General features: G+C 60.7%; 204 protein-coding genes, 6 tRNA genes and 9 pseudogenes (1 of these 219 only partly in view). 108 read left to right on the top strand and 111 right to left on the bottom strand.

All coding sequences use genetic code 11. The features are described 5' to 3' along the window. Positions 1-1,210 carry the 3' portion of a tripartite tricarboxylate transporter permease gene (locus tag PYH37_RS08445; RefSeq protein ID WP_280732447.1) on the top strand. It extends 296 nt beyond the left edge of the window, so 1,210 of the gene's 1,506 nt are visible here — the last part of the coding sequence; its start codon lies beyond the left edge, outside the window; its stop codon occupies positions 1,208-1,210. A gap of 185 nt (positions 1,211-1,395) precedes the next feature. Here the strand turns inward: PYH37_RS08445 and PYH37_RS08440 are convergent, their stop codons facing one another. Next, entirely contained in the window at positions 1,396-2,061 is a 666-nt protein-coding gene (locus PYH37_RS08440) for a TetR/AcrR family transcriptional regulator (RefSeq protein ID WP_280732446.1), read from the bottom strand. Between the two features lie 411 nt (positions 2,062-2,472). Between PYH37_RS08440 and PYH37_RS08435 the strand changes: the two genes are divergently transcribed. The 6 genes from PYH37_RS08435 to PYH37_RS08410 all read left to right on the top strand — a co-directional run bounded on the left by PYH37_RS08435 (position 2,473) and on the right by PYH37_RS08410 (position 9,819). Beyond that, entirely contained in the window at positions 2,473-3,036 is a 564-nt protein-coding gene (locus PYH37_RS08435; RefSeq protein WP_280730975.1) for a TRAP transporter small permease, read from the top strand. Between the two features lie 10 nt (positions 3,037-3,046). Beyond that, entirely contained in the window at positions 3,047-4,327 is a 1,281-nt protein-coding gene (locus PYH37_RS08430) for a TRAP transporter large permease subunit (RefSeq protein WP_280730974.1), read from the top strand. Positions 4,328-4,404: 77 nt separating this feature from the next. Continuing rightward, on the top strand, positions 4,405-5,415 hold the full coding sequence (locus PYH37_RS08425) for a TRAP transporter substrate-binding protein (RefSeq protein WP_280732445.1): 1,011 nt from the start codon (positions 4,405-4,407) through the stop codon (positions 5,413-5,415). A gap of 70 nt (positions 5,416-5,485) precedes the next feature. Beyond that, the gene (locus tag PYH37_RS08420) at positions 5,486-6,346 is read left to right on the top strand and encodes a shikimate dehydrogenase (RefSeq protein WP_280730973.1); all 861 of its coding nucleotides are present in this window, start codon (positions 5,486-5,488) and stop codon (positions 6,344-6,346) included. Between the two features lie 48 nt (positions 6,347-6,394). Further along, on the top strand, positions 6,395-8,284 hold the full coding sequence (locus PYH37_RS08415) for a bifunctional sugar phosphate isomerase/epimerase/4-hydroxyphenylpyruvate dioxygenase family protein (RefSeq protein WP_280730972.1): 1,890 nt from the start codon (positions 6,395-6,397) through the stop codon (positions 8,282-8,284). 200 nt (positions 8,285-8,484) lie between these two features. After that, positions 8,485-9,819 (top strand): mechanosensitive ion channel family protein, encoded by a 1,335-nt coding sequence (locus PYH37_RS08410; protein WP_280730971.1) that lies wholly within the window; start codon positions 8,485-8,487, stop codon positions 9,817-9,819. On the opposite strand, the pseudogene PYH37_RS08405 reads toward PYH37_RS08410, so the two are convergent. Continuing rightward, positions 9,768-11,185: pseudogene (locus PYH37_RS08405) on the bottom strand (aminotransferase-like domain-containing protein). The gene PYH37_RS08410 and the pseudogene PYH37_RS08405 overlap by 52 nt on opposite strands. 79 nt (positions 11,186-11,264) lie before the next feature. Here PYH37_RS08405 and PYH37_RS08400 point away from each other — a divergent pair. After that, positions 11,265-12,128 carry a DMT family transporter gene (locus PYH37_RS08400; protein WP_280730970.1) on the top strand — a complete coding sequence of 288 codons (864 nt, stop codon included), beginning with the start codon at positions 11,265-11,267 and terminating at the stop codon, positions 12,126-12,128. A 21-nt stretch (positions 12,129-12,149) separates the two neighbouring features. Here the strand turns inward: PYH37_RS08400 and PYH37_RS08395 are convergent, their stop codons facing one another. After that, positions 12,150-13,304, bottom strand: coding sequence for an RHE_PE00001 family protein (locus tag PYH37_RS08395; RefSeq protein WP_280730969.1), 1,155 nt, complete (start codon positions 13,302-13,304; stop codon positions 12,150-12,152). 616 nt (positions 13,305-13,920) lie between these two features. Here PYH37_RS08395 and PYH37_RS08390 point away from each other — a divergent pair. Then, entirely contained in the window at positions 13,921-14,157 is a 237-nt protein-coding gene (locus tag PYH37_RS08390) for a hypothetical protein (RefSeq protein ID WP_280730968.1), read from the top strand. 1,211 nt (positions 14,158-15,368) lie between these two features. Here PYH37_RS08390 and repC read toward each other — a convergent pair. From repC to PYH37_RS08370, 4 genes are all read right to left on the bottom strand, one after another. Then, the gene (gene repC / locus PYH37_RS08385; RefSeq protein WP_280730967.1) at positions 15,369-16,679 is read right to left on the bottom strand and encodes a plasmid replication protein RepC; all 1,311 of its coding nucleotides are present in this window, start codon (positions 16,677-16,679) and stop codon (positions 15,369-15,371) included. Positions 16,680-16,835: 156 nt separating this feature from the next. Next, positions 16,836-17,840 carry a plasmid partitioning protein RepB gene (gene repB, locus PYH37_RS08380; protein WP_280730966.1) on the bottom strand — a complete coding sequence of 335 codons (1,005 nt, stop codon included), beginning with the start codon at positions 17,838-17,840 and terminating at the stop codon, positions 16,836-16,838. A 3-nt stretch (positions 17,841-17,843) separates the two neighbouring features. Next, positions 17,844-19,037: a plasmid partitioning protein RepA gene (repA, locus tag PYH37_RS08375; RefSeq protein ID WP_425336081.1), complete on the bottom strand. Its 1,194-nt coding sequence runs from the start codon at positions 19,035-19,037 to the stop codon at positions 17,844-17,846. 600 nt (positions 19,038-19,637) lie between these two features. Beyond that, positions 19,638-19,886, bottom strand: coding sequence for a hypothetical protein (locus PYH37_RS08370; RefSeq protein ID WP_280730964.1), 249 nt, complete (start codon positions 19,884-19,886; stop codon positions 19,638-19,640). Here PYH37_RS08370 and hutC point away from each other — a divergent pair. Both hutC and PYH37_RS08360 read left to right on the top strand, forming a co-directional pair. Next, positions 19,845-20,552 carry a histidine utilization transcriptional repressor HutC gene (gene hutC, locus PYH37_RS08365; protein WP_280732444.1) on the top strand — a complete coding sequence of 236 codons (708 nt, stop codon included), beginning with the start codon at positions 19,845-19,847 and terminating at the stop codon, positions 20,550-20,552. The two genes, PYH37_RS08370 and hutC, sit on opposite strands and share 42 nt — an antisense overlap. 226 nt (positions 20,553-20,778) lie before the next feature. After that, on the top strand, positions 20,779-22,737 hold the full coding sequence (locus PYH37_RS08360; RefSeq protein WP_280730963.1) for an elongation factor G: 1,959 nt from the start codon (positions 20,779-20,781) through the stop codon (positions 22,735-22,737). A 186-nt stretch (positions 22,738-22,923) separates the two neighbouring features. On the opposite strand, the gene PYH37_RS08355 is transcribed toward PYH37_RS08360, so the two are convergent. Continuing rightward, positions 22,924-23,187: a hypothetical protein gene (locus PYH37_RS08355; RefSeq protein ID WP_280730962.1), complete on the bottom strand. Its 264-nt coding sequence runs from the start codon at positions 23,185-23,187 to the stop codon at positions 22,924-22,926. 95 nt (positions 23,188-23,282) lie between these two features. Next, positions 23,283-24,515: a peptidase T gene (pepT, locus tag PYH37_RS08350; RefSeq protein ID WP_280730961.1), complete on the bottom strand. Its 1,233-nt coding sequence runs from the start codon at positions 24,513-24,515 to the stop codon at positions 23,283-23,285. A 263-nt stretch (positions 24,516-24,778) separates the two neighbouring features. Here pepT and PYH37_RS08345 point away from each other — a divergent pair, with 263 nt between their 5' ends. Next, positions 24,779-24,988 (top strand): dodecin, encoded by a 210-nt coding sequence (locus tag PYH37_RS08345; protein ID WP_280730960.1) that lies wholly within the window; start codon positions 24,779-24,781, stop codon positions 24,986-24,988. A 237-nt stretch (positions 24,989-25,225) separates the two neighbouring features. Here the strand turns inward: PYH37_RS08345 and PYH37_RS08340 are convergent, their stop codons facing one another. From PYH37_RS08340 to PYH37_RS08330, 3 genes are all read right to left on the bottom strand, one after another. Beyond that, a complete protein-coding gene (locus PYH37_RS08340; RefSeq protein ID WP_280730959.1) occupies positions 25,226-26,407 on the bottom strand; it encodes an MFS transporter in 1,182 nt (393 codons plus the stop codon). Positions 26,408-27,089: 682 nt separating this feature from the next. Then, positions 27,090-27,242 (bottom strand): hypothetical protein, encoded by a 153-nt coding sequence (locus PYH37_RS08335; RefSeq protein ID WP_280730958.1) that lies wholly within the window; start codon positions 27,240-27,242, stop codon positions 27,090-27,092. 217 nt (positions 27,243-27,459) lie between these two features. Then, entirely contained in the window at positions 27,460-27,966 is a 507-nt protein-coding gene (locus tag PYH37_RS08330; RefSeq protein ID WP_280730957.1) for a ferritin-like domain-containing protein, read from the bottom strand. A gap of 140 nt (positions 27,967-28,106) precedes the next feature. On the opposite strand from PYH37_RS08330, the gene PYH37_RS08325 reads away from it, so the two are divergent. Both PYH37_RS08325 and PYH37_RS08320 read left to right on the top strand, forming a co-directional pair. After that, positions 28,107-29,306, top strand: coding sequence for an IS256 family transposase (locus tag PYH37_RS08325; RefSeq protein WP_280730956.1), 1,200 nt, complete (start codon positions 28,107-28,109; stop codon positions 29,304-29,306). A 483-nt stretch (positions 29,307-29,789) separates the two neighbouring features. Further along, a complete protein-coding gene (locus PYH37_RS08320; RefSeq protein ID WP_280730955.1) occupies positions 29,790-30,065 on the top strand; it encodes a hypothetical protein in 276 nt (91 codons plus the stop codon). Here PYH37_RS08320 and PYH37_RS08315 read toward each other — a convergent pair. From PYH37_RS08315 to PYH37_RS08270, 10 genes and pseudogenes are all read right to left on the bottom strand, one after another. Next, a pseudogene (locus tag PYH37_RS08315) lies at positions 30,039-30,387 on the bottom strand (LLM class flavin-dependent oxidoreductase); the annotation flags it as partial. The gene PYH37_RS08320 and the pseudogene PYH37_RS08315 overlap by 27 nt on opposite strands. Further along, positions 30,384-32,018 (bottom strand): alpha-amylase family protein, encoded by a 1,635-nt coding sequence (locus PYH37_RS08310; RefSeq protein WP_280730954.1) that lies wholly within the window; start codon positions 32,016-32,018, stop codon positions 30,384-30,386. The pseudogene PYH37_RS08315 and the gene PYH37_RS08310, both read right to left, overlap by 4 nt. A gap of 164 nt (positions 32,019-32,182) precedes the next feature. Next, entirely contained in the window at positions 32,183-32,593 is a 411-nt protein-coding gene (locus PYH37_RS08305; RefSeq protein WP_280730953.1) for a DUF1236 domain-containing protein, read from the bottom strand. A 256-nt stretch (positions 32,594-32,849) separates the two neighbouring features. Further along, positions 32,850-33,098, bottom strand: a complete 249-nt coding sequence (locus PYH37_RS08300; protein ID WP_425336050.1) for a DUF982 domain-containing protein — start codon at positions 33,096-33,098, stop codon at positions 32,850-32,852. Positions 33,099-33,219: 121 nt separating this feature from the next. Next, on the bottom strand, positions 33,220-34,848 hold the full coding sequence (groL, locus tag PYH37_RS08295; protein WP_280730952.1) for a chaperonin GroEL: 1,629 nt from the start codon (positions 34,846-34,848) through the stop codon (positions 33,220-33,222). 53 nt (positions 34,849-34,901) lie between these two features. Then, positions 34,902-35,216 (bottom strand): co-chaperone GroES, encoded by a 315-nt coding sequence (groES, locus tag PYH37_RS08290; RefSeq protein ID WP_280730951.1) that lies wholly within the window; start codon positions 35,214-35,216, stop codon positions 34,902-34,904. 174 nt (positions 35,217-35,390) lie between these two features. Beyond that, positions 35,391-36,344 carry an IS481 family transposase gene (locus PYH37_RS08285; protein WP_280730950.1) on the bottom strand — a complete coding sequence of 318 codons (954 nt, stop codon included), beginning with the start codon at positions 36,342-36,344 and terminating at the stop codon, positions 35,391-35,393. 222 nt (positions 36,345-36,566) lie between these two features. Beyond that, positions 36,567-36,767, bottom strand: a complete 201-nt coding sequence (locus PYH37_RS08280) for a hypothetical protein (RefSeq protein WP_280730949.1) — start codon at positions 36,765-36,767, stop codon at positions 36,567-36,569. Next, the gene (locus PYH37_RS08275; protein WP_280730948.1) at positions 36,749-36,982 is read right to left on the bottom strand and encodes a hypothetical protein; all 234 of its coding nucleotides are present in this window, start codon (positions 36,980-36,982) and stop codon (positions 36,749-36,751) included. Before PYH37_RS08275 ends, PYH37_RS08280 begins: the two co-directional genes overlap by 19 nt. A gap of 204 nt (positions 36,983-37,186) precedes the next feature. Beyond that, positions 37,187-38,383 carry a multidrug effflux MFS transporter gene (locus tag PYH37_RS08270; RefSeq protein ID WP_280730947.1) on the bottom strand — a complete coding sequence of 399 codons (1,197 nt, stop codon included), beginning with the start codon at positions 38,381-38,383 and terminating at the stop codon, positions 37,187-37,189. Between the two features lie 213 nt (positions 38,384-38,596). Here PYH37_RS08270 and PYH37_RS08265 point away from each other — a divergent pair, with 213 nt between their 5' ends. Beyond that, positions 38,597-39,304 carry a TetR/AcrR family transcriptional regulator gene (locus tag PYH37_RS08265; protein WP_280730946.1) on the top strand — a complete coding sequence of 236 codons (708 nt, stop codon included), beginning with the start codon at positions 38,597-38,599 and terminating at the stop codon, positions 39,302-39,304. A 1-nt stretch (position 39,305) separates the two neighbouring features. Here PYH37_RS08265 and PYH37_RS08260 read toward each other — a convergent pair whose 3' ends face one another. Both PYH37_RS08260 and PYH37_RS08255 read right to left on the bottom strand, forming a co-directional pair. Continuing rightward, the gene (locus tag PYH37_RS08260) at positions 39,306-40,520 is read right to left on the bottom strand and encodes a TIGR03862 family flavoprotein (protein ID WP_280730945.1); all 1,215 of its coding nucleotides are present in this window, start codon (positions 40,518-40,520) and stop codon (positions 39,306-39,308) included. Between the two features lie 38 nt (positions 40,521-40,558). Further along, entirely contained in the window at positions 40,559-41,587 is a 1,029-nt protein-coding gene (locus PYH37_RS08255) for a substrate-binding domain-containing protein (protein WP_280730944.1), read from the bottom strand. A gap of 371 nt (positions 41,588-41,958) precedes the next feature. Here PYH37_RS08255 and PYH37_RS08250 point away from each other — a divergent pair, with 371 nt between their 5' ends. The 6 genes from PYH37_RS08250 (at position 41,959) to PYH37_RS08225 (ending at position 48,316) form a co-directional block, all read left to right on the top strand. Continuing rightward, positions 41,959-43,221 carry an ABC transporter substrate-binding protein gene (locus PYH37_RS08250; RefSeq protein WP_280730943.1) on the top strand — a complete coding sequence of 421 codons (1,263 nt, stop codon included), beginning with the start codon at positions 41,959-41,961 and terminating at the stop codon, positions 43,219-43,221. 147 nt (positions 43,222-43,368) lie between these two features. Further along, positions 43,369-44,355 (top strand): carbohydrate ABC transporter permease, encoded by a 987-nt coding sequence (locus PYH37_RS08245; RefSeq protein ID WP_280730942.1) that lies wholly within the window; start codon positions 43,369-43,371, stop codon positions 44,353-44,355. Next, entirely contained in the window at positions 44,355-45,185 is an 831-nt protein-coding gene (locus PYH37_RS08240) for a carbohydrate ABC transporter permease (protein WP_280730941.1), read from the top strand. The genes PYH37_RS08245 and PYH37_RS08240 overlap by 1 nt, the downstream gene beginning before the upstream one ends. A gap of 71 nt (positions 45,186-45,256) precedes the next feature. Further along, positions 45,257-46,285, top strand: coding sequence for an ABC transporter ATP-binding protein (locus PYH37_RS08235; RefSeq protein ID WP_280730940.1), 1,029 nt, complete (start codon positions 45,257-45,259; stop codon positions 46,283-46,285). Between the two features lie 145 nt (positions 46,286-46,430). Then, the gene (locus PYH37_RS08230; RefSeq protein WP_280730939.1) at positions 46,431-47,216 is read left to right on the top strand and encodes a ThuA domain-containing protein; all 786 of its coding nucleotides are present in this window, start codon (positions 46,431-46,433) and stop codon (positions 47,214-47,216) included. An 11-nt stretch (positions 47,217-47,227) separates the two neighbouring features. Beyond that, positions 47,228-48,316, top strand: a complete 1,089-nt coding sequence (locus PYH37_RS08225; protein WP_280730938.1) for a Gfo/Idh/MocA family protein — start codon at positions 47,228-47,230, stop codon at positions 48,314-48,316. 243 nt (positions 48,317-48,559) lie between these two features. Here the strand turns inward: PYH37_RS08225 and PYH37_RS08220 are convergent, their stop codons facing one another. From PYH37_RS08220 to PYH37_RS08200, 5 genes are all read right to left on the bottom strand, one after another. After that, positions 48,560-48,916, bottom strand: a complete 357-nt coding sequence (locus PYH37_RS08220) for an SPW repeat protein (protein ID WP_280730937.1) — start codon at positions 48,914-48,916, stop codon at positions 48,560-48,562. Between the two features lie 549 nt (positions 48,917-49,465). Continuing rightward, positions 49,466-52,618, bottom strand: coding sequence for an efflux RND transporter permease subunit (locus PYH37_RS08215; protein WP_280730936.1), 3,153 nt, complete (start codon positions 52,616-52,618; stop codon positions 49,466-49,468). A 30-nt stretch (positions 52,619-52,648) separates the two neighbouring features. Continuing rightward, a complete protein-coding gene (locus PYH37_RS08210; RefSeq protein ID WP_280730935.1) occupies positions 52,649-53,785 on the bottom strand; it encodes an efflux RND transporter periplasmic adaptor subunit in 1,137 nt (378 codons plus the stop codon). A 35-nt stretch (positions 53,786-53,820) separates the two neighbouring features. After that, positions 53,821-54,426, bottom strand: coding sequence for a TetR/AcrR family transcriptional regulator (locus tag PYH37_RS08205; RefSeq protein ID WP_280730934.1), 606 nt, complete (start codon positions 54,424-54,426; stop codon positions 53,821-53,823). 490 nt (positions 54,427-54,916) lie between these two features. After that, the gene (locus tag PYH37_RS08200) at positions 54,917-56,434 is read right to left on the bottom strand and encodes a M10 family metallopeptidase (protein ID WP_280730933.1); all 1,518 of its coding nucleotides are present in this window, start codon (positions 56,432-56,434) and stop codon (positions 54,917-54,919) included. A gap of 439 nt (positions 56,435-56,873) precedes the next feature. Here PYH37_RS08200 and PYH37_RS08195 point away from each other — a divergent pair, with 439 nt between their 5' ends. After that, on the top strand, positions 56,874-57,479 hold the full coding sequence (locus PYH37_RS08195) for a DUF922 domain-containing Zn-dependent protease (RefSeq protein ID WP_425336080.1): 606 nt from the start codon (positions 56,874-56,876) through the stop codon (positions 57,477-57,479). Positions 57,480-57,726: 247 nt separating this feature from the next. Next, on the top strand, positions 57,727-58,257 hold the full coding sequence (locus PYH37_RS08190) for a DUF992 domain-containing protein (protein WP_280730931.1): 531 nt from the start codon (positions 57,727-57,729) through the stop codon (positions 58,255-58,257). Between the two features lie 60 nt (positions 58,258-58,317). On the opposite strand, the gene PYH37_RS08185 is transcribed toward PYH37_RS08190, so the two are convergent. Genes PYH37_RS08185 through cyoA form a run of 5 tightly spaced genes read right to left on the bottom strand, consistent with a single transcriptional unit; the run spans position 58,318 to position 63,395 of the window. Then, complete coding sequence (locus PYH37_RS08185; RefSeq protein WP_280730930.1) at positions 58,318-59,100, bottom strand: SURF1 family protein; 783 nt, start codon at positions 59,098-59,100, stop codon at positions 58,318-58,320. A 54-nt stretch (positions 59,101-59,154) separates the two neighbouring features. Then, entirely contained in the window at positions 59,155-59,556 is a 402-nt protein-coding gene (gene cyoD / locus PYH37_RS08180; protein WP_280730929.1) for a cytochrome o ubiquinol oxidase subunit IV, read from the bottom strand. Then, positions 59,553-60,179: a cytochrome o ubiquinol oxidase subunit III gene (gene cyoC, locus PYH37_RS08175; RefSeq protein ID WP_280730928.1), complete on the bottom strand. Its 627-nt coding sequence runs from the start codon at positions 60,177-60,179 to the stop codon at positions 59,553-59,555. The genes cyoD and cyoC overlap by 4 nt, the downstream gene beginning before the upstream one ends. A gap of 4 nt (positions 60,180-60,183) precedes the next feature. Continuing rightward, a complete protein-coding gene (cyoB, locus tag PYH37_RS08170; protein ID WP_280732443.1) occupies positions 60,184-62,187 on the bottom strand; it encodes a cytochrome o ubiquinol oxidase subunit I in 2,004 nt (667 codons plus the stop codon). Positions 62,188-62,231: 44 nt separating this feature from the next. After that, positions 62,232-63,395, bottom strand: coding sequence for a ubiquinol oxidase subunit II (gene cyoA / locus PYH37_RS08165; protein WP_280730927.1), 1,164 nt, complete (start codon positions 63,393-63,395; stop codon positions 62,232-62,234). 280 nt (positions 63,396-63,675) lie between these two features. Between cyoA and PYH37_RS08160 the strand changes: the two genes are divergently transcribed. Continuing rightward, a complete protein-coding gene (locus PYH37_RS08160) occupies positions 63,676-65,016 on the top strand; it encodes an MFS transporter (RefSeq protein WP_280730926.1) in 1,341 nt (446 codons plus the stop codon). 66 nt (positions 65,017-65,082) lie between these two features. Here PYH37_RS08160 and PYH37_RS08155 read toward each other — a convergent pair whose 3' ends face one another. Next, on the bottom strand, positions 65,083-67,059 hold the full coding sequence (locus PYH37_RS08155) for a protein-L-isoaspartate(D-aspartate) O-methyltransferase (protein WP_280730925.1): 1,977 nt from the start codon (positions 67,057-67,059) through the stop codon (positions 65,083-65,085). A 314-nt stretch (positions 67,060-67,373) separates the two neighbouring features. Between PYH37_RS08155 and PYH37_RS08150 the strand changes: the two genes are divergently transcribed. The 3 genes from PYH37_RS08150 to PYH37_RS08140 all read left to right on the top strand — a co-directional run bounded on the left by PYH37_RS08150 (position 67,374) and on the right by PYH37_RS08140 (position 69,845). Continuing rightward, entirely contained in the window at positions 67,374-68,702 is a 1,329-nt protein-coding gene (locus PYH37_RS08150; protein WP_280730924.1) for a hemolysin family protein, read from the top strand. Between the two features lie 415 nt (positions 68,703-69,117). Further along, on the top strand, positions 69,118-69,306 hold the full coding sequence (locus tag PYH37_RS08145) for a DUF3008 family protein (protein ID WP_280730923.1): 189 nt from the start codon (positions 69,118-69,120) through the stop codon (positions 69,304-69,306). Between the two features lie 380 nt (positions 69,307-69,686). Further along, the gene (locus PYH37_RS08140) at positions 69,687-69,845 is read left to right on the top strand and encodes a hypothetical protein (protein ID WP_280730922.1); all 159 of its coding nucleotides are present in this window, start codon (positions 69,687-69,689) and stop codon (positions 69,843-69,845) included. A 24-nt stretch (positions 69,846-69,869) separates the two neighbouring features. On the opposite strand, the gene PYH37_RS08135 is transcribed toward PYH37_RS08140, so the two are convergent. Then, positions 69,870-70,391, bottom strand: coding sequence for a sigma-70 family RNA polymerase sigma factor (locus tag PYH37_RS08135; protein ID WP_280730921.1), 522 nt, complete (start codon positions 70,389-70,391; stop codon positions 69,870-69,872). Positions 70,392-70,699: 308 nt separating this feature from the next. Here PYH37_RS08135 and PYH37_RS08130 point away from each other — a divergent pair, with 308 nt between their 5' ends. The 7 genes from PYH37_RS08130 (at position 70,700) to PYH37_RS08100 (ending at position 76,066) form a co-directional block, all read left to right on the top strand. Beyond that, complete coding sequence (locus PYH37_RS08130) at positions 70,700-70,984, top strand: DUF1236 domain-containing protein (RefSeq protein WP_280730920.1); 285 nt, start codon at positions 70,700-70,702, stop codon at positions 70,982-70,984. A gap of 127 nt (positions 70,985-71,111) precedes the next feature. Continuing rightward, entirely contained in the window at positions 71,112-71,378 is a 267-nt protein-coding gene (locus tag PYH37_RS08125) for a hypothetical protein (protein WP_280730919.1), read from the top strand. A gap of 317 nt (positions 71,379-71,695) precedes the next feature. Beyond that, positions 71,696-72,178, top strand: a complete 483-nt coding sequence (locus PYH37_RS08120; protein WP_280730918.1) for a CBS domain-containing protein — start codon at positions 71,696-71,698, stop codon at positions 72,176-72,178. Next, positions 72,166-72,435 (top strand): DUF982 domain-containing protein, encoded by a 270-nt coding sequence (locus tag PYH37_RS08115; protein WP_280730917.1) that lies wholly within the window; start codon positions 72,166-72,168, stop codon positions 72,433-72,435. Before PYH37_RS08120 ends, PYH37_RS08115 begins: the two co-directional genes overlap by 13 nt. A 368-nt stretch (positions 72,436-72,803) precedes the next feature. Next, entirely contained in the window at positions 72,804-73,631 is an 828-nt protein-coding gene (locus PYH37_RS08110) for a transporter substrate-binding domain-containing protein (RefSeq protein WP_280730916.1), read from the top strand. A gap of 160 nt (positions 73,632-73,791) precedes the next feature. After that, on the top strand, positions 73,792-75,072 hold the full coding sequence (locus PYH37_RS08105; RefSeq protein ID WP_280730915.1) for an NAD(P)/FAD-dependent oxidoreductase: 1,281 nt from the start codon (positions 73,792-73,794) through the stop codon (positions 75,070-75,072). Positions 75,073-75,094: 22 nt separating this feature from the next. Beyond that, entirely contained in the window at positions 75,095-76,066 is a 972-nt protein-coding gene (locus tag PYH37_RS08100; RefSeq protein ID WP_280730914.1) for an amino acid ABC transporter permease, read from the top strand. A gap of 87 nt (positions 76,067-76,153) precedes the next feature. Here the strand turns inward: PYH37_RS08100 and PYH37_RS08095 are convergent, their stop codons facing one another. The 3 genes from PYH37_RS08095 to PYH37_RS08085 all read right to left on the bottom strand — a co-directional run bounded on the left by PYH37_RS08095 (position 76,154) and on the right by PYH37_RS08085 (position 78,525). Continuing rightward, positions 76,154-76,462 (bottom strand): DUF6074 family protein, encoded by a 309-nt coding sequence (locus PYH37_RS08095; RefSeq protein WP_280730913.1) that lies wholly within the window; start codon positions 76,460-76,462, stop codon positions 76,154-76,156. 152 nt (positions 76,463-76,614) lie between these two features. Beyond that, the gene (locus tag PYH37_RS08090) at positions 76,615-77,427 is read right to left on the bottom strand and encodes a PfkB family carbohydrate kinase (RefSeq protein WP_280730912.1); all 813 of its coding nucleotides are present in this window, start codon (positions 77,425-77,427) and stop codon (positions 76,615-76,617) included. Positions 77,428-77,511: 84 nt separating this feature from the next. Next, a complete protein-coding gene (locus tag PYH37_RS08085; RefSeq protein WP_280730911.1) occupies positions 77,512-78,525 on the bottom strand; it encodes an SIS domain-containing protein in 1,014 nt (337 codons plus the stop codon). Positions 78,526-78,764: 239 nt separating this feature from the next. On the opposite strand from PYH37_RS08085, the gene PYH37_RS08080 reads away from it, so the two are divergent. Next, positions 78,765-79,496, top strand: a complete 732-nt coding sequence (locus PYH37_RS08080; protein ID WP_280730910.1) for a GntR family transcriptional regulator — start codon at positions 78,765-78,767, stop codon at positions 79,494-79,496. 35 nt (positions 79,497-79,531) lie between these two features. On the opposite strand, the gene PYH37_RS08075 is transcribed toward PYH37_RS08080, so the two are convergent. Beyond that, entirely contained in the window at positions 79,532-80,389 is an 858-nt protein-coding gene (locus tag PYH37_RS08075; protein ID WP_280730909.1) for an SDR family oxidoreductase, read from the bottom strand. A gap of 171 nt (positions 80,390-80,560) precedes the next feature. Here PYH37_RS08075 and PYH37_RS08070 point away from each other — a divergent pair, with 171 nt between their 5' ends. The 4 genes from PYH37_RS08070 (at position 80,561) to PYH37_RS08055 (ending at position 81,902) form a co-directional block, all read left to right on the top strand. Continuing rightward, the gene (locus PYH37_RS08070; protein ID WP_280730908.1) at positions 80,561-80,692 is read left to right on the top strand and encodes a hypothetical protein; all 132 of its coding nucleotides are present in this window, start codon (positions 80,561-80,563) and stop codon (positions 80,690-80,692) included. A 108-nt stretch (positions 80,693-80,800) separates the two neighbouring features. After that, the gene (locus tag PYH37_RS08065; protein ID WP_280730907.1) at positions 80,801-81,046 is read left to right on the top strand and encodes a hypothetical protein; all 246 of its coding nucleotides are present in this window, start codon (positions 80,801-80,803) and stop codon (positions 81,044-81,046) included. Positions 81,047-81,057: 11 nt separating this feature from the next. Then, positions 81,058-81,306: a hypothetical protein gene (locus tag PYH37_RS08060; RefSeq protein WP_280730906.1), complete on the top strand. Its 249-nt coding sequence runs from the start codon at positions 81,058-81,060 to the stop codon at positions 81,304-81,306. 401 nt (positions 81,307-81,707) lie between these two features. Then, a complete protein-coding gene (locus PYH37_RS08055) occupies positions 81,708-81,902 on the top strand; it encodes a hypothetical protein (RefSeq protein WP_280730905.1) in 195 nt (64 codons plus the stop codon). Positions 81,903-81,939: 37 nt separating this feature from the next. Here the strand turns inward: PYH37_RS08055 and PYH37_RS08050 are convergent, their stop codons facing one another. The 6 genes from PYH37_RS08050 to PYH37_RS08025 all read right to left on the bottom strand — a co-directional run bounded on the left by PYH37_RS08050 (position 81,940) and on the right by PYH37_RS08025 (position 84,975). Continuing rightward, positions 81,940-82,722: an SDR family oxidoreductase gene (locus PYH37_RS08050; RefSeq protein ID WP_280730904.1), complete on the bottom strand. Its 783-nt coding sequence runs from the start codon at positions 82,720-82,722 to the stop codon at positions 81,940-81,942. 2 nt (positions 82,723-82,724) lie between these two features. Next, positions 82,725-83,093, bottom strand: a complete 369-nt coding sequence (locus PYH37_RS08045) for a hypothetical protein (RefSeq protein WP_280730903.1) — start codon at positions 83,091-83,093, stop codon at positions 82,725-82,727. 203 nt (positions 83,094-83,296) lie between these two features. Continuing rightward, on the bottom strand, positions 83,297-83,728 hold the full coding sequence (locus PYH37_RS08040; RefSeq protein WP_280730902.1) for a low affinity iron permease family protein: 432 nt from the start codon (positions 83,726-83,728) through the stop codon (positions 83,297-83,299). Between the two features lie 253 nt (positions 83,729-83,981). Continuing rightward, a complete protein-coding gene (locus PYH37_RS08035; RefSeq protein ID WP_280730901.1) occupies positions 83,982-84,230 on the bottom strand; it encodes a DUF982 domain-containing protein in 249 nt (82 codons plus the stop codon). Then, on the bottom strand, positions 84,208-84,498 hold the full coding sequence (locus PYH37_RS08030) for a DUF982 domain-containing protein (protein ID WP_280730900.1): 291 nt from the start codon (positions 84,496-84,498) through the stop codon (positions 84,208-84,210). The genes PYH37_RS08035 and PYH37_RS08030 overlap by 23 nt, the downstream gene beginning before the upstream one ends. A 225-nt stretch (positions 84,499-84,723) precedes the next feature. Beyond that, positions 84,724-84,975, bottom strand: a complete 252-nt coding sequence (locus PYH37_RS08025) for a DUF982 domain-containing protein (RefSeq protein ID WP_280730899.1) — start codon at positions 84,973-84,975, stop codon at positions 84,724-84,726. A 426-nt stretch (positions 84,976-85,401) separates the two neighbouring features. Between PYH37_RS08025 and PYH37_RS08020 the strand changes: the two genes are divergently transcribed. The 5 genes from PYH37_RS08020 to PYH37_RS08000 all read left to right on the top strand — a co-directional run bounded on the left by PYH37_RS08020 (position 85,402) and on the right by PYH37_RS08000 (position 91,465). Further along, complete coding sequence (locus tag PYH37_RS08020) at positions 85,402-86,502, top strand: DUF475 domain-containing protein (RefSeq protein ID WP_280730898.1); 1,101 nt, start codon at positions 85,402-85,404, stop codon at positions 86,500-86,502. Between the two features lie 159 nt (positions 86,503-86,661). Beyond that, on the top strand, positions 86,662-87,105 hold the full coding sequence (locus PYH37_RS08015; protein WP_280730897.1) for a universal stress protein: 444 nt from the start codon (positions 86,662-86,664) through the stop codon (positions 87,103-87,105). Between the two features lie 201 nt (positions 87,106-87,306). Next, positions 87,307-87,633: a hypothetical protein gene (locus tag PYH37_RS08010; RefSeq protein ID WP_280730896.1), complete on the top strand. Its 327-nt coding sequence runs from the start codon at positions 87,307-87,309 to the stop codon at positions 87,631-87,633. A 758-nt stretch (positions 87,634-88,391) separates the two neighbouring features. Beyond that, on the top strand, positions 88,392-90,152 hold the full coding sequence (locus PYH37_RS08005; protein ID WP_280730895.1) for a type I secretion system permease/ATPase: 1,761 nt from the start codon (positions 88,392-88,394) through the stop codon (positions 90,150-90,152). Further along, a complete protein-coding gene (locus PYH37_RS08000) occupies positions 90,149-91,465 on the top strand; it encodes an HlyD family type I secretion periplasmic adaptor subunit (protein WP_280730894.1) in 1,317 nt (438 codons plus the stop codon). Before PYH37_RS08005 ends, PYH37_RS08000 begins: the two co-directional genes overlap by 4 nt. Positions 91,466-92,101: 636 nt before the next feature. Here PYH37_RS08000 and PYH37_RS07995 read toward each other — a convergent pair. After that, the gene (locus PYH37_RS07995; RefSeq protein WP_280730893.1) at positions 92,102-95,125 is read right to left on the bottom strand and encodes a calcium-binding protein; all 3,024 of its coding nucleotides are present in this window, start codon (positions 95,123-95,125) and stop codon (positions 92,102-92,104) included. 701 nt (positions 95,126-95,826) lie between these two features. Here PYH37_RS07995 and PYH37_RS07985 point away from each other — a divergent pair. After that, a complete protein-coding gene (locus tag PYH37_RS07985) occupies positions 95,827-96,264 on the top strand; it encodes a hypothetical protein (RefSeq protein ID WP_280730892.1) in 438 nt (145 codons plus the stop codon). A 238-nt stretch (positions 96,265-96,502) separates the two neighbouring features. On the opposite strand, the pseudogene PYH37_RS07980 reads toward PYH37_RS07985, so the two are convergent. Continuing rightward, positions 96,503-96,657, bottom strand: a pseudogene (locus PYH37_RS07980) (glucose/galactose MFS transporter); the annotation flags it as partial. A gap of 31 nt (positions 96,658-96,688) precedes the next feature. Between PYH37_RS07980 and PYH37_RS07975 the strand changes: the two are divergent. The 6 genes from PYH37_RS07975 to PYH37_RS07950 all read left to right on the top strand — a co-directional run bounded on the left by PYH37_RS07975 (position 96,689) and on the right by PYH37_RS07950 (position 100,900). Next, the gene (locus PYH37_RS07975; RefSeq protein WP_280730891.1) at positions 96,689-96,946 is read left to right on the top strand and encodes a hypothetical protein; all 258 of its coding nucleotides are present in this window, start codon (positions 96,689-96,691) and stop codon (positions 96,944-96,946) included. A 121-nt stretch (positions 96,947-97,067) separates the two neighbouring features. Continuing rightward, the gene (locus PYH37_RS07970) at positions 97,068-97,619 is read left to right on the top strand and encodes a methylated-DNA--[protein]-cysteine S-methyltransferase (RefSeq protein WP_280730890.1); all 552 of its coding nucleotides are present in this window, start codon (positions 97,068-97,070) and stop codon (positions 97,617-97,619) included. Positions 97,620-97,734: 115 nt separating this feature from the next. Further along, a complete protein-coding gene (locus PYH37_RS07965) occupies positions 97,735-98,988 on the top strand; it encodes an adenylate/guanylate cyclase domain-containing protein (RefSeq protein ID WP_280730889.1) in 1,254 nt (417 codons plus the stop codon). 172 nt (positions 98,989-99,160) lie between these two features. Beyond that, positions 99,161-99,757, top strand: coding sequence for a hypothetical protein (locus tag PYH37_RS07960; protein ID WP_280730888.1), 597 nt, complete (start codon positions 99,161-99,163; stop codon positions 99,755-99,757). Beyond that, positions 99,757-100,350: a hypothetical protein gene (locus tag PYH37_RS07955; protein ID WP_280730887.1), complete on the top strand. Its 594-nt coding sequence runs from the start codon at positions 99,757-99,759 to the stop codon at positions 100,348-100,350. Before PYH37_RS07960 ends, PYH37_RS07955 begins: the two co-directional genes overlap by 1 nt. 10 nt (positions 100,351-100,360) lie before the next feature. Then, positions 100,361-100,900 (top strand): hypothetical protein, encoded by a 540-nt coding sequence (locus tag PYH37_RS07950; protein WP_280730886.1) that lies wholly within the window; start codon positions 100,361-100,363, stop codon positions 100,898-100,900. Between the two features lie 101 nt (positions 100,901-101,001). Here PYH37_RS07950 and PYH37_RS07945 read toward each other — a convergent pair whose 3' ends face one another. Continuing rightward, complete coding sequence (locus tag PYH37_RS07945) at positions 101,002-102,150, bottom strand: hypothetical protein (protein WP_280730885.1); 1,149 nt, start codon at positions 102,148-102,150, stop codon at positions 101,002-101,004. 429 nt (positions 102,151-102,579) lie between these two features. Here PYH37_RS07945 and PYH37_RS07940 point away from each other — a divergent pair, with 429 nt between their 5' ends. The 4 genes from PYH37_RS07940 (at position 102,580) to PYH37_RS07925 (ending at position 108,229) form a co-directional block, all read left to right on the top strand. Continuing rightward, entirely contained in the window at positions 102,580-103,662 is a 1,083-nt protein-coding gene (locus PYH37_RS07940; protein ID WP_280730884.1) for a substrate-binding domain-containing protein, read from the top strand. Positions 103,663-103,923: 261 nt separating this feature from the next. Then, positions 103,924-106,227 carry an ABC transporter permease gene (locus PYH37_RS07935; RefSeq protein ID WP_425336079.1) on the top strand — a complete coding sequence of 768 codons (2,304 nt, stop codon included), beginning with the start codon at positions 103,924-103,926 and terminating at the stop codon, positions 106,225-106,227. Then, positions 106,220-107,017 carry an ATP-binding cassette domain-containing protein gene (locus PYH37_RS07930; protein ID WP_280730883.1) on the top strand — a complete coding sequence of 266 codons (798 nt, stop codon included), beginning with the start codon at positions 106,220-106,222 and terminating at the stop codon, positions 107,015-107,017. The genes PYH37_RS07935 and PYH37_RS07930 overlap by 8 nt, the downstream gene beginning before the upstream one ends. A gap of 255 nt (positions 107,018-107,272) precedes the next feature. Then, positions 107,273-108,229 (top strand): S1C family serine protease, encoded by a 957-nt coding sequence (locus tag PYH37_RS07925; protein WP_280730882.1) that lies wholly within the window; start codon positions 107,273-107,275, stop codon positions 108,227-108,229. A 27-nt stretch (positions 108,230-108,256) separates the two neighbouring features. Here PYH37_RS07925 and PYH37_RS07920 read toward each other — a convergent pair whose 3' ends face one another. From PYH37_RS07920 to uxaC, 6 genes are all read right to left on the bottom strand, one after another. Next, a complete protein-coding gene (locus PYH37_RS07920) occupies positions 108,257-109,720 on the bottom strand; it encodes a mannitol dehydrogenase family protein (protein WP_280730881.1) in 1,464 nt (487 codons plus the stop codon). A 118-nt stretch (positions 109,721-109,838) separates the two neighbouring features. Beyond that, positions 109,839-110,672: an ABC transporter permease gene (locus PYH37_RS07915; RefSeq protein WP_280730880.1), complete on the bottom strand. Its 834-nt coding sequence runs from the start codon at positions 110,670-110,672 to the stop codon at positions 109,839-109,841. Positions 110,673-110,723: 51 nt separating this feature from the next. Continuing rightward, positions 110,724-111,602, bottom strand: coding sequence for an ABC transporter permease (locus tag PYH37_RS07910; RefSeq protein ID WP_280730879.1), 879 nt, complete (start codon positions 111,600-111,602; stop codon positions 110,724-110,726). Beyond that, a complete protein-coding gene (locus tag PYH37_RS07905; protein ID WP_280730878.1) occupies positions 111,599-112,705 on the bottom strand; it encodes an ABC transporter ATP-binding protein in 1,107 nt (368 codons plus the stop codon). Before PYH37_RS07905 ends, PYH37_RS07910 begins: the two co-directional genes overlap by 4 nt. An 87-nt stretch (positions 112,706-112,792) precedes the next feature. Beyond that, positions 112,793-113,968 carry an ABC transporter substrate-binding protein gene (locus tag PYH37_RS07900; RefSeq protein ID WP_280730877.1) on the bottom strand — a complete coding sequence of 392 codons (1,176 nt, stop codon included), beginning with the start codon at positions 113,966-113,968 and terminating at the stop codon, positions 112,793-112,795. A 159-nt stretch (positions 113,969-114,127) separates the two neighbouring features. Next, positions 114,128-115,528, bottom strand: coding sequence for a glucuronate isomerase (gene uxaC / locus PYH37_RS07895; protein WP_280730876.1), 1,401 nt, complete (start codon positions 115,526-115,528; stop codon positions 114,128-114,130). A gap of 87 nt (positions 115,529-115,615) precedes the next feature. Between uxaC and PYH37_RS07890 the strand changes: the two genes are divergently transcribed. The 10 genes from PYH37_RS07890 to PYH37_RS07845 all read left to right on the top strand — a co-directional run bounded on the left by PYH37_RS07890 (position 115,616) and on the right by PYH37_RS07845 (position 125,945). Then, the gene (locus PYH37_RS07890; RefSeq protein WP_280730875.1) at positions 115,616-116,338 is read left to right on the top strand and encodes a GntR family transcriptional regulator; all 723 of its coding nucleotides are present in this window, start codon (positions 115,616-115,618) and stop codon (positions 116,336-116,338) included. Between the two features lie 72 nt (positions 116,339-116,410). Beyond that, positions 116,411-117,598, top strand: coding sequence for a mannonate dehydratase (uxuA, locus tag PYH37_RS07885; protein WP_280730874.1), 1,188 nt, complete (start codon positions 116,411-116,413; stop codon positions 117,596-117,598). 273 nt (positions 117,599-117,871) lie between these two features. Then, a complete protein-coding gene (locus tag PYH37_RS07880) occupies positions 117,872-118,936 on the top strand; it encodes a glycosyltransferase family 2 protein (protein WP_280730873.1) in 1,065 nt (354 codons plus the stop codon). Between the two features lie 301 nt (positions 118,937-119,237). After that, positions 119,238-120,497 (top strand): ABC transporter substrate-binding protein, encoded by a 1,260-nt coding sequence (locus tag PYH37_RS07875; RefSeq protein ID WP_280730872.1) that lies wholly within the window; start codon positions 119,238-119,240, stop codon positions 120,495-120,497. Positions 120,498-120,587: 90 nt separating this feature from the next. Then, complete coding sequence (locus PYH37_RS07870) at positions 120,588-121,511, top strand: carbohydrate ABC transporter permease (RefSeq protein WP_280730871.1); 924 nt, start codon at positions 120,588-120,590, stop codon at positions 121,509-121,511. Position 121,512: 1 nt separating this feature from the next. Next, the gene (locus tag PYH37_RS07865) at positions 121,513-122,382 is read left to right on the top strand and encodes a carbohydrate ABC transporter permease (protein ID WP_425336049.1); all 870 of its coding nucleotides are present in this window, start codon (positions 121,513-121,515) and stop codon (positions 122,380-122,382) included. Positions 122,383-122,386: 4 nt separating this feature from the next. Further along, complete coding sequence (locus PYH37_RS07860) at positions 122,387-123,448, top strand: ABC transporter ATP-binding protein (RefSeq protein ID WP_280730869.1); 1,062 nt, start codon at positions 122,387-122,389, stop codon at positions 123,446-123,448. Next, entirely contained in the window at positions 123,435-124,202 is a 768-nt protein-coding gene (locus PYH37_RS07855) for a formylglycine-generating enzyme family protein (RefSeq protein WP_280730868.1), read from the top strand. Before PYH37_RS07860 ends, PYH37_RS07855 begins: the two co-directional genes overlap by 14 nt. Beyond that, entirely contained in the window at positions 124,181-125,173 is a 993-nt protein-coding gene (locus tag PYH37_RS07850; protein ID WP_280730867.1) for a ScyD/ScyE family protein, read from the top strand. The genes PYH37_RS07855 and PYH37_RS07850 overlap by 22 nt, the downstream gene beginning before the upstream one ends. A gap of 97 nt (positions 125,174-125,270) precedes the next feature. Further along, a complete protein-coding gene (locus tag PYH37_RS07845; protein WP_280730866.1) occupies positions 125,271-125,945 on the top strand; it encodes an HAD family hydrolase in 675 nt (224 codons plus the stop codon). A 66-nt stretch (positions 125,946-126,011) separates the two neighbouring features. Here PYH37_RS07845 and PYH37_RS07840 read toward each other — a convergent pair whose 3' ends face one another. Continuing rightward, a complete protein-coding gene (locus PYH37_RS07840; RefSeq protein ID WP_280730865.1) occupies positions 126,012-126,203 on the bottom strand; it encodes a DUF2735 domain-containing protein in 192 nt (63 codons plus the stop codon). Between the two features lie 493 nt (positions 126,204-126,696). On the opposite strand from PYH37_RS07840, the gene PYH37_RS07835 reads away from it, so the two are divergent. Beyond that, on the top strand, positions 126,697-127,731 hold the full coding sequence (locus PYH37_RS07835; RefSeq protein WP_280730864.1) for a glutamine synthetase beta-grasp domain-containing protein: 1,035 nt from the start codon (positions 126,697-126,699) through the stop codon (positions 127,729-127,731). Between the two features lie 66 nt (positions 127,732-127,797). On the opposite strand, the gene PYH37_RS07830 is transcribed toward PYH37_RS07835, so the two are convergent. Beyond that, complete coding sequence (locus PYH37_RS07830) at positions 127,798-128,577, bottom strand: TIGR01458 family HAD-type hydrolase (RefSeq protein ID WP_280730863.1); 780 nt, start codon at positions 128,575-128,577, stop codon at positions 127,798-127,800. Positions 128,578-128,794: 217 nt separating this feature from the next. Here PYH37_RS07830 and PYH37_RS32400 point away from each other — a divergent pair. The 3 genes and pseudogenes from PYH37_RS32400 to PYH37_RS07820 all read left to right on the top strand — a co-directional run. Next, a pseudogene (locus PYH37_RS32400) lies at positions 128,795-128,917 on the top strand (PRC-barrel domain-containing protein); the annotation flags it as partial. A gap of 90 nt (positions 128,918-129,007) precedes the next feature. Further along, positions 129,008-129,640 carry a DUF4334 domain-containing protein gene (locus tag PYH37_RS07825; protein WP_280736676.1) on the top strand — a complete coding sequence of 211 codons (633 nt, stop codon included), beginning with the start codon at positions 129,008-129,010 and terminating at the stop codon, positions 129,638-129,640. A gap of 230 nt (positions 129,641-129,870) precedes the next feature. Continuing rightward, the gene (locus PYH37_RS07820; RefSeq protein ID WP_280730861.1) at positions 129,871-130,854 is read left to right on the top strand and encodes a L,D-transpeptidase family protein; all 984 of its coding nucleotides are present in this window, start codon (positions 129,871-129,873) and stop codon (positions 130,852-130,854) included. Between the two features lie 355 nt (positions 130,855-131,209). Here the strand turns inward: PYH37_RS07820 and PYH37_RS07815 are convergent, their stop codons facing one another. The 3 genes and pseudogenes from PYH37_RS07815 to PYH37_RS07805 all read right to left on the bottom strand — a co-directional run bounded on the left by PYH37_RS07815 (position 131,210) and on the right by PYH37_RS07805 (position 134,555). Continuing rightward, positions 131,210-132,394, bottom strand: coding sequence for a thiolase family protein (locus tag PYH37_RS07815; RefSeq protein ID WP_280730860.1), 1,185 nt, complete (start codon positions 132,392-132,394; stop codon positions 131,210-131,212). Between the two features lie 162 nt (positions 132,395-132,556). Next, positions 132,557-133,632 (bottom strand): annotated as a pseudogene (locus tag PYH37_RS07810) (alkene reductase). A gap of 134 nt (positions 133,633-133,766) precedes the next feature. Then, on the bottom strand, positions 133,767-134,555 hold the full coding sequence (locus PYH37_RS07805; RefSeq protein WP_280730859.1) for an SDR family NAD(P)-dependent oxidoreductase: 789 nt from the start codon (positions 134,553-134,555) through the stop codon (positions 133,767-133,769). Positions 134,556-134,667: 112 nt separating this feature from the next. Between PYH37_RS07805 and PYH37_RS07800 the strand changes: the two genes are divergently transcribed. Continuing rightward, a complete protein-coding gene (locus PYH37_RS07800; RefSeq protein WP_280730858.1) occupies positions 134,668-135,246 on the top strand; it encodes a TetR/AcrR family transcriptional regulator in 579 nt (192 codons plus the stop codon). A 110-nt stretch (positions 135,247-135,356) separates the two neighbouring features. On the opposite strand, the gene PYH37_RS07795 is transcribed toward PYH37_RS07800, so the two are convergent. From PYH37_RS07795 to PYH37_RS07765, 7 genes and pseudogenes are all read right to left on the bottom strand, one after another. Next, on the bottom strand, positions 135,357-136,361 hold the full coding sequence (locus PYH37_RS07795; RefSeq protein WP_280730857.1) for an NADP-dependent oxidoreductase: 1,005 nt from the start codon (positions 136,359-136,361) through the stop codon (positions 135,357-135,359). 33 nt (positions 136,362-136,394) lie between these two features. After that, on the bottom strand, positions 136,395-137,258 hold the full coding sequence (locus tag PYH37_RS07790; protein WP_280736675.1) for an alpha/beta fold hydrolase: 864 nt from the start codon (positions 137,256-137,258) through the stop codon (positions 136,395-136,397). Between the two features lie 459 nt (positions 137,259-137,717). Beyond that, positions 137,718-139,280 carry an adenylate/guanylate cyclase domain-containing protein gene (locus PYH37_RS07785; protein ID WP_280730855.1) on the bottom strand — a complete coding sequence of 521 codons (1,563 nt, stop codon included), beginning with the start codon at positions 139,278-139,280 and terminating at the stop codon, positions 137,718-137,720. Positions 139,281-139,294: 14 nt separating this feature from the next. Continuing rightward, on the bottom strand, positions 139,295-139,666 hold the full coding sequence (locus PYH37_RS07780) for a response regulator (RefSeq protein WP_280730854.1): 372 nt from the start codon (positions 139,664-139,666) through the stop codon (positions 139,295-139,297). Between the two features lie 26 nt (positions 139,667-139,692). Further along, on the bottom strand, positions 139,693-142,449 hold the full coding sequence (locus PYH37_RS07775) for an ATP-binding response regulator (protein ID WP_280730853.1): 2,757 nt from the start codon (positions 142,447-142,449) through the stop codon (positions 139,693-139,695). Then, positions 142,446-143,204 (bottom strand): Tll0287-like domain-containing protein, encoded by a 759-nt coding sequence (locus PYH37_RS07770; RefSeq protein WP_280730852.1) that lies wholly within the window; start codon positions 143,202-143,204, stop codon positions 142,446-142,448. The genes PYH37_RS07775 and PYH37_RS07770 overlap by 4 nt, the downstream gene beginning before the upstream one ends. 540 nt (positions 143,205-143,744) lie before the next feature. Continuing rightward, a pseudogene (locus PYH37_RS07765) lies at positions 143,745-144,100 on the bottom strand (MFS transporter); the annotation flags it as partial. A gap of 234 nt (positions 144,101-144,334) precedes the next feature. On the opposite strand from PYH37_RS07765, the gene PYH37_RS07760 reads away from it, so the two are divergent. The 3 genes from PYH37_RS07760 (at position 144,335) to PYH37_RS07750 (ending at position 148,739) form a co-directional block, all read left to right on the top strand. After that, positions 144,335-145,027 (top strand): adenylate/guanylate cyclase domain-containing protein, encoded by a 693-nt coding sequence (locus PYH37_RS07760; protein WP_425336048.1) that lies wholly within the window; start codon positions 144,335-144,337, stop codon positions 145,025-145,027. A 123-nt stretch (positions 145,028-145,150) separates the two neighbouring features. After that, positions 145,151-145,549, top strand: a complete 399-nt coding sequence (locus tag PYH37_RS07755; RefSeq protein ID WP_280730850.1) for a DUF427 domain-containing protein — start codon at positions 145,151-145,153, stop codon at positions 145,547-145,549. A gap of 244 nt (positions 145,550-145,793) precedes the next feature. Continuing rightward, complete coding sequence (locus PYH37_RS07750; protein ID WP_280730849.1) at positions 145,794-148,739, top strand: transketolase; 2,946 nt, start codon at positions 145,794-145,796, stop codon at positions 148,737-148,739. A 139-nt stretch (positions 148,740-148,878) separates the two neighbouring features. Here the strand turns inward: PYH37_RS07750 and PYH37_RS07745 are convergent, their stop codons facing one another. Then, positions 148,879-149,802, bottom strand: a complete 924-nt coding sequence (locus PYH37_RS07745; RefSeq protein WP_280730848.1) for a hydrogen peroxide-inducible genes activator — start codon at positions 149,800-149,802, stop codon at positions 148,879-148,881. Between the two features lie 210 nt (positions 149,803-150,012). Between PYH37_RS07745 and katG the strand changes: the two genes are divergently transcribed. After that, positions 150,013-152,196 (top strand): catalase/peroxidase HPI, encoded by a 2,184-nt coding sequence (katG, locus tag PYH37_RS07740; protein WP_280730847.1) that lies wholly within the window; start codon positions 150,013-150,015, stop codon positions 152,194-152,196. A 59-nt stretch (positions 152,197-152,255) separates the two neighbouring features. On the opposite strand, the gene PYH37_RS07735 is transcribed toward katG, so the two are convergent. Further along, positions 152,256-152,924 (bottom strand): DUF1326 domain-containing protein, encoded by a 669-nt coding sequence (locus PYH37_RS07735; RefSeq protein WP_280730846.1) that lies wholly within the window; start codon positions 152,922-152,924, stop codon positions 152,256-152,258. 172 nt (positions 152,925-153,096) lie between these two features. Between PYH37_RS07735 and PYH37_RS07730 the strand changes: the two genes are divergently transcribed. Further along, positions 153,097-153,798 (top strand): winged helix-turn-helix transcriptional regulator, encoded by a 702-nt coding sequence (locus PYH37_RS07730; protein ID WP_280730845.1) that lies wholly within the window; start codon positions 153,097-153,099, stop codon positions 153,796-153,798. 374 nt (positions 153,799-154,172) lie between these two features. Here the strand turns inward: PYH37_RS07730 and PYH37_RS07725 are convergent, their stop codons facing one another. The 3 genes and pseudogenes from PYH37_RS07725 to PYH37_RS32200 form a co-directional block, all read right to left on the bottom strand. Continuing rightward, positions 154,173-155,090, bottom strand: a complete 918-nt coding sequence (locus PYH37_RS07725; protein ID WP_280730844.1) for a TrbL/VirB6 family protein — start codon at positions 155,088-155,090, stop codon at positions 154,173-154,175. A gap of 58 nt (positions 155,091-155,148) precedes the next feature. Further along, on the bottom strand, positions 155,149-156,480 hold the full coding sequence (locus PYH37_RS07720) for a coiled-coil domain-containing protein (RefSeq protein ID WP_280730843.1): 1,332 nt from the start codon (positions 156,478-156,480) through the stop codon (positions 155,149-155,151). Positions 156,481-156,570: 90 nt separating this feature from the next. Beyond that, positions 156,571-156,843, bottom strand: a pseudogene (locus tag PYH37_RS32200) (polysaccharide biosynthesis/export family protein); the annotation flags it as partial. A gap of 677 nt (positions 156,844-157,520) precedes the next feature. Here PYH37_RS32200 and PYH37_RS07715 point away from each other — a divergent pair. Genes PYH37_RS07715 through PYH37_RS07705 form a run of 3 tightly spaced genes read left to right on the top strand, consistent with a single transcriptional unit; the run spans position 157,521 to position 161,651 of the window. Beyond that, the gene (locus tag PYH37_RS07715; protein ID WP_280730842.1) at positions 157,521-158,180 is read left to right on the top strand and encodes an ABC transporter ATP-binding protein; all 660 of its coding nucleotides are present in this window, start codon (positions 157,521-157,523) and stop codon (positions 158,178-158,180) included. After that, positions 158,177-160,585: an ABC transporter permease gene (locus PYH37_RS07710; RefSeq protein ID WP_280730841.1), complete on the top strand. Its 2,409-nt coding sequence runs from the start codon at positions 158,177-158,179 to the stop codon at positions 160,583-160,585. Before PYH37_RS07715 ends, PYH37_RS07710 begins: the two co-directional genes overlap by 4 nt. Continuing rightward, positions 160,575-161,651, top strand: coding sequence for a lipocalin-like domain-containing protein (locus PYH37_RS07705; RefSeq protein WP_280730840.1), 1,077 nt, complete (start codon positions 160,575-160,577; stop codon positions 161,649-161,651). The genes PYH37_RS07710 and PYH37_RS07705 overlap by 11 nt, the downstream gene beginning before the upstream one ends. Positions 161,652-161,943: 292 nt before the next feature. Here the strand turns inward: PYH37_RS07705 and PYH37_RS07700 are convergent, their stop codons facing one another. The 6 genes from PYH37_RS07700 to PYH37_RS07675 form a co-directional block, all read right to left on the bottom strand. Continuing rightward, entirely contained in the window at positions 161,944-163,200 is a 1,257-nt protein-coding gene (locus PYH37_RS07700; RefSeq protein ID WP_280730839.1) for an MGH1-like glycoside hydrolase domain-containing protein, read from the bottom strand. Further along, positions 163,197-164,279, bottom strand: a complete 1,083-nt coding sequence (locus PYH37_RS07695; RefSeq protein ID WP_280730838.1) for an ABC transporter ATP-binding protein — start codon at positions 164,277-164,279, stop codon at positions 163,197-163,199. The genes PYH37_RS07700 and PYH37_RS07695 overlap by 4 nt, the downstream gene beginning before the upstream one ends. Positions 164,280-164,292: 13 nt before the next feature. Continuing rightward, entirely contained in the window at positions 164,293-165,135 is an 843-nt protein-coding gene (locus PYH37_RS07690; protein WP_425336078.1) for a carbohydrate ABC transporter permease, read from the bottom strand. Between the two features lie 41 nt (positions 165,136-165,176). After that, positions 165,177-166,028 (bottom strand): carbohydrate ABC transporter permease, encoded by an 852-nt coding sequence (locus tag PYH37_RS07685; RefSeq protein WP_280730837.1) that lies wholly within the window; start codon positions 166,026-166,028, stop codon positions 165,177-165,179. Positions 166,029-166,106: 78 nt separating this feature from the next. After that, positions 166,107-167,381, bottom strand: coding sequence for an ABC transporter substrate-binding protein (locus PYH37_RS07680; RefSeq protein WP_280730836.1), 1,275 nt, complete (start codon positions 167,379-167,381; stop codon positions 166,107-166,109). 41 nt (positions 167,382-167,422) lie between these two features. Further along, a complete protein-coding gene (locus tag PYH37_RS07675) occupies positions 167,423-168,433 on the bottom strand; it encodes a LacI family DNA-binding transcriptional regulator (protein ID WP_280730835.1) in 1,011 nt (336 codons plus the stop codon). A 229-nt stretch (positions 168,434-168,662) separates the two neighbouring features. On the opposite strand from PYH37_RS07675, the gene PYH37_RS07670 reads away from it, so the two are divergent. Further along, entirely contained in the window at positions 168,663-169,691 is a 1,029-nt protein-coding gene (locus tag PYH37_RS07670; RefSeq protein WP_280730834.1) for an SDR family oxidoreductase, read from the top strand. A 174-nt stretch (positions 169,692-169,865) separates the two neighbouring features. Here the strand turns inward: PYH37_RS07670 and PYH37_RS07665 are convergent, their stop codons facing one another. Next, positions 169,866-170,015, bottom strand: a complete 150-nt coding sequence (locus PYH37_RS07665; RefSeq protein ID WP_280730833.1) for a hypothetical protein — start codon at positions 170,013-170,015, stop codon at positions 169,866-169,868. 60 nt (positions 170,016-170,075) lie between these two features. On the opposite strand from PYH37_RS07665, the gene PYH37_RS07660 reads away from it, so the two are divergent. The 5 genes from PYH37_RS07660 to PYH37_RS07640 all read left to right on the top strand — a co-directional run bounded on the left by PYH37_RS07660 (position 170,076) and on the right by PYH37_RS07640 (position 175,822). Continuing rightward, positions 170,076-171,071, top strand: a complete 996-nt coding sequence (locus PYH37_RS07660; protein ID WP_280730832.1) for a DUF3179 domain-containing protein — start codon at positions 170,076-170,078, stop codon at positions 171,069-171,071. A gap of 171 nt (positions 171,072-171,242) precedes the next feature. Next, positions 171,243-172,697, top strand: coding sequence for a hypothetical protein (locus tag PYH37_RS07655; RefSeq protein WP_280730831.1), 1,455 nt, complete (start codon positions 171,243-171,245; stop codon positions 172,695-172,697). Then, positions 172,675-173,493, top strand: coding sequence for a hypothetical protein (locus PYH37_RS07650; RefSeq protein ID WP_280730830.1), 819 nt, complete (start codon positions 172,675-172,677; stop codon positions 173,491-173,493). The genes PYH37_RS07655 and PYH37_RS07650 overlap by 23 nt, the downstream gene beginning before the upstream one ends. Continuing rightward, positions 173,493-174,818, top strand: coding sequence for a hypothetical protein (locus PYH37_RS07645; RefSeq protein ID WP_280730829.1), 1,326 nt, complete (start codon positions 173,493-173,495; stop codon positions 174,816-174,818). Before PYH37_RS07650 ends, PYH37_RS07645 begins: the two co-directional genes overlap by 1 nt. After that, complete coding sequence (locus tag PYH37_RS07640; RefSeq protein ID WP_280730828.1) at positions 174,812-175,822, top strand: OmpA family protein; 1,011 nt, start codon at positions 174,812-174,814, stop codon at positions 175,820-175,822. The genes PYH37_RS07645 and PYH37_RS07640 overlap by 7 nt, the downstream gene beginning before the upstream one ends. Positions 175,823-176,566: 744 nt before the next feature. Here the strand turns inward: PYH37_RS07640 and PYH37_RS07635 are convergent. The 5 genes from PYH37_RS07635 to PYH37_RS07615 are packed head-to-tail and all read right to left on the bottom strand — an operon-like array spanning position 176,567 to position 182,781. Continuing rightward, a complete protein-coding gene (locus PYH37_RS07635) occupies positions 176,567-178,297 on the bottom strand; it encodes an acetyl/propionyl/methylcrotonyl-CoA carboxylase subunit alpha (RefSeq protein WP_280730827.1) in 1,731 nt (576 codons plus the stop codon). A gap of 10 nt (positions 178,298-178,307) precedes the next feature. Continuing rightward, on the bottom strand, positions 178,308-179,930 hold the full coding sequence (locus PYH37_RS07630) for a 5-oxoprolinase subunit B/C family protein (RefSeq protein ID WP_280730826.1): 1,623 nt from the start codon (positions 179,928-179,930) through the stop codon (positions 178,308-178,310). Between the two features lie 7 nt (positions 179,931-179,937). Beyond that, on the bottom strand, positions 179,938-180,738 hold the full coding sequence (locus tag PYH37_RS07625; protein WP_280730825.1) for a putative hydro-lyase: 801 nt from the start codon (positions 180,736-180,738) through the stop codon (positions 179,938-179,940). Continuing rightward, entirely contained in the window at positions 180,735-181,523 is a 789-nt protein-coding gene (locus PYH37_RS07620) for a LamB/YcsF family protein (protein ID WP_280730824.1), read from the bottom strand. The genes PYH37_RS07625 and PYH37_RS07620 overlap by 4 nt, the downstream gene beginning before the upstream one ends. Before the next feature lie 13 nt (positions 181,524-181,536). Further along, positions 181,537-182,781: an NRAMP family divalent metal transporter gene (locus tag PYH37_RS07615; protein WP_280732440.1), complete on the bottom strand. Its 1,245-nt coding sequence runs from the start codon at positions 182,779-182,781 to the stop codon at positions 181,537-181,539. Between the two features lie 443 nt (positions 182,782-183,224). Here PYH37_RS07615 and PYH37_RS07610 point away from each other — a divergent pair, with 443 nt between their 5' ends. Continuing rightward, complete coding sequence (locus tag PYH37_RS07610) at positions 183,225-183,890, top strand: GntR family transcriptional regulator (protein WP_280730823.1); 666 nt, start codon at positions 183,225-183,227, stop codon at positions 183,888-183,890. 133 nt (positions 183,891-184,023) lie between these two features. Here the strand turns inward: PYH37_RS07610 and PYH37_RS07605 are convergent, their stop codons facing one another. The 5 genes from PYH37_RS07605 to PYH37_RS07585 all read right to left on the bottom strand — a co-directional run bounded on the left by PYH37_RS07605 (position 184,024) and on the right by PYH37_RS07585 (position 189,249). Next, positions 184,024-184,458 (bottom strand): OsmC family protein, encoded by a 435-nt coding sequence (locus PYH37_RS07605; protein WP_280730822.1) that lies wholly within the window; start codon positions 184,456-184,458, stop codon positions 184,024-184,026. Positions 184,459-184,530: 72 nt separating this feature from the next. Beyond that, entirely contained in the window at positions 184,531-185,988 is a 1,458-nt protein-coding gene (locus PYH37_RS07600; RefSeq protein WP_280730821.1) for an ABC transporter ATP-binding protein, read from the bottom strand. Continuing rightward, complete coding sequence (locus PYH37_RS07595) at positions 185,985-186,803, bottom strand: ABC transporter permease (RefSeq protein ID WP_280730820.1); 819 nt, start codon at positions 186,801-186,803, stop codon at positions 185,985-185,987. The genes PYH37_RS07600 and PYH37_RS07595 overlap by 4 nt, the downstream gene beginning before the upstream one ends. After that, positions 186,800-187,732 (bottom strand): ABC transporter permease, encoded by a 933-nt coding sequence (locus PYH37_RS07590; protein WP_280730819.1) that lies wholly within the window; start codon positions 187,730-187,732, stop codon positions 186,800-186,802. The genes PYH37_RS07595 and PYH37_RS07590 overlap by 4 nt, the downstream gene beginning before the upstream one ends. Then, positions 187,729-189,249 (bottom strand): ABC transporter substrate-binding protein, encoded by a 1,521-nt coding sequence (locus PYH37_RS07585; RefSeq protein ID WP_280730818.1) that lies wholly within the window; start codon positions 189,247-189,249, stop codon positions 187,729-187,731. The genes PYH37_RS07590 and PYH37_RS07585 overlap by 4 nt, the downstream gene beginning before the upstream one ends. An 884-nt stretch (positions 189,250-190,133) precedes the next feature. Between PYH37_RS07585 and PYH37_RS07580 the strand changes: the two genes are divergently transcribed. After that, a complete protein-coding gene (locus PYH37_RS07580; protein ID WP_280730817.1) occupies positions 190,134-191,471 on the top strand; it encodes an O-antigen ligase family protein in 1,338 nt (445 codons plus the stop codon). On the opposite strand, the gene PYH37_RS07575 is transcribed toward PYH37_RS07580, so the two are convergent. Both PYH37_RS07575 and PYH37_RS07570 read right to left on the bottom strand, forming a co-directional pair. Next, entirely contained in the window at positions 191,455-192,483 is a 1,029-nt protein-coding gene (locus PYH37_RS07575) for a pyridoxamine 5'-phosphate oxidase family protein (RefSeq protein WP_280730816.1), read from the bottom strand. The genes PYH37_RS07580 and PYH37_RS07575 overlap by 17 nt on opposite strands. Before the next feature lie 12 nt (positions 192,484-192,495). Further along, positions 192,496-193,107 carry a glutathione S-transferase family protein gene (locus PYH37_RS07570; protein ID WP_280730815.1) on the bottom strand — a complete coding sequence of 204 codons (612 nt, stop codon included), beginning with the start codon at positions 193,105-193,107 and terminating at the stop codon, positions 192,496-192,498. Positions 193,108-193,230: 123 nt separating this feature from the next. On the opposite strand from PYH37_RS07570, the gene PYH37_RS07565 reads away from it, so the two are divergent. Beyond that, positions 193,231-194,148 (top strand): LysR family transcriptional regulator, encoded by a 918-nt coding sequence (locus PYH37_RS07565; RefSeq protein WP_280730814.1) that lies wholly within the window; start codon positions 193,231-193,233, stop codon positions 194,146-194,148. 368 nt (positions 194,149-194,516) lie between these two features. Here the strand turns inward: PYH37_RS07565 and PYH37_RS07560 are convergent, their stop codons facing one another. Together PYH37_RS07560 and PYH37_RS07555 are read right to left on the bottom strand one after the other, a co-directional pair. Further along, entirely contained in the window at positions 194,517-195,014 is a 498-nt protein-coding gene (locus tag PYH37_RS07560) for a P-loop nucleotide/nucleoside kinase family protein (protein ID WP_280730813.1), read from the bottom strand. A gap of 129 nt (positions 195,015-195,143) precedes the next feature. Then, entirely contained in the window at positions 195,144-195,872 is a 729-nt protein-coding gene (locus PYH37_RS07555) for an NIPSNAP family protein (RefSeq protein ID WP_280730812.1), read from the bottom strand. Between the two features lie 96 nt (positions 195,873-195,968). Between PYH37_RS07555 and PYH37_RS07550 the strand changes: the two genes are divergently transcribed. Beyond that, positions 195,969-196,595 (top strand): TetR/AcrR family transcriptional regulator, encoded by a 627-nt coding sequence (locus PYH37_RS07550; protein ID WP_280730811.1) that lies wholly within the window; start codon positions 195,969-195,971, stop codon positions 196,593-196,595. Between the two features lie 181 nt (positions 196,596-196,776). On the opposite strand, the gene PYH37_RS07545 is transcribed toward PYH37_RS07550, so the two are convergent. From PYH37_RS07545 to PYH37_RS07500, 10 genes are all read right to left on the bottom strand, one after another. Next, a complete protein-coding gene (locus tag PYH37_RS07545) occupies positions 196,777-197,688 on the bottom strand; it encodes an ABC transporter permease (RefSeq protein ID WP_280730810.1) in 912 nt (303 codons plus the stop codon). Next, positions 197,685-198,785 carry an ABC transporter permease gene (locus PYH37_RS07540; RefSeq protein WP_280730809.1) on the bottom strand — a complete coding sequence of 367 codons (1,101 nt, stop codon included), beginning with the start codon at positions 198,783-198,785 and terminating at the stop codon, positions 197,685-197,687. The genes PYH37_RS07545 and PYH37_RS07540 overlap by 4 nt, the downstream gene beginning before the upstream one ends. After that, a complete protein-coding gene (locus PYH37_RS07535; RefSeq protein WP_280730808.1) occupies positions 198,782-200,305 on the bottom strand; it encodes an ABC transporter ATP-binding protein in 1,524 nt (507 codons plus the stop codon). The genes PYH37_RS07540 and PYH37_RS07535 overlap by 4 nt, the downstream gene beginning before the upstream one ends. Positions 200,306-200,308: 3 nt before the next feature. Next, positions 200,309-201,406, bottom strand: a complete 1,098-nt coding sequence (locus tag PYH37_RS07530) for a BMP family ABC transporter substrate-binding protein (RefSeq protein ID WP_280732439.1) — start codon at positions 201,404-201,406, stop codon at positions 200,309-200,311. 25 nt (positions 201,407-201,431) lie between these two features. Beyond that, positions 201,432-202,811: an amidohydrolase gene (locus tag PYH37_RS07525; protein ID WP_280730807.1), complete on the bottom strand. Its 1,380-nt coding sequence runs from the start codon at positions 202,809-202,811 to the stop codon at positions 201,432-201,434. Position 202,812: 1 nt separating this feature from the next. After that, positions 202,813-203,472, bottom strand: a complete 660-nt coding sequence (locus PYH37_RS07520) for a glutathione S-transferase family protein (protein WP_280730806.1) — start codon at positions 203,470-203,472, stop codon at positions 202,813-202,815. Continuing rightward, positions 203,469-204,317 carry an aromatic ring-hydroxylating oxygenase subunit alpha gene (locus PYH37_RS07515; RefSeq protein WP_280730805.1) on the bottom strand — a complete coding sequence of 283 codons (849 nt, stop codon included), beginning with the start codon at positions 204,315-204,317 and terminating at the stop codon, positions 203,469-203,471. The genes PYH37_RS07520 and PYH37_RS07515 overlap by 4 nt, the downstream gene beginning before the upstream one ends. Beyond that, entirely contained in the window at positions 204,314-204,967 is a 654-nt protein-coding gene (locus PYH37_RS07510) for a Rieske 2Fe-2S domain-containing protein (RefSeq protein ID WP_280730804.1), read from the bottom strand. The genes PYH37_RS07515 and PYH37_RS07510 overlap by 4 nt, the downstream gene beginning before the upstream one ends. 259 nt (positions 204,968-205,226) lie before the next feature. After that, the gene (locus PYH37_RS07505) at positions 205,227-205,496 is read right to left on the bottom strand and encodes an acylphosphatase (protein WP_280730803.1); all 270 of its coding nucleotides are present in this window, start codon (positions 205,494-205,496) and stop codon (positions 205,227-205,229) included. Positions 205,497-205,648: 152 nt separating this feature from the next. Further along, positions 205,649-206,539: a helix-turn-helix domain-containing protein gene (locus PYH37_RS07500; RefSeq protein WP_280730802.1), complete on the bottom strand. Its 891-nt coding sequence runs from the start codon at positions 206,537-206,539 to the stop codon at positions 205,649-205,651. Between the two features lie 99 nt (positions 206,540-206,638). Here PYH37_RS07500 and PYH37_RS07495 point away from each other — a divergent pair. Together PYH37_RS07495 and PYH37_RS07490 are read left to right on the top strand one after the other, a co-directional pair. Then, positions 206,639-206,916: pseudogene (locus PYH37_RS07495) on the top strand (sugar ABC transporter ATP-binding protein); the annotation flags it as partial. Between the two features lie 43 nt (positions 206,917-206,959). Continuing rightward, on the top strand, positions 206,960-208,960 hold the full coding sequence (locus PYH37_RS07490; RefSeq protein ID WP_280730801.1) for an aldo/keto reductase: 2,001 nt from the start codon (positions 206,960-206,962) through the stop codon (positions 208,958-208,960). Between the two features lie 617 nt (positions 208,961-209,577). On the opposite strand, the gene PYH37_RS07485 is transcribed toward PYH37_RS07490, so the two are convergent. Beyond that, on the bottom strand, positions 209,578-210,006 hold the full coding sequence (locus PYH37_RS07485) for an FKBP-type peptidyl-prolyl cis-trans isomerase (protein WP_280730800.1): 429 nt from the start codon (positions 210,004-210,006) through the stop codon (positions 209,578-209,580). 875 nt (positions 210,007-210,881) lie between these two features. Here PYH37_RS07485 and PYH37_RS07480 point away from each other — a divergent pair. From PYH37_RS07480 to PYH37_RS07430, 11 genes are all read left to right on the top strand, one after another. After that, positions 210,882-211,649: a PRC-barrel domain containing protein gene (locus PYH37_RS07480; protein WP_280730799.1), complete on the top strand. Its 768-nt coding sequence runs from the start codon at positions 210,882-210,884 to the stop codon at positions 211,647-211,649. A 481-nt stretch (positions 211,650-212,130) separates the two neighbouring features. Beyond that, positions 212,131-212,577, top strand: coding sequence for a DUF2214 family protein (locus tag PYH37_RS07475; protein WP_280730798.1), 447 nt, complete (start codon positions 212,131-212,133; stop codon positions 212,575-212,577). 484 nt (positions 212,578-213,061) lie between these two features. Next, a complete protein-coding gene (locus tag PYH37_RS07470; protein WP_280730797.1) occupies positions 213,062-213,529 on the top strand; it encodes a DUF1264 domain-containing protein in 468 nt (155 codons plus the stop codon). A gap of 610 nt (positions 213,530-214,139) precedes the next feature. Next, a complete protein-coding gene (locus PYH37_RS07465; RefSeq protein ID WP_425336077.1) occupies positions 214,140-214,928 on the top strand; it encodes a TIGR02587 family membrane protein in 789 nt (262 codons plus the stop codon). Beyond that, complete coding sequence (locus PYH37_RS07460; RefSeq protein ID WP_280730795.1) at positions 214,925-215,365, top strand: TIGR02588 family protein; 441 nt, start codon at positions 214,925-214,927, stop codon at positions 215,363-215,365. Before PYH37_RS07465 ends, PYH37_RS07460 begins: the two co-directional genes overlap by 4 nt. A gap of 553 nt (positions 215,366-215,918) precedes the next feature. Continuing rightward, positions 215,919-216,010, top strand: a tRNA-Ser gene (locus PYH37_RS07455). 2 nt (positions 216,011-216,012) lie between these two features. Beyond that, positions 216,013-216,104: transfer RNA gene (locus PYH37_RS07450), tRNA-Ser, on the top strand. 2 nt (positions 216,105-216,106) lie between these two features. Then, positions 216,107-216,179, top strand: a tRNA-Gln gene (locus tag PYH37_RS07445). Positions 216,180-216,204: 25 nt separating this feature from the next. Beyond that, a tRNA-Tyr gene (locus PYH37_RS07440) sits at positions 216,205-216,289 on the top strand. Positions 216,290-216,355: 66 nt separating this feature from the next. Then, positions 216,356-216,430: transfer RNA gene (locus PYH37_RS07435), tRNA-Cys, on the top strand. A gap of 480 nt (positions 216,431-216,910) precedes the next feature. Then, positions 216,911-216,987, top strand: a tRNA-Met gene (locus PYH37_RS07430). A 108-nt stretch (positions 216,988-217,095) separates the two neighbouring features. On the opposite strand, the gene PYH37_RS07425 is transcribed toward PYH37_RS07430, so the two are convergent. Beyond that, the gene (locus tag PYH37_RS07425; protein ID WP_280730794.1) at positions 217,096-217,740 is read right to left on the bottom strand and encodes a hypothetical protein; all 645 of its coding nucleotides are present in this window, start codon (positions 217,738-217,740) and stop codon (positions 217,096-217,098) included. Positions 217,741-218,240: 500 nt separating this feature from the next. Here PYH37_RS07425 and PYH37_RS07420 point away from each other — a divergent pair, with 500 nt between their 5' ends. Then, entirely contained in the window at positions 218,241-218,855 is a 615-nt protein-coding gene (locus tag PYH37_RS07420) for a hypothetical protein (protein WP_280730793.1), read from the top strand. A gap of 189 nt (positions 218,856-219,044) precedes the next feature. Here PYH37_RS07420 and PYH37_RS07415 read toward each other — a convergent pair whose 3' ends face one another. The 4 genes from PYH37_RS07415 to PYH37_RS07400 all read right to left on the bottom strand — a co-directional run bounded on the left by PYH37_RS07415 (position 219,045) and on the right by PYH37_RS07400 (position 221,467). Next, positions 219,045-219,473: a CBS domain-containing protein gene (locus tag PYH37_RS07415; protein WP_280730792.1), complete on the bottom strand. Its 429-nt coding sequence runs from the start codon at positions 219,471-219,473 to the stop codon at positions 219,045-219,047. Between the two features lie 138 nt (positions 219,474-219,611). Continuing rightward, complete coding sequence (locus PYH37_RS07410) at positions 219,612-220,274, bottom strand: phosphoribosyltransferase (protein ID WP_280730791.1); 663 nt, start codon at positions 220,272-220,274, stop codon at positions 219,612-219,614. Between the two features lie 5 nt (positions 220,275-220,279). Continuing rightward, the gene (locus tag PYH37_RS07405) at positions 220,280-220,939 is read right to left on the bottom strand and encodes a dienelactone hydrolase family protein (RefSeq protein WP_280730790.1); all 660 of its coding nucleotides are present in this window, start codon (positions 220,937-220,939) and stop codon (positions 220,280-220,282) included. A 48-nt stretch (positions 220,940-220,987) separates the two neighbouring features. Beyond that, positions 220,988-221,467 (bottom strand): DUF2267 domain-containing protein, encoded by a 480-nt coding sequence (locus tag PYH37_RS07400; RefSeq protein WP_280730789.1) that lies wholly within the window; start codon positions 221,465-221,467, stop codon positions 220,988-220,990. A 644-nt stretch (positions 221,468-222,111) separates the two neighbouring features. On the opposite strand from PYH37_RS07400, the gene abc-f reads away from it, so the two are divergent. The 6 genes and pseudogenes from abc-f to PYH37_RS07375 all read left to right on the top strand — a co-directional run bounded on the left by abc-f (position 222,112) and on the right by PYH37_RS07375 (position 226,305). After that, positions 222,112-223,734 (top strand): ribosomal protection-like ABC-F family protein, encoded by a 1,623-nt coding sequence (gene abc-f, locus PYH37_RS07395; RefSeq protein ID WP_280732438.1) that lies wholly within the window; start codon positions 222,112-222,114, stop codon positions 223,732-223,734. A 487-nt stretch (positions 223,735-224,221) separates the two neighbouring features. Then, positions 224,222-224,296, top strand: a pseudogene (locus tag PYH37_RS32395) (DUF427 domain-containing protein); the annotation flags it as partial. Positions 224,297-224,473: 177 nt separating this feature from the next. Further along, positions 224,474-224,812: an ArsR/SmtB family transcription factor gene (locus tag PYH37_RS07390; protein WP_280730788.1), complete on the top strand. Its 339-nt coding sequence runs from the start codon at positions 224,474-224,476 to the stop codon at positions 224,810-224,812. Positions 224,813-224,848: 36 nt separating this feature from the next. Continuing rightward, the gene (locus PYH37_RS07385; protein WP_280730787.1) at positions 224,849-225,313 is read left to right on the top strand and encodes an SRPBCC domain-containing protein; all 465 of its coding nucleotides are present in this window, start codon (positions 224,849-224,851) and stop codon (positions 225,311-225,313) included. Next, the gene (locus PYH37_RS07380) at positions 225,310-225,759 is read left to right on the top strand and encodes a GFA family protein (protein ID WP_280730786.1); all 450 of its coding nucleotides are present in this window, start codon (positions 225,310-225,312) and stop codon (positions 225,757-225,759) included. Before PYH37_RS07385 ends, PYH37_RS07380 begins: the two co-directional genes overlap by 4 nt. Before the next feature lie 114 nt (positions 225,760-225,873). Continuing rightward, the gene (locus PYH37_RS07375; protein WP_280730785.1) at positions 225,874-226,305 is read left to right on the top strand and encodes an SAM-dependent methyltransferase; all 432 of its coding nucleotides are present in this window, start codon (positions 225,874-225,876) and stop codon (positions 226,303-226,305) included. A 306-nt stretch (positions 226,306-226,611) separates the two neighbouring features. Here the strand turns inward: PYH37_RS07375 and PYH37_RS07370 are convergent, their stop codons facing one another. Next, on the bottom strand, positions 226,612-227,244 hold the full coding sequence (locus PYH37_RS07370) for a GNAT family N-acetyltransferase (RefSeq protein WP_280730784.1): 633 nt from the start codon (positions 227,242-227,244) through the stop codon (positions 226,612-226,614). 242 nt (positions 227,245-227,486) lie between these two features. Next, entirely contained in the window at positions 227,487-227,828 is a 342-nt protein-coding gene (locus PYH37_RS07365) for a cupin domain-containing protein (protein ID WP_280730783.1), read from the bottom strand. Between the last annotated feature and the right edge of the window lie 12 nt (positions 227,829-227,840).

The raw sequence follows: 227,840 nt of genomic DNA, 5'->3' as shown, positions 1-227,840 counted from the left end.
GATGGCCCGCAAGGGACGCGCCGGCGCCGCGCTCGCTATTGCGGCGCTCGGCTCGTTTTTCGCTGGGACCGTTGCGACCTTTCTCGTCGCCATCTTCGCACCTCCGCTTACCGCGATCGCACTGGAATTCGGCGCAGCGGAATATTTCTCGCTGATGATCGTCGGGCTCGTCTCCTCCGTCGCGCTCGCTCACGGCTCGATCGTCAAGGCGCTCGCCATGGTGGCGCTCGGCCTGTTGCTCGGGCTCGTCGGCACCGATATCTACACCGGCACGCCTCGCTTCACACTCGGCATCCGCGAATATGCCGATGGCTTGAATTTCGTAGCGCTCGCCGTCGGCGTCTTCGGTATCGCCGAAATCCTGCGCAACCTCGAAAGCGAAAAGACCCGCGAAGTGCTGATGGCGAGGGTCACCGACCTGATGCCGACACGGGAGGATTTCAAGCGGATGTTCGCGCCTGTCCTGCGCGGCACGGCGATCGGCTCCGCGCTCGGCATTCTCCCCGGCGGTGGTGCTATCCTCGCAGCCTTTGCGTCTTATACGGTGGAAAAGCGCCTCTCCGATCGTCCGGAGGAATTCGGTCGCGGTGCCATTGCCGGCGTCGCAGGTCCGGAAAGCGCTAACAATGCGGGGGCGCAAACCTCGTTCATCCCGCTTCTCACGCTTGGCATCCCGGCAAACCCGGTGATGGCGCTGATGATCGGCGCGATGATCATCCAGGGCATTGTCCCCGGTCCGAACGTGGCGGTGGAACAGCCGGCGCTCTTCTGGGGCATTATCGCCTCCATGTGGATCGGCAACCTGATGCTGGTGGTGCTGAACCTGCCCCTGATCGGGCTTTGGGTGAAGCTTCTGAAGATCCCCTATTTCGTGCTGTTCCCGATCATCATGGCTTTCTGCTCCATCGGGGTCTACAGCGTCAATTCCAATGTCTATGACCTTTACGCCGTCGCATTCTTCGGTCTCGTCGGCTACCTCCTTCTGAAGCTGCGCTGCGAGCCGGCACCGCTGCTTCTCGGCTTCGTGCTCGGACCGCTGCTCGAGGAAAACCTGCGCCGCGCCATGATCCTGTCGCGCGGCGATCCGACGACCTTCTTCACAAGACCGATTAGTGCCGTCCTGCTGCTGATCGCCGCCGCCGTGCTTGTCATCGTCTTCCTGCCCGCCGTCAAGGCCAAGCGCGAGGAGGTCTTCGTCGAGGAGGATTGAGGTGGACCGCTCTCTTTGCAGCCCCGCCCCTCCACCGGTGCGGGGCTGCTGCTATTTTGAAGCGTACATTGCATGTTTCCTCAAATCGGAGCCGATTTTGAGGATCAAAACATGCAGCAACTTAAAGTGCTAATAGCGAGCTTTGTGCGTCTGAAAGGACGCCGGCGCTGTAGTTCTTCGCGCAATCAGGCTGGGACGGCACCGCCTGTGTCCACGCATTTCAGATAGCTGATCACCGCGTCGGCGATCATCGTGCGGTGGCGTTCCATGGTCGCCGGTTCCGAGAGGTCGCGGCGAAAGATCGTGCCAAATGTGTAGCGGTTGGAAACGCGGAAGAAGCAGAAGGCGCTGATCAGCATGTGCACGTCGATCGGATCGGCCTTGCGGCGGAAGGTACCGTCGGCGATCCCACGCTCGATGATGGCCTCGATCATCTGGATCACCGAGACATTGAGGTCGCGGATTGCTTCCGAGCGCAGCATATGCGCCGCGTGGTGGATGTTTTCGATGCTGACCAGCCGAACAAAGTCGGGGTTGGCTTCATCATGGTCGAAGGTGGTTGCGATCAGCGTGCGAAGCGCCTTCTCCGGCGGCAAGTTGGCGAGTTCCAGATCGGCCTCCAGCGTCCGGATCTTGCGATAGGAACGCTCAAGGACCGCGAGGTACAGGGCTTCCTTGCTGCCGAAGTAATAGTAGATCATCCGCTTCGACGTGCGGGTGCGTTCGGCGATGGCATCGACCCTTGCGCCCGCCAGCCCGTGCGTGGAAAATTCCTCGGTGGCGACCGCCAGAATGTCTTCCTGGGTCCTTTGCGGGTCGTTCTTCCTGCCGTTTCCCTGCCGTTCCGCCATTTCCCGCGTGTTGCCCCGCTCTTCCACAAGCCCTTGTTCCGCCGAACGACTGCATGATTTTGTCCCTTAAATCGGAACAGATTTACGAGACAAAATCACGCAGCAATTTCAAAGTGCTACAACGCCGCGCGTCTGATGAGACGCGCGGCGCTGTAATTTCCGGAAGAGACGGCGTCGAGTCGATCATCTTTCCCAGGTGATGCATCAAGACATATTCGCCTTGCCTATTCCTTTCAATAGAAACGGGAGTTGACTTTCGAACTAGTTAGTACATTTTAATAGACACAATAGCCGGACGTGCGGAGGAGCGCGAGGCCGGCTAACGGGCGACCGCCCGGCACACGGAGGAGAGAGCTTGCGGCGAGCGTGCCTCAACGGCGCTTGCGCTTGCCTGTCGCTTGGGAGGAGCGAATGACCCGCGCCATCGAATTCTGTTTCATCGCACTGAAAGCGGCCATCGCCCTGCTGCTCGCCGGAATGGTCGTGCTCGTTTTCGGCAATGTCGTCCTGCGCTATGCCTTCAACCAGGGCATCACCTATTCGGAAGAACTGTCCCGCATCTTCTTTGTCTGGCTCACCTTTCTCGGCGCCGTCGTGGCGCTGCGCGAGCACGGGCATCTTGGCCTTGACTCGGTATTGAAGCGGCTGCCGGCAACCAGCGCCAAGACCGCCGCGCTCGCCGGTCATATTCTCATGTTGTTGGCGACGTGGCTGATGATCAGTGGCAGCTGGTCTCAGACGCTCATCAACCTTCACGTCGCAGCGCCTGCGACCGGTATTTCCATGGCCTTCTTCTACGGCGCAGGCCTCGCCTTCGGCATCCCCGCCTTCATCATCATCCTTTGGGATGCGATCGGCATTCTTACCGGACGGATCGATATCTCCACCGCCGATCTCGTAGCCGAGACCGAGGAAATGGCGGCAGGCATCGATCACGCCGAACCCGCCCTCGGCCATTCGATCGCGAAGCAGTGAGGGCTGGACAATGACCGTTTCGATCTTTCTCGGTGCGCTTCTTGGGCCGATGGCGCTTGGCGTACCCATTGCCTTTGCCCTCATCATCAGCGGCGTCGCACTAATGCTCTATCTCGGCATATACGATGCGCAGATCGTGGCGCAGAACGTGCTCAACGGAGCAGACAGCTTCCCGCTAATGGCCGTTCCCTTCTTCATGCTCGCAGGCGAGGTGATGAACGCCGGCGGCCTTTCACGGCGCATTGTCAATCTCGCGATGGTCATGGTCGGCCATATTCGAGGAGGGCTCGGCTTCGTCGCGATCTTCGCCGCTTGCGTTATGGCAAGCCTCTCGGGCTCGGCAGTCGCGGATGCGGCAGCACTCGGCGCCCTGCTTCTGCCGATGATGCTGAAATCGGGCCATGATCCGGCCCGCGCCGGCGGTCTGCTCGCCTCCGCTTCGATCATCGGGCCGATCATCCCACCGTCGATCGGCTTTATCCTCTTCGGCGTCGTCGGCGGTGTGTCGATCACCAAGCTGTTTCTCGCCGGCATCTTCCCCGGCCTGATGATCGGGCTGGCGCTCTGCATCACCTGGCTCATGCTCGTGCGCAAGGATAACGTTTCACTGCCGCCGCGGCAGAGCGGTGCGGTCCGGCTCAAGGCTTTCGGCGAAAGCATCTGGGCGCTCCTCTTGCCGGTGATCATTATCGTCGGCCTCAAGTTCGGCGTGTTCACGCCGACCGAGGCAGGCGTCGTCGCCGCCGTTTATTCGCTCTTCGTCGCCATGGTCATCTATCGCGAACTGCCGCCGGCGAAGCTTTTCCACGTGTTCGTCGCCGCCGCGAAGATCACCGCAGTTGTGATGTTCCTGGTCGCAGCCGCCGCAGTCTCCGCCTGGCTGATCACTGTTGCGGATGTTCCCGGCGAGCTCGCCCGCGTGCTCGAGCCGCTGATGGGCAACCCGACGCTGCTGATGTTCGCGATCATGGTGCTCGTCGTCGTTATCGGCACGGCGATGGACATGACACCGACGATCCTGGTCATGACGCCGGTGCTGATGCCGATCGTCAAGCAAGCAGGCATCGACCCGGTCTATTTCGGCGTGTTGTTCATCATCAACAATTCGATCGGTTTGATCACGCCGCCGGTGGGTACGGTACTGAACGTCATTTGCGGTGTTTCGAAATTGTCGATGGAAGACCTGATGAAGGGCGTCATGCCCTTCCTGATCGCCGAACTCGTCGTCCTCATTCTGCTCGTCCTGTTTCCTTCGCTGGTCATGGTGCCGGCGGGATGGTTCGGGCGATGAAGCAAATACTGCCCGCGCGGGGAGTGCGGGAGATCAACCGGCCGGAGGAGAAGACCGGCCAAACACGGGAGGAAATGATGTTGAACAAATTCAGCAAACTGGCGCTCGGCTTCGCGCTGGCGCTCGCCATCGCGGGACCGGCCGCCGCCGAAATTCGCGAGCAGACGATCAAGTTCGCCGCAGCCAACAACAAGGGTCACCCGCAAGTGACCGGCATGGAAAAATTCGCCGAGCTCGTCGATCAAAAAAGTGGTGGCAAGATCGAGGTAAAGCTCTTCCCGGGCGGAACGCTCGGCGGCGATGTCCAGACTGTTTCGGCGCTCCAGGGCGGCGTGATCGAGATGACCGTGCTGAACGCCGGCATTCTCGCCGGCAACGTCAAACAGTTCGGCGCCGTCGACCTTCCTTTTCTTTTCAACAGCGGTGAAGAGGCCGACAAGGTCATGGATGGCCCCTTCGGCACCAGTCTGATGGAGCTTCTGCCCGACACCGGGCTGGTCGGGCTCGCCTATTGGGAACTCGGCTTCCGTAATCTCACAAACAATCGCCATCCGGTGACCAAACTCGAAGACATCAAGGGGCTGAAGATCCGTACGATCCAGTCTCCGATCCCGATCGAACTCTTCAACGCTCTTGGAGCTAATGCCGTGCCGCTGCCCTACACCGAGCTCTATACCGCGCTCGAAACGGGAACCGTCGATGGGCAGGAAAACCCGGCCGCCAACATTGTCAATGCCAAGTTCTACGAAGTGCAGAAATACATGACCGTCACCCGTCACCAGTACAACCCGCAGATCGTGCTGATCAGCAAGAAATTCTGGGACGGCCTTAGCGACGAGGAAAAAGCGGTCCTGCAGTCGGCGGCAGCCGAAGCCCGTGATTTCCAGCGAAAGGTCTCGCGCGAAAAGGACACGGCGGCGCTTGAGGAAATCCGCCAGACAGGCATGGAGGTCACTGAGCTCAGCCCGGAAGAAACGCAGAGGCTGCGCGATGCCGTCAAGCCGATGATCGAGAAGTTCAGCGCCGAGATCGGCACGGAAACGGTGACCGCACTGTTCAAGGAAATCGGCGCCGTGCGCGGCCAGTAAAAATCAGCGCAAGTCCGGTCCGCCTCCCGAGGTGGCGGATCGGCCTTCCGAACTAGGTGGGCCAGAAATCATGACCGAAACACTTGTGAGACCTTTGAAGGCCGGCCTGATCGGCGCGGGCATTCAGTCGTCGCTCACACCGGCGATGCATATGACCGAAGGTGCGGCGCAGGGTCTCCGCTACGAATATGAACTGATCGATCTCAACGCCCTGGCAGCGACAGAAAGAGACTTGGGACATCTGCTGGCCGAGGCGGAACGGCGCGGTTTTGCTGGTCTCAATATAACTCATCCCTGCAAGCAGGCGGTAATCCCTCACCTCGATGAACTCGCCCCCGAAGCGCGGCAACTCGGCGCCGTCAACACAGTGGTGTTTAAGGGCGGGCGGCGTTACGGCCATAATACGGACTGGTGGGGTTTTGCCGAGGGTTTCCGCCGCGGGCTGCCGGATGCCGACCTCTCTTCGGCAGTGCAGCTGGGCGCCGGCGGAGCGGGCGCCGCGACGGCTTTTGCCGCGCTTTCGCTCGGTCTGCGGCACCTTGCCGTATTCGACCGCGAACATGAACGGGCGTTATCTCTGGCCCGAATGCTCGCCGGCCAATTCCCCGATGCGCACGTTGCAGCCGGGGCGGATCTGGCCGAGGCTATGCGAGGATCGGCCGGGCTCATCCACGCGACGCCGACCGGCATGGCAAAATATCCGGGACTGCCGCTCGAAGCCGAGTTCCTGGAGCCGCGCCACTGGGTCGCCGAGATCGTCTATTTCCCGCTCGAAACGGCACTGCTCAAAGAAGCGCGAAGACGCCGCTGCCGCACGCTCGACGGCGGCGGCATGGCCGTGTTCCAGGCCGTTGGCGCTTTTCGTCTATTTACCGGGCTCGAGCCCGACGCAACCCGGATGCTCAGCCATTTTAAGGCGATGACCGGCTGACGATCCGACTCGTTCTGCGAACTTGCACAGCCCAACGAGGGTAAGACCATGAAAACCTCGATAGCGACAGTTTCCTTGAGCGGTGATCTTAGAGACAAGCTGCGTGCGATCGCCAAGGCCGGCTTCGACGGTGTCGAAATCTTCGAGAATGACTTCCTCGCCTTCGACGAAAGTCCGCGCGAGGTCGGAAAGATGGTGCGTGACTTCGGCCTCGACATCAGCCTCTTCCAGCCGTTTCGGGATTTCGAGGGCATGCCGGAACCGCTGCGGGCGCGGACGTTCGACAGGGCCGAACGAAAGTTCGACCTCATGCAGGAGCTCGGCACCGACCTCGTCCTCGTTTGTTCCAATGTCTCGCCGGCAGCGCTCGGCGGCATCGACCGGGCGGCAGCGGATTTCCGAGAGCTCGGCGAACGCGCGGCAAAAAGAGGATTGCGGGTGGGTTATGAGGCGCTCGCCTGGGGCCGTCACATCAACGATCATCGCGACGCCTGGGAGATCGTCCGGCGCGCCGATCATCCGAATATCGGCCTGATCCTCGACAGCTTCCACACGCTTGCGCGCAAGATCGACGTCAATTCGATCCGCTCGATCCCCAAGGAGAAGATCTTCATCGTCCAGCTCGCCGACGCTCCGCTGATCGATATGGACCTACTCTATTGGAGCCGGCACTTCCGCAACATGCCGGGCGAAGGCGATCTTCCGCTCAAGGACTTCATGCGAGCGGTGGCGGCCACCGGCTATGACGACTATTTGTCGCTCGAAATCTTCAACGACCAGTTTCGCGGCGGCAACGCCAACGCCATTGCAGTCGATGGATACCGCTCTCTGATCTACCTTGGAGATCAGGTTAGACGTGCCGAACCGGATATCCGCCTTTCGGTACCGGAGATGCCGGCGCGGATCGAGGTCAGCGGCGTGGCCTTCGTCGAGTTTACCGCCTCCGAGGAGGAAGCGAGCGACCTCGAAACGCTGATACGCACGATCGGCTTCCGCAAAACGGCACGGCACAGGACCAAGCGCGTCGCGCTTTATCGGCAGGGCGACATCAACCTAGTCATCAACACCGAGCACGAAGGTTTCGCCAGCGCCTCCTATCTGGTGCATGGCACCTCGGCCTACGCCTTCGGCCTATGGGTCGAAGACGCGGCGGCGACCGCAGAAAGGGCGCGGGTCCTCGGCGCCGAGCCCTTCGGCCAGGCGGTGGGACCGGGAGAACTCCTGGTCCCGGCGATCCACGGCGTCGGGGGAGGCATCATCTATTTCCTCGATAAGAAGTCCGAGCTGGCGCGCATTTGGGAGATCGAGTTCGAACCGGCAGCGGACGACGGGCCATCGATGCCGGCCGGGCTCACCGCCATCGATCACATCGCCCAGACCGTCAGATACGAGGAAATGCTGACCTGGCTGCTCTTCTACACGTCCTTGCTGGAGACGCATAAGACACCGATGGTCGACATTATCGATCCTGCCGGCGTCGTCCGAAGCCAGGTCGTGGAGAACGAGCAGGGAACCTTGCGCTTCACGCTGAATGGTGCCGAGAACCGCAACACGCTCGCCGGCCATTTCATTGCGGAAACCTTCGGCTCCGGCGTGCAGCACCTCGCCTTCGCCACGGACGATATCTTCGCGACCGCGGAAGCTTTGCGCTCGAACGGGTTCCGAGCGCTATCGATCTCGCCGAACTATTACGACGATGTCGAGGCCCGCTTCGGGCTGGACGCTCAGCTGGTCGAGCGATTGAAAAGCGAGAACATCCTCTACGACCGCGACGAGAGCGGCGAATATTTCCAGCTTTATAGCCCCACCTATGGCGAAGGTTTCTTCTTCGAAATCACTGAGCGCCGCGGTTATCGCGGCTATGGTGCCGCCAACGCCATCTTCCGCATCGCGGCGCTGAGGAAGCAGTTAAGGCCCGAGGGCCTGCCGAAGGTATAGCTCCGTTTCCGGGTTCGGTGGCTATCCGAGCGACTTGCCCTTGACGTGCGGCATTTGAACAAAACCGCTGCCCTACTGGTTAGAGTGTCGTGCGTCGCTGTCGGACGTACAAAGCGCTGTAGCTGCATGTTTTCTTAGGTCGACTCCGTCGACTCCGATTTCGGGAAATATGCAGCGGAGAATTCGCGAAGAGAAAGACGATGGATTTCGTCGATGCCCTCAACGCTGCCGGATCTTGGCTGCAGACTTTCCTTCTCAACGAGTGGACGCTCTATCAGTCTGCCCTGATCGTCATCGGTTATCTTATATCCGGTCTTCTGGCAAAGCGGATAGAGCCGGCATTGGAGTCTCGCGCGCGCACCATCAAGGGAAATCCGGATCTTCTACGCGTCATCATCGCTTTCATGCGGCGACTGCGCTGGCTCTTCCTGATTGTGTGGCTATGGATAGCGGATGTGGTCCTGCTGCGATTTGGATGGCCTTCCTACCGATGGTTGGTCGCTACAGCCCTCACTCTCGTTGCCGCCTGGTTCGTTATCGCGGTACTCACACGCATTATTAGAAACCAGATGCTGGCGCGTGTCGTTGCCGTCGCTGGCTGGCTCTACTTTGCACTTTACGCGCTCGGGTTGGATCGCCCGGTTCTGACGACGCTCGATAGTATTGCCGTCAATCTCGGTGCTGTCCGCCTTTCTCTGTTGCTTGCCCTGAAGGCCGTCATCCTTGCCGCCGCGCTGATCTGGCTCGCCGTTCTGATCGGCAACATGTCGTCCAATTGGATACAGAAGTCCGCCGATCTCACGCCGTCCTTGAAGGTCCTCATCAGCAAACTGATCAAGATTGCGCTCATCGTAATTGCGGGCACAATTGCCCTCTCTGCCACAGGCATCGACCTGACAGCACTTACGGTCTTTTCGGGCGCAGTTGGTGTCGGCATCGGTTTTGGCCTGCAAAAGGTCGTCTCCAACTTCATATCCGGGATAATTATCCTTCTCGATAAATCCATTAAACCCGGCGATACGATTACGCTTGGTGAGACCTTTGGCTCGATCCGCGACCTGCGCTCCCGCTTCGTCTCGGTCATCACCAGAGACGGCAAGGAGTACCTCATTCCGAACGAAGACTTTATTTCTCAGCAGGTCGTGAACTGGTCGTTTTCAAGCGACTATGTCCGCATCGAGGTCAGTTTCGGAACCTCCTATGACAGCGATCCGCACGAGGTTGCCCGCATCGCGATCGCAGCCGCCAAATCCATCCCGCGGGTCGCCAGCGCCTACGCTCCACCGGTTTGCTGGATGACGCGCTTCGGCGAATCATCGCTCGATTTCAAATTGCGGTTCTGGATCTCCGATCCGAGCAACGGACTTACGAACATTCGCGGAGAAGTGCTGATGGCTCTCTGGGACGCGTTCAAGGCAGCCGGTATCTCGATCCCCTACCCGCATCGCGAGATCATCATGAAGACGCCGGTCGAGGTACCGGCTCAGGACGAGCCTATGAGTGACGCGAGTTCTCTGAACAGGCGTTCGTCCTGACACTGCGCCACATTGAACCGCAGGAAGCCGCTTGCGGTTTGCGCGTGGCTGAATGCGTTGCCGGGGGCAAGCACGATATTTCTATCGAGAGCCTTTCTCGCGAGATCCGCCGCATCGATGCCGTCTGGCAGCCGGCACCACAGGAACATGCCGGCCTGATCCAAGGCGTAATCCCGATCTTCTTGAGCCGTGCGGTCGTGTCCTCCATCGCCCGCGCCAGGCGCTGGCGAAGTACCTCTATATGCTTGCGATAGCTGCCGTCTTTGAGCAACGTCAGCACAAGCTCGGCGGCAAATCCGGGCCCGCCGAAGCTGGTGGCGATCTTGAGGTCCGTCAGCGGTTCGGTCCAGTCGCGCGGCGCCGTGATGAAGCCGCAGCGCACCGCCGCCGAAAGGGACTTCGAGAAGCTGCCGATATGCACGACGCGCTCGAGCCCGTCGAAGGCAGCGAGCCGCGGCGCCGGTGTATGCTCGAAATCGGCGAAGATGTCGTCCTCGATGATTGTCAGGCCAGACTGGTCCGCAAGCTTGAGCAGTCGATGCGCGATGAGCGGCGACAGCGTCGCTCCGGTCGGATTGTGGAGAGCGGAATTGGTAATGTAGAGACGCGGCCGATGCTCGTTGAGCGCCTGGGCGAATAGGTCGATGTCCGGTCCCGACGGCGTGTAGGGTATCCCGACGATTCTTGCCTGATGCGCCCTGAGAAGCGCATGAAAATTGAAATAGCAAGGATCGTCGACGAGCACAGTATCGCCCGGCTCCAGGAGAAAGCGGCAAAGAAGGTCGATTGCCTGTGTGCCCGACTCCGTCAGCATGACCTGGTCCGGTGAAGCCTCGATTCCGTGCTGTGTCATGCGGCGTGCCAGTAGCTGCCGCAGCGGCAGCAGTCCGAGCGGCGAGCCATAGTCGACCAGGCTGGCCTGATCGCCGCGCGCAACCGTCCGCAAGGCACGCCGCAATGCTTCTTGCGGCATCCATGACGGCGGGAGCCAGCCGCAACCAGGCTTCAGGACGTCGCTCCCCGCCTCGAGCGCCTGACGGGAGACCCACAGCGGATCGATCTCCCGGTCCACCCTCGAACCGATCTCGGCAAGCGACAATGGCGCAAGCGGAGCGGCAACGAAGAAGCCGGAGCCAAGCCTCGAGCGGATCAAGCCTTCGGCGGCAAGCCTCTCATAGGCCTCGACCACGGTTGACTTGGATACCTGCATGGCGGCGGCAAAGGATCGGATCGACGGCAACCTCGCGCCAGGTGTCAGGATCCGTCCGGAGATCCGGTTTCTAACCATCGCCATCACCCTGGCGATCAGCGTCTCCCCCGTGGCGTCTATCGTCTGCGGCCTCATCCGTACTGGCTTTCTGTGCATGCAGTTCTTCGAAGCTGTACCTCAGTGTATCTGGAAGAACCATCCGCTTCGTCCGATACGGATAAAAAAGGAGCATCGGATGGACAAGACGGCGAGCGGTTGGATAAACGGATTGTTGGGCGTGATGATTTTCAGCGGATCGCTGCCTGCAACGCGGATCGCGGTGATGGATTTCGATCCGGTCTTCCTGACCGTCGCCCGTGCGGCGATCGCCGGCACGCTGGCGCTGTGCCTGCTGCTCGCTTTCCGCGAGCGCCGGCCCCATCGCGACGACCTCTTTTCGCTGAGCCTGGTGTCGCTCGGAGTCGTCCTCGGCTTTCCCCTGTTGACGGCGCTGGCGCTCCAGCATGTGACGTCCGCCCACTCGATCGTCTTCGTCGGGCTCCTCCCATTGGCGACCGCAATCTTCGGCGTGCTTAGGGGCGGCGAACGGCCGCGCCCGGTATTCTGGCTGTTCTCCGGGATCGGCAGCGCCATCGTCGCCGGCTTCGCGCTGACGCAGGGCTTTTCGGCGTCGCTGAAAGGCGATCTTCTGATGCTCGCCGCCATCATCGTCTGCGGCCTTGGCTATGCCGAGGGCGCCACCCTGTCGCGCAAGCTCGGCGGCTGGCAGGTAATCTCCTGGGCACTCGTCCTGTCACTTCCGATCATGATGGGTCTGACGCTCTTTACCATGCCGGGAAATTTCGAACGTTTGAGTGCCGTTTCCTGGCTCGGCCTCGGCTACGTATCCGTCTTCAGCATGCTGATCGGCTTCATCTTCTGGTACCGCGGTCTTGCGCAAGGCGGCATTCTCGCGGTCGGTCAACTGCAATTGCTGCAGCCCTTTTTCGGTCTCGCGCTAGCAGCGACATTGTTGGGCGAAACGGTTAGCTGGACCATGTTGACGGCGACCCTTGCGATCGTCGCCTGCGTTGCCGGCGCGAAGAAGTTCGCCGGATAAGCAGCGCTCTCATCGTCTTGGCTAAAGTACGCCCCAACCGCGATAGCGTCCCCTGCCCGTCATTTCGCGTACGCCGAGCTCCCGCACCAGATTGAGTGCGCCGCGCGGCGTGACACCGACGTGCCGAGCGATGAGCGCGGTCGACACAATCGGCCGCGAGAGGACCAGGTCGATCAAACCGGGCAAGTTGCTGTTCGAGCGACGATCCCTGATCCGCATCTCCATCTGCGTTTTCGCAAGCGACAGCCGGTCGAGTTCTTTCATGCCAAGCTCGGCCGTCGCCGACATCGCCTCGAGAAAGGCATTGAGCCGTGTCAGCCGGTCCTTCGATCTCCGGCGCTCGTGCCGGATCGTCTTAAGCCCCGTGTTGAATGCCAGGATATGAGAGGCGACTTTGCCGCGCGAGCGCAGGTAGGTCCCGACAAGAAGGGAACCGAGCCAGTGCTGACGACGCAGCGGCTCTATTCCCTCCCAAGCTTCGAACAAGATCGCAGCACCGAGACAGGCCGGTAACTGATCGGCCCCTGTCAGTACAGCGCGCCAGGCATCGAGCCTCGCGCCCTCATCCCATTCCTCATCAAAGAGCAGGCCGAGCTGCCCCGTGGCTTCCGGTCTCACCTTCTGCGCCAGCGAGGATGCCGGTTCCGTTTCGGCAATGCTGCCGGCATGAATATCCAGCAATCTCTGAGACCGCGCCATTGCCGCATCGAGTTCGGCAAACTCGCCGGCGAGCGGATTCTCATCAGCGCCTTCCGTCGTCTCCGGCGGCTGCAAGTCATCAGGACCAGGGGTTGACAGTTCCAGATCCTCGTTCTTCACGGCAGCGGTACCGTGCTCGCCGCGCAACACGTTCAACCCGGCAGCCGACAGGGCCCAACCTGGCTCCGCCAGCTCCAGCCGCCTGCGGACGCGCAAGACCGCGTGTGCGATGGTCAACTCATGCGAAGGAGCGCGCGCATCCATGTGCGAATCATGTAGGACGAGGTCCTCGACATGGACCAGCTCGCCCGCAACCCACAGGGCTGCAGCCGCATCGAAGAACTGTCCGCGCTCGCGAAAGCCCTCGGCGACGGCGTGCCGTGCGGCTCGTTCATCGAGACGGGCGAGGCTGTCTTCCGCCGCGATCAAGGCCGGCAACAGCGTCGGGTGAAGCGGATCTGGAATTTCGTATCTCACTTTAAAGATGAAGCATTCGTGGCGAAACGGAAGGTAACACGCAATTTCGTTCCGTCACAGGTCCGGCGAGCTTTTCCACCATAATGCAGGGAGCTGTGCTGAATTTCAGCACGGCCCAAACTGTTGACAGCTGTCAACAGTGGCAGCGACTTCAAAATGCAGCGCGCTTTTAACTCGAGGGTGCCGCGAGGACGCGCTGCCGGGTGGCCCACGCGGATCGCCTGCCGCGTTGACAGCCGTCAACTTGCATCGCGCGCCGGTCTGTTAAGCCGATTACGAAGGCTATGACAGGTTGAGACTTTGCCGGCGAAATGAAGTCATAGTGAGCGCCGTGCAACGCCGCAGGACTTCCTGTTTGAAGACGGCTGGAACTATCAGAAATCGAAGCGTCTGCGAACCTTCCTCGCTTAATCGAATTCAGAGCCGCGGCGGCCGATGCCGCAGCGAAGCTGAACCTCGCGTCGTTGTGCATGGTGATAGACGAGAAAAGGCAGCGACGATGGCACGCTTTCTGGCGCCGCTCGACATCATAAAGATTCTGGTAAGCACCATAGGCATCTGGTCCGAGGCACGGTTCTGGGGGGCTCAGCTCTGGGGGCTCAGCTCGGGAAATTGAGTGGACCCGGTGCTGTTTCTTGATCTGGACTTGCTGATCATGGGATCGCCCGATGACTTTTTCGAAATAGGCGGCCTGAACGACCTGATTATGGCCCGCAACCTGGCCACGCCGCTGGAGCGGCTCGGCGGAACCTTGCTGTTCCGCTTTCCGGTCGGCACTGGTTTCTTGCAGGCGAAGTTCCGCGCCGATCCGCACTGCATTTCCGGCAGCATTGCCGCTGGCTTTTTGCGGTGAACTATTTCTTGGCCCTGCGTCTGCCCGCGGACGACCGGCTCGTTCTTTCCCCACGCGGTCTGCTGCCGCAACTCGCAACCGACCGGTAGTTTCGCTTCAAGGCGTGGTCCGCGACACCGCTCGGCCATATCCGGGGGGCCTATTCTCATCTGACCGGAGGGAGAAAGAGCCGTTACGCTACTTGCCGCATTACATCCGCCCGAGCCTATGGGTGGCCGAACGTTGGCGGGAGTAATTTGTTTCCTGAACGAGGCCGTGTTGACAGCTGTCAACGGATGGCGGCGCTCCCTATGTCTTCCCGTTTGAGCATCGAACCTGGCGCCGCCAAAACATCTCCGTTCAGTGCGGCCACTGGAAATCATGACCGGCCAAGCCGGTCTCCGCACAGCCTCAGCTACAGCGGCAGTTTTCAGACACACAAAGGTCCGTGCCGATACGAAAACGAGTCATCTCTTCGACTTTCTTGATGCACCTATCCTTGCGGTCGCCGCAGGCGTGTTGGGTTTAGACGGAGGCAACGCGCCGTTTCCCTGCCATGCGCATGAGCAATACTCCGCAATCTCGAAGAGAATCGCCGAAGGCGGACGTGGCGCTCGAAGTCCCGGAAGCGGCTCGCGTGGCGGTGACGCTGAACGCGCTTGCGCCCGCTTCTGGATCATCTTTCGTCCAGTAGCGCCGGCCCGTTGATCCGAGCCGCCGCCTCGTTCACAAGCCTGAGCTTTCAAGCATGGTTTTGCCACGCGTTGACAGCTGTCAACAAGGATGGAGGGAGAGGCACTTCAAAGTGCGAGAGCCGTTTTTACGCGTCAGGATACACTCTCAAGCGCTGCCGCGTGCCGTACCATGGTAATGCGTTGCACGGCCTTTGGCTGCTAGCCATTTTGTTCAGAATTTGTCGGGTCCGAGTGGCGGAAACTATCCGCCAGATAACTTCCGCATCGCGGTTGAAACGGCTTATTCGCCAATGACTTACGATAGCGCGGAATTGTTAAGGAAACGACACGAAGTCAGGCGCTCTGGCGAATCCGCAGAGCCCAAGTTTGCGATATTTGCGGCTCCAAAGCAATAGCTGGGCTCTCGTCACCCCACGCCTTCCCTGGTCGATATCGGATGATCACGCTCGGTATTCAAAGCAGTAATCGCCTCAGCAGCTCTCTTGTGCCAAGCTTTGGCAGAGCCGCCTTCCCTCGTCGGTCGGCACGGCTTTCCATCTAGCCTGTGAAAGCAATGCCTTCCGCCCTCGCCCGACTTAGCGCGCCTAGCATTGCCGCAATCGAAAACTCCTGTCGCTTTGCCCGTCGCGTGAGATCGCGAAGATAGCCGCCTGGGGAGTTTATTTGATCGGCCCTTTCAAGAATGCAGGCGATAACGGCCGCGGCACTCTCATACCCCAGAACGGAGCAGGCTTCCTCATAGGCGTCCGAACTGACATCGAGCATCGAGCGAACGACGATTGCTGCGGTTAGCAAGTCTTTCCAGCTCGAAATGCGACCGGCCGGGGCATAATCCGCAATTTGCGGGCAAGCTTTGAGAACCATAGGCAACGGGATCTGGCGGCCGAGCCGTGCGGCGGTCAGCGGCGGCGGGAGGCGGCCAGCGAGAGATTGCGGTTGTTCGCTGCTCGAGCTTTCTCTTCGATCCGGTGACGTCGCAGCGGAATTTGGATCTTGCGTGATACGGTTTTTCGAAACGGTCTCCTCGCCTATTCCTAAGCACCGTTCAGATTCAGAAAGAGAGTCTGGTTGTGTATTCTGTATGTGGCATCCATTCCGGCGGTCATTGGTGGCCATTTTTTTGGAATTCAATAAGTTTTCCAACTGATTGGCGAGATCTTCACGGATAAGCGCGAGCTTTTCGAAGACCGCCTCGTTTTCGGCTAGCGACGTCTTGCGCGGCAAGAGTGCAGCATGCTCCTGATAATGCTGTTGCTGTGCTTGCCAATCGCGCTCCGGGGCGGCTTCCCGGAAGAGCTCGAGAAGCTTGGCGATGTCCCTCCGGCAGAGGCTCAATCTTTCACGCACGAGCCGTAGATGTTGCCGTTCGGCCGCAAGTTCTGCGGCGGCGGCCTTGAACTCTTGGGCTCGTGCGATGAGCGGGGAGAGGTCGAAGCCGAAAGCTTCGCCAACCGCGCCGTTGCGGCCCCGACGGGCATAACGCTTGCCGTTCGGACTGTCGCGTCGCAGGATCAGGCCCGTTTCGACGAGGCAGGCGAGATGCCGGCGCAATGTCGTGCCGGCCATGCCATGTGCGCGAAGCGAGAGCTGAGCATTGGACGGGAAAACGACAAGGCCGTTCTCTTTAGAAAGGTCCGCACCCGGATAAAAACTCAACAATGCGTTCAGCACCGCGAGCGATCGATCGGAGACGCCGACGACCGTCTTTGCTTCGCACAGCAAGCGGAACAGTTTCCACTTGTCGATCGACTGCTCCGGCTGGATATTGCCGGCGATGACTTGGCTTGCGAGCATGCCAAACGTCATCGCCCGCCGCCCAAAGGGCGTCGCCACACTTCCACGTTCCATTCTTCTTCACCTTATTCAAGGCAAAAGAAAACCGTTCGCCGAAACGACGTCAAAAACTCTTGACACTGATTCGCGGAAATGGGATTCTCTAGTTGCTACACGAGAGAAGGGTTTCCGCAGCGCTAGTCGTTCGGAAGCCTTTTTCTTTTGCTCTGTTTAATCTCCTGTTTCCTGCTGATATTCGAAGTACAGAGATTCCAGTCTCTGCCTCACGAAATCTCCAAAACCCGGTGCAACCTTCTTGTTGAAGGCGAGGGTCGTCTCCGATTCGGTCTCGCGGATGCGCACGGTGCGTGTCGTACCAGGTGCAGACCAGGCCTCAACCTTTGCGCGCTCCTTGGAGACGCTTAGGAAATCGAATAGTTTCTCAAAGCGTTGATCGCTGTCCATCGCTGAAAACTCGGCCTGTTGCGCATAGCCGAGCGCCTTTGGCCGATTGCCATCACGCTCGAGAAGATCGGCCATTTCCATCCAGCGTCTTCGGCCGAAGGAGGGCGCCGCGCCGACGGCTTCGATCACCGCCACCGGCAATCGGCGCACGATCGTGATCATTTTCGAAAGTGCCGCCTTGTCGACCCCGAGCGAGGACATGATGATTTCACGCGAGAAGCCGCGATCCTCCAGCCGTGTGGCGAACAGCGAGCGCTCGATGAAGGAAAGATCCGTGCGGGTATTGTTTTCCTGCCCCTGCGAGATGACGAGTTGTTCGTCGCTGAGGTTGCGGATGACGGCCTTGACCTTGCCGCCGATCTCGCGGAGCGCCGCAAGTCGTCGATGGCCATAGGCAACCTGATAGCGCTCCTTGGCCGTCGGGTGCGGCCTGACGAGGATCGGCACCTGTTGTCCGTGGTCCCGGATCTGCTGAACCAGGGCCGCTTGCGCTTCGACGGTGACGCCAAGCCGGTCGACCACGAAGGACGCGTCGATCAGCGACGGTTCTAATTCGACGATTGCATGACCTTCGGCAAGTTGGCGCTCGAGCTCCTGTGCGCGCTCCACCTTCTGAGTAATGTTCGACAGGGATTTCGTGATCCCGCCAACTGCACCGCCGGGTCGCTGGCTCGGCGCGAACCCGGCGATCGGGCGACCAACGACCGGGCGCTCCGCATCGATCGGGAGGGCAGGGTTGTCGGAAATGCCGATCAGGTTCTTGCGCGCCATCTACTACTTCCTTCCCCAGACCTTGCGGATCATGTCTTCAATCTCCGCATTGACGAGCGAGAGCGAATCCATTGCTCGGTCGTAGGTTCCGCGTATGAATTGGGAGCGCTCAACCTCGTAGAGCGTCTGCTTGGTGACGCCGGCATCGGAAATTGCGGTCGACTTCACCATAGCGTTCTGAAGCATGCGGTTGCCGAAGATCGCCCGCATGAAACCTGTCATTTGGCTTTGCGGACCGTCATTCGGCTCGAAGCGCGTCACGAGATAGCGCATCCAGTCGTAGCTGGTGCGCCCGCCTGCTTTCTCGACCACGCTCATGAGTTCGCTCGTCATGGATAGAAACTGGGACATCGACATGACGTCGAGCATTTGCGGATGCACGGTGATGAGGACGGAGGTGGCTGCGCAGAGCGCCGACATGGTAAGAAAGCCGAGCTGCGGAGGGCAGTCGATAACGACGATATCGTAGAACCCCTCGACTTCCGAAAGCGCCTCGCCGATCCTGGCGAAGAACAGTGTTTCCGCAGAGCCATCTATCATCGCCTTCGGTGTCTCGTGTTCGAACTCCATCAGTTCGAGGTTGCCGGGGATGAGATGAAGATTGGCCGTGTACGTCGAGCGAACGATGTCTCCCACCGGGCGCGGATCCTCGTAACGAATGGCGCCATAAAGCGTTTCCGCCTCGCCTACGTCGAGTTCCGGCTGATGACCGAAGAGCGCCGACAGCGAAGCCTGGGGGTCGAGATCGACCGCCAGTACGCGATAGCCTCGCAAAGCGAGGTATTGGGAGAGATGGGCCGAGGTCGTCGTCTTGCCCGACCCGCCCTTGAAATTCATGACCGAGACAACCTGCAGCTTTTCGCCCGCACGGCGATGCGGAATGTATTTTCCGGTCTTGCCGCCCTCGTCAAGGACCCGGCGGATACGATCGATGTCCTCGACCGCGTACATGCGCCGGCCATTTGACAGCGGTTGCGGACCATGGCCTTCTGACGCGATCTGGCGCAGATAGCCTTCGCCGATTCCGATGAAGGCGGCCGCCTCCGCCGGACTGAACAACCGCATGGTTTTCTGCGCAGTTGGAGAGAAGATTTTCTTCTGGTGTTCCTGAAGTTGATGGGCGAGTTCCTGAGCGTCAGCAGACAGCAGGGATGGCAAATGTTCCCGCTCCTCAAGACCCTGGATTCTCTGCTGCAACATCCCCGTCTCCAAAAAACTGCGCAAAAGTGGGCAATCAGAACCGATCTGCGCAGATATACTATGCGCCGATTCGTTGCCAATTTACAAACGCTTAACAAAAAGTCCCTTTATGCCACTCGCAGGTCGCAAGTTACCTGACTCGTGTTGACAGTTGTCCGCGGACAACTGTCTGTGTGCGATTGTGAAGCGGTTGTCCGCGGACAACCCGAATAGCGCTCCGTTGCTCGGGGAGGCTTCGGAGCAGCGAAGGCAAGGGGAGAGCGCAGCGGCAGACGAGCGCCACTACACTACAATGCCGTGCGTCTTCTCAGATGCGCTCGCACCAGCGGCTGCGGATGGCGGCGAAAGGAGCCAGAAGCATAACGACAATGCAGGGATTTAAAACCGACAATTAGCACATAAAAATGGTAGACTATTGCCTGCGAGCCCGATCACGGCAAGATTGTGTTCGAGAGAGCCAAGAGGGAGAAGGGTACGGAATGTTCTGCCTTGGTGACATGACCCTTGGCCTTCGTCGGCGCAGGATTTAGCGGAAAACGGCGAACACGAGCGCGAGCAGGAATGGGCACGCGCCTTTCTGACGCCCTGGTATCTCATTTATTGAGAAAAAGATGCTTCACGCGCAGGCGTCCAAGCGGGCGAATCGATTTCGACGGCATTCATCGTCATGGAAATCCCTGAGCTGCCGGCACGAGGGCTGTCGCCGTGGATGGAAATGGGTAAGCTACGGGCCAGGTTATCAGCGAGGATCCCGCCATTTCCAACAATCATCCTTCCAAAGAGGAAAACCGACAGGAGCAGCCGCTGTCGCTGCATCAGAGAATTCTGAGCGAGGTCGAGGGCCATATCCTTTCGGGCGATTGGCCTCCAGGCTACCGAATTCCCTTCGAGCATGAACTGACGGAGCAATATGGCTGCTCCCGCATGACCGTGAACAAGGCGCTTTCCGAACTCGTCAAGCGCGGATTGATCGAGCGTCGGCGCAAATCCGGCAGCTACGTCACCTTTCCGCAGGTCCAATCTGCGGTGATGGCGATTCACGACGTGAAGCTCGAGGTGCAGTCGCTCGGCCTTGATTACATCTATCGCCTTGACGCTCGAACGGTCCGCAAAGTTGGCGCCGGCGATTCCGGACGCATCGATCTGCCAAAGTCATCGAGGCTTCTCGACATCACCTGCCGCCATTTTGCCGGCGGCCGGGGCTTTTGTCTTGAAGAGCGGTTGATCAGCCTTTCGGCGGTGCCGGAAGCCGAAGCGGAGCCCTTTGACATCGTCGCGCCAGGATCATGGCTGCTCGGCAAAGTGCCCTGGAGTACCGCCGAACACCGGATCAGAGCCGTGGCGGCAAGCCGTCAGGCGGCCCACGCGCTGGGCATTGGTGTCGGAGCACCTTGTCTCGTGATCGACCGGAGGACATGGAGCGGCGGCGCACCGGTCACGAGCGTGCGGCTGACCTATCCTGGCGACCGCCACGAGCTGGTTGCCGAATTTGCGCCGAGTTCGATGGGATAAACTGCGTTGCGCGCACACAACTGCACGAAAGCCGTCGGTTCCGACGCTTCGAAAAAAGTCCTTGTCTTCCGCACAAGGGAAACGTGGCCGCGAGAAAACAAAAAAATCACTGGCGCTTTGCGCTACCGACAGCGCCTTAAATCGGTTCCGATTGAAGGACCCATGCAGGAGGGGCATCTTGGTGGTAGGGTAGGGACGTGTCATCTTGGCAGAGGGAGGAACGCCGATGCGCTGCTTTACGGTACTTGGTCCTTCGCAGATCGGAAAATCCACGCTCGTGGAAAGGTTGGGTTCGCTGGAGGGCGAGCCTAAAAAATCAGTTTCTCCATATGGATTATGCGTCACCGAATTTGAATTCGGCGGTGAAGCCTGGTGCGCGCTCGATATGGCCGGAAATACCGAGGCACTCCCGCATGCACAGAACGCGCTTCTCGCCAGCGATGCCTGCGTGCTCTGCGTTTCGCCAGTTTTAGACGAGGCGGTTCTTGCCGCGCCTTATCTGCGCGCGATCGAGGCCTCCGGCACGCCCTGCATCCTGTTCGTAAACCGCATAGACGAGCCACGAGGGCGGCTAAGGGACGTCGTGGCCGCCCTTCAGGACTATTCAACCCGTCCACTGGTCATCCGGCAGATTCCGATCCGGGAAGGCGACAAGATCATCGGCAGTTGCGACCTGATCTCGGAGCGCGCCTGGCGCTATCGGGAGGGTCAGACATCCGCGTTATTCGAAATCCCGGCGAGCGCGATGGAGCGCGAGCACGAGGCGCGCACGGAACTCTTGGAGCATCTTTCGGAGTTCGACGACTGGCTATTGGAGGAGCTCATCGAGGACCGCGAACCGACCAGCGATGCCATCTACAAGATCTCGACGCGGGTCTTGAACGAAAACAAGATCATCCCGGTGCTTTTCGGTGCAGCAAGCCACAGCAACGGCATTTTAAGATTGATGAAGGCCCTTCGCCATGACGCACCGCGCGTCGATGCGCTCCGAAAACGCCTTGCCGCGGCCGCCGGTATCGATGACGCCTCGCTGGCGGCCGTCAGTTTTCATGCTCATTATCGCCAGAATATCGGTAAGACGGTTCTGCTTCGCGCCCTACAGAACGGCGTAAAGCAGGGGGCTACGTTGGCTGGCGCCAACCTGGGGTCGCTCCAGGATGCTGCTACCGGGCGTCCGGCAACAGGTGCACCGGTGCCGGGGCAGGTCGTTGCGGCAGTCAAATCCGATCATCTCGCGGTCCCGTCTCTCCTGACGGCCAATGCCGCGGTCGCGCCGCCCGCGTGGATCACGCCGCCGACGCCGATGCTTGAGCGGATCCTCGTGCCGGAAAGCGAGCGCGACGAGACGAAGCTCTCCGAAACACTCGCGAAACTATCCGAAACGGATCGCGGTCTGAAGGTCATGCAGGAGGAGGGAACTGGCGCGCAGCTTGTCTGCGCCCAGGGTCCGGTGCACTTGCGCGATCTTTGCAAGACACTGTTTGAGGTCTTCCACGTTGAGGTCACCGAGCGACCACCGAGCCCTGTCTACCGAGAGACCATATCGAAATCGTCGGACGTTCACTATCGCCATCGCAAGCAGACGGGCGGCGCGGGTCAGTTCGCGGACGTCAAACTGACGGTCCACCCGAACGGGCGGGGCGAAGGCTTCTCGTTCGCCGAAACGGTCAAAGGCGGCGCGGTTCCGCGGAATTTCATACCGGCCGTCGAAACCGGTGCCCGCGAGGCGATGCAAAAGGGTCCCTTGGGATTTCAGGTTATCGATGTCGGCGTGACGCTGACCGATGGCCAGCATCATTCCGTCGACAGTTCCGAATACGCCTTTCGAACGGCTGGGAAACTCGGCGTGCGACAGGCTCTTTCGCAGGCCTCCTCGGTTTTGATGCAACCCATCTTCCGTGTCGAGATCCATGTTCCGTCGATTTATTCCGGCAGCCTTGTGCCAATCGTATCGACCCTTAAGGGCCAGGTACTCGGCTTCGACCGGGATGAGGCTGCGAAGGGATGGGACATCTTCCGCGCGCTCCTCCCCGGTAGCGTGCTGGATGATCTGGCGCGGACGCTCAGATCCGCAACGCAAGGGATTGGCTATTTTTCCAAGACTTTCGATCATTTCGAGGAACTCTACGGCAAGGAAGCGCAGACCATCATTCATGCGCATGGCGCCCATGCCAACGAGCAATGAGCGCTGCGATACCGTTTAAGTGCGTGAGTGCTGACGTAATCGATGAGGCCCTCAAGTGACGCCGTTTGGCGACGGCTTGGGTAAAAGAAGCAGCGCGGACGTCGGCGACCAATAGCGAAGCCGGCGTGACCAGAGGCGGAAACCCGCTTTCGGTAAGGGATCTGCTCCTGGTGAGCGGTTTCCGCATCACGGTTTCGGCGGCTTCACTTCGCCAAAGCGTGTCTCTTCGCGTGACGGATCATCGGCGATGGATCTCTCCTCCCGATCATTTGGAAGGGCTTCGTCGCTATCGATGTTCGCCTCATCTCTGCTGCGGACTGGCGGCACGCGGCCTTGATCCACGGGCTTCGGATCATCGCTATCGGGCACATTCTCCGCAGATGCGACGATGTCTTCGCCGGCCGGGTCCGGCGATCTGCGGCTGAGTTCTTTTAGCTTGCTCTTTGCCATTGTCCCTTTCCTCTTTGCTATGTGAGGAAAGCCCATGCCGGCAATTTGTTCCCTCCTGCCGCGCCGCGCTGAAAAGCGTCCCGAGCGCGTTTCGCCTAAGCGCGCTCCTGCCAAATTTTTGCCAGTTCGACGAGCGTGGTCACGGCCTTCTCCATATCCTGCCGGCTGATCCATTCGAGCGGCGAATGGAACGCATGTCCGCCGGCGAAGATATTGGCACAGGGCAGGCCCATGAACGAAAGCCGCGATCCGTCGGTGCCGCCCCGGATGCTGCCGCGTACCGGCAGCATGCCGGCGCGTCGGACTGCCTCGATGGCATTGTCGACGATATCCGGATAACGGTCGAGCACGGTCTTCATGTTGCGATACTGCTCCTTGACCTCGAATGTAAAGGTGGAGCCAGAATAGTCGGTCATGACAGCCTTCACGATAGATTCAAGCAGTGCTTCCTTCGCGGCAAGCCCGTCATCGCTGAAGTCTCGGACGATAAAACTGAGGATCGCCTTCTCCATCGACCCGGTCACGCCGGTCGGATGAACGAATCCGTCTCTTCCTTCTGTCGTCTCCGGCGCCATGTCCTTTGGCAAACGGGCGATGATCTCGCCGGCGATCTTGATGGCGTTCTCCATTTTTCCCTTGGCAAAGCCGGGATGGATCGCGACGCCTTGAAGGGAGATCTCGACGCTGTCGGCCGAGAATGTCTCATCCTCGATATGACCGGCCGTTTCGCCATCGACGGTATAGGCGAACTGCGCCCCGAGCTTTGCCAGGTCGACCTTGTCGACTCCACGCCCGATTTCCTCGTCCGTGGTAAACAGGAGCCTGATTGTCCCATGCTTGATGTCCGGATTGGCGATCAGGATCTGCGCCGCCGTGATGATTTCGGCAATGCCGGCCTTGTCGTCGGCGCCAAGCAGCGTCGTACCGTCGGTCGTGATGATGTCGTTGCCGATTTGGTCACGGAGTGCCGGATTGTCCCTGACGCGAATGATCTGTTGCGGATCGCCCGAAAGCCTGATGTCGCCGCCGCCGTAGTTCCGCACCACCTTTGGCTTGACGTCCGTTCCGGTGAAGTCGGGTGCGGTATCCATGTGCGAGCAAAAGCAAATGACCGGTACCGGCTTGTCGACATTGGACGGAATGGTCGCATAGACGTAGCCGTGCTCGTCGAGATGGGCATCAGACAAACCGATTGCAAGCAACTCCTGGACGAGCATGCGGCCTAGGTTCTTCTGCTTCTCGGTGGAGGGCTGTGTTGATGATCTGGGATCCGATTGGGTGTCGATGACGACGTAACGAAGGAAGCGGTCGGTAACAGTGTCGGTCATGAGAGGGTCCAATGCTGCTCATCGAATAGGAAGCGCTATAGCTTTCGCCGGCGTCGCCGTGAATTGCATTTTCGATTCTTCGACGCGTTTTGTCGGCATCACAGCGATTTCGCATGCCTCGGCTGGCGGTTCCAAACGAAGGGGCGCATGATCGCCTGACGGCGATGGTGCGAAGTCATCGCTGTTGAACTGCGACAGTTATCGCCATCCAAGCGAGGCGATTTTTAGACCCAAGATCAATCAGAACCTTTCAGGAGGATATGGTGAGCGGGCACGTCTACAAGAAAATCGAGCTGATCGGAAGTTCGCCGAACTCGATTAACGAGGCCATCGAAACGGCGATATCACGAGCCTCCAAGACCACGCGTAACCTCGACTGGTTTGAAGTCGATCAAATTCGCGGACAAATCGTCAATGGTGCAGTGGCGCACTATCAGGTCGTGATGAAAGTCGGATTCCGCATCGAAGAGTAACGCGCAAGGACGGTATTCATTGCCGTTGGCGCATAGCGCCGCGCGTCTTTTCAGGCGCACAAAGGCGCGGCAGTGGTTTGAATTGCTGCGTGGTCCTTAAATCGGCTCCGATTTAGGAACCACGCAGTCGTTTCGTCGGCACTGAACCATGTCGTCGAGGACGCGCAGGGGAAGCCGTCATTCGCCGCGATATAGCCGAAGGCTAGCCTGGCACTTGAGCGCCAGGACTTAGGAGTATCAGGCAGTCTGTAAGGCCGGAACGGAGCGCCGGTCGAGGGCGCCGCTCCAGATTGTCAGAAGCAGCGCGCCGGCCACGAGGATGGCACCCACCCACGGCGTTGCGCCGAGGCCGAGAGCGGAGTCGACCACTATGCCACCGAGCCAGGCACCAAGCGCGATGCCGAGGTTGAAGGCAGCGATGTTGAGTGCCGAGGCGACGTCGACGGCACCGGGACGGTGTTCCTCGGCAAGCTGCACGACGTAGAGCTGCAGGCCGGGAACATTGGCGAAGGACAGAAATCCGAGCGCGGCAAGCGTCACCAGCGTCAAGATCGGCGAGACGGCGGTGAATGAGAAGGCTACGAGCACCAGACTCTGGAGGATGAAAAGCCCGATCAGCGCCCTGATCGGGTCTTTATTGGCGATCTTGCCGCCCGCGATGTTGCCGATGGCTATGGCGAGGCCGTAAAGCACCAGAATCAGGCTGACGCTCTGCTCGGAAAAGCCGGTGATCTCTTGCAGGATCGGCGCCAGGAAGGTGAAGGTGACGAAGGTGCCGCCATAGCCGAGACCGGTCATGGCGAAGACGATGAGCAGGCGGCCGGAACCGAGCACGCGGACCTGGTCGAGAAGACTTGCCGGAGCGGCTTTCGAAAGCGTGCTCGGAAGCAGTGCGGCGATGCCGGCAAAGGCCAAGACGCCGAGGGCGGTAACAGCCCAGAAAGTCGCGCGCCAGCCGAACATCTGGCCAATATGGGTGCCGATCGGCACGCCCGTGACGATCGCGACGGTGAGCCCCATGAACATCATGGCGATGGCTGAGGCGCGGCGGTTTTCCGGCACCAGGTCGGCGGCGATCGTCGAGCCGACGGAGAAGAATACCCCGTGAGCGAAGGCGGCAAGTACGCGAGCGACCAGGAGCACTTCATAATTTGGCGAGAGGGCCGCTACCGTATTGCCGAGAATGAACAGCGCCATCAGACCGAGCAGCAGCGGCCTGCGCTCGATCCTGCCGGTAAGCGCCGTCAGGATCGGCGCGCCGAAGGTAACCCCGAGCGCATAAACGCTGACGATGAGGCCGGCGAGCGGCAGCGTGATGTTGAGGTCGCTGGCGACGGTGGGCAAAAGGCCGACGATCACGAATTCGGTGGTTCCGATCGCATAGGCCGCGATGGTCAATGCAAAAATGGCTAGAGGCATGGCAAATCCGTTTCCGCCCGCCGTTCACAACGTGAACCGGGACTTGAATAGGAACATTGGGAGCGATTGATCTTTCGCGGTGCAATATGAGGCGGCCCGACCGTACTGATAAGCGCCTGTCCGGTCGCAGCGCTTGTGAATGAAATTCACGAATGTGCGGAAGCAGAACTGCAGTTCGCCGTCTGCCTTCGGCGATGATCAATGACTTCGATTATTACAATTTCCCGCTTCAACTTCCGCCGCTCAACGCCGGTCTGGCCGCTCGATCACGGCTCGCCTAAGGCATTCATGGCGAGGTGAGAAAACGCTTCGGGACAAGCCAGCTCTTTGCAACACGTCGATAGGCAGGTTTCGTCGGGCCTTCGGCAGGTGGGATCCGGTTGTTTCCGGCATACTCGTCACCCCGCTGTCGAACCGGGCGACAACCAGACCAATCCGCTCCAGCGCAGCCAAGGCCGGAAAAATGAAGCGGCGGACGAAGTTGAGACGAAGCGAAATGATCGTGGCGATCACCGCTCAGCCCTGTTCATACGATGATTCGGCTCGAGGGCGGGAAAAGCAGGTACACCTCCAATGGGCTCCTGACCGGGGGCAGCCGTTCCGCACCGGTGAAAAGTTCGTTCATCATTGAGGAGCCCGTGACCGGATGACGGGCTCTGGGTTGTTCCTATCGCACCGTCTCTCAGATGGCTTTTATCATTTCATGCAGGTCCGCCGCTCTTCTGACGCCTGACTGATAAAGATGGATAATGCTCCTTGCGAGTTCATCGGCCTCGCTGCTATCCGCTGACAGCTTTCTGTCCTCCAACGCTTTGTCGAGCACGTTCTGCAGCATCGAGAGCTCGTTCGGAAGAATAGGGCTGGGGTGGAATTTACTAGATGGATACATGGCTCGATCTCCTCTCAAGGGGCGATTTCGGACACATGTCCGTGGCGCCCGGGTAAATCTGCCCGGTACTTGAAGAGTGTACTCTCGATCGAGGTAGTGGCGACTCCCTAGAAGTAGCGAATCCGCGACGGCTCCCGTGTCGGTGGCCCCAAGTCCGCCTGGTTTAATGTTTTGCGGTGAGATTGTGATCGACTCGGCCCAAGAATGCCCGGGTGATCGCAGTGGAATGCTGACTAAGCCAATCGGCCATCGCCATCTCCTGCTGGAGAATGGTTTCGCAGACGCGTTTTGTTTCCCGGTCGCCAGCATATTCGGCCGCGGCAATCAGGATCTTGTAGGTTGCGATTTCCATGTGCTCGAACGTATAGCCGGTGAGCGATCCTTTCACGACCTCGTCGCTGACGAAATGGCCGCTCAAGCCCTGTCCGAAGGCCACGATCTTGCCGCCGAGGTCCTTAAGGGTCGAAGCTCCGCCGTCGACCCGCTCGAGGCAGTGTTCAATCATCGCCACCTGGTCGCGCGTTTCCTCCAAATGCTTGTCTATCCTGGCTTTGAGCTGCGGATAGTTTTTCAGCCGCCTGGACTGATTGCTGAGCATGGTGATCGCCTGCTCTTCCATTGCATGCGCGTCCTTGAGCCAGGTCTGCAAATGTTCTGTCGCGGTACGCATGACATGTCCTTTCCTGTTCGGTCGCGACCGAACTTGGATCGTGTCCCGGGAGGTGGTGTAGGTCCTGAGGTTTAGGCGGCCATCAGTGTTTTCCATTTAGGGTCGGGTTGTTCAAGACCAACCTGATGGAAAGATCACCGATGACCAATGACATGATGACCGTGCGCTCGCTTGTTGAGAAGAGCGCCGATGCGGATTTGTTGCGCGAGATGATTGGCTTTGCGGCCGAGCGGTTGATGGAGCTGGAGGTTGGCGGCGCCACCGGTGCTGGTTTCGGTGAGAAGAGCCCGATGCGGCTCGCCCAGCGCAACGGCTACCGTGACCGCGATTGGGAGACGCGCGCCGGAACCGTCGAACTGCGCATTCCCAAGTTGCGCAAGGGTAGCTATTTCCCAAGCTTTCTAGAGCCGCGTCGAATGGCAGAGAAAGCTCTGACGGCCGTCATTCAGGAAGCCTACATTCAAGGCATCTCGACGCGCTCGGTTGATGATCTGGTCAAGGCCATGGGCATGAGCGGTATCTCCAAGAGCCAGGTGTCGCGGCTATGCGAGGAGATCGACGTCAAGGTGAAGGCCTTCCTCGACAGGCCGATTGAGGGCGATTGGCCCTATCTCTGGATCGATGCCACCTATCTGAAGGTCCGCCGCGGTGGGCGCATCGTTTCCGTTGCCGTCATCATCGCCGTCGGCGTCAACAGCGACGGCCGGCGTGAGGTTCTGGGCATGGAAGTCGGCACGTCCGAAGCCGAGCCGATCTGGACGGAGTTCCTGCGCCGGCTGACCCGCCGAGGTCTGCGCGGTGTGAAGCTCGTCGTCTCCGATGCGCATGAAGGCCTCAAGGCCGCCGTCACCAAGGTTCTCAGCGCCACCTGGCAAAGATGCCGGGTCCACTTCATGAGAAACGTTCTGGCGCATGCCGGCAAGAGCGGCCGGCGGGTCGTCTCCGCCTTCATCGCAACGGCCTTTGCCCAGGAGACCCCGGAGGCAGCCAGCGCTCAATGGCGCAGCGTCGCCGATCAGATCCGGCCGAAAGTTCCAAAGCTCGCCACCATCATGGACAACGCTGAAGAGGATGTGCTCGCCTACATGACCTTCCCGAAAGAGCACCGGGCAAAGCTGCATTCGACGAATCCAATCGAGCGTCTCAACGGCGAAATCAAGCGACGCACCGAGGTCGTCGGCATCTTTCCGAACGACGAAGCCATCGTCCGTCTCGTCGGCGCACTGCTGCTCGAACAGAATGACGAATGGGCCGTCCAACGCGCCCGGTACCTGACACTTGAGACCATGGCGCAAATGAGCGATGATCCGCAAATCAGTCTGCCCGCTGTGGCCCGCTGATATCCCTCCGGCTCTATGTCGGAAAGCACGGCCATCAGCCGCGACCTACACCACCTCCCGGGACGATCCGAACTTGAATTGAAATGTTCCGATAGGCGCTGGCACCAGGACTTCGGCGAGATACTCCATCATGAGCAGTGCCCGCCGCACTGCGGGCACTGCTCCATGGAAGACTTCGTCGCTCGGTATGTGACGGGCGACGCAAGTAAACTCCTGTGGACCGCCAAGGTTCCGAGGGGCGGAGCGGCCGCAGGCACGCGGCTACTTCAACCAAGGGAACTGGCATCTTCTTGTATTAGTAGGATTGAATTGCGGCGGGGCGAAACCGGATAGCCTTGGAACATGCTGGCAAGCCATCGGTTCGATAGGTCTGCGCTGCCTCGCTCACCCTTGGCGACGAGGAACAACTGCCCGCGACGTTCATTTGACCCTGGAAGGCGAGTTGGGCACAGGCCTGCGAAGTCACAGCAATGGAGAACGAAAATGGAGCATTCGCACGCGATTTCCGGACCCCGTCAGGCCTCCGATTATCCGGGCAGGCAAGCCGATTGCGTCGCAGCCCTCAGGCCGGCTGTAGCCGATCTGGCGACAACATCTCAAGAAAGCATCGTTGCGGCAATTGGCGGAGAGCTGACCGACGATCTGCTCGCGCTCGCCCATCGTGCAGAGAAGGCAGGATGGACATTCGAGGAGGCGTCGGCGGCGATCGAGACCCTCGCACGAGAATATGAGGGCGCCAAGGGGACCGTTTTCGACTGAGGGTTCGCCGCTGCCGAGCGCCAGCCAGGCGAGGCGCTCCGGGAAGATCTGCGCGAGGTCGCGCCGGCTTGGCGGAAAATTTATGGGATGGCATCGCCAGCCGCACGGAACGGTTGCCAGACCGAAGGACAGGCTCGTCGCCTGAAGCACTGCGCCGAGCCACGCCCAGGCAAAACCGGGACTGGCCCTGGCGCTCGTTCCAGGGCGCCAGGTGATCCGACGACATGACGCAATCGAAGCCCGCCCGCTCCGCTGCCGCCACCCAGCTTAGGAGGTCGCGAGGCGTAAATTGTTCGTGAGACGCGTGATTTTTGCCATTCAGGACTCCAGCGCGGTATAGAGCCAGGCGTGCCCATAAGGGCCGAGCGTGACGGCGAGCTGCCTGTCGCAAACAACGACCCCGCACTCCCCGACAATGCAGGCAAAATCGCTATCGAACCTTCCGGGCAAGTCGAGACTGGCTTCGATTGCTTCGTCCGCGAGGTTGTGCACGGCGACGAGTAATTCCGTGCCGCGGGAATAGGCCGAGGCGAAGAGCGCCGGATGATCGGCACGAAGGGGCAGGAGCCGGCCCTTATAGAAGATGTCGTGTCTTCGACGGGCGAAGATCAATTGCCTGGCGTGGTTCAAAAGAGACGTCGGGTCCTTAAGCTGATCGGCGACGTTTACGCGCTTGAAGGAGAAGGCGCCTGTGGAGATCGGGCGCTGAAGCAGCTCGTTGCTTGCGGCATTCGAAAAGCCGCCGTTCTTGCCCTCGTTCCATTGCATGAGAACCCTCACTGCCTCGCGGCCGGGAAGCGAAAGGTCGTCGCCAATGCCGATCTCGTCGCCGTAAAGAAGGAGCGGTACGCCGGGCGCCGACAGCAAGAGGCTGAGGGCAAGCGCGATCCTTTTCTGGTCGCCTTCCAACAGAGGGGCAAGCCGCCGCCTTATTCCCCTGCCATAAATTCGCATGCTCTCTTTTGGTGCGAACTCGGCATAGATTCTTTCCTGAATATCGGCGGGCAGGCGGGCGAGGTTGAGCTCGTCGAGGTTTCGGAGGAAATTTGCCCACCCGCAGCGCGGTGGTGGCTCGGGCAGAAGAGCAAGAGCCTCGTGGATGACATTCGCCTCCCGCTGTGCAAGGGCGCCGAAAAGAGCGCCGCTCAGGATGAAATTGAGCAGCAGATCAAGCTTGCTTTCGCCAAAGTAATCCCGCAAGGCATCGGGCGCGAGGTCGACTTCGCCGAGCAGGAGCGCGTCAGGCCGCCTGGCGTTGAGCAGCTCGCGGATCTCTCGAAGAAAACCATGCGGGTCGCGGGGATTTGCATGCTCGATGCCGGTTTCCCCTATGACGAAAGGTGCGGCATCCACCCGAAAGCCGTCCACATTGAGCGCAAGCCAATAGTCGACAACGGCCAGAATCTCTTGGAGCACGGCAGGATTCGCGGTGTTCAGGTCGGGCTGAAAATGGCGGAACTTGTGAAAATAATACGCCTGGGCGATTTCGTCATAGGTCCAGACGCTGTTTTCCTCGCCCGGAAATGCCGTTTCGTTGTCCGCCTCGACCGGAGGCGGGTGTTCGGACCAGACGTAATAATCCCGGAAACGGCATTTCGGATCACGCTTGGCCGCCTCAAACCAGGGATGTTTCGTCGATGTGTGATTGACGGCGAGATCGATGATCACGCGAATGCCTTGCTCACCGGCAGCATGAAGAAATCCTAAGAAATCCTCGAGAGTGCCGACGCGAGGATCGACGGAATAATAGTCGCTGATGTCATAACCGTTATCTGCGAAAGGTGACTTGAAGAAAGGCGAGAGCCAGATGCAATTGATTCCGAGATCATGGAGGTAGGTCACGCGCGAGGTGAGACCCGTAAAATCGCCTATCCCATCGCCGTTTCCGTCGGCGAAGCGCTTGACGTCGATGCCATAGATAACCGCGCCTGCGAACCAGGGGACCTCTTCCATCAATCAGCTCCTGGGCTATCGCTTGGACGTTCTGGCTCACGCGGCTTTGCCGCTGTCGAAGCGCGCGAACTGAACGAATACTGAAATGTCTGCCTCGATCACGGCGCCATAATGTTTGCTTGTAAGAAACCCGGCGAACTTGGCTCGCCGGGTTTCCGCTCGATCTATTGCACGATCTGAACGACCGTGCGTGTCTGCGGATCAACAATGACCCGCTGCTGGTTGACGACCGCATAGGCGTATCGAGTGTCTTCCGGTATCGGATTGAGGACAACCGTTTGTGGCAGCCGTTTTCCGACCACCACCTGCTCCTGAATGACGACCGGCTGCGGAGGGGCAGGCTGTGCCTGCACGTAAGCAATCACCGGCGCGGGAGGAGGATCGATTGCTGTGCCCGCAATCGCGCCTGCGACGCCACCGACTGCCGCGCCGACAGGTCCACCGATAATCGCCCCGGTGACCGCTCCGCCGGCTGCGCCTGTTACGGCACTCCTTCTAGAGGTGTCTTGCGCCGTGGCGGCAACGGTCATCGAACCAAGTAATGCTGCGGAAAGTACAAGAAGCTTCGCATTCATACCGTTCTCCTTTGCGTTTATTTGTAATGAAGACAAAATGCGCCGCTCAGGCTATTGTTCCTTGTTTAAATATAAGTGATCTGCTCACGTTACATAAACTTGAGACATGTCATGTGAGGATATGATGATGGCGGATTTGTTGGCGTATGTCCTGGAGACTATTTTTGTCAACGCAACGAGAGAAGGGGATGCTCCGAGGATTTCGGCTCTCAACTGGTCGGAGATCGCGCATCGTTACCTTCTACATTGAGCCTCATCACGTCAGCGCTCTGCTTGTTGAAGGCATGCCGAATGCGCGCATTTCTCGCGGGCGGGGGCCGACAACGGCGTCTGCGTTTTCTATGAGGAGATCGACCTTTGTGACGAACGCGTTGAATCGTCCGCGAGCGGTCTCAGCATCGATCTCGCCGACAAGAGCTGCCCTGCAGGCATTGAGGGCAATCGCGTGGGCTGTGTTCCGCTTCGACGACGGCCACTCACCCGGAAGACCAGGCTTTCTGTGCACTTCGAATTTCCGTCGTTCGTCTCCCGGGTGATGCCCTGACCTCCTGGAGTCGAAAGACGACACAGCGCCGTGCGTCTAGGGACGCACGGCGCCGTGTTCGGTGCGGCCACCGCCGCTGTCGTCAGAAGTCCATGCCGCCCGGCGGCATCGCCGGAGCGGGCGCTTCCTTCTTCGGCTTCTCGGCCACCATAGCCTCCGTGGTCACGAGCAGACCAGCAACCGACGCGGCGTCCTGGAGTGCCGTGCGCACAACCTTCACGGGGTCGATGACCCCCTGCGTGTAGAGGTCGCCGAATTCGTTGGTCTGTGCATTCCAGCCATAGCCAAAATCGGCTGCCTCGCGCAGCTTGCCGACGATGATCGAGCCTTCGGCGCCCGCATTCTCGGCGATTTGACGCACCGGAGCTTCGAGCGCGCGGCGAACCATTTCGACGCCGTGCCTCTGGTCGACATTGTCGGTCTGCACCCTGTCCAGTGCCTTGACGGCTCTCAGCAAGGCAACGCCGCCGCCGGGCAGGACGCCTTCCTCGACCGCAGCTCGGGTTGCGTGCATCGCATCGTCGACGCGGTCCTTGCGTTCCTTCACCTCGACCTCGGTCGAGCCGCCGACACGAATGACGGCGACGCCGCCGGCCAGCTTTGCAAGTCGCTCCTGCAGCTTCTCGCGGTCATAGTCGGAGGTCGTCTCCTCTATCTGCGCCTTGATCTGGGCAATCCGTCCCTGGATCTCCTCCTTGGAGCCGGCGCCATCCACAATGGTCGTGTTTTCCTTTTCCACGACAATCTTCTTGGCGCGACCGAGCATGTCGAGCGTGACGTTTTCGAGCTTGATGCCGAGATCCTCGGAGATCGTGCTGCCGCCGGTCAGGACGGCGATATCCTCCAGCATGGCCTTGCGGCGATCGCCGAAACCGGGCGCCTTGACCGCTGCGACCTTGAGCCCGCCGCGCAGTTTGTTGACGACCAAGGTGGCGAGCGCCTCGCCCTCAACGTCCTCGGCAATAATCAGAAGCGGCTTGCCGGACTGCACGACGGCTTCGAGTACTGGAAGCATCGCCTGCAGGTTGGATAGCTTCTTCTCATGGATGAGCACGTAAGGCTCCTCCAGCTCGACGCGCATCTTCTCCTGATTGGTGATGAAATAGGGCGAGAGATAACCGCGGTCGAATTGCATGCCTTCGACCACCTCGAGTTCGGTCTCTGCGGTCTTGGCCTCCTCGACGGTGATGACGCCTTCGTTGCCGACCCTTTCCATCGCCTGGGCGAGGAAGCGGCCAATCTCGACATCGCCGTTGGCCGAAATAGTGCCAACCTGCGCGATCTCGTCGTTTTTGGTGATCGTGCGGGCGTTCTTCTTTAACTCTTCAACAACGGCATCGACCGCCTTGTCGATGCCCCGCTTGAGGTCCATCGGATTCATGCCGGAGGCGACAGCTTTCGCGCCCTCCTTGACGATGGCTTGAGCCAGAACCGTGGCAGTTGTGGTGCCGTCGCCGGCTACATCACTGGTTTTCGAGGCCACTTCGCGCACCATTTGCGCACCCATGTTCTCGAACTTGTCCTCGAGCTCGATCTCCTTGGCGACGGTTACCCCGTCCTTGGTGATCCGCGGGGCACCGAACGATTTATCGAGCACCACATTGCGGCCTTTAGGGCCGAGGGTGACCTTCACGGCGTTGGCAAGGATATCGACGCCGCGCAACATCTTTTCGCGGGCGTCGGAATGAAATCTCACTTCCTTCGCAGCCATTTTCCTACTCCTTCGATAGGCAGCACTCTTGACTGGTCTTTGTCATCGCCCGCTTACGCGGCGGTCTTGGCTTTCACTTCGGCCTCGATCACGCCCATGACGTCGGATTCCTTCATGATCAGGAAGTCCTCGCCGTTGAGCCTGATCTCCGTGCCGGACCATTTGCCGAACAGGATACGGTCACCGACCTTCACATCGAGCGGTTGCAATTGTCCGGTGTCGTCGCGCGCGCCGGCGCCGGCGGCGATGACCTCGCCCTCCTGCGGTTTCTCTTTTGCGGTGTCGGGAATGATGATGCCGCCCGCCGTCTTTTCCTCGGCTTCGATGCGGCGGACCAGGATACGGTCATGCAAGGGACGGAACGTCATTTCGTTCTCCTTAGGGACAAACAGGCATTGATAGGTTCCCCCGCGCCGCATCCAAAAGCGCATCCGGCGCGGTCGCGCTCCCCTTTCGGCGTCGCGCGCAAATCGATCTGGTTTGCGATTTGTCGTCTTTCAAGAGGTCCGCGGAAAAATTTTAGCACTCTCCCATCGAGAGTGCTAGCTGTGGAGCCTCAACAGGTTGTTCCCGGTCAGACCGAGTCGGCTGATGGGTGGTTTTGAGCCGATACTGCCATGCGGTCTATGCCAATTGTAGCGGTGAAGCCATCGCGGCAGTTCGGCGGTGCGTTCGTCTGAGGTGTTGTAGGCGCGAGCATAGGCCCATTCGCGCAAGCTTGTCTGAATGAAGCGCTCGGCTTTCCCGTTGGTCCTGGGAGTATAGGGCTTGGTGAAGATCTGGCGCAGGCCGAGACGCTTGCAGGCTGCCCGGAAAGTCTTTGACCGGTAGCAGGAACCGTTGTCGGTCATCACGCGCTGCACTTTGACGCCGAGACTGGCGTAATAAGCAACGGCGGCCTCAAGGAAGGCGACAGCGCTGTTCTTGCGCTGATCGGGCATAACTTGGACGAAAGCGACGCGCGAGGCATCGTCGATGCAGACATGGACGCACTCCCAGCCGATGCCGGTGTGACGGTTGATCATGCCAGTTTGTCGTCCGGTGATGCGGTGTCCGACAGAGCCGATCCGGCCGAGCTTCTTGATATCAAGATGGATGAGTTCGCCGGGATGCTCCCGTTCATAGCGGCGCACGGGCTCCGGCTCCAACGCGCTCAGCTTATTCAAGCCCAACCGGCGCAGAATACGGCTCACCGTCGCTGGCGAGACGCCGGCCTCAGCGGCGATCTGTTTGCCCGTCCAGCGCTGGCGGCGCAGCCGTTCGATCGTTTCGATTATCGCCGCAGGCGTCGGCCGGCGCAGTCGATGGGGCCGGGAGGAGCGATCATGCAATCCTGTCAATCCTTCGCGGCGATATCGGTCTATCCACTTCCGAATGGTCCGCAGGCAGACGCCTGCGGCTTTGGCCACGGCCTCCGGCGTCTGCCCGCTCTCGACCTGCCTTACAATTCGCTCTCGACCGCGCGGCGTCAGCCGCGCATTCTTGTGGATGTTCATCCGGTCCTCCGAGAATCACTGAAGCTTCGACAACCTCAGCTTTCCCGGTCTGGGCCGGATGGACAACCTACTGAAAGCTCACAGCTAGCTACCTGTATTTACAGCAGTAATCGGATAGCGCGTGCCTCGCGTCGGATATCGCCTTGCCGCGCGATATTCAAAGAAGCAAGTCGCTCGTGCTCGGCGTGACGATGAGCGGCTTGTTGATGTGGACAAGTGGACTTACGGACCGCCGGCCATCGACCCGACGACCACCATCACCACCGCGTCGACGTCGATCTCGCCATTGACGGTGAGCTTGTCTCCAGTTCTGCTCACACGCAGTTTCGACGGATTTTCCGCTGCCTGTCGTTCGAGTTCTTCGACGACGGCCGCGATGGCTTTAGCCTCGAGGTTGCCCTCTTTCAGATGGCTGGTACCCATTTCCAGAAAACGCCTTCCTTGCGCTCGGGATAATGCTTGAATTCGCACTCGAACCGCCGGCTGTAGGAAACAGCAGCAGTCAGCGCCGCTTCCGATGGCGGGTTCATTCCTGTGCCCGGAGCGAACCAGTCTTCCAGGAGATCGTCCGGAACGTAGGCCCCTATCCTCAAGGGAAGATTGGCCAATACGGAGTCCATCTCTTTTGGTGGCGGCATGCGACCCTCCCGACGGGTCCTAACAAGAATGTCGCCCGGAAGTTCCGTCGCTTCGCGTCGTTGTATTCATTCGAGCCCGGGCGCGAGCCTCGGCGAGCGGCCATGCGGCTTGGTCGAATCTGGCGGACGTACACAGCAAGTCCTGTTCGCAAAACGCCCCGTGACGCAGGCGACGGGGCGTTTGCTTCGTGTTCCGGGCGGTTGCTATTCCGCGGCAACGACCCGGCGGCGGCCGATCGTCGCCTGTGTCAGGAAGAATGCCCCAAGCGCGCAGATCGCGATGCCGGCGGCCATGGGCAGAGCGGTGCCGTCGAAAAAGACACTGGCCACGATCATCGCCACCGCAGCCGTAACGAAATGCAACGTTCCCATCAGCGCCGAGGCGGTACCCGCAATCTCACCGTGGTCCTCGAGCGCGAGCACGGCGGAGGTGGGGATGACGAGACCGAGAAAGCCGTAGCCGACGAAAAGGAAGCCCGCCATGACCGGCAGTTGGTTCATGCCGAAGCTCATGACGACGAACATGCTGGCCATCGTGAAGGCGAAAGCCGTCACCGCCATTCGCATGACGCGCACAAGGCCGAAACGCTCGCCGAGCCACCCGGTCGCTTGCGATACGGTGAAGAAAGACACGGCGTTGATGGAGAAGGCGAAGCTATATTGTGTTGGCGTGAGGCCGTAATATTCAATCAGGACGAAGGGCGAGTTCGCCAGATAGACCAGGAAGCTCGATATGCCGAGGCCGCCGATAAAGGTCAGCGTCAGGAAGTTGCGGTCGCCAAGAAGCAGCCGGTAAGCCGCCATGGCGCTGCCGAAGTTGCTTTCCAACCGCTCTTTCTTCGGCCGGGTCTCCTGCAATTGCGTCGCAAGCAGGATCAGGCCGATGAAGGCGGCGATCATCACCGCATAGAACACGCCGCGCCAGCCATAGAATTCGATGACGGCGCTGCCCGTCAGCGGTGCCAGGATCGGAGAAATGCTGAAAACCAGCATAAGAAGCGACATCAGGCGCGCAGCCTGGACGCCAGTGTGCATGTCACGGACAATGGCGCGAGGAATAACCATGCCGGCCGCGCCGCCGATACCCTGAAGGAAGCGAAAGGCAATGAGCGTTTCAATATCGCTTGCCACCGCGCAGCCGATGCTCGCCACGGCAAAAAGGCCGATGCCGAGGTAGAGCGGCGCCTTCCGGCCCCAGATATCCGACAGGGGCCCGTAAACAAGCTGAAAAACGGCAAAGGAGATGAAGAAGGACAAAAGGCTCAATTGCACGACATTGTTTTGCGCGCCGAGATCGTCGCCGATCGAGGGCAGGGCAGGGAGATACATGTCAATCGCAAATGGCCCGATGGCCGATAATAAACCGAGAATGATCGCAGTGCGTAGAAATGGAGCCGTCATGATGATCTCTTTCAGGAACCGCGGAGACAGGCCGGAGGCACCCTTCGGCCCTTCACTGTCGCTAAAGGTTGAAACGGAGAGGCAGTCGCTGATCGCTTGGACGCGGGGCTTGGGAGGATCGCATCCACGAGACTACCCGTGTCAAATAACTTGGACACAGGTGTAAAACTAGACACCATTGTCTAACTCGTCAACACGTCCTATTTTCAGCACATGAAAAAAAGGAATGCTCCGGTATCAACGGCTGGTGGCCATACCCAAAGGGGCCAGTGCGCAAAACGCGTGTCTATCCTGGACGCCGCCGCCGAGGTCTTTTGCCGCGAAGGCTTTTCCGGCGGGAGCATTGATGAGATCGCCGCGGAAGCCTGTGTTTCGCGCCAGACGGTCTATAATCACTACGGCGAGAAAGAGACGCTGTTCATGGCAGTGGTTCAGGCGATCATGGATCGCGCTAACGCCACGCTATTTTCGATATTGGCGACGTTCCCGGAAAATGGCGACAACCTCGAGGACGATCTGACGGCCTTTGCCGTTCGTCTCAACAAGAACTGCATTTGCAATCACGATGGAAAATTCATTCGTAGATTGGTGCAGATGGAAGGGGAGCGCTACCCGCATCTTTTCGAGATCTGGCGCAAGCAAGGACCCGGCAAGATCGCAACTGCGCTTTCGGCACTCCTGGCGCGGCTCGCCCATGTCGCGCCGCTGAAGATCGATGACTTCGATCTCGCCGCCAAACAGTTCCTCGCCCTTATCAGTGCCGAACTGCAGATGACCAATCTCTTTGGCGGCGCGCCAGCGGAGGAGGAACTCGAAAAGGCGGCGCGCGCTGCCGTCCGAACCTTCCTCAGGGCCTATGCCGATCGCCAGGAAGGCGAGGCAGCGGCGGATTTGCCGCAGCGCTCTTCGCAGCCGGCCTGATCTATCTTTGCTGCCGCAGCCATGTCTCGATGCCCCTTGCCGCGGCGCGTCCCGTCGCAAGGCATGCGGTCAGCAGATAGCCTCCCGTCGGCGCTTCCCAGTCGAGCATCTCGCCGGCGGTGAAAGCGCCTGGAAGCGCTTTCAGCATGTAATGCTCGTCGATGCCGCTGAGACAAACGCCGCCCGCCGAAGAGATCGCCTCCTCGATCGGACGTGGCCGCAAAACCGCAAGAGGCAAAGCCTTGATCAACGCGGCGAGGCTCTTCGGGTCGGCCGTGAGCACCGCCGGGGCGATCTCCCGCAACAGCGCCGCCTTGACCCCGTCTAGTCCCGCCCTCTTGCGCAGGCGATTGGAAAAACTTGCCTTATCATTCTGCCGGGTCAGATCGCGTGCCAGGCGTTCAGCCGATCGGCCGGGCGCGAGATCAAGCAGAAGAGCCGCTTTGCCATCGCGTTCCAGCAGGTCGCGCAAGCTGGCGGCATGGGCGTAAACGAGACTGCCCTCTATGCCCTCGCGGCTCACCACGAATTCTCCCGAAAATACGCCTGCCGCGGATGAAGCGATGACGGATTTTACCGGCTCGCCGGCAAAGCGCTCTCGGAACGTCTCGCTCCAGGCGACGTCGAAACCGCAATTGGCGGGCCGGAAAGCATTGACCTTCACACCCCTGTCGCGCAGCAACGGTGTCCAAGTGGCGTCAGAGCCGAGTCGCGGCCAACTCGCGCCGCCAAGGGCGATCAGAGCCGCTTCGCAACGGACGACCTTTCGTCCCACTGACGTTTCGAAAATATAACCGTTCTCGGCAAAGCCCACCCAGCGATGACGCGTGAGGAGGCGGACATTCTGTGCCTCCAGCCTGCGGAGCCAGGCGCGCAGAAGCGGCGAGGCTTTCATTGCCGTTGGAAAGACGCGGTTCGAGGAACCGATGAAGGTCTCCACCCCGAGCTCTGCCGCCCAGGCTTGCACGTCGCTTGGGCCAAAGGCATCAAGGGCCGGGCGCAGCCGATCGGAAGCACTGCCGAAGCGCTTCACAAAAACGGTGTAGTCCTCCGCATGCGTGATGTTGAGGCCGGATTTCCCGGCCAGCAGGAACTTACGGGCAGCCGTCGGCATCGCCTCGTAGATCGTAACCGAATGGCCGCCGCGTGACAGGATATCCGCCGCCATAAGACCGGCAGGCCCGCCGCCGATGATAGCAATTTCTCTTCTGTCCATCTGCCCGTTATCCGGTTCTTCGAGGCGTCCCTGCGTGCTCAGGACTGTGCTTCCGGTGGCGCCGGGCCCGTGGACTCGCGCAGGATGAGTTCGACCGGCCAGAGTTCGTGGATTTCGGTTGCCGGTCTTCCGGAGAGAAGTTGCAGCACGAGATCCGCCGATCGCGCGCCCGCTGCCCGCATCGAGGAGCGGGTTGCCGAAAGCGAGGGGCCCATGTTTTCGGCCGTCAGATATGGAAATACGTCGTCATGGGCTATCACTGAGACATCGCGTCCGACGACGAGGCCGCGCGAGCGCACGGCGCGATAGATGCCGAGCGCCGTCATCATAGAGCCTGCGACGAAGGCTGTCGGACGCGGTGATTGCTCAAGAAAGGATCGGGCAAAGCGAAAACCGAGCTCATCAGTGAAGTTGCCGTGGGCGACCAGGCGAGCATCGAAGGGGATGCCCCGCTCCGACAGCGCATCGCGATAGCCCTTGTCGCGGTGGAGGGAGAAGGTGCGTCCGGGGCGACCGTTGATCATCGCGATGCGCTTGTGGCCGAGGTCAAGCAAATGGGAGGTGGCGCGCCTGACGGCGCCTTCATTGTCGATGTCGAGCCAGGCATGCGGCACGTCGGTTTCGGAGCGGCCGTGCACGAGGAACGGAAAGCCGAGCCTATGAAGCAGTGCGATGCGCTCATCGTTCGGCTTGGGCGAATGGACGATGACCGCATCGACACGGCCGCTGGTGACAAGCCTGCTATAAAGCGGAACGTCGTCCGTGGAGTCTCGATCCGCCGTCGGGCTGACGAGGATGTCGATGTCTTCTCCATCCAGCCGCTCGGCCATTCCGCTCATGAATTCGGCGAAGTGAAATTCCGCGGTGCGACCCATGACGACGCCAATGGCGCCTGCTCGCCCGGTGACCAAGCGCACCGCATTGATGTTTGGGCGATAGCCGAGCCGCACGGCTTCCTCTGCCACGCGTTTGCGGGTCTTTTCGCTGACCTCCGGATAGCCGCTTAGCGCCCGGCTGACCGTGGTTGGCGAAAGGCCCAATTGGCGGGCGAACTCCTTGAGCTTCATGCGGCTTATCTATTCCCTTAGCCCCGTATCCGGGCAGGAATATACGCCTTTCTTGTCAGTAACAATTGGTTCTCGGTCGCGGCCCGCGGTGCGAGGCACCTTCGCTGCGGATGCTTTGGCAGACCAAATCGTTTTAAATTATGCTTGTGGGCACACGTAGCATGACTACAGTCCGGGCTGTTCAAAGGAGGGTTGTGTAGCACGTAAATTGTTGAATTGGCGAGAGAAAAGATGCTTTTCAGGGTTTGTGGAAATAGCCAATTGCTGGCATATTGACATCGTTGAGACCTTCTGACAGCTTTTGCCAACCAAACCGTTTTCGAATTGCTGAGGAGCATTCGGATCGTGGGGGATTTTTGGAGGAGCCGAACATGACACTGTTTCTGAGAACGTTGACTCTTTGCGCCGCCATCGGCGCTGCCGATTTTGCCGTCGCTGCAGAACTCTCGCTTGCGGCCAATACGACCGGCAAAAATGTGAATTTCATTCGCGAACAGCTCGACATCTTCGAAAAGGAAACGGGCCACAGGGTCAGTCTCGTCACCATGCCGCCGTCGAGCAGCGAACAGTTCAGCCAGTATCGTTTGTGGCTGGCTGCCGGCAACACGGACGTCGATGTCTACCAGACCGATGTCATTTGGGCCCCGCAACTTGCTGATCAGTTCGTCGATCTCACTGAAGCTACGAAAGACGTGGTCGGCGACTACTTCCCCACGATCATCGCATCGCAGACGGTCAATGGTCGGCTGGTTGCAATGCCGATGTTTACCGATGCGCCCGCTCTCTACTACCGCAAGGACCTCCTGGAGAAATACGGCAAGGCGCCGCCCAAGACCTGGGACGAGCTGGCGGCGACCGCAAAGGAAATTCAGGAGAAGGAGCGTGCTGCCGGACAAGCGGATATTTGGGGCTACGTCTTCCAAGGCAATGCCTATGAGGGGCTTACCTGCAACGCACTGGAATGGATCAAGTCTTCGGGCGGCGGGCAGATTGTCGAGCCCGATGGCACGATCTCGGTCAACAATGAAAAGGCGGCTGCGGCCGTCGAACGGATCAAAGAATGGATCGGCGCGATTTCGCCTCAGGGCGTGCTTGCCTATCAGGAGGAAGAATCGCGCGGCGTCTGGCAGACGGGCAATGCCGTTTTCATGCGCAATTGGCCGTACGCCTATGCGCTCGGAAACGGAGATGACAGTGCCGTCAAGGGCAAGTTCGAGGTCATGCCGCTTCCGACCGCAACCGGGGGCGAAGAGCCGTCCTCGACCTTAGGCGGCTGGAACCTTTCGGTGTCGAAATATTCGGACGAGCAGGAAGCGGCGATCGCCTTGGTGAAATTCCTGACTTCAAAGGGCGTGCAGAAACAGCGCGCGCTGCAGCTTTCGCAACTGCCGACGATCGCCGCCCTCTATGACGACGCGGAAATCGCCGCGGCCCAGCCGTTCATGCCGAGCTGGAAGCCGATTTTCCAGAGCGCCGTGCCGCGCCCCTCCGCCGTCACCAAGGTCAAGTACAACGAGGTCTCGTCGAAGTTCTGGAGCGCCGTTCACAACACGCTCTCCGGCGATGGCACCGCTGCCGAAAATCTCGAACTTCTCGAAGTGGAGCTGACAGAGCTCAAGGGCGACAGCTGGTAATCCTCCCCGGGTGGGGAAGAACTGGACACAGCCTTTGTCTTTCCCGCTTCGCAGCAGTCGCCGAGGATGGCGGCCACCCTGGGCCGCCATCCTCCTCCGTGTCGAACCTTGCGGCGAAAGCCGAACGGCAATGGGTGAGCCAACATCATGACCGATCTTACCGTCGCGGATACGCCGGCCGCGCTCGCGCGCCAAAACCACATCAGTTCAGACCTCAGGACCCAGCGTGTCCGTTCAGCCTGGGTGTTTCTGGCGCCGACCCTGCTGGTGTTGGCTCTCGTCGCCGGCTGGCCTCTCGTGAGGACCATTTATTTCAGCTTCACCAATGCATCGCTGACAAATCTGGCGGGCGCCGAATTCATCGGCTTCAAGAACTATCTTTCCTGGATCACGCTGAAGAGCGGCCGCACCATTTACAAGGGCCTGCTTGCGGATCCCGCCTGGTGGAATGCGGTGCGGAACACGCTGAAATTCACCGCCCTTTCCGTCAGCATCGAGACGATGCTGGGCCTCATCGTGGCGTTGGTGCTGAATGCCCAATTCCCGGGCCGCGGGATCGTGCGCGCGGCCATTCTGATCCCCTGGGCAATCCCGACGATCGTTTCCGCCAAGATGTGGGCGTGGATGCTCAACGACCAGTTCGGCATCCTGAACGACATACTGATGGGTCTCGGCCTGATCAGCACAAAGATCGCCTGGACCGCAAACCCCGACACGGCGATGGTCGCCGTGCTGATCGTCGATGTCTGGAAGACGACGCCTTTCATGGCGCTGCTGATCCTCGCGGGCCTGCAGATGGTTCCGGGCGATATCTACGAGGCCGCCAAGGTCGACGGCGTTCATCCCTTGCGGGTGTTCTGGCGGCTGACATTGCCGCTCATCCGGCCGGCACTCATGGTCGCAGTAATCTTCCGCATGCTCGACGCGCTCCGCATCTTCGACCTCATCTACGTGCTGACGCCGAATAACGCTCAGACGAAAACCATGTCGGTGCTGGCACGGGAGAACCTCTTCGACTTCGACAAGTTCGCCTACGGTGCAGCCGCCTCGACCATGCTGTTTCTCATCATCGCCTCGATCACCGTCCTCTACATGTGGTTCGGCCGAGTCAATTTCGAAGGAGGGGAACGCTGATGATCGCCACACTCGCAAAGCGCACCGCCTTCTACGCGCTCGTCATGACAATCATCGTGATAGCGGTCTTTCCCTTCTATTACGCCATTCTGACGAGCCTAAAATCCGGCACGGCCCTGTTCCGGGTGGATTATTGGCCGACGGAACTCTCGCTGGCTAATTACGCCAGCGTCGTGTCGCAGGGCAGCTTTCTCAGGAATCTCGGAAACTCGCTGCTCGTCGCAACGCTGGTCGTCGGCATTTCCCTGTTGTTCGCGATCACGGCGGCCTATGCGCTCGGACGCGTACGCTTCCGCGGACGATCATTGCTCCTGCTCACCATTCTGTCGGTATCGATGTTTCCGCAGATTGCGGTTCTGGCAGGCCTGTTCGAGCTCATCCGGTCGATCGGCATCTTTAATACGCCCCTGGCGTTGATCTTCTCCTACATGATCTTCACCTTGCCCTTCACGGTCTGGGTGCTCACCACCTTCATGCGGGACCTGCCGGTCGAGATCGAGGAGGCGGCAATCGTCGATGGCGCTTCTCCCTGGGTCATCATTACCAGGGTCTTCATGCCGCTGATGTGGCCCGCGTTGGTGACGACAGGATTGCTTGCCTTCATCGCTGCATGGAACGAGTTCCTGTTCGCGCTGACATTCACGTCTTCGAATACGCAGCGCACCGTGCCGGTCGCGATCGCGCTGTTGTCCGGCAGCAGTCAGTTTGAAATTCCCTGGGGCAGCATCATGGCGGCCTCGGTCATAGTCACGGTGCCCCTCGTGATCCTCGTCCTGATTTTTCAGCGGCGGATCATTTCCGGCCTCACCGCCGGCGGCGTCAAAGGATGAGCGGGATGAGGAAAAGTGTGGGCGGTTTTCCGCCTGCATTCCGCTCTAACCTGTTGCTCTAGGAGGAGAAAATGGCAGAGCTTCAACTCAGAGACATTCGCAAGTCCTTCGGCGCCTTCGAGGTGATCAAGGGCGTGAGCATGGATATCAAGCCGGGCGAGTTCATGGTCTTTGTAGGCCCTTCCGGCTGCGGCAAATCCACGCTGCTCAGGCTGATCGCCGGGCTGGAGGAAATCACCTCCGGCACGCTCGCCTTCGACGGCCAGATCGTCAACCATCTTGTGCCGTCGAAGCGCGGCATTGCCATGGTTTTCCAATCCTATGCGCTTTATCCGCATATGACTGTCTTCGAGAACATGTCTTTCGGCATGCAGCTCGCCGGCAAGGACAAGCAGCAATGCAGGAAAAGAGTAGAGGCGGCGGCGGAAATGCTGCAGCTCACACCTTATCTGCAGAGGCTACCGCGTCAGCTCTCCGGCGGCCAGCGGCAGCGGGTGGCGATCGGCCGCGCTATCGTGCGCGACCCCAAGGTGTTCCTGTTCGACGAGCCGCTTTCCAATCTCGATGCGGCACTGCGCGTCGCGACCCGTATCGAGATCGCCAAGCTGCATCGCAGCATGCACAACACGACGATGATCTACGTGACTCACGATCAGGTCGAGGCGATGACACTCGCTGACCGCATCTGCGTGCTGAGGGACGGGGTAGTCGAGCAAATCGGCACGCCGCTCGAGCTCTATGAGAAGCCGAATTCGGTTTTCGTCGCGGGCTTCATCGGGTCGCCGAAGATGAATTTCCTCTCCGGCCCCTTCGCCGACACCTACGATGCCAAGACGATCGGCATCCGTGCGGAACACCTGGAGATCGACGGCGAGGGCGGGCAATGGACCGGAACCGTCATCCATTCGGAGATGCTCGGGTCCGACAGCTACATCTATCTCGACATCGGCGCCGGCGAACCGGTGATCGTCAGAGAGAGCGGCACCTCCAGACACCAACCGGGGCAGACCGTGCGGATTTCGCCTGCCGCCGGGCATATTCACCGCTTCGATGCGGCGGGACGGGCGACCGGGCGCCTGGAAATACGAGGTGCGGCCTAAATCCGGACGGATTTCGGATCATTTCCAAACCCCAGACGTTAGACCGGAAAGGGCGCTATCCCGACCCCGACTCCGCATCGACGAACTCAAATCATGGACAGCGGGCACCGAGCAAAAAGGATGCCTAACGAGTAGGAGAACGACCTTGGCTATCAACACGATCGTGTGGGGTGAGAACATCCACGAACAGACGAATGCGGTGGTTCGGGAGATCTATCCGAACGGCATGCACAACACGATCGCCGCGGCGCTGAATGCCGATCCGGCGATCGAAGCGACGACGGCTACGCTGCAGGAGCCGGAGCATGGACTGAGCGAGGCGCGGCTGGCTTCGACCGACGTGCTTTTGTGGTGGGGCCACAAGGACCATGGCGCCGTCGCCGACGAGATCGTCGAGCGAGTTGCCAAGCGGGTATGGGAAGGCATGGGGCTGATCGTGCTCCATTCCGGCCATTTCTCAAAGGTCTTCAAACGGCTGATGGGGACGCCCTGCGCCCTCAAATGGCGCGAAGCGGGCGAGCGCGAGCGCGTCTGGGTGATCAATCCGCGACATCCGATCGCCGAAGGCCTCGGGGAGAACTTCGTCATCGAGAATGAGGAGATGTATGGCGAGCAGTTTTCGGTGCCGGAGCCGCTGGAGACGGTCTTCATCTCCTGGTTTGCCGGCGGCGAGGTATTCCGTTCGGGGCTGACCTGGCGGCGCGGCGCGGGCAACATCTTCTATTTCCGCCCCGGCCACGAGACCTATCCGACCTACCACGACGCAACGGTCCACAAGGTGCTGCGCAACGCCGTGAAGTGGGCCCACAACCCGCAAGGCACCTATAAGGCGATCCATGAGGCGCCGAACGTACCGGTGGAGAAGGCACTGGAGCCGATCGTCGAGCGCGGTCCAAAGCTGCATAGGGCCGGCGAAGCCGGCTACAGGTGAGGAGGTTGGCAATGCGTCTGCTCATACTCGGAACCGGCGGCATGGCGAACAGCCACGCAAACGCCTTTGCCAAGATCGAGGGTGTCGAAATGGTCGGCGCCCTCGATGTCGACCCGGCCCGCGCCAAGGCCTTCGCCGCCACGCACGGCATCCCTGAAACCTTCAACTCGCTCGATGAGGCGATCTCCTGGGGCCAGTTCGACGCGGTAGCAAACGTGACGCCGGATAAGGCCCACCATCCGACGACGATGGCGCTGATTACTGCCGGCAAGCATGTATTGTGCGAAAAACCGCTGGCGGAGAATTACGAAAAGGCCGCGGAGATGGCGGCCGCGGCGGAGCGCTCCGGCCTCGTCACGATGGTCAACCTCACCTACCGCAATGTCGCGCCGCTTCAGAAGGCGCGCGAGCTGGTGCTGGCCGGCGAGATCGGCCAGGTGCGGCATATCGAAGCCTCCTATCTGCAGAGCTGGCTGGTGTCGAAAGCCTGGGGCGACTGGGCGAGCGAATCGAAATGGCTGTGGCGCCTGTCTACGAGACATGGCTCAAACGGCGTGCTCGGCGACGTCGGGATCCATATCCTCGACTTCGCCGGTTATGGCGCCGGCAGCGCGGTCGAACGCGTGTTCGCGCGGCTGAAAGCCTTCGACAAGGTGCCGGGCAACCGCATCGGCGAATATGATCTCGACGCCAATGACAGTTTTGCGATGACGGCGGAGTTCGCCAACGGCGCGATGGGGGTGATTCACGCCAGCCGCTGGGCGACCGGGCATCTGAACGAGCTGAGGCTGCGGCTGCATGGCGACAAGGGCGCGCTAGAGGTGATCCATACGCCGGACGGTTCGAGCTTGCGCGCCTGCCTCGGGGCGGATGTGGAGAAGGCGGTGTGGCGCGCCGTCGACGCCGGCAGCGTCGCGACCAACTATCAGCGTTTCGCCGAGGCGGTCAGGGCCGGCCGCAGCGTCGAGCCCGGCTTCCGCCATGCGGCCGACCTGCAGAAGGTTCTCGATCTCGCCATTGAAACCGAACGCGAGCGCCGCGAACTCGGTGTCGCGGAGGTGGTTCCGATTGCGGACGAGCGGGCGGTCGTGGGAGCATAGCGCAAGCGACAGACCCGCTCTCAGGCGGTTACGCCAACAGAATAAAAAAGTGCGCGTTCACGTGAGCGCGCACTTTTTCTGAGCGGAAGGTGCGAAGCGATTTTCGCGGCGTTCCGCTCAAGTGGTTTCTGGACCGGCCGCCTTCACGATCTTGGATGGGATCAATCCAAAATCGTTGATCTAGCTTACTAGAATCGACCACGTTTATGATTTTGGGTCGATTCGACCCAAAATCATCGTGATCTAGGCGGAGTGCGGGTGGCGATAGTCCCAGACAGCCCAGGCCGCAATGGCGGCGACAAGCAGACCCAGAATGACGTGGGTCCACATTGCGTTCGTATTTGCCATAAAGCCGAGTAGCCAGGGAGAAACGATCACCCACAGGCCGACCACCATATTTGCCCATTCCTCCCACTCGGCGAAGGCCGAGAGGGCTGCAACCGCAAGGATGCCGAGCACAATGCCGGAAATCCATGCGTTCCAGGTCGGTACGACGTCAGCCGAGAAACCGATGACCCAGGGAGAAAGGAACAGGCACACTGCCAAGACCAGATTCACCCAGTCCTGGGCTCTTCTTCCTGCCATTAGAGTGTTAGCCATGACAACCTCCACGTATGAAGCTTGACCAAAGCGTCACCACTCGCGTGCACCGCACGTTTCAGCTCCGGTCGTTTCAGTCCGCACGGTCGCTGTAACGCTTTGAATTGCTAAGTGATTTTACCCTCAAATTGAAGCCGATTCAAGAAATCCCGCAACATACGGTTTTCATGGACTATTTACGCGAATTTGCCGCATGGTTTTCCGGAGGCGAGGACTGACGTGTTCTTCCCGACGAACGACCATCGCAAGAGAGCGCACGAGTTTCGGCGTGAGCGGGTGTAGAGCCGTAAGCTATTGGTCCTTCGAACGTTTTGGCGTTGCCATCAGTCAGAATGGCCGAGCCAAGAACTGCACTGACGCGCCGTTTGAAGCAGCATTCAGCCATTGCAGCGCTTGGCGCCCATCCTGTGCCAGGCTTTCAGGCTCAATGCTGCCGGCTTTCTTGTCTCCGCGCTGGCGCCGTTTACGCGGGCATTTTCGAAAGCAGGGCAGCGAAGCGGCGGCAAACTGCCGCTGCTCTCCGGCCAGCGCGTGGGGCCCCGCCTAGCCTCACTCCGCCGCCAAGGGTACAGGATACATCCTGCCTTCCTCTTCCTCGTCCACCGCCGACGGCGCCTCCTCCGGCTCCGCCTCGCGGGCCTTCGGCTCCTTGCCGAAGAACAGCGCGTAACCGGCCGGCAGAACAAGGATCGTCAGCACCGTCGCAACCAGAATGCCGCCCATCATCGCGTAGGCAAGCGGCCCCCAGAATACGCCGCGTGAGATCGGGATCAGAGCCAGCACCGCGGTCAGCGCCGTCAACGTGATCGGCCTGAAGCGGCGAACCGCGGCGCCGATGATCGCCTCGGATCGTTCCATGCCCGCGGCGATATCCTGGTCGATCTGATCGACAAGGATGATCGAGTTGCGGATGATGATACCGAGCAGCGCGATGACGCCCAGAATGGCGACGAAGCCGAAGGGAGCGCCGCTGATCAGCAAGGCCGCGGCCGCCCCGATGATGCCGAGCGGCCCAGTCGCCAGTACCAGCATCGACTTGCCGAAATGCTGGAGTTGCACCATCAGCAGCACGACGATGACGACCAGCATGATCGGCGCCTTGGCAGCGATCGAGGCCTGGCTCTCGGCGCTGTCTTCCGCTCCGCCCTGGATCTCGACCTTGTAGCCGGGGGCGAGGCCGTCTCTCAGACCCTGCAGCTCGTCATAGAGCTTCATCGTCACGTCGTTTGACTGGACGCCGTCCGGCAGAGTGGCGCGGACGGTAATGGTCGGCAGGCGATCGCGCCGCCACTCGACACCCTGCTCGATCACCGGTACGACTTTGGCCACCTGCGAGACCGGAACGAAACCGCCGAAATCGGTGGGCACGTAGACGGAATTGACGGCCGAGAGCAGGTGCCGGTTGCCGTCCGGTTCTCGCGCGACGATAGAAACCGTTTCCTCGCCGTCGCGGAAATCGTCGAGCGGCACGCCGGACATCGTTGCCTGCAGCATCTGGCGGATGCGTTGCGATGTGACGCCTAGCGCGCGGGCGCGATCCTGATCGATCACCAGTTTCATCGCCGGCACCGGCTCCAGCCAGTCGTCATGAACGGCGCCAAGCAGTGGGTTTTCGGCGAACTTCGCCTTCACCTGATCGGCGATACGGCGCACTTCCTGGCGGTCCGGCCCCATTACACGCAACTGCACCGGCCAGCCCGTCGGGGGGCCGAGGAACAGGCGGTCGACCTTGGCGCGAACAGAGGGGAAATCTTCGGCAAGAACCGTACGCAATTTGACGATCAGCCGTTCGCGGGCCGCCTCGTCCTTCGCCATGACGAGAAGCTGCGCGAAATTCGGATTGCGAAGCTGCTGGTCGAGCGGCAGGAAGAAGCGTGGCGCGCCCTCGCCGATATAGGTGGCGATGAAGCGCTTGTCCTCATCGTCCATCATTCGCGCTTCAAGAGCCTTGGCCTGCTTTTCGACTTCCTTGATGCTGGTTCCTTCCGGGAGCCAGAGATCGACAAGGATTTCGGGCCGCGACGACTGCGGAAAGAAATTCTTCGGAATGAACTGGAAGGCCCAGAGACTTGCCGCGAAGGTAACAAGGGTCATGACGAGAACGATGACGCGGTGGCGCACCGCCCATCCGACGGTTGCCCTCAGGCGCCGGTAGAAGCGCGTATCGAAGGCGTCGTGATGGCTGCCCGCGTGGTGGCGCTGCTTTAGGATCATGTAGCCGAGCCAGGGCGTGAAATAGACTGCCACGAACCACGATACCACCAGCGCGATGCCGACGACGTAGAAGAGCGAGCGGACATACTCGCCGGCAGTCGATGCGGCAAAACCGACCGGGATGAAGCCGGCGGTGGTGATCAGTGTGCCGGTCAGCATCGGAAAGGCGGTCGAGGAATAGGCAAAGCTCGCCGCCTCGATCTTGACCAGGCCTTCCTCGAGTTTGCGCTCCATCATTTCGACGACGATCATCGCGTCGTCGACGAGCAAGCCGAGAGCGATGATGAGGGCCCCAAGTGAGATGCGCTGCAGGTCGATGCCGAGTTCGTACATGATCGCGAAGGTGGCTGCGAGCACGAGCGGTATGGCAATGGCAATCACGAGACCGGAGCGCCAGCCGATCGACAGGAAGGAGACCACGAGCACGATGATCAGCGCTTCGCCGAGCGCATGCATGAATTCGCTGATCGCCTCGGTCACGACCTCCGGCTGATTGGAGACCTGGTCGACCGTCATGCCGTAGGGGAGCGCGGATTCGAAACGTTCATAGGTCGCTTCGACAGCTTTGCCGACATCGGTGACCTTGAAGCCCTTGGCCATGACGACGCCGATCTGAACGCTATCATGTCCGTTGAAACGAAACTTGCGCGAATAGGGGTCTTCGAGGCCGGACGTGACGCTCGCGATGTCGCCGAGCCGGATTGTCTGGCTGCCCGCGCGCAATCTCAGTTCGCGGATATCATCGATTTTTGTGACGCCGCCTTCGACGGAAATGCGCACCGAGCGCTGACCGGTATCGACGGAACCGGCAAGGTCGACATCGTTCTGGCCGCTAATGGCGTTGCGCAGATCGTTGAGCGTCAGCCCGCGCTCGGCGAGGACCTTGGAGGAAATGTCGATATAGATTTTCTCCGGCTGATCGCCGAGAATGACCACCTTCTCGACGCCCGGCGTCGTCAGCAGCATATCGCGGCCTTCGATCGCGAACCTCTTCAGTTCAGGATAACTGTAGCCTTCGCCGCTGATCGAGTGCAGCGTGATGAAGGTATCGCCGAACTCATCGTTGAAGTAGGGGCCGAGCAAGCCTTCGGGCAGTTCGTTGGCAATGTCGGCGACCTTCTTGCGCACCTGATAAAAGGCGTCGGCAACCTCGTCCGCGTTGGTGTCGCCCTCGATCTGCAGCGTGATGATGGCGCTGCCGGCGCGCGTATAGGAGCGGACGAAATCGAGATGCGGCGTTTCCTGCAGCTTGCGCTCGATCTTGTTGACGACCTGGTCTTCCATCTCCTGAATGGATGCGCCGGGCCAGACGGCCTGCACCACCATGACGCGGAATGTGAATTCCGGATCCTCGCGCTGCCCCATCCGAACGAGGCCGAGAGCGCCGGTAATGATGATCAGCGCGAAGAGGAAGCGCGCAATACTTGGATGGCCGATCGCCCAACGCGAAAGATTGAACGGTTTCTTGTCCTCAGTGGAGGCGTGCATGGGCGTCGTTCCGTTCTGTCGGGAATTGGGCTAGCGGACGATTTCGCCTGTTTCGGCGAGGGCGGATTGCTGTTCGGCCGCCGGTAGCTTCACTTTAAGGTTTTCGGCCATGAACTGCGTGCCGGCGGCGACGACGAGGTCACCTGGTTCGATACCCTCGGCGACGCGCACCCCGTCATCGGCAAAGTCGGCGAGCTTGACGGGCCGGGCGTGAACGGCCGACGCATTGCGGTCGACCACCCAGACGATATCTTTGCCGTCCTTCTTAGAAAGAGCGCTCAAGGGGATCGAAAGGGGCGCGTACGAATTGCTGGCGGCGGCCTCGATGGTCGCCGTCATCCCGAGCAGAACGCGCTCGTCGTTCGGCAAACTGACGCGTACGGAGAAGGTCCGAGATTGCTGGTCGGCGCTGCCGGAGACCTCGCGCACATTGCCGTCAAGCACGAGCGCCTCATCCGACCAGAAACGCGCCTTGACTTTTTTGCCTGGCTTGAACTCGGAAATGTAGATTTCGGGCACCGCAATCTGCACTTCCTTCTCGCCGTCGACTGCGACGGTGACAACAGGCGTGCCCGCGCCGACGACTTGGCCGACATCCGCATTGACCGCCGTCACGATGCCGTTCTGGTCGGACTTCAGATCCGTATAGGTCACCTGGTTCTTGGCCTGATCGAGCGATGAGGCGGCGGCGTCGCGCGTGGAGACTGCCTGATCGTAGAGCAAGGTCGCTTGGTCGAGCTGAGCCTTGGAAGAGAATTCCCTGGTGAAGAGCTGTTCGGCCCGGACTTTCGTCAGCGCCGTCGTTTGCACCTGTTTTTCAGCCGCGATCAGGCTTGCCTCGGCGCTCTTGACCGCAAGCTGGTAGTCGGTCGGGTCGATACGGGCAAGAAGGTCGCCCGGCTTCACCCGATCGCCAATATTGACGAGCCGCTCGGTGATTTTACCGGCGACGCGAAAGCCGAGGTTCATTTCCGTGCGGGCTTTCACCGAGCCCGAATAGTCGAGCTCGCGCGCCTCACCTGTCTTGACGATCTCCACGACCTTGACAGGACGGACGATCTCTTTCGTTTCGGTCTTCTCCTCCGAGCAGCCGGATAGGGCGACGCCAGCGGCGACGGCCAGGAGACCGGCAACGAACGGTTTACGGAAAACTCTCGGCGAAAACATCGTTCGTACTCCTGACCCTCAGGTTTTGTTGCGGTCTACTTCTTCAGCGCCTCGATTGCGTATTCGATCAGCTCATCGGGTGTTGCGCGGTTCTGCTTCGCAAGACACTGAGCTACGATCTGCGGGTGACAGAGCGTCACTACGGCGGCTCCAAAACATCTGGCGGCGACTTCCGGATCCTGTTCTGCGAATTCGCCGGCCCGAATGCCGTCGCGAATGATCTCGGCAAGAAGCTGATCTATGCGGTCGATGTGCTTTTCGATGACGTGCCAGTCCCGCTCGATCGCCACGACGACCATCTCGTGCACCTTCTGCTCGTCGAGCATGGTCTCCACTGTCATCTTGTGCTGACCGTGGACATAGCGGCGCAACCGCTCGGAAGCGCTGAGAGGAAGACGGGAAATGTCGTAGGCCTGCTGATAGCTCGCAGCTAGCATGCGGCCACAGATTGCCTGGTGGATCTCCTGCTTCGACGCGAAGAAGCGATAGATGTTGGCCGGCGACATTTCGAGATCGCGGGCAATGTCGGCGACATTCGTCTTGGCATAGCCATAATGCCTGAACAGCCGCTCGGCGGAATTAAGAATCCGCGTCACGTTTTCCTGTCTGGCATCGACGCTGCTGTCTGCGAGATCGTTCATTTTTGCCATGTCGTGTTACGAGTGACGTTTTTCGAATTTCGTCAGTCTTAATCCGGTAGTCCAAATCTGTCAACCCAGGGAGTAGGCTTTCCAATGTGCTTAACGATCGAAAGAACACTGCGATCCCAGATGAGATACATCGTGCCGAGGCGCCGGCTTTTATCCTTTACGGCTGCTTGAGCTTGACACTGAGGCTTGATCCCGGATGTTTCACTGGTGACACCCAGGGAAGGACGGCCTGCGTGAGGCGCGACCGGCCCTCCCGGGCGAGACCAGGAACGGGCTCCGTGCGGCCTTAGAAATGCAGGCGAGACCTGCAGCTGGTTTGCGAAGGGCATGACTCCGGCAGCGCCACCCGGCCGGCACTGACGATCAGGCGATCGCCTGTCGTTACTCGCTAGGCGCGGACGAGGCCGTCATCGGCGCCGCTTGAGCGCCGGCTGAGCATCATCCGACGCGACGCCAGCCTTCCTAAGGAACCTAGGCCTTCCTATAGAACAAAATAGCCCTTCTGAAGGGTCAAGGCGTCGTCCAGGTGGATGGCGAAATCCGCCTTCCTGTCGCCGTTTACATCGCCATAGATGTAGGTGTCGGAGGCGGCGCGATCGTAGCGCAGCTCTCCTTTCCGGCCGGCGAAGGCGGCCGTCCCGACGAAGAGAAAACTCTGGTTGCCTGTGACAGTAGAGTTGGCATCGATCGCCGAGAGATCGATCCTGTCGGATTGCGAGGCTACGAAGTCGTAGATCGTGTCGCGGCCGGTGGAGGCAACGGTGCTCTCCGCCAATGCCCTGAACCTGAAGCTGTCGGCTCCTGTGCCGCCCGTCAGCCGGTCCGCTCCTGTCTCCCCCAGCAGACGATCATTGCCATTGCCGCCATTGAGGGTGTCGGCTCCGATGCCGCCGTAAAGCCAGTCATTACCGCTGTCGCCGTACAGAGTGTCGTTGCCGGCATAACTGAGCAGACTATTGGCCACCTGGTTGCCGATGATCGTGTCGGCGGCCGAACCTCCCTTGACGTTCTCGATCAGAGAGCGCGTGTCGCTGTGATAAAGCAACGCGTTGAAAATATTGCCGCGCGCGTAGCCGTCATTCGGACCGCCGCCGAGATAAGCGAGCTGGTCGGCGCTGAAGGTCGAGGCTTTGCCGGGCCGCAGATCGATCTTGAGGCCAGTCTTGTAGGCAGTGAGATCGTAGGTATCGTTGCCGCCCCCATCCCATATGGTGGCGAAGATGCGGTTGGCACCCGGAGAGATGGCAGTCTCGCCGTTCACCAGTGTCGCGCCGCTGGCGGGCGTCCATTTATAGACCGTGTTGCCGCTGTTGGTCGTGAAGTCGGCACCGTACATTTCCTGTAGTCCGGCGATATCGGCCATCATGAAGGTCTGCGGCGCGCCATACTGTTCATACCCGTAACCGCCATCGTCCCCGGCGCCGACGAAACCTCGGTAGGTCATGATCGAATATTCGATCGAGTCGTATTGCGTGGGCAGAGGGCCGAAGGCGCCTTCTGCCTCGTGACCGTGCTTCAGGCCGAGCGCGTGGCCGAGCTCGTGCAGCAGCGTGTGCCATGCGTAGTTCCCGGCCACGGGCTTGCGATAGTCATCTACCGTGCCGGCATAGGCCGTGCCGAACCAGATGTCGCCGGCCTGAGCATAGGTGCCCGGCATATAGGCGTAGGCCGTCTTCGGCACTTTCGACTGCGCAAACCGGATCGTTGCACTGGTCGCGCTTCCCAAAGCGAAGCTGGCATTGGTGAAGCCCTCGACGGAAAAGCCGTCATTGGCGGCCGAACCGAAGGACTGCTCCATGGCGAAAAGCGCGGTGTTTTTCTGCGCTGTCGATATGTCAGTAAAGCCGCTGTTTTTCTCGCCGCTGTAGCTATAACTGCTGCCCAAGGTCGGAAAGGCGTAATAGATCGTGCCGTTCCAAGCCGAACCCGACAGCACGCCGTCGATCAGGCTGTTGCCCGTCGCCGCGAGAAACTGGGTGGATTTTCCGGTGCCGCTCATGCAAAATTCTCGATAACGGATGCAGACTGATTTCGGGACGGTAGCCGCCCAATAACTATGATTCCCGTAAATAACTCAATAAGATTGGAGCGATTTTGCTGGTTCGCAGGGTACTGAAATTGCTCGGGTTGGTGCTCTTGGCAGTGAGCTTCTCGGCTCCTTCGCACAGCGCAACGAAGAAAAGCGGGGCAGAAATGCAGGAGCCTCCAGATCATGAGCTCGCCGTGCGCTCAGAATTCGAGCGCGTAAAGGCGAAGAATACGACCGAGGATTACGAACGCTTCATCCGCCGTCACCCGGGTCACCCTTTGACTGTCGAGGCGCGGAAGGCGTTGTTGCGATTGCGACAGCAGTAGGCCGCGACCGATGACGTTCATGGTGATTGAAAGCGCGGGTCGTGCCCTTTAATCTCGGCGCGACAAGATGCCAGCCCGCGAGGATTCGTTTGAGAACAGGCCTTCGATTTTCTTTGCTGTTCGCCTGTTTCGCGTTACTGCCGGCGGCTGCCGAAGCCGAATGGCACGCGGTCGAGAAGGTGCAGACCTATTCGATTGCTGGTAAGTCCGGTCCGGAACTCTATACATCGATCGGGGAGCGGGGGCCGAAGGTCGGAGGCCTCGCTCGCGCCATCGCGCATACAAGCTTCAAGCTCACCTGGTCGCGGAAATACGAGGCGCAGGGCGACGCCTGCGTCCTGGTGTCGGCGCTGCCGAAGCTTGCGATTACCTACACGCTGCCGCAACCGGCCAAGCAATTGCCGGCCTCCACCCGGGAGCATTGGCAGGCTTTCATCGCCGGTGTGCACAAGCACGAACGCGTGCATGGAGATTTCATAAAGGACATGGTGCAGAAGATCGAGGCCGCCACCGTCGGCCTCACCGTTTCCGCAGACCCGCAATGCCGCAAGATCAAGACAGAATTGACGAGGCGGCTTGCTAAGCTTTCGAACGCGCAGCGGCAGCAAAGCCGGGATTTCGACCGAGCGGAACTCAGTGATGGCGGCAATATCCATCAGCTCATCCTGAAATTGGTGAACGGGCGGTAGACGCGCGCCTGGCCTCGCGATGCGATGCAGATTCTTTCCTCGCCGCCGCAGCGGATCAGGTCACACCCGAATCGCAAGAGCTGTTGCCGCTCGGGAGGGTGCCTCTGAATTGTCTCAATAGAGTTGAACTCTACGGTGGTTCTACACCCTGCATGGTCGTCGCGACTTCTACGATAATGCGGGCCACCGATTGCTGAATGTGTTTGTCGGACGAGCGTTGTTCGCAAGTCCGAGAAGGAGAGTATGCATGAAGAATAATCTTGCCGTCGCGTTTTCCGCAGCGTCGCTGTCTCTTTCGGGCATGGCCGCCCATGCCGCCGATGTTACGACATACCGGGAGCCGGCTCCGCCCCCGGTGCAGGACGCGCAAAACGGCGTTAAGATAGGTTATCTCGAATGCGATATCGCCGGCGGTACCGGCTACGTTCTGGGCTCGGCCAAGGAAGTCGAATGCATTTTCCGCTCCATAAGCGGCGAGGAAATTGAGGATCGCTATACCGGCGAGATCCGCAAGCTAGGTGTTGATATCGGCTTTACGATGCGCAGCCGGCTCATCTGGGCCGTGTTCGCGCCGACGGCCGGCTATCATCACGGATCGCTGAGTGGCCTCTACAAGGGCGCGAGCGCCGAGGCGACGGTCGGCGCCGGTATCGGGGCCAATGTGCTCGTCGGCGGCACCTCCGGTTCGATCCATCTCCAGACGGTCAGCGTCACCGGTCAGCTCGGCCTCAACGTCGCTGCTGCCGGCACCTCGATGACGCTCAACTCGGTGAACTGAATAGCGTCACAACATCGCTCGCCGCGCAATTCTGAAGGCAGCGTGCGGGTGGAAAGGGACTCATGCTTCTCCACCCCTCGCGCCGGGCGTTTCGTGAATGGAGCTTGCCGCGGATCTCCAGAGAACGATCAGCATTCCGGCAATCATGGCGGCCAGGCAGTACCAGGTGATCGCGTAGACGAGATGATTGTTGGGAAAGACGATGCGTGTCAGGCCGCCGACGGGAAGACCGCCGGGATTGGGAGTGGCGTCGGCATCAATGAAATAGGGTGCGACATTCGGCAAAGCGCCCGTCGCAGCGATCGCACTTACGTCGCGTGAATACCAGCGGTTCTCGGAGGGCTTGTTCGAGCGCAGAAACGCGCCCTTCGGCTCGGTCATGCGCATCAGCCCGGTGACTTCGGTGTCGCCTGATATTTGCCCCTGCAATCGCGTTGTGGCATCTCGCTTTTCGGTCGGCACGAAGCCGCGATTGACGAGGACGATCGTGCCGTCGCCGAGCGCGAGCGGCGTCGTGACCCAGTAACCGGCCCCGAGCTCGGTTGCCGCGTAGACCAGGGTCTCCTTGTCGTTCAGATAGTGGCCACGGACCCGTACGCGGCGGTATTCATCGGTGTCCGCATTGATGTTCGGCCATTCGGCTCGAGCCGGAACGGTTACCGGTTCGGCGTGGACGCGGGCCTCGACCCTCGCAATGAGATCGACCTTCCAGAAGAGCCGTTTGACCTGCCATGTACCGAGCGCCAGCAGAACGGCGATCAGGAAGATCCCGATGGCGCTCAGAACTGCAAGCGAAAGCCGTGAGCGGGGGCGAGATGCGGCTTCGTTATCGGGATCGCTCATCGGGGACCAGTGAATGCAGACCGTGGAGCGGCGGGATCCCGCCGCTCCACATCGTCAGGGCATGTTCTTCATCATTTCGGGACTCATCGGCATCATGTTGGTGTTCAGATGATGCATGACCCAGAGCGAGCCGGAAAGGGCGATGGCAACAAGCAGGACGGTGAAGATCAGCGCCATCATCGTCCAGCCGCCTTCCGACCTCGTGTTCATGTGCAGGAAAAAGATCATGTGAACCACGATCTGCACGGCGCCGAGCATCATGATGAAGAAGGCGGTCAGAAGCGCGCTGTCGAACACATCAGCCATGACCAGCCAGAATGGGACGGCCGTCAGGATCACGGAGAGAACAAAGCCGGTAACATAGCTCGTCAGCGTGCCGTGACCGGCCTCATGGCCGTGACTATGGCCATGATGGGCTTCAAATGCATCCTCGTGCGAAGGCGCTTGCGAACTCATCCGAGAACTCCCATCAAATAGACGAAGGAAAAGACGCCGATCCAGACGACGTCGAGGAAGTGCCAGAACATCGACAGGCACATCAGCCGGCGCTTGTTCTCGACGATCAGCCCGTACTTCGCCACCTGAACCATCAGGGTGATCATCCATACGATGCCCGACGTCACGTGCAGGCCGTGCGTACCGACGAGCGTAAAGAACGACGACAGGAAGGCGCTGCGCTGCGGACCGGCACCCTCGTTTATCATGTGTGCGAACTCGTAGAGCTCGAGCCCGACGAAGGCGGCGCCGAAGAGGGCGGTGACCGCCATCCAGAGCAAGGTCGTCGTCTTGTTGTACTTCTCCATTTCCAGCATGGCGAAGCCATAGGTAATGGACGAAAACAGCAGCATCGACGTGTTCACCGCGACGAGCGGAAGATCGAAGAGATCGGCCGGCGAGGGTCCGGCCGCATAATTGCGGCCGAGCACCCCGTGTGTCGCGAAAAGGACCGCAAAGATCAGGCAGTCGCTCATCAGATAGAGCCAGAAGCCGAGCATCGTGCTCCCTTCGGGATGATGCTCTTCCTCTAGGTAGAAGGTGGGCGTTTGGCCTTGCTCAGCGGGTTCGGTCGTGTGTGTCATGGGTTTACACCTCACCTGCAAGCAGTTCCGTACGCTTGCCTTCCGTTTCGGCGACGAGTTCGGCGGTGATGTAGAAGTCGCGCTTGTAGTTGAAGGTGTGGCCGATCGCGACCGCGATGATGGCGAAGAACGAAAGGATCGCCAGCCACCAGATGTACCAAATCATGCCGAAGGCAAAAGCGACGCTGATCGCGCCGAGAATGACGCCGGTGCCGGTATTCTTCGGCATGTGGATCGGCTTGAAACCGGCGAGGGGACGGCTATGGCCGCGCTTTTTCATGTCCCACCAGGAATCGTGGTCATGGACGACGGGCGTGAAGGCAAAGTTGTATTCGGGTGGAGGCGAAGATGTCGACCATTCGAGCGTCCGACCATCCCAGGGGTCGCCGGTCGTATCGCGCAGTTGCTCACGCCTGATGAAGCTGACAACCAATTGGATGAGCAACGACAGGATGCCCAGCGCGATCAAGAAAGCACCGAACGCGGCGATCACGAACCAGATCTGCAGGGACGGATCCTCGAACTGGTTGACGCGGCGTGTGACGCCCATCAAACCGAGTACGTATAGCGGCATGAAGGCAAAGTAAAAGCCGGTCAGCCAGAACCAGAACGACATCTTGCCCCAAAACGGATCGAGCCTGAAGCCAAAGGCTTTCGGAAACCAGTAGACGACGCCTGCCATCAGACCGAAGACGACGCCGCCGATGATGACGTTGTGGAAGTGGGCGATCAGGAACAGCGAATTATGCAACACGAAATCGGCCGGCGGAACGGCAAGCAGCACGCCGGTCATGCCGCCGATGACGAAAGTCACCATGAAGCCGACCGTCCATAGCATCGGCACCTCGTAGCGGATGCGGCCGCGATACATCGTGAAGAGCCAATTGAACATCTTCGCCCCGGTCGGGATCGAGATGATCATCGTCGTGATGCCGAAGAAGGCGTTGACGCTGGCGCCGGAACCCATCGTGAAGAAGTGATGCAGCCACACGATATAGGAGAGGATGGTGATGACGACGGTCGCATAGACCATCGAGGCGTAACCGAAGAGCCTTTTGCCGCAGAAGGTCGCGACGACTTCGGAGAAGATGCCGAAGGCCGGAAGGATCAGAATGTATACCTCCGGGTGACCCCAGATCCAGATGAGGTTCACATACATCATCGGATTGCCACCGAGATCGTTGGTAAAGAAGTTCGTTCCGACGTAACGGTCGAGCGAAAGCAGGGCCAGCGTCGCGGTCAGGACCGGGAAGGTCGCAACGATCAGCACGTTGGTGCAGAGCGACGTCCATGTGAAGACCGGCATCTTCATCATCGTCATGCCGGGCGCCCGCATCTTCACGATGGTGGCGATCAGATTGATCCCGGATAGCGTTGTTCCGATGCCGGCAACCTGAAGGCCCCATATGTAGTAATCGACGCCGACGCCGGGACTGTAGTCCGCCCCGGAAAGCGGCGGATAGGCCAGCCATCCGGTACGAGCAAATTCGCCGACGAAGAGCGAAAGCATGATGATGATCGCACCCGCGGTCGTCATCCAGAAGCTGAAGTTGTTGAGGAAGGGAAAGGAGACGTCGCGGGCGCCGATCTGCAGCGGCACGACGAGGTTCATGAGCCCGGTCACGAATGGCATCGCCATGAAGAAGATCATGATGACGCCGTGCGCCGTAAAGATCTGGTCGTAGTGATGCGGCGGCAGATAGCCCTCGGAGCCGTTGAAGGCCATTGCCTGCTGCAGGCGCATCATGATTGCGTCGGCGAATCCGCGTAAGAGCATCACCAGCGCCAGGATGACATACATGATGCCGATCTTCTTATGGTCGACGCTCGTCAGCCAGTCGCGCCAGAGCGTTCCCCAAAACCTGAAATAGGTGATCAGGCCGATGAGAGCGATGCCGCCGATCGCTACCGCCAGGAAGGTCGCGACGAGGATGGGCTCGTGGTAGGGGATCGCGTCAAACGTCAAGCGGCCGAAGATGAACTTCAGAAGATCAGGATTGGAGAACATGGGAAACCCATTCATCGATGTCTTGTCGGCGCAAAGCGCCAGGTTCAGTCGTTAAGCTGCGCCGGTGCCGGATCGCTGCCCTCGTTCATGCCCGGCATCGAATGCCCCTCATGCCCTCCCGTGCCTGGCATGTTGTCTTGCATCGGTTCCCTGCCGCTGCCAGTCGTGCCTTGCGGTTCCTCCCCGCTGCGTGCGGGCGTGCCCGTCGCCGGGAAGGTCGGCGCCCCCGCTCCCGGGGCATGTCGATTGTCGTATTCGAGTTTTTGGCGGTTCTCGGCGCTTTCCTTGCCGCCACCACCCATCCTGTCGATGTGCATCATGTCTTGCATGCACATCTTGCCGGGCGTGGCGCACAGATTGAGCACCGCCTCGTACAGTCCCTCCTCGACCGAGGCGAAATAACGTACCGGCTCCCGCTCGCTCGGCTTCTCAAGCTTGAGGTAGGCATCGCGGTTGAGCGCGGTCCCCTGCGATTTCACACGTGCGACCCAACTGTCGAAGACCTGCTGATCCACTCCGTGGAACTTGAACCGCATATGTGAGAAGCCGTCGCCGCTGTAGTTCGCAGAAAAGCCTTCGTATTCGCCGGGCTTGTTGATAACGGCGTGAAGCCTCGTCTGCATGCCGGGCATCGCATAGATCTGGCCGGCAAGTGCCGGAATATAGAAGGAGTTCATGACCGAGGATGCGGTGATCTTGAAGTTAATCGGGACATCCACCGGCGCCGCCAGCTCGTTGACGGTCGCAATTCCCTGGTCGGGATAGAAGAAGAGCCATTTCCAGTCGAGGGCGACGACTTCGACGGTCAGCGGCTTCGCATCCGCCGGGACCGTTCGCTCAGAGTCCAGCCGATCGAGCGGGCGGTAGGGGTCGAGCTTGTGTGTGCTGATCCAGGTGACCGCTCCAAGCGCGATGATGATCGCAAGCGGAGCGGACCAGATCACCACTTCCAAAGGTGTCGAATGATGCCATTCCGGATCATAGGTCGCGGCTGCGTTCGACCGGCGATAGCGCCAAGCGAAGAGAAGCGTCAGGAAAACAACCGGTACGATGATCAACAGCATGAGAATCGTCGAGATCACGATCAGGTCGCGTTGCTGCGCGGCAATGTCTCCGGATGGGGCCATGACCACCATGTCGCAGCCCGCCAGCAGGAAAAACGGCGGCAAAACGGCTAGGCGGCGGGAAAACTTCAACAGTTCTGGCACGTCTCTGAGCTCTTTTTGTTTCGACGCTTCTGCGACTAAAGTAGGAGCAGTGCAAACGGTATGAGGTGTATGGTCGCACCGCAGCAATCTTGTGCATTGCAGCGCATAAATCGCTGTCGGTCGGGCGGCTTCCGCTTCGCAAGTTTTGGCCGAGTCTTTGGAGATTTCGAGACGGCAAACGCACTATTTCGGCGTTCGGCACTTGATATGATCGGTTGATTGATCAACATCCCCTTTTGAGGGCGGCTTGTGAAGACGCTCTCGAACCGGGAGGCGCTTTATGAGCAATGCAATGCAGCAGTCTTTAAGGCCATCGTCTTCTTCGATGGAACGCGACGCGCGGCGCATTCACGACGACAGATCCGTTGCTCCCGGCAATATCGCCATCGGCGTCGTCATTGGGCGCGCTGCCGAGTTTTTCGATTTCTTCGTTTTTGGCATCGCCTCGGTCGTCGTCTTTCCGCAGCTTTTCTTTCCCTTTGCTCCGGATCGGCTGACCGCAACGCTCTATTCATTCGCCATTTTCGCGCTTGCCTTTGTCGCCAGACCGATCGGATCACTCGTTTTCATGGCGATAGACAGGACCTACGGCCGCGGCGTGAAACTGACGATTGCGCTTTTCATCCTGGGCGGTTCGACGGCTTCTATCGCCTTCCTGCCGGGTTATGAGACGCTCGGCGCCTGGTCGATCTGTCTGCTGGCGATCTTCCGTCTTGGTCAGGGCTTCGCACTCGGCGGCGCCTGGGACGGGCTTGCCTCGCTACTCGCCTTGAACGCCCCGCAACACCACCGCGGCTGGTATGCGATGATCCCGCAGCTTGGAGCTCCGATCGGCTTCATGCTCGCCAGTGCGCTTTTTGCCTATTTCCTCGTATCTCTTTCCGAGGCGGACTTCCTCACTTGGGGATGGCGCTACCCCTTCTTCGTCGCGTTCGCAATCAACGTCGTTGCGCTGTTCACGCGCCTGCGCCTCGTGATGACGAAGGAATTCGGCACTCTGCTGGAACTGCACGAGCTCGAAGCCAGGCCTGTGATCGAGACGCTGAGATTGCATGGTCGCAATGTGCTGATCGGCGCCTTCGTTCCGCTGGCAAGCTTTGCGCTCTTTCATCTCGTCACGGTGTTTCCGCTCGGTTGGGTCACGATCTACACCGATCACGGCGCAAGCTCTTTCCTAATGGTGCAGTTCCTCGGGGCGATCTGCGGCATCGGGGCGATTGTCGCTTCCGGGCTCATCGCCGACCGGATCGGTCGCCGCAATCATCTCGGTGTCTGCGCGGTGCTGATCGCGATCTTCAGCTTCATTGCACCGATGCTGCTTCAGGCGGGAAGCGCTGGCAGAGACGCCTTCGTGATCATTGGCTTCAGCCTCTTGGGCCTGTCCTTCGGCCAGGCGGCGGGGGCCCTTGCCTCGCGTTTTGGCAAGGCCTACCGCTATACGGGCGCTGCACTGACGTCCGATCTGTCATGGCTGATCGGCGCGGGCTTTGCCCCGCTGGTGGCTCTTGGCCTGACCAGCCGCTTCGGATTGGCTTTTGCCGGATATTACCTGCTTTCCGGCGCTCTAAGCACGATTATCGCCCTGATCTTCAGCAAGACACTCGAGATCAGCAACGATTAGCGAAAGCCCTTCTGCCTGAGCTTGACTCTTGGTGTCCCGCGACGAGGCACGGCCATCGGCCGTCATCTACAGGCCGAACGGGAATGTATCGGGCACGCCCTCTCTGACATGCTCAGGTGGGAGCGGCGTTACCGGTGTCGTCCTGTCGAACCAGACGAAAGCGTCGAACTGCTGCGGCAGGGAGGCATAGGCGTAGTGGCTCAGGCGTTCCGTCTCCGGCCTGTAGATCACTCCGATAAATCGCTCCAGCCTCGGCTCCAGAAGGCGCCGGCGAAGGGCGTCGTCGCGGGAAAAATCGAGCAGGAACCGGTCAACCTGCGAGTCATGGCAGAGCCGCTCGTAGCTGTCCTCATGTGAAGGCCGGATCGTCTTTACCTCCATCTGGCCGTCCCAATCGCTCGCTGCCGCTACCTCTCCGCTATGCGTGCCGAAACCGATCAATGCCGCCTGGTCGGCGAACCGTTCGCGGCAAAGCTGGCCGATGTTGAGTTCGTCGCGAACCGTTCCCATGTCCGTCTGGCGCGCATCGCCGATATGGGAATTATGCGCCCAGACGACCGCTTTGGAATCGGCCCCCCGCCCCTCAAGCACATGTTCGAGCGTCTCGAACATGTGCGTATCGCGCAAGTTCCAAGACTCGGCACCACCATAATACATGATGCGATAATATCGTTCGGCCGAGGCGATCAGGCGAGCGTTCTGTGCGGCGTCGAGAAGATCGTCGCCATCCTCCTCGCCTGATCGAAGTTGTCGTTCGAGGAGTTCGCGGCATTGCCTTATCACCGCCTCCTCGCATTTGCGGAAACCTCGTGTCAGCGCGGCGCGGCCATAGGTCGACGGCTCGTTCTGCCAGGGCGTCAGGCATCCGTAACGTTCCCGGGCAATGGCTGCGGCCTGCGGATCGACCTTGTCGAGGTAGGCAAGGACGGCGGCGATGGATCCGCGCATGTTATAGATATCGAGGCCATAGAAACCGGTTCGGTAAGTCGCAGGCTTATCGGCGTTGTAACTGCGCATCCAATCGACGAAATCCATCACCTCGCGATTGCGCCACATCCAGGTGGGAAAGCGTTGGAATGGAGCATCCGCCGGGCTTCGGGAAGCGCGATGGCGAACATATCGATCAACCGCCGCTGCATCGGGCCAGTCCCCTTCGACGGCAACGATCGTAAACCCATGCGCTTCGATCAGCCGGCGCGTAACTGCCGCGCGAGCGCGATAAAACTCGGAGGTACCGTGGCTGGCTTCACCGAGCAGCACCACACGCCGATCGCCAAATCGATCGAACAGGCGCCCGAAGGCCGGATCGCTGAAGTCGGGCAAAGGCTCCGCCGCTTCGGCGATCAATTCCGCAAGACTAGGCGCAGGCACGCGCCGTCCAGCCGGTTCGGTCCGTTCCTCCCTCCAGCCTTGGTCGCCGATGAGCGGCACGAATCTTACGCCCCCAAGATCCTGCTCTTCGAAGGTGGTGGCGTTCACTCGGGTTATCTTCAAGAGCCGCTGTTCGTCCTGTTGGCCCACCGGGATGATCATGTGGCCGCCGAGATCGAGTTGCTCCTTCAAGGCACGGGGGACCTCCGGTCCGGCGGCCGCTACGACTATGGCATCGAACGGTCCGACTTCCGCCCAGCCGTTCGTCCCGTCGCCGACGCGCACGTCGATATTGTCGTATCCAAGCTCGGCAAATCGCTTTCGCGCCGCCTTGGCCAATGGTGCGTGTCGTTCGATCGAATAGACATGCGCGGCGATGCGGCTCATGACGGCGGCCGCGTAGCCCGAACCGGTACCGATCTCCAGGACGATGTCGCCCGGCTCGAGTTCAGCCTTTTCGGCCATCAACGCAACGATATAGGGCTGCGAAATCGTCTGGCCGTGACCGATCGACAGCGGAGAATCCTCATAGGCGAACTCCTCGTAACCGGGGTCGACGAAAGCTTCGCGCGGTACGATCCGCATGGCTTCGATGACGTCGGGATTGCTGATCCCTCGGCGGGCGAGGTGGAGGTCGATCATACGGTCGCGAACCCGGGAGAGGTCTGGCATTGTCGGCGACTTTCTTCTGCAAGGCGGCGAGTCACGCACGAGCGGTGATACGCCTGTATCATTGTGAAGTCGTTCCGGGCGGTGAACCACGCAGGCGTCTAAATGTTCCGCAGATCTGCTTCGAGACCGTAGAGTGCCGGGAGTTGTCTGATTCGACGCAGTCCGCAAAGGCGTTCGCTTGCCGGCAGAAGGGCGACGGGGGCACAGGACTCGACGTGACGAGTTGCGCGGATCACATGCTCGCTTGAAGTCGCCGTGTTACACTCGCGTTTCGTTGCAACTGCTGGGTCCCGCAGGCGGCCCGAAGGGAGAACATGCCTAATCCTGACAGTAGCCTGGTTGATTTCCTTGGAATCGCCGCCGTGTTCTTATTGGTCGGCGCAAACGGCTTTTTTGTCGCGGCAGAATTTTCGCTGGTGTCGGTTCGGCGCAGCCGTGTGGCGGAACTGGTGACGCAAAGAAGAATGAATGCGACGGCGCTCCAGCGCGCTATCGACAATCTCGATGCCAATCTGGCGGCGACGCAACTCGGCATTACGATCTCATCTCTGGCTCTCGGCTGGATCGGCGAGCCTGCCCTGGCTCATCTGATCGAGCCATTCTTGACGGTGCTGCCGCAGGCCTGGGCCTCGGTCGGCTCGCACGCCATTGCCGTCGCGGTTGCCTTTGTGGTCATCACGGCATTGCACATTGTTCTCGGCGAATTGGCGCCCAAGAGTTTGGCGCTTCAGCAGAGCGAGGGGACGGCACTCGCCGTTGTCCGGCCGCTCGGCATATTCCTGTTTCTCCTGCGCCCTGCCATTCTAATTCTCAACGGTCTCGGCAACATCGTTCTGCGTCTGGTAGGCTTGCGTTCAGGCACGGGCGAGGCATCGCTGCATTCGCCTGCGGAACTCAAGCTGCTCGTCGCCGAGAGCCACGAAGCAGGCCTCCTCGATGTCGCACAGCAAGAACTCGTCCAACGGATTTTCAGCATGGGCGACCGAAGAATTTCCGATTTCATGACGCCTCGCGTCGACATTGACTGGATCGACGCGGACGACCGGCCGGCCGACATGCTCAAATCAATCCGCGAATGTCGGCACGAGCAGTTGCTCATCGGCAGGGGCAATATCGATGAACCTCTCGGCATGGTGCTGAAGAAAGATCTCCTCGACCAACTGCTTGATAACAGGCAACTCGATCCGCTCAGCGTCGTGCGGGAACCGCTCATTTTGCACGAGGCGACGCCTGTTTTCCGCGTGCTTGAACGCTTCAAATCCGCCCCGGTCCGGCTTGCGATCATCGTCGACGAGTACGGAAGTCTCGAGGGCATCGTTACCCAGACTGATCTGTTGGAAGCCATCGCCGGAGATTTGCCGGATATTGAAACGGAAGAGCCAACCGTGATCGAACGCGACGACGGTTCGCTGCTGATCGACGGTATGATGTCGGCGCACGACGCCTTCGACAGGCTGAGGCTCGATGAGAGGCCGCAGGACGGCGGCTATCACACGATCGCCGGCTTTGCCCTGCATGTGCTTGGGCACCTGCCCGACATTGGCGAGAGCTTCGAATTCGATGGCTGGCGGTTTGAAATCGTCGACATGGACGGGAGGCGAATAGACAAGATTCTGGCAAAGAGCATTGCTCGCTCGGAGTAAGCCGCGACGGAGCCCCGCCAAATCAGCCATGCCACAGAGCACCGCTGTGGGGCGGAGACACTTCCCGGCAAAGCTGCGCTTCTAGCGCGGGATGAGGAAAAGTGTGCGCGGTTTTCCGCCCGCATCCCGCGCCAACTTATTAGAATCGATCACGTTCATGATTTCAGGTCGATCCGACCTAAAATCATCGTGATCTAGTGATCTTGTCAGTCACGGCGCGGGTGGGCCGACCGGCCTAGTCGCGGCAACGGTTTTCCTTGTCCTTGAACGATGCGCTGGCGTGCACTCTGTCGCGGAACATAATCGAATGTCGCCGGTTCCGAGGAGTGTTGAATCTGCGACGTCGGAGCCAGAGCGCGGCAGAAACGCCGGATGTTGCTCAGAGCTCCAGGGCCGCGCGAATGGAGGAAGAGAGATGCCTGCGAAATCGAAGGCGCAGCAAATGGCCGCCGGTGCCGCGCTTGCCGCGAAGCGAGGCGAAAAGAAGAAGAGTGAACTCAAGGGCCCCTCCAAGAGCATGGTGGAATCCATGACTGAGAAAGAACTCAAGGAAATGGCTTCGACCAAGCGCAAGGGCAAAAAGGAACACGTTTCGAAGTCCTGAGCGATCCTTGCGGTTAGGCTTTGCAATCGGCGAAGGCTGATCGCAAGGTGGCCGCTAGTCCAGGCCGCCGGTCCGATAGTGCCGCGTCCTCTAGGACGCGCAGAAGTTGCTGCCTCGTGGTCAAGTTCACGAGGCAGCAGGGGAAAGCCGCGTGGAGGACCGATTGGAACTTTCCTGACGCCGTTTCCTATCGCGCGCCTTGCCGACCTGAGTTAATGGCACCGGGGCAGGAGCATCTTTTTAAGGAACTGCAGCATTTGAAGGTGGAAAAACGCTCTGGATTCAAAGTGCTATGCTATCACTGGCGCGTTCGTTTGGTGATTTACACTGGAAACCGGGGACAATATTCTACGTCCTTGTGAGTGAGTAAGGATGAGCGAATGAGCGAAACCAAGCCTTCGGCAGATGCGGGCGCGGACAAGGCCCTGGACGAGCGAATCGCATCCTTGCTGAGGGAAATTCAGAAGGAGGCAGTGCCGCGACGTCTTCTTGAGCTCGCGCGAGAGCTGCAAGGTGCACTCAACGCGCGAAAGAGGTGAGAGGCATACCCGAATTTTCCTCCCTCAGTTCAGGGGATTTCCATGCATCTGCACAGTCAATTCGTCGCGCGCGCGACTGAGTCGGCTCTTGATGGTGCCGATCGCGCAATCGCAAATGTCTGCTGCTTCCTTGTAGCTCATCCCGAAGCCGGCAACGAGAACGAGAACTTCCCGATGTTCGGGTGACAGACACCCCAACGCGGTGCGTAGCTCGTCATTGAGGACCGACCATTCCTGCGACGGTGCCATCGGGATCGGCAGTTCAGCACAATTGGTATTTCCGGGGCTTTCGCGTGTTCTGATCTTGTATTGCGTGCGGAAGGCATTGCGCATGATCGTGAACAGCCACGATTTGAGGCTCGTGCCCGGTTCGAATTGATCGATGCTGCGCAGCGCGCGAAACAACGTCTCCTGGACGAGGTCGTCCGCCTCGAAGGAGGCCGATGTGAATGTTCGCGCAAAGGCCCGTAATGCAGGTATCAGATCGACGACCTGCTCTTCAATCTGTGGTGATGAATGCAATGCGTGTCCGCCGGTGACAGGCATGTCGACTATCGCCCTTCTGCCCGGAGAGAAGAATATAAGTGACGTTAGAAAATGCCTGTCCGACCGTTTGGTTCCTGATCGGGCGATATTTCCAAAAGGTATGCCAGGCTCACTCGCAGCGCGCGGCGCATATCGGCGGCCGTCACGGTGCTCAGCCGATGTATCGGAGCTCCGGTCGGCGGGTTTCTGGAGCGGCGGCTACGAAAGCCGCGAAACTGTGCAGCCTCATAGCCGATCTCCGCAAATCGATCCGGCCGGAACCAAAGGCATTGCTGTCGGTTTGGGAGGTTTCAAGAAAGGAGGAAACTATGAAGAAGTTTACCGTGATAGGTGCCGCGCTGCTTGTCTCGATCGGCTCGTCGGCGATTGCGCAGACAACGGTCGTGCTGCCGGGCGAAGTCAGGACCTATGTGTTGGAACAGAATACACCTTCCGTTACCTATGAAGGCGAGATCGTCGTCGGATCACCGCTGCCTGAAGTGGTAGAGGTTCACCCAATTCCCGACCAACCCGACTTTGCCTATGCCATCGTGAACAACAAGCGGGTCATTGTTAATCCGAAGACCCATACGGTGGTGGAGGTCCTGCAGTAGTACTGCAGGACTATTTGGCTTCATATGCTCAAAGCGGGAGGGAGGCTGAAGGCGCGGAGGCGTCGCGAGCGATTTGCTGAAGCGATGCGTGGGCCGCCCGCTCGCAGCGAGATTCAAGAGGCGAAACATGGAAAATCTCGAGTTTCGCTTGGCTGCCCATAGGGAAATCCTGGTAGCCCTCCTTTCCGCCCTTGCACGGCACGACGACGTCTGGACGGAAATCAACAGGGTCCTCGAGGACGCTCAGATCGTTCAGGATCATGAGGAGGACCCGGGCGTGGTGCCCTCCGAGGCATTCGCCAGGCAGAATGCCATGACCGCGGAAATCAGCTCCATTTTGGAGGACGCAATGGCGCGGGCGGAAAGAGATCCCGCCGTCGGGGAGGCGACCTGAGGCCGAACTGAGCCCAGGGGTCGAGAGACACGTCGGAGAAATCCTGGAACCGCTCCCCTGTTGGCGCGTTACCGATAGAGCTGTGGCTTTTGCCGCGCAGCATCACGCGAAAAGAAGGGACCGCATTGTGCGACATCGACTGAAGCAAAACCGCCCGAAATTCCTCCGGCCCCCTGAAAATCCGAACGCGGAGAAAGAGCGGCGGAATTCCTGGCAGCCACAGGTCATCGTGCCCCATCGGGTCGATCTCCCCCTCAAGAAGTCGACGGAAGAAGAAGTTGCAGTGCCGGCATCGATCAGTGGGAGGAGTCTCGCCAATGGCCGGCAATGAGGACAAATCGATCCGCGTTCGGGACGTGATGTCGCGTCAGGTCTTCACGGTTTCCCCAACCGACACGGCGCAATCGGTGGCGCGACTGATGGAGGAGACCGGCGTGGGTGCCTTGCCCGTCGAGGCTCCTGGTGTGGGAACGATTCTCGGCATCGTCACGGATCGCGACATTCTAACGTCCGTCGTTGCCGAACAGCTATCAACATCAACGCAGGTTTTCGAATTCATGACAGTTGCGGCCGAATCCTGCGAGGAAGGCGATAGCATCCTCTTGGCAGCGCAGAAGATGCACGACCACCAAATTCGCCGCCTTGTGGTCGTCGACGAGAAGCGCCACGCAGCCGGGATCATTTCGCTGGCGGATATTACCCGGGTGAGCCCTGAGCTCGGCGGTCTCGTGCTTGACGGCATGAGGAGCCGGGCCCCGGAAACGTCGCAGGTCGAAGGAATGTCGTCATGCCAAGCCTGACCCAGGATCGTCTGTGGAGTGAAGCGGTTATACTGGAGGCGGCTGATCGCGTGCTAAGGGTGCAAAGCACGAGGGATGCCTTCCTCTGCCTCAAAAATCATTGGCCGATGACGGACGGAAAAGCAAAAGGCGACGCGCTCGCCGCATGCGACCGCGTGATCGACGGGTTTGACGAACCGGATGTCGCACGTGCCGCCTTCATCAAGGCGGCTGAGGAGGCCCAGTTCCGCGTTCACAGTTGGACGGGCCAACAATGACTGCGACAGTGAGTTGATTGGAAAGCGAAGTTCGAACAACTCCTTGAGATTAACGCCTTCTGACGCGCCTATTGCATTTATCCTTTGTGCGTCTGAAAAAGACTCACGGCGCTGCAGTGCGCAGTGCTGATGGGGGCTTGCGAGGCGCTAACACTTACGCCTCGCGACCGCGCTCCATTTTCAAGCATGCGCTTGCCGCGCCTCGTCGAGCGCGACGTCATCACCAATCCGCATGGTGTCATCAACTTGTTTCATCGATCATGACGGCTCTTGAGCTTGACTCTGGGCCCCTCCTTATCGCTACATGACGTTGTCAGACATCTTACACGAGGGAACATGTAGGGCTGACAATCGAACAGGAGGATTGCGTGAAGAAGCTGTTTGCATATCTGGCGCTCGGCGTCGCGGCGCTGGCATCCAATACGACGGCCGAGGCCGGAGAGACCCTTGACCGGGTTGCGGAGAAGAAGGCAATGGTCGTCGCGACCAACAGCGGCTGGCCGCCCCAGAGTTATCTCGATGACAGCAACGAACTGGTCGGCTTCGATATCGACGTGTCGCGTGAAATCGCCAAGCGGCTCGGCGTTGAGGTAAGCTTCGAAACGCCGGATTGGGCGACGCTTACCGGCGGCCATTGGCAGGGACGCTACGATCTCGGTGTCGGCTCCGTCACTCCGACGAAGCCGCGCGCCCAGGTGATCGATTTCGTCGGCGTTTATTATTACAGCCCATACGTATACGTCCTGCACAAGGACAGCCCGGCGAAATCCGTCGCGGATCTCAACGGCAAGGTAATCGGTGTCGAGACCGCAACGACCTCAGAGGATTTCGTTCGACGCCAGCTTGAAATCGATGCGCCGGACCTGCCGCCGATCGAATATAAGCTCGAGCCGGGAGAAATCCGTACCTTTGCCGATTCCATGCTGCCCTTCGATGACCTGCGTCTTGGCAACGGCGTGCGCCTCGATGCGGTAATCGCGCCGGAGCAGACTGCTCAAAACGCGATCAAGAACGGATACCCGCTGCGCGTGCTTGAAGGCGAATATGCTTTCAAGGAGCCGCTCGTCGTGATTGCTGAGAAAGCCGACCCCGAGTGGACTGCCAAGGTCGGCGGCATCATCGAAGAGATGAAGAAGGACGGCACACTCACGAGCCTCACCACGAAATGGTACGGGAAGGATTACAGCGCCGACTGATCCGTATCTGCAGGTGACGCTTCGCATGATTGCCCCGATCGATGCCGGCTGGGCAATCACGCGGAAGAGAAAAAGCATTGCAGCGATCTTTGCGCATTTGAGGAGATAGGCGGTATAGCCGCCGGTTCGTCTCCGACGCCGTCGAGCCCATGAGCACATCATGTCCTATCCCGATACCTACTACAAACGCACGCTAGCAGAGGATAAGGTCAGACCAGTTCTAACCGGAACGGCCGAATGCGACGCCGTCATCATCGGCGGAGGCCTTGCCGGTCTGACGACTGCACTGCAGCTTACACGCGCCGGACACGCCGTCGTTGTGCTGGAGGCGGAAAGCATCGGCTTTGGGGCGTCCGGCCGCAACGGCGGGTTCGTCAGCCCAGGATTTGCCATCGGCAGCGACCAGATCGCACGCGTCGCCGGCGCTGAGGCGGCGCGTAAGATACATCTTCTGTCGATCGAGGGAGTCGACTTCGTCCGCGATACCATTCGCGACCTTGCGATCAAGGAGGCCCGGCCACAGCCGGGACTGATGAGCGTCCTGCGTTACGATGACGGCGAGAGCCTGAAGGCGCATGTGGAGCACATGGCGCTGGCTTACGGATATGAGCTCGAATACCTGGGGCGCGAGCAGGTGCGCTCCGTCCTCAAGTCGGAGCGTTATTTCCAGGGGCTGCGCGACCCAAGCGCTTTTCACATGCATCCGCTGAACTACCTGCGCGGGGTCGCTGCCGAGATCGAGCGGTCGGGTGGCAGGATCTATGAACGATCCGCCGCGACGGCGAGCGCACTTGCAGGTGCCGAAAAGATCGTCCGAACGGCTGAAGGTCAGGTGCGGGCGCGCCACGTCGTATTCACCACAGGCGGCTACACGGGCTCGCTGAACAGCCGATTGAAGCGTGCCTTCCTGCCGATCGCTACCTATGTGATGCTGAGCGAAGAGGCGCCGGACCTCATCCGTGAGGCGATCGCGACGACGGATGCGATCGGCGACAACCGCCGCGCGGGTGACTATTATCGCCTTGTTGACAGCGGCAAGCGGTTGCTTTGGGGCGGTCGCATCACGACGCGCGCCGCGTCACCGGCAGCACTTGCCAGAGAACTGCGCCGCGAGATGACCGGCACCTATCCGCAGCTCTCCGGCCTCAGGACCGAGCTCGCCTGGTCCGGTCTCATGTCCTATGCGCGCCACTTGATGCCCCAGATCGGCGAGATGCAGCCGGGTGTCTGGCATTGCACCGCCTTCGGCGGCCACGGCCTCAACACGACCGCGATCGGCGGAAAGCTGGTGGCGGAGGGCATTCTCGGCGAATCCGACCGCTACCGACTGCTTCAGCCTTTTGGCCTGGTTTGGGCCGGTGGACTTGCCGGTCTTGCGGTCGCGCAACTGACCTATTGGAAACTGCAGGCCCAGGACTGGTGGCGCGAACGCGCCGCATGACACCGTCGGAGAGAGAGCGAACATGATCGGTCGTTGGATACTGAGCAACCCCGACGCCGCGCGGCGCACCGGGATTTTCCTGGTTCTAGGCTTGATGACACTATCGCTCTACGGGATGGGGATCAGCTCCGCCTGGATAGGACACTTGCTGCCGGCAACCTCCGGATGGCTGACCGCCAACCCGGCGATGGGGCGGTTCGTTGCCGCCGTCATGATCCCTCTGATCGCTGCGGCCAATTGGAAGGCGCTTCGCCAATTGCCGCGCCGCCAGCAGATCGCGGGCGTCTGGCTCGAGCTTTTCGCGCTGCTGATGCTATTCTTCTATTCCTTCGATCTTTCCTTCGCTTTCATCGCCAAGAAGATCGGCTTCCTGATCTCGCAAGGCGTCGTGACCACGCTCTACATCTCGGCGATTTCGATCGTCATCGCGACCATCATCGCCCTTGCCGGGGCGATCGCGAAGCTGTCGAAGAATGGCGTCATCTACGGTTTCGCCACTTTCTACACTTCGCTCTTTCGCGGGCTGCCGCTGCTGATGCAGATCTACATCATCTATCTCGGGCTGCCGCAGGTGGGGTATGTGATCAGCGCCGTTCCGGCGGGCATTCTGGCGCTCTCGCTCTGCTATGGCGCCTATATGACCGAAATCTTCCGCGCCGGCATCGAAAGCATTCCGCGCGGGCAGACCGAAGGGGCGACCGCACTCGGCCTCAGCCCCAACCAGACGATGGCGCTCGTCATCCTGCCACAGGCGATGCGGGTGATCATTCCCCCGACTGGAAACCAGTTCATCGCGATGCTGAAGGATTCCTCGCTGGTCTCCGTCGTCGGGGTCTGGGAGATCATGTATCTCGCTCGGACCCAGGGTCAGACCGAGTTTCGCCATATCGAGATGCTCATCACCGCGTCGATGATCTACTGGATTCTTTCGATCGGGCTCGAATTTCTGCAGGCTCGCATCGAGGAGCGTTTCGGCCGCTATAACATCCGCTGACACGCTTCGTGGTGCATTGGCTAGGTTCGAAACCGCAGCCGCAACTACATCGGCCACGGAGACCCGCGCGAGAAGCGGCTACTTGCTTTATGTCAGGCTTTCCGATCGGCCCTTGGCGATTGATTGCGGCTGGTAGCGGCAGGCTATTGCGATCTGAACTTCCGTCTGAAACTCCATGATCTCATGGCGCACCTCGTCTTCCAGCAATCCGAGCGCCGAAAGTTGTTGCGCTAGCTTGCGGCATTCCGCCTTCCAGTAATCGACGGCAGCGCTTCCGTGGATTCGATCGAGTTCTCGTGCGCAGCGATCGATCTCTCTGGCGCGTGCCGCAAGAGGAAAGGCGACAATAGCACCGCTTTTGACCACCCTTGTCCGTTCGTTCAATTCAGCGTCCATCGAATCACCCCGCGCTCGGCTATCACCTCGTCTATCGGCAAGATGGTTAACGATTCATTCGACGAGCGATCGCCGAATGATGGCACCAGCGGTCGGAGTTGAGACAAAGGTCGAGGCGAGCGGTGAAGCGAACGACGCAATTTTCCCGGTCGTCAAAGCGGCTGGGGTTGTTGCGGGAAACCGCCGACATGGCCACAGGTAAACGCTGCGAGGTCGCGGCCGGCTGCCAAACAGTCGGCAAGCGGCAGGCCCTGGAGATGGGCAGCGAGGAAGCCTGCAATGAAGCTGTCGCCCGCACCGGTGGTGTCGACGACCTCGACCGAACGAATCCCCTTACTTGCCGTGATCTTGCCGTTGCTTGCAAACGAGCCGCGTGCGCCCCGAGTGACGACGGCAAGCCGTGCGCCGCGCCCGAGGAGGTCCTCCGCCAGACGATGCGCAGCAGCTTCATCATCGCCCGCTGAGCCGAAGGCAATGCCCAAACCCTCGACGCCAAGATTGGCGGGATCGGCATTGACCGAAATGTCCTGCGAAACGCTGACGTCGGCGGCCGCGAGGGTCCGTCTGAGTGCGCCGCCATCGTCCATCCAGCCGATGTGCACATGGTCCATCGTTGTCAGGATCGCTATTTCGCCCTCGCTCGGCTGGTAGCCGGCGCAGACACCGAAATCCTCGAAAACGAAGACCCGATCGCCCGACGCCAGAACGTCGATATCCGTATGGGCGGTGACACCCGGACAAACCTGAAGATGCTCTGTTCGTACGCCATTTTCCTCAAGAAGCAGGCGCGTTCGTGCGCCGTCCGCATCGCGACCGACGGCGCCGAAGTAGTAGGAGCGATGCCCAAGGCGGGCAAGCTGCACCGCGACGTTGACCGCATTCCCGCCGACAAGCGACTGGCCGACGGGTGGGCGGAACCGATCGATGCAATTGTCGCCGACGGCTGCGAAGCGGAAATGCGTCATGGGCCTCTCATCTAACGTGACGGTTAGCCCGCGAATGCCGTCGGACGCATTCGGAACCTCGCCTATCCTTGCCCGAGCTGCCGCTCAATAGGCAACGCGCTTATAGTAGCGGCGCGTCGTCAGCGGGTGGTTGCGCATGACTTCCAGATGCGCGCTGATGCGCTCCAGTACGGTAGAGAGCAGGATCGGCGAGACGAGCGCGCGCACCTCCGCCGAGATGCCGGGAAGCTCGAAATCGGCCGTGTCGAGGACCGTCAGCTTGTCGGTGTAGTTGGGCGCGAAATTCTCAACGCGCTCCGCAAGCGGTCGCAGTGCGTCCTCGCCCTTGAAGAGAATGACGCTAACTTCCTTTTCGACCAGTTCGAGTGTGCCATGGAAGAAGTCGGAGGCGTGCACTGGGCGGGTGCGGATCCATTGCATCTCCTCGAGAATGCACATCCCATAATAGAAGGCCTCGGGCCAGACGTTCCCGGCGCCGGTGATAATGTGGTAGTCGGAGCCGGCAAGAATCCTCGCAAAGCCATCCGCTCTGTCCTCAAAAGCGCGCTTCGCCTGGAGCAGCATTTCCGGAAGATTTGAGAGTTCCGCGACAAGCTGATCGTAATTGCTGAGCTCGCCGCGGTGCTTCATCACCGAAAGGGCGATGAGGAGCGATTGCAGATAGAAGGACTCACAGGACGTGTCGTCCTCGGCGAAGTTGACGAAGACATGATCGCCACCCTTGCCGAGCGGCGTTTCCTCGTGGCCGACCAAGGTCAGAACAGTGGCGCCGATTTCTTTCAGCCCGGCGAGAAGGGCAACGCTTTCTTTGGTCATTCCCGAGAGGGAGGGGATGACAACGATCGATTTTGCGGTGAGGTGAGCCGACCCGGTGACGACCAACTCGGCAGGCATGTCGATGAACGTCGGAAAACGCGATCTGCGCTGCAAGAGCTGGGCTGCCGGCTGCATCAGGATCGCGGCGCCGCCGGTCCCCAGAAAAAAGATGTTTTCAGCGCCGGCTGAAAGGCAGGAGGAAACGACTTCGTCCAGGCGTTTCGACAGCGCTACGGCGCCGGATTGGATGCGCAGGAATCTCTGTTCGTCGAAATTTAGCATGCTCGTTTCTCGCTTGGGTGCTGTCGCGGCCGCGTCGCCGTTCCTGGAGATGTTGTAAGACAACTGACATCATAATGTGGATGTGTCAAGCTGCGTTTCATGAGTATGGTGTATCAGGTGATGTCGCAGCAGCGGCCTTTCACGCCGGTCTCACCGGGAAATTCGCCGCACGCTTGACCTTGCGAAATTTGTCAGACAAGAACGTCTGACGCTGAGAAGAATGCCGCGAGGTGAAAGAATTGGACGAGCCCCTCCGCGACACGCGCACGCTGGTGATCCAGCTTCGCGACCGCATTGCCGATCTCATCCGGGACGAGGGGCTGAGGCCCGGCGATAAACTGCCGACGGAATCGCAGCTCACGCAACGCTTCAAGATATCACGTCCAGCGCTGCGCGAGGCTCTGAAGCTCCTGGAGCAGGACGATATGATCTATGTCGAGCATGGACGGGGCCGCTTCGTCTCTCCGACCGCGGCGGTCCAGGTGGAGCGACCGATTACCGTGTTCGAGAGCGTCACCGATATGGCGCGCCATTACGGATACACGACCGTGAACAAGGTTCTGTCCATTTCGGAAGAGGCGCCGGATGAGACGACCGCCGAAAGACTGAAGCTTGGCGCCGGCGAGCGCGTGATCCGCATCGAGCGGTTGCGTCTGGAGCAGGACGAACCGATCATGTACTGCGTCGACTACGTGCCGCGCAGCATTGTGCCGGCGCGCCTTTACGATATCGACTGGAGCGGTTCTCTCCTCGCTCTGCTTGAGAGATATAAGCACCGGCCGCGAATGTCGGCTGCAACCGTATCGGCGGTCATGCTGCCGGAAGACGTGATCGCGCGCAATGATCTCAAGGATTTCGGTCCGGCGTTGCTGATCCGTGAAACCTGCTATGACACGACCGGCATGCCGGTGATCTACGCCATCGACTATCACCGCGGCAGCCATTTCTCTTTCAGCCTGGCGCGCAAGTAGCAGCGGTCTCGACATGAACCGTCGCGGTCGAACGTCTATAGGATCGGCTTCCCGCCGGTGACGGCGATCGTCGCGCCCGAAACGTAGCTTGAGATCGGATCGGCAAGCATCACGAAGGTCGAGGCGAGTTCCGCCGGTTGCCCGGGCCTCTTCATCGGAACCTGCTTGCCGAAGTTGATGACCGAATCCTCGGGAAGCGTGGAGGGGATCAGCGGCGTCCAGATCGGGCCCGGCGCCACGGCATTCGCGCGTATGCCTTTTTCAGCCAATATTTGCGACAGACCCGCCGTGAAATTCTGAAGTGCCCCTTTCGTGGCCGCATAGGCCAAAAGGCTGGGATTGGGACTGTCGGCATTGATGGAGATGGTATTGATGATGGCGCTGCCACTCTTCATATGCGGTACCGCCGCCTTCGTCAGGTAGAAGGTCGCGTGTACGTTCACCTTGAAAGTTAGCTCCCATTCGTCGTCGGGGATATCTTCGATGGTCTTGAAAGACGATTGGTGGGCGGCGTTGTTCACGAGAATATCGATGCCGCCAAGCTCCTTTACGGCCGTATCGACAATTCGCCTGCAATGAGCGGAAGACTGAATGTCGCCGGCGACGAGCACGGCCTTGCGGCCCGCTTCCTGGACAAGGGCCTGGGTTGCTTTGGCATCCTCATGCTCGCTGAGATAGGAGATGAGGACGTCCGCGCCCTCTCGGGCATAAGCAATCGCCACAGCCCTCCCGATGCCGCTGTCGCCGCCGGTGATGATGGCTCTCTTGCCTTGCAGACGACCAGATCCCTTGTAGGAATTCTCCCCGTGGTCCGGTAGCGGCTGCATGCGATCGGTGGTTCCGGGTATCTCTTGGGACTGAGGTTGAAACGGAGGGCGGGGGTAGTTTTCCATCGGTCAAGAACTCCTCGGCAAGCTGCACGCCGCATGATCTTGCATCGTCGCGCTCGCAAACTCGCGGGCCTAACTCAGGCCCACCCCCTTTGTTCCCGGGCATTGGAATAGCCGATGGCCGGCGGAACCAAAACTGCACTGCCGGAGTTTTGTCGGCCTGGACGATTGCGAATGAAACCGCGCACCATTCTTGCTGGTATCGTTATCCTGACGGCGGCGGCTCTTGCGCTGTTGATCTATAACGCTGCCGACCAGGTGCCGAGAGAACAAAGCGGTACACGCCTTCCTGCAACCGTCGACTGAACCGTCGCTTCGGCGGGGGGCTCATGTCGCTGCACGTGGTAGCGCTGGGGCGATGGAACTTCGCCTTCCGCTCGACGTTGACCCATGACGAACGTTGAGGAGGCCGACATGGAAAAGGGCAAAAAGCAACCGATGGGCGTGACGACGGGCGCCGCTGACAAGGGTGGGCCGATCAAGAGCGACAGTGACCTGCATCCGGACGCAAAAAAACCACCGATTGAGGCGGACGATCTTCCGAGCCATCGGGCGTTGCGCGAAGCAATGCGGTCGAAGAAGGACGATTACATCGTGAAGTCCGACCTGGAGGATGACGATCAGCGCTATCCGTTACCCGGTATGAAGGATCAGGATTGAGGAACAGGACGATGGCAGCAACACCGAAAACTCTCAAGGCCGGCTTTACCGGCAAACCGACCGATACCGGGAACGTGAAAACCAGGACGCAGGAGGCGGCGCGGTACATGCGCGACGAGGCGGCGGTGGTCGCCGGGACGGCTCGCGAGCATCCGACAGCCGTCGGCAGCACGTTGCTGCTCGTCGCAACCCTTGCCTTCGCTGCTGGCTATCTACTCGGAACGTCTTCTCCTCCGGCGCGAATGCAGCGGTTCTGGTAAAAATCGAGGTATCGACAAGATTTCCACGCTACCGTCTGGAACAAAGCGTCTTCCTCCAAGTTTAATTGTCGGATCGCGTGGAAACAGTTCCCTCTCCGCAAGCCCCTACGGATCCGCGCGGTCTCATATTACTGGTGCATGTAGTGGGCTCCACCACGCCGGTGGGGCCCTTTTCTTGAGGGGTCGAATCCAAACTCATGAACGTGACCGATTGTAGTAATTTAGAGTGGATGCAGACGGAAGCCGCGCATACTTTTCGTCATCCCGCGCTAGAGGCCAGCTCAAAAACTCGGATAGAGGCGAGTTTGGTCTTAAGCGCGCGGCAAGGCGAGCAGAGTGCACCGGAACGATTTGCAGTCGCCGCCGTTTGCAATGAAAGATATTCGTTCTTGGAGACTGAGATGAAAACGCCAAAAACGGGACCCGCCGGCACGACGGAGCAATCACCGAGATGGGAAGGTCCAGAGGAGACGCGGCCGCGAGGCTATCTCCCCGCCAAGGATGATCCTGAACGAGACCGGGACGCGGTCGGTGAGAATCTGAAGGACCCGCATCGCGGCAAGCTTAGAGACGCCGGTAAGACAAAGGGAAAATAGGCTGGCATGACGCAGCGGCTTCCGTTGACCGGCCGCTCTATCTCAGTAGTCCTTGCCCGCCGTCGACCCAAATAGGGCTTCCGGTGATATGCCTCGCGGCATCGGACACGAGGAATCGAATAACCTCCGCGACGTCCTCGCTGCGACCCGGTTTGCCGCCGGTAATCGGAACCTGGCCCTCCGGCCACTCGACCGGAATGGCGGTTTCCTCTTCGTGGCGCAAACTGGTGTTTTCATCGATGCTCGTCTTGATTTCCCCCGGACAGACGGCATTCACCCGAATGCGGTGTTTTGCGAGCTCCAGAGCCAGTTGCTGAACCATTGCGACCTGTGCTGCCTTGGTAGCGGTATAGGCTGTCGCCCCGGGCGTGGTAAACGTTCGGGTGCCGTTGATCGACGAGACGACGACAATAGCACCTCCGCCGTTCTTCTTCAGATGGGGTATCGTGGTGTGAAGTGTCAGGTAAGTGCCGCGTAGGTTCACCGCGATAGTCTCATCCCATTCGAAAGGCTTCAGATCGTCGATCGGCGCCCAAACACCGTTGATGCCGGCATTGGCGACGACGATTTCCAGGTGTTCGAACTCGGAAAGGAGTTCCGTCACCGCGTTGCGCATCTGCAACTCGTCCGATACGTCCGCTTCAAGGGCAAGGGCTTGACCGCCGGCGGCGCTGATTTCGGAGGCCACCTTTTCGACCTCGGAGCGTGTACGCCCTAAAACCCCCACCCTCACGCCCTCAGAAGCGAGCGTAAGTGCCGTGGCTCTGCCGATGCCGGATCCTGCACCGGTAACGAGGGCGACGGATGATCGGCGTGTCATCGCTAATGTTTCTTCGCGCGGTCGGTAGGAATGGTCGAAGCCGTGACAGAGACCGGATCGCTGGCCGGAAAGCTGTCCTCAAGCCCCTCGTCGAGCTGTCTTTCCATCTCGTCCTTGTCTCCAGTCATCCTCGCGCTCCGGTGCGACTTCACTTCGCTCTTGGTGCCCTCCTCGGGAGTGCTGATGTCTGCATTCGCGAGCTCCAGCATGACGGCTTTCGCCCGTTCGACCGCGTTCAGCCGGTTCAGGCTGCGCGACTCATCGTTGCGCATCGAAACAGAAACGACCTCGCCTCCTTCGCCGACGAATTCGACGGTGAAGCCGGCCCTTCCGCCCTGTTCGGGAATGACCTGTGTGCCTACCACATGCATATCCTCGTCCTCCTCGATTGCGCTCTAAAAGCTTGGATCACGATGAAATCGGATCGCGATCGTTTTCCGACGCGTGAGATGCGGGTTAGAGTCTTTTCGCTTTCTTAGATCCCGTTTTCGGTCGTCAGGCAAACGGCTGCGGGCCATTTTTGGTTCCACTTGCCTTGCCGCCAGGATCTCTTCGCCGACGCCCGAAATTGCGGTTACTCGAGACTGGCCGCCTTCGCGCGTCGGCCGGTTACTTCGGTTATCTTCTTGTGAAGCGCCTGATCGTCCTCGCTTTGTGCATGCTCCCTCAGAATTTCGCTGAGGCGTTTGAGCTCCTTCTCGTCCAGTTTCTCAATGCCTATGAATTTGTTTTCGGCCGAACTCGTCAGGATCAGCTCGTCAAGCTTGGCTTGCAGCGCCGTACCGTCGCGATTTTGCGAATTCTGGAGAACGAAGACCATCAGAAACGTTATGATCGTCGTGCCGGTATTCACAACCAGCTGCCACGTCTCAGAAAAGCCGAACCACGGGCCCGTGAGGCCCCAGAGAACGATCACGGCAACAGCGAGCACGAACGTGACCGGCCTGCCGGTATATTCCGCCACCGTCGTCGAGAATTTGCCGAACCGATTTGTTGTCCAAGACATTCAAGCACCCGACCCGCCCTTTGTGCCACTATGACCTTGCATGGTTGTCCAGACGACGGACGCGACCGGCTCCAAAAAATCGACCGACGTGCGGCCGAGACCCTTCCCGTTCGTTCGCCTCTAAACCCCTGGAATGAAAAAGAGTTCCGCTCTTGCCGGAAGCAGAAGAACGGATGGACCGGTGGCTCTCAAACACGCGCCACATGCGCAGGCTCGTTGCGAGCAAGTAAATGGCCGGCGGGTCGCAACGATCTCAATTCAGCAGATATACTTGCGCCTCCTTCGCCGCCGCCACGAAGGCTGCACGCGCGATATAAGAAGGGTAGTCGCGCTCGAGCACCGCAAGGCAGACCTCGATTGCGTTCTCATAGGCTTTCCCGTGGCTGACCGGCCAGCTTTTCGCCAGCAGCTCCGCGGCCTGACGTGTGTTCGATACCATATGCACGGCCGTTTCATTCGGGAGCCGGACCGGCACGCATTCATTCCAAGGGCCGGTGTCCATCGGCTTTCTCCTCCTGCCTCGCCGCGGCCACGATCGTTAAGAAGGCTTCCCGGGAGGCGGCGATGAAAGCTGCCCGTGCTTCCTCGGGTCTCTTCTTATGCTTGAGCGCCGCCTCGCAGGCGCGGATCGCGCAACCGTAATAGGCCCCATTGCGCACGGGCCATTCGCTCTTAAGACACTTCATCGCGTCGAGCGGGCCGATAACTGTTCGGCATCTGCCGTCCAGCATGTTGACATTGACCGGTTTGCTCCATGGCATCTCGTACATCGTTTTGCTTCCTCATCCCGAAATCGGGGCCGGCGAAGCGAAGCCGGGCACCCACGCGCCAGGCGTGCCGCACCCCAAGCCCGGGAGTCGACTACCTTGATCTAGGGCGCCTTGCGCCGAAGTGAACGCCAGGGACGCTCCGGGATTTCAATCCGCAGCAGGTTCCTGCTTTCGGCGCTTTGCGGCGGCAAGATTGCACGAGCATCAGATCCGGATTTCGTATCGCTATTGATTCCGGATGAAGATGTGCGCCTCCTCGGCCGCCTTGATGAATGCCCTCCGAGCTTTCTCACTCTTGACCTTGCCCTCCAACGCCTGGAGGCACGTCCGCTTGGCGGCCGCGAGAGCGCGTCCATTCTGGCGCGGCCAGCGCACCAGCAGGCATTCTACCGCCTCGCGCGTGCTCTTCACGTCGCGATATTTGCCTCCGTCTCCGAGTTCCAGCTCGACGCTCTTATCCCACCAGAAGCAGTGCATGGCGCTTTGCCTCACAGGTTGTTATCGCTCATGGAAAACTGGCAGAGCGAACTTTGGTTCCCGTGAGAGGCGAACCGCGAATAGTGTCTTTTTTCGCTCCTGCGCACAAGCCGCAGAGACGGCACAGTGCCCGCGCGCCGCCTGCTTCGCCCCTTGACGCCCGGCGCGGCATTGCTAATTAAAAGGGCGCTCCCGCCTTCAGACATCGGATCGCGGGAGGAACACACTGGTGCCGGGCCCCTCTGGCGAGAGTTTTACGGCGCTCTCGTGATGTCGGTACCGCCAGCAAATCAAGCCGGCGGATTTAGCTATCATGAAAACTGATCTCATGCCTCACGCATGTGCCTGTAGGGCTGTGCACTTTTTTGTTGTAAGAAATCTCCCGCTTGCCAGCGCGCTGACGGGGCGCGTAGGGGAGGTTCGCCCATGACACAGCCCCGTTCGCAAGCGACAGCCCTCAGTTACTTCAAATGGGCCTTCATCACCACGGCGCTGGGCCTCCTGCTCGGCGCCTGGCTCGGTTGGCAATCAACCGGTACCTTCAGCGGCACGGCGACCGTCTTCTTCATTTGCACGGTGCTTGCTGTTCTCGAAATTTCGCTCTCCTTCGACAACGCGATCGTCAACGCCAACAAGCTCAAGGACATGACGCCTGTCTGGCAGCAGCGGTTCCTGACCTGGGGCATCATCATCGCCGTCTTCGGCATGCGCATTGTCTTTCCGCTTTTGATCGTCGTCATCGCGGCGCACATCGGTCCCATAGAGGCGGTGATCCTTGCCGCAGCGCGGCCCGAAGAGTACGCCCGCATCATGAACGAGGCGCATCTGCCAATTGCCGCTTTCGGCGGAACCTTCCTGATGATGGTGGGTCTCAACTACTTCTTCGACCACGAGAAGGATGTGCACTGGGTCGCATGGCTTGAACGCAGGATGGCGCGCTTTGCGAGCATCAAGGGCATCGAGATCGCCTTTGTGCTCAGCCTCATCCTTGCTTTTTCGACCTTGCTTGAAAGGCAAGAGGCAATCGTCTTCGTCCATGCCTGCGTCTATGGTCTGCTCACTTTTCTCGTTGTCGAGGTCGTGGGTGGGTTGCTGGACGCTTCCCAGAGGACGATGAGTGCGGCGGCCAAGGGCGGATTCGGCGCGTTCCTGTATCTGGAAGTGCTCGACGCCAGTTTCTCATTCGACGGAGTCATCGGCGCCTTCGCACTGACGCAGAACCTTTTCGTCATCGCGATCGGTCTCGGCATCGGTGCCATGTATGTCCGCTCCATGACGGTCATGCTGGTGGAAAAGGGTACGCTCAGTGAATACCGCTACCTGGAGCATGGTGCCTTCTACGCGATCCTGATCCTTTCGGTGGTGATGTATTTCCAGACACTGGTCCACATTCCGGAAGTCATCACCGGCCTTGGCGGCGCCAGCCTTATTGGTCTCTCGCTCTGGTCTTCGATCCGGCATAACAGACGGCAACGGCTAGGCGAGAGCGCCGAGGAAGGCATGAACCGGCGGCACGTGGAAGTCTGAAACGAAGACATCACGATGACGAAACGGCCCGGCGGATTACCGCCGGGCCGTTTTTTCATTTCGCTTGCTTCTGATATAATTAAGGTAAAGCTAAATTAATGGGCGTGGATCAATGCGGCTGTGACCAGCCTGGACTTCGACCTAAATCGGGAGGCCTCCATGTTCCGCAACATTCTCATCCCCACCGACGGCTCACCACTTGCCACGCTTGCCGTGGATGCCGGGATCACCTTCGCCAAGGAAGTGGGCGCGAAAGTCACTTTGTTTTCGGTCATGGAACCGTTCCATTTCTTTTCGGCCGATGTGGAGCAACTCGGCAGCACCAGGGAAGAGTACGAAGCCCTCTCCCGTCAGCATACGGCCGAGACGCTTGCCGCCGCCCAGATCAAGTGCGAACGCGCCGGCGTTCCGTGCGAAACCGATCAGGTTCGCAGCCATGAGGTGTACCGCGCGATCATCGGGAAGGCGGAGGAAATCGGTGCCGATCTCATCGTCATGGCTTCGCACGGCCGCGGTGGCGTCGGCGCTTTGATCATCGGCAGTGTCGCCGCCAAGGTACTGACGCATTCGGCGATCCCGGTGCTGATCTACCGAAAGAAATAACAAGACTCTCAGCGCGAAAGGTTCGGCGCTGCTTCAACGCTGCTCCTTCATTTCTTGGCCTGCAGTCTCCTAATGCGGGCGCTTTTCTTATTCCCGCCGGAAAAGGGTCAAAGTTTCGGGCGATGGGATGGGCTTCCCCTCGACCGGCGATGTTCGCTCTTTCGACCGGTCTCAAGCGATGAAACGACGTGGAGCAGAGCCTTGACTGCCAGCCCGAACGATCTTGCGCTCATTGCGGTAATGCGCCGCTACTTCGTCGTGAAGGACGAGGTGAACGCCTTGAAGAGGCGGTTGGAAGCTGTCCGCAACGATAGCGGCGAGGAGATCAGCCGGTTCTACGACCCACGTGCGAATGCACCCCATGCTGAGGACATTCTCGCTTGGCACCAGCTCAGAAAAGAGATGGAGGAGCTGATGAGCCTTGCCTCTACGTGGGGCAGGGGAGGCAGTATTGAAGGGCGATATGCCGGCATCGAACCAGCGAGGGACGCGGACCCGTCGCTGGACGCTCGAGTCTTGATGGGTTGACGGGCGAGCGAGGTCCGGCGAGCCGTCATTCGCCTATAGACCCAGTGCGGTCCGAACGTCCTCGATTACGGGCAACGCGGCAATCGTCATCACCGGTGCGGCGAGGAAGATCGCCGCGGCGGCCCCCAGGCCGTGGAACAGAAATGCGCCGCAAACTCCGCCGACAAGGAAGAGGCCGATCAGCGACAGAAGAAGCCGCAGCTTGTTTCGGTCCGCACGGATCGGCGCCCTGTCAGTGTCGATGTCAGTACGATTCCACCGGCATTCGCCGCCCGCGACGAAAGTCAGACAGAAGCGAGATGCCGGTCCGTTGTCTCGCTTCGTGTCTTCCCCGTCAGGTTCTTAAGATATTGCTTCATGCTTCGCCGGGGTAAGCAGGTTATGGGCTCGCGAAAAAAGATGATGTCAACAGATTAACATCATCCCATTAACATCGGGAAAAGTCTTGGGTCGGGTTGATCTTGCATTCGGCGTGGCCGTCATAACCTTGGAGCGGCGCATGCAGAAGCTGTGCAGAGATGATGGTCGCGACGCGTTCAGGCGGAGGCCCGACATCGACTGGTCGTCACGGGCAAGCTTTGGAGTAGATCACTGTTTCCCAGGGAACAACTCTTCATTGCGAGCTTTGAAAAACATAGGCATATTTCGAGCAGGGGACGGGAACATGACCGAACATCCTTTTTATCCTTCGACGTACTGTGGTCAGGGCGAGACCTTGGCTAGAGCGGTTAGATCCGCCGGCGCGGAGACTCCAGCCAGTGTCTAGATTCGCAGCAACATCGACGAGCCCGAACGCCGATCCCGCCTCGGCTTTGCGCAATTGCCGCACCGCCTTTGTCGGCGTCGGAATCGCCAGTGCGCTTGTCAACATTCTCTATCTCACCGGGTCGTTCTTCATGCTCGAAGTCTACGACCGGGTTCTGCCGAGCCGCAGCATTCCGTCGCTCGTCGCGCTCTGCCTTCTCGCTCTGCTGCTGTACGGCTTCCAGGGAGCTTTCGAGCTGATCCGCGGGCGGATGCTCGTGCGCATCGCGGGCGCGCTTGACGAGACCATGAGCGGGCGCATCTACCGCGCGCTTGTCAGGGCGCCCTTGAAGCTCAGGATGCAGGGCGATGGTCTTCAGGCTCTGCGCGATTTCGATCAGGTTCGATCGTTCCTCTCGGGGGCCGGACCGGCTGCGCTCTTCGACCTGCCGTGGCTGCCCTTCTACATCGCCATATGCTTCCTGTTCCACCCGGTCATCGGCCTGATGACGATCGGCGGCGGATTGATCCTGACAATCCTCACCTATCTCACCAATCGCGGCACCCAGGCACCGGCCAAGAAGGCAGCGGAGGCAGGGGGTCTCCGCAACGCCTTTGCCCAGGCCTCTCAGCGCAATGCCGAGGTGGTTCAGGCGATGGGGATGGCCGGGCGGCTGGCGAACCTCTGGGAGCGCCGTAATGCCGATTACCGTGAGGAGAACAGGCGCACGTCCGATATCGGCAATGGCTACGGCGCCTTGTCGAAGGTCTTCCGAATGGCGCTACAATCGGGCGTGCTCGCGGCCGGTGCGGTTCTCGTCATCAACGGCGAGGCCTCGCCCGGCATCATCATTGCCGGCTCGATCCTCACTGCCCGGGCGCTCGCCCCCGTCGAACTCGCGATCGGCAACTGGCGCGGCCTTGTGTCGGCGCGCCAAAGCTGGCAACGGCTGAAGGAATTGCTTAATGCGCTACCGGAAGCAGATACGCCTCTGGCGCTGCCGGCTCCGCACGAGCGCCTTAGCGTCGAAGGACTGGCAAGCGGCCCGCCGGCGGCACAACGCCTGATCGTTACGGATGTGAACTTCGTCGTGCGCGCCGGCAGCGCACTTGGCGTCATCGGCCCGAGCGCGTCGGGCAAATCATCGCTGGCGCGCGCTATCCTCGGAATCTGGCCTGCCTATCGCGGCGCGGTCCGCCTCGATGGTGCGGCTCTCGACCAATGGGACAGTGACGCGCTCGGCAAGCATATCGGCTATCTGCCGCAGGATGTCGAACTCTTCGCAGGCACCGTGGCTGAGAATATCTGCCGCTTCGCTGAGGATGCGACATCCGAGGCGATCGTCGCGGCAGCCAAGGCGGCACGCGTCAACGAGCTGATCCTTCGGCTTCCGAACGGCTACGATACCGAGATCGGGGAGGGCGGCACGTCCCTCTCAGCCGGCCAGCGCCAGCGGGTGGCGCTTGCGAGAGCGCTTTATGGCGACCCCTTCCTCGTCGTCCTCGACGAGCCGAATTCCAACCTCGACGCGGAGGGCGAGCAGGCTTTGAGCGCGGCGATCTTGAATGTGCGCGCCCGCGGCGGCATCGCCGTCGTTATCGCCCATCGGCCGAGTGCGCTGGCAAGCACGGATCTCGTGTTGATGATGAACGAGGGGCGCGTGCAGGCTTTCGGCCCTAAGGAAGAAGTGTTGGGCAAGGTGCTTCGCCCGCCGCAGGCGGAGCGACCGAAGCCGCTGAAGATCGTCGCCGAAGGCCAGGAGGCAGCGAAATGAGCGGCAGCAAGCAACAGATGACGAGCGCACGCCGCTCGCTTGGTCGCCACATGATGGGGGTCTCGATCCTCGCGCTTGCCCTCGTCGTCGGTGTCGGCGGCTGGGCTGCGACGACGGAGTTGTCGAGTGCGATCGTCGCCGGGGGCGTGGTGGTGGTCAACGACAACGTCAAGAAAGTTCAGCATCTGACAGGCGGTATCGTCGGCGAACTTTTGGTCAGAGAGGGCGACCGCGTCGATGCCGGGCAGGTCCTGGTCCGCCTCGACGGCACCACCGTACGGGCCAATCTGGCCATCGTCGAAAGCACGCTGGCGCAGCTCTACGCCCGCCGAGCCCGGCTCCTGGCCGAGCGGATCGGTGCGCCGTCCTTTGAAATCGATGAGGACCTTGCCGAATTCATCTCCGGTGCGGCGGCTGCTAAGCTCGTCGACGGCGAACAGAAGCTCTTTGCGAGCCGCCGCGCGGCATTGATCGGTATGAAAGGTCAGCTTGCGTCGAGAAAGGCGCAATTGGCGGACGAGATCGAAGGGCTGACCGTTCAGTTGAAGGCGATCGAGGACGCGCTGAAACTGATCGCGGAGGAACTTGCGGGTGTGGATTCCCTTTATGGCCAGGGTCTGGTGCCGATGCAGCGCGTGACGACGCTGAAGCGGCAGCGCGCGGAGCTGGAGGGTGACCGCGGACGGCATATCGCCGCCCGTGCCCAGGCCCGCGGTAAATCGAGCGAGATCGATCTGCAGATCCTGCAGCTCGACGAGGATCGGCGCACCGAGATCTCCAAGGAGCTGACGGACGTCGAGGCCAAGGTCGCCGAATATGAGGAGCGCCGCACTGCCGCGACCGACCAGTTGCGTCGGCTCGACATAACCGCTCCGCTTTCGGGGCGCGTCTACAGGCTCGCGATCCACACGATCAATGGCGTGGTCAATGCGGGCGAGACGCTGATGCTGGTCGTCCCCGAGGCTGACGACCTGACCGTCGAGGCGAGGGTCGCCACGCATGAAATCGACCAGATCCGCATCGGCCAGCCGGTCGACGTCCGCTTCAGCGCCTTCAACCAGCGCACCACGCCCGAGGTCGAGGCGGAAGTCGTGACAGTTGCGCCGGACCTCGTCACCGACGAGCGTACCGGTGTGAGCTACTATCCGTTGCGCATCCGTCCGAAGCCGGAGAGTCTCGCCAAGCTCAAGGGGCTTTCTCTCTATCCGGGGATGCCCGCGGAGGTGTTCATCAAGATCGCCGACCGCACGGTCATCTCCTATCTGACCAAGCCGCTGACCGACCAGATGCGGCACGCGTTCCGCGAGGACTGAGCCGAACGGGCGGCCCACCCCGCCGCCAGAGCGCGGGCGGTGTGAAAAGACGTTCCGTCCGCCGCTCGCGTCCCACCTAAAAATCGATCACATCATGACCTTGGATTGGCTCAATCCAAGGTCATGATGCTTTCTGTGCCCACGTGTTCTCATGCAGTAGGCATGCCCCCCGGCGCCTGATATCGGACGGCTTGCCCCGATGGCGTTGTCGTATCGCGACGCGCTACGATCCTCGGCGGCGGGAATCACGCTGACCTTGGAAGGGCCATGCCCCTTCCAAACGCCAATGTGAGGCGACAATCGCTTCTGATTGCAATAGGCGGAGTAACGGCCTGCCATAGGAGCCTTGTTGCGACTCCTGCTCGCGCGACCGTGGGCGGAGGATCGGCGAAGGCTTCTGCTCTCGCCAATGAGAGATCATGGTGCAGGGAGGAGACGAGGCTCGGTATTCGCTTATAGGAGCACGCGTCGTCGATCGTCTGTTTTTAGCCACGAGCCGTTACAGAAATGCCCGGCCGCGGTCTCTTCGGCATACCGCATGGTTCGTCAATCGCGTCTGAAAAGACGCACGGCGCTGTAAGCCAAAACGCCCGCCCCGCTCTCGCGGGACGGGCGCCTTCTCGCGATGGCGTTTCCTCAGAGGAAGGAGAAGTCGCTCGTCGCCAGAGCCTTGACGTTCTGCAGAATAGCAACGAGTTCCAGGTCGGCGGTGCCGCCCTTGCCGTCGGCGTCGTACCAGAGGCGCCCGTTATCGGTTTCGAACAGGAAGGTGCCCTTGGTGCTGGTCGCGACCGGATCGGTGCCGGTTACCAGCGTTACGGTCGTGTCCGCAGCAGCGATGTTGAAGGCACCGCGATCAATGACGAGCGAGTCCTGGCCGCGGACGAAGTCAGTGATGACATCACCTTCACCGTCCCTGCCGTCCCGGTCGAAAACGAACCTGTCCCGTCCGGCCCCGCCGGTGAGCCAGTCGTCGCCTGCCCCGCCGTAAAGCGTGTCGTTTCCGTCGCGCCCATCAAGGATATCGTCGGCGCCCTTGCCGTAGAGCGTATTGCCGTTGGCATCGCCGTGGATTTCGTCATCGGACATGCTGCCGATAATCGTCTCGAAATTCTTGACCGTGAGGCCCAGAGCCAGCCCCTTGTTCTTGGCCTGGTTCTGGAGGTCAAGAACGACCGAGGTCTCGCCTTCCTGGAAGCTCAGCGTATCGACACCGAGCCCACCGTCGAAGGCGTCCTTGCCGGAGTGAACCGTGCGGGTGAGAAGATCGTTTCCGGCATCCCCGAAGAGCTGGTCGTCGCCGGCCCCGTCACGCAGCGTGTCGTTGCCGTTACCGCCTCTGAGAACATCGTTGCCGGCCCTGCCATCAAGGAAATCGTTGAGCGTGCCGCCGGTAACCGTGTCCTTGCCCTTGCTGCCCGCATATTCGAGTGCTTCAAAGGCGTTGAATGAGGTCGCCGTGTCGACGTTCACCGTGCCGGTCGAGAAGTTGAAGGCGATGTCTTTCGTCTGCTCGGAGACATTGAGATTGAGAACGTCGGTGCCGGTACCACCATCGGATCTGTCGCCGATGCCGGCAAAGACCTTGTCGTTGCCGTCTTCGGCATAGATCGCGTCCCTGCCGCCGCTGGTTGTGGCGGTGTCACCATAGATGGTGTCGTTGCCCGCTCCACCGTGCAGGGTATCGTTGCCGGCGTCGCCGGAGAGGAAATCGTTGCCCGCACCGGCGCTGAGATTGTCGTTGCCGGCGCCACCACGCAGATCATCATTGAGGCTACCGCCGACGAAGAGATCGTTTCCGGTGCCGCCGACGAGCGCGACCCGCTCGACATTCTTCACCGTGACGGGCGCGTTGGTGACGGTTACCGTCGGCGCGAGTTTGAAGGTGATGCCTTGCGTGTATTTGCTGAAGTTGATCGCGACCGAGTCGGTTCCGGTGCCGCCTTCGACGGCGAGTGTTCCGGTCGAGGCGGTGCGGGTGAAGCTGTCGTTGCCGGTTCCGAGATTGACGGTGTTGTTCGCCGCGCCGGTCGCGCCGTCGCCAACATTGACCACATCATTGCCGTCGCCGGCCGTGATGATGTTTTTGCCGCCAAAGTCACGGATCACGTCGTTACCGGCGCCGGAGTTCAGCGTGTCGTTGCCTTCGCCGCCATCGAGCGTATCAGCGCCAGCGGTTCCGATCAGCGTGTCGTTGCCGCCATAGCCGTAGAAGCTAACGCTCGACGCGGAGCCAACGGACTTCACGACGTCGCTGCCGGAGCCGAACGACACTCGATAATGTTCGAAGTTTTTCAGACTGGTGCCGTCGGACAGGGTGGCGGTGCTGCCCGTCGCCGAGAAGGTCTGCGCTGTCGTCAATGAGCGGCGATCAACCGCGACCGTATCGGTACCGGTGCCGCCATCCCCCTTGTCGGCTCCGCCGTCACCCAGGTTGACATAATCATTGCCGGTCCCGCCAAGGATGCTGTCCCGGCCGATTCCGCCGTGGAGCGTGTCGTTGCCGGCGCCACCGTCGACTATATCGTCGCCGCCGGCGGCATCGACATAATCGTTACCTGCGCCGGTGACGATCTTATTGATGCCGGAGCCCGTCGCATAAATGGAATAATGCTCGATGCCCGTGAACGTGGTTCCACCGGCAAGCGAGTTGGTCTCGGTCGCCAGCTTCGCCGCGAAATTGCCGGTGAAATTGCGGACGACCAGCCGGTCGCTGCCGCTGGCGTCGGTGATGGTGTCCTTCCCTTCGCCGTAGGTATAGCTGAGCGTGTCGTCGCCAGCCCCTCCTTCGAGCCTGTCGTCACCGATGCCGCCATCGAGCGAGTCGTTGCCGACGTCGCCCGCAAGGTTGTCCGTGCCGGCTCCGCCGGTAAGGACGTCATTGTCGTTCCCGCCGGAAAGCAGATCATTGCCGGCATCGCCCGTGAGCCAGTCCGCCCCGTCGCCTCCATAAACCTTGTCGTCGCCGATCCCGCCATTGAGCTGGTCGGCACCCGCTTCGCCGGAGACGATGTCATTGCCGGCGTCGCCATTTAGAAAGTCGAAGCCGTATCCGCCGGTGAGTGTGTCGTTCCCGTCCCCACCTTGCAGAATGTCATGGCCGCGCCCGCCCGAAAGCCTGTCGTGGCCAAGCCCGCCCATCAGCATGTCGGAATAATTGCCACCGGTTATGGCATCGTCGAAGTCCGTTCCGGTGATGCTGAAGGCTTCGACATTTTTCAGTTGGATGCCGCCGGTCAGCGTCTGCGGCGCAATCCAGTCCTTGATGGCGATATTGAGTTTCGCCCCGTGGCTCGAATAATCGATCATCGCCATGTCGGTGCCGGAGCCGCCGTCGGCAACGTCGCCGGAAATCTCCTCGAGCTCGAATGCCATGATCATGTCGCGGCCGCTGCCGCCGTTGAGCTGGTCCTGACCCAGGCCACCCTGCAGCACATCGCTTCCGCTGTTGCCGTTCAGTGTGTCGTTGCCATCGCCGCCCATGAGATTGTCGTTCTGGAATGAACCGTTGAGAAGGTCATTACCCTCATCGCCATTCATCATGTCGCTGCCCATGCCGCCGTTGAGCGTGTCGTCGCCCGCGAGCGCCATGATGAAATCATTTTCCAGATCGCTGCCGGTCAAAACGTCGTTGCCGGCCGTTCCGAAGATATTTCCCATATCAGTTTCCTTGTTTACAGGTTGCATCGGGACATGCGTTGCTTCTCGCCGAAACAGACGCTTCGGCGTGGAGAGTGGATTGTTGCGGTCTTTGAAGAGGCGCCCATAAGGAGAGTATCGCTCGCTGTCGCGAGAGACAGGCGCCGATTGAATCAGATGCCGTTACGCTTCATGGATTGACCCCTCGACCCCTATTTCTCTCATGCGACTTGCATGAGGGAGAGAACGGTCCCTGTCGTTCTCGTCGGCATATATCGACGACTCGACAGACAATCCGTGTTTCCACGGGAACAGACAATTTTTTGGATTATGCGGCGGTGGCGCCGATCTATAGTTGTAGGTAGATGCGCCCCCGTTAGCGGCAGCGCTGTGGGCTTCGGCCAGCTCATGGCTGCGTCTGTAACTGTCACATTGCCCCTGCTCGTTCTCGTGCTCATTCTCCAGCGCAAGATGGTGGCGGGAATTGACGTCGGTGCCGTCAACGGCTGAGGCCGGCCGTGCGCACGACCACGCCAGCTTGGGCTTGATACGGCGGACGCCGTCGCGCGGAGCAGCCGTGCGAGGCAAATCCTGTATGTTCTCGCACGTTAAATCGTTCTGAGGCATTTTCGTGATTGGACTTCGCGGCGAGTTGGAGTCACGCTTGCTTGGCGTATGAGGTGGAAATGGGGGACCAACTATCGTCTGAGTAGGAGGTCACAATGAAGCACCATGCAATCGACGAACTGCAGATCGTCGCCGAGGTCAACCCGGATTTTCCGCGCCGGACTTTGTCGCGCACTGAGCGCCTTCAACGTTGGGCGGAGCTCCTGGAGCGAGATCCTCACAGGCGGCTTTCGACGCTGCACGAAACCGAGTATCAGCCGGCAAGAGTACGCGCGGCGATGCGCGGTGACGGCTCGCCGATCTCCGTCGCCTTCGAGGATCCGGTTTTCCGGGCGGCCGGGCTGGAAAATGACAGCTACGGCGAAGCGAAGCGGTTCTTCGAACTGAGCGACGAGCAATTGCATAAGGTCATCTGCTACTGCCATTTCGGCGCTACGGTGAGCGCATCGACGGCCGCCCGGCACATCCGCGGGATGCTTGTCGAGAAACAGCCAACACTGTTTGCTCGGTTGCGGCAGCTGTTCGTCGGCTAAAAGCAGGCGACGTTTTGCAGGATCGTTGTTACAGCGGCGGCCTGAGGAGGCGAGCCGCGGCGGGACGTGCATGAGCGTCCCGGCCGCGGCACTCCTGGGTTGCTCGCGTGCCGGCAAATAGCTTCGACGACCAAACGGAAATGACCTCGCAGCGGGGGAAACTTCGCCGCAAGAGCGTTATGCGCTTGCAGAAGCGCGGAGGGTGCTCTGCGGCGAAGTGCGGTTGTATGCTCAATTGGCAGGCGACGGGCATCAGGAAGGCGAGGTGAATGCCGATCGTGTCGGCAAGACCACCCTGGACAGTGAAAATGCGCCGCCGACGATCGCCAGGCATAAAATGCCTGAGCTTTGGTACTTGCCGAGGCCGTAAACCGCGAGGCTGAAGATCGTCGGGACGTTTTCCTTCGGCTCCCCGCCGGAGCCGTTGTTCGGCCCCGTCATTGCTGCCAGCGACGAGGACGTCGTTGCCGTTACGCGGCCGCATGTCGCCGACCACCTCGGCAGTTTCCTGCGCATCGACACGCGGCAGAAGGCGGGTGCATTCCCGGAATTTCTGGCGCTGTCGGGTCTGCCGGTCCACGATACCGTCACCAGCATGTCGCTCAGGCGCCCCTGGCTGAAGGGAGACCGAGATGGCGGCAGGCCGATTGTCTATGCCTTGGCAAGCCAGGCGCTTGGATAGACATCAGCAAAACTCCTCAACCTGCTATAATTCGGGCCGGGGCGGAAAACGGGTTGAATTCCAAGTCCGGCCGCACGATTTTGATGCAAAGGAAACCGAAGATTACATAGCAGGTTCGACCGTGCACCATTACCTCATCTTCGAAACCGCCGCCGGGTTTTGCGGGATCGCCTGGAGCGACCACGGCATCACCCGTTTTCAATTGCCGACGCGAAGCGCCGAGGCGACCGAGCGGCTTTTGCTGCGCCGTCTGGAACGGGCCGAGCCGGGCGCGCCTCCGCCGCCGGTAGAAGCGGCAGTCGCCGCCGTGAAGGGCTATTTCGATGGCAAGGAGACTGATTTTTCCGGTTTCGAACTGGATCTTGAAGGCCAGGACGCCTTTTTCAAGCAGATCTACGCGGCTGCGCGGAAGATCCCATGGGGCCATACGACCACCTATGGCGCGCTGGCGAAGGAACTCGGCGCCGGGCCGGAGGTGGCGCGCGACGTCGGCCAGGCGATGGCGAAAAATCCTGTCGCCCTGATCATCCCATGCCACCGGGTTTTGGCCGCTGGCGGCAAGGTCGGTGGGTTTTCAGCGCCGGGCGGCTCGTCCGCCAAGATCCGTATGCTTGAACTCGAAGGCATCCGTGTCGGGCCGCCGGAACCGGCGCAGCAATCGCTCGGACTTTAACGAAGGCTGGCGGGCCGGGCACTTGGCGCACCCGAGGGGCCGCCGCCTTTCCTTTCGGATTGAGGACGCTCGCGCTAACACTTGGTTACGCGGCAGGTCATGACGGAGAATTGTTATGCATTCTTTATCGAGGGCAAGTTCCGGTTCGCTTTCTGAAGGCGAGGGGACCTGGCCAATTCGGCGGCGCAAAATTCTCGACTGGTTGGTGATCGAGACGCGCGACGAACGTTTCATCGACAATATCTTCGTGGAGATGTGCAGGAGATTGTCGGAAGCAGGCGTGCCGGTCGCTCGCGCAACGCTGCATTTCAGGATTCACCATCCGCAATGGATCGGTGCCCGGATCCTATGGCGAAAAGGGCTGTCGGAGGCGGAGATAGACACCTTCGAATACGGCGTCGAAGATACGGCACTGTATCTGAACAGTCCTCTCTACGAGATCAACAGCGGAGCAGACGAGGTGCGGCGGCGCCTCGACGACCCAACCGTGGATGGCCCGCAATACTCGCTCTACGATGAGCTTAAAGCTGACGGTCTCACCGAATATATAGCTTGGCCGCTCGAGCATACGCTCGGCAAGCGGCACGTCGTTACTTTCGCGAGCGATAGACCCGGTGGCTTTGACAAGGACGATATCGCTTTCTTTCAGGATTTGCTGCCGGCGCTGGCGCTTGTCAGCGAGATCAGGCTGAAGAACCGTCTGGCGCGAACACTTTTGGAGACCTATGTCGGGCCGCATGCGAGCGAACAGATTCTTGCCGGTGCGACGACGCGCGGCAGTGGCGTCACCGTCGGCGCCGCGATCCTGATCTGCGATCTCCGCGACTTCACCCATTTGTCGGGCCTGTGGCCGCGCGACGACGTCATCGAGCTTTTGAACGGCTATTTCGACGCCATGTCGGAACCGATCGAGAGGCATGGCGGTGAGATTCTGAAGTTCATGGGAGATGGGCTTCTGGCGATCTTTCCGCTCACCAACCCGATGGCGTGCACCAACCTGCTTCGCGCCATCGGCGAGGCAGAGGCGGCCTTGGCGAAACTGAACGAGGAGAACCTCGGCAAGGGACGCGAGCCGCTCGGCTACGGCATCGGTGTCCATGTCGGCGATGTCATGTACGGTAATATCGGCTCGCGCAGGCGGCTCGACTTCACGGTGATCGGCCCAGCCGTCAATATTGCTTCTCGTCTCGAGGGGCTGACGAAGGAGATCAAGCGTCCCGTGCTGCTCTCCGGAGCCTTCGTGGAAATGGCGGGATGCGAAACCGAGTTGGAGAACCTTGGCGCCTTTCCGGTAAGGGGTGTTGGCGAGCCGATCGATGTGTTCGCGTTTACCAGCGATTTTCCGATGTCAGACAAATCCGCGGCTTAGAGCGGGATCGGGAAGCAGCCGTTCCGCCGCGCCCGCTCGCCGGGGTGGTCCGGCAAGCGTCCTCGCCTGTTGGTTGATGCATTTTGATTTTCCGAACACGGCCGATTATGTTGCGCCTGGCATTTGAGGGAAACCTTAGTTCAAGATTCCCGAAAGCACGGATGGAGGGGCAATGTCGATCGTGCAACAATCGCGCGTTAAGAAGCGCCTGTTCGCACTTGCCGTGGCTGGCCTCGGAGGTACGGCAGCGGCGGCCGTCTCGTTCGCAATTGCAGTCTATGAGGCGGCAAACCCGGATCCGGTGCCGGTCGTTGCCGCTGGCGAGCCGGTCGATACCGGCCGCTGGATCGTCACGATACAGAAAGCGGAGCTCGGCCCCGTTCCACCAACCGGCACGAAACCCTTTGAGCCGAAGCGGTTCCTCATGATCGAGTTCGATCTCAACAATCGCTCGGCTGCGACCAGCAATGCCTTTCGGGGATTGCTTTCGATCGAAGAGCCTTCTTCGGATGGCGTCCCCGAACCGACATTTTACCTCGCGCGAGACAAATGGATCGCCAGCGCCATCAACCCGAACATGCCCGAACGCTTGATCGCGGTCTGGGAGTGGCCGGAGGCCAAGCCGGTCCCTTCTGAACTACGCCTGGCGATCGGCAGCCAGATCTATAAACGACGTGACAATCTTTACGGCGCATCAGGCTGGTTCGATCGTGACCCGGCGGCTGTCGTGAGGCTTCCCGTCGACCGCGACACTGCGGAGGCGTCTTGATGGTGAGAAATTTAAAGCCTGTGGTCATGCTCATTATTGCAGCGCTCGCGCTTTATGGTTTGCAGCAAAGTACGCCGGGCTACAGCGAGATTACCTCACCTGTCACGATTCACGGCAAAGCCGGGACGCGTGTGGAGGGCCGGGACTTTGCCGTCGGTATCGCGAATGTGCATCTCGCTCGAACCGTCAAGACGGAGAGCTTCGGTCGGGTTCGTGACTACACGACGTCAGGCGTCTGGGTGCTGATCGAAGGAGCTGCGGTCGCAAACAGGCAAAGTCTTACGCTGACTTCGGCCGAATGGCTGGGCTCAAGCGGAATTCGCTACGCGATCAGTGAGCGCTTCTCGACTTTGCCGGGCTATCTCATCACCGAACGCCTCGAGCCCGGTCTGCCCAAACCCGTGCTGCTCGCCTTCGAGGTGCCGCAATCCGAGCTGCGAGGCGGGACGCTTCTTCTTGCCCGCTCCGACTTGATGCCGCTTGGCGAGGAACTTCGGATCAGTATTGATGATGAGCGCCCGACGAACAGCCACTCCACTGTCATGCTGGCGCGCAATCAAGACGGCCTTGCCTGGACGCTAACGGCTGAATGAGGAGGGAGCGATGACTGCCAGTGAGAGCGGCCGTTACTGGAGGAGCCTTGCCGCCCTCGCGATCGTGCTGCCGACTGCAATCGCCGTGCACTCCTGGAGCAGCCTCAAAGAGTGGCGGGCCCGTCACGGCGGTACGCCGGCAATTGCCGAGACCGGCCAGGCAGGCGCTTATGCCGGCGCGCAATGGCGCCTGGTCAATCTGAAGCGCCTGCCTGGACCGTCCGATGATGCCAGGGTGATCCTCGTCGAATTCGAGGCCCATCTCGATGATCCGGCAGTCCTCTCCGAAAGCCCCTGCCAGGTGCGGCTGACGGATGCAGCGGGGCGCCAATGGGAACCGGTGCGCATGACGGAGGCAATCGTCCGCAAGATGTATCCGGAAGCGGCCGAACGGCCGCGTTGCAGTGCGACGGCATCTGCCGGCGCGGGCAAGGGAGCCATGGTCAGAATGGCCGAGAACTTCATAGTCCCGGCCGGCGCAAAAGATCTGGCGCTCGTGATTACCATTGTGGGCGCCCGGCCGAAGTCCCTGCTGCTCAAGTGGACGTAGCAGGAACGGCCTTCGCCGTCTGTGTCCTGACGGCGTGCTCCAGCATGGCCGCTAGAAGGGCGATCCGCACGGCATCGAGCAGGATGCCGCCGTCCAGATCGCTAGGGCTGCCGATGAAGACGCTGACGATATCGAAAAGCAACTTGCCATGTATCGAGGTCCGGCGCGTTGAGCAAGCGCGTTGCGCCGAACCAGAGCCAGGCTCCCATCCAGCCGATCGTGCGATAGGCGACGATGAAAACAAGCAAGCTCGCAACGCCAGAACCAAGCGTCAGCTTCAGACAGGTCCACACGGGACCATAGCGTGAGCGATAATCGCTGATGAAATGGTTGACGAAGTCGCCGATCCATTTGCGCCATGTCTTCGCACGCGAATTCATCGGCGCGACCGGCTGGTTTGCACTGGAGAGCTCGTATCCATTGATGATCGCGGCCATGACGAGCCAGACGATCGGCAGCAGCGCATAAAAGAAGAGGTTCTGCGCCTGCGTCGTCAAGTCCGGTCTTTGCAACTCAACGGGTGTGAAAGTCTCTGCCGCCTGCGCGGCAGAGATGAGCAGCGATCCCATACTAATGCTCAGTTCACCAAGAAGCGGACCGGCTCCGAGCCAGGAAATGAAAGCGTCCTTCCAGACGCTGAGCCCGTAAAGGCCGATGAAGATCCAGCTCGCATCCGCAGCGACGATTAAGAGCCGCCAATAGGGTGAACGGGCGCGCTTGTTCATGTGCTTGGCCAACCAGCGTACCAGCCAGCAGGCCGCAATCGAAAGCAGGAGGCCCTGCGAACTCGACAGGTCGAGGAAATGAGCCTTCTCGCCGAAGGCAACGTTGCTCAGCGCCATTCTGGAGTATTCGCGCACCGTGTCGCCGAGGAAGCCCCACGCGGCGTAATAGGCAAAGAAGGGAAGGATAGCGGCCGCGGTGATGGCGAGCATGTGGTCGTTGACGGCTCTTCTCGCGTTCGATGGGCCGGGAACAGTCGGTTTCTGACGTAATGCGTCGAGCGCCGGCAATCCCGGTCGCAGCGCTACGAACATCATCACCACGACAACGAGCCTGGAGAGGACGACGAGTGACAGGATAACCATGCCGCCGAGCGGATGGCGCAACCCCGTGCCGACGGCTGCCTGAAGAAGGAGATCACGCAGGATATAGCCGGCGGCGCCGATAAGGAGGAGCTGCGGCCAGAAGCGGGCGAGCAGACGGCCGGTCAACGCGAAAGGGTTGAGAATATCTGCGAGGTTCGTCATGACCAATTGATACTTGCAAGATGTGGTCAGCACAACATGGCGTAGTGTTAAGAAGCGTGGCAGCCGGCAAAGAGCTTTCGACGCAACTGTTCTCGGCTAGCGTAAGCAGAGGCTGACGGCCGACACGCGGAAACGGCTTGGGAACGGCATTTGACGCATTAAAGGCGATCGAGCCCGGCAAACAGGGCGAATTCGGCATTTACTTGCACCAGGATTGCGCAGAAAATCACGGAAATGGGAGGAAGCCGTCGGCGCCCCTCTCGACGGCTGCGCTCGACAGGCTTTCGCCCGTTGGTTTTAGAGCGGGAAGAGGAAAGTGTGTGCGTTTTTTTGCGCCCGCATCCCGCTCCAACTTATCAGAGTCGATCACGTTCATCGTTTTGGGTCGTTTGCGCCCAAAATCCTGGTGATCCAATGGGAGGAGCAACTATGAGGCGAATTTTGTTCCACACGGTCTCGGCCGCGGCGTTGTCACTCGGCGTCTCCTGCGCATTCGCGCAATCGGGCAGCGTCGAAAAGGCGGTCGGCGGCTATGATTTCGACGAAGCCGCCAAGGAGGCTCCGGGCACAAAGGACTTCCATTCGGCCGATGGTCACCTGACCTTTGCGATCGTGACGCACACGGCAGGCAACGGTTTCTTCGATCCTGTCTATGTCGGGGCGAAGGTCGCCGGCAACATGATCGGCGCCAGGATCCTTCTGCTCGGCTCGGAATCGCCGGTGGATGATCCCGCTCGCGAGATCGAAATCCTGAACCAGATCGTCCAGGATCCGACCATCGACGGCATTATCATGACGACACCGCAGGCCGGCGCGTATAACGATATCGTCAAGGCCGCCCAGAGTGCCGGAATCCCGGTCGCCACGACCAATTCCTTCGACCCTACGCTGCTTGATCGCAGCGGCATCAGCCACACCGGTCAGGACGCGTCGGCTGCCGCGATTGGCGGTGAGGCGTTGGCCAAATGTGTCCTGGAGAGCGGAAAGACCAGCGGTTCGATCGTGCTGCCCTCATCGACGGCGATGGGTAATATCGAGGTAAACAACCGCGTGACCGCCGCCTTCAACGCCATCGTCAAAACATTGAAGGATGCGGGCAAGCTCGAGGCTTTCAAGGTTGATGCCGGCCCGGAGAACGTCGGCATCGATACGAACCCTAATGACCCGGTGAATGCGCTCGTGTCGCTTTTCGAGTCGCGTGGCGACGTGGTCGGTGCCTTCACCGCCAACAACGTCTTCACGCCGCCGCTCGTCAAGGCGGTCGAGCAGATGGGCTGGACGAACAAGTTCTGTGCTTTCGGGTTCGATCTTGGTCCTGCGCAGCAGGAAGGCATTGCCGCAGGGAGCCTTACCGGCTCGCTGGGCCAACAGCCATTCCTGCAGGGCTTCTGGCCCGTCATGCAGCTCTATCTGGAGATCGACCGCGGCATTTCGGCAGCCAACCTCGACACGCGCGCTCAGCTCGTGACGAAGGAGACGGTGGAAAAGGTGGGCAAGCGTTTCGAGAACTGATTCTGTTCGAAACGCCTGCAAAAAAAGAGCGGGACCAGGAAAAGTGCTAGGCGACGTCCGCCTACTGCATTTTTCCTTAAATCGAAGCCGATTTAAGGAAAAAAACATGCAGCAATTCAAAGTGCTACAGCGACCCTCGTGCGTCTGAAAAGACGCACGGCGCTGTAGTCCCGCTCCACCTTCTGCAGTTGATGATGACGAGTTCGGATTCGTTTCAATCGCGTTCAGCGTGACAGGGGCGGAGGCGCGTATTTGGCCCGTATCGTGACGGCGAGGAGACAGCGAGGGAAATTCATCGGGCTGCCTACGACGACGTCGCTCGGCCGCGCGCCACCCCAACTGGCCGGCGGCTGGGAGGCCGGGCTCCTGGTCTTTCTTGTGCTTCTCTATCTTGGCGGAGCGGCCGTCAACCCGGCCTTCTTCGGCTCGACGGAGGCCTTCCATGCGGTGCTGCGCGATACGTCGCGCGTCGGGATCATCGCGGTTGGGATGACCTTCGTCATCGCTAACAAGGATCTCGATCTTTCCGTCGGTTCTATCTACGGCCTTATCGCTGTTGTCTTCGCCAGGCTTTTTGCCTCGAGCTCACTCGATCTCGGCGTCGCCGCGTCGGTCATCCTTTGCGTTCTCCTCGGAACGGCTATCGGCCTCCTCAACGGCTTGCTCGTCACTGTGCTGAGGGTGCCGGCATTCATTGCGACGCTGACGATGCTCTTCATCGGGCGCGGGTTCGTCCTCGCGCTGACCCATGGCCAGGCGATCTATTATTCAGACAAGGCGAGAGAATACCCGCTCTTTTTCCGCCTGGGTGAGACGAATATCCTCGGCTTCAATAACCAGATCGTGATTTTCATCGTCGTCGCAGTAATCTGCGCTTTCGTGCTCGCCAAGACCCGCTGGGGCTACGAGACCTTCGCCACCGGCGGCAACGAGCAGGCTGCGGTCTATGCAGGCATTGCCACGAACTGGGTGCGTGTGCGCGCCTACCTCATCTCGTCGCTGTCGGCGACCCTTGCAGCCCTCCTGTCGGCTGCGCAGGACAAGGGTGTGACCCCGCTCTATGGTGTTAGCTGGGAACTCACGGTTATCGCATCGGTCATCATCGGTGGCGCATCGATCCTAGGCGGGCGCGGCCGGGTGATCGGCTCATGCCTTGGCGCGGTGCTTGTCGTCCTGATCGACAAGGTGCTGCGTGAAGGATGGCCGATCACGCGTACCGTTGTCATAGATGGCGAGAGCATCGCGGTCAGCGCCAGGTACACGCTCCCGGCAGGAGCGGTGCTGGTTTTCCTCGGCCTCCTTCTCGTCAGCGCGGTTCTCATCGAGCCGCACCTTATTCGCCGCCAGCTCGCCGCCCGCTTCTGGGCCTGGCTTCGCGGTCGGCCGCCACCTCCCGCCCAGGAGATCGGCGGTGTCGCCCTTGAAGCTGCCCAGACCAAGGCGGCCATCGAGGCAGATATGCTCCTCTCGGCCACGACGATCGGCAGATTTCTCGCCCGCCGCGATGCACTTGCCATCATCCTAGCAGCCGTGCTCTGGCTGATCGGCTTGACACTTCGCCCCGACTACTGGTGGAGCCTCTCGAACACGTTCGCCATCCTGCTCAACTATACCGAGCTGGCACTTATCACGATCGGACTGACCTATGTGATCGCGGCCGGGGACATCGACCTGTCGGTCGGAGCGGTGCTTGCGCTTGCTGGCAGCACGGCGGCCTATTTCCTCAAGGTCCTTGGCGCCGACCCGCTTACTGCCGTCACGATGGGACTGCTTGCAGGGATGACGGCCGGCCTCGTCAACGCCCTCATCACGATCGGCTTCAAGCTGCCGTCCTTTATCGCCACGCTTGGCATGTTTTATATCGCCCGCGGGCTCGCCGCCTGGTTCGTCGCGGGTCGGCAACTGACCGGCTGGAGCGAGGCCTACAATCTCATCGGACGCAAGCTCAACGATGTCTTGCTCCATTTCGGTCTTTCCTTGCCGCCGGGGATCATTCGCACGATCACCGAGGTCGTCAGCGTCCAGACGCTTTGGATGTTCGCCGTCGCCGCCATCGCCGGCGTCGTCCTTGCTTACATGCCTTTTGGGCTGAAGGTCCGTGCCACGGGCGGTAACATCCGCGCGGCCGCCTATGCCGGCATCAACACCGATCGCGTGCGTTTCGTCTCGCTTATGTTGTCGGCGTTCTGCGCAACCATGGCCGGGCTCATCAACATCGCCTACTTCCGCAGCTTCAATCCGGTTGCCGGACAGTTCCGCGAGCTCGACGCGATTGCCTCGGTCATCATCGGTGGCGGATCGATCTTCGGCGGCCATGGCACGATGATCGGCTCGCTTGCGGGTGCGGCCGTCATCACGCTGGTGCGCGCGCTCCTCCAGCTCAATGTTCAGGGCTTCAGCATGCCCCAGCACTGGATCAATGTCTTCATCGGCGTCATCCTGATCGTAGCCGTTCTGATCGACATATGGCTGCGCCAGGCGAACATTCTCGGGCGCCTCAGAGCCTGGCTCATGAGCGGCTCACGAACAAGGCGCTCGCAAACACGGGAGAGCACGCATGGCTGATGCGACATTACCCGAGCCTATTGTGGAGATGCGGGGTATCGAAAAGGCCTTCGGTGCCGTGCAGGCGCTCCGCAAGGTCGATCTCGCACTTTATCCCGGCGAGATACTCGGTCTCGTCGGCGACAACTCGGCCGGCAAATCGACGCTCATGAAAATCCTCACGGGGGCCTATCAGCGCGACGCCGGCGAGATCCTGGTTGCCGGACAAGCGGTTCATTTCAAGAGCCCGCATGAGAGCCGTGATGCCGGGATAGAGATGATCTACCAGGACTTCGCGCTTTGCGGCAACATGGACGTCGGCCAGAACATCTTCCTTGGCCGCTGGCCGCTCAAGGGTCCCTTTGTCGATCGGCGCAAGATGTATACGGAAGCCGATAGCGTGCTGAAGCGGCTGAAAGTGGACGTGAATTCCGTCTATCAAAAGGTCGAGAGCCTGTCGGGCGGGCGCCAGCAATCGGTCGCGATTGCGCGGGCGATCTCGTTCGAGCCGCGTGTCGTCATCCTTGACGAGCCGACCGCCAATCTCTCGGTAATGGCGACCGAGCGTTTGCTCGAGACCATGCTCGAGCTGAAGCGACAGGGCGTGGCCCAGATCATCATCTCGCACCGGCTTGTTGACATTTTTGCCGTCGGCGACCGCGTCATGGTGCTTAAACGCGGCGAGTATGTCGGCGACCGCTACATCAAGAATACCGACGAACACGAGGTCCTGGAGATTATCGTTTCCGGCACACTCGAAAACGCGCTTACCGCCGATGAGGCAAGAAAGATCCGCCCTGTTGCCGATTGACCTTTCAAGGAGCGCTGGTCCCGTTGGATCTCTCCCCCAGTTCGAAGGGAGCTCGCGCCTTTTGACATTGCAGCGGCGGCTTGAACGTACCCGCAGGCAATCATATCTCCTTTCTGGAAGACGGTGGCGCCGGCCGGGTTTCGAATGGCCGGCCATCTTGAACAAAGCCTGCGCACGCCGGTGACCGTCACACCTCCGGACGCTCGAAGAGATCACACACCCTTCCACTTGGTGTTGAGGCCAGAGGAACAGGTCATGGGCTATATCGACAAGGAAATTCACGCCGCAGCGGATGCCGAGCTGTTGGACGCCTATTCACGGACGGTGACCGATGTCGTCGATCGCGTCGGCCCTGCCGTCAGCCGGATCGAAAGGATCGGTGGCTATGGCGGCCAGGGCTCCGGGTTCGTCATTTCTCCCGACGGATTGATCGTCACCAACAATCATGTGGTCGAGAACGCGCGCGGCATTCGTCTCAAGATGCCGGACGGCTACAGTGGCGAGGGCCGCATCCTCGGCCGGGATCCCGATACAGATCTTGCCCTAATCAGGGCCGATTCGACCCTCAGCGCCTGGGCGCCGCTCGGCGATTCAAAAAACCTGAAGCGAGGTCAGATCGCGATCGCCATCGGTAACCCTCTCGGCTTCGAGTGGACGGTGACCGCCGGTGTGGTGTCGGCACTTGGACGTTCCGTGCGGGCCGCCAACGGCCGCCTCATCGACGACGTGGTTCAGACCGATGCTGCGCTCAATCCGGGAAACTCCGGCGGTCCGCTGGTGTCTTCGGCCGGGGAGGTCGTGGGCGTCAACACGGCCGTCATTCAGGGTGCGCAGGGCATAGCTTTTGCGGTTGCCTCGAATACGGCAAACTTCGTCATTTCGGAGATCCTTCGGTTTGGCCGCGTGCGCCGCGCCTTCATCGGCGTCTCGGTCGATACGATCGCCTTGCCGCGACGGGTGGCGTTGCGCGCAGGCGTCAGCGGCGAAACCTCAGTCAGATTGCGCCGCGTCGAGCCGGGCGGTCCAGCCGATCAGGCGGGTCTCAAAGAAGGCGACTTCGTACTCGCAATCGGCGGAACTCCCATTCTCGGCGTCGATGACATGGTACGGCTGCTCGACGGTGAGCGCATCGGCCAGGCGACGGAGTTTCTGATCTTCTCGGTTGCAAACGAGATCGAGCGGAAAACTGTCCTTCCGATCGCACGCCCGTAATGAGCTTACCTCGCGCGGCAGCGCGCCCTACCGCGCGTAGAAGCGAAGCGTTGCCGCCGATCCTTCTTCGAAGAGCCTGGTCAAAGCTTTGACAAGCGTCGCCCGGAACGGGCCGCTCGTCGAAAGATCGCTACCGAAGACATCCATCATGCCGAGAAACGCGTCGACCATCCGTTCCGGCTCATCAATTCCCCGGATAAGCTCAGCGATGCGGGCCGCGTGCGGGTCTCTGACGTCGATCGGTTTGCCGGATTCATCCACTCCGCGCGCATAGCGCATCCAGGCGGCAACGCCGAGCGCGAGGCGATCATAGCTTGCGCCTTGCGTCAGGCGGTCGCGGATCGTTGCCAGAAGGCGCTGTGGCAATTTCTGCGATCCATCCATGGCGATCTGCCATGTTCGGTGGCGAAGTGCCGGATTGCGGAAGCGCTTCAAAAGTTCCGCCCGATAGGCGGGAAGGTCGAAGCCCGGCAAGGGCGGCAGGGTTGGCGTGACCTCTTCACGCATAAGACCTTCGATGAGAGGCTCCATGCCAGGAAGGCTCATTGCGTCGGCTACCGTTTCGGCGCCCGCCAGATAGCCGAGATAGGCAAGCGTCGAATGGCTACCGTTCAGTAGCCGAAGCTTCATCATCTCGAAGGCGGAAACGTCATCGACGAAGGTTGCTCCGACCTTTTCCCAGTCGGGTCGGCCAAGCGGAAATTCATCCTCGATGACCCATTGCCGGAACGGTTCGGTGACGACCGGCCAGGCATCGGAGGCCCCAAGCGCCGCAGCGATTTGGGCTCGATCAGTGTCGGTCGTTGCCGGCACGATCCGGTCCACCATGGTCGACGGCGAGGCAACGCGGCTTACAAAATCTCCGAGTGCCGGGTCACGAAGCTCCGCGAAGCGTGTGACGACGCGTTTCAGCACGTGGCCGTTGGAGGGGAGGTTGTCGCAGGAAAGCAGCGTGAAGGGGGGAACGCCGGCGCTTGCTCTTCGTGCGAGTGCTTCGACGATGAAGCCGACAGCCGATTTCGGTCGTGCATGGTTGCGTAGGTCGTGGGCGACATCCGGGTGGTTCTCGTCCAGCATGCCGGTTGCCGGATTATGGCAATAGCCTTTCTCCGTGATCGTCAGCGACACGATCCGCGTGGCCGGGCTAGCCATCCGGTCGAGAACGGCTTGCGGATTTTCCGGCGCACAGAGGAGTTCGACGACACTGCCGATCACCTGCAGTTCCTCTCCACTGCCGTCCTGTACCTTCAGCGTATAGAGCCCATCCTGGGGAGCCAGTGCATCCCGCGTCTCCGGGCTTCGGAGCGAGACGCCGCAAATGCCCCAGGACGGATCACGCGCAAGCACCGCATCGGTGAAAACGGCCTGATGCGCCCGGTGAAACGCGCCGATGCCGAGATGGACAATGCCAATGGCAATGCTGGCGGGATCGTAATCCGGCTTTATGACTGTTGCCGGCAGGCGGTCGAGGGTCTGTCGTGAAAGGCGCATCAGGAGACCTGCTGTTTCTCAGATCGCGATGGTTTTGGTTCAATCACCCAAAATCATGAAAGCGATCGTTTTTGATGAAAGAGAGCGGAATGCGGGCGGAAAAACGTGCACATTCTTCCTATCCCGCTTTCGCGCGCGCGACGATCTGCGTCGGGCTTACGAATTGCAGTGCGATTACCAGCCAAATTAAGGTGGTGATCATGTAGACAACCGCCATGGCGTCGATCGACTGTGAAGCGCGAACGCCCGAGGCGAAGACGGCATAGTAGAGCGAGACGACCAGGGTCTGCGTCGTCGGTCCGGCGATCAGGAAGGTGAGCTCGAACATGGCGATCGTGCGCACAAGGACGAGGAGCAGTGCCGCCAGCATGCCCGGCAAGAGCAGCGGCAGGAGAATGCGCAGGAAAAGGCTGGTCGTGCCGGCGCCAAAGACGCGCGCAGCCGCCTCTATACGGGGATCGATCTGTTCGATGAACGGGATCATCACGAGGATGACGAAGGGCAGCGAGGGAACGACGTTGATCAGCACGACGCCCCAGAAGGTGCCGCCAAGTCCGAGCCGATAGAGGACGGTGGCAAGCGGAATGCCGTAGGTGAGCGGCGGAATGAGCAGCGGCAGCAGAAAGAGAAGGATGATCGCACGCTTGCCCGGAAAATCCCGTCGCGCCAGCGCATAGGCCGTGACGACCCCGATCAGGCCGGAAATGAGGACGACGGTGAATACGATCTCGAAGGTGACGAGGACGACGCTCGAGAGTTGAAATTCGCTCCATGCATCGAAATACCAGCGCGTCGTCCAGCCGGCCGGAAGCCAAGTGCCGAGCCAGCGCCTCGCAAAGGAGTTCATGATGACGGCGGCGATGACGCCGAGGAGATTGAGCACGAATAGGCCGGCAAGGGCCCAGACGGCGAAGCGCCATAGTTTGGAGGCGGGACCCTGGTCTCGGATCATGGCGTCACTTCCCCGAAAAGCATTGTCGTTGCGTGGTCGCGTTGCATCGCATCATCCTTTCGTACCGCCCGCCGGTCCCCGATAGAAGAGCGAACGCAGGCCCAGTACCGCCACGACGACGACAAGTTCGACGATGCCCATGATCATGGCGATCGCTGAGCCCATGGAATGGTCGTATTGCTCGAAGGCAGCCTGGTAGGCAGCGATTGAGATCACCCGCGTCGGGCCCGCAGGCGCACCAAGGAGGACGGCCGAAGGAAAGACGGCGAAGGCTTGCACAAAGGCAAGACAAAAGGTGACCGCAAGACCAGGCACGAGAAGCGGCAGGAAGATCCGCGTAAAGCGCTGGCGCGGTCCGGCCCCGAGCGTTGCTGCCGCCTGTTCGATCGCCGGGTCGATGCCGGTCACGTAGGAAAGCGTCAGAAGGAAGGCGAAGGGAAAGCCGGTGATCAGCAGCGACGCGAAGACGCCCCAATAGTTATTGGTAAGCTTCACCGGCCCTTCAAGGAGACCGATGAGGATCAATGTGCGGTTGAACCAGCCTTGAGGGCCGAGAAAGGTCAAAAGGCCATCGGCCACGAACACCGTGCCGAGGGTGATGGGGAGCACGAGGATCGTGGTCAAGAGCCGCTGGCGGCGCATCAATCGAACCCGAAAGGCGATCGGCAGCGCTAGCGCCAGATTGACGATCGTCACGGGTAGCGCAAGCCAGAGCGTTGCGGCGATCGTTGCATACTGGAAGCGATCGGTGAAGAACCGGGTGTAGTTCGAATACCAGGCACCTTCGCGCGGCGTAAGCGAATCGACGATGCCGTAGAAAAACGGGTAGACGAACAGTGCCAACATGACGAGAAGCCCGGGCAGTACGAGCAGCGTTGTTGCATCGAAGCCGTGGGCGGCCAGCCTCAAGCGAAGGGAGGGCCTGTTCATTCCCCGTGCCCCTTGAAGACGAGGGCTCTGCCGTCAACCGGCCGCAGCGTCGCGGCAGCCCCGCGCGGCAGCGCATTGTCGGCGCGGAAATAGAGTTCCGATCCGTCGCCGGCATGGGCCATGCCAAAAAAGGCGCGGCCGCGATATTCCATATTGTTGACCGTCACCGCGATGCCGTCGCCGCCCTCGACCGCCACCAGATCTTCCGGCCGCACCGAGAGGATCGCGGCGTCTCCGGGCCGAAGCGGCTCGCGCGGGGTTCCCGTCAGACGTGCGCCAGCCGCTTCGATTTGCGCTTCGCTGCCGGAAACGGAAAGCACCCGCCCGGCAAGCCGCGTGCGAAAACCCATGAAGTCCGCCACCTCGACATGGGCGGGGCGCTGGTAGAGGTCTTCCGGCGTTCCGATCTGCATGATCCGGCCCTGGCTCATCACGACGATGCGGTCGGCGAGCGAGAGCGCTTCGTCCTGATCATGGGTCACATAGATGGTGGTCGAGCCGATCTGGTCGTGGATGCCGCGGATTTCCGCGCGCATCTCAAGTCTGAGCTTCGCGTCGAGGTTGGAAAGCGGTTCGTCCATCAACACGATGGGAGGGCGAATGACCACGGCGCGGGCGATGGCGACCCGCTGCTGTTGGCCGCCCGATAATTGGCCAGGCAGCTTGTCGCGCTGCGAGCCGAGGCGAACGAGGTTGAGGGCGTCGTCGATACGCTTTTCCGCCTCGGCGCCGCGAACACCCTGCATCGCAAGCCCGAAGCCGACATTGCGGCGCACGGTCATGTGCGGGAAGAGGGCATAGCTTTGGAACACCATGCCGAAGCCGCGCTTTTCCGGTTCGAGCTGGTCGATGCGTCGCCCCCCAAGACGGATCTCGCCGCCCGAGAGCGGCAGGAGGCCGGCGACGCAGTTGAGAGCGGTCGACTTGCCGCAGCCCGATGGGCCGAGAAGAGCGATGAATTCGCCCGGTTCGATAGTGAGATCAATCCCGTCGAGGGCGTTGTAGGCGCCGAACGAGCGGCTGAGGCCAGCAAGCTCCAGGCGCTCGCCTTGCTTAACGAGGGGCGCCTGTCTTGCGTTTTGCACCGGCAGAGTCAAGTTCATCGTCTCCCATTCATCATGCGCATCGGGTCACCTGCGTATTCGATCGGGCGCGGGCGGCCGTCCACCTGCGCCCGATCGATCGCTGGCTTAGCCCTTGGATGCGCCGATCTGCTCGTCCCAGATGCGGAAAGCCTCGACGATCTTGGCCGGTTCGAGTGGAACCTCGAGCGGATTGTTGGCAATCCAGTCTTCATATTCCGGCCGGCCGAACTCGGCGATGGCGTCCTGGCTCTCCTTCGGCGCCATATCGAGCGTGACGCCTTTTACCGCGGGACCGGGATAGAAATAGCCCTCGTCGTAGGCGATCGCCTGCTGCTGCGGCTGAAGGATGAAGTTGATGACGTCGAGAAGCACGCCGACCTTCTCGTCCGAAACGCCCTTCGGGATCACCGCGTAATGCGCATCGGTCACCCAGTGGAAGCCTTCGAGCGTGCCGACCTTCGCCTCGGCCGGAACGATACCGAGGACGCGCGGGTTGATGTCCCAGCCGGTGGTCGTAACGACCATGTCGCGGGTGCCTTCGCCGAGTTCCTTCATCACCTGCGTCGTGCCGGTGCCGTAATACTCGATGTTCTCCCCGAGGGCCTTCAGGTACTCCCAGGTCTTGCTCCAGCCATTGACCGGGTCCCGCGGATCGCTGTCTCCGAGAATATAGGGAAGCCCCATCAGGAAGGTACGGCCGGGACCGGAATTGGCGGGCCGGGCGTACATGAAGCGGTTCTTGTTGGCCTTGGTCCATTCCAGAAGTTCGGCCGCCGTTTTCGGGGGCGCGGGAACGCGCTCCGGAATATATTCGATCAGCGGACCTGAGGGATAATAGGTGATGACGACGCCCTGATCCTTCGCAAGCCCTTGCATCTTAAAGGCCTGCGGCAAAAGGATGCTCTGAAGATCGGGCAGGGCCGCCTTGTGCGGGGTGAGATCGATCCATAATCCCTGGTCGAGCCCCGCAGCAAGAGCGTCGGTGCCGGTCAGCACGAGATCGATGTCGACCTTGCCTGCCGCCTGTTGCGCCTTGATCTTTGACGGTAGCTCCGGAGCCGGCGCCTTGGTGAAGGCGAAGTTCGAGACCCATTCAGGCTTCGCTGCCGCATAGTTCTCGAACATGCCCTGCGTCAGGGCAAGATTGCCAGCGACATCAACGACGGTGATCGTGACGGGGCTTGCCGGGGCTTTTGCCTGCGACCAGCCGCGGCTGGGGATCAGGCCAAGTCCCGCCATGCCGGCGACACCGCCGACAAAGGTTCTGCGTGTGATCTGCATTTTCGTTCTCCTCCTTGTTATGCCGGACGCCTCCCATGCGGCCGGCCCCTACAGCGCCGTGCGTCTTTTCAGATGCACGAAGGTCGCTGTAGCACTTTGAATTGCTGCATGTTTTTATCCTTAAGTCGGCTCCGATCTAAGGATACAGGCAGTAGCGGCTCACAAGCGATAGCCTCGCTTGGCGAGCCCGTAGGCAAGCTCTCGTGCGAGATCGTGTGCCTCCTCCTCGTCAAGACGGTGATCGGCAACCAGACGGGCAAGGTACGCGCAGTCCACCCGCCGCGCCATATCGTGCCGCGCTGGAATTGACAGGTAGGCGCGGGTATCGTCGTTGAAGCCGACGGTGTTGTAGAAGCCGCAGGTCTCCGTGGTTGTCTCGCGGAAGCGACGCATGCCTTCTGGACTGTCGAAGAACCACCAGGCGGGCCCAAGTCTGAGCGCGGGATAGTGGCCGGCCAGAGGTGCGAGTTCGCGCGAATAGGCCGTCTCGTCGAGGGTGAAGAGGATCACCGTCAGCGACGCATCGTTTCCAACGGCGTCGAGCAGCGGTTTCAGATCGTGCACGTAGTCCGTCGCCTTCGGAATGTCGGCACCCTTGTCGGGCCCGAAATCGGCAAACAGCGACGGGTTGTGATTGCGGTAGGAGCCGGGATGGATCTGCATCACGAGGCCGTCCTCGGTGCTCATGCGGGCCAGCTCCGTCAGCATCTGGCCACGGAACGCATAGGCTTGCGCCGGACCGGCCGTTCCGGAGAGAGCCTCGTCGAAAAGGCGCGCCGCATCCGCGGCTGAAAGGTTTTCCGTGTGGGCGCTCGGGTGGCCATGATCGGTCGCGGTTGCACCGTGTGCCTTGAAGAAGGCGCGCCGCGCACGATGGGCATTCAGATAGCCGGTCCAGGTCGCCGGCTCGCCGGTCATCGCCAGCAGTTTCTCGACATTTTCCAGAAAACCGCGGGCTTCCGGATCGACCACCGCATCCGGCCGATAGGTGGGCACAACTCGGCCGTGCCATCCCGAGCGGCGAATGGCATCATGATGGGCGAGATCATCGAGCGCTCCATCGGTCGTGGCGATCACCTCTATGCCAAATTTGTCGTAGAGCGCCCGGGGGCGCAAGGCAGGTGTTGCGATCGCCTCGGCGATGCGGTCGTAGAGCGCGTCGGCATTGGCCGGTTGAAGCCTCTCCGTGATACCGAAGATGGTTTCGAGGGAATGTTCGAGCCAGAGGCGCGTCGGCGTTCCGGCAAATAGATGGAAATGGCTGGCGAAGAGCCGCCAGATCGCGCGCCCCTCGACAGCTGCGCCTTTTCCGTCGCGACGTCTGACGCCGAGATCCTCCAGCCTGACGCCTTGCGAATAGAGCATGCGCGTCGCGTAGTGGTCCGGGGTGATGAAGAGTGCGGCAGGGTCGGGGAAGGCCTGGTCCTCGGCATACCAGGCGGGCTCGGTGTGGCCGTGCGGAGAGATGATCTTCAGGTCGGCGACCGACTCGAAAAGCCGTCGGGCAATCGCCCGCGCTTCGGGTTCAACCGGAAACAACCGATCGGGATGCAATGCCATTTGTTCCGCCCCTCCCGCGCCCATATTGGCAACATGAATGAATTGATATACTAGTATCCAAAATCGAGTCAACCGACGGAATCCTTCATGTCGCAACGCCAGCGCCGGGCCGTATCGTCGCCCTCACTTCGATCGTCGGGCGGCGTGAAACTTCGGCGGGTGACGACATCGTCGGCGATCTACGATCAACTCCATGCCGCGATCGTTTCGTTGCAGATGAAGCCGGGCATGGCGCTGCAGGAAAAGCGCATTTCGGAGGAGTTCGGCGTCAGCCGTACGCCGGTGCGCGAGGCGCTGCTGAGACTCGCCGAAGCCGGTCTTGTCGAGATCTTTCCGCAGTCGGGGACCTTCGTGTCGCGAATTCCCGTCGCCGCCATTCCAGAAGCGGTCGTCATCCGCAAATCGCTGGAGGGCACTACGGTAAAACACGCCGCGGAAGTGGCGAGCGCCGGAGATATCGCGCGGCTGGATGCCATCATCGCCCGTCAGCGCGTCCATGCCGGCTTGAACGAGACGTCGCTCTTCCACGAGCAGGATGAGGCCTTCCATGAATCGATTTCGGCGATTGCCGGTTATCCGGGGGTCTGGACGATCCTGAGGACTGTAAAGCTGCAGATCGACCGTGCTCGCCGTTTGACCCTGCCGGTGCTTGGCCGGATGAACAGCGTCATCGAGGAGCATATGACGATACGCGATGCGATCGCCGCCCATGATAGAGAGCGCGCGCACGCTGCCATGATGCATCACTTGAGCGCCGTCATTCCTGACATCGATGAACTGCGGCTGCTCTATCCGGGCTATTTCAGCTGAGGCGATCTCGGTGGCAACCATTCATGTGATCATCCAAATATCCGAGGAACTTGCGGGGAAGGACAGGTAGCGATGCGGCAGGGTTGGAGATGGTTTGGGCCGGATGCGCCCGTGACGCTCGATGACGTCCGTCAGGCGGGGGCAACAAATATCGTTTCGGCGCTCCATCAGGTGCCGATCGGTGAGGCCTGGAGCGAACGGGACGTGCGCGAACGCCAGGCGCTCATTGAAACGACGCCGGCGGGTCGCGTTCCGCTCACCTGGTCCGTCGTCGAGAGCATTCCGATCCCGGATGCGGTCAAGCGCACCGGGAAAAAGGCAAAGGCTGAGATCGAGGCCTGGATCGCCAGCCTCGAGGCGGTCGCCGCCTGCGGCATTCGGATCATCTGCTATAATTTCATGCCGGTCGTCGACTGGACCCGGACGGAGCTGGACTTCATCACGCCGACCGGAGCGACCGCGATGCGATTCGATCACGAGCGTTTTGCCGCTTTCGATCTTTTCGTTCTGGAGCGCCCCGGAGCCGAGGCAGACTATTCACCGCAAGACATGGAGCGGGCGCGGGCGGTGTTCGATGGCATGACGAAGGAGGAGGTCGCAGAGATCACGCGCATCATCACTTCGGCTCTGCCTGGTTCGACTACGGAGCCGTTGACCATTGCAGCTTTCCGGGAACGTCTTGAATCCTATCGTGGTGTGGATTCGCGCCGGTTTCGACAGCATCTGATCGAATTCCTGGAAGCGGTCACGCCCGTGGCCGAAGCGCGGGGCGTCAAGCTCACCCTGCACCCGGATGATCCGCCGCGGCCGCTTTTCGGCTTGCCGCGCATCGCCTCGACAGCCGAGGACTACGCTCAGCTCTTTGATGCGGTGCCGTCGCCGGCAAATGGCATGTGCTATTGCACCGGCAGCCTTGGCGTGCGCGCAGACAACGATCTGCCCGAGATCGCGGGCCGTTTCGCCTCGCGCATCCATTTCGCTCATCTGCGTGCAACCACGCGCGAGGGAGATGGTCGCAGCTTCCATGAGAGCGCGCATCTGGAAGGCGACGTCAACATGGTGGACGTCCTGAAGGAACTTGTTGCCGAGGACAAGAAGCGCAGCGCTGGCGAGACGATCGTGTTTCGCCCGGACCATGGCCATCGCATGCTGGACGATCTGAAAAAGACCGTGACGCCGGGCTATCCGGCGATCGGTCGTCTGCGTGGTCTTGCGGAACTTCGAGGCATTCTCCACGCCCTCGGTGCACCGCCGACCTGACCTGCAATTTTTGCGGGAGAGCGCCGTTTTTTCGGCTCAAATGCCGCGCCGATGAGCCGCGCGCTTTCATAACCGGTCATTCAAATGCCATAAAGCTCGCCACGCTCGCCGCCACGAAAATAGATCAAGCATGATCCCTGTCCGCTCGCCCAGTGAGAGCGGCACGGAACGTTGTCGCCGCCTAAAGGGCAGCGCGCCCGCAACGGGCATCATCCAAGGACCCGAATGAGAAGGTTCGCCGCGACCAAAGCATAAACTGCGAGGTTCAATGCGATGCATTTCACCAAAGACCGTCTTCCAGTCTCGATCATCATAGCGAACTATAATTATGCGCGCTTTCTGAAGTGCAGCATCGAAAGCGCCCTTTGCCAAAGCTACGACAAGGTCGAGGTGATTGTCGTCGATGACGCATCGACCGACAATTCCGCCGAGGTCATCGCCTCATACGGATCTCGGGTGAAGGCACGCGTGAGAGAGGAAAACGGCGGCCATGCCGCAGCCTTCAATACCGGTTTTGCTGCGAGCCGGGGCGAGATCGTCCTTTTTCTTGACGCCGACGATTACCTTTATCCGAACGCGGTCTCCGAAATAGTCGATGCGTGGAATGAGAATACCGCCCAGCTGCAGTTCAGATTGCACATCGTCGACGAAAGCAAAGAGGTGCAGGACGTCTTCCCGCCGCCGGAGGTTCCGTTTGATTCCGGTGACGTCACGCCGCAATTGCTTCGCCGCGCGCGGTATCAGACGACGGTGACGAGCGGACTGGCCTTCAGCCGATCGGCGTTGGACGCCATCATGCCCATACCGCCGGAGGATTTCCGGCAGGGCGCAGACGGCTATCTGGTTACCTTGGCACCTCTTTACGGGAACGTGGCGTCGATCGATACGTGCCTTGGCGCTTACCGTATGCACGGAAATAACCATTCCATTTTTGCCGAGAAGCTCGGTCAAAGGGCCCGCTGGCGGGTGGAGCATGATTTCCATCGGCTCGAAGCTTTGTCGGAACAGGCGGCCGATGTCGGCCTCACGGTGCCGGCGGATGCCAATCTGCGAGACCCGATCCATCTGGAGGAACGTCTGGCTTCCTTATGTGTAGACCGCCAACATCATCCGGTCGCCGACGATTCGAGGCTCTCGCTCGCCGCAGCCGGCGCGGTTGCCAGCATGGAGATGAACATATCTTTGCGCCGCAGAGCGATGCTCGCTGCCTGGTTCCTGTCCGTCGGCCTTCTTCCCCAACGCATGGCAAAAGCAATCCTTTCCTGGAAGCTCGTCGCCTCCTCTCGGCCCGCTTTCCTTGCGCGGGTGTCAAAAACGATCCGCTACGTCATGGGTTGACGGACCGCCCTTTCGGCGCTCCCGGCCGCGTTCAGCAGCGCAGCCGTTACCATTTGCCGTCCGGCCGGACACTCCGTCGCCGGCATGGAGATGCAATCGTAGCAAATGCTAATACAACCTCTCTAAAAAGTATTCGATGTGATAGATTGAGGGCGGGAGCAGCGTCGGCTTTGGAGGCGCCGTTTCCTTCCGCCCTTTCGCACTTCGGTACGTATGGACGTTGCGGCAGCCTCCGCCAGGCGACAGGATAGGGCCCTTTGTGAAACGGCCCTGGCCATCAGCTCGAAACGGGAGGTGTACAATGGTTCGTAAACTGTGTCTCACCTTGGCAATCGCAGCCTCGGCGCTTGCGATCAGTTCGGCCGCCTGGGCCGACATCACGATCCTCGTGCCATCGGGGAGCGAAGGTGACGGCCTTAGGGCCGCAGCCGCCGACTATGCGAAGATCAAAGGCACGAAGGTGGAGGCCGTCCAGGCGCCCTATGCCAACGTGTTCGAACAGGGCGCCAATGCGGGGGCCACCAAGTCCGGTGTCTTCGATATCATTTTAATGGACGATCCATGGATTCCTTTCTTTGCCGAGAATGGGCATCTTGAGGATCTCACGCCCTACTTCAAGAACGCCGGCCTGGAGGGGCCGGATAACGATTTCCTTTCGAAGTCGCTGGCGATCTGCCGCAATCCTTATAATACCGGGCCCTATGTCTGCCTGCCCTATGTCGGAAATGCCCAGATGTTCTTCTACGACGCGGCCAAGTTCAAAGAGACGGGCGTCGAGTCCCCGAAGACCTGGGATGACGTGCTGAAAGCCGCGAAGGCGCTGACCGAACAGGGCGGGGGCCGCTATTTCGGCTATGTCTTCCGCGGCGGCCAGGGTAATCCCGTCGTTGCCGATTTCATGCCGATCTTCTGGTCCTACGGCGCTGACATGTTCAACGCCGACCGCACGAAGGTAACGATCGACACGCCGGAAGGCGCCGCCGCCATGAAGACATTCATGGCTCTACGCGACGTTTCTCCGAAGGGGGTCGAAAGCTATAACGCCAACGAGGTCGGCACCGCGCTTGCCGCAGGTACCGCGGCCTCGTCGATCAACTGGCCGAACTGGGTTGCGACCTTCGAGGATCCGAGCCAATCGAAAATGGTCGGCAAGATCTCCTACAGCCCGATTCCGGCCGGCACCAAGCCCGGAAGCTCCGAGATCGGCCACTGGACCATGGGCATCATGTCGGCATCGAAGAACAAGCAGGAAGCCTTCGACTTCATGATTTGGGCGACCTCGCCCGAGCAGATCAAGATTTCCGCCGAGCGCGGCAATCCGCCCGTCAGGGCCTCGGTCTTCACCGATCAGGAACTGACCAAGCAGGAGAAATTCCGGCACTATCCGGTGTTGATGGAGGCAATCCAGGCCTCGACGCCGCGCCCCCGCCATCCGAAATGGCCGGAAATCGAAAATGCCTTCGGCATCGAGCTTTCCAAAGCTGTCGCGGGTACGATCACGCCGGAAGAAGCGCTGAAGAACGCGCAGGCGGCGGTCGAACAGATAACCGGTCTTAAATAGGTCGCTGCCCGTATCGAGCGGGGCATGCCACCCGCTCGATACGGGGACCGGAACAAGGGTGTGCGGACACGTGGGCCGCGGGAGGACCCGATGTTGAAGTCCGACAAAGGCACATCTGCCGCACCGCTCCGGCTGGGTTCCGGCCTGGAGCGTTGGGCGGAGCGTCATTTACGTTACCTCATGCTCGCGCCGACGGTGCTCATCCTTTTGGCGCTGACGATCTTCCCCAGCATCTACATGTTCTATGCGGCGGTTCACAGGATCAGTCCCAATCCCGACCTGCCCTGGGAGTTCATCGGCATAGGCAATTTCGCCCGCCTTCTTTCCGACGGGCAATTTCAGGTCGCCCTTCGCAACACGGCAATCTTCACGATAGTCGCGGTAACGATCGAATTCCTTCTCGGCCTCGGGCTGGCGATGCTGCTCGACAAGTACATTCGCCGCCTCACCTTCTTGAAGACGGTGCTGATGATTCCGATGATGTTGCCGCCGATTGCGGTCGCGATCACCTGGAAGCTCATCTACGAGCCGCAGTTCGGCGTCCTGAACGAGATCATGTTCCGCCTCGGTCTTCCCTTGCAGGCATGGGCGGGCGACGTGAACCTTGCCATGTTTTCGATCATCGTCGCCGATGTCTGGCAGTGGACGCCGTTCATATTCCTGTTGATGCTGGCCGGGCTCGCGAGCCTACCGGTGGAGCCCTACGAGGCAGCGGCGCTCGACGGCGCCTCTTCCTGGCGGCAATTCTGGGATCTGACGATCCCCTTTCTGAAGCCGGTCATCGCCATTGCCCTGCTGCTGCGCGTCATGGATGCACTGCGGCTCTTCGATCTCGTCTTCATTCTGACAGGAGGCGGCCCGGCAGACCGGACCAAGGTCTTGAGTCTTTACATCTATCAGGTTGCCTATCGCTTCGCCGATCCCGGCTACGCGGCGGCGATTTCGCTGTTCGTGCTCTTCGTGACGATCGTTCTCAGCACCTGGTTCATGAAACGCATGCGGCTGGCGGAGTGATATGCCGATGGCAACGACCATAGTAACACGCAGCCGCACAAGGGAGACGGTTCTCCGCCTGTCCGCTTATCTGACGATCTTCGTCGCGCTGGTCCTAACGCTATTCCCTGTCTATTGGATTGCGGCGAACTCGTTCAAGTTCGATATAGACATCTTCGCGGTGCCGCCCGAATGGGTGCCGCGAAATCCAACGCTGAAGCACTATGACGAAGCGTTCATCCAGCGGCCGTTCCTGCGCTATGCGTTGAACAGCTTCCTGGTTGCGGTCGGGACGACGACCATCTCCGTGATCTTCGGAACAATGGCCGGCTATGCGCTGGCGCGGTTCAGCTATCCCTGGCAATGGCGCAAGCAAATTTCGTTCTGGATTCTTTCGACGCGGATGATGCCGCCGATCGTCAGCATCATACCGCTCTACCTGTTCTTCAATTACTTCGACATGCTCAACACCAAGTCGGCGCTGATCATCGCCTACACGGCCTTCAACCTGCCGTTCGCGACCTGGATGATGAAGAGCTATTTCCAGGACCTGCCGGTCGAACTGGAAGAGGCGGCGATCGTCGACGGCGATACGCGCTGGGGCGCTTTCCTGCATGTAGCGCTGCCGCTTGCCCGGCCGGGGCTTGCGGCAACGGCGATCTTCTGCCTGATCATCTCCTGGAACGAGTTCCTGCTGTCCCTCATCATCACGCTTACCGAACAGTCACAGACGCTGCCGATCGGCATTGCCGGGCGAGTGACACAATACAGCACCTATTGGGGTGAAATCAGCGCTGCGGGTTTCATGGCCTGCGTGCCGATCGTCATCTTCGCCTTCATGGTCCAGAAGCATCTCGTCCGGGGCCTGTCCCTCGGTGCCGTCAAGGGGTGAGGCGATGGCGTCGGTGACCTTCAGCAATGTCTCGAAGAAGTTCGGCGAATTTGTCGCAGTCGCCAATTTCAACCTCGATGTTCGCGACAAGGAATTTCTCGTCCTGCTCGGCCCGTCGGGTTGCGGCAAGACGACGACCATGCGCATGGTGGCAGGCCTGGAGGAGGCAACCTCGGGCGACATCTACATCAACGACGACCGCATCAACGGCGTGCTGCCGAAATATCGCGACGTTGCCATGGTCTTCCAGTCCTACGCGCTCTATCCGCACCTGACGGTCGAGGACAATATCGGTTATCCGCTGAAGATCCGCAAAGTGCCGCCTGACGAATACAAGCGTCGGATCACTGAGGTCGCCCGGCGCGTCGAGCTTGATGGCCTCCTGTCGCGCTTGCCGAAGGAACTCTCGGGCGGCCAGCGCCAACGCGTAGCGCTTGCCCGTGCCATCGTCCGCACACCCCGTGTTTTTCTGATGGACGAGCCGCTCTCCAATCTCGACGCCAAGCTGCGCACGCAAATGCGCGCGGAATTGAAGCACCTTCAACACGAATTGCAGGTCACGACGATCTACGTGACGCACGACCAGATCGAGGCGATGACGCTCGCCCACCGGGTCGCAGTGATGAACAAGGGTGTTATCGAGCAACTCGGAACACCACGGGAAATCTACAACGATCCGCGCACGCTCTTCGTTGCCGGATTTATCGGTTCGCCGCCGATGAACCTCATTCCGGGAGACGTGAAGAACGGCATCTTTGCTAGCTCCGGCCTCAGGATAGGCGGCCTCGGCCGCACGGATCTCTCGCGCGCCATGCTTGGCGTGCGCGCGGAAGACGTCCATGTAGCGGGCTCTGACGACCCCGACGTCAATCTCGTCGCGCCAATCTATTCGGTGGAACTCACCGGCGAGAACACGCTGGTGAGCCTGCAGTTGGGCGGCCAGCTTATGACCTTGCGTGCCGACAAGAATTTCACTGGCCAGATTGACCAGCGGGTCGGCGTCAAGATCGCGAGCGACCGCGTGTTCCTGTTCGATGCGGAGAGCGAGCGTCGTGTGGATTTCTGACGTTTGGGCGGCGGTAGTCGTGTTGGCCGGGACAACTTCGGCTGCCGCCGCCGATAATGGCCCGATCGCCGGCAATCCGCTTATCGAAATCCCGGCCGGGCCGTTCGTTTTCGGTCGTGACGACGGCCCGGAAAACGAGCGTCCACGCCGTCTGCTGCAGGGTAGGGCATTTGCGATCAACCGCACCGAGATCACCAACGGGCAATATGCTCGCTTCGTAGAGGCAGCCGGTCATCGGCCGGCTTTCTACGCTAATCATCCGATCTTCGGGTTGGATGATCGGCCGGTCGTCGGTGTCAGCTGGGGAGATGCCGATGCCTTCTGCCGTCACTATGGCCTCGCTCTACCGTCCGAGCAGCAATATGAAAGGGCGGCGCGAGGGACGCGGGGGCACGCGTTTCCATGGGGCAACGCGTCGGGAGCGCGCGTACCGGCGAATTCCGGAGCAGACATTTGTTGCTCTGGAGATTCGCGCGACGGGTACCCGATGACGGCGCCGGCGGACTCCTTCGCGGACGGCGCAAGCAAGGAGGGCGTTCTCAACCTCCTCGGCAATGTCTGGGAATGGACGAGCGACCTCTATGCGCCCTACGGCAGCGCGGCAACAAACAGTGTTGGTCCGTATCGTGTGCTTCGCGGCGGCTCCTGGAACAGTGACCCGGGCCATCTTAGGACGACCTATCGTCTCGCCTATGATCCTGAATTCCGTTTTGCAGCCAATGGCGGGTTCCGATGCGTCCGTTCCGCGCCCTGACCGTAGCGCTCATCTTCATGGCTTCGTCGCTCGCCCGCGCCGAGCCGGTGGTCTCCTCTGGTTACAAGCTCGAGACCATCAGCTTGCCGGGCGCTGCCTTCGCGGGGCTTTCGCGCGACGGCGACACCCTGCTTGTCACCGATCTCGCAAGCGGGCGTCTCTACCGACGCGGCGCAGAGGGCAGGCTCATCGCCTTCGGCCCGATCTTTCCCCATGGCCGTGACGTGATCGGCGATCCGACGGGCCCCTATCGTGTCGTGCGCGTCGACGGCATGCTCGTTGCGGCTCAGGGCTGGACGCCCGTCAATTCCGACGAAAGCCCGCTGGACCACGCGCTGGTTGTGATCGACGGCGCTGACAGCCGTGTCATTAGCGACGATTTCTGGAACCCGTTCGATTTCGTCGCGACCGGTGGAGGCTTCTACGTGGTCGACTCGGCGCGAAACACGATCGAGCACGTGCAGGCGGATGGGCGGAAGAAAACGATCCTGACCTTCCGCCGAATTGAGCAGGCGCCTGAAGCGATGCGGCGCCTCTCGCCAACCGAGTTCAAGGAAGGCGGCAGCGTTGACATTGACGCCGTACCGACCGGTATTGCTCTTCGAAACGGCCGCCTCTACATCGCGCTTTTCGGAGGCTTTCCTTTCCTCCGCGGTGCCGGAAAGATCGTGTCGATCTCCGAGGCGGGCGGCGCATCAGAGCCGCGAGCCGACGTGCAAGACCTGAATGCGCCCGTTGCCATCGCCTTCGATAGTGACGGGGAGATGCTCGTCCTCGAACACGGGACCTACGATCAGAGCCAAGGTTTCCGCAAGGCGACCGGCCGCTTGCTCAAGTTCGAGGCAATGACGGGCCGGCGCCGGATCATCCTCGACGGCCTGACGCGGCCGGTATCTGTCCTTGTCTGGAACGGTGAACAGCTCGTCGTTTCCGACCTTTCCGGCAACCTGCATTTTCTAAGGCGTGAATAGGCTCGCGGACTGATGGCGTGGCCGGTCGCCCTGTTCTTGTCGGAACACCGCCCCATATCTGCAACGAACCGCACCACTGAAAAGCAGGAGAAACAGCATGCGCATTGAACCAGTTTTCCTGTTCGATCTGGATGGCACTCTCGTCGACAGTGTCTACCAGCATGTCCTTGCCTGGAAGGAAGCGCTGGACGAGGAGGGCATCGATCTGTCGGTCTGGCGCATCCATCGCAAGATCGGCATGAGCGGCGGCCTTTTTACCAACCAGTTGTTACGTGAGACGGGGGTGGACATCAGTGCCGAGCGCGTGGATCGTCTGCGCCAATGTCATGCCGCCGCCTATCGGCGTCAGGCCGACCGCATCAGGCCGCTGCCAGGCGCGCGCGAGCTCTTGTCGTGGCTCACTGACGCCAAGATTTCCTGGGCGATCGCCACAAGCGGGCGAATGGAAACCGCCGCGGTCAATCTTGCGGCACTTAACGTCGATCCGGCGGTAATCCCTGTCGTCACGCGGGATCTGGTGAAATATGCCAAGCCAGATCCGGACCTCTTCGTCGCCGCTGCCAAGCAGCTCGGCGCTCCAATCGAAACGGCGGTGGTCGTCGGCGACAGTATCTGGGACATGCTGGCTGCGGTGCGCTGCCGGGCGCTTGGAGTAGGCCTTCTAAGCGGCGGCTATGGGCTTGAAGAGTTGCGGCAGGCAGGCGCGTTTCGAATTTACGAGGATCCGGCCGACATGCTCAACCACATCGACGAGGTCGGCGGCCGCCGATGAGGGGATGGCGCAAGGAGGCTGTCGCACGCCTACACGAGAACGTCCAGGGAGTGGCTCGCTACGGATTCAGTGGGTTGTGCTCGTTTCCGCTCGAACTGCTTCTTCGTGATACCAGCAGCCGTCAGCAGCCTCGCACACATCTGACGTAGTGAGATCTGCTTTTGCGGAGGCTTCGCCGCGACGTTCCTCGACCTTCCTCGCAGGCCGTGCGGGGAACTGATAGATCTCAGCCGACTTGCGGTAAAAACTCGTGGCCATCTGTGGTCTCCCGTGAGTTCTACCCGGAAAGATAGTGCAGCGCGCGCGATTTTGCACATCATTTACGCGAAATGCCGAAAATACGATCAAATGAATGCCGGAATCGCGAGCATTCACCCTCTTTTTGCTCCGCAGTGAGTGCCTCGGTGCAAATTTTTAGGCAATCACCATCTTCGACCTGTTTCGTGGCTGCCGGTGAGCTCGCCTTGGCAGGAGGGCGGAGCGGGATGCATAGCAAAATCAACGCCGTGTCGAAGGCCTGAACCACCAGTGCGGTTCGGACGGGCGAAGTTTTTGAGCACGTCCACCGGTTTCGGCGACGAAGAGAACCGGACCGCATACTCCCCGCGTTCGAAAAAGAGTCCTGCCAGCCAGCGAATTGGCACGCTTGATGCTTGAAAGGTTCGATCCCTGGTGGTCGAGCGCGTTTTCGCGTCAAAGCCGCTTCAGGATTTGCTCAAACCTCGCAGCACCACGTTAGAGAGATTCGCGAATGACAAAGTATAAGCTCGAGTACATTTGGCTCGATGGCTACACGCCGACCCCAAATCTCCGCGGAAAAACGCAGATCAAGGAATTCGATGCTTTTCCGACGCTCGAACAACTGCCGCTCTGGGGCTTTGACGGAAGCTCGACGATGCAGGCAGAAGGCCGCAGCTCCGACTGCGTGTTGAAGCCCGTTGCGGTTTATCCGGACCCGGCCCGCACGAACGGCGTCCTGGTCATGTGCGAAGTGATGATGCCGGACGGCAAAACGCCGCACCCGTCGAACACCCGCGCAACGATCCTCGACGACGAAGGCGCCTGGTTCGGCTTCGAGCAGGAATATTTCTTCTACAAAGATGGGCGTCCGCTCGGCTTCCCGGAATCAGGTTACCCGGCACCGCAGGGTCCGTACTACACCGGCGTTGGCTATAAGAACGTCGGCGCTGTCGCCCGCCAGATCGTCGAAGAGCACCTCGATATCTGCCTCGCCGCCGGCATCAACCACGAGGGCATCAACGCCGAAGTGGCCAAGGGTCAGTGGGAGTTCCAGGTTTTCGGTAAGGGCTCCAAGAAGGCGGCCGACGAGGTCTGGATGGCTCGTTACCTACTGCAGCGCCTGACCGAGAAGTACGGCATCGATATCGAGTTCCACTGCAAGCCGCTCGGCGACACCGACTGGAACGGCTCGGGCATGCACGCCAACTTCTCGACCGCCTATCTGCGCGAAGTCGGCGGCAAGGAGTATTTCGAAGAGCTGATGGCTGCCTTCGAGAAGAACCTGCACGACCACATCAACGTCTACGGCCCGGACAACCACATGCGCCTGACGGGCAAGCATGAGACTGCGCCGTGGAACAAGTTTAGCTATGGCGTTGCCGACCGCGGCGCGTCGATCCGCGTACCGCACAGCTTCGTCAATAATGGTTACCGCGGTTACCTCGAAGATCGCCGCCCGAACTCTCAGGGCGACCCCTACCAGATCGCTTCTCAGATCCTGAAGACGATCTCGACCGTTCCGACGAAAGTCGCCAAGGTAGCTTAAAAATCCTCCCACTGATGGCGCCGGCCAAGCTTCGGCGCCATCACCCCCTTCAGGTGGGCGGCAGTTTCATCGTGCGTCGCTGCGCCTTGCAAGAATCCAGCCAACAGCGGCTGAGATATCGCCCACCGTCGCCGTTGGTGCCGGTTCGAAACGGTTTTCGTCGCCTTCGCGATACTTTCCCGTGCGCACGAGCAGTGCATGGCCAAGGCCGGCCCTCAAAGCTCCCGCGACGTCCGTTTCCGCATCGTCCCCGACCATCACGGCCTCTCTTGCTGCGCAATTGATTGTAGCGAGCGTGGCACAGAAGAATTCCGGCGCCGGCTTTCCAAGAACGATTGCGTCTTTCTGACCCGCGAATTCCAGCGCCGCGACGAATGCTCCCGCATCGAGGCTGAGTTTTCCGTCCGTATCCTTGAAAGTCCGGTTCGGGGCGAGTGCCAGTAGTTCAGCACCCCCGAGGAGCTGCCGGAACGCCGCATTCAGCGTTTCATAGTTAAATACGTCGCCTGCATCACCAACGACGACAGCCTTTCGGCGGCTGCCGTCAAGGCCATCAAATTCAGTTAACAGGCCAGGATGAACCAAAAGGTGTGGCGATCGGTCGTGCTCTAGAAGCCAGTTGCGAGCCGCCTCGGCCGGAGTGAACAGTTCGTCGCTCGCAACTGAGACGCCGAGCCTGGAGAGGCGTTCAAGAATGGTCTGCTTGTCGGAGCGTGTCGTGTTGCTCACAAAGCGGACGGGAAGACCCGCATCGTGCAGGCGCGCAACTGCTTCCGTTGCGCCTGGCACAGCTTCTTCGCCGTCATAGATGACACCGGCAAGATCCAAGAGCACACCGCTGATCATAACAGCAGGATGACACGGGGATGCAATGGGTCAAGCTCTTCGGGCAGGTGTGGCGAGCTTCGGCTAGATTAAGGCGTTGAGGAAGGATCTTGTAGGCCGCAGAACAGCAAGAATCCGACGTCTATGTAGTATAATAATGTATGTCTCTCGTTTATAAACGCTGTTTTGTGGAATACGTCCACATTATCACTATCGATGTCTGGCGGCTTTCGGGATGAGCGTCACGAAGGAAGAGGTTGAAGGAGCTCCAAGACATCCTGCAGGCCGAGACTTGGGCTGGAGTCCTGAGAGCGGCCGTCGCGTCTATAACTACTATGGCATTCCGCCTCATTGGGCGTGATCATGCAGAAGGCCGGGAGCAGCGCTGTCGCGAACGTACGGCGTCATGCCTGCCCCGAAACAATGGTCGCCTTCCGCGGTTGGAGAGTACATGAGTGACGACGGTCGCCAGCGACGGCCGGAATGGCCGGCTTGGTTGTCGGAATGGCTAAAAACATCCCGCGACGAGGCCTATGGCAGACGCATATTTGCGCAGCAGTTGCCGCTGCCTGTCGCGGAAATGCCCGGCTTATGGCAGGGATGGAGTTTGCGCAGCGGTCACCCACTTGACGGCGTACTGGAGAATCTCGGCTGGTATGGCAAGCTATTTCATAGCAACGGGCGCGTCGATCCTCTCCTGTTCAGGGCCGGTGGCCAAAGGCTTGTCGCGGTTGATCCGGCGCGAATTCCGCTGAAGCTTGCGCTCCGGTTTGCCTGTTTCGGGCGCGCGACTTTCGCGCATAACGTGTTCTCTTACATGCAGCAGTTCTTATTGGCCCGCGGCCCCACAGCAGAGCTGAAAGAACTGAGCTACAATGGCGTCAAGAGCGCGGCGATGACCTATGATCGTCAACCGATCATCGATTACTTTCGCCGGATCAATCATTCCACGACAATCGGTCTCATGGAGATTCGAGGTTATCGGGAACCTTATTTTTTCGCTCTTTCGCGGCAGATGCACCCGCAAGACGGCGGATTTGTGCTGGTCGAAAATGGCCGGGCGCAAAGCACGGGTCGGACGTGACCTGAATGATGCTTGCACCGCGACGGCTAAGCCCAACCGGATGGCCTTTTGAGGGGCCGTGCTTTGGCCCGTCAACGGCGTGATCTCGCCGCCCTCTTGTTGCGGGTAATGGCGGAATGTCCTGTCTCGTCGCGCGGCGATGCTCCTGCGTCCTTCCGCCGGCTCGGCTGCTTTCCGGAACGCGATCCGAACCCAGCGGGTGGAACAAAGTCTGGTCGCTGTAGATTTTGATGATCATGAAGAACATGACTTTTTTCGCAGCATCACTGGCATTTGGCCTCTGTGGCACCGTCAGTGCTCAGGAGCTTCAGGCAGAAGCCATCAACAATGCTTCGCTCGCCTCCATCCCGTCAGAACGACCGTCCAACGCCTCGCCTCGACCAGAGCCCGCCATCGTTCGTCTCCAGGTTCTTCTGGACCGCGCGGGCTCATCTCCTGGGGTGATCGACGGCCACTACGGCGAGAATGTCACCAAAGCGGTTGCCGGATTTGAGGCCATGCAAGGTCTTTCCGCCGATGGAAAGCTAGACCCTGAGGTTATCGGTCGACTTTCAGACGATGTGGCCGCCATCCAGCCTTATGTCATCTCCGAAGCAGACGCCAAGGGTCTCGTCGACAGCATTCCCGAAGACTACTCCGAGCAAGCCAAGATGGAGCACCTCGGATATACGAGCGTCGCCGAGAGGCTGTCCGAGCGGTTTCATATGGACATCGATCTTTTCAAGGACCTCAATCCGGATTCGGCATTTGCCGTCGGAGAGACGGTGTGGGTCGCGATGCCCGGCGCCCCGAAGCTGGGCACTGCTGAACGGATCGAGGCGCGCAAGCAAACGGGGCAGGTCCTGGCGTTCACTGAAGACGGCTCATTGCTTTCCATATATCCCGCCACGATCGGCAGCGAAGAGTCGCCTTCGCCCTCTGGCACGCACAAGGTCAAAGGGGTCGCTCGAATGCCCCCCTACATCTACAACCCGGATGTGAACTTCCAGCAGGGTGACAACAGAGAGCGTTTAACGCTGCCCGGCGGCCCTAATAACCCGGTGGGAAGCGTCTGGATCGATCTGTCAAAGCCGACCTACGGGATTCACGGCGCGCCGGAGCCGTCCCTTATCGGAAAGTCCGAGTCACACGGATGCGTTCGCCTGACGAATTGGGACGCAGGGGAACTGGCGGCGATGGTCAAACCGGGGGCAACCGTCGAGTTCACCGACTAAGCCAGTCACCGCATTCATTCATCCTACACTGAAGAAGAGGGTGCAAGTGGGCAGCTTTGGGCCAAATCTGGACGTTGCCTTGCCTGGCACCGGCGACCGCTTCGGGTCGATCTTTCACGTTCCTCTGAGGGTCGCAAGAGGGTGGAAGGCCGTCGTTCGTCTCCCTTAACGGAACGAATAGTTTGCGCCACAAGCAGGACATCCACTGATCATGCCGTGTTTGGCCTTAGCCGCGACGCCTGAGGCCGGAGCACCTTCGCCGGTTGACCTGACCGCGGCTAGTATTGCAGGGCCCCCTCCGCGCCGGCCGAGATCGCCAGACGGCAATGCCTCGAAAAAACATAGCTTTGCGAGGCTATAGCGCCTCCAGCGCTAGTGCAATGCCCTGTCCTCCGCCGATGCAGAGTGTCACGATCCCGCGGCGCAATCCCTCACGCTTCATCGCATGCAGGAGCCGCGTGGTCAGGATGGCGCCTGTCGCGCCGATCGGGTGGCCATGCGCGATTGCGCCGCCCTCTACATTGACGATGTCTTCGGGCAGACCGAGTTGGCGGGTGACCGCGATGGGCACGGCCGCGAAGGCCTCGTTGATCTCGATACGCTCGATGTCGGAAAGGCTCCAGCCGGCCCTTGCCAGCGCCTTGCGCACGGCGGGAACGGGGCCGAGCCCGAACATGCCCGGCTCCACTGCGGCGACACCATAACCGGCAAGCCTGCCCATCGGCGCGATGCCCCTTGCCTCGGCAAAGCCGCGCTCGGCGACGACCATCGCTGCTGCCGCGCTGTTCAGCCCCGGCGCGTTGCCGGCGGTGATCGTACCGTGGGGCCGAAAGGCTGGGCGTAAACGGGCGAGCGCCTCGACCGTCGTATCGGGCCGCGGTGCTTCGTCGGTGACAAAGCTTTCCGTCCCATTACGGCCTTTTACCTCGACCGCGACCATTTCAGCGTCAAAATGACCGGCATCTCGCGCGGCCGCAAAGCTCTGCTGTGACCGCGCCGCGAAGACGTCCTGATCGGCACGCGTGATCTGCATCTTTTCGACGAGATCTTCGGTGTGCCATCCCGAATGCTGGCCGGAGAAAGCGTCGTTAAGCCCATCGCTCAGCATGCTGTCGAGGATCTGGGCTGGTCCCATCCGATAACCCCAGCGCCCGCCGTCCATGAGATAGGGCGCGCGGTCCATATTCTCCATCCCACCGGCGATGGCCACACTACTGTCACCCGCCGCGATCTCGTGCGCGGCGCTCAGGATCGCCTGCGCGCCCGAGCCGCAGACCCGATTGACGGCCATTGCCGGCACCTCGACTGGAAGCCCGCCACCGATCGCAGCCTGCCGCGCCGGGTTCATCCGATTTCCCGCTTGGATGACATTGCCCATGACCACAGTGCCGACCAAGTCCGCCTCGATACCGGTGCGGCGCAGGGTCTCTCGCACTGCAATTGCTCCAAGTTCGGCTGCCGGAATGGTTTTCAACGTGCCGTTGAAAGCGCCGATCGCAGTCCGGACGGGATGGGCGAGGATGATGTCGAGTGTGCTCATGATGATCCCTTTTCGGCAAGTGGCGCTGCAGACGCAGCGTTCAGGCGACGCCCCGCGGACTTTCCTCCATCGGAAATCTGAGGCAAGGGCGTTCTCAGGCCGCCGCCTCCCTCCCATTCAACATGTTGACACCGCGCCGCGCAGCAGCACGGCCCCGCTGTGTCAGGCGCGGCTCGAGGCGGCGATGGAGGGATAGTCGGTATATCCTTCGGCGCCGCCCCCATAAATGGTGGCCGCGTTGACATTCGCCAGCGCAGCGGCGGTTTTCAGCCTCTCCACGAGATCAGGATTGGCGATGAACGGCCGTCCGAAAGAAAAGAGGTCGGCCCTTCCCGTCGTCAATCGCGACGTTGCGAGTTCGAGATTGTAGCCGTTGTTCGCAATGTACGTGTTCGTGAATTTAGCCCTGAGAGCTGCATAATCGAAGTGTGCAACGTCGCGCGGCCCGCCTCTCGCATTTTCAACGACATGAAGGTACGCAATGCCCATCTGGTCGAGTTTCTCGGCGATATAGTTGAACTGGGCCTGCGGATCAGTCGAGGTGACCCCGTTGACCGGCGAGATTCGGACCCCCGTTCGCTGCGCACCAACCTCCGCAGCAACGGCGGCGGTGACCTCCAGTATCATCCGCGCGCGATTTTCGACTGAGCCACCATAGGCGTCGGTGCGCGTGTTGGAGCCATCCTTGGCAAACTGTTCCAGCAGATACCCGTTGGCGCCATGGACTTCGACACCATCGAAGCCGGCAGCAATTGCATTGGCGGCAGCGCGACGAAAATCTTCGATCAGGCCAGGGATCTCATCCAGTTCGAGCGCGCGAGGTTCGGACACATCGGCAAAAGCATTGTTCACGAAGACCTTGGTTTCAGCCCTGATCGCGGAGGGCGCGACCGGGGCTTGCGCGTTCGGCTGGAGATCAACATGCGAAACACGCCCCACATGCCAGAGCTGCAAAAAGATGTGTCCGCCTTTGGAATGCACTGCTTCGGTCACCTTCCGCCACCCGTCGATTTGAGCCTGCGTGGCGTATCCTGGTAGCCTTGGCCCTGCTGCGAGATCTGCGACCCCTCGGATATGATCAGGCCCGCTGTTGCGCGCTGCGCGTAGTATTCTGCGGCGAGATCACTAGGCACGAAGCCGGCGTCAGCTCTGTTGCGGGTCAAGGGCGCCATGACAATACGGTTCGACAGGGTGAGGGCGCCGAGGACATAGGGTTCAAAGAGTGCGTTGTCAGTCATAGCGATTCTTTCGTCTGAAGTTCTTGAATTTCAGTTACGCCTCGAGTTTCGCGCCGATAGTTGGGCACGGACCGGCCGACGTGTTTGCGGCACGGCCAGATGTTGGTGCCCAACGACGCTTCCTGCAGGAGACGTCAAACGGCGGTGCGATAGCGTTCGGCTGCACGGACCTGCGCAAACCCAGGGATCATCGTTTGCCGCGCAGCGTGATAGGCTTCCCACTGGGCAGCATCGTGCAGCGGTGGGATAGTGACGGTTTCGCGCCTGTCGAAGCCGGCCAACGCAGCATCCACGAGTTCGTCCACTTCCATCACCGCCGGGAGCGTGTCGACGTCGATGCCGGCAAGCTCCCAGAGCTCAGTTCGCGTCGCCGCAGGCAAAACCGCTTGAACATAGACGCCCTTAGGGCCGAGCTCGAGGCTGAGGCCTTGGGAGAGAAACGTCACGAACGCCTTGGTCGCGCCGTAGACTGACATTCCAAATTCAGGGGCCAGCCCTACGACCGACGAAACGTTGATGATGGCGCCAGATCCCGACTCGATGAATCGTGGCGCCACGGCGCTTGCGAGCCGAGCGACCGCCGTCGCGTTCAGAGCAATAAGTTGAGCGACATCATTGGTTGCCTGATCGACAAATGTTCCTCCCAGGCTGGCGCCGGCATTGTTGACAAGGATCCCGATCCGATGATCGTCGCGCAGACGCGTTTCCACCGCGGCAAGATCGTCGAGATTGGTGACATCGGCCTGCAGAATGTCGACCGCCACGCTAGCTTCGTCGCGGAGTCGTGTAGAGAGAGCCTCCAGCCTTGCCTTATTCCGTGCGACCAGTACCAGGTCATGTCCGCGTCGGGCAAAACGTTCTGCATAAGCCGCGCCAATACCCGAGGATGCGCCGGTGATGAGGACGGTAGGATTTTCAGCCATTGGCTTGCTCTCTTTCGAATGAGTGTTATATTCATGATGACGATAATGATTGCATCTTTAAGATGATCGCTATCATGAAAAAGTCAATGGTACCCGTGGAGAAATTTTGAAAATGAAAGTCACCCGAGAACAGATGGCTGAGAACCGTCAACGGATCCTGGAAGCCGCGAGCCGGTTGTTTCGCGAGAAGGGTTTCGAGGCAGTCGGCGTGGCGGAGGTTATGAAGGCCGCAGGGCTGACGCATGGCGGCTTTTACGGTCATTTCAGCTCGAAGGACGACTTGATCGTCCATGCGTTCGGTCACGCCATTGGGAAACGCAATGGCGCGACGCTTCCTCTTCGCGCGTACATGGACGAGTATCTGTCGCCGCGACACCGTGACAATTGGGCTGGTGGCTGTCCCATTTCAGGGCTTGCCGCCGACACCCTTCGCCAGACACCAGCGGCCCGCGCGGCGGTAACGGAGGGCGTGCGAGCACAGCTAGATTGGATGAGTAAGCAACTCCCTGGGCCGCATGCGGCCGACCGACGCCGCCAGGCCATCGCAAGCTGGGCTGCAATGGTCGGAGCGACGATCCTCGCCCGAGCGACCACGGATCCCGACTTTTCGGACGAAATACTAAAGGAGACCCGAGCATGGATTGATGACGGGCTGAACCGATCCACTGCCGCGATCTCGGAAACAGCATAAGGGGTGTGCCTCTGAACCGCCCCTTCGCTCCGACCTCCTTGTTCCCAAAGCAGCAATAGGCCGCGATGCCGCGATATGGCATCGCACGTCTGGTAAGGTCATTATGGAATCTATTCCCCCACTGTGATGACAACCTTGCCCTTCGCACGCCCGGTCTCCACATAGGCCAGGGCGTCCCCGGTCTTCTCAAATGGGAAAATCCTGTCGACCACTGGACGGATTACGCCAGATTCGATCAGCGACGTGATCTCAGTCAAGTGCTCACCCTGCGCACGCATGAATAGGAACGAGTAACCGATGCCAAGGCTCTTGGCTCTTTTTCGGACCCCTCGGCTCAGCAGGCGTATCACGAATTTCAGAAACAGATTCAATCTCAGGTCCTTGGCGAACTCCGGGTCTGGCGGACCCGAGATCGAAACGAGCCGGCCACCCGGCTTCAAGACACGAAGAGATTTTTCGAGCATCTTGGTGTCCTGGCTGTTCAGGACGAGATCGTAGCCCGAGAGAGCTTTTTCGAAATCCTGCGTTTTGTAGTCGATGACCAGGTCTGCGCCGAGGCTTTTGACCAGCTCGACATTCTTCTCGCTCGTCGTCGTCGCAACTTCCGCGCCGAGATGCTTGGCGAGCTGGATGGCAAAAGTCCCCACTCCACCGGAGCCGGCCTGAATGAAGACCTTCTGGCCGGGCTTCACCTTGCCCATCTCGACCAGCGCTTGCCATGCGGTCAGACCTACCAGCGGAATGGAGGCGGCCTCTTCCATGTTTAGGTTTTTAGGTTTCAGCGCCACGTCGGCTTCATTCATCGCAATGAACTCTGCGAATGTCCCGACCCGGTGGTCGCGCGGCCGCGCATAGACCTCGTCGCCCGTCTTGAATCGCCGGACTTTCGAACCCACCCGGACGACGCTTCCGGCCACGTCGTGACCCAGGACGAAGGGCGGCCGATAGGGCAGAATGAGCTTGAATTCTCCGTCTCTTACCTTGGAGTCCAGCAGATTCACACCCGTCGCACGAACGCGAACCAGGACGTCGTTGTCCCGCAACTCCGGCTCCGGCATGTTGGTCAAGCGCAAGGCGCCTTTCTTTTTGTATTTATCGACAACGAATGCCTTCATCGGTTCTCTCCAATATGAAATTTTGTGGCGACGTCAGGCGCCGAGGAACAACAGAGATTTCCGCACGAAATCGGCGTGGTTCTGGAATATCCCGCCATGCCCGGCGTCTTCGTAGATCACGAGTTGCGAGCCCGGGATGCGCCGGGCGAGGTCGTAGGTATTGCTGCTCGGAACCATCTTGTCCTGATCACCATTCGCAATCAGCACCGGGATCCGGATGCTTCCGAGATCTTGGGGCGCCTGCCGTCCCCATGCGGTGATCGCCTTGAGCTGTCGCAGGAAAGCACGAGAAGTCGGCCCCTTGTCTCTACCCGTTTTGCGTTCCTTCAGCCGACTCAGAAAGGCTTTCGCGGCCCGGCGACCATTGGCCGTGGAGGTGAAAAACAGATAGGTTTTCGGGTCGCGGAGTGTCAGTAGACCTTTGACAATAAGGGGCCAGGACACCGCCCCCACCTTGTCGATGCCCGTGCCGCCCGCCGGACCAGTGCCGGCAAGGATGAGTTTTCGCACGAGGTGCGGTGCTTTGAGGGCAACATCCTGCGCCACAAAGCCCCCGAGGGAAAAGCCGAGCAGATCGACCTTCTCGAAACCCAGCGCCCGGATCAGGGCAATCGCGTCGCGCGCCATTTCGTCGATGGTCACGGGCGCCGTTCCGCCCGACGCGCCAATACCGCGATAGTTGGTCGCGACCACACGATGTTTGCTGGCGAGGCCATCAACAATCCTTGGATCGAAATTGTCCAGCACCGCCCCCCAGTGGTTGAGGAGAATGACTGGCACGCCACCCAGGGGACCAAGGTCTCGATAGGCAAAAGCAGTTCCCCCGACCTTGATGGAGAAATTGGGCGCATCGATATGGCGCGCAACCGATCCGGCGTTGCGGAGAGGACTTGTCATTAAGTGCTCCATTGTGCCGCTTGGGTCGGAAATCTTCAGATAGAGAAGTCGACTTCAGCCCCTCAGCGTCTGTTTTTGATGACACTCATCATGTAAATTTATCCATGATGGCCATCATAAAAAATGTCAAGTGGAATTTTGATGCATCGAGGAAGGCAGTCGCAGGGCAGCGCCGACCCGGCCGGCGGGATCGTCAAAGTGGCGCAATGGCGGATGACACAACGCCTCTGAAAACAGCATTTTTTCCGCTTTTGGCCCAAATCAAGACGTTGATCGCATTCATCACAGAGGACGGCTCCGGGTCGATAGCGGTCAAGGACCGCACCCGGAAGCGCCACTGCCAGACGAGACATTAGGCGATCTTTTGAGCACAGAATGAGAACGTCAACTGATGCGCGAGGGGCCCGCCTTGGACCAAAAAAGCCGCCGTTGCGCCTCGGGAAGAGCGCGCGGCCTGCTCTATCGAACAAGATAGGTCTCGATCGTGCCGATGCCCCGCAGATCCAGCGCGCACCGTGGCTCGAGCGTCCACTGTCGGTGAAGCGCGCGTCTTGTCGCCTCCGAGATCTGTATGCGATCGGCAACGCCCTGAGATTCCAGGCGGCTCGCAATGTTCACGGTTTCTCCCCACACGTCGTAAACGAAACGAAGCCGGCCGATCAGCCCGGCAACGACCGGCCCTGAATGGATCCCGATGCGGACCCGAAAGCGGTCGTGGTCGGGGGGCGCATCCCGCAACGATTGCAACATGGACTTCCCGAGCGCCACGATCCTGTCGGCGTGATCCGCTGCAGGCTCCGGAATCCCGCAGGCCGCCATATAGGCGTCTCCGATAGTCTTGATCTTCTCCACACGATGCTGCTCAGTCAGGAGATCGAACCTGCTGAACATCCCATCGAGCCGCCTGACCAGATCGGACGGCGGCAGCTTTGCCGCAATCGGCGAGAAGCCGACGATATCTGCAAACAGGATGGAAACCTCTTCGAAGCGATCGGCAATGATCTCTTCGCCGCCCTGTAATCGGGCAACGATCTGGTCTGGCAGGATGGCGTGAATGAGTGAATCGGCACGCCGCTTCTCTGTTTCTATCTGCTGCAGATAGCGGTGCTCGCGGTCAAGCCAGCGCTTCTTCTCGAGGGTGGAGTTGATGCGCGCGCGCAGCAGAATCGGATTGAACGGCTTCGTTAGATAGTCATCAGCTCCCGCCTCGATGCACCGGGCCACCGCCGCGACTTCGCTTAAACCCGATATCATGATCACCGGGACGTGCCGCCACCGGTTATCCGCCTTTAGCCGCGAGAGAATCTCGATGCCGTTCATGTCCGGCATCAATATGTCGAGCAGGATGAGATCGAATTCATCCTCGTTCAGTCTCTTAAGGGCGGACAGGCCGGAATCGGCGGTGACGACGTGATGGCCCTCACGCCGCAGGCGGCGGGAGAGAAGGTCACGATTGCTGGCGACATCGTCCACGACGAGAATCTTGCCGCCCTGATTGGACCATACGTGATTCTCGGCCTTGAACAGGAGCCGTTCAAGCTCCGCTGCGTCGATCCCGGTTTGATCCTTTGGCTGAAGCGTCTCGATGGCTTGTCTTCGCGACAGACCGGCAATCGCGTCGACCTGCTTCAGAAGCTCGGCGGCCGCCGCAAGCATAACACCGAGATCCTCCTTGAGCGTGTGCTGGTGCAAGTCCCCTGCATCTTCGAGGATCATTTCCGAATAGCCAATGATAGCGTTGAGCGGCGTGCGCAGATCGTGGCGGAGTCTTGCCTCCGCGTCGGCTTCCCCCCCTTCCTGAGAACAGGCCTCGCCCTCGACCAGCCGATCGATGAGGCCGTTCAGTTGCCTGGCTGCGGCGCCGATCCGCTCCAGGTCGGACTGCATATAGGTCAAACCGAAATCCCGCGCCTGCTCGAGCAGCAGCTCCTGAAAACCCAGGATCGCTCGTGCCGGGCCGGCCAGTCGCTGCTTCACGTGGGCGGCGATGGCCTGGCGCTGAAATTCGTTCCCGGTACTCATTTTGCATCGGCCGCTTAGTGACGTGTCGTAAGCAGTTGCTCGATTTTTCGGACAAGCTGCGGCAAGTCGACCGGTTTGCTGTCATAGTCGTCGCAGCCGGCCTCGATGGCCATTTCGCGATCGCTCGCCATTGCGTGCGCGGTCAGCGCGATGACGGGAATACTGGATGTGACGGGATTGGCCTTGATCAGTCTGGTCGCTTCCCAGCCGTCCATCACCGGCAGGCTCATGTCCATTAGGATCAGATCCGGCTTTTCCGAAGCGGCGAGCTCGACCCCGGCCTTGCCATTTTCCGCAATGAGCACATCGAAGCCGCGCCGAGACAACCGCCGCGAAAGCATGTCGCGGTTCATTTCATTGTCTTCCACCAGAAGGATTCTCGTCATTTCCGGTTCTCCTCCTGTCATGCGTTTCAGCTGTTGACGACGGCCTCACCGGCCGTTTCGCGCGATCCTATCTGGCGCTCGAGGGCCTCGACCAATTGGGACCTGCTGTTTGCGCCCTTGTTTACGACGGCGACCGCCCGGTCGCGCAGCCAATTCAATTCGTTTGCGGAAAGGTCCTTCGAAGTGACCACCACGACCGGAATGTTCTGCAGCTCCGGAATCCTCTGCATCTCGCTCAGCGTCTGGAAGCCGTCCATTTCCGGCATGAGAAGATCGAGCAAGACGAGGCGCGGCAGAAGCCGCATCATCAGTTCGAGACCGCGAATGCCGTCGGCTGCCTCGTGGACCGTCCAATTCCTCTTCACCAGAATGCGCCTGAGGAATTCGCGCGAAGCCTGATCGTCGTCGATGACCAGGACGTCGCGGTTGCCCCCGCCGCAAGCCTCTATCGTCTGGATCAGCTTGTCGGTGTCGATGGGCTTGGTCAGATATTCGACTGCGCCGAGCGAGAGGCCGAGTTCGCGATCCGCCAGGATCGTCGCAAGGATCACAGGAATCGTGCACAGTTCAGGATCGCTCTTCAACGTGCGCAGCACCGACCAGCCGTCCTGATGCGGCATGATGATGTCGAGAATGATTGCGGCGGGCCGGTGCTCCCGAGCGGCGGCTATTCCTTCTGCCCCGCTTGCTGCCTCTATCGAGGCAAGTCCCGCTTCCGCGAGGGCTTTTGCGATCAAGTTCCGGGCAGCCGGCTCGTCGTCGATGATGAGTGCGGTGCGACCCGGCTGAATGATCGGCGACGGCTCGGCTGTTCGAGGTTCTTCGGTCTCTCGCCTGCATTGTGCCGGCACTTCCATCGTGAAGACCGAGCCTTTTCCGACCTGGCTTTCGACGCTGACGACACCGCCTATCATGCGGCTGAAGCTGCGGGTGATGCTCAAGCCCAATCCCGTACCGCCGTAGTTCCGGGTGGTGGAAGCGTCGGCCTGTGTGAAGGCATTGAAAAGCCGTTCCTGCTGTTCTGCCGTCATGCCGATCCCGGTGTCGGATACCTTGAACACAAGCCAATCGCTGTCCGCTCGCCTTTCACGCCGAACCGAAAGAATTACCCGGCCGCCATTGGTGAACTTGGCCGCGTTGCTGAGCAGGTTAAAGAGATTCTGGCGCAGCTTGGTCTGGTCGGAGTGCATCTCGCCAAGATCGCCCTGGATGTCCTCAATGAACTCGTTCCGGTTCTTCGCCATCAGCGGTGCGACAGTAGCGCTCACGTCGCGGAGCAAGTCGGCGACGTCGAAGGTTTCGAGGAAGATCTCCATCTTGTTCGCTTCGATCTTTGAAAGGTCGAGGATGTCGTTGATGAGCGACAGCAGATGCCGGCCGGCAGACGCTATTTTTTCAAGGTCCGGGACGAGCTCGCCGTCATGGTCGCGCGCCTCCTCTATGAGCATCTCGCTGTAGCCGATGATCGCGTTCAGTGGCGTGCGCAATTCGTGGCTCATCGAAGCGAGAAAACGACTCTTGGCCTCGCTTGCCGACTCCGCGTTGCTCTTGGCCCCCTCGAGCTCGACTTGCCTCTCTTTGAGTTCGGTGATGTCCGTGTAGACGGCGACCGTTCCGCCATCGGGAATCTTGCGCTTGGTGATGCGGACCCACTTGTCGCCGAACCGTTTCTCGTCGACCAGGCCCGCAGGATCCCTGTGAAGGCGCAGGCGGTCCTCGATCCATTCTTCCGGCGATTTGCCTTCGAGGTCCACTTGTCCCTTTGCCAGGTTGTGCTCCAAGATTTCGCGGAAGCTCTTGCCGCGAAGCTCGTTTGGCTTGTGGTTGGGGAAAATTTCGCAATATTTGCTGTTGGCGACCAGGATTCTGTCGTCCGGATCATAAAGGACAAACCCATCCGAAATCGCCTCGAGCGCCGCGGCGATCGTCCGCCTCTGCCGCTCTGCCTCGTCTTCGAGCCTTTTCTTTTCGATCGCGCTTTGCTGGAAGAGCGAGAGGGTCTTCGCCATTGCTCCGAATTCGTCGCCGCTCTCGTCAGGGATCTCGACGTCGTAGCGTCCTTCCGTCAGATCTCCGATCACGCGATTGAGACGCCGTAGCGGACCGACGATCGAGCGCAAGACGAGAAGCGTGAGAAAAGAGCCCAACAGGACCAGGACGCCCACCAGGATGGCAGCGGCTGTGGCGGTCTTCTCCGTTTGCTTCACGACCTCGTTCCGGGCGGCCTCCGCGTCGGCCTTTACCTGTTCGACGAGTTTGTTGAGATCGGCATCAACGTTGCCGCTGTGGGTGCGTGCCCTTGCCAGCAGGGCGTTGCCGACGATGCGGTTGTCCTGTGTATAGCTGTCCGTTGCCTGCAGCGCCGTTTTGACATAGGCATCGACCTCTGCGCGGATTTCCTCAACCGCTTCGGGCTCGTCCTTCGCAAGCCGTTCTAACTGGACCTGCAGGCGTTCGCGGGCCTCATCGGCATTGCGCTGCGAATTCATCAGCAGGCTGACGGAGAGATCGGTCAGCCAATATCGCAGATCGCCGAAGGCGACATGCGCCGCGGCCGCTGATGCTGCGCGGTCGAATAGCTCTCTGGTTTCGGCCATCCGCTCGGCGCTGCGATAGAGCGCCTGAGTGAGAAAGGCCGACGACAGGATAAGGCTGATCAGGCCGGCGGCGGTCAGTGCAGCAACACGGGCAGAGATCGGCAGATTGGCGAGCCGGCTGGCGCGCTTCGCGGCCGGCGCCTGGGCCGCCTCGAATGCCCGCTGCTGCTGCCCGAGCGCGCTCATTTGAACAAGACGATGCTGATGGCACCGCCCAGATCGCCCGCTTTGCCCCCCTCTTTCGGATAGCCGGTGACGTCGATTTCGCCCTTCGGTTCGCCGTGACAGGAAAGACACGACTCCGTGTAATATTCCGGCAGCAGCATCCGGAAAGCAGGGCGGCCGTTCACCTGCGTCACTTCCGTGTAGGCGTCATCCTTCGGCCTCTGCGGATCCGAGAAGACTTCATTGATGACCCGTGTCTCCCAGGTATCGGGCAGCGACTTGCGGTTACGCACCAGGACCTCCGGCGCAGTCACGCGGACGAGCGCCTCGTTTCCCGCTTTGGCGGCGAATTTCTCGTTCATCAGACGCGCGAAAACGGCCGGGACAAAGCCCTTAAACCCAATGCCCGGGCGGTTTATGTCGTCCTGCCGCTCGTCGACGACCTCACGCATGGCGTCGACCTGTGCCTGAAGCAGTTTGTGGTCGCGCGCCGCCAGATCGTTGGAGATCAAGTCACCGCCAGTACGCTTCGCATAGAGGGCAATCGCCTCCGCCGTGAAACGCTCGCCATCGAGGTGCTTGTCTCCGACTGCTGGATCGTTGATCAGCGACTGATAATTCGAAAGGACGCTTCGGGCGGCTCTGAGCAATTCGGCGAGCCGCGTCCCGGTCGCTACGTCAGCGGCTTCTTCAGCCGCCGCCGGAGACAAGAGGAGCATGCAACCGGTTAGAGCTGCGAAAACGCCGTTTCGCGCCAAGGCGGTAAGAGCTTCCATTTTGGTGTCCCTCCGGGAGGAAGCACAAGCCGCAAACATATCATAGGAACGATACCGGATGGAGTCATCTCTGGGACATAGCCTAACCACAATTTGCATCCGGCCCATAAATGTGACGGCTGGCTAACCGCTGGCCTTCAGCAGCGTCAGCATGCCCGCTCCTGGCGCCGTCGAGCCAATAGACCGAGCGCGCGCGATGCAGCCTCTAAATCAGCATTCTCCGACTGAATTGTCTTCAGAGTGGCTGCAACATGCGCGTCGTTTTGGTCGGGGAGGCAATCACAAGCGGAGAGAAACTGATTAAATGACGGCCTTCCGGAGATGTCGTTGCCGGATGCGTGGAAGGGGCATCGCGGTATTCCTCGACGCCTCTCCTGTTGGGGAGAAGCTGGGCAGACAGGCGGCCAGCCTTGCTCAGCGTCACATGCGCATCTGGTCGGGGTGTACGGACTGTCACGAAATGTCGAAACCATTGCGTCCGAAGTCTACGCACGCGGCGACGCACCAATCGATCAAGTCCTGGAGCGCCATCGTCTTTCGAAGGAGCAGAAGTCCGGCAGCCGCCGAGGCCACCGGAACAATGCTGAAGACGATCCATGTCCAGGACTGGCTATCAAGCAACCACCCCTGAAGGGCCGGGGCGATCGTCGCGGGAGCGACAACGGACCCCATCGCAAACAGAGCTTGAAGGATTGGCTGATGGGATCGCGGATAGGCGAGAAAAATGATCGGCTGGGCCCCAACCAGCAGGGTGCCGCCGGAGAAGCCCTGAACCATTCGAAGGGCGACCAGCAGGTCCAACCGAGCTGTGACGGCGGCAATGCCGCACGCCATGCCGATGACCGGGAGCCGATGATCACGCTTCGCCGATGGATACGGTTCATCAGCCAAGGGGCCGGTGGCGGCGCCTCCGCGGAGCGGACATTGGCTCTGCAGCCGGAACCGGCCGGTTGCAGCCGACAACGTGGAGTGGAATGTTCTGACGACGCGGTTCCAGTTGCAAAGCAACTGCAGGCTTTTCGAGAGATTTTCTGGCCCAGATGTGCGAAAATCGCGGAGCGACACGCAAACAGGGCGGCGGCAACATGTCGTTTTCTCAATCCAGGATTTGCAAGGGCTGCTGGGAGCAGATGCGTCTCCCAGTGCCTCTGCGCGGACCGGCTTCCATTCCCTTCCGCGCCTTTGGCATCCGCCCGAGCCGGATGAATCCGAACACCTGCACGATTTGCGAACTCATGTTCACACGCGTGATGAAAGCCCGCAAGATCACCGTTGACGTGTCTGTGCTTTTTGCAGATCTGAGGGGCTATACGACGCTTTCGCAGTCGCTTTCGGCCGACACTGTCTCGTCGCTGCTGGATGATTTCTACGATGAATGTGCCACAGCCATTTGGGAATTCGACGGCCTTCTTAACAAGACGGTGGGGGACGCGATCATGGCAATATTCAACTTTCCGATCCCCCATCAGGACCATGCCGAACGGGCTGTGCTCGCTGCGCGGGAGATCCAGCGCCGCTGCCAATTGCGTCGTGAACTTCACGTGGCTGAAGGTGCCGGCCTGGATGGAAGTGAACTCGGCGTGGGTATCGGCATCGACTCCGGCGAGGCCAGTTTCGGAGAGTTCGGCCGATCGCATCGCGACCTGACTGCCATTGGAACGGTTGTGAATACTGCCGCTCGCGCCCAGTCCGTTGCTGAGGCGGGGCGGATTCTCGTCACCAGTGCCGTTTGCGAGCGGGCGCAGAGCCAAACCGCCGAAAGCAAGGGCCGGGAATACCACCTGAAGGGCTTTGAGAAGCCGATCGAGCTTTACGCAATCTGAGCATCGTCCAGCAGATCATTAACTCGCAGGTCAGGTGCGGCGTGCGTGACCAACTGCCGCCCCTTGGAAGCGGGAGGCATGACCCTATGTAAGGACGGTGCAATCTTCCGAAGGCGATCGCTCATGTCAGACAAGCCGATCAAAATTCCTGGGCCCGATCATCCGATCACCATCGATCACAATCCAGCGCGCGTCGTCGTCAAGCTCGGCGGCCGCGTCGTTGCCGACACGCGCGACGCGCTCACATTGCGCGAGGCGTCCTACCCGCCGGTACAATATATTCCCCGCAAGGACGTCGACATGTCGCTGCTTGCCCGCACCGATCATGCGACGCATTGCCCCTACAAGGGCGATGCTTCCTATTACAGCATCACACACGGTGGCGAGCGCTCGAAGAACGCCATCTGGACCTATGAAAACCCGCATGCGGCGGTACGTGAAATCAAGGACCACATGGCGTTCTATCCGGATCGGGTGGATTCGATCGAGGAATTGCAGGCGCCTGAGCCCGGCGAGTTCTAACCGCCCGACGAGACAGCGCACGAGAGCTTTCAGCGACACGCGGTCTTCGGTTCACATCCGCTAAGCGGTAGTGCGGTTCACGAGACTTTTGCCGCGCCGCCCGCCACGCCAGTACTCGGTGTTGAGGGTCGGTTCGGCTATCATGACGCAAGATCATATTTGGGTGACGCGCGGATCAGACCGCGGCGGCGTGAGTTTGTATGAGTCGAGGCGAGGGAGGGCGAACTTCGAAAGGAGATCTGGCATGAACCGGATGACCGAGCTTAGCGCTCACGGCCAGAGCTGTTGGATGGACGACCTGACCCGGCGCATGATTACAAGCGGCGAACTTGCGCAGCGGGTCGAACAAGGCCTGCGCGGAATTACATCCAATCCCGCCATCTTCGAGAAGGCGATGGCCGAGGGCACCGACTACGACAGCGACATTGCGCGGGCGGCGGCGGCAGGACACTCCACCCAGGAAATCTATGAAGACCTGATCACCACGGATGTGCGAAACGCCTGCGACATCTTGCGGCCCGTCTACGACCAGTCGGTTGGAGCTGACGGTTTCGTCAGTCTCGAGGTTTCGCCGCATCTGGCGCACGCCACGCAGGCATCCATCGACGAAGCCCGACGGCTGTGGGCGCTCGTCGATCGTCCGAACCTGTTCATCAAGATTCCCGGTACCGCCGCCGGTGTTCCCGCGATCGAGCAACTACTTTTCGAGGGCATCAATATCAACATCACGCTCCTGTTCTCGATTGCGGGCTACGAGGCCGTCGCAGACGCCTACATGCGGGCGCTCGAGCGCCGCCTGGATGCCGGTCAGCCGATTGCCAGCGTTGCCTCGGTCGCCAGCTTCTTCCTGAGCCGCATCGACGTTCTCGTCGATGAGCTGCTTCAGCATCGGACGGTGCCCGATGCAGGCGCCGGGGACGGGTTTAATCCGGAGCAGCTCCTCGGCAGGGCGGCGAACGCCAACGCCAAGCTCGCCTATCAGCGGTTCAAACGCACCCTTGCGAGCGACCGGTGGAAAGCGCTCGCAGACAAGGGAGCGCGCGTGCAGCGGATGCTGTGGGCCAGCACGAGCACAAAGAATCCCGTCTACCACGATCTCATGTATGTCGAGCCGCTGATCGGCCCATTCACCGTCAACACCATGCCGAAAAAGACGATCGCGGCCTTGCTCGACCACGGCATGATCAAGGAGACCGTGGAGCACGGGATCGACGAGGCCAAAGAGGTGATGGCCGATCTCGAGCGTGCCGGCGTGAAGTTCGATCAGGTAACGGCGCAGCTCGAGAATGAGGGCGTCGAAAAGTTCATCAGACCCTTCGATTCGCTGATGCGGCAGCTCGCGGCGAAGCGCGACCAACATCTCGAGCCCGTGGATCTTCAATCCCTGGAGGATATGGCTCGCAAGCTGCGCCATCTGGTGATCCGGATGACGACCGAGGCTGGATCGGGACATCCGACGTCATGCATGTCCTGCGCCGATCTTCTGGCGGCCCTGTTCTTCCACGAGATGCGCTGGGATCCGAGCGACCCCACGGCGCCAAACGTGGACAAATTCGTGCTGTCCAAGGGACATGCCGCGCCGATTCTCTGGGCCGCCCTATACGAGGCCGGAGCGATCGCCGAAGATCCAATGTCGCTGCGCCGGATCGACAGCACCCTCGAAGGGCATCCGACGCCGCTCAATCCCTGGGTCCAGGTCGCAACCGGATCGCTCGGGCAGGGGCTCTCGGCGGCCAATGGAATGGCAGCGGCCAATCGCCTGGATAAGATCGATGCCAGGATCTATTGCCTGCTCGGCGACGGCGAGTGCTCGGAAGGCTCAGTATGGGAAGCGGCGCAGTTTGCCGCCCTCAACGGGTTGTCGAATCTGGTGGCCATCGTCGATGTTAATGGTCTGGGCCAGAGCGGGCCGGCGCCCTACCACCACGACACCGGTGTGTTGGCACGACGTTTCGCGGCATTTGGCTGGCGCACGCTCGAGGTTGATGGCCACAATATGGCATCGATCGTCGGCGCGCTCCATTCCGCCCGCGAGGGAGGCCCTACTGCGATCATCGCGCGCACGGTGAAAGGCAAGGGCGTGTCGGTCCTGGAGGGGGCGAGTGGCTGGCATGGCAAGCCACTTGATTTTGAGCACATGCAGGCCGCGCTCGCCGAACTGGGCGACACAGGGATCGGCCTGCGGGTGGAATCCCGCCGGTCCGGGCAATATTCCCCGGCGCAGGCTCCGGCGACGTCGCGACGGATCAAAGTCCAGTATCGCCCCGGCGAACAGGTCGCGACACGACAGGCGTATGGAAAGGCGCTGGAGAAGCTCGGCGCCCTGATGCCTGACATCGTCGCCCTCGACGGCGACGTCGTGAACTCAACCGGGGCCGAGGGCTTTGCCAAGAAGTTTCCGGAGCGGTTCTTCCAATCCTTTATCGCCGAGCAGAACATGGTCGGAACCGCACTCGGACTAGCGGCTTCGGGCAAGGTCCCCTATGCCGCGACGTTCGCCTGTTTCCTCACCCGCGCGTACGACTTCATCCGGATGGCGCAATACAGCCGGCCGCGCCATCTCGTACTGTGCGGCAGCCATGCCGGGGTTTCCATTGGCGAGGACGGCCCTTCGCAGATGGGGCTCGAGGACATAGCGATGTTTCGCGCGCTGATCGACAGTATCGTTCTCTATCCGTCCGATGCGGTCAGCGCCGAGCGCTTGACGGAAGCCGCGGCGCATGCCGAGGGTATAGTCTATATCCGGACCACACGGCCGAAGACAGCCGTGATCTATCCCAACGATGAAGACTTCCCCATCGGCGGCAGCAAAACGCTGCATTCATCGAACGAGGACCGACTGACGATCGTCGCGGCAGGAATTACCCTGCATGAGGCGCTTGCGGCGCACGATAGCCTCGAGCGGAAGGGGATCAGAACCCGCATCATCGATGCCTACTCGGTCAAGCCTATCGATAAAGAGACCCTAACTGCGGCGGCGCGTGAGACCGCACGAGTTCTCGTCGTCGAGGATCACGCAGTCGATGGCGGCCTTGCCGACGCGGTTTCGGCGGCGGTCGGCTCGGCTGCAGCGGTGCATCGATTGGGGATCGTGAAACTGCCGCGATCCGGCAAGAAGGAGGAGTTGCTCGACCGGCACAGCATCTCGCGCCGGTCGATCGAGCAGAAGGCACTGGAGATCGCTGATTGAGACCGGGAGCTCCACGGTTCCTGGCCGAGTAAACCTCCGGCCGAGTGCGCAGCTTTCGTGCACCGTGTAGGAGGTGGAAGGAGACTAGCTTTGGCAGAAGGAAAAACTCACGGCAGCCAATTATGTTGACATCGTCCGTCTATGGCCTGTCCACGGACGACATATGTTCGCGCATGGCGTCGGCCGACCGGCGAACCACCTCAGAAATCTGCAGGAGTTGTTTGAGCAACGGCGTCGAATTGCGCCAAATCATTCCTATTGTACGCGAGGGCTGGGGAGGCTGAAATCGAGAGATCGAAACCTGCGCTGAGCGCGTTTCGACGGCCACCGCCATCTCCGGGATCAACGTTATACCGATACCGGCACTTACCATCTGGACCAACGTGGATAGAGAGCTACCTTCCATGACTTCCCGGGGTCGCCTCGAACCGATTCTGCAGAACGACAAAGCTTGATCGCGAAAACAGTGCCCTTCCTCGAGCAGAAGCAATCGCATTTCGCGAAGGGCCTCGCGTTCGGGTACCGGCTCGCACGCGTCGTCGCGTCGTCGGACCAGCACGAATTCCTCCTCAAATAACTTGAGCTCGGTCAAAGAGGGTTCCGATACAGGCAACGCAACAATTGCCATATCTAAATCGCCCTCCGCTAGTTCTTGAATCAACTTTGCAGTTTGCGTCTCACGCACCTGTATTTGAATACCCTCAAACGTTCTGTTCAAATCGTTTATGATGGCTGGTAGCAGGTAGGGCGCAATCGTTGGAATGATACCGATGCGCAGACGCGTCAGGAACGGATTTCGGGAAGCACGGGCCACGTCTCCCAGTTCATCCACAGCACGAAGGATGTCGCGGACGCGTAGCGCGAACGTCTGACCGAAGACGGTCAGTTTCACTTCACGCGCGCTACGTTCAAAGAGGTCGTTGCCCAATTCTTCTTCGAGTTCTTTGATTTGCATTGATAATGCTGGTTGAGAGATCGCACAGGCGTCAGCTGCGAGCCGGAAGCGACCATGTCGTGCCAAAGCCTCGAAATAACGAAGCTGTTTCAGTGTGAGATTTTTCATAATTTCAGCTTATCGCAGCGATCAGTAAATCCAACTTAAATTTATGAAGTGCTTCCGGTATGAAGGAATGTAGGGGAGGATGCGCGTCGACCTTTGTCTCTGGCTCAACAAGGCAGGAGGCCACACTCTGAAATAGCGCAACTGAACCAAGCGGTCCCAGACAATGCTCCGTTTTGAATGGCAGACATATGAAGCAACAAGGAGAAGATTATGGACAAGGAAACTGACAGCGCGAGCAAATGTCCCGTCGCACATACCCATACGGCCCGAAGCGGCCGATCGAACCGCGACTGGTGGCCTCACCAACTGAACGTCCAGATTCTTCACCAGCAGTCTGGTCTCGCCGATCCGATGGGCAAGGCGTTCAACTACGCCGAGGAGTTCAAGAAACTCGATCTCGACGCCCTGAAGAAAGATCTTCATGCACTGATGACGGATTCGCAGGAATGGTGGCCGGCCGACTTCGGTCACTACGGCGGCCTGTTCATTCGCATGGCCTGGCACAGCGCCGGCACCTATCGCATCACCGATGGCCGCGGCGGCGCCGGCGCCGGCCAGCAGCGTTTTGCGCCGCTCAACAGCTGGCCGGACAACGCCAACCTCGACAAGGCCCGCCGCCTGCTGTGGCCGATCAAGCAGAAATACGGCAACAAGATCTCCTGGGCCGACCTGATGATCCTCACGGGCAATGTCGCCTTGGAATCCATGGGCTTCAAGACCTTCGGTTTCGCCGGCGGCCGTGCCGATGTGTGGGAGCCCGAGGAACTGTTCTGGGGGCCGGAAGGCACGTGGTTGGGCGACGAGCGCTATAGCGGCGAACGCGAGTTGGCAGAGCCGCTCGGCGCCGTACAGATGGGTCTTATCTACGTCAATCCGGAAGGTCCGAACGGCAATCCCGATCCCGTCGCCGCCGCACGCGACATTCGCGAAACCTTCGCCCGCATGGCGATGAACGACGAAGAGACCGTGGCGCTGATCGCCGGCGGTCATACCTTCGGCAAGACCCATGGCGCCGGCGATCCGTCGCTGATCGGCGCGGAGCCGGAAGGCGGCGCGATCGAGGATCAGGGTCTTGGCTGGAAGAGCACGTTCGGTACCGGCATCGGCCCGGACACCATCACGGGAGGTCCGGAGGTGACCTGGACGCAGACGCCGACCCGGTGGAGTAACCATTTCTTCGAGAACCTGTTCAACTACGAGTGGGAACTGACCAAGAGCCCGGCCGGCGTGCATCAGTGGAAGGCGAAGGATGCCGACGCTTCCATTCCGGACGCCTATGACGCGTCGAAGAAGCATCTTCCGACCATGCTGACCACCGACCTGTCGCTCCGCTTCGATCCGGCTTACGAAAAGATCTCGCGCCGCTTCCTCGAAAACCCAGACCAGTTCGCCGATGCCTTCGCCCGCGCATGGTTCAAGTTGACCCACCGCGACATGGGTCCGAAGGTTCGTTATCTCGGTCCGGAAGTCCCGGCCGAAGACCTGATCTGGCAGGACGTGATCCCGGCCGTCGACCACAAGCTGGTGGATGAGAAGGACGTCGCCGACCTCAAGGCCAAGGTCCTCGCCTCCGGCCTCTCGGTGCAGGAACTGGTCTCGACCGCCTGGGCTTCGGCCTCGACCTTCCGCGGCTCCGACAAGCGCGGCGGCGCCAATGGTGCGCGCATCCGCCTCGAGCCGCAGAAGGATTGGGAAGTCAACCAGCCGGCGCAGCTGGCCAAGGTGCTGGGCGTGCTCGAAGGCATCCAGAAGAACTTCAACGCCGCCCAGACCGGCGGCAAGAAGATCTCGCTGGCCGACCTGATCGTCCTCGGCGGCGCTGCTGGCGTCGAGAAAGCGGCAAAGGCTGGCGGCCTGGACATCACCGTGCCGTTCACGCCAGGCCGCATGGATGCCTCGCAGGAGCAGACCGACGCTGCTTCCTTCGCCGCGCTCAAACCGCGCGCCGACGGTTTCCGCAACTATCTCGGCGGCCGGCAGTTCATGAAGCCGGAAGAGGCTCTGGTGGATCGCGCCCAGCTGCTGACACTGACCGGACCGGAAATGACCGTTCTCGTTGGCGGCCTGCGTGTGCTGAAGGCGGGCGAGCCTGAGCATGGCGTCTTCACTTCCCGTCCCGAGGTGCTGACGAACGACTTCTTCGTCAACCTGCTCGACATGGGCACGCAGTGGTCTCCCATTGCTGGCAACGATGGCGTTTACGAGGGGCGCGACCGCAAGACGAACGAAGTCAAGTGGACCGGTACCCGCGTCGACCTGATCTTCGGTTCACACTCGCAGCTTCGAGCCCTGGCGGAAGTCTATGCCTCGCTCGACGCGAAAGAGAAGTTTGTGAAAGACTTCGTTGCAGCGTGGACCAAAGTAATGAACGCCGATCGATTTGACCTTGTCTAATCGGCAAAACCTTGCTTGGACGTGGCTTTTAGCCACGTCCAAGCATCCTGAATGCGGACTCATGGACCAAGCCACGCTGTGAGTCTTGATCTTTCGCGCACCATGCCATCCTGATTGAAGTGGTGAATACAAAAGTGCGCCCAAGTACCTTCGAACGCCATCTCCATATCGCCAGTGACCGATGTGCTGCCTAGTCCGAGTTCCGCGTAGGTAAACTCGAAACTGCCGCTCGGACGCGCAATCGCAATATGAAACGGTTCACCATTGAACTCGTTGATCTTCGGGCTCGCCCTACTTCTCAATATGCTTGGTATTTCGACCCTGGCGGTGCGCCTTTCCAGGTCGGCCACCAGCTCGATCGGCAAGAACAAAGTCTCGCAAAACTCGGAACAGGTCGACGCGAAAACAGAGAACAAATTGCTCAATGGCTCGCAGGCCCTGCCTGAGATTATTGTTTCCAGGGCGCTCCCCTGTGTTTCGTCCGCTCGTGCATCTATGACGATCTGACGTTTGCCGTTTCCGTCTTTGATTTCTCCAGGCCATTTGTACAGCGCCGCCCAGTTCAATCCTGTAAGCGGCGTCTCGTTGAAATGGCCTTCGACGATGTGGCCGATGAAGGCCGACTGACAATAGCCGTGGGTGCTCGGCAGATTGAACTGGCAGCCGCAATTGATCTCGCAATTGCAGTTATCGTAGGTTTCGCTCTTGAATACCCATTGGTCCGCCATTCCCGTGATCCTCCTATCCTTGAGCGCCGATGTTGGCGCAACCCTCAGGGATCTGACACCAAGGAGAGGGCCGGCTCTAGTTCAGGAATTGAAGTGTCCCGGTATAGAAACTGAACTGGCCGGGAGCTGCCACCTGCCGTAGAGTAAGGTGAACCTAGAGAGGAGGTTCATCATGACACAAGCCAGCTATGGACAGTTCTGTCCGGTAGCCATGGCTGCCGAAGTGCTGTGCACGCGCTGGACGGTGGTGCTCTTGCGCGAACTGGTGGCCGGCTCGACCCGCTTCAACGATCTGCGCCGCGGCGTGCCGCGCATGTCGCCGGCGCTCCTAGTCAAGCGGCTACGTGATCTCGAGGAGGCCGGCATCGTCCGTCGTGTTGCTTCGCGGACCGAACCGGGAATTTTGGAGTATCAGCTAACGCCCGCCGGACGGGAGTTAAAACCGGTGATCGAGGCAATCGGCATATGGGGCCAGCACTGGTTCGAGGCCGATGTCTCGCTGCAACATCTCGATCCATCGCTGTTGATGTGGGACATGCGCCGCAATCTCGATCCCACGCCGTTGCCGCCGCGGCGCAGCGTGATTCATTTCCTGTACCCCGAACTGCCGGCCGCTCGCCGGCAGTGGTGGCTTCTCGTCGAGCCCGGCGCTGAGGTGGATCTCTGCCCGGTCGATCCCGGCTTCGATGTCGACCTTTACGTCACCACCGACCTGCGCACCATGACGGCGATCTGGATGGGGCTGACAACTGTCAGCAAGGCGATGAGCGACGGTAAGCTCGTGCTCACCGGCGATCGTCAAATCGCCAGCCGCATGCAGACCTGGCTCGGCTTGAGCCCCTTTGCGGCGGAAAAGAAGCTGGCTTCTGCGTAGCGTTTGGCACAGCTGATCGCTGCGGCGGCCGTGTCGGGCGATCTTCCCAGCCTGGTGGAGAAGTCGAGACCGTGTGCGGAGTGCCGTGCTTCTGGCCGTTCCAACCTGAGGTAATCGACGGACATGTGTTCGCACCGAAGGCAAAGCAGAAGGGCGCTCGACCCTTTCGGGGAGCGCCCTTTCAACCCGGAGAATGCGAGCGTCGCCAGACATATGTCAGCGCAGAACGATCCTCGATACGGGTGATGGCCCATATATGGAATTGTCTACGACTGTTTCAAGGAGCCGGGGAACCAAGCGGCGGCTGCTCTCGTTCGGCATTCTCGCCAGCGGACGGGTTCTTGGGACGGCAGTCATGTGGACGAATGGACCGGCTAAACCACCGCGATGACCCTGCCTAACGAGTCGAGGTGGCACCTGATTCGCGCCTGACGGATCTCGATGCCGCCCTGCCCTGCATAGTCTATGCGCACCGCAAGCGACGCCGTGAGCGCGCCGCGGCGATTCCGGTGCAGAGGGCCGGCACTTGCCGCGCGCACACGCACGGCGCCAAGGGGCGACGCAGCCGACGCTATTGCTTGGCGGCAGACGCGAACCACGGCGCGTGGGGTACCCGGAATTGCTGCAGTTGGCGCCGGCAAGCGCGAGGGGTAGTCCCGACTGTCGCTTTCGGCGCGCCCGGCTTTTGACGGCCAAAGGTTACGCGGCAGGAAGACCGATGGTCGTGCGCCCTTTGCGGGAGCAATGCCGGCGATCGAGCTGGCACCACCGCCACCTCCTAGTGATCCGGAGCCTGCGGCCGAACCTCCTAAAGCACCGCCCGAACTAGTGTTCGCTCCCGCTCTCCTCGACGACATGCCTCCCAAACGAGAGCCCGCCGATTTGCCGCCCCTCGCACCCTGGACGTTGCCGCTGGCCCGAACGCCTGATCCCGCATTCCTGCCGACCGAGGCTCGAGCTTTTGCTCCGCCTGTGCCGCGGACGCCGGCGGAAATCCCTGCCGAGACGCCATTCTTGCCGGCCCCCACACGAGCACCGACCCCGACACCGCCGACTTTGCCCCCGGCGCCAATGCTTGATCCCGCATTCCTGCCGACGGAGGCTCCAGTTTTTGCTCCGCTTACTCCTCCGACGCCCGCGGAAATCCCTGCCGAGGCGCCATTCTTGCCAGCCCCCACACTAGCACCGACCCCAATACCGCCGACTTTGGCACCGACGCTGAGGCCAAGAGCCGAGGCCGGCCCGATCGCAACTGCGATCAACAATGTGGTGGCAGCTAGATACGTGCGCATCCTCCGTCCCTCATCTTTGGACAAAGCAAACCTCGAAAAAGTTCCCTTTACACCTTCCTTACCAACGGCCACGCGCCCGCGACCGCTTGGGGAGCAGCGCGTCGGGGAGCGCAATCGTCACCGATCGAACGGCCGGCGTTGGCTTGCGGACCTTCACCCTGCGAATCTCCCGCGACCCCGAATCACGGACCGATCGGGCACCTGTCCGTACAGCGGCCTTTGAACGTTCACTTGCGCGATTAACGGCGCGCGCCTTCGGTACATGCTCGGTATCCTCCATGCGGCGCTCAGTTCGGGCTTTGAGGCTTTCATTTTTCTTACGCGCCGCCGCAGGGTCGCGGCGATTGGCCCGCTCGCGCTCGTTCTCCAACGCCGTGCGCTGCACCGCTAAGACCCGGGTCAATTCCTCTTTTGCCGCGTCGCGTTCCCGGCGAGCAGTGTCGAGATCGCGCGCGAGCGACCTTCCCTTCTCGAGCTCCAATGCGAGCGCTTCGCCAGCCCGTATTGCCGCAGCCTCGGCAACCTTTCGAGCCTGCACCGCGGCAGCCTGCTCTGCCGCGGCCAGATTGGCGCGCGCCTCCAGGGCAGCGGTCGATTGGCGGGCTACGGCGAGATCGCGGTCGTAGGCTCCAAGCTTGTGCCGCTCCTCATCAAGCGCTCGTTTCGCATCGGCCAGCGACACCTCCGCAGCGTGTCGCTCTCTGAGCGCGGCCGCCTTTGCTCGCATTGCTCCAGCGGCTTTGGCCTTCAAATCTTCCATCTCGCGCAGAACCAACGTCAGATCGCGAGCAAGTCCTTCGGCTCTTTGGCGCTGCTTTTCCAGGGCTCGTTCTTGTTCAGCCGTCGTATCGGCAACTCTTCGCGCCTGCGCGCCAGCGTCGTCGGCGGCGCGCCGCATCGCATCAAGCTCCCTCCTGGCCGCCGCCAGATCCCGGCGCAGAATTTCCTCACGCTCACCACCGAGGATTTGCGCATCGCTCTTGGTTGCGTCGACGTCCTTGCGCGCCGCGAGGAGTTTTTGCTCCAGTGCGGCGCTCTTGGCGCGTTCGCGCGCGGCCATCTCATCAGCCTCGTTGACCGCGGCTTCCGCAGCCTCCCTCGCTTGCACCGCCGCACTCGCTGCCTGCTCGAGTTGAACGCTCATGGCTTTGAGATCGGCCCACGCAGCACTGAGTTCCTGCGTTAAGGTGGCGCTCAGTTGATGCTCCGCCGCGAGGCCCTGTTTGTACCGCAAAACATCGTTTTGAGCGGCCTGACGCGCCGCACCCACTTCTCGACGAGCTGCTTCGAGCTCCATCCGAGCGGCCGTCAGGTCACGAAGCAAAGCTTCCACCCTGGACCGTTCTCGTTCCAGAGCTTGCGAGAGCTCCGTCGCCGAAAGTTCTACCATGCGCGGTTGCTCCGCTGGCGGGCGCCCCTCGACACGCTTGCCCAATGACTGCTCTTCTGGCGCCGGCGTTCCTCGTTGGACAGTCGTGACCGGACGTTCCTGGCTGCCGCTTCTGGCTTGCAAGCGGTCGGCTATCAACTTCGCCGGTTCCCCCGCACGTAGACCTGCCGCTGGCAGGCGCCCGAATTCGGGAATTTCGAGCGTCCCAGCTGTCCCGATCGTAAAAACGTCGTGAAGCAGCGCCGCCTCGGCTACGCCGCCAAACAAGGCGTACCATCCCGAAATGCGTATTTCGACGGCGTCTTGCGGGGCAAGTCTGTCGTCCGTTGCCGACTGACTTATTGCGGGAGATGCAAGCAGCATGACGAGGCAGAATGGAATGGAGCAGAGGGTCGCACTAGCTGACCCCTGCCGAGTGAGATGCCACGGAACTGCCGTGGTTCGGCCGTCCCTACAGGGGAATGCAGGGCTGTTGCACGTCGGCCCGGACTTACGATCCATGACTGATCCTCCGGCCAGCCGCGACTGGCACGAAAGTCATGCGCGCGCAGCGCTGATGATCATCAAGCATACCGCTCAGTGTAGCACGGCTAGTTCGTAGCGGTGCGCTTCACATAGGGTTAGGGGCATCCGCCAATTTGATTAATTCGTCCTCATTACCTAACTTTCTAGGCTGAGCCGACGTCGTATTCGAGAGTCCGCAAAAGAACGAGCGCATCGGCACCAGAGCGAGCCCCGCAATGCTCTCTGCGATCGCCAGAACAGTGAGCCGATTGCCTCCATCGAGCTTCGTGCGGACGACGGACGCGTGCTACCGGATTGGGCGCATCGAGGTGCGGCGGCCGCCGGCCAGCGTTCACCAGCACGGCGTACGGTGCTCGTTTCGAACGATACGTCCCGGACGAAGACAGTCGTCGGTAGCTGTGTGATCATCGTCGCGTGTTTTAAGCTGGCCGCAAATACGATTTTTCATCAACATTCTATCCGGCTGACGGGCGCTGGATTTGGGCTCGTCGCATGCCTAAATGAAGTGAGGATCGATGGTTCTGTCGCTAAGGTCGGTAAGCAAATACTACGAAACAGCAGAAGGGCCCCTAACCGTCCTGAGAAACATCGATCTGGACCTGGGCACCGGTGAGAGCCTAGCTCTGACTGGCGAGTCTGGCAGCGGCAAAAGTACGTTGCTGCATCTGGTCTCGGGTCTGGACAGACCTGATGAAGGCCGAATTGAGGTCGGAGGCCGCGTTGTTTCCGAGCTTGACGATCGGGGCAGGGCGGCATTGCGCCGTGATGTCGTCGGTATCGTCTTTCAGCAATTCAACCTCATCCCCTCGCTTAACGTCGCGTCAAACCTCGGCTTCCATGCGGCGCTCGCCGGCCGCTCTAACCCTGCCTGGGAAAAGCAGCTGTCCGAAAGGCTCGGGCTGACTCCCTTGCTTGATCGCTATCCCGAGCAGCTTTCAGTCGGGCAGCAGCAGCGTGTCGCCATCGGAAGAACGCTGGCGGCGAGACCATCGCTCATCCTTGCCGACGAGCCGACCGGCAATCTCGACGAGACCAACGGCGACGCCGTGATGGCGCTGATGCTTGAGCTCATTGCGGAGACGGGCGCTGCGCTGCTGATGGTGACTCATTCCACGCGGCTGGCGGCTCGGCTTGACCGGCAGGTGAAGTTGACAGCAGGGCGGATCGTCACATGATCTCAGCCGGCTTCCGCGCGCTGCTGTCGCATTGGCGCAGACGTCCCTTGCAATTGGCTATGCTCCTGCTCGGCCTCTGCCTTGCAACGGCGCTGTGGTCGGGCGTGCAGGCGATCAACGCGGAAGCGCGTGCGAGCTATGACCGGGCCGCCGCCCTGCTGGGACAGGACCGTTACGACCAGTTGGTTCCGCTGACAGGAGAGGAGCTCAGCCAGGAGGTCTTCGTCAGATTGAGGCGTGCGGGCTGGAAGGTATCGCCCGTCATCGAGGGCGAGTGGAGGGTCGGAACCAGACGCATCCACCTCATTGGTATGGATCCGGTCACCCTGCCTAAGGGAGTGACAGCCACAACCTTGGGAGATGAGGCCGACCTGCTGGCATTCATCACCCCGCCCGGGTTGGTCTACGCTGCTCCATCGACGGTCGCCGAACTGAAGGTGACCGCTACGCCGCCACTAAGAGCCAGCCCTGATCTCCTCCCCGGTACTGCCGTCGCCGACATAGGGATTGCACAGGGTCTGCTCGGCAAGCCAATGGCGATCTCTCGGCTTATCGTCTCACCGGATCAACCGATGGGACGAGCCGATCTCACGGAGGTCGCACCGGAACTGGTGCTTAAGAAGCCGGATACGCAAGCAGACCTCGGCCGTCTTACCGACAGCTTTCACCTCAACTTGACGGCGTTCGGCTTCCTTGCCTTCGTCGTCGGTCTCTTCATCGTCTACTCGACGATCGGGCTGGCGTTCGAACAGCGGCGGCCGACGTTCAGGACGCTGCGGTCCCTGGGTATCCCGGCAGGAACTCTTATGGCATTGCTCGTCACTGAGCTCCTGACATTGGCAGTGGTCTCCGGTCTGATCGGGGTCGCACTCGGGTATCTTCTCGCCACTTTCCTCATGCCGGGGGTGGCCACCACGCTTCGTAGCCTCTATGGGGCAAGCGTCGAAGGCGCGCTTGCCTTCAGGACTGGCTGGGTTGCAAGCGGAATGGCAATCGCCGCAGGCGGCACCTTGCTCTCGGCGGCGCAGAGCCTTTGGCAGATCTCGCGCATGCCGCTTCTCGCACCGGCGCAGCCGCGGGCATGGGCAAGAGCCTCGCAGCGGTTCCTCGTGGCCCAGTCGGCGGTGGCGTTGGTTTTCCTTCTATTGGCGATGGCGCTGGCGAATTGGGGAAGCGGGCTCATCATGGGCTTCAGCGTGCTGGCGTTTCTATTGCTGGGTGCGGCCCTCCTATTGCCTGGTTTGCTGGACCTGCTTCTGGGACTCGCGTCCCGCGTCGTCGTACGTCCCGTACCAACATGGTTCTTGGCGGATACGCGCCAACAAATCCCTGGCTTGGCGCTGGCGCTCATGGCGCTGCTGATCGCGCTTTCCGCCAATGTCGGGGTTGGAACGATGGTCGCGAGCTTCAGATATACCTTCACTGGCTGGCTGGATCAGCGGCTCGCATCGGAGCTCTATGTCACGGCACGCTCGGAAGACGAGGCAACAAGATTGGCAGAATGGCTTGGCCCGCGGGCAACGGCGGTCCTTCCCATCTGGAACACGGAAGGTGAGATCGAAGGGCAGCCTGGACAGGTTTATGGAGTCCTCGACCACAGGACGTACCGCGATAACTGGCCGCTCCTCGAAGCAACGCCCGATGCGTGGGATCAAATTGGCCGCGGCGAGGCCGCGCTCGTGAACGAGCAGCTGGTTCGTCGCAACCGGCTCACACTGGGCGATACGGTCGTGCTGCCGGGCGGCTGGAGTGTGCGGATCGTCGGCATCTATTCCGACTACGGCAACCCGATCGGGCAGGCACTCGTCAGCCTTGATGCTCTCACACGACATTACCCCAACGTCCCGCGTTTAAGGTTCGGCGTGAGGATCCCAGCTGGTAATGTGCAGGCGTTGAAGCGAGAGCTCACTGATGAATTCGGGCTGCGGTCCGCCAATGTTGTCGATCAGGCGAGCCTTAAGCGCCGTTCCATGGAAATATTCGAGCAGACCTTCTCGATCACCGCAGCCCTTAACGTGCTGACCCTTGGAGTAGCGGGCGTCGCGCTCTTCGCAAGCATGACGACGCTTTCCGGAATGAGACTGCCGCAGCTTGCCCCGGTCTGGGCGATGGGTTTGACCAGACGGCATCTTGTGAAGCTGGAGCTCTGGCGCACGATGATGCTGGTGACGATCACGCTCACGCTGGCGGTGCCGGTCGGCATCTCGCTCGCCTGGGTTCTTCTGGCGGTCGTGAATGTCGAGGCTTTCGGTTGGCGGTTGCCGCTGCGCTTGTTTCCGGCCGACTGGCTTCGCCTCGGCGGCTTTGCGGTCCTGGCTGCTGTAGTTTCCGTCGCCGTGCCCCTTCGGCAACTGTCGAAGGTGACGCCCTCGACGCTTCTCAAGGTTTTCGCCAATGAACGTTAGATCGCCTACAGTGTTCGCTGTTTTCTTGAGCCTTGTCGCGGGTGGGTCGGCACACGCGCAGGGCTTCGCGGGGCTCGGCACCCAGGCCGCGGAGGGGTTCGCCCTGCCGAAGCCGGGTGTGCCGTTCGAGTTTCCAAAAGATCACGGCCCGCATCCCGAGTTTCGAATTGAATGGTGGTACGTGACCGCCAACCTCAAAGGCTCCGACGGCAGGGACTATGGAGCACAGTGGACCCTGTTCCGGTCGGCCGCGGCGCCGCGTGAGGGAGAGGGCTGGTCAAGCCCGCAGGTCTGGATGGGTAACGCTGCCCTTACCACGCCCGAGCGCCAGTTCTCCGCGGAGCGCCTCGCACGCGGCGGTGTCGGTCAGGCAGGTGTCTCGGCAGCCCCCTTTTCAGCGTGGATTGACGAGTGGCAACTGAGGGCGAGCCAATCGCCATCAAACGACGATCAGCTTTCGCATTTGGAAATGTCGGCCTCCGGAACGGATTTTCGCTATCGGCTCGATCTGCAAGCGAAAGGTCCGATCGTTTCCCATGGTGACAATGGCTATTCAGTAAAATCGGCCGCCGGTCAGGCGAGTTACTATTACTCGCAGCCGTTTTTCACCGTTTCTGGCGAACTTGAGGCCGCCGGCAAGAAAGTCACTGTGGCCGGAAAAGCATGGCTGGATCGGGAGTGGTCGAGCCAGCCGCTGGCGGCCAATCAGACCGGTTGGGAGTGGTTCTCCCTGCATTTCGACAACGGAGAAAAGATGATGGGCTTCCGCCTGCGTGACGACAAGGGCGGAGGTTTTACATCGGGCACCTGGATCTTCGCGAGTGGCAGACCTACGCCGTTTTCTCCCAACGAGCTCAAGGTGACGCCCGGATCAAGCGCCGCGGTTGCTGGCAGGGAGATCCCCGTCGTTTGGCGTATCGAGCTCCCGGCCAGGGGTCTGGACGTGACGGTAACAGCTCTCAACAATGCGGCTTGGGTGACGAGCCAGTTTCCCTATTGGGAGGGTCCTGTCCGAATATCCGGATCCGCGTCCGGTATCGGTTATCTGGAGATGACCGGCTATTAACTGTGGCAACTACCTGTCCGTGGCGCGAGGAGGAGCCATGGCTTTTATGATTGAGGGCGGAAGGGACGCCTCAGCATTTGGCGACGTTCTATAACGTATGCAATTGATCGATATCGGCTGGCTGGTTCTTTGCTTCGATGACGAGGCTGTCATTGACGGGAACGACTGCATTACCGTTTCTCCCGCGGAAATGACCCGCCGGCGGTGTGAACGGTAAGCTCATGGGCGGTGCCGTTTTGCTGCGCGAGGATGTCGATGCGCTTCAGCTGATCCTCGGCGGCGGGTCATTTTATCAGACCCTCATCAGCCATATGTAGGCGGCGGCCGTCCAGGAGAAGCCGAGGCCGCCGCAGCCTTCGCCGGTTACCGGGTCGAAATATTCGGCGAACCCTTCCGTCTCGATCGCAGCGATCGTCGACATGCGGAGTTCTTCCCCTGCGTCCGGATGGCCGTTGCGCTGCAGGCCGTCGATCAGCAGCCAGTTGATGATCGCCCAGGCAGGACCGCGCCAGTAGCGCTTCGGCTCCCAGCTTCCAACACCCGGCTTGGTCGTCGGGAAAGCGACCTTCAGCCCCTTGGACCAGGTCTTCATCTCGGTCACGAGCGCGTCGGCAATATCCTTGTCGAGGTCGAGCGAAAGGAGGGGGATGAAGCCCGCCTGTGTCGCGGCTTGCACGTCCTCGCCGGAGATAAGGTCGCGGGAGACGAAGCGGCGGAGTGCTGGACGCCACTGCGCGAGCATCGCCCTGCGGCTGCGGTCGTTAAAGTCGGCGATCTCCGTTGCGTCTTCCGTCCTGCCGAACAGCCGTGCGAGATGTTCCAAGTCCTCGCCGGCCTTGAGCAGAATTGCGGTGGTCTGGATTTCAGCGATCTTGAACGGCGCCTCTTCCCATTGCTTAGCCGGGTTCCAGCCGCAGGCGGCATAGGTGTCGAGCAGATGGATAAAACGCTTGTAGTCCTCATCGCGCGGGCGCATGTCGGCGTTCACATGGCCCGTGTCCTTGCGCATGACAGGTGTGACGGTTGTTGTCGGTACGCGGGCAAGTGCGACATCCCAGGCGGGAGAATTGTCGCTGCCGCTTTCCCACGGGTGGTGCAGCGCAACCAACCCGGTTCTTTCCGGATCGCGGGCGGAATACCACCAGCGGTGCCATTTCAGCGCCGCTTCGTAGAGCGGCAGGGTGCGGGCTTCAGCATGCTTGCCGGCTCGCTCGTGCACCTTGCGCAGCGCGATTGCGAAGACCGGCGGCTGGGTGATTCCGGAGGTGGGGATGGTATGCTTCGTCCGCCAGACATCCGGCCCGGGAAAGTAGGTGTCGCTAGGCTGGTGGAAGACGATGTGCGGGATCATGCCGTCGGCCCACTGGCCCTCAGTCAGCCGTTCTAGCTCGCGATAGGCGCGGTCGATATCGTAGAGCGCGAAACCCATGGCGACGAAGGCGGAATCCCAGTTCCACTGGAAGGGATAAAGCCGGTCGGTCGGCACGGTATAACCGCCGCGGTCATTGGCGACGAGGATCCGCTTGGCATGATCGATATGCAAGTTCATGCTGGGTACTCCAAATGATTCTCAGGCTGTGAGGACCGATAGGATTTGCCGCTTTCCGCCGAAAGCCAGGTTATGCGGTCGCGGTCGAGTTTCAGACCGATCGTATCGCCGCTCTTGACGGTTTCGGACGCTGGAAGGATGACGCGCGCCGGCTGATCGTGGATCGAGCCGGTGAGCAGCAGATGCGAACCCATCGGCTCTGCGACACGGACCTTCATTTCCAAGCCCTGAGGCAAGGGAGCCAGTTCGACGGCCTCGCCACGCAAGCCCAGGATTACCTCATTGCCCGTTTCCTTCGGTGCGGCAAGCTGCTCGGAGCCTGCTGATACCCGACCGTTCGACACCGGCACCTTGATGAAGTTCATCGGCGGATTGCCGATGAACCCACCGACGAAACGCGTCGCCGGATGATTGTAGATCTCGACAGGATTTCCAACCTGCTCGACCACGCCGTTGTGCATGACGGCGATGCGGTCGGAAAGGCCCATCGCCTCGGTCTGGTCGTGGGTGACGTAGATGGTCGTGGTGCCGGCCGATTGCAGCACGCTCTTGAGTTCCGTGCGCATTTCAAGGCGGAGCAGCGCGTCGAGGTTGGAAAGCGGCTCGTCCATCAGCAGCACCTTGGGCTCCACCGCGAGCGCCCGGGCGACAGCGACGCGCTGGCGCTGGCCACCGGAGAGCTTATTCGGATAGCGATCGAGATATTGCTCTATGTGAAGGAGGCCCGCAGCTTTCTCGACCTGCGCCTTCACCCGCGCATCGCCGGCCTTCTGCATGCGGAGCCCGAAGGCGACGTTCTCGTAGACCGTCATATGCGGGAAGACCGCGTAGTTCTGGAAGACCATCGCAAGGCCGCGATCCTTGGGCGGCAGGCCGATCACCGACTTGTCGCCGATGTGAACATCGCCGGAGGTTGCGGTTTCGAGCCCCGCGATGATGCGCAACAGCGTCGTCTTGCCGCAGCCGGACGGCCCGAGCAGGGAGACGAACTCGCCGTCGTTTATCGTCAGCGAGACTTCCTTCAGCGCCTGGAAGGCTCCAAAACTTTTGCGGATGCGGTCGATGACAATACTGGCCATGGATATGATCCCGTTACTTGGAGGAAATGCCCCAGATCGCGAAGAGGTAGCGCCTGACCGCGAAGATGAAGACAACCGAAGGAAGGATGAGCATGAGGCCACCGGCGAAGCGGTAGTGCATCGGGCTTTCCGACAGCACCGTCAACAGATAGGCCGTTAGCGTGCGGTTGCGGACCGTGAGCACCGAGGCGGCAAACACCTCGTTCCAGGAGATTACAAAGGCGAAGACGGCCGTGGCGACGATGCCGGGGAGTGCCAGCGGCGCAACAATCTTGAGGAAGGCCTGGACTCGCGTGCAACCGAACACCCACGCGGCTTCTTCGAGCTCCTTCGGCACCCCGAGGAAGATGGCCTGCGTGACGAGCGCCGCAAACGGCAGTGCCAGCACCGTGTGGATCAAGCCGACGCCGATGATCGTGTCGTAGAGGCCGAGCCTGATGTAGGAAACAGTGAGCGGGAGCGCCAGGATCGCCAGCGGGAAGGCCCGGGTCAAAAGTACCAGCAGCCTGTAGCTGTCCTTGCCCCAGAAATCGTAGCGGGCAAGGGCATAACCCGCCGGCGCGCCAAGCAGGATCGAAAGCGCCACCGTGATGCCTGCCGCACCCAGCGAGTTTAGGAACGACTGGACAACGCCTTCCGTCTTCAGGAACAGGATAAAGGGATCGAGTGAAATGCCGGTCGGCAGACCGGTCTTCGGCCATTGGTAGACGCCTTGGCGGCCGCCAAGCGCACCCAGCGCCACGAGATAGATCGGCACCAGAACCCAGGCGCAAAGCGCCACGATGCCGCTCCAGAGAAGCCATCGGCGTGAGGATACGAATCCTGCTGTATTTGCGGTGTTGCCGGTCGCGCTCATGTCTTCGGCACTCATTGGTTCCGTACTCATAGGCTCCGTACTCATGGCAGGCGCTCCGGATCGACTTTGATGACCCTCAGGTAGATGAGGGTGGCGGCGAGCGAGATCATCATGATCAGGACCGCGTAGACCGCGGCGACGCCGTAATTCTGGTTCTGGTTCTGCCAGGTGTAGGCCTCGCCAACAAGGACCGGGAAGTTGCGCCCGCCGAGCGCGTAGACGACCGCGAAAACCTCGAAGGCGAGCACGGTTCGCAGGATGAGGGCCGATTGCAGGGCAGGGCGGATGAGCGGCAGGGTGATGCGCAGGAAGCGCGTCCGCGGTCCGGCGCCAAAGATTTCAGCGGCTTCCTTGAATTCCTTCGGCACCTGGTTGAGGCCGGAAACGATGATGACCATGACGATCGCCGTGCCGCGCCAGATCTCGGCGACTGCGATGGCAAAGAAGAGAGCGATCGGTGTCTGGTAGGAGAGCCAGCCCGTCCGTTGCTCGATGATGCCGAGCCCGAAGAGCACCGAATTGAGGTAGCCCGTATTCTGCAGGATCGACAACCAGACCAGGCCGGCGGCAAGGTCGGAAATGCCGAGCGGGATCGTCCAGATCCACAGGATGGTCTCGCGGCCGGGCCCGACCTTGGAAACCATCGTCCCCATGGCGAGTGCGATGGCGATCTGCACCGGCACCACGGCGATGGCCAGCAGGAAGGTGTTTTTGACCGAGCGCGTGAAGTTGATGTCGCTCGCCATGCGTTGAGCATTCGCCAGCGAAGGCGCGCCGTTTTCCGAAACCGCCAGCCATATCGTCTGAACCAGCGGCACGACAAAGAGCAGCGCCAGGAAGGCGACGGATGGAAGGATCAGCAGATAGGGGATCCAAGATCGCTTGTTGGCCATCGGCTCCCGCCTTGGAAAGCAGAGTCTTCACGTAGAGCGCCCGGGCATTTTCGCCCGGACGCCGTTCAGCCTGGGGCTTTATTGCACCGGGCAGGGGCCGTCGCTCTTGGCGTCCGGAGCCCAGCAGGGAGCCTTGGTGTCGGTCATCAGCTTTGCCATCGTCTGGCCCTGTGCCTTCAGAACGTCGGCGATCGGCTCCTTCTGCAGCACGATGCGCTGGAAGCTGTCCATGTAGACCTTGTTGAACTCGCCGCCCTTTTCGCCAAGGCCGACGGGCAGAAGCGAGATCACCGCGTCCTTGGAGGCCTGCGTCTTCGTGACCGCGCCGGCGAGCAGCGCGACGCCTGCATCAAGGTCTTCCGGCAGCTTGATGTTCAGCGTCGGGAAGAAGCCGACGCGCGAGGCAGTGAGCAACTGCACGTCCGGCGTCGTGAGATGTTCGATGACCTTGGTCGCGCCAGCCTTGTCCGGCGCGCCCTTCGGGATCGCAAGGCCGGCGATGACGGGCATGTAGCCGCGGCCCTTCGGGCCCGCCGGAGCGGGGAAGACGACATAATCATCCGGCGAGGCCGAAATGGCATTCTTCAAGCGTGCGATGTGGTCCCACGCAACCATCACTTCGCCGGCGGCCAACGGCTCCTGCATGAAGTCGTAATTCGTGGAATTGGGCGTCACGTAAGCCCAGAGCGCCTGGAGCTTCTCCCAGCCGGCGATCGCATCTGCGCTCTGGAACGTGCGCACGACGCCTCCCGTGAAAGACGGGTAGAAATAACCCTGGAAGTAGCGCGCCATCAGACCCTTGGGACCCGCCGGAAAGCCAATCTGCGGCTGGCCGGTGGCTTCCTGCATCTTCTTGCCCCACTCGATCAGTTGATCGTAGTTCAACGCATTCACGTCGGCGCCGGCCGGCAGGTATTGCAGAGCCTCCTTCCTGGCGGCCATGACGTAGGTCGCTTGCATCCACGGGATATACTGCTGGGTGGATTTGCCAAGCCTGCCGAGATCGAGCAGCGACTGCGGCATGCCGCCGGCGGCGAGCTTCTTGGCGAGGTCATCGAGCGGCTCGAGCGCGTCCTTGTCGGCGAGCGGCGAAAGCTCCCCATGCAGCGCGCCGACCAGGCTCACGGTGTGTTTGCCGGCCTGGCGTTCGGCCTCCATGCGCACCGCAAACTGCGGCGGCTCTTCGACAACGTAGTCGATCTCGCCGACATCCTGCAGAAGCTCCTCGCGCACCACAGTCGCCTCTTCGATCGGGCGGAGCTGCGTGGACACGAAAACCGTCTGGGCAAGCACCGGCGAGGTGAATGCCAGCACCGTCGAGGCCAAAAATCCGAATGACACAATACGCTTCATCTTCTCCTCCTTCATTTTTGTTCTCTGAGATGCACTGTTGTTTATGCCTCCCTGGGTGGGCGGCGGTGGCTGTCCCGATCAACGAACTCGATCGCGTGAAGCTCCTGGAGTTCCTCGGCCGGCTCTCCGGCGATGGCGCGCAAAAGCAGTGAGGCGAAGCTTGCACCTAGGTTTTCGCCGGTCATGCGCATGGTCGAGAGCGGCGGGCTGGCGAAGGCTCCAGTCGGAAGGTCGTCGTGGCCGACGATGCTGAGCTGATCTCCGCCCTCGACTTCTCGGAGCGCCCGAAGCGCGCCGATTGCCATTTCGTCCGTGGCACAGACGAGTGCGGTGGGGGGCGATGGCTGGCGCAGCAGTTCAAGGGCTGCGAGATACCCGCCCTGCTCGACCGGGGCGCCCTCGGCGCATAGGTCGGTCGCAAGGCCGCACTCTTCCATCGCCGCCTGCCAGCCGCGGCGCCGCACATGGGCGGAGTAATATTCCTGCGGTCCAGCGATGTGGCCGATGCGACAATGGCCAGCCGCATGAAAACGAAGCGTCGCGGCGCGGAAGCCGGCGAAGCCATCGCCGTCGATAAATGGGTGCGGCACCGGGCTTTCGGTGCGGCCGTTGGTGACGAACGGAATGCCGCGTGACTGCAGGAATTCGACACGCTCGTCCTTCCGCCTCGTGCGGACGAGGAGCATCGCATCGACGCGGCGGCCGTCGACGAACCGGCGGCAGATCTCAAGTTCGCTTTCGCCGCGCGGCACGGGCGCGATGACGAGATTCAGGCCGGAGGCGGCCAAATATTCGGCGCAGCCGGAGAGCATGTCGAGGAAGTGGGGAGGACCGATATGGCCCGGATCGCTCGGCAGTGTGACAGCGACCAGTTCGGCACGCTGCTTGCGCAGCCTGCGGGCGGATGCATTCGGCCGGTAACCTGCCTTTTCGGCAGCCTCGCGGACCCGGTCGCGGGTGGCGGCGGAGACGTCCGCATACCCGTCGAGCGCGCGGGACACCGTGGTAATCGACAGGCCGAGCGACTGCGCGAGTTGCTTCAGATTGGCCAAATCTTCCTCCCGGGCTGAAAAAGAATTCTCCAAAACGTTTTGGGAGTCAAGCTTAAACGTTTTGGTTGCGTCTCTTCGCGTGGGCCAGGATTTTATGAGGTCTTCTCGCGTTCGTTGCGATTGAGAAGAAAGGTGAGAGCGGGGGGAACCCACATCCTTGGTACAGGGTTGTGAGGAATAGCCGCGCCTGGCGTCACGAAGACTTCGTACTGCAACGTTGGATTAGCTCGTGGACTATTCTGAACTATCTGAGCGGACGGTTGTCGTAACGGGAGCATCCGCTGGAGTTGGGCGGGCAACCGCTGTTGCGTTCGCTCGCAGGGGCGCCAAGGTCTGCCTTGTTGCCCGGGAAAGTCAGGGCCTGCTTGATGCCAAGACCGAAGTTGAGTCCGAGGGCGCCGAAGCAATTGCGGTTGCCGCAGATGTGGCGGATGCCAACGCAGTTTTCGCTGCCGCCGATCAATGTGAACGGCGCCTGGGGCCGATCGACGTGTGGGTCAACAACGCAATGGCCACGGTGTTCTCGCCGGTCGCGGAGATCACACCGGAGGAGGTCCGGCGGGTTACGGAAGTGACCTACCTCGGATATGTCCACGGTACGATGGCTGCCCTCGGCTTCATGCGTCCCCGCAATCGGGGAGTGATCGTCCAGGTAGGCTCTTCTCTGGCGTATCGCGGCATTCCGCTTCAGGCTGCCTATTGCGGCGCGAAGCATGCCATACGCGGCTTCACAGATTCACTCCGCGCGGAACTCATTCACGAGGGGAGCAAGATCGCGCTGAGCGCTGTCCATCTGCCTGCGGTGGACACTCCGCAATTTGATTGGGCACGCACGCATATGAACGCGCAACCGAGGCCGGTGGCACCGGTCTACCGACCCGAGGTGGCGGCCGATGCTATCGTTCGTGCGGCGCTCCATCCGAAGCGCGAATACTGGCTCGGGAATCGCACGTCCCTAATCATTCTCGGCAACATCGTTGCGCCCTCGATGCTGGACCGGCTTCTAGCAGCAACGGCGGTGGAGGCTCAGCAGACGGACCGGCCGGCGAATCCAGACCGCCGAGACAACCTCTTCACGCCTGTCGGGGGGCTGCACCGGACCAACGGGTCTTTCGGGATCGAAGCGGGTGCCGATGCAATCGCCGTTTCGGAGCTTGGTGCCAGGATTACGGCCGTGATCGGTGGGGTGCTAATCGCCGCAGTCTTCGGGGCTTTGCTCGGGCGCGCCTGGCACCACAGACGGATCCAGCGCAGCTGAAGCCTGCGGGGTCACGGCTACGACGTTCCGGATTGCGAGCCGGTCGACCGTTGCTTCGCAGCTTTTGGCGACTTCGCGGCAATCACATTCGAAGATAGCAGAAGCATCGATGTGGTGGTCTGGATCACGACCGGCGTTTTGTCCCGCATTGCGACCCTTCTCTCCATAGTCAATCTAGGCCAGTGCTGCTCGCAGGGTCGCCGGCAGCGCGGCCAGCACCTTCTGCGCCAGTCCTTCGAGCTTGCTGTCGAACGGAGCGAACCAACCGCCGGATGACGTTTCGAACGGCTGTCCGTAACATTTGTAGCTTTCCGGCGAATTCATTCTTGAACAACGAGACGAGCGGCGGTGGGCGGACGCATGTAAACGCCTAGGAGCAACGCCATGACCATCTCACGAAACCCGTTCATCCTCTTCGGGACAGCGCTTATTTTTGTGGTGTCGACTTCATTTGCGATGGCCGATACTCCGCAGCAGTTGCGGCGCGAATGGCCGCGCACGGACTTCTCCCGCGCCACGATCGATCTTGCGGAAATCATGTCCGGCGGGCCGCCAAAGGACGGCATCCCGTCCATCGACGACCCGCAGTTCACGCCTGTCGGCAAAATCAGAGGCCTCGCGCCGGAGGAGCCGGTTCTCTCGGTAATCCTCGGCAAGGATGCGCGCGCCTATCCGCTGCGTGTGATGATCTGGCATGAGATCGTCAATGACGTGGTGGCGGGGATACCCGTGACGGTGACCTATTGCCCTTTGTGCAACACCGGCATTGTCTTCGATCGTCGCCTCGACGGTAGGACTCTCGATTTTGGCACGACCGGCAAGCTGCGTCATTCCGATCTGGTGATGTATGACCGTCAGACCGAAAGCTGGTGGCAACAGTATGGGGGCGAGGCCATCGTCGGCGAACTGGCAGGCCGGTCGCTTAAGATTCTGCCGTCGCGCCTTGAGTCCTTCAAAAGCTTTCGCGAGCGCGCTCCCGAAGGACGGGTATTGGTGCCGAACAATCCACGTCTTCGGGCTTACGGGAGCAATCCCTATGTCGGCTACGACCAAGCGCCGCGGCCGTTCCTGTTCACGGGAGACCTACCGGACAAGGTGCCAGCGATGATCCGGGTCGTGGCCGTGGGCAAGCAGGCTTGGACGTTGCCGCTGGTACGCGAGAAGGGCGTCATCAAGGCCGGCGACCTGCACATAAGTTGGCGGCCAGGACAGGTGTCGGCGCTCGATACGGCAGACATCACGCGCGGCACGGATGTCGGCAATGTGGTCGTCCAGCGTCGTGGAAAAGACGTGCCCTATACCGTCACATTTGCCTTCGCCTTTTTCGCCTTTGAGCCAGATGGGGCGCTCCATACCGAGACAGGCTTGGTCAGGCGTTAGGAGCGGGGTGCGCAGAGCACGAAGTCGCGCCCCGCGTAGCGCAGACTGGAGCGAGCCATGGTCACTTTCATGGTATTCTAGGTCTGGATAGTCATCGAAGCGATGGACCTTAAACAGGCGATGCGCTACCAAAATATGGTCAATAGTCTTCGCCACATCATGAATTGACAGATGGCAGCACGCTTTGAAGCCCTGAATCGCTTGTGGGAATCCATTCGGGAGTCGAACCATGACTTCCGAGCTTCGACTGACATCTTTCCGATCCTCGATGTTGAAAAAATAAGCCGATCATTGGAACTGCATGAGCGGGGAACCGAAAACGGCGCCGCCAATCGGCCTGTCAAGTCGGCGCGCGCGCTGGACGACGTGGAACAGAGGATAGTTGCCAAGGTCGAAGAAGAAAAGAAGACCTCGTATCAGCTGCTTGAGGACCAGTTCCACACATTCTCCGATCGGTTGCGAAATCTGGATTTTGAGGGTCAGTTTGGCTTAATCCGGCAGGCTAATGCGTCAAGCCTGTCCGATTTCAAGGCAGAGGTCGCAAGCGGCGTCGACGAGCTACATGGCTTGAGGCGGGATTTGAAGATAGCGGAAGACGAGCTCTCGAGTTTTAAGCAGAAGCACTCGCTCGACAGGGCCGCAAAGGTTACGAGTTCTGCGGCCTGGGGCTTCAAAGTGTCGCTTCTGGTGCTGTTGCTTTTTCTCGAGACGGCCCTGAACGGCAACTTTTTGGCAAGGGGAAGCGAGCAGGGCCTAGTAGGAGGGATAACCGAGGCGTTCACGTTCGCCTTCCTCAACATCGGTTCAGCGGTTTTGCTCGCTTTCTTCTGCGTCCGGTATCTCGTTCACAGAGGCTTCTTTCCTAAGTTCCTTGGCCTCCTGGGCCTTGTTGCCTATTGCGCTATCGCAATTGGGATCAATCTGGCCTTGGCTCATTATCGAGAGGCATCGGCAACCACGTTATCCCTGGCGGGGACAGAGGTGATGCGGCGGCTATCGGAAAGCCCCCTAACGCTCAGCGAACTGAACTCATGGATGTTGTTCGGCGTCGGCCTCATGTTTTCGGCAATCGCTTTCGTGGACGGCTGCCTGCTAACCGATCCTTATCCCGGATTTGCTGGCGTGCAGAAGCGGCTCCACATCGCTCGCCAACGGTACATTGATCGCAAGCAGGACCTTATCGATGACCTCAGAGATATCCGCGACGATCACAATGAAAAAGTAGAGCAGATAATTCGCGACCTCAGTATGAGGCGTCAGGAGGCGCTGGCGATTATCTCGCATCGCTCGCGAGGCGCCGAGCTGTTCATCCAGCATCAAAACCAGCTGGAGCGCGCAGCGAACTCGTTGCTTACAATATACCGGGAGGCGAACCGCCAGGCTCGAACGGAGCCCGAACCCAAGTATTTTTCGGCTCCATACGAGATGGATCGATTGAATCCATCACAACATGTATTCGAGGAGTGGAACGACAGGGAGCTTGCACAAAGGATACAGACTGCACAGGCCGAGCTATCGGTCCAGGTGAAAAGGATTGGCGCTGAATTCGAGACTGCGATCGACCGATACCATCAACTCGATAACCTGTTTCCGGAGGGTATAAATGGCCAGGCGCAGGCGGCGTAAATCCGGTGAATCAGCGGCCCTCATACTAGCGTCTGTGATACTTGGCGTCATGTCGCTGGGCCTCCTTGGCGGGTTCGTCTTCTTAAAAGTAAGGGCAAGTTCAAATCCGAAACTGGATGCGGCAACGCTCTGCCCCGTCGAAGGTCCAAACGAGATCACGGCCGTTCTTCTTGACGTGACGGACCCGATTTCAGAACCGACAGCTCTCGACTTGCGAAACCAGTTCCAGGAGCTCGTTTCGTCCGTGTCGGTCGGCGGCCTGATTCAGGTGTATGCTCTCACCGAGCAGGAGGGCGAGCTTGGCCGAACTTTCAGCGGATGTAATCCCGGCAATGGTGAAAATGTTGATGAATGGACCAGCAACCCGCGGCTCGCTCAAGATCGCTGGGAGAGGGGCTTTCAAAAGCCGTTGAACGAGATCTCGCAGAGGATCGCTGAAGGCACTGAGGCGAAGCAATCGCCGATCATGGCGGGAATTCAGAAAATCAACCTGGAAGCATTCGGTGCACCGCAGTATCGCCAAATTCCCAAGCGCTTGATCATTGCTTCGGACATGCTCGAGCACACCGCTGCCTTTTCCGTCTACAGAGACGGCGCCGACTACGCGACATTCGAGAGGAGCGGCGCTCGCGATCAATTTCGCACGTCACTCGCTGGTATATCGGTTCGTATTCTTGGGTTTCAGCGGCCGGGCCTAAAGTTTGACACTGTGGAGCTGGCCGAATTCTGGACTGCGTGGATCGGCGCGAATGGCGGTCAGATGGAGCGCTTCACCCGGTTAGAGGGGGTTCGATAGTGGCTAGGCGCGAGGAGCTGCAGACGTTTGTCCAGAGCAAGGGTCCATTGTTCATCTTCGCCTTGCTTACTTTCTGCGGGATGATCTTCATCTGGACAGCCAAACTGCTCGATTGGCATACGACCCTCGTCACCTTCGTGCCGATCGGCCTGATGCTCGTTTACTTCGCGCTGTCGTTTGCCTCCAACGGGCTGCGCCTTCACAACGAGCAAGCGGGCGACAACCTTTACTACATGGGCTTTCTGTTCACCCTCTCCAGCCTAGGGGTGTCCCTCTATCGGTTCGCTGGCGAGGGTTCCATCGATGAGATAGTCCGCAATTTCGGCGTAGCGGTCACATCGACGATCGTCGGAATCACATTGCGCATTCTCTTCAATCAGATGCGCCGGGATCCGATCGACATAGAACGCAGCGTCCGCCACGAGCTCGCGGAAATGACGCGCCGGGTTAGGACGGAGCTCGATTCATCCGCTCGCGAGTTCTCCAGCTACCGCCGGGCAAGCAATCAGATGCTGTCCGAAGGCTTTGAAGAGATCGCGCGACAGGCAGAGCGGAATGGCGAAGCCATCCGGCAAGCCATCGAGGCGCTTTCCAAGGAAGCAATTAGGCCTGTCCGGGATGCCGCGGAAAATTTGGCCGAGATAGCGCAGGCGAACAACGGGATTCTTGAGGAACGAGCTCGAGCGACCGGTGATATACTGGAAACCGCATCATCGAGACTTGATGCGGCGACGAACCGGCTATCGGAGAAGATCGATGCCTTCGGTAGAGCCGTCGAGATTGTCGGCAGGAGGCTGGAGGAGATGCGCCTGCCTGACCAGATCCTTCGTCATGAGCTGCAGCCAATATTGGCCTCGATCAAGGAACTCAGCGACCTTCAGTTCAAACGTATGGAAGACCTTGCCGTCCATGATCGTGAACAGGCGGAGAGAACGGAGGAGGCGCTTAGGCCCCTGGGCGAGACAGCGACGAAATTGGACAGGGTCGCGGACGACCTAGAGAGGGCTTCGAATGCCACGGCAAACGGCGCCAAGGCATTGGATGAACTCCAGAAGAAAATCACGTCGCTTGATTCTGGTCGGCTTATGCCGCCGGGATTGCATCCCGCCGCGCCTGAAAACCACCCTAATGGCTCTCCGTCCGCTTCCGCGGCCACTCAGACAAGCCGTATTGAGCTGATGTCATCGCGTCTTGCTGCTCAGAACGTGCGGACGGATACCGGAAGCCAAGATGAAGCGCCCGGACGGGCTGCGGATGCCGCAGCATTGGGCGAGACGGAAAGTGCCGAGCCGGAGGCCAGGCGAGGGTGGTTCAGGCGATGGTAGCAACTTCGGAGCCAGCCACGAAGCTCGAGCATAGGGGCTACAACAGGGGACTGATACTTGGCCTAACCATGGCCGAGTCCATGCTGCTGCTCGTCTTCTGCCTTTTGCTGGTAGCAGCCGCCATCATAAACGCTGAACGAAACAAGGCACTACAGGCGCAAAGGAAGCTCCAAGCCGCGCAGAGGCAGATTGCGGAACTGCGGCAGGAGGCGATCGGTACGCAGGCGATAACGAAGGAGCTGAACACAAAGATTGCGGTCTTGGAAATGCAGCTCAGATCGGTCAGCCTATCGCCCGCGGACAGAAAGAAATTCGAAAAGGAATGGCGGGACCTGGTCGTGGCGCGTGGAACCGTGCAACGGCTCCGCGACCAAGGCTTGTCGCCGGAGCGGCTGGCGGAACTCGAAAAAGCTGTCGCCGTCTTGCAGGACGGTGGATTGTCTACTGCTGACGCGCCGGCGTTGGAAAAGCGGCTACGGGATCTTTTGGCAGTCGAACGAAAGCAGGCGGACGCCAAGCCGCACGAATGGCCTCCGATCATCAATCTGAGCGAAGCTGAAGGATATTTCTTCCGATCAGGCAGCGCGCAGCTGACAAGAGCATTCGAGGAAAAGCTGCGGGGATCCATTGCAAGCAAGATTGCTCAAAGCTTGCGGAAATATGAGGTCGACATCATCGAAGTAATCGGCCACACGGACGAGCAGCCGATTTCGCGTGCTGCATCTGATCTCGATCAGGACTTCATTGACATCCTCGGCGGAAAGAAAGCGATTGCCGAAATAACGGCTGCCGATAATGCTGGACTTGGCCTGGCGAGGGCAATGGCGGTCGCCAATGTGTTGAGGGCCGATCACAAGCTCAACGGCGCCACCATCCTGCCGATGTCAGCTGCGCAACTCGTTTTGCCGGGAGACAGATTGACCACGGGAGAGGCCGGTAACGTTGAGTCTCGTCGGCGCATTGAGATCCGCATCCGCGGCCGAAACGCTTCCCTGGGTCCCTAAGCTACCGCCCCAATAGAGCGCTCGCCAGCTCGCATGCAGAGCTTCCGCTTCACCTCAGCACGAGCGCTCTCTTTGTTGATCTTTGTTCTCGGGCACCCAGGTGTCGCCGTCTTCCCCGGACGGCATGCCCTCGGCCGCACAAATCTCTCGAAGGCTTTGCCAACCTGCGGCCTACAGCTTATGAGGCTGGCGAGCTATCAGGTGCTCTACTCGGACGTGAAGCATAGGAACTGAATTTTTTGCCAGACCTGCAAAAAACCCGCACGCCGGGTGACAGCCGGGGCGGGTGCCTCGAATTTCTCACATTCAAAGCCGCAGATAGGGAATGCCAAGGCGCACCGACATAGCTGGCATCGCCTTTATAGTGCTTATCTGCATCCTCATTGCTCTCGTGATGAGCCTGCTAGCGATAGATCCAGGCGCTGAGGCGCCACCAAGCCAACCGCCATTGGTTCCGGACAACTAGTCTGCTCTACTCCGGCGTGAAAGGTTGCGCTACTCGCCGCGTCCACGCGTCTGAAAAGACGCACGGCGCTGTGGTAAATTGCACTCTGATTTGTGCTCGATCGCTATTAGCTGCTCGACTATTGCGGGGGCTTTCTATGGAAACATGCAGTAGCGGCAGTCCAGACGCCTATGACTTAGCGGCGCGCGGATCCACTCGGATGTCCCCAGCCTGCGAAACCCCTGACGGTGCAAGAACCGCTGCCCAGAGCTGAAGCCGGAACCCTCTGTCACCCACACTTAACGCTCAAAACGCCCGAGGACCGCGCCGGCCCGGAGATAGCTGCCCTCCGCAGCGACGACGCGGAAGGTGCCGTCGCGGGGTGCGGTGATCTGCGTCTCCATCTTCATCGCTTCCATCACTGCGATGAGGTCGCCCTGTCGGACCTTGTCTCCGTCGGCGATTTTCCAGGCCTGCAGCGTGCCGGCGATCGGGGCCGTCAGATCGGCTGGATCAAATGTTGCACCGACGGCGACAGCGCTGTCCCCCGCTTGCGCAGATGCGGTGAAGCCTGAGAAGAGACCGAAGGGAATGGCGAGTTCGTGCCTCCTGCCGTCGATCTCGATGTGGGTGCGCACCAGCGAAGGGTCAGGCACGCGTTCCGGCCGGGCGTCGGCCTGCGGCATATCCGCGAAATCGGTTTCGATCCAGCGGGTATGGACCCTGAAGCCGTTGGTCCCAATGAAATCCTCCGCCTCGATGGCGGCGCGGTGGAAGGGCAGGACGGTCGCCACGCCTTCTATGCGGAACTCCGCGAGCGCCCGCCGAGCACGCTTCAGCGCCTCCTCGCGCGTCGCGCCGGTTACGATCAGCTTCGCCATCAGCGAATCGAAGACGCCCGGAACGGCCGATGCCGTGACAACGCCGCTGTCGAGCCGGACGCCCGGGCCGGAGGGGGGCTCGAAGGCGGTGATCCGCCCCGGCGTCGGCAGGAAGCCGCGGCCGGGGTCTTCGGCATTGATACGGAACTCGATCGAATGGCCGCGCGGCGCGGGCGTCTCGGTCATCGGGAGTGCCAAGCCATCGGCAATGCGGAATTGCTCGACGACGAGGTCGATGCCGGTCGTCTCCTCGGTTACCGGGTGCTCGACCTGAAGGCGGGTATTGACCTCGAGGAAGGAAATGGTGCCGTCGGCTCCAAGCAGGAATTCCACCGTTCCGGCGCCGGTATAGCCGGCGGCTGCGCAGATCGCCTTGGCCGCATCGTGGATGGCGCTGCGCTGGGCATCCGTGACGAACGGGGCAGGGGCCTCCTCCACGAGCTTCTGGTTGCGCCTTTGCAGCGAGCAATCTCGGGTGCCGAGCACCAGCACGCTGCCATGGCGGTCGGCGAGCACCTGCGCCTCGATGTGGCGGGGCCGGTCGAGAAAGCGTTCGACGAAACATTCGCCCCGGCCGAATGCCACCGTCGCCTCTCGCACGGCGGACGCGTAGAGTTCGGCGACCTCCTCCAGGCGCCGCGCAACCTTCAGGCCCCGTCCGCCGCCGCCATGGGCGGCCTTGATGGCGACGGGAAAACCGTGCTTTTCGGCGAACGCAACGACTTCCGCCGCACTTTCGACGGGGCCGTCGCTGCCAGCCACCAGCGGCGCGCCGACGCTCTCGGCGATACGGCGGGCTTCGACCTTGTCACCCAGCGCCTCGATCACCTGCGGATCCGGTCCGATCCAAGTTAGCCCGGCCTCGATCACGGCGCGGGCGAACTCCGCTCTCTCCGAGAGGAACCCGTAGCCCGGATGCACGGCATCCGCGCCTGAGCGGCGGGCGATCTCGATGAGTTTGGCGATGTCGAGATAGGTCTCGGCCGGGCGGTTGCCCGAGAGACCATACGCCTCCTCGGCAAGCCGCACGAAGAGCGCATCCATGTCGGGGTCCGCATAGACGGCGACGGAGGCGACATCATAGTCGCGGCAGGCGCGGATGATGCGCACGGCGATCTCGCCACGGTTGGCGATCAGCACTTTCTTCATGGATGTCTCCTCATTCCCTGCCGCTTGCGTCACGCTGCGAAGACCGGATTTCGGCGAAGCGTGTGACGGGTCGGAACCTTATTCTTGCATTGACCGGAATCTGCCCGGCGAGATCGAGATGGTATTCGGCGACCGTGCCGATGACGGGGTAACCGCCCGTCAGCGGGTGATCGGCGAGAAAGAGCACGGGCTGCCCATTGTGAGGCACCTGGATTGCGCCGGTCGCCGTTCCCTCGCTTGGCAATTCCGCCCTGTCGATGCGCTCCAGCGGCACCTCGCCCCGAAGCCGGATGCCGACGCGGCTCGACTGTGGCGTCACCAGCCAATACTGTTCGCTGAACCGAGCGATGGCGGTCTCGGTAAACCAGTCCGTGCGCGGGCCCATGACCACATCAAGCGTCACCGTATCGCCGGCGGCCGGCAAGTCTTCGACAGGCACTTCCGAAAGTGACACGCTTTCCATCGGCGCGTTTGGCTGCCGTATCGGCAGGACCGTGCCCGCCGCCACCGGTTCCGGTCCGACGACGGCGAGCGTGTCGCTCGCGGCGCTGCCGAGAACCGTGCGCACTTCGAAGCCGCCGCGCGCTGCGAGATAGCAGCGCATGCCTTTCGGCGGCTGGCCGAGCATCACCACGTCGCCCGCTTCGAGCGAAATCGGCCGACAGATCGCGCCTTCGAAGCTATCCCCGGATCGATCCCGCACCGTGATGGGGCAGGAGGCGCCGGCGAGCGCGATAACGGCGCGGCCGGAACTTTCAAAGGAGAAGCCGCCGAGTGTAATCTCAAGGCAGGCGAAGTCGGCCGGGTTTCCAACCGTGCGGTTGGCCGCCTTTAGCGCCCCCTGGTCGAGCGCGCCGGAGGCTGAGACGCCCTGGCCCGTTAGGCCGAAGCGGCCGAGATCCTGGAATAATGCCGGGATGGGGGCGGCGAGCACCGTGAAGCGCGTTCCGCTCCCAGTTCCCGTTCCCTTGCCCGCGTCTCTCCGGGCTTGCGCGGACACGGATTTCGCCGGCATGGCTCGCTTCGAGAGGTCGTAAAAACGGACACGGGTGCCAGGCTGGAGAAGCGCCGGCGGATCGCGCGTCAGATCCCACATCTTGAGCGGTGTCACGCCGATGATCTGCCAACCGCCAGGGCTCGCCTGCGGATAGACGCCGCTGAAGGCCCCGGCGAGCGCGACGGAGCCCGCCGGAATGCGCGTGCGCGGTGTCTGGCGGCGAGGCACATGAAGGGCCGGGTCGCCGCCGACGAGATAGCCGAAGCCCGGGGCAAAGCCGCAGAAGGCAACCGTAAATTCGCTTTGCGTGTGGCGCCGGATCACGTCCTCGACACTCAGCCCCGTCAGCCGGGCAACCTCTTCCAGGTCCTCGCCGTTGTAGCGCACAGGAATTTCCACGAGCCGCTTGGAAGGAGCGGCGCGGGCGGAGAGATCGCGGGCGGCAATGGCGCCCGCCAGTTCTTCCGCCGTTACGCGTTCGGGCCGAAAGCGGATCATCAGCGTGCGCGCGGCCGGCACCATCTCCTCGACGCCATAGAGCGGATCGGCTTCAAGCGAGGCGAAGAGCGCCAGCGTTTCATCGAGGTCGGCAAGCTCCACGAGAAACGTCGTCAGGCTGACGGGAAGGAAACGCATCGTGACCTCAGGCGTGATAGGCGGAGTCGGGAACGTCGGTGATGAACATATGCCCCGGCGCGTGGGTGATGGCGAAGGGCACGCCCGAGGCCATGACCGCCGCCTGGGGCGTGACGCCGCAGGCCCAGAAGACGGGGATCTCGCCCGGCTCTACGCGAACCGGATCGCCGAACTCCGGCTTCGCCAGATCCCGGATACCGAGCAGTGCCGGTTCGCCGACATGCACCGGCGCACCGTGCACGGCAGGGAAGCGGCCGGCCGCGGCATCGGCGACACGCGAAGCCGGGATCGGCCGCATGGAGACGACGATGTTGCCGTGCAGCCTGCCGGCAGGGCGACAGGGCCGGTCGGTCAGATACATAGGAACGTTGCTCCCATCGGTAATGTGACGGATTTCAATGCCGGCCTCTACCATGGCCGTCTCGAAGGTGAAGCTGCAGCCGATCAGGAAGGCGACGAGGTCGGGATGTTCGGCCCAAGCGGTGGTGGCGTTAGCCGTTTCCTCAACGAGCTCTCCGTTCCGCCAGATACGGTAGAGCGGCAGATCAGTGCGCAGGTCCGCGCCGGGCGCAAGGATGGTCTTCGGAGAACCCGCGTCGGTGACGTCGAGCACCGGACAGGGCTTCGGATTTCGCTGGGCATAGAGCAGGAAGTCATAGGCCCAGTCGCGCGGCAGCACGATCATGTTCGCCTGGGTGAAGCCGGGCGCAACGCCGGATGTCGGCTCGATCGCGCCCGCACGATAGCGGGCGCGAGCGGTACCGGCTGCTGCAGCATCAATGCGGCGAAGACTTTCTCTTGCGTTCATTCGGTCCTCCCTCGCGCGGCCGTCTGTGGCAGGAAGGCTTCGACGGCGATGCCCTCGGCCTCGAAGGTCCGGCGGATCTCGCGCGCGATCGCCACAGCGTCGGGACTGTCGCCGTGCACGCAGATGGATTTCGCGTCTATGCGGATCACGCTCCCGTCGATCGCCTCGATCGTGCCGTCCGTCGCCAGCCGCAACATGCGGCGGGCGATGGCCGCGGCGTCGTGCAGCACGGCACCCGCCTCGCGGCGGGAGACGAGGTGGCCTTCCCGCGTGTAGGCACGGTCGGCGAAGGCCTCGGCGACCACGTTCAGACCGGAACTGCGGGCAAGGTCGAGGATCGGAGCGTTGGCGAGCCCCATCAGCACCAGCGACGGGTCGACGGTCTTGATCGCCTCCACCACGGCGGCACCTTGCTTAGGATCGGTGGCGATGCGGTTGTAGAGCGCGCCGTGCGGCTTAACATAACGGACGCGCGTGCCGGCTGCCGCTGCGATGCCCTGCAGCGCGCCGATCTGGTAGATGACGTCTGCGACGAGCTCGGCGCTCGTCACGTCCATGTCGCGCCGGCCGAAGCCGACGCGATCGGGATAGGAGACATGGGCACCGACCGAGACGCCCCGTTGCGCCGCCGCCTTCACAGTCTTCAGGATGCCGGCGGGGTCGCCGGCGTGAAAGCCGCAGGCGACGTTGGCGCTGGAGACGATGGAAAGCATCGCCTCGTCGTCGCCCATGCGCCAGGCGCCGTAGCTTTCGCCGAGGTCACTGTTGAGATCGATCGTCGTCATGGTCCTTACCTCTTCACGGATTGATGAGTGCAAAGATTGGGCCGACCGACTTGTAGCCCATGTACCACGTCAGTCCACACACCAGTGCGCCGAGTACAAGCAGCCAGCGGGGATAACGGTAGCCGCCCATCAGGTCGGACCGTGCCCAGGCAGCATAGATGAAGATTGAGAGGCCGATCGGCAGAATCAGACCGTTCAGGCCGCCGACGAAGACGAGCATGGTCGCGGGCGGCGTGGTGATAATCAGGTAGAAGAACAGCGAGATACCGATGAAGACGACCGTCGCGAGGTTGCGGGCGCGCTCGGTAATGTTCTTTTTGAAGACGGTCAGGAACGACACCGAAGTATAGGCGGCGCCGATCACACTCGTGATGGCGGCCGCCCAAAGGATGGCGCCGAAGATGCGCAGGCCGAGGTCACCGGCAGCGGACTGAAAGGCCTGGGCGGCGGGGTTTGCGCCTTTGCCGGAAACGTCAATGACGATGCCGCTCGCCACCACGCCGAGAACGGCGAGGAAGAGCACATAGCGCATGACGCCCGTAACGGCGATGCCCGTCAGGGCGGCGCGGTTGACCGCGCCCAGGTTCTCGATGCCGACCGTTCCCTTGTCGAGCAGACGGTGCGCGCCTGAATAGGTGATGTAGCCGCCGACGGTGCCGCCGACGATGGTGGTGATGGTGGCGAAGTCGACGATGTCGGGAAGCACGGTTTGACGCAGCGCCTCGCCGAGCGGCGGAGAGGAGACGTAGGCGACGAAGAGGGTGAGCGCGATCATCATCACGCCGGCAACGACGATCAACCGGTCAATTGCCACCCCTGCGCGCTTGGACAGGAAGATGCCGATCGAGACAAGTGCACTGATCGCTCCGCCCCATTTGGGGTCAAGACCGGTCAGGGCATTTAGGCCAAGGCCCGTGCCGCCGATATTGCCGACGTTGAAGAACAGCCCGCCGATGATCACGAGCACTGCGAGAAGATAACCGGTGCCGGGGATTGCTGCGTTGGCAATATCGGACGCCCGCATTCGGGTGAGCGTGACGATACGCCAGATATTCAGCTGAACGACGAAGTCGATCAGGACCGACGCGAGAATGCCGAAGGCGAAAGCCGCCCCCAGCTTCGTCGTGAAGGTCGCTGTCTGGGTGATGAAGCCGGGACCGATGGCCGAGGTCGCCATGAGGAAGATGGCCGCTGTCAGAGAGGCGCGACGGGACCTAATGGTATCCAGGGGCGAGACGATCGCCTGACCCGGCGGCATTTCGGCAACGGCCGATGCGGCGCTGCTGGAGGAAAAAGAATGCTGCTCCATGAGACATCTCCTTGACCAAGAACGTCACCCCAAGCCGATTGGGCTGATCCGCCATTGCAGCGTCGCCGCGTTTCACAATTCTGTCAATATTGTTCAACGATTTTATTGCATCGTTCTACAAAGATGTGCAGATACTGGGCAGTTCGCGGCATAGATGAGCACAAAATGCCTTCATCCTGGGCAAATCTCGCGACCGAGCCGGGGCGAATGCTTGCTAGCAATGCGCCCTTCGACGATATTCCGCCCGCTTCGCGAAAGGCTTTAGGAACATGCTCCTGCGTCGGTGGCGGCGGCATTGCGGCGATTGCAGCCGGTTTTAATACAGGTATTAACTGCGATATTGGTGCGTTCAGGCACAGGGCGCATCGGGCTTACGCGTGCCGAGAGGACTTATGACACAGCAGGATACAGCACTTACTTTGGCGCCGCGACTGGCGGAGCAGATCCGCAATAAGCTGATCGCAGGAGAATTGAAGCCCGGCCAGCGATTGTCCGAGGCGAGCCTCAGTTCAGATCTCGAGGTCTCGCGCAATTCACTGCGAGAAGCATTCCGGCTGTTGACCAAGGAAGGCCTGTTGCGGCATGAGCCCAACAGGGGCGTATTCGTGTCGACGCCGAGCATGGCGTCTATCATCGACATTTACCGCGTTCGTCGATTGATCGAGTGCCGGGCGCTGGAGCAGGCCTATCCGCAGCATCCGGCGGTGCCCCGCATGCGGCGGGCGGTCGAGACGGCTCTCGAATGCCGGGCGGCTAGCGACTGGGTTGGTGTCGGCAGCGCCAACATGGCTTTCCACGCAGCGATCGTCGACCTCGCGGACAGTGCGCGGCTGAACGCCTTCTATGGTCAAATCGCTGCCGAACTGCGCTTGAGCTTCGGACTGCTGGACGACCCTGAGTTCCTGCACGCTCCCTATGTCGACCTGAACGCTGCCATTCTCGCGCAGCTCGAGGCGGGGAAGACTGTCGAGGCTGCAGCCTCGCTTGAAGCCTATCTTGCGCGTTCGGAGCGGACGGTCCTTGCAGCCTTCTCTCGCATTGCAGAGGCTGGCGACTAAGGCCCTGGATATGCGCCCTTGCTAAGATCCGGCTTGCTGCACGAGTCAGAGCCGCCGCCACTAGTGCCTGTTTCTTGAATCGGAACCGATTCAGACGTACGACGCTGTAGACGTGACTACAGTGTTATCGGCACTAAGTCGTGCTCGTCGCAGCAGTATCAACGACAACAAAGTCATGGGTGATCGTGGCAGTCTTTGCGAGCATTGCCGACGCCGAGCAGTATTTTTCGAGCGACAGTGTGATGGCACGTTCGACCTTGTTCGCTGCCAGGCTCCGCCCCTTGATCACGAAGTGCATATGAATGCGGGTAAAGACTTTTGGGTCCTGTTCCGCACGTTCCGCGTCGATCTCGACGACGCAGTCCTCGATGGCCTCGCGGGCTTTTTCAAGAATGTGAACGACGTCGAAGGCCGAGCAGCCACCGGTGCCGAGCAACACCAACTCCATGGGGCTTGGACCCGGTGTTCGCCCCTCCGGCCCAAAAGCCGTCCCAAATAGGACTTTGTGGCCGCTCGCAGACTCGCCAATGAAGCTCCGGTCTTCAACCCATTTGATGCGTGCTTTCATGATATTCGTCCCGTCGTGACAATGCGTCGATCATAGTCCAGTGGACGTCGATGATCTCCAACATTCGGCGATTCACAGGGTGTGGTGAAATTCGGCGCTTGGTTGCGGACCGTTATCGGTGAGGGCTCGCTCTCCCGCGACCGCCATTCGTCGGTGGCTGATGCGGTCGATAAGAGCCGCGTCATGGCTGACGATCAGGATCGCGCAGTTCCGCTCACCGGCGAGTTCGATCAGAAGCTCGATCGTCTCCTGCTGCGTGATAAGATCGAGCCTTGATGTCGGTTCGTCCGCGAACAAAAAGACCGGATCGAGGAGGAGCACGCGCAGTAGGGCGAATCGCTGCAATTCGCCACCCGACACTTCGCCCGGCAGCCTCCCGAGCAGGTCCGTTGCCAGTCTCAGCCGTTCCATCAGCGGGCCGATCCGCGACGCGTCGCGCTTGTGAAGGCGAATGAGATCGTCGAGTGCCGCGCCGATCGTGATCCGTTGGGGGAAGGCAGAGGGCGGATCCTGGTAAATCTTCTGATAGCGGGCAGGACTTTCGGCATGCGTGCGGTGCACGCTGCCACGATCGGGTTTCAACAGTCCGAGCAGCAGGTCGCCAAGCGAGCTCTTTCCAGAGCCGCTCGGTCCGGTGATGCCGAGGATTTCTCCCTTTCTGACCTCGAATGATAGGTCCGAGAACAGCTGACGGCCGCCGCGCATTTTGGCGATGCCGCGCACCTCGACCACGATGTCCTTGCCGGCCAGGTTCTGGCGGTGGCGCGGCTGCCAATTTTGAGGATCCGCGGCGATGAGACGTCTGGTGTACTCGTGAGTGGGATCACTGAGAACACGGGCTACCTCGCCAAACTCGATGATACGGCCATCGAGCATGACCGCGAGATCGCCGCCCATTTGCCGTGCGAGGGCAAGGTCGTGGGTGATGGTCAGTACGGCGCCGCCGGCCTCCACCTCCCGCATCAGAAGAGCGATCACCTCGTCGCGACGGGCAACATCCAGCCCTTTCGTCGGTTCATCGGCGATGATGATGTTCGCGCCGCCCGCCCGGGCGGCCGCGAAGGCGACGCGCTGCGCCATCCCGCCGGAGAGTTCGCCCGGCAACTTACCGAAGGCGTCGGCCAAGCCGAGCTCGACCAGATCCTGTTCGGCCTTTTGTCTCGCATGGGCAGCCGACAAGCCGCGGACAAAACGATGGCCCTCGGCAACTTGCCCGACTGCATGCATGGTCGGATCGAGGGCGAGCCAAGGCTCCTGCGGCAAGATCCCGACCCGCCGGCCCCAGAGCGCTCTATGTTTGGACGGTTCGGACAGATCGATGGCGTCGCCATCGATGACGACCGATCCACTGGCCCTCAGCCCTTCGTGCAGCAGACCCATGATTGCTTGCGCAAGCAGGCTTTTGCCCGAGCCGGTCTCACCGAGAATGGTGAAGGCCCGTCCGGCCGTCAGGGTAAACGATACGAGCTCAACGAGCCGCCCCGTGGCAGCATCAACGGCAGCGTTTTCGACCTTGAGAAGCCCGGTCATGGCTTGTCCTTTCCGGCGATCAGCTGCAGGGCGAGAACCATCAGGAAGGTCGCCGCGATCGGCTGCAGAAGGGCATGCGGTGCTTCTTCGTAATAGGGAAGAAGCTCGGTCATCATGGCGCCGAGTTCCGGAGTGGGCGGTCGAACGCCCACGCTGACGAAACCGAGTGCCGCGACCGCCATGATGGCGGTGGCCGCGCCATGGGCACCGACGGTCAAAAGGATGGGGGCGATCTCGGGCCAGAGATGGCGGCGGATGATGTAGAGCGGCCCGAAGCCGAGGAGCCTGGACGCTTCGATTGCTGGCGAGGCAAGAAGTGGGCGGGCGAGAGCCCTCGTGATGCGGAAATATTCGACCCAAAGGACCAGCGAGATGCCGACATACAGCATGATTGGCTGATCTGGGACTATGGCTGCCAGCATCAGGACCAGCAACAGGCCGGGAAGCGCGAGGAAGGCTTCGGACACGGTCGAGACGATCCGATCGATAACCCCGCCGCGCCAGGCAGCGAGAACGCCGAGCAGGACGCCGGGGACGATCGCCGTGACGACCGCAACGCCGGCAAGGCCGAGGGACAGGCGAAACGCGGCCGTCAGCCGCGCATACATCGAGCGGCCGAGATGATCGTAGCCAAACCAGTCGGCTGCGCTCGGCCCCTTCAACGCCAATCGAAGCGTCTGCTTCAGCGGGTCGGGTCCGCCGATGACGAGAGGCAGCAGGGCGAAGACGAGAAGGGCAGCGAGGATGGCCAGACCGGCAAGCCGGCGCAGCGGCCATTTCTTCGGACGAGGCGCAACATACCCAAGGACCGTCATGCCGCGCGCCTCGGGTCGGTCAGATGGCAGAGCGCATCCACGAGCGCATTCAGCGCCACGAACATCAGGCCCATGACCAAAGCCGTTCCTTGGATCACCGGCACGTCGCGCCCGAAGATCGCATGGACGAGTGCGTGGCCGATGCCGGGCCAGGCGAACAGCGTTTCGACCACCACAACGCCTTCGACCAGATAGACGAACTGGATGCCGAGGTAGGTGACGATGGGAACGGCGACGTTGCGCAGCCCATGTCGAAGGAAGACCTGCCATCCGCTCAAGCCCTTGGTTCGCCCGAATGTATAGTAGGGCGAGCGCGAGACCGACAGCATGGCGTCGCGAGCGACCCTGTTGGATACCGCAGCCAAGCCGAGCGCTAGCGTCAGTGCCGGCAGGATCAGGTGACCGCCGCGGTCATGACCGGCCGTTGGAAGAAGCTGCAGCATCAGGCCGAAGACGATGATCAGGATCAGGCCGACGACGAACTGAGGCAAGGCTCTCAGGGCCGTCGAGACCAGCAGGAGACCTCGGTCGAGGACGCCGCCCGGCCGCAAACCCGCGAAAATGCCAAGTGGAGGACCGATCAGCAAGGAAAGCAGGATTGCCGCAGCAGACAACTTGATCGTATGGCCGAGGTGATGGGAGATTTCGTCGATGACCGGCGCGCCGGTGACGAGAGATGTTCCCAGATCGAGCCGGACGAGGTCCATGAACCAACGGCCGAGCGCAGCAAGCGCGGACTGTCCGAGGTCGAGTTCCGCACTCACCTTGGCCGCGGCGGCGCTGCCGACCAGATCATAGCCATAGCGTCCAGCGGCGATGCGATAGGCAAGATCGCCAGGCAGAGATCTCGCCATGACAAAGGTCAGCAGCCCGACCAAAAGAGCGACCAGAACCGCTTGCAGCAGGCGGTTGAAGATTGCCTTGATCATTGTGCCCACCGCATGGTCTTCAGGCCGAAGCTGCGTTCGAAGGGATCGATGGTCGCACCTTCGAGTTCGGACGAAACGGCGACGGTCTGCTGATACCAGGCGACCGGGATCACCGGCAGCTCGGTCTGCATGATGGACACGGCCCTCTGCCGCAGCGATTCTCCGGCCGACGGGTCAGTGATGTGGGTCAGTTCGTCGAGCGCTTCGTCGAAATCGGGATTCGACCAGTTCATCGCACCCCAGTCTCCACCCTTTGGGCCATAGTCGGACAACATGGTGCCGATCGGGTCGGGCACGAGGGCGAAGTTGCGGGCCATCAGCGCGAGCTCGAGACTGCCGTCCTGATGCTTGGCGGGCACTTCGCTGGAATTCGTCGAGTTGATCGCGAGCTCCACGCCGATCTCCTTCAACTGGTCCTGCAGCACGGCGGCGATCAGCGGCAGTTCCGGCCGGTCGGGATAGGTCGTGAGCGTCAGCGCAAAGCGCTTGCCGTCTCTTTCCAGTATGCCGTCGTCGCCGGGCTTCCAGCCGAGTTCAGCGAGGAGCGACGTGGCCACTTCCGGACCGTAGGCGAGCGGCGCCAGATCCGCGTCGTGCCACAGACCGAGGCTCGGCGGGAAGAGCTGTGTGGCCGAGGCGGGATAGCGCAGGATTGCCGCGGCCAGTCCTTCGCGGTCTATGGCAAGACTCAGTGCCTGGCGCGCCTTCACATCTTTGAGGAAGTCATGGCCGGCATTGACCTTGATAAGCACGCTGCGTGGAATGGATACCGACAGGAGTTCGACCTTGCCGCTCTTGGAAAGGCGCGTCCGGCTGGCCGGATCGAGATTGAAGACATAGTCCGCATCGCCGCTTTCAGCCATGAGCGCACGGGTCTCGGCGCGTCCGACCGAAAGATAGGTGGCCTTCTCGATCGCCGGCTCTTCTCCCCAATAGTCCGCAACCCGTTCGACGGCGAGCTTCTGCGGTGCCTCGAGTGAGGTGAGCTTGTAAGGCCCGGTTCCAATGATCGACTTCACGTCGGCGCCCTGATAGGCCGCCGGGGCTAGAATCTGGGCGCGACTTTCCGCAAGGAAAGCGACAAGCGGCGTGAAGGGTCTAGTCAGCGTGATGACAACGGTATCGTCCCCATCTGCGGCAATGGCCTCAATCGGCGCTTTGCTCAAGAGGCCCGGCTTACCGCGCGCAATGTTCAGCACGTTTGCGACGGCGGCCGCTTCCAGCGCGGTGCCGTCGTGGAATTTCACACCAGGCTCAAGGGAAAAACGCCAGATCAGACCGTCTTCGGACATGGTCCATTCACGTGCAAGAGCTGGTATCGGCTTGCCTTCACCATCCGCCTCCACGAGCGTCTCGACGATGCTCATTCGCAGGAAGATGTCGCCAGATCTCGCTGGATCGAGACCGGTGATTTCGAAGGGAGCGGCGATATCGACGACGTCGTCCGCAGCAAGAGTGGGCGATACACTGGAGAGCAGGAGCGCGCTCGTTGTTGCCATCAGAAGAGTCTTGAACATGGGGGCCCCACTAATATGTTATAAAGTAACACCCTCTTAAAAGACTCCGGTGCCAAACGTCAAGTTCGGCAAACGCGGCGATTATCCGTTGAGAATGAATCGCCGCCGGGAGTCCATCCTTCGAGCGCATGGGTTCACACCGATTTGGACTGGCGCAAGCTATGTGAACCACAGCGCAGACGCACTCGCCCGCGCAGAAACGGTTGCAGACGCAAAACGAAGTCTTCTGGGTCCCGAGCTCGTGCGAAAGAACGTAGCCAAGGACAGCGAAATCCAGGAAGCACTTGCCGCGTGGGACATCTGGGGAAGCGATCCTGATTCAGTGTACTTCAGGTGTCGATGCGAGTGCGTTGCCCGTGGGGACTGATCACTTGATGCGGGCTGAAGAATTGCTTGATTGGCAGCATCACTATCGATCGCGGTGTCTACGAACGCGCGACGCAGTAGCCGCAAACTATACAGGATGCCATCGGTTTTCTTGGTTAACCCGATATTCACACCGCTCGCATAGGTATGCACAAGAATGCCCGGTGAAGCAGAGGCTCGCCAAAGACGGCACGGGCGGAGGAGTCAATGGACCGGCCGAAAGAGCTTGAAAGCCAACGATCGGTTGAATTCCCCGGCAGCGGCACGCCTCGTGGCGTTTACTCCCTCGATCGGATTTGTGGCCATCGTCACCACTGCGACCCTATGCACCATATCAGCAAGCGCCAACAGCCTGGAATCACCAATATTCTCATGAACTCCCCGGCCGTCCCCCGGGGCTCCAAGGGCCGGCCGCCGCGCATGCTCATTCTTCTTAGCGCCTGGGCCCTGGGCGGAGCCGCATTTGGCGAGGCGCGCCGGCTTGCCCATCCGCACAGGTATGCGTGAGAGATCGCGCCATGCGAAGCCCGACAGCAGAAGTCACCGCACCCGTCATACCGGACCGAAACGTGTTCGGCGTCACACTGTTCATGGCGATCTTCTTGTTCTTGTTAATTACGATCGATCCTTATGTCGACCTTACTGGCGCCGCAATACTCGATCCTTCCGCTGAGAACTCGAACCGTCTCAACCAGATCATCACGTTGCTGATCTTCGGCGGCATGCTGATCAACGGCCTCCAGCATTCGCTCCGGTCGATCATCCTGCGGCCCCGCTGGCTGCACGCTGCCATCTTCGGATGGTTCCTGTTCACGGCGCTTCTTTCGAACCATCCCTTCCTGGGTATCAAGGCGCTGATCCTCGCGATCATCGTGCAGATCAATGCGAGCATTTTCCTGCTGTTGCCTTCATCGGAAAGGCAGTTCGCCAAGCTACTGGCGACCGGCACGCTGATCATGCTCGGCATAGCCTACTTCGGCGTGATCTTGATGCCGGAGGTGTCGATCCATCAGGCATCGGAACTACGCGAACCGATGAATGCCGGCTTCTGGAGGGGGCATTTCCCGCATAAGAACGTCGCCGCCGGGGCGATGGTGATTGCCTCGTTCTTTGGCTTCTTCGTCATGTCGGTTTGGTCGCGAGGCATCGGGCTGGCGATCTTGGCGCTTTCCTGCTTTTTCCTGATCCATACTGGCGGGAAATCCGCCTCGGCCATGCTGCCGGCAGTCCTGATCCTCGCCTGGCTGTTCGAACGTTTCCGCGTCCTGCGCATCCCGATTGCCGTCGGAGGAGTAGCCACATACAATCTTTTGGCCGTCGGTCCGTCGGTCATCAGGCCGCTTGGTGAATTCGTATCCAGCCTCGGGATAGACGCCACCTTCACCAACCGAGCCGACATTTGGCGCTTCGCTTTTTCCGCGATCTCCGAGAAACCGATCACCGGATATGGATTAAAAGGATTCTGGCAGACCAGTGAACTCGTCCACAGCGGCGGCACGGTTGAGACATGGGCGGTGCAAGCCTATAACGGCCACAATGGCTATCTCGACATCTTGCTGCACACCGGCATTCCTGGTTTGATCCTCACCTTAATCCTGGTCCTTTTCCTGCCGCTGCGCGACCTCAACCGCCGCGATGAAAGCGGCATGCATTCAAACATGACGCGGCTCTTCGTCCGCATATGGCTCTACGCGCTCTTCAATGCCGGCCTCGAAAGTATTTTCTTCAACAGCGGCAGTCTATTGTGGTTCATCTTCGTCGTGGCGCTTTACGCATTCAGGCTTCGGTCAGAGAACCTCGTCAGCCCAACCGCGGAGATCACGGGAGCAGAGACCGGCGTCAAACAGACCCGGTGACCGTTGCCGATGACCTGGTCGGGACACCTTCGCCGATCGTGGCTCCTCTCGTCGTAGCGGCCGGCCACCAGGTGCCGGTGGCGAGTGCGAAGGGTGACCATTCGGCAAAATCGTAGCGGATCGGTAGTGCGTCGGCCCGCCAGACGATGCGGCGTGGACGGAAACGCCAGTAGCGTTCGGCCCCTTCGAAAGGCTCGCGACCGGGTTGATCGAACAAGAGCTCGGCCTCGCCGGTCATCTGCAGGAGGCCACCCGTCGCGAAGTCCGGGATGACAAGCCCGGCGCGCGGATTGAGCGCGATATTGCCGAGCGTGTTGAAGAAGCGGTTACCAACGAAATCCGGGATCGTCAGCCAGTCGTCTTCGCCGACATGCACGAAGCCCGCGCGGCCGCCGCGATGGGAGACGTCCAACTGCCGCCCAGCATGGAGGTCGGCATAGGTGGCGACAAAAAAGGTATCCGCTTGCCCCACAAGAGCGCGCCCGGCGTCGTCAAGCTCGGAGCTCAGTCTGGGAGGCACCGCCGGTGGCTCCGACGGATCGCGGACGAAGTGGACCCGCCGGAGCTGGATATATTTCGGACAGTTACCAAAGCTCTGATCTGCGATGAGATCGAAACCCTGCGCATGGCGGCGCAAGGTGCCGTTCAGCCGGTTGCGGCGGCGCGTGCCGAGATCGATGCCGAGGAGGGCGAGCGAGGCGCCATCATCCATGCCCGCCTCGGCAGGATCCGCCAGCTCTCTGGCGAGTTCGACGGTCAGTCTGTGTGAGTCCGGTGCATGGAGAAAGCCGGGACGTCCCGCTCTCAGCGTTGCCCAGACGTCGCCGTCCTGGTCCACCGACCCCAGCACGACCATCGGGAGCAGGGGATAGAATTCCCGATGCTGGTCGATCAGATGGTCGCGCACGACCCGGCGCCCGACCTCGTCCATGCGTGCGTCCACGCCCAACCGCCTCTGCAAGGCAATCTCGCCTTCATGCCAGGGGGAAGGGGGCAAGGAGGGGTTCTCCATGACAATGCCTCCTCAGGCCGCCAGACCCACCGGGGTCTTCTGGAAGTCGACGAAGCCCGGCAGCGCCTCGATGCGGTCGAGCCAGGTGCGAATGTTCGAATAGTGCTGAAGATCGACGTCGCCCTCCGGCGCGCGCGCCACGTAGCTGTAGAGCGCGACATCGGCGACGGTCGGCTGGCCGGCGGCAATCCAGTCCCTATCCTCGAGGGCGGCCTCGATCAGCGTCAGGATCGCATGGGAACGAGGAATGACTTCTTCCGGCCGATAGGGCGCCTGGAACACGTTGATGAGGCGCGCCTGTGCCGGACCATAGGCAATCTGGCCTGCGGCGACCGAAAGCCAGCGCTGAATGGCCGCCGCGCCCTCGGCATCTTCCGGTAGCCAGTCGGTGCGTCCCGTCTTTTTCGCGAGATAGACGAGGATGGCGTTGGAATCGCAGATGATCGTGCCGCCGTCATCGAGCACTGGAACCTGGCCGAACGGATTGAGATTGAGGAAATTCGGCTCCTTGTGCTCCTTCCGGGCAAGATCGACGAGCACGAGTTCATGCTCGATTCCGAGCAGCGAGAGAAAGAGGCGGGCGCGATGCGCATGGCCGGAAAGTGGATGATAGTAGAGCTTCATGTCTGTCTCCTACGGAAGAAAAGGAAGACCGTAAGATGATTATTAGACGCGGAGTTGATAAGCACTCCAGAAAGCACTAGACCATTGCATTCTGTGCAATAATGACGCGGGGGCAGGGACTCAATGGATCGCTGGCAGGCGATGCGGATTTTCGTGCATGTGGTGGAAAGCGGCGGATTTGCGCCTGCCGCCAAAGTACTGCATATGAGCCCGCCATCGGTGACCCGGGCCATTGCGAAGCTAGAGGAACAGATCGGTACGCGCCTCCTGGTTCGCACGACCCGTTCGCTGAAGCTGACTGCGGCGGGCGAAGGCTATGTCGCCGATTGCCGGCGTATTCTCGCGGAAATTGCCGAGGCGGAAGCCAATGCGGCGGGTAGCTTCACGCATCCGGCGGGGTTGCTCACGGTAACGGCGCCCGCGCTCTTCGGACGCATCCATGTGCTCCCCGTCATTCTCGATTTTCTTAATCTCTACCCTGCCATGCAGGTGAAAACCGTCTTCGTCGACCGCGTGACCAATCTGGTTGAGGAAGGCTTGGATGTCGCGGTACGCATCGCAGCACTCCCCGCCTCCGGCCTCGTTGCCCGCCGCGTTGGTTGGGTCAGGCAGGTACTCTGCGGCTCGCCGGAGTATTTCGCCCGCTTTGGCGAGCCCCAGAGCCCGCAGGACCTTGCTCATCACCGCATAATCGGACGCGAGGGCCTTTTCGGCCATTCGGAATGGCTTTTCGGACGCGACAGCAGCATTCGCGTTCCAGTCAGCGCGCGCCTCATCTGCAATACCAATGATGCGGCCATCGCCGCCGCTGTAGCTGGTTGGGGATTATCTCGATTCCAGTCCTACCAAGTGGCGCCCGACATACAGGCCGGCCGGCTTAAGGCCGTGCTTTCCGACTACGAGCGCGAGCCGGTGCCGATACATGTCGTGCACGCGGAAGGGCGCATGGTCTCGGCTCGGGTGCGCGCCTTCGTAGATTTCGCGGCCGAACGCTTCCGCCGCCGTGCGGGTGTGAATGCGGAGCTTTCGGAAAGCAGATGAAAGCCGACGGAAAGGCACGCCGCGGGTCTACGGTTCGCAGCCATGATGGCCTTTTCCTTAGCGACCAACTGTTTCTGGAGCGGAAAAAGTGGTTGGCCAGTCCCGTATAAAGCTCAACCAGTACTGCGCGCATTCCTGCTCCGAACGCGGTGAGCGAGGTCTTCCACGAGGTCAGCACTGGTTCTGCGTCGGGATACCGTGGACTGCTGAACGGATGTCAGCACTGTTGCGAGATCGAGGGCAAAGGTTATCCCCCTCCAGCTTTTGCCTCTCTATGCATTCGGCTTCAGGCCAAGAACTGTGGTTTGGTCAAGTGGACCTCCCGCGACGTTTGATGATGCGAATCTCTCAACGAGTCGGAAGTGGTCTCAGAGGTTCATGTGCCTTTCGACCATTTCGATCGCCTCATGCGGCGCAAGGACGGCAGTGTCGATCACCAGATGAGGCTCGGGCCATGGCGAATAGTCATGGGCCAGGACCGCTTGCCACGTCGGGGGCGTGAGGCCGTCAATGTCAGAATGGCGCTCTTCGACCCGACGGCGATGTTCGGTGGGATCAGAGCATATGACCTCGACCTCGAGCAGCGGCTTTTGAACGCCGGCCGCCGTCGCGCGCCATCCCTGTCGGCTTTCGAGAACGGGATTGACGCAATCGGCCAGCACCAGGCAGCCATTCTTCAGATTGGATGCCGCCAATGCGTTGGCCACGGCATATCCTGTTGGCCCGACGTCTGCCAAAAATCCTGCCGATCGTATGGCTTGCTCGATCTCGTCGATGCGCAGGTAAGTTGCTGATCGCCGCGCTGCTATCGCTCGCGCGATCGTCGTTTTGCCCGCTCCAGGTAAGCCACCGAACACAATCAGCATCACGCATCCTCCACCTTTGGTCGGTCATAATTCGCAAAACGCTGAGAGGTCTGCAATGGGACCGTGAGCGGAAGTTCGGCGCAAAAGTGCCGTCGAGGATGCTTCTCACCAAAGAGCGGGCAAAGCGAGTCACCAGGCGCAAAGCGACCGCGATGTCGGTGTTAAGCGTGCCACCTCAATCTTCCGCCAACACTGGCGGTCCATTCGTGGGTAGACCTCGTGCACCCAATTGACGTTCTGACGCAGTCGCTCTCGATAGCGCACTGCACTTTCCTCGTCCTTGTGGCATTCGAACCAGACAAGCACCGTCTCTCCCTCGCGAACCGGAAGCCTCGGAAAGCCGTTTTCGCTTCGCTCCGTCACAAACACGGCATCGATACCCGCGCCGGCTTCTTGCATGGCCGGAAGTGCATTGTCGTTGAAGAAGCTCGCAAACTCCTCTTCGGTTCTGGGCGCCAGCGAGCAGATATTCACGATAATGAGACCTTCCGTCTCGGGCCGCTCCACCTCCTGATACCTTTGCAGATTGTGCGCGAACGGTTGCACGCTCCCCGTCGGCCTCAGGAGCAAGACGTTGTCCGAGTTGAGCATCGTCGCGTTGGCGGCTGGTCCATGTTCTTTCCAGACCGGACCAGAATAAAAGGATTTGAGCGCTTCCGTCCGGGCTTCCATATCCTTGAAGGAGCGAACCCAGACAAAGGCATCGGGATCGTCAAGGTCGCGAAACTCACCTTTTATGCGCATACCCAGCGCCTCCTGCGGTTCTACGAATTCCCTGTCAAACAGGCTGATCAATGCTTCTCTGCCGTCAGGGAGAAGCCGGTAGCGGCGGAGCTCAAACACCGTGTGTGGGTTCATGGTATCTCCTGACAGGTCAATCGTCCTGTTTCATCACAGGACGATTGACCTGTTTTGTCAAGATGCTATTGTTGATGCAAATCGCGTACGGGTTCCATGACCGGAAACAGAAGAACCAATGACCCCCAGGGCGTGCGTCGCCGGATCATCGACGCGGCATACGACGCCTTTGTCAGCCAGGGTTACATCGCGACAGGAATGTTGGAGCTGCGCGAAAAGGCGTCAGTGTCCGGCGGTGCAATGGCGCATCATTTCCCAGCAAAGCGCGAACTCGGACTGGCGGTCATCCACGATCGGGTGGCGGAAGCCGTTCGGCAAACATGGATCGAGCCGCTGGACGCGTGTGCGGACGCGCCAATGGCAATCGATCTCATCTTTGCAAACATCATCAGCGAACTGACGCGCAAAGGCTCGGTCTCCGGCTGCCCGCTCAACAACATGGCTATGGAAGTCTCCCGCCATGACCCGGAAATGCGCGACGTTCTCAGCGGGGTCTTCGATGCCTGGCACGAGGCGCTATCTGCAAAGTTTGAGGCGGACCTGGCATCAAAACACGTACGCGACCTCAATCCAAGCAGCCTCGCAACGCTGGTAATCGCCGCCTATTCCGGTGCCATGGCGATTGCAAAGGCACGCCAAGATGTCGGTCCGCTCGTCGACTGCCGAGCGGAGCTAGCGGCGTTTCTGGCGTCAAAATACCGCTTGGCGACGCGGGCTAGTTGATCTTTTTTGCTCAAAGCAGCCTTTGCGGCTGATAACGGCAACGGCTCGAAAGCGGGCCTTCGTACGGAGAAAGAAGCAATAGTTAATCGGATAAACCCGATGAAGTGCACGGGTCCAGGATGGTTCGGACCCGTTAGAGGCGACGAAATTTTTGTGAGCCCCGCTTCGCGCTGTTGCTAGACTAGCGTTCGAATGGTTCGCCGAGCGATGCCACGCCGTTGAGCTTCAGCAGGCGGCGGTCTGCCGAAATGATGCCGAGCACGATGATCGTGACGAGATAGGGCAGGCTCGCAAGCAGTTGTGACGGAAGGTCCAGTCCGGTCGCCTGGGCCGCGAGGCCCATCAGGGATACGGCGCCGAAGAGGCACGCCCCCAAGAAGATCCGGCCCGTGAGCCACGTCCCGAAGACGACGAGTGCGATCGCGATCCAACCACGCCCGGCGATCATCCCGTCGGCCCAGAGCGGCGTGTAAACCACCGCCGCATAGGCGCCGGCAAAGCCCGCCATCGCGCCGCCAAACGCGATGGCGGCGAAGCGGACGGTGATGACCGAATAGCCAATGGCGTGGGCGGCTTTGGGATTCTCGCCGATGGCCCGTATGACGAGACCGACCTTCGTATAGGCAAACATCGCCCAAATGGCGAAGGCTGCGGCAAGGGAAAGCCAGACGACGACGTCCTGGATGAAAAGACCGCCGATTACGGGGATTTCGGAAAGCCATGGAAAGGCAAGCTTGGGAAGCCCCCTGATCGTGAGGCTCTCATAGGTCTTGCCGAAAAGCGCCGAGAGACCTTGGCCGAGGATGCCTATAGCAAGGCCTGCCGCCACCTGGTTCGCCCGAAATCCGAGCGTGACGACGGCGAAAACCAGGGATAGGACGGCGCTGCCTAGCCCGGCGGCAACGAATCCCAGAAGGTGCCCCCCGCCATGATAGACGACGATGAAGGCGAGCACCGCGCCAAGGGCCATCAAGCCCTCCACGCCCAGGTTGAGGACCCCGGCTCGCTCGACCACCAGCTCGCCGAGAGCTGCGAGGAGATACGGTGTCGCAGCCGCGAGCATGCCGGCAAGAATGAACTCGATGGCGCTCATGGCTGGCTCCGGTAGGCGGTACGGCGCCATGCGAGACGATACCGCACGAAGGCGACGGCGATGAGGTAGGCGAGAAGGAGGCTGCCCTGGAAGACGCGGACCGCGGCGATCGGCAGGTTTGCCGATACCATGGCATTATCCCCCCCGATGTAGAGAATCGCCATGAACAGCGCGGAGATAACGATGCCGATCGGATGCAGGCCGCCGAGATAAGCAACGATGATGGCCGCATAGCCATAACCGCTCGAAATCGAGCGCTGTAGCTGGCCAAGGGGGCCGGCAACCTCTGCTGCGCCGGCGAGGCCGGCCGCGCAGCCCCCTATCAGAAGGGAAAGCCAGATCGCCCACCCTTGGTTGAAGCCGGCGTAGCCGGCGGCACGCGGCGCGAGGCCGCCAACCTGAAGCTTGTAGCCGACAAAGCTCTTCTGCATGAAGATCCATGCCGCAATCGACAGGGCGATCGTCAGGAGAAGCGAGACGTTTACACGGGTACCGGAAATCAGGACCGGCACCATCGCGTCATACTGGAACATGACGGACTGAGGGAAGTTGAAGCCGTTGGGATCCTTCCAGGGGCCAAGGAGCAGGTAGTTGAGGAACTGCGCGGCAACGAGACTTAGCATCAGGGACACGAGGATTTCGTTCGCATTGAGTCTGACGCGCCAGAAGGCGGTAATCGATGCCCACAGGGCGCCACCGACTGCGCCAAGGAGCAGCATCATCGGCCAGATCCACTGACCTGTCGCCTGCGGAAACCAGACGGGGATGGACGAGGCGAATATCGCGCCCAGGATGAACTGGCCCTCGGCACCGATGTTGAAGACCTTCGCTCGAAAGCCGATCGCGAGGCCCTGTGCGATAAGGAGGAGGGGACCCGTCTTCAGCAGCACCTCTGAGAACGACGCCCAGGACAGGAACGGCTCGAGAAGCATCGCGTACAGGACGGCGGGCGGATCGCGGCCCATCAGGACGTAGAGCCCGAGATTGAGAACGGTCGCCACGGCCAATGCGACGGGGGGCGCAAGGAGCGTCGCGGCAAGCGAGGCGCGCTCCCGGCGGACAAGAGTGGGAAGGAAGGCTGCAGAAAAAGCGCTCATGCCAGGGCCTTCCCGCGCGAAGGATGAGCGCCGATCATGTATCGGCCGATCTCCTCGGGTCGCGTGTCCCGTGTGACGAGTGGCGGGCTCAGCGTGCCGTGGTGCAGCACCTGGATGGAATCGCAGAGTTCGAAAAGCTCCTCGAGTTCCTCGGAAATGACGAGGATGGCCATGCCCTCATTGCGCAGCGTGACGAGCCGCCTGCGGACGGCGGATGCGGCACCGACGTCGACGCCCCAGGTCGGCTGCGCCACGAACAGCAGTTTCGGAGAGAGCATGATCTCGCGGCCGACGATGAACTTCTGCAGATTGCCGCCGGAGAGCGCGCCGGCTTCCGCGTCCGGGCCCGGCGTGCGGACATCGTATTGACGGATGCACTCGTTGGTGAACGCCTTCGCCTTCGCCTTGTCGACGAGACCATGCCTGAGCAGGCCGAGCGGATGCGCGGTCAGGAGGCTGTTGAGAACGAGCGACATTTCAGGTACGGCGCCGCGTCCGAGCCGGTCTTCGGGGACGAACGCAAATCCAAGCTGCCGACGGGCAGCCGCATCGAGCGTGCCGACATCCTTGCCCATCATGTAGATCCGGTCGCGCTGTTCCCGCGGCAGGACCGCTTCGCCGGATATCAACGCGGCCAGCTCGCTTTGCCCGTTACCCGAAATCCCGGCTATTCCAAGGATTTCGCCAGCACGTACAGTGAGGCTGATGTTGGAGAGCGGCACGGCAAAGGGGTCATCCGGCCGATAGGCCAGGCCGATGATCTCAAGCCGCTTTTCTCCGCCAGACTGGGGAAGCGCCGGCATCGGCTCCGGCATGTCGCGGCCGATCATCATGCGGGCAAGATCATGCGCATTGTGTTCGCGCGGGTCCACGTGGCCGGTGACGCGCCCGCCGCGCAGGATCGTCGCCCTGTCGCAGATCGCCCGAATTTCCTCGAGCTTGTGCGAGATGAACAGGATGGAAACACCGCCGTCGCGCAGACGTCGCAGGGTATCGAAGAGCTTGTCCACCGATTGCGGCGGCAGGACGGAGGTGGGTTCGTCGAGGATCAGCAGCCTCGGCTTGATCATCAGGCATCGGATGATCTCCACCCGCTGCCGCTCGCCGACAGAAAGCGCGTGCACATGGGCGAGCGGATCGACTTCGAGGCCGAAGTCGCGTCCAAACGTCCGGATGCGTTCCATGAGATCGGCTTTCCGGCCGGGTACGACCAGTTGAATGTTCTCCACGACCGTCAGGGTATCGAAGAGCAAGAAGTGCTGGAACACCATGCCGATCCCCTTGCGCCTCGCCTCCGCGGGGGAGGCAAGGCTTAAAGGCTCTCCTTCCCAGACGACGGTTCCGTCGTCTGGCTGCTCGACGCCGTAGATCAGCTTCATCAGCGTCGATTTGCCCGCCCCGTTCTCTCCGAGGACCGCATGGATAGACTGTGGCGCCACGTCCAGATCGATACCTTGATTGGCATGGATCTGGCCGTAGCTTTTGGAAATGGCGCGGAGCGACAGGAGCGGAGCGGTCATGGCTCACTTCGGCAGAGGTGTGGTGATGCCCTTGACGTGCCAGTCCATCGCGACGATCTCGCCATCGGTGAGCGTTGCACCGGAGGCGGCCGCTTCGCTGCCGTCCGCCCTGGTGATCGGCCCGGTGAAAGGCGAGAAGCTGCCGGCGGCGATCTTCGCTTCGATCTCCTTGATGTTCGTCATGACATCGGCCGGGATATCCGGATTCCAGTCGACGACCTCGACGACCTTGTCGGCGACGCCGAGGAAGGCATTGGCACCTTTGAATGTGTCGGCGACATGGGCGTCGACCGAGGCCTTGAAGAAAGGCGACCAGTCCGTCGCCACACAGCCGAGATAGGTTTTCGGAGCGTAGCTCTTCATCGACGAGTTGAGATTAAACGCGTAGACGCCAGCCTCCTCGCAGGCAGAGATAACGGAAGGCGTGTCCTGCGCGTTTGAGAAGATCACGTCGCACTTCTGCGCGATCAGAGCCTTTGCCGCTTCCTGCTCTTTGGCCGGGTCGAACCACGAGTTCACCCATACGACTGACACCTCGATATCAGGGTTCACCGCCTGGGCGCCCAGCGTGAAGGCGTTGACGGACGTGATCAGCTCCGGGATGGCGAAGGCGGATACCGAGCCCAGCTTGCCGGTCTTGGAGAGCGCCGCGGCAGCCATGCCGAGCAGGTAGGTCCCCTGGAAATACTTGGCCGCAAAAGGCGAGAAGTTCGGAGCCACCTGGAAACCGGAGGCATGCAGCACGGTGACGGCCGGATTCCGGCGAGCGATCTGCAGAGCGCCGTTCTGATAGCCGAACGAGCCTGCGATCAGGAAGTTGTTCCCGTCGGCGACCGTCTTGTTCATGATGCGGTCGGCGTCCGGACCTTCCTGAATGTTCTCGATGACGGTGACCTTCACCTTGTCGCCGTAAGCGGCCTTGACCGGCTCGAGGCCGGCGGCGAGCGCATGGCCCCAGCCGACGTCGCCGACCGGCGAGGGGATCACGAGAGTGATCCCGAGCGGCTCATCGGCGGCCATGGTGGACCGGCCGCCGACCGCGCTGGCGAGGCCGGAGGCGGCAACGCCCTTCATCAGTGTTCTTCGGGTCAGGTTTGTCAGCATGTCAGTTCCCCTGTTTTGTGTATTAAAGTTCCACTGTGGCGAGAGCGGCCTCGGCCTCCGCGAACAGCCGCGCCTCGTCGAGCCCGATGAATTCACCCTTGGCCCAGACAATGCGGCCGTTGATCATGGTCATGTCGGTCGGCATGCCGATGCCCACTTTGGCAATCAGGCTCAGCGGATCATGCCGTGTACCGACAAAGTCCATCCGCCGTGTGTCGATTGCAAATAGGTCGGCGGCCATGCCGCGGGCGAGCCGACCGATGTCGCGGCGGCCTAGGAGGGCGGCACCACCGGCCGTGGCATAGTCGAGGAAATCGACCGGGGGCGGGACGGCATGCGCGCGCGTCGACGCTTTCAGGCACTGCAGCATGTAGGCGGAGTGCACGCAGTGCATCAGGTTTGAATTGTCGTTCGAGGCAGCTCCGTCACAGCCGAGACCCACCCGGAGACCGAAGGCCGACATGGCCGGAATATCCGTCACCTCGGCGCCGACCAGATAGACTGGCTCGGGGCAGTGAGCGACACCGGTTCCACTCGCGGCCATCGTTCGCAGTTCGTCATGGGTCAGTTCCCAGCAATGGGCATAGAAGGTATCGGGGCCGGCAAATCCGAGCTCCGCGCAGTAATCCACCGTCCGCATGCCGTGCCGGGCCTCGACGACCGGGCTCTCGCCTTCGCCCACATGCGTGTGCAGTTGCACGCCGCGATCGCGCGCCAGCGCCGCCGACTCGACGAAAGTCTCACGGTAGCAGTTGACCGGTTGGCACGGCGCGACGACGACCTGCCGCATGCTGAAGGGGTCGGCATCATGATAGGTGTCGATCAGGCGCGCGCAGTCGGCGATGAACTCGTCCGTCGTTTCCAGCATGGCGTCCGGAATGGTCGAGCCTTCGGATTTCGGCAGCGTGTTGCCGCCACGCCCCGCATGGAAGCGCATGCCCAAAAGGTCAGCGGCCTCGAACTGCCGGTCAATCAGCCGTTTGCCGGCGTGCCGCGGGAAGCAGTACTGGTGGTCGAGCGCCGTGGTGCAGCCGTGCTTGACCAACTCGGCCATTGCCGTGAGCGAGGCATGGTAGAAGCAGTCCTCGGTCAGCCGCGAGAAGATCGGATAGATACGGTCGAGCCATTCGATCACCGAAAGCTTCGTCCAATCGAGATCTGCGCGGTTGCGCACGAAGCACTGGAAGAAGTGGTGGTGCGTGTTGATGAGGCCCGGATATACGAACCAGCCGGTGGCGTCTTGCGTGATCGTACCGGCAGGCAGCTGGCCTTTATGAAGGTTTTCGCCGATTGCCTCTATCGCAGGACCATTCGTCAGCAAGTCTACGTTGCGGTAGGCGGTCGGCCCCTTGCCGTCGTCCGCGATGATCGCCGCGCAGTTCCGCAACAGGTAACCGGGCACGTCAAACCTCCCCCGGTTCGACATCAGGTTCAGGCTTCAGCTCGTGCAGCCGGTGAATCCCAGGCATCTCGATGAAGTGTTCGAGGCCGCGGATTGCGCGGGACCAGAGCCTGATGGCCGGATAGGGGTCGAGCGGGATGCCGCCGTCGGGCGCGAGTGCCACGTAAGGAAAGCAGGCGATATCAGCAACCGTCGGCCGGTTCGACGCGAGGAACCGCATGCCGCGCAGGCCCTGCTCGACCAGGCCCGCTTCCAGCTCGCGAAGCGCTGCGATGCCCTCAGCTTGAAGTGCGGCGATGTCCCCCGGACGGGGGAGCATTTCGTGAAGGCGCGCGCCTCCGAGGCTGGTGGTCAGCCGATGCGAGAACGAAAGCCACTGCTGGATGCGCGCCGTTTCCTCCGGTGTGCCGCTGCCGAGCCACTCCGGCGCCGCCTGTGCGGCAAGGTGGACGAGCATGGCTGCGGATTCGGTCAGGATCAGGTCACCATCCTCCAGGATCGGGATGGAGCCCGCCGGATTGAGCGCCATGAGCTCAGGGCCGCGATGCTCGGTGCCGGGATGAAAGTCCACCGCCCTGATTTCCAGCTTCACGCCGGTCAGTGCCGCCATCAGACGCACTTTGTAGCAGCTGGGCGAGAGAACATAGTTGTAGAGCTTCATTGCGCCACCAACTGTGCGCCATATGTGTAGTTGTGGCGTTTCAGCCAGCGTCGATAGGCGACCGAAGTCAGGTCGGCTCGTGTGGGAATTTCCATTCCGGGATCGAGTGGCAGGAGCCGGGGGATCTGGTTTTCAAGGATCGACCGGTCCTGCAGGAAGATCGTCTGTTGAAAGTGGATGAGGTCGGTCATCGGCGTGACATCGTCGAAGAGCGCCATCCACGGCCAAACGTCGCACAAATCTTCGGCGAGCGGCTGAACGAAAAGGGTTATGACGTCCCATTCACCGGGGCGGGGCGGACACGTCTTGTAAAGGACGGAACAGGTCGGCGCCGGCACGCGGTACATGTATTCGGTCGTGATGCCGCCGCTTGCCGATTTCGCAGCTTGCGGCTGGTAGAATTTAACCTGCGTTGCCCAGACCTCATCCTCCTCCTGCCGGATGTCGACCTTGTAGTTCTGGACCTCCGTGTGCGGCTCTGCGCCCAGGATGTCGGTGTGCACAAAGGGGAAATGCGCGATGTCGAGAAAGTTCTCCACCGCGCGCAACGGGGAGCAGCGCACGCGAACCACGCCGACATCGACAAATCGGCGGCCGGGCTGATCGGCCTCGGGAATGGCGAAAAGATCCTTCCGCGGTTTGCCGCGAGAGGACCAGACGTGGCCATAGCGCACGCAAACGGGGAGGGCGCGCCGCCCATCGCCGCATGTCACCTTGGCGTTGCCCCCGGCGTCAAGCGCCACCTCGATTGCCTCGCCCATCAGAGCGGTCTTGCGTCCGTGCATGTCGAGCTGGCTGAAGAGGCCGACCGGATACCACTCGTCGATCATCGCATCTTGCGTCATGGCGCGATGCCTTTCACATGAAGATCTTCGGCCTTCCGCCGCAAGGTCTCGACGGCACGTGACGCGGCGATGCGCTGGGATGGACTGCTTTTATCGTCCAGTAGAACATGGATCAGCGTCTGATCGTCCTCCTGCGGGACAAGCAGCAGTCGGATTGTCTGAGAATTTTGCGCCTGCCAGACAAGGCCCTCGGGACCGGCCTTCGCGTCCGCCGCGGCCTCAAGCACGGCAACGCTGGCATGTGCCGTCAGTGAGCGCAGTGGAGCGACGCCTTCAAGCCGCGGGGGCTCAGCCGCGGGTTCTCCGTCGGCAACCCAGATGACCCCGTCGGACTCTTCGACCTCATGCGTTCCTACGCGGATCGTTTCCGGCGGCGTGAGACCTGGATGGGCCGGGATGCGCAGACAGTTTCCGGTTCGCGCATAACTCCAGCCGTGATAGATGCAGGAAAGGGCCTCGCCACGCACGAAGCCGTGAGACAGGCGCATGCCGCGATGTGGGCAACGGTCCGCCGATGCGGCCGCACGCCCCGATTGGCTTCGCCAGAGGGCAATCGGCCCGGCGGGTGTCCGTGCCGGCATCACGGTTCCTGCGGGCAAATCCGCGGAAAGGGCGACTGGCGTCCAAGAGCCCGTCGTGTCGAACAGCATAATTAAACTTTCTCAACAATATCAATGGCTTATTGGTGCAAATCCAAAGTCGATACCGATGGCTTGCTGCTCAGTGCCTCACGTTTGCATAATAATTCCGCATTGGCAACATTGATCAAATAAAGGGCAGTGGATGACCGAACGGTGAAAAGAGCCGTTCGTGGCGTCATGCATGTCGCCCAAAGAATACGCTGCGTTTTTGGGAACGACAGGCAATGAAAACGTAAAGCGCGTTGCGTGAACTTGAATGCGACGCGCTTTAGTCGCTTCCGCCGTCGATCGGTGTGCGGTGTATCGTTTCGACCCACACGTCGATGGGCCCGAGCAAGCATCCCATCTCCATCATGTCGATCAGCTCCGCCGGTCCGGCGACCTCGAGTTCAACCCGATCGGAACCGGCATGGGATATGGCCTGCGAGAGCCCGAGCTTGGCGGCATGCCGCCGGATCCAGGGAACGAAGGAGGCGGCATCAAGATCGCCACGGATCGTCATGCGCTCCCGGAAGTGGCACTGATGTCGCTCCGTCATGAAAGGCCTCGTGCTTGGTATCTCTAGTTACAGCATAGCTTCTGGATGCGCTTGCGGAAGCGTGTTCGTCAAGGCGAGGATGTCGCGCTGGCCAGACATTCCCGGCCCTCGTCAGGTCGTGCGGGTACGGTTTCAGGGCCGTTTCTTGACGCTCACCTAGCCGCGGCGCGAACGTCGCGGCGGAAATCCGAAGGCGGCATGCCGGCGATCTGGCGGAAAGCCTTGTTGAAGGCGCTCACCGAACCGAAGCCGCTATCCATCGCCACCTGCAGAATGCTGTCGTTGCCATTTATCAGCATGGCTTGCGCCCGCGAAAGACGCAGCAGGGTCACGTACTTGATCAGCGTCATGCCCGTCGACTTGCGAAACAGGTTCATAGCGTATTTCGGATGCAATCCGGCTGCGGCGGCGATACTCACCGCATCGATCTCCTCGAGAAAATTTGCAGCGATGAAATCGCACATACGCACGACGCCTAGCGAAGGCGAGGCCGAGGCGCTCTCGGCTTTGGATTTTTTGCCGGACGAAACGATCGTGTAAGGCTCCATAAACATTCGTTCGATGCGCAGCAGCAGTTCTTCCACAGCGTGTTGGGCCTTGACCTCGTCTCCGGAATTAGCCCAGCTACGCCAGCGCGGAAAATTCCGGTCGTCGGCACAATCCGCCTCGGACGTCAGCATCGAACCGCCGCCCATGAGCATTGCCGAGATTGCCGGCGGCAGCCGCATGCGGAAGAAATGCACCAGCGGCAGATGAGCGCCGGCATAGATGGAATCGTCGGAGGATTCGTCCATCCTGTGCGGCTGTCCGCCCCAGAACAGACATATCTGTCCTGCGCCGAGCCTGAGATCATGGCCGGCCATGCGATAATGCACCGATCCTCGCATCACGTAGTTTACTTCGATCTGCGCATGCCAATGCGCGCGCAGCATGATCGGGGGATGGGCATGGAAGAAATGCAGCCGGGTCGGCATGCCCTCGATGCTGCAGGCACCCGGCTGGTAGATCGCTCGTTCGACAATCTTACTTTCCGCCAAATCCACATTCCCTTTGTACGAGACAGGTTTTCGCCCGGCGATAATGTGCCCGTGTTCGCTGAAGAACTACAATTGAAGAAGGGAGGTTTTCAATGTGCTTCAAGTATTCGCGCACCTCTCGATCTCTACGGCGATCCCGCCAACCCGTTCGTCGCACGCTTTGTCGCGTCGCCGAAGATGAACTTCCTGCCGGCAGTGGCGGAGGCGCCGCCGACCTTTCCGTCCGCGTGGCTGTCGCGGAGCATCTCGGTCACACCAGCTGTTATTTCTATGCCGCCGTTGCCGGCGCACCGCTGATCATCGGGAGGCCGGCATCGCGCCCCGTCGGGCTCTCCGCCAGACGCTGCTTCCCGTTCGATGCCGCAGGCAAGCGGCTGCGCTGATCAATCCCATCACTCTCCCAGGGCTGACTGAAAAGGATATTCCATGAGCTCAGAACCGATCCGTTGGGGTATCATCGGCCCCGGCACCATCGCGCGGACATTCGCCGAGGGAATTGCCCATTCCGCTACCGGCCGCCTTGTGGCCATCGCCACCCGCAATCCGGAAAAGCCCGGCCTCGGCGAGGGCTTTTCGGGGGCGCGCATCGTGAAGGGTTACGACACGCTTCTCGCGGATCCGGAGATCGACGCGGTTTACATCGCCACGCCGCATCCGAGCCATGCCGAATGGGCGATAAAGGCGGTGCGCGCCGGCAAGCATGTGCTGGTCGAAAAGCCGATGGCGCTTTCAGCCTTCGATGCACAATCGATCTTCCACGAGGCGAGAAAGGCCGGCGTCTTCGCCGGCGAAGCCTATATGTACAGGTTCCATCCGCAGACGGCCCGTCTCGTCGAGCTGGTGCGGGACGGGACGATCGGCGAAGTGCGGATCATCCGCTCGAGTTTCGGCTTCGACATGGGCGGCTGTCACGCTGAGCACCGCCTCTTTGCCAATGATCTAGCCGGTGGCGGCATTCTCGATGTCGGCGGCTATCCGGTCTCGATGGTGCGCATGCTCGCGGGTGCTGCCGAGAAAAAGCCCTTCCTCGAACCGCTGACGGTGTCTGGCGCCGCCCGTCTGGGACCGTCCGGCGTCGACGAGTGGGCGTCGGCGGTCCTCAAGTTCCCCAACGACATCGTCGCGGAGGTGTCCTGCTCGATCATGGCGCAGCAGGACAACGTGCTGCGCATCATCGGTTCGAAAGGCCGCATCGAGGTGAAGGACTTCTGGTTCGCCTCCGGCAAGCAGGGTGGGGTAGGGCGCATCGAAATCGTCAGGGGCGATGGACGGCAGGCGATCGAGGTCGAGGAGAAGCGCCACCTCTACTCATTCGAGATCGGTGCGGTAGGCGAGGCGATCCGTGCCGGCCGCACCGAGTTCACCTTCCCCGGCATGACCGCCGAAGAGACGTGCGCCAATCTGCGCGTTCTCGACCGCTGGCGCGCATCCGTCGGTCTCGAATACGGGATCGAGAGGGCCGCGAGGCGGACCGCCAACGTCGCGGGCGCGGCAGTGGTCGCCGGCAAGAACGTGCCCAAACGGCAGATCCCCGGCGTGGCCAAGCCGGCCTCCACGGTTGCGCTGGGCTTCGAGTTCTTCCCGAGTTTCGCCTCCGCTTCGCTGACGCTCGACGCGTTCTACGAGGCGGGCGGAAACCTGTTCGACACCGCATTCGTCTACAGTGCCGGCAAGACCGAGAGCATTTTCGGCGACTGGCATACAAGCCGCAAGGTCAACCGCGAGGACATCGTCCTGATCGGCAAGGGTGCCCATTCGCCGCTCTGCTATCCGGACGTGATTGCCAGACAATTGGATCAGTCGCTGGAGCGGCTGAAGACGGATTATGTCGATATCTACTTCATGCACCGCGACAATCTGGACATCCCGGTCGGCGAATTCGTCGATGCCATGGATGCCGAGGTCCGGCGCGGGCGCATCCGGGGTATTTTCGGTGGATCCAACTGGACGCGCGAACGCATGGACGAGGCCATCGTCTATGCCGAGAAAAACGGCAAGGCGGCCCCGGCCGCTCTTTCCAACAACTTCTCGCTGGCGCAGATGCTCGATCCCATCTGGCCCGGCTGCGTCGCGGCGTCCGACGACTGCTGGAAAGACTGGCTGAAGAAGCGGCAGATTCCCAACTTCGCCTGGTCGAGCCAGGGGAGGGGCTTTTTCACTGACAGGGCAGGGCGCGACAAGCATGAGAATGAGGAAATCGTTCGGGTCTGGTATTCCGACCGCAATTTCGAACGCCGCGACCGCGCAATCGAACTCGCCAAGAAGCGCGGCTGCAGCCCGATCCACATCGCGCTTGCCTATGTCATCGCCCAATCGTTTCCGGTCATTCCGCTCATCGGTCCGCGGACCGTGGCGGAACTGGAAGACAGCCTCTCGGCCATTCAGATCACGCTTACTCCGGAAGAGGTGCATTGGCTGGAAGGCTAATCGCTTGGGCAGCGCGGAAGGAACAGGCATGTCCGACGCAAGCGACCCTCCAAAGGCTGGCAGGATGGCGGTGTCGTCCGGAAGGACGCGAAATGCAAATTCCGTTTTCGACTCCGCCGCTGGCGGAGCGAAGCAGGCGGAGGCCTGAACCAGCCTCCCGTTGCGCTGTCATGCAAAGCAACACCCCAAGGTGAGGAAGGCTTGGCAAAGTGTTTGCCGTCGTCCTCTTCTTGGTGACGTTCCTAGGAAGCCGCAACGACGCCTATGGGGCGGTCGCGGGAAGGTATCGCGGTGCGACGAATTGGGTGAGCGAAATCAGCGTTTACGTCACCAGTTCCGCCGTTCTAGTTTTCTGGTTCGTCAGCGACGCCTACTTATCGGGCTCGTGCTCTCGCCAACCCGGTCTCCACCGACTGCCAGATGACAATCGCTTAGCTGCGGTTCGGTGGCAGGTCGGCTCCATCTTCAACAAGTCGCTCGACGAGGCGAGCAGCCTCCTCTGCGACGGCCGCTAACCGCGCAAGTCGATTGACCTGAAACTGACCTCCGCGGAATTATTGGAGCTCAAGCCCCGCACCGGACGCAAAGCCGATCGAATGAGCCGCTGTGGCAACGCTCTACGCACTAAGGATTTCCACGACGGTTACGTTCAAGACCAGATCCTGGCCGGCAAACGGATGATTGGCGTCTACCGTCACTTGTTCGTCATCGACCCGCGTAACGGTGAGTGCCATCTGATGTCCATCCGAGGCAGTTCCCTGAAGTCTGGTCCCGACCTCTACCCCATCGGGAACCACTGAACGCGACAGCGTCTGCACTTTGGCGTCATCGTGAGGGCCATAGGCCTCCTCTGCCGGTATGGTGACCGTGTTCATTTCTCCGACCGCCATGCCGCTGATCTGGCGATCGAGCCCGGCAATGATTTGGCCCGCACCGACTTGGAATTCAAGCGGCTCCCGGCCTTGAGTAGAGTCGATCACTGAGCCGTCCGTCAGCTTGGCCGTATAGTGAATGCGAACGACGTCGCCGTTATTGACTTCGGTCATATCTGGCTCTCGTTTATGCTTGAGGAAAATTGCGGTCGCAGGCCCTACAGACCCTTTGCGCCAGGCGGTATGCCGGTCTTTGCCGGCATCAATGCGACAGTGAATCTAGGGCGCTAGCCCCGGATGTAAACCGCGGGCGGTATGCCTGCCTCGACCCAGACGGCAATGTGCCGAGGCGGCAGCGGATTGGCCGTTGGCTCACGTCCTCATTGCCCAGGTCGAACCGAACTCGGATGAAGCTATCCCGGAAGACGACAAAGTTCGCGCATTCGCGCAACTCTGTTCATTCGGACGGCAGGGTTAAGGCTTCAGCAGCCGATCTGCTTGCGTTGCTCAACAGATAAGCTTCGTCGAGCTGCTCGAAAATCACGATGAATGGGCTCGACGATATTTGCCGTCGGACTTTCTAGTCGAAGCCGCCGCCGCTAAAGCTCGCGACGCCCTCGCCGCCGGGCTGACGGCATTCTACAGCTCATGGTGGTGAAGCCGCCCGCCCGAGAGGCAGTCCGGGTCGATGAGAGCACCGGCCCAATTACGGCGGGCAAGACGCCACCACGGATGGGGCGGCATACCGACGGGGTGCTCGGAACTATCGCGCATCCACTTCGTTAGCCCCTTACCGTTTATGGGTGCGGATAACGCCAAACCCACCGCAATCGCGAGGCGAACCTTGACAAGGCGTGAGCGCCAGAAGGCCCTGAGGTTGGCCACACAACCGCGCAGCTCGGGTCCCTCGAAGCGGACGCTAACATACCCGACAATAGGTCGCGGATGCCGGAGACATCAAAGAGCGTAAGCGAAAGACGTAGCGGCAACGTCTGCGGGATTTGATCCGCGCCCGCGCCACGCGAAAAGGAACCAAAGGGAGCGAGAAAATGCTATGGAGTGCATCCGATCTGACGCGCTGTGGCATCGATGCCATCGACGGTTCGATTGGAACTATCAGTGATCTGCTTTTCGATGATGAGACTTGGATGGTCCGGTGGTTTGTCGTGGGCACGGGTGTGTTCTTCACTGGACGTCGGGTTCTTTTGCCGCCGTCGGCAGTCGTGTCGGCGGACGCCGTTGGACGGTCGCTCGCGGTCGACGTGACGCGAGAGCAGGTTAAAGATAGTCCCGAACTCGATTTCGATGCACCCGTCTCGCGTCAACACGAGCGCAGTCTCTACAGCCACTATGGCTGGGACCCTTATTGGGGCCCGCATACCTATTTCGCCGCGGGCGACAGGGCTCCCGTTGTCCCTCCGCAGCCTAGTGAGACCCAGGGAGGACCGGAGTTCTCTACGGGGTCTGAACTTCGAACGGAAGGCGACCCGCATTTGCGCTCGGTGAGCGAAGTCACGGGGTACTACGTGCTCGCCACGGATGGGGACATCGGCCACGTCGAGGATTTCGTGGTCGATACGGATGCTTGGGCAATCCGCTATATCGCTGTGGACACTGTGAACTGGTTGCCCGGTAAGAAAGTACTGATTTCGCCGACCGCTATTACCGAGGTGGTCTGGGCCATGCAAACCGTAAACGTCGATCTGACGCGCAAACAGATACGAGGGGCCCCGGAGTACCTCCCAGGTCGAGTGGTCGATCGCGCCTATGAAGCGATCTATCATGACTACTATGGATATCCGTACTATTGGAAGTGAGTGGCGCTTGCTGCAACACTCTTGTCAGATGCGCTTTGATCAGCGGCGCCGCTCCTTCTGTATAGGCGCTTTCGGGCCGTCATGCCACGGCTATGGGGCCGACGCGAAATTGGTGAGGAATAGGCATGCGCAAATGCAGGGCCGATAAGCACAGCCATAAGGCTGGCGCTGTAGATGAAGCTCTTTGAGTGGAATCGTGCTGTCGGACCGAGGTTCTCAGAAATCCTGAATAAGCTCCGTTGCCAGCAGGGCTCGACGAAAGCCGCCGCGGCCGCCGCGGGAGATCTCGCCCGGCCTTGCTTGGGAAAGGACATGCTTGTGGTTGATCCGTCGGCTTGTACCGTCTCCGGTGGCAAGAGAAGTGCTATCAGGGGCAGCCGCAACATCGAGTTAGCTCAGGCAGCCTGATGGGTCGATTCGAGTGCTCACCTTTTGTTAGAGTCGCGGAGAATGCACTTGTTAGCGTCGCGGGGAATGCCAGATGTTTACGGATCTTGTTCTCGCCAGTGCCCACCACGTTCTGGTCTTCATGCTAGCGGCGATCATCGCGGCGGAAGCATTAATCGTATGGAGCGAATTGTCTGAGGCAGCCGTGAGACTGCTCTCTCGGATTGACGCGTATTATGGTGCGACTGCCGCCCTCGTGCTCCTCGTCGGAAGCGGTCGCATCCTCTTCGGTCTCAAGGGATGGGAGGCCTATGTTTATAACTGGGCGTTCTGGTTAAAGATTGCAGCCTTCGTGGCAGTTGGTCTCCTCTCCATTAGTCCGACACTGCAATTCCGCAAGTGGCGAGTGTCCGTGGACAAAGATGCGTTTACCGTCTCGACCCAGGAAATTACCAAGGTGCGCGGCCTAATCCTGGCGCAAATTGGAGTTTTCACGCTTATACCAGTCCTTGCCGCCACGATGGCTCGCTACGGCTATTGAATCATCCTTCCAAGTGGGATTTGGCGAGGGCTGCCGGCCTCCTTGGAACAGTCAAGGCTGATCCGCGCGTGATTGAACTGTTTCAGGGGAAACAGATAGTGAAAGAGATCGCGGTGCTGGGTCGGCTGGTCAATTTTGTCGTGAGGGATGGATTGATGAAGTGTCCGCCTTTGGCCCGCACGGGAATGTGCCTATTGTCGAGTGGAGAGCAGGCCATCGCAGCGTGTTCCATAGCTGATTTTCGCGCTACGGCTGAACTCGATCCGTTCCCGTGCCGCAGTATTCCCGAAGCGCTCGATTGGGCAGAGCGAATCGCTGTCAAATTCGGGCGGTTCATGGAGCCACAACGAAGAGTTCTTCGAACACCTACGCCTTCCGGGTAGTCGCCTATCCGGCCTGTCACTGTTAATCTCGTCCGTCGCCGGCGCATGACTGGCAAAATTGGCTCGTTGATTGAATGACGGCTGAAATATGGGAGGAATGCATGAACGCGCAGGCAATCCTTACTGTCGTTCTCACATCGACGCTTGCAGCGGCACCCGCACAGGCCGCTGGCCCGAAGCCCGCCGAGGGATTTTCGCTGCACGTCGATGCAAAACTTCACTTCCCCGGCAACAAGGACATGATCGCCCACCATTACTGCAAGGCGGTGGCGGGCATGACCCAGTGTCTGCTCTTTGACAGTGACAACGCGGATGCGCATCTAGTCGGCGTCGAGGTCATCGTCGGTCCGGACGTTTACAACAAGTTCGACGATGGCGAAAAGAAGCTGTGGCACTATCACAGGACCGAAGTTCCAAAGGTGTCGGCGACCCTTCCCGACCTGTCGGAGGAGGAGGCAAAAAAGGTGCTCGAAGGCATCCTCGAGACTTATGGAAAGGTCTATCTCCTCTGGGATCCCGGCAAGATCGACGAGCCCACGGGAAATCCCAGCGTGACATTGCTGGAATAAAGTCTCAGGACTCTTTTCATAAGTAACATAGCTGTCGGCCTTGGGACGACGCTGGAAGGTTTCCCGGTCTAGGTCCAGAGCGGTGGTTTCAGCGAGCGTCCGGCGTCCGGCCGCGAATTCGAACGTCGGCCCAGGGTGTGGGCAGCTGCCACCACCAACGAGCCGGCCGAATGGCTGAACACGACCATCGCGTCGGGGGAGGAAACGTACTCGATGCCGCTTGCCATGATGCTCACGCCGGCGAGGGCAAGCGCAGATGGCGATCATTCTCACCGCCGCCCAGCGCCAATCGAGTCGCGGCAGAAGCATCACCGTCAGGCATGCAACAGAAAGCTGCATGGTACGACGATCCAGTACCGTCCGGCGTAGAGAATATACCGCGTGCCACACTGGTCGATCACCGCGGATACGTCCCGGCTGAGCGCGACGCGCAGATCGCGCTGACACCAGGAGAATCATGTAGTGTTCCGGAACAAGATCGCGCAGGAAGCATTTGTTCCCCACCTGATCCACGTGCCGATAGCACGTGAAAGGTCTGGCAAGATCGTGAAAGGGGAGCGACGTGGCGGCAACTGAAATCATCGTCGGCCCAACACCGCGTGAATTCTGGATTGGTCTTGGCCGCGCCTTCGCCGGAGCATTGATCTTCGCCGTACCGGTGCTGATGACGATGGAAGCCTGGGCGCTGGGCTTCCATCTCCACCCGTTGCGGCTTGCCCTCTTATTGGCGGTCACCGTGCCGATGCTGGTGTTGCTGCACAAATATGGAGGCTTTCGCCAGACAATGGTGCTTCGCGACCGCATCGCGGATGCATTTGTGGCCATTTTAGTTGCCGCTGTCGCGGCGGCCGCGGTTCTCTTGATATTCGGCATCGTGAACGGGGAGATGCCGCTGCGGGAGGTGATCGGGAAAATTGCCGTGCAGGTTGTGCCGGGCAGTCTGGGAGCATCGTTGGCGCGAGCCCAATTGGGCCCAAGCCCATTGGAACAGGAAGAGGTTCCGGAGCCCGCCTACGCGGGAGAGTTGTTTCTGATGGTGGTCGGAGCGCTGTTTCTGTCAGTGAACATCGCACCAACGGAAGAGGTCGTCCTCATCGCCTATAAGATGAACCCCTGGCAGGAAATCGGTCTGGTGGTGGTAACCCTCGCTCTCATGCACGCCTTCGTCTATGAATTCGAATTCCGCGGCACTCACAATCCAGAGCCAGGTGCCGGGTTCCTCAGCATCTTCTTTCGTTATGCGATCGTCGGCTATGTCCTAGTGATGCTGGTGAACCTCTACATCCTTTGGACTTTCGGCAGAACCGATGGTGCCGGCCTTTCGGAGACGCTCAGTGCAGTCGTAGTTCTCTCGTTTCCGGGCGCGCTGGGGGCGGCGGTTGCGAGGCTCATCCTGTGACAAAGAACTCCACAAAAGGCGACAGGCAACGGAAGCAGCAGTCCGACAACGAAGAAATTAAACCGGGGACTTCCATCACGGAGTGGATCGTGGCGGGGATAAGCTGCTTAGCCCTCCTTACAGTGCTCGGCTATCTTGTCCTTGACGGCTTAAGCGGGCGCAGCGGGACCGCCCAACTCGTTGTGCTGCCGGTCGAGGTCACGGCCACCAACGGCGTGTACGTGGTCGAGTTCGTCGCCGAAAATCGTGCGGGAAAGTCAGTTGCTGCCGTCGAGATCAAAGGTGAACTCCACGATGGCGATGAGGTCGTCGCGGAGAGCCGTGCTACGCTAGACTATATTCCACAGGAGTCGGAGCGGAAGGGCGCGTTGATCTTTCGGAGTGATCCCAAGGCTTACGACCTGCGTCTTTTTGCGAGTGGATACAGCGAGCCCTGACCGGCCGGATGCGGGCGATAGTCGTGTTGTCTTCTGCCAGGGCGCGGCACCTCAAGATGGGCGATTTGGCGCAATCTGCAGAACAGCTGAGCTCAGCGCCACCCGTGGCAGGCCCCCCTGCATTTCAGCAGCCCAAGCAATAGGCGCGGTCGCTCAGTCCCGAACACGCCTGCAATCTTCTGATGTGAAGCGTACGGGCGAGGGGGAGCGGCGCCGGTGCAGGACGCTTGAATATTCTCGTTTTGTTCCCATATAGGATGACAAGAGCCGGAGACGGCTCCGCCGCACGGGGGAGGGACATGTCCCGGCGTCGTGCGGCTCCGGATTTCATCCGCGAGATCTTTCGATACAGTGCGTCTGCTGAGCGCTGACTGGGCATGCCCCAGCCGGTCCGACCATGAGCGATTGGGTCTCCGGCATGCGGCACGACGATAAGTGACGAAAATACGAGCTTCACCGACATACCGCAGCAGACCTGCCCACGCCGGAAGTCTTACGCGATCCCATTGCGAGTTCGAGTCTCGTCGTCGGCACCAGAACAGAAATTCATCATGGAGGGGTGGCGGAGTCCGGTTGAACGCGCCCGCCTCGAAAGCGGGTAGGCCCGAAAGGGTCTCGGGGGTTCAAATCCCTCTCCCTCCGCCAGTGGATGGGTGGCCGAGTGGTCGAAGGCGCCCGCCCGGAAAGTGGGTAGGCGGCGAAGGCCGCCTCGCAGGTTCGACTCCTGCCCTGTCCGCCAGTTCGGGGCTCGTCCAACCGCAGGACGTCTGATTTTGGCTCAGGAGATCGGGGTTCGAATCCTTGCCCCGAGCCAGCAGTTTTTGACTCCCGGTTATATCGGAGGGGTGGCCGAGTGGTTAAAGGCAGCAGTCTGTAAAACTGTCCTCCATAAGTTCGTAGGTTCGAATCCTACCCCCTCCACCACTAATTCATGCGCCCAGGTGGGTCGCAGGTTTTCAATCGTGGCGCACCTCTGCAGCGAGACGCCAAGGCGCCGTGGGAGAACGGGCAATCCAGCGGACTGCAACTCCGTATATGCCGGTTCGAGTCCGGCCGGCGCCTCCAAAATATCGACAGCTGTTAAAGGGAAGAGTGGCCGAGCGGCTGAAGGCGATGGCTTGCTAAGCCGCTGTGCGGGACGTCGCATCGAAGCTTCAAATCCCTCCTCGTTCACCGCTTCAAATCCCTCCTCGTTCACCAGCGGCGTTCGCCGTCATCTGAGGGCAAACTGAGTATTGCTACCGCACCTGTATTCTGGGCAGAGTGACCCAACTCTAAATGAAGGCAGGAGAAATGCGGTACCGTCGATGCATTTAACTTGGACGCAAATGTCATTTTCCTACATTTGGACCTGAGAAAGTCCGTTCAAACGCCTTTTTGCATTTTGAAACGTCATCTTTTCATTATGCGTGCCACTTGAAACTTGGATAATCATACTTACATCTTAGCAACTGTTGCAGATACATTGCAGAGGGTTGCGGCATTGCATGTAACGCTTCTTCCATTCTGAACGCCAGCGCTCAAGCGCGCTTGTCGTTTTGATGACGCGGGGTGGAGCAGCCCGGTAGCTCGTCAGGCTCATAACCTGAAGGTCACAGGTTCAAATCCTGTCCCCGCAACCAAAATTCCGATGATTTAAACCGACCACATCAAATCGCTTCGATCAACGCCCTGGGACCCGCTTCCGGGGCGTTCACTTTCGACGCCCAATGCATCTTGAAACAGCCGCTTCAGGCCCACCGTCCTTCGAACAGCGGCTTTATCGGGTGCCGGGACTTAACCATGCGCAGGCGGCGGATGACCTCAGCGTGCTGATAGTCCTCGTCGTGCGTATCGAGATCGAGGCCGTACTCCGCCTCTGGATTGGAGCGCGCGCCGATCAGAATGAATTCCGCGCCCTCGAAATCGAGGAGGCGGACGTCCTCGCGCGCGAAGCGCCGGCCCCTGAATTCCTCCTGCAGCCTGCGGGGGTAATCGGCCTCGTCCTCCTCCCGCAGGCCCGCATTCACCGGTTTTCCTTTCTCCGGGTTCTTTATCGAGAGCGCATAACTCGCCTCTGGCGCGATCCTGAACGCCTTCTGCACCTCTCCCGGTTTTGCCGGGAGCTCGAGCGCAAAGGACAGGTGCATCTGCCCGTCCTCGAGGGTGACGGCGTAGACGCCTTCTCCGGCGGGGCGAGCGGCAGGCTGCGTGCGCTCGCCTCTGGTCCTCGTTCCATATGATTGCGCACGCAGGCCCTTCTCCAAATCCTTCGCCGAGTCGGCGATCGCCTCGACGAACCCCCAATGCCGTTCATGGCGCTCCGCGTCGGGCAACCTCTTTCGCCCCACGACCATGAGCCGCACCTTTTCGCCGCCGTGCGGGCGGAGCACCATCTCGAAACGTTGGACGTCCCCGATGCCCGACGGGTGCTCTTCCTCCACCCGGGGCCGATAGAGAAAGAAGATGTCGCCCTCTTCGAGGACCTCGGTCTGGCGCTCGGCTTCGGATTGAGCTATCGATTGTGTCCCTAATCTTCCCGGACAGTCATCCGGTTGCTATTCCTCGGATCTAATGCCAACGCGATCCGTATGCTCGGACGCGCCTCTGTTTCCCCGTTAGGGGCTGGGTCAGGAAGGTAACGGGAAAAACAGGCCGGAGTTCCGGAGGAGGAACTCTCCAGCCACAGCACTGACCATCGGCTGCAAAGACACAACGATCCGGAATTCCCGCGACAAAAGTTCCTGGATTTCGAGAGTCTCGATCCTGCTGGATCGAGATTCGCAGAATCCCTCACGTCGGAGCGCCTTCGGGAATGGGGGAACAGTCCTGTGGCTGCCGGGTTAGGCTTCTGTCGGCACGCCCGGCGCCAGCTCCGCGATAGCCGAGGCAAGCGATGACGGCCAAACAACGCAATAAAGACCAGATCCCTGCCTATCCGCTCTGGATCACCCTGCCTTACACGCTGTTCGTCGCCGTCCTCACGCCGTTCTACTGGCTGCGATACGGCCCCGGCAATTTCCTGTGGTTCTCCGATCTCGCGTTGTTTGCCGTGCTCATTACGCTATGGACCGGCTATCGGCTCTCCTATTCGATGATGGCGGTTGGCGTCCTGCCCCTCGAACTCGCTTGGTGTGTCGACTTCTTCACCGGCGGCAGGCTTATCGGGCTCGCCGCCTATATGTTCGATCCGAAGGAGCCGGCGCATATGCGGGTTTTGTCCGGCTTCCATCTCTTCGTGCCCGTGCTCATCATATTCATGCTGATCCGCCAAGGCTACGACCGCCGGGCGTTCAAGGCGCAGACCGTCTTCGCCTGGGTCGTGCTCCTCGCGAGTTACTGGCTCACCCGCCCGGAGGAGAACATCAATTGGGTGCACGGAGCCGGCCCCGGGCCGGAGGCGCAGAAGCTGCTGCCTCCGCGCACCTATCTCGGCCTCTACATGGTGCTGCTGCCCGTGGCTGCCTATCTACCGGTCCATCTCGTGCTGAAGCAGCTTTTCCGGCGGTAAGCCATGAGGGTTTTCCGTTTTCTTCTGATAGTTCTGTTGAAGCGCTCGGGTGGCTGAAAAGGCGTGTGATAAATGAAACGAAACCGCGCGACCTCGCTTCAACCAAGCGCAGCGAAAAGCCAGAGCACAGGTAGCATTCACGCCGCGCCTCGGTTGTGCCGCTACGCTTCTCCATCCGGTGACGCGCGCTTAGCTGCGCGGTTGGTCCGACGGCTCGGAGATTCCCTGGACCGCTTTTTTGACGGCATCCGTTCCGCTTCGCGCGAGATCGGCCAGAGCGACGATGCCGACAAGACGTTTGTCCCGGTTCAGGACGGGAAGGCGATGAACCTGGTGTTCGGCCATGACGTTTGCGGCCTCATCCACATCGTCGTCCTCGAAGCAATAGTAGATGTGCTCGGACATCACCTCGCGGACGGCTGTAGTGCCGCCTGATCGTCCGGCAGCGACACCCCGCATGGCGATATCGCGATCGGTCACCATGCCGACAAGCCGATCGTTCTCTCCCACGGGTAACGCGCCGATGTTCCCGGCACGCATCTTTTGAGCAGCGTCCCGAATAGTCGTGTTCGGGTCTGTTATCTCGACGCTTCGTGACATGACATCCTTTACGTGCATTGGATTACCTCCACTCCATTGATCATCGGGAATAACCTCTCAGCACTCCGTCCGTTCCTCGGATTGCTTTTGAGTATCTTGCTTGCTCGAGTTGTTGCACTGCTCGAACATGGAGATGCGGCCGCCGGTTTCCTTCTGCTACGTCTCCGTCCCGACCATTTTGCGAGATTTTTCAAGCAGCCGAACAACCTCGTCGTCCGACGTTTGGTCGAAATCCTCGTAATGGAGGCCGACTGCCCGAAATGACTCCGGTGTTACAAGGCAGACGATTTCGTCGGTGTCCGCCTTGAGGTCTTCAAGAGCGTCTCCGGGAGCGACGGGAACGGCAAGAATAATCCTTTCAGTTTCGGCCCTGCGCAGTGCCTTCAGCGCGGCCTTGACTGTGCCGCCAGTCGCAATGCCGTCGTCAACAACAATGACCGTGCGTCCTTTCGTTGGAGGAGCTGGCCGGTCACCTTGATACACCCTTCGCCGCCGCTCGATCTCATGGAGCTGACGGCCTTTTTCGGCCTCGATGTAACCTGCCAGCGGATTCACGACGCGCATCGCCTCATCATTGATGACAAGCTGCGGATCACTGCCGTCAACCACAGCGCCGATTCCGTACTCCGGATATCCTGGTGCGCCGATCTTGCGTACCAAGAGCAGCTCGAGCGGTGCTTGCAAAACTTTCGCTATCTCGAAGGCTACAGGCACCCCGCCACGGGGCAACGCAAGGACAAGCGGATGGGACTGGCCATATTTCGCGAGAACGGCCGCGAGCTGCCTTCCCGCGTCCGCACGGTCGACAAATGTCTGCATGGGTTTCATTTCCCTTCTGCAGGGCGGCCAAGATGTTCGACAAACCAATCCGTCGCATGCCGGATTACCTCGTCCATCGTGCCAGGCTCCTCGAATAGATGGCCGGCACCTTCGACTATCAGAAGCCGCTTTTTGCAGGTAAGCGCGTCATAAGCGCGACGATTGAGTTCGATTACCGGTCCATCGAGGCTTCCAACCAGGAGAAGTGTTGGTGCGCGGACCATCGGCAGGACGTCCGCGGCTAGATCAGGGCGGCCTCCGCGCGACACCACCGCGCCTATATCGGACCCGGCATGAGCTGCGCGAAGGGCCGCTCCTGCGCCGGTACTTGCGCCGAAATAGCCGACGCCGAGATGAGACGTTGCTGGAGTTTCAGAAGACCAGCGCTTGGCTGCGAGCAGTCTCGTGGCGAGAAGATCGATGTCAAAGACGTTTCTGCGGTCCAGTTCCTCGTCGGGTCTCAAGAGATCCACGAGAAGCGTCGCGAGGCCTGCTTGTCTAAGCGCCGCCGCGACATGATTGTTGCGCGGGCTGAAGCGTCCGCTTCCGCTGCCATGGGCGAAGATCACGAGACCGTTCGCTCCCGCAGGCATACCGAAAAACCCCTCGATAGCTTCCGGTTCGATCAGCACGGACACGACGTCCTGGAAGACGGGGGAAACCATTGCTACCCTCCTAACTGCGCCGGGCGTGTCACGCGTCGCAACGTCGATCTATTCGGTCTGTCCACGATCCGAGGTCCCCCTGCTGGGGGCATCGGCTAGCGCGCTCTCTGGCCACAGCCGCCGCACGTCCTCGGTCAGTGAATCCCGCACCTTTTCCAACTGGCCGCGATCGATGTGTCGGGACAGAACGTGGAACACGACCTGTGCCGCATCGCGGGAATTGACCGGGCGGATGTTTTCGAGTCCTCGGCCAACCTCCTGAAGAAACTGATCCAGCGAGCGGGCATCATTCGGCTGGTGTTCCGGCTGCCATTGATCGTAGTAGACGCCGCGGATAAGCATCGGCAACTGCGATCCTAAATGAGCCGAAAGACTCACGGGCAGGCGGTTGCGGAGTGCTCTCAGCACGGCACCAAGCACATGCCAGGCGACCTGCCGGTCCGGGCCGAGTTCGGCCATGATCTCGTCGAGCCAGATATTGGTGGTTTGAAGCGTCCTGTCGAAGACGTCGAGTCCGGTTGTGCTCATTGGCCAATTCTCACAAGTCTTTGAAGAAGAGTTCGATTGTAAAGTCTCTCGTCCGGGCACTGCGGCGAGGTCGGGACTGGATCCAGATGGTGACGAACGCCAAGCTCGCCTGGTCCGCAATTGCCGCCCGGGAGGCGTCAGATTTCGCATCGAGACGTGCCCGACTATGCTCTCGCAACCGTGCAGCCGCTCGTCCGATAAGAATGCCCCGAAGGGATTCTCGCAGGTATTGGAGTGAACTCTGCGGAACGGCTACTCGACTTATCGCCGACCTACCTAGATTCGCGTCATGCCGGCCCCGGATGCCATCTGCGACCGCTCGGGCCAAACCCAACTGAACCGCCTTTCTTGTTGAGCTAGCAATCAAATCTCTACGGTGACCGATTGTTCCACCGCTTGCCATCCATTTCGAAAACGAGCGCGCCCAAGGTATGGGGACCGCACGATTTGGACGTCGGACAGGCGTCGCTCAGTTCCTTAAAGGTAATGAAGCGCCAATGATGCAGCTTGCTGCACTTCGCCCCGTGCAGTTCGAAATCGTCGTCATGCAGCCGGGGATTGCCGGAAGGATGCGACGGTTTGCGTGACAGCTGCACCAACCCGTGGCATAGGGGGTGCCCGCAAGCAACCAGGCCGTCTTCCAGATGATCCGTCTCGACAATATCAGCAAGTCCAACAGTCACCGCATCCTCTACATCGAAGCCTCGGCAGCGTTGAACCGTGGCGAAAAGATTGGTCTTGTTGGCCCGAACGGGGCGGGAAAGACGACCCTCTTTCGGATGATCACCGGCGAGGAACTGCCGGACGAGGGGCAGGTGTCGGTCGAGAAGGGTATGACGATCGGCTATTTCGATCAGGATGTCGGCGAGATGGCTGGACGTTCGGCCGTCGCTGAAGTGATGGAAGGGGCAGGACCGGTCAGCGCCGTGGCGGCGGAGCTGCGTGAGCTCGAGGCGGCCATGTCGGATCCGGACCGGATGGATGAACTGGATGAGATCATCGAACGCTACGGCGAGGTGCAGGCGCGCTACGAGGAGCTCGATGGCTATGCGCTGGAGGGGCGCGCCCGCGAAGTCCTTGCGGGGCTTAGCTTCAGCCAGGAGATAATGGACGGCGATGTCGCCAAGCTGTCGGGCGGCTGGAAGATGCGCGTGGCGCTCGCCCGCATCCTTCTGATGCGCCCGGACGTCATGCTGCTCGACGAGCCGAGCAACCATCTCGATCTCGAAAGCCTGATTTGGCTGGAAGATTTCCTGAAAGGCTATGACGGCGCTCTGCTGATGACCTCCCATGACCGCGAGTTCATGAACCGGATCGTCACCAAGATCATCGAGATCGATGGCGGCGCGCTGACGACCTATTCCGGCGATTATGGCTTCTATGAAGAGCAGCGGGCGCTGAACGAGAGGCAGCAGCAAGCCCAATTCGAGCGACAGCAGGCGATGCTCGCCAAAGAGATTAAGTTCATTGAGCGCTTCAAGGCCCGCGCCTCTCACGCCTCGCAGGTTCAAAGCCGGGTGAAGAAGCTTGAAAAGATCGACCGCGTCGAGCCGCCGCGCCGCCGCCAGACCGTCGCCTTTGAATTCCTGCCGGCTCCGCGCTCTGGCGAGGACGTCGTCAACCTCAAGAATGTCCACAAGGCCTACGGCAGCCGGACGATCTATGACGGCCTCGACTTCATGGTGCGCCGGCGCGAACGCTGGTGCATCATGGGCATTAATGGCGCCGGTAAATCGACACTGCTGAAGCTGGTCACCGGCACCACCACGCCGGACAAGGGCAGCGTGTCGCTCGGCGCCAGCGTCAAGCTCGGCTATTTCGCCCAGCATTCCATGGACCTGCTCGATGGCGACAGCACCATCCTGCAATGGCTGGAGGAACGCTTTCCCAAGGCTGGACAGGCGCCGCTCAGAGCGCTGGCCGGCTGTTTCGGCTTTTCCGGCGATGACGTCGAGAAACGGTGCCGGCTGCTCTCCGGCGGCGAGAAGGCGCGACTGGTGATGGCAGCAATGCTGTTCGACCCGCCGAACTTCCTCATCCTCGACGAGCCGACCAACCACCTCGACCTCGATACGAAGGAAATGCTGATCAAGGCGCTCTCGGCTTTCGAGGGCACCATGCTGTTCGTCTCGCACGATCGCCGTTTCCTGGCGGCACTTTCCAACCGGGTGCTGGAGCTCACGCCGGAGGGCATTCAGCAATATGGCGGTGGTTATGCCGAATACGTGGAGCGCACCGGGCAGGAGGCGCCGGGGCTGCGCGGATGACAAGCTGCGCTTCCACGATCTGCGTCAGGGAGCGCGGCTTGAACATGATTGAAGTCTGCAGCTCTCCGGACGCACTTGAGCGTGGACGATCTCGTGGAGCATCTGGGACAAATCAATGATCTGATCCTCAGCCGCCTGACTTCAATGTCTCGCTGTTGGCACGTCAGGTTGTGCGCTGTTATCTTGGGGCCGGGTTACAGGGCTTCAACGAGCGCTAGCGTGATCGCTGATCCGAGTCGATGATAGCCTCAGTCGAGGCTATCGATCGTTGCCGGCGCAAAGCTCGGAAACGTTTTCACGCCGAAGAGCGCCAGCTTTCCTGAATGGGCAGAATCAGATTCTCGGCGTCGCCTTCGTGCTCCTCGCCGTTTCGGGCTTGGCTTCTCGGCGCCTGGCCGGGTGCGGCGCGTGACCAACTGCCGCCCCCGGGGGAGCGGGAGGCATCACGCTATGTAAGGACGGTGCAATCTTCCGAAGGCGATCGCTCATGTCAGACAAGCCGATCAAAATTCCTGGACCCGATCATCCGATCACCGTCGATCACAATTCAGCGCGCGTGGTCGGACGCCGATAGGCTCCTTCAATGCCAACGTTCCTGGGAACCTCGGGTTCGATCGTGCAGGCCGCATCTCGTTCACTCCCTCCGCCCGAGCAGAGCGAACAGCCACCTCTTGACAGAGAGATGGTCTCCTGCAAAAACCAATAGGTTAATTAACTATGAGGTAAATTACAGGCGAGCATGGACCATCTGAGCACCACCCTTTCTGCATTGGCTGACCCGACCCGCCGCGCCATCATCGCGCGCCTTGCGGCCGGCGAGGCCACGGTGAACGAACTTGCAGCCCCTTTCGCGATGAGCCTGCCTGCTGTCTCCAAGCATCTAAAGGTGCTCGAGCGTGCGGGCCTCATATCGCGGGGCCGCAACGCCCAATGGCGACCCTGCCGGCTCGAGGCGGGACCGCTGAAGGAGATTGCCGATTGGATTGAACACTACCACCGCTTTTGGGAGGGCAGCTTTGACCGGCTCGACAGCTATCTCGAGGAAATCCAAAACAAGGAGAAATCCGACGATGCGTGATGCCTTGACTACCGGGACGTGCAAAGGGAGAAGACAATGAATGCCGCCTCTCTGAAAGAGGAGATCGCCCTCACCATCACGCGTGTGTTCGACGCGCCGCGCAGCCTCGTTTTCAAAGTTTGGACCACGCCCGAGCACCTCGCCCGCTGGTGGGGGCCGAAGGACTTCACCGTGCCCACCATCACAGCTGATTTCCGAGAAGGCGGCGTCTGGCGTAGCTGCATCCGCTCGCCGGAAGGGCAGGATTACTGGGCACACGGAACTTATCGCGAGATCGTGCCGCCGAGCCGCATCGTCCTTACTTTCACCTGGGAAGAGGAGGACGCGATGGACACGCTGATCATGGTCACCTTTGAGGAGGTGGCGGGCGGCACGCGGCTCACCTTCCACCAGGCGCCATTCACGACCGTGGAGAGCCGCGATTCACACGCCGAGGGCTGGGGCGAGTGCATGGATCGCCTTGTTTCCTATGTCGCTGCCCAAAAGGAGGCTATGGAATGAAGAAGAGCTATCACGGGAGCTGCCATTGCCGCGCGGTGCGCCTCTCCGCAAACCTCGACCTTGCGCCGGAAGGAGAGCGCTCGGCGCCGGCCCGGCCCGGCGTGTGGTGGACCTCGACCTTCCGCTGCAACTGCTCCTCTTGTCTGAAGACGCGATTCTGGAAGGTCTTCGTCACGCCCGAGGATTTCTCGTTGCAGTCCGGCGAGGAGGCTCTCGCGGAATACCGCTTCGGCGAGCGCTTGATCCGCCACGTTTTCTGCAAGCACTGCGGCGTCCATCCGTTCGCCAGCGCCGATTTCGAGATGCTGGGCGGGCCGTTTTATGCGGTGAATATCGCCTGTCTTGACGATGCGACCGACGAGGAACTGGCAAATGCGCCGATCATCTACGAGGACGGCCGGCACGATGCCTGGGACCGGGCACCAGCGGTGACAAGATATTTGTGAGAAGGCGGACCCGCTCACTGGTCGCTCTTCGTGTCCATCTCGCCTGGTCGACCCACTGCTGCCATGGTTGCCAGCTATCCATGCGGTGATGAGGGCCAGGTCAGGACGAGTTGGATGGCAACGGGCCTATCGGCGCGACTGCTCGCCATTGTGAACGCATTGCCTCTGACGGAAGGCATGCGGGTTCTGGAGATCGGGTGTGGGCCGGGCGCGGCGGCTCGTGAGATCGCACGCCGGATTGGCAACGGGCACGTTCTCGCCATCGACCGATCAGCCAAGGCGATTGCCCAGGCAAGAGCCTCGTCACAAGCCGAAATTGCCTCTGGACGGTTGAGCCTGCGCCAAGTCGCTGCCGAGGAACTCGAGCTGGAGCCGAATGAAACACTTTACGACATTGCCGTTGCGGTGCGCGTCGGCGCGTTCGACGGTCGTCATCCCCTGGCGGGGCGACGGGCAAAGCGCCGAATTGCGGCGGCATTGACTCCGGAGGGCCGTCTATTCATCGACGGGGGTGATCCCCTCCGCAAAATTTCGCTGGACGATTGATCGTGCCTTCTACCCGATCCGGCAGCCTGATAGCTCGGTTCGCCAGCGAGAGTTCGCTCGAACCCAGGTTGTCTCCGATGCGCTAAAAAGCAGCCCCTTGGTCCGTCGTCCTGAAGGTTCACATCCGCGTCAAGAGCGACCTGCAGCTACCAATCGCGGTCGTCGGATCATCCGCACCACTTCCGGACTTGAAACGTATTCAGCCTGAGAGCGGATTTCTTGCCCGCCCCGGGAGCGGTCACTGCCGACGCCGGGGGTCATCTCGAACATCGACCGGCGGCACTATGAGAAATCTGGGCTGCCGGGCTAGAAGTCGATCCGCATCACCACCCGTCTCGGCGTTGGCCAGCTGACCTCTTCGAAGCCGGCGGCGGCGAAGATGCTGCAGCTACCGACGTGGAGCTCGCCCCAGGTGATCTCCTGCCCCGGCTGCGTGATCATCGGATAGCCCTCAATGGCGCGGGCTCCGCGCGCCCTGGCGAAATCGACGGCGGCGCGGGCAAGCGCGCGGCTGACACCGCGCTTCCGGAAGCCCGCGCGAGTGAAGAAGCAGGTCACGGCCCAGACGCTGTCGTCGGTCCTGTCTTCCGTGCGACCGACCCAGGGGACGCGGTAGACGCGCAGCAGACCCGCGTAGGCGGTACGCGGCTCGACGGCGCACCAGCCGGCGGGCTCGCCGTCGAGGTACGCGACAAGGCCGCTGGTCGTGCGCGATTCCCTATCGCCGCAGCTGGTCTGCCGGCGCAGCCGGTCGGTGCGTGCCTCGACGGGAAACGAGGCAAAGGACTCACGCGGCCGTAGCTTGTACCGCTGGCACTGGCACTTGGATGCATCGCCGCGCGTGCCGAAGACGGTCTTAAGGTCATCGCAGCTCGCCTCGTTGGCGGGCGCGACGGAAATCGCGGCATCCGTCCTCATCAGGGTCGTGCCTGCCATCATCGTCGCAGCTCCTCCCATTCGGCCGAGCCCTCGCAGCCCTGTACCAAAAGGTTGCCCGCGGGGTGCGCGCACGTCAACAATGGCTGCGGCCGCGACGGCGTCAATGAACGGCCGCACCAGCCGCGCTTGCTGTTGGGCTCGCCCATACTATGCGAAATGTCCGTCCGGAAACCGCGCGCATGGAAAGCACCGCTCGCAAGCGAGCGCTTATGAGAATGGTGCGCTTGCATGGCATCGAGGACTTAGTGGGCCTCCGCGCTCCGCTGAAACCACTCCACGATACTCTGCATGTTCTTTTCGAAGCCGCCAGGGATGAAAACGTTAAAGAGCCCGGCGGGCGCGGTCGTGCGGTTCTCGAAATCATGGATCGTCTTCGCGGGTATCATCAGAAACGAACCGGCCGGCGATTCGTACCAAGTCTCGCCCACCAGAATGCTGGGCTGACCTTCGATGACGAGGAACAGTTCGTCATTCTCGTCATGAGAATGCGCGCCCGGCCCTTTGGAACTTGGCTCCAGCCACCACTCCGAAACGGAGTAGCGGTCACCGGTTTCGATACCATCGGCCTTAAACACAGCACTCATCGTGCCGCAGGC

Source organism: Sinorhizobium numidicum (assembly GCF_029892045.1).
GTDB lineage: Bacteria > Pseudomonadota > Alphaproteobacteria > Rhizobiales > Rhizobiaceae > Sinorhizobium > Sinorhizobium numidicum.
This window is presented reverse-complemented; position numbering and strand designations above follow the sequence as displayed.

What these genes read in the sequence shown, in the direction of transcription:
- PYH37_RS08440 (WP_280732446.1), bottom strand. Translation starts at nt 2,061, where the DNA reads ATGGCGGAACGGCAGGGAAACGGCAGGAAGAACGACCCGCAAAGGACC.
- PYH37_RS08435 (WP_280730975.1), top strand. Translation starts at nt 2,473, where the DNA reads ATGACCCGCGCCATCGAATTCTGTTTCATCGCACTGAAAGCGGCCATC.
- PYH37_RS08430 (WP_280730974.1), top strand. Translation starts at nt 3,047, where the DNA reads ATGACCGTTTCGATCTTTCTCGGTGCGCTTCTTGGGCCGATGGCGCTT.
- PYH37_RS08425 (WP_280732445.1), top strand. Translation starts at nt 4,405, where the DNA reads ATGTTGAACAAATTCAGCAAACTGGCGCTCGGCTTCGCGCTGGCGCTC.
- PYH37_RS08420 (WP_280730973.1), top strand. Translation starts at nt 5,486, where the DNA reads ATGACCGAAACACTTGTGAGACCTTTGAAGGCCGGCCTGATCGGCGCG.
- PYH37_RS08415 (WP_280730972.1), top strand. Translation starts at nt 6,395, where the DNA reads ATGAAAACCTCGATAGCGACAGTTTCCTTGAGCGGTGATCTTAGAGAC.
- PYH37_RS08410 (WP_280730971.1), top strand. Translation starts at nt 8,485, where the DNA reads ATGGATTTCGTCGATGCCCTCAACGCTGCCGGATCTTGGCTGCAGACT.
- PYH37_RS08400 (WP_280730970.1), top strand. Translation starts at nt 11,265, where the DNA reads ATGGACAAGACGGCGAGCGGTTGGATAAACGGATTGTTGGGCGTGATG.
- repC (WP_280730967.1), bottom strand. Translation starts at nt 16,679, where the DNA reads ATGGAACGTGGAAGTGTGGCGACGCCCTTTGGGCGGCGGGCGATGACG.
- repB (WP_280730966.1), bottom strand. Translation starts at nt 17,840, where the DNA reads ATGGCGCGCAAGAACCTGATCGGCATTTCCGACAACCCTGCCCTCCCG.
- PYH37_RS08370 (WP_280730964.1), bottom strand. Translation starts at nt 19,886, where the DNA reads ATGGCCCTCGACCTCGCTCAGAATTCTCTGATGCAGCGACAGCGGCTG.
- PYH37_RS08360 (WP_280730963.1), top strand. Translation starts at nt 20,779, where the DNA reads ATGCGCTGCTTTACGGTACTTGGTCCTTCGCAGATCGGAAAATCCACG.
- PYH37_RS08355 (WP_280730962.1), bottom strand. Translation starts at nt 23,187, where the DNA reads ATGGCAAAGAGCAAGCTAAAAGAACTCAGCCGCAGATCGCCGGACCCG.
- pepT (WP_280730961.1), bottom strand. Translation starts at nt 24,515, where the DNA reads ATGACCGACACTGTTACCGACCGCTTCCTTCGTTACGTCGTCATCGAC.
- PYH37_RS08340 (WP_280730959.1), bottom strand. Translation starts at nt 26,407, where the DNA reads ATGCCTCTAGCCATTTTTGCATTGACCATCGCGGCCTATGCGATCGGA.
- PYH37_RS08335 (WP_280730958.1), bottom strand. Translation starts at nt 27,242, where the DNA reads ATGCTGCAGAACGTGCTCGACAAAGCGTTGGAGGACAGAAAGCTGTCA.
- PYH37_RS08330 (WP_280730957.1), bottom strand. Translation starts at nt 27,966, where the DNA reads ATGCGTACCGCGACAGAACATTTGCAGACCTGGCTCAAGGACGCGCAT.
- PYH37_RS08325 (WP_280730956.1), top strand. Translation starts at nt 28,107, where the DNA reads ATGACCAATGACATGATGACCGTGCGCTCGCTTGTTGAGAAGAGCGCC.
- PYH37_RS08320 (WP_280730955.1), top strand. Translation starts at nt 29,790, where the DNA reads ATGGAGCATTCGCACGCGATTTCCGGACCCCGTCAGGCCTCCGATTAT.
- PYH37_RS08310 (WP_280730954.1), bottom strand. Translation starts at nt 32,018, where the DNA reads ATGGAAGAGGTCCCCTGGTTCGCAGGCGCGGTTATCTATGGCATCGAC.
- PYH37_RS08305 (WP_280730953.1), bottom strand. Translation starts at nt 32,593, where the DNA reads ATGAATGCGAAGCTTCTTGTACTTTCCGCAGCATTACTTGGTTCGATG.
- groL (WP_280730952.1), bottom strand. Translation starts at nt 34,848, where the DNA reads ATGGCTGCGAAGGAAGTGAGATTTCATTCCGACGCCCGCGAAAAGATG.
- groES (WP_280730951.1), bottom strand. Translation starts at nt 35,216, where the DNA reads ATGACGTTCCGTCCCTTGCATGACCGTATCCTGGTCCGCCGCATCGAA.
- PYH37_RS08285 (WP_280730950.1), bottom strand. Translation starts at nt 36,344, where the DNA reads ATGAACATCCACAAGAATGCGCGGCTGACGCCGCGCGGTCGAGAGCGA.
- PYH37_RS08280 (WP_280730949.1), bottom strand. Translation starts at nt 36,767, where the DNA reads ATGGGTACCAGCCATCTGAAAGAGGGCAACCTCGAGGCTAAAGCCATC.
- PYH37_RS08275 (WP_280730948.1), bottom strand. Translation starts at nt 36,982, where the DNA reads ATGCCGCCACCAAAAGAGATGGACTCCGTATTGGCCAATCTTCCCTTG.
- PYH37_RS08270 (WP_280730947.1), bottom strand. Translation starts at nt 38,383, where the DNA reads ATGACGGCTCCATTTCTACGCACTGCGATCATTCTCGGTTTATTATCG.
- PYH37_RS08265 (WP_280730946.1), top strand. Translation starts at nt 38,597, where the DNA reads ATGAAAAAAAGGAATGCTCCGGTATCAACGGCTGGTGGCCATACCCAA.
- PYH37_RS08260 (WP_280730945.1), bottom strand. Translation starts at nt 40,520, where the DNA reads ATGGACAGAAGAGAAATTGCTATCATCGGCGGCGGGCCTGCCGGTCTT.
- PYH37_RS08255 (WP_280730944.1), bottom strand. Translation starts at nt 41,587, where the DNA reads ATGAAGCTCAAGGAGTTCGCCCGCCAATTGGGCCTTTCGCCAACCACG.
- PYH37_RS08250 (WP_280730943.1), top strand. Translation starts at nt 41,959, where the DNA reads ATGACACTGTTTCTGAGAACGTTGACTCTTTGCGCCGCCATCGGCGCT.
- PYH37_RS08245 (WP_280730942.1), top strand. Translation starts at nt 43,369, where the DNA reads ATGACCGATCTTACCGTCGCGGATACGCCGGCCGCGCTCGCGCGCCAA.
- PYH37_RS08240 (WP_280730941.1), top strand. Translation starts at nt 44,355, where the DNA reads ATGATCGCCACACTCGCAAAGCGCACCGCCTTCTACGCGCTCGTCATG.
- PYH37_RS08235 (WP_280730940.1), top strand. Translation starts at nt 45,257, where the DNA reads ATGGCAGAGCTTCAACTCAGAGACATTCGCAAGTCCTTCGGCGCCTTC.
- PYH37_RS08225 (WP_280730938.1), top strand. Translation starts at nt 47,228, where the DNA reads ATGCGTCTGCTCATACTCGGAACCGGCGGCATGGCGAACAGCCACGCA.
- PYH37_RS08220 (WP_280730937.1), bottom strand. Translation starts at nt 48,916, where the DNA reads ATGGCTAACACTCTAATGGCAGGAAGAAGAGCCCAGGACTGGGTGAAT.
- PYH37_RS08215 (WP_280730936.1), bottom strand. Translation starts at nt 52,618, where the DNA reads ATGCACGCCTCCACTGAGGACAAGAAACCGTTCAATCTTTCGCGTTGG.
- PYH37_RS08210 (WP_280730935.1), bottom strand. Translation starts at nt 53,785, where the DNA reads ATGTTTTCGCCGAGAGTTTTCCGTAAACCGTTCGTTGCCGGTCTCCTG.
- PYH37_RS08205 (WP_280730934.1), bottom strand. Translation starts at nt 54,426, where the DNA reads ATGAACGATCTCGCAGACAGCAGCGTCGATGCCAGACAGGAAAACGTG.
- PYH37_RS08200 (WP_280730933.1), bottom strand. Translation starts at nt 56,434, where the DNA reads ATGAGCGGCACCGGAAAATCCACCCAGTTTCTCGCGGCGACGGGCAAC.
- PYH37_RS08190 (WP_280730931.1), top strand. Translation starts at nt 57,727, where the DNA reads ATGAAGAATAATCTTGCCGTCGCGTTTTCCGCAGCGTCGCTGTCTCTT.
- PYH37_RS08185 (WP_280730930.1), bottom strand. Translation starts at nt 59,100, where the DNA reads ATGAGCGATCCCGATAACGAAGCCGCATCTCGCCCCCGCTCACGGCTT.
- cyoD (WP_280730929.1), bottom strand. Translation starts at nt 59,556, where the DNA reads ATGAGTTCGCAAGCGCCTTCGCACGAGGATGCATTTGAAGCCCATCAT.
- cyoC (WP_280730928.1), bottom strand. Translation starts at nt 60,179, where the DNA reads ATGACACACACGACCGAACCCGCTGAGCAAGGCCAAACGCCCACCTTC.
- cyoB (WP_280732443.1), bottom strand. Translation starts at nt 62,187, where the DNA reads ATGTTCTCCAATCCTGATCTTCTGAAGTTCATCTTCGGCCGCTTGACG.
- PYH37_RS08160 (WP_280730926.1), top strand. Translation starts at nt 63,676, where the DNA reads ATGAGCAATGCAATGCAGCAGTCTTTAAGGCCATCGTCTTCTTCGATG.
- PYH37_RS08155 (WP_280730925.1), bottom strand. Translation starts at nt 67,059, where the DNA reads ATGCCAGACCTCTCCCGGGTTCGCGACCGTATGATCGACCTCCACCTC.
- PYH37_RS08150 (WP_280730924.1), top strand. Translation starts at nt 67,374, where the DNA reads ATGCCTAATCCTGACAGTAGCCTGGTTGATTTCCTTGGAATCGCCGCC.
- PYH37_RS08145 (WP_280730923.1), top strand. Translation starts at nt 69,118, where the DNA reads ATGCCTGCGAAATCGAAGGCGCAGCAAATGGCCGCCGGTGCCGCGCTT.
- PYH37_RS08140 (WP_280730922.1), top strand. Translation starts at nt 69,687, where the DNA reads ATGAGCGAAACCAAGCCTTCGGCAGATGCGGGCGCGGACAAGGCCCTG.
- PYH37_RS08135 (WP_280730921.1), bottom strand. Translation starts at nt 70,391, where the DNA reads ATGCCTGTCACCGGCGGACACGCATTGCATTCATCACCACAGATTGAA.
- PYH37_RS08130 (WP_280730920.1), top strand. Translation starts at nt 70,700, where the DNA reads ATGAAGAAGTTTACCGTGATAGGTGCCGCGCTGCTTGTCTCGATCGGC.
- PYH37_RS08125 (WP_280730919.1), top strand. Translation starts at nt 71,112, where the DNA reads ATGGAAAATCTCGAGTTTCGCTTGGCTGCCCATAGGGAAATCCTGGTA.
- PYH37_RS08120 (WP_280730918.1), top strand. Translation starts at nt 71,696, where the DNA reads ATGGCCGGCAATGAGGACAAATCGATCCGCGTTCGGGACGTGATGTCG.
- PYH37_RS08115 (WP_280730917.1), top strand. Translation starts at nt 72,166, where the DNA reads ATGCCAAGCCTGACCCAGGATCGTCTGTGGAGTGAAGCGGTTATACTG.
- PYH37_RS08105 (WP_280730915.1), top strand. Translation starts at nt 73,792, where the DNA reads ATGTCCTATCCCGATACCTACTACAAACGCACGCTAGCAGAGGATAAG.
- PYH37_RS08100 (WP_280730914.1), top strand. Translation starts at nt 75,095, where the DNA reads ATGATCGGTCGTTGGATACTGAGCAACCCCGACGCCGCGCGGCGCACC.
- PYH37_RS08095 (WP_280730913.1), bottom strand. Translation starts at nt 76,462, where the DNA reads ATGGACGCTGAATTGAACGAACGGACAAGGGTGGTCAAAAGCGGTGCT.
- PYH37_RS08090 (WP_280730912.1), bottom strand. Translation starts at nt 77,427, where the DNA reads ATGACGCATTTCCGCTTCGCAGCCGTCGGCGACAATTGCATCGATCGG.
- PYH37_RS08085 (WP_280730911.1), bottom strand. Translation starts at nt 78,525, where the DNA reads ATGCTAAATTTCGACGAACAGAGATTCCTGCGCATCCAATCCGGCGCC.
- PYH37_RS08075 (WP_280730909.1), bottom strand. Translation starts at nt 80,389, where the DNA reads ATGGAAAACTACCCCCGCCCTCCGTTTCAACCTCAGTCCCAAGAGATA.
- PYH37_RS08070 (WP_280730908.1), top strand. Translation starts at nt 80,561, where the DNA reads ATGAAACCGCGCACCATTCTTGCTGGTATCGTTATCCTGACGGCGGCG.
- PYH37_RS08065 (WP_280730907.1), top strand. Translation starts at nt 80,801, where the DNA reads ATGGAAAAGGGCAAAAAGCAACCGATGGGCGTGACGACGGGCGCCGCT.
- PYH37_RS08060 (WP_280730906.1), top strand. Translation starts at nt 81,058, where the DNA reads ATGGCAGCAACACCGAAAACTCTCAAGGCCGGCTTTACCGGCAAACCG.
- PYH37_RS08055 (WP_280730905.1), top strand. Translation starts at nt 81,708, where the DNA reads ATGAAAACGCCAAAAACGGGACCCGCCGGCACGACGGAGCAATCACCG.
- PYH37_RS08050 (WP_280730904.1), bottom strand. Translation starts at nt 82,722, where the DNA reads ATGACACGCCGATCATCCGTCGCCCTCGTTACCGGTGCAGGATCCGGC.
- PYH37_RS08045 (WP_280730903.1), bottom strand. Translation starts at nt 83,093, where the DNA reads ATGCATGTGGTAGGCACACAGGTCATTCCCGAACAGGGCGGAAGGGCC.
- PYH37_RS08040 (WP_280730902.1), bottom strand. Translation starts at nt 83,728, where the DNA reads ATGTCTTGGACAACAAATCGGTTCGGCAAATTCTCGACGACGGTGGCG.
- PYH37_RS08035 (WP_280730901.1), bottom strand. Translation starts at nt 84,230, where the DNA reads ATGGACACCGGCCCTTGGAATGAATGCGTGCCGGTCCGGCTCCCGAAT.
- PYH37_RS08030 (WP_280730900.1), bottom strand. Translation starts at nt 84,498, where the DNA reads ATGTACGAGATGCCATGGAGCAAACCGGTCAATGTCAACATGCTGGAC.
- PYH37_RS08025 (WP_280730899.1), bottom strand. Translation starts at nt 84,975, where the DNA reads ATGCACTGCTTCTGGTGGGATAAGAGCGTCGAGCTGGAACTCGGAGAC.
- PYH37_RS08020 (WP_280730898.1), top strand. Translation starts at nt 85,402, where the DNA reads ATGACACAGCCCCGTTCGCAAGCGACAGCCCTCAGTTACTTCAAATGG.
- PYH37_RS08015 (WP_280730897.1), top strand. Translation starts at nt 86,662, where the DNA reads ATGTTCCGCAACATTCTCATCCCCACCGACGGCTCACCACTTGCCACG.
- PYH37_RS08000 (WP_280730894.1), top strand. Translation starts at nt 90,149, where the DNA reads ATGAGCGGCAGCAAGCAACAGATGACGAGCGCACGCCGCTCGCTTGGT.
- PYH37_RS07995 (WP_280730893.1), bottom strand. Translation starts at nt 95,125, where the DNA reads ATGGGAAATATCTTCGGAACGGCCGGCAACGACGTTTTGACCGGCAGC.
- PYH37_RS07985 (WP_280730892.1), top strand. Translation starts at nt 95,827, where the DNA reads ATGAAGCACCATGCAATCGACGAACTGCAGATCGTCGCCGAGGTCAAC.
- PYH37_RS07965 (WP_280730889.1), top strand. Translation starts at nt 97,735, where the DNA reads ATGCATTCTTTATCGAGGGCAAGTTCCGGTTCGCTTTCTGAAGGCGAG.
- PYH37_RS07960 (WP_280730888.1), top strand. Translation starts at nt 99,161, where the DNA reads ATGTCGATCGTGCAACAATCGCGCGTTAAGAAGCGCCTGTTCGCACTT.
- PYH37_RS07955 (WP_280730887.1), top strand. Translation starts at nt 99,757, where the DNA reads ATGGTGAGAAATTTAAAGCCTGTGGTCATGCTCATTATTGCAGCGCTC.
- PYH37_RS07950 (WP_280730886.1), top strand. Translation starts at nt 100,361, where the DNA reads ATGACTGCCAGTGAGAGCGGCCGTTACTGGAGGAGCCTTGCCGCCCTC.
- PYH37_RS07945 (WP_280730885.1), bottom strand. Translation starts at nt 102,150, where the DNA reads ATGACGAACCTCGCAGATATTCTCAACCCTTTCGCGTTGACCGGCCGT.
- PYH37_RS07940 (WP_280730884.1), top strand. Translation starts at nt 102,580, where the DNA reads ATGAGGCGAATTTTGTTCCACACGGTCTCGGCCGCGGCGTTGTCACTC.
- PYH37_RS07930 (WP_280730883.1), top strand. Translation starts at nt 106,220, where the DNA reads ATGGCTGATGCGACATTACCCGAGCCTATTGTGGAGATGCGGGGTATC.
- PYH37_RS07925 (WP_280730882.1), top strand. Translation starts at nt 107,273, where the DNA reads ATGGGCTATATCGACAAGGAAATTCACGCCGCAGCGGATGCCGAGCTG.
- PYH37_RS07920 (WP_280730881.1), bottom strand. Translation starts at nt 109,720, where the DNA reads ATGCGCCTTTCACGACAGACCCTCGACCGCCTGCCGGCAACAGTCATA.
- PYH37_RS07915 (WP_280730880.1), bottom strand. Translation starts at nt 110,672, where the DNA reads ATGATCCGAGACCAGGGTCCCGCCTCCAAACTATGGCGCTTCGCCGTC.
- PYH37_RS07910 (WP_280730879.1), bottom strand. Translation starts at nt 111,602, where the DNA reads ATGAACAGGCCCTCCCTTCGCTTGAGGCTGGCCGCCCACGGCTTCGAT.
- PYH37_RS07905 (WP_280730878.1), bottom strand. Translation starts at nt 112,705, where the DNA reads ATGAACTTGACTCTGCCGGTGCAAAACGCAAGACAGGCGCCCCTCGTT.
- PYH37_RS07900 (WP_280730877.1), bottom strand. Translation starts at nt 113,968, where the DNA reads ATGCAGATCACACGCAGAACCTTTGTCGGCGGTGTCGCCGGCATGGCG.
- uxaC (WP_280730876.1), bottom strand. Translation starts at nt 115,528, where the DNA reads ATGGCATTGCATCCCGATCGGTTGTTTCCGGTTGAACCCGAAGCGCGG.
- PYH37_RS07890 (WP_280730875.1), top strand. Translation starts at nt 115,616, where the DNA reads ATGTCGCAACGCCAGCGCCGGGCCGTATCGTCGCCCTCACTTCGATCG.
- uxuA (WP_280730874.1), top strand. Translation starts at nt 116,411, where the DNA reads ATGCGGCAGGGTTGGAGATGGTTTGGGCCGGATGCGCCCGTGACGCTC.
- PYH37_RS07880 (WP_280730873.1), top strand. Translation starts at nt 117,872, where the DNA reads ATGCATTTCACCAAAGACCGTCTTCCAGTCTCGATCATCATAGCGAAC.
- PYH37_RS07875 (WP_280730872.1), top strand. Translation starts at nt 119,238, where the DNA reads ATGGTTCGTAAACTGTGTCTCACCTTGGCAATCGCAGCCTCGGCGCTT.
- PYH37_RS07870 (WP_280730871.1), top strand. Translation starts at nt 120,588, where the DNA reads ATGTTGAAGTCCGACAAAGGCACATCTGCCGCACCGCTCCGGCTGGGT.
- PYH37_RS07865 (WP_425336049.1), top strand. Translation starts at nt 121,513, where the DNA reads ATGCCGATGGCAACGACCATAGTAACACGCAGCCGCACAAGGGAGACG.
- PYH37_RS07860 (WP_280730869.1), top strand. Translation starts at nt 122,387, where the DNA reads ATGGCGTCGGTGACCTTCAGCAATGTCTCGAAGAAGTTCGGCGAATTT.
- PYH37_RS07850 (WP_280730867.1), top strand. Translation starts at nt 124,181, where the DNA reads ATGCGTCCGTTCCGCGCCCTGACCGTAGCGCTCATCTTCATGGCTTCG.
- PYH37_RS07845 (WP_280730866.1), top strand. Translation starts at nt 125,271, where the DNA reads ATGCGCATTGAACCAGTTTTCCTGTTCGATCTGGATGGCACTCTCGTC.
- PYH37_RS07840 (WP_280730865.1), bottom strand. Translation starts at nt 126,203, where the DNA reads ATGGCCACGAGTTTTTACCGCAAGTCGGCTGAGATCTATCAGTTCCCC.
- PYH37_RS07835 (WP_280730864.1), top strand. Translation starts at nt 126,697, where the DNA reads ATGACAAAGTATAAGCTCGAGTACATTTGGCTCGATGGCTACACGCCG.
- PYH37_RS07830 (WP_280730863.1), bottom strand. Translation starts at nt 128,577, where the DNA reads ATGATCAGCGGTGTGCTCTTGGATCTTGCCGGTGTCATCTATGACGGC.
- PYH37_RS07825 (WP_280736676.1), top strand. Translation starts at nt 129,008, where the DNA reads ATGAGTGACGACGGTCGCCAGCGACGGCCGGAATGGCCGGCTTGGTTG.
- PYH37_RS07820 (WP_280730861.1), top strand. Translation starts at nt 129,871, where the DNA reads ATGATCATGAAGAACATGACTTTTTTCGCAGCATCACTGGCATTTGGC.
- PYH37_RS07815 (WP_280730860.1), bottom strand. Translation starts at nt 132,394, where the DNA reads ATGAGCACACTCGACATCATCCTCGCCCATCCCGTCCGGACTGCGATC.
- PYH37_RS07805 (WP_280730859.1), bottom strand. Translation starts at nt 134,555, where the DNA reads ATGGCTGAAAATCCTACCGTCCTCATCACCGGCGCATCCTCGGGTATT.
- PYH37_RS07800 (WP_280730858.1), top strand. Translation starts at nt 134,668, where the DNA reads ATGAAAGTCACCCGAGAACAGATGGCTGAGAACCGTCAACGGATCCTG.
- PYH37_RS07795 (WP_280730857.1), bottom strand. Translation starts at nt 136,361, where the DNA reads ATGAAGGCATTCGTTGTCGATAAATACAAAAAGAAAGGCGCCTTGCGC.
- PYH37_RS07790 (WP_280736675.1), bottom strand. Translation starts at nt 137,258, where the DNA reads ATGACAAGTCCTCTCCGCAACGCCGGATCGGTTGCGCGCCATATCGAT.
- PYH37_RS07785 (WP_280730855.1), bottom strand. Translation starts at nt 139,280, where the DNA reads ATGAGTACCGGGAACGAATTTCAGCGCCAGGCCATCGCCGCCCACGTG.
- PYH37_RS07780 (WP_280730854.1), bottom strand. Translation starts at nt 139,666, where the DNA reads ATGACGAGAATCCTTCTGGTGGAAGACAATGAAATGAACCGCGACATG.
- PYH37_RS07775 (WP_280730853.1), bottom strand. Translation starts at nt 142,449, where the DNA reads ATGAGCGCGCTCGGGCAGCAGCAGCGGGCATTCGAGGCGGCCCAGGCG.
- PYH37_RS07770 (WP_280730852.1), bottom strand. Translation starts at nt 143,204, where the DNA reads ATGGAAGCTCTTACCGCCTTGGCGCGAAACGGCGTTTTCGCAGCTCTA.
- PYH37_RS07760 (WP_425336048.1), top strand. Translation starts at nt 144,335, where the DNA reads ATGCGTCTCCCAGTGCCTCTGCGCGGACCGGCTTCCATTCCCTTCCGC.
- PYH37_RS07755 (WP_280730850.1), top strand. Translation starts at nt 145,151, where the DNA reads ATGTCAGACAAGCCGATCAAAATTCCTGGGCCCGATCATCCGATCACC.
- PYH37_RS07750 (WP_280730849.1), top strand. Translation starts at nt 145,794, where the DNA reads ATGAACCGGATGACCGAGCTTAGCGCTCACGGCCAGAGCTGTTGGATG.
- PYH37_RS07745 (WP_280730848.1), bottom strand. Translation starts at nt 149,802, where the DNA reads ATGAAAAATCTCACACTGAAACAGCTTCGTTATTTCGAGGCTTTGGCA.
- katG (WP_280730847.1), top strand. Translation starts at nt 150,013, where the DNA reads ATGGACAAGGAAACTGACAGCGCGAGCAAATGTCCCGTCGCACATACC.
- PYH37_RS07735 (WP_280730846.1), bottom strand. Translation starts at nt 152,924, where the DNA reads ATGGCGGACCAATGGGTATTCAAGAGCGAAACCTACGATAACTGCAAT.
- PYH37_RS07730 (WP_280730845.1), top strand. Translation starts at nt 153,097, where the DNA reads ATGACACAAGCCAGCTATGGACAGTTCTGTCCGGTAGCCATGGCTGCC.
- PYH37_RS07725 (WP_280730844.1), bottom strand. Translation starts at nt 155,090, where the DNA reads ATGCGCACGTATCTAGCTGCCACCACATTGTTGATCGCAGTTGCGATC.
- PYH37_RS07720 (WP_280730843.1), bottom strand. Translation starts at nt 156,480, where the DNA reads ATGGTAGAACTTTCGGCGACGGAGCTCTCGCAAGCTCTGGAACGAGAA.
- PYH37_RS07715 (WP_280730842.1), top strand. Translation starts at nt 157,521, where the DNA reads ATGGTTCTGTCGCTAAGGTCGGTAAGCAAATACTACGAAACAGCAGAA.
- PYH37_RS07710 (WP_280730841.1), top strand. Translation starts at nt 158,177, where the DNA reads ATGATCTCAGCCGGCTTCCGCGCGCTGCTGTCGCATTGGCGCAGACGT.
- PYH37_RS07705 (WP_280730840.1), top strand. Translation starts at nt 160,575, where the DNA reads ATGAACGTTAGATCGCCTACAGTGTTCGCTGTTTTCTTGAGCCTTGTC.
- PYH37_RS07700 (WP_280730839.1), bottom strand. Translation starts at nt 163,200, where the DNA reads ATGAACTTGCATATCGATCATGCCAAGCGGATCCTCGTCGCCAATGAC.
- PYH37_RS07695 (WP_280730838.1), bottom strand. Translation starts at nt 164,279, where the DNA reads ATGGCCAGTATTGTCATCGACCGCATCCGCAAAAGTTTTGGAGCCTTC.
- PYH37_RS07690 (WP_425336078.1), bottom strand. Translation starts at nt 165,135, where the DNA reads ATGAGCGCGACCGGCAACACCGCAAATACAGCAGGATTCGTATCCTCA.
- PYH37_RS07685 (WP_280730837.1), bottom strand. Translation starts at nt 166,028, where the DNA reads ATGGCCAACAAGCGATCTTGGATCCCCTATCTGCTGATCCTTCCATCC.
- PYH37_RS07680 (WP_280730836.1), bottom strand. Translation starts at nt 167,381, where the DNA reads ATGAAGCGTATTGTGTCATTCGGATTTTTGGCCTCGACGGTGCTGGCA.
- PYH37_RS07665 (WP_280730833.1), bottom strand. Translation starts at nt 170,015, where the DNA reads ATGAATTCGCCGGAAAGCTACAAATGTTACGGACAGCCGTTCGAAACG.
- PYH37_RS07660 (WP_280730832.1), top strand. Translation starts at nt 170,076, where the DNA reads ATGACCATCTCACGAAACCCGTTCATCCTCTTCGGGACAGCGCTTATT.
- PYH37_RS07655 (WP_280730831.1), top strand. Translation starts at nt 171,243, where the DNA reads ATGGCAGCACGCTTTGAAGCCCTGAATCGCTTGTGGGAATCCATTCGG.
- PYH37_RS07650 (WP_280730830.1), top strand. Translation starts at nt 172,675, where the DNA reads ATGGCCAGGCGCAGGCGGCGTAAATCCGGTGAATCAGCGGCCCTCATA.
- PYH37_RS07640 (WP_280730828.1), top strand. Translation starts at nt 174,812, where the DNA reads ATGGTAGCAACTTCGGAGCCAGCCACGAAGCTCGAGCATAGGGGCTAC.
- PYH37_RS07635 (WP_280730827.1), bottom strand. Translation starts at nt 178,297, where the DNA reads ATGAAGAAAGTGCTGATCGCCAACCGTGGCGAGATCGCCGTGCGCATC.
- PYH37_RS07630 (WP_280730826.1), bottom strand. Translation starts at nt 179,930, where the DNA reads ATGCGTTTCCTTCCCGTCAGCCTGACGACGTTTCTCGTGGAGCTTGCC.
- PYH37_RS07625 (WP_280730825.1), bottom strand. Translation starts at nt 180,738, where the DNA reads ATGAACGCAAGAGAAAGTCTTCGCCGCATTGATGCTGCAGCAGCCGGT.
- PYH37_RS07620 (WP_280730824.1), bottom strand. Translation starts at nt 181,523, where the DNA reads ATGACGACGATCGATCTCAACAGTGACCTCGGCGAAAGCTACGGCGCC.
- PYH37_RS07615 (WP_280732440.1), bottom strand. Translation starts at nt 182,781, where the DNA reads ATGCCGCCGGGTCAGGCGATCGTCTCGCCCCTGGATACCATTAGGTCC.
- PYH37_RS07610 (WP_280730823.1), top strand. Translation starts at nt 183,225, where the DNA reads ATGACACAGCAGGATACAGCACTTACTTTGGCGCCGCGACTGGCGGAG.
- PYH37_RS07605 (WP_280730822.1), bottom strand. Translation starts at nt 184,458, where the DNA reads ATGAAAGCACGCATCAAATGGGTTGAAGACCGGAGCTTCATTGGCGAG.
- PYH37_RS07600 (WP_280730821.1), bottom strand. Translation starts at nt 185,988, where the DNA reads ATGACCGGGCTTCTCAAGGTCGAAAACGCTGCCGTTGATGCTGCCACG.
- PYH37_RS07595 (WP_280730820.1), bottom strand. Translation starts at nt 186,803, where the DNA reads ATGACGGTCCTTGGGTATGTTGCGCCTCGTCCGAAGAAATGGCCGCTG.
- PYH37_RS07590 (WP_280730819.1), bottom strand. Translation starts at nt 187,732, where the DNA reads ATGATCAAGGCAATCTTCAACCGCCTGCTGCAAGCGGTTCTGGTCGCT.
- PYH37_RS07585 (WP_280730818.1), bottom strand. Translation starts at nt 189,249, where the DNA reads ATGTTCAAGACTCTTCTGATGGCAACAACGAGCGCGCTCCTGCTCTCC.
- PYH37_RS07580 (WP_280730817.1), top strand. Translation starts at nt 190,134, where the DNA reads ATGCGAAGCCCGACAGCAGAAGTCACCGCACCCGTCATACCGGACCGA.
- PYH37_RS07575 (WP_280730816.1), bottom strand. Translation starts at nt 192,483, where the DNA reads ATGGAGAACCCCTCCTTGCCCCCTTCCCCCTGGCATGAAGGCGAGATT.
- PYH37_RS07570 (WP_280730815.1), bottom strand. Translation starts at nt 193,107, where the DNA reads ATGAAGCTCTACTATCATCCACTTTCCGGCCATGCGCATCGCGCCCGC.
- PYH37_RS07565 (WP_280730814.1), top strand. Translation starts at nt 193,231, where the DNA reads ATGGATCGCTGGCAGGCGATGCGGATTTTCGTGCATGTGGTGGAAAGC.
- PYH37_RS07560 (WP_280730813.1), bottom strand. Translation starts at nt 195,014, where the DNA reads ATGCTGATTGTGTTCGGTGGCTTACCTGGAGCGGGCAAAACGACGATC.
- PYH37_RS07555 (WP_280730812.1), bottom strand. Translation starts at nt 195,872, where the DNA reads ATGAACCCACACACGGTGTTTGAGCTCCGCCGCTACCGGCTTCTCCCT.
- PYH37_RS07550 (WP_280730811.1), top strand. Translation starts at nt 195,969, where the DNA reads ATGACCGGAAACAGAAGAACCAATGACCCCCAGGGCGTGCGTCGCCGG.
- PYH37_RS07545 (WP_280730810.1), bottom strand. Translation starts at nt 197,688, where the DNA reads ATGAGCGCCATCGAGTTCATTCTTGCCGGCATGCTCGCGGCTGCGACA.
- PYH37_RS07540 (WP_280730809.1), bottom strand. Translation starts at nt 198,785, where the DNA reads ATGAGCGCTTTTTCTGCAGCCTTCCTTCCCACTCTTGTCCGCCGGGAG.
- PYH37_RS07535 (WP_280730808.1), bottom strand. Translation starts at nt 200,305, where the DNA reads ATGACCGCTCCGCTCCTGTCGCTCCGCGCCATTTCCAAAAGCTACGGC.
- PYH37_RS07520 (WP_280730806.1), bottom strand. Translation starts at nt 203,472, where the DNA reads ATGAAGCTCTACAACTATGTTCTCTCGCCCAGCTGCTACAAAGTGCGT.
- PYH37_RS07515 (WP_280730805.1), bottom strand. Translation starts at nt 204,317, where the DNA reads ATGACGCAAGATGCGATGATCGACGAGTGGTATCCGGTCGGCCTCTTC.
- PYH37_RS07510 (WP_280730804.1), bottom strand. Translation starts at nt 204,967, where the DNA reads ATGCTGTTCGACACGACGGGCTCTTGGACGCCAGTCGCCCTTTCCGCG.
- PYH37_RS07505 (WP_280730803.1), bottom strand. Translation starts at nt 205,496, where the DNA reads ATGACGGAGCGACATCAGTGCCACTTCCGGGAGCGCATGACGATCCGT.
- PYH37_RS07490 (WP_280730801.1), top strand. Translation starts at nt 206,960, where the DNA reads ATGAGCTCAGAACCGATCCGTTGGGGTATCATCGGCCCCGGCACCATC.
- PYH37_RS07485 (WP_280730800.1), bottom strand. Translation starts at nt 210,006, where the DNA reads ATGACCGAAGTCAATAACGGCGACGTCGTTCGCATTCACTATACGGCC.
- PYH37_RS07480 (WP_280730799.1), top strand. Translation starts at nt 210,882, where the DNA reads ATGCTATGGAGTGCATCCGATCTGACGCGCTGTGGCATCGATGCCATC.
- PYH37_RS07475 (WP_280730798.1), top strand. Translation starts at nt 212,131, where the DNA reads ATGTTTACGGATCTTGTTCTCGCCAGTGCCCACCACGTTCTGGTCTTC.
- PYH37_RS07470 (WP_280730797.1), top strand. Translation starts at nt 213,062, where the DNA reads ATGAACGCGCAGGCAATCCTTACTGTCGTTCTCACATCGACGCTTGCA.
- PYH37_RS07425 (WP_280730794.1), bottom strand. Translation starts at nt 217,740, where the DNA reads ATGGTGCTCCGCCCGCACGGCGGCGAAAAGGTGCGGCTCATGGTCGTG.
- PYH37_RS07420 (WP_280730793.1), top strand. Translation starts at nt 218,241, where the DNA reads ATGACGGCCAAACAACGCAATAAAGACCAGATCCCTGCCTATCCGCTC.
- PYH37_RS07415 (WP_280730792.1), bottom strand. Translation starts at nt 219,473, where the DNA reads ATGCACGTAAAGGATGTCATGTCACGAAGCGTCGAGATAACAGACCCG.
- PYH37_RS07410 (WP_280730791.1), bottom strand. Translation starts at nt 220,274, where the DNA reads ATGCAGACATTTGTCGACCGTGCGGACGCGGGAAGGCAGCTCGCGGCC.
- PYH37_RS07405 (WP_280730790.1), bottom strand. Translation starts at nt 220,939, where the DNA reads ATGGTTTCCCCCGTCTTCCAGGACGTCGTGTCCGTGCTGATCGAACCG.
- PYH37_RS07400 (WP_280730789.1), bottom strand. Translation starts at nt 221,467, where the DNA reads ATGAGCACAACCGGACTCGACGTCTTCGACAGGACGCTTCAAACCACC.
- abc-f (WP_280732438.1), top strand. Translation starts at nt 222,112, where the DNA reads ATGATCCGTCTCGACAATATCAGCAAGTCCAACAGTCACCGCATCCTC.
- PYH37_RS07390 (WP_280730788.1), top strand. Translation starts at nt 224,474, where the DNA reads ATGGACCATCTGAGCACCACCCTTTCTGCATTGGCTGACCCGACCCGC.
- PYH37_RS07385 (WP_280730787.1), top strand. Translation starts at nt 224,849, where the DNA reads ATGAATGCCGCCTCTCTGAAAGAGGAGATCGCCCTCACCATCACGCGT.
- PYH37_RS07380 (WP_280730786.1), top strand. Translation starts at nt 225,310, where the DNA reads ATGAAGAAGAGCTATCACGGGAGCTGCCATTGCCGCGCGGTGCGCCTC.
- PYH37_RS07375 (WP_280730785.1), top strand. Translation starts at nt 225,874, where the DNA reads ATGGCAACGGGCCTATCGGCGCGACTGCTCGCCATTGTGAACGCATTG.
- PYH37_RS07370 (WP_280730784.1), bottom strand. Translation starts at nt 227,244, where the DNA reads ATGATGGCAGGCACGACCCTGATGAGGACGGATGCCGCGATTTCCGTC.
- PYH37_RS07365 (WP_280730783.1), bottom strand. Translation starts at nt 227,828, where the DNA reads ATGAGTGCTGTGTTTAAGGCCGATGGTATCGAAACCGGTGACCGCTAC.